General features: G+C 45.5%; 205 protein-coding genes, 2 tRNA genes and 3 pseudogenes (1 of these 210 running past the window's edge). 120 read left to right on the forward strand and 90 right to left on the reverse strand.

The window, feature by feature from the left end; genetic code table 11:
• Window positions 1–438 precede the first annotated feature (438 nt).
• The 3 genes from FCL46_RS18515 to FCL46_RS18525 all read left to right on the forward strand — a co-directional run bounded on the left by FCL46_RS18515 (window position 439) and on the right by FCL46_RS18525 (window position 3,445).
• Complete coding sequence (locus FCL46_RS18515) at window positions 439–1,752, forward strand: PAS domain-containing sensor histidine kinase (protein WP_136810314.1); 1,314 nt, start codon at window positions 439–441, stop codon at window positions 1,750–1,752.
• A gap of 4 nt (window positions 1,753–1,756) precedes the next feature.
• Window positions 1,757–2,389: a response regulator gene (locus tag FCL46_RS18520; RefSeq protein ID WP_136810313.1), complete on the forward strand. Its 633-nt coding sequence runs from the start codon at window positions 1,757–1,759 to the stop codon at window positions 2,387–2,389.
• A gap of 285 nt (window positions 2,390–2,674) precedes the next feature.
• Window positions 2,675–3,445, forward strand: coding sequence for a hypothetical protein (locus FCL46_RS18525; RefSeq protein WP_136810312.1), 771 nt, complete (start codon window positions 2,675–2,677; stop codon window positions 3,443–3,445).
• Window positions 3,446–3,542: 97 nt separating this feature from the next.
• Here the strand turns inward: FCL46_RS18525 and FCL46_RS18530 are convergent, their stop codons facing one another.
• Window positions 3,543–4,532, reverse strand: coding sequence for a GlxA family transcriptional regulator (locus tag FCL46_RS18530; RefSeq protein ID WP_136810311.1), 990 nt, complete (start codon window positions 4,530–4,532; stop codon window positions 3,543–3,545).
• A 248-nt stretch (window positions 4,533–4,780) separates the two neighbouring features.
• Here FCL46_RS18530 and FCL46_RS18535 point away from each other — a divergent pair, with 248 nt between their 5' ends.
• Together FCL46_RS18535 and dbpA are read left to right on the forward strand one after the other, a co-directional pair.
• Window positions 4,781–5,296 carry a cysteine hydrolase family protein gene (locus FCL46_RS18535; RefSeq protein ID WP_136810310.1) on the forward strand — a complete coding sequence of 172 codons (516 nt, stop codon included), beginning with the start codon at window positions 4,781–4,783 and terminating at the stop codon, window positions 5,294–5,296.
• Between the two features lie 479 nt (window positions 5,297–5,775).
• Entirely contained in the window at window positions 5,776–7,218 is a 1,443-nt protein-coding gene (gene dbpA / locus FCL46_RS18540; protein ID WP_136810309.1) for an ATP-dependent RNA helicase DbpA, read from the forward strand.
• Between the two features lie 294 nt (window positions 7,219–7,512).
• Here dbpA and FCL46_RS18545 read toward each other — a convergent pair whose 3' ends face one another.
• From FCL46_RS18545 to FCL46_RS18565, 5 genes are read right to left on the reverse strand one after another with little or no spacing between them, the layout of a single operon-like run.
• Window positions 7,513–7,932 carry a response regulator gene (locus FCL46_RS18545; RefSeq protein WP_136810308.1) on the reverse strand — a complete coding sequence of 140 codons (420 nt, stop codon included), beginning with the start codon at window positions 7,930–7,932 and terminating at the stop codon, window positions 7,513–7,515.
• A complete protein-coding gene (locus FCL46_RS18550; protein WP_136810307.1) occupies window positions 7,929–9,641 on the reverse strand; it encodes a sensor histidine kinase in 1,713 nt (570 codons plus the stop codon). The genes FCL46_RS18545 and FCL46_RS18550 overlap by 4 nt, the downstream gene beginning before the upstream one ends.
• Complete coding sequence (locus FCL46_RS18555; protein ID WP_136810306.1) at window positions 9,638–9,994, reverse strand: hypothetical protein; 357 nt, start codon at window positions 9,992–9,994, stop codon at window positions 9,638–9,640. Before FCL46_RS18555 ends, FCL46_RS18550 begins: the two co-directional genes overlap by 4 nt.
• A gap of 10 nt (window positions 9,995–10,004) precedes the next feature.
• Complete coding sequence (locus tag FCL46_RS18560; RefSeq protein ID WP_136810305.1) at window positions 10,005–11,423, reverse strand: sigma-54 interaction domain-containing protein; 1,419 nt, start codon at window positions 11,421–11,423, stop codon at window positions 10,005–10,007.
• Window positions 11,424–11,446: 23 nt separating this feature from the next.
• Window positions 11,447–12,007: a CBS domain-containing protein gene (locus tag FCL46_RS18565; RefSeq protein WP_167506069.1), complete on the reverse strand. Its 561-nt coding sequence runs from the start codon at window positions 12,005–12,007 to the stop codon at window positions 11,447–11,449.
• Window positions 12,008–12,641: 634 nt separating this feature from the next.
• On the opposite strand from FCL46_RS18565, the gene FCL46_RS18570 reads away from it, so the two are divergent.
• The 5 genes from FCL46_RS18570 to FCL46_RS18590 all read left to right on the forward strand — a co-directional run bounded on the left by FCL46_RS18570 (window position 12,642) and on the right by FCL46_RS18590 (window position 19,401).
• Entirely contained in the window at window positions 12,642–13,853 is a 1,212-nt protein-coding gene (locus FCL46_RS18570) for a response regulator (RefSeq protein WP_136810303.1), read from the forward strand.
• A gap of 47 nt (window positions 13,854–13,900) precedes the next feature.
• Complete coding sequence (locus FCL46_RS18575; RefSeq protein ID WP_136810302.1) at window positions 13,901–14,341, forward strand: response regulator; 441 nt, start codon at window positions 13,901–13,903, stop codon at window positions 14,339–14,341.
• A 146-nt stretch (window positions 14,342–14,487) separates the two neighbouring features.
• The gene (locus tag FCL46_RS18580) at window positions 14,488–16,008 is read left to right on the forward strand and encodes an SLC13 family permease (RefSeq protein WP_136810301.1); all 1,521 of its coding nucleotides are present in this window, start codon (window positions 14,488–14,490) and stop codon (window positions 16,006–16,008) included.
• Window positions 16,009–16,235: 227 nt separating this feature from the next.
• Window positions 16,236–17,666, forward strand: a complete 1,431-nt coding sequence (gene nhaD, locus FCL46_RS18585) for a sodium:proton antiporter NhaD (protein ID WP_136810300.1) — start codon at window positions 16,236–16,238, stop codon at window positions 17,664–17,666.
• Window positions 17,667–17,949: 283 nt separating this feature from the next.
• Entirely contained in the window at window positions 17,950–19,401 is a 1,452-nt protein-coding gene (locus FCL46_RS18590) for a sigma-54 interaction domain-containing protein (RefSeq protein ID WP_136810299.1), read from the forward strand.
• 210 nt (window positions 19,402–19,611) lie between these two features.
• Here FCL46_RS18590 and FCL46_RS18595 read toward each other — a convergent pair whose 3' ends face one another.
• Window positions 19,612–19,914, reverse strand: a complete 303-nt coding sequence (locus FCL46_RS18595; RefSeq protein WP_136810298.1) for a hypothetical protein — start codon at window positions 19,912–19,914, stop codon at window positions 19,612–19,614.
• Between the two features lie 584 nt (window positions 19,915–20,498).
• On the opposite strand from FCL46_RS18595, the gene FCL46_RS18600 reads away from it, so the two are divergent.
• Both FCL46_RS18600 and FCL46_RS18605 read left to right on the forward strand, forming a co-directional pair.
• The gene (locus tag FCL46_RS18600) at window positions 20,499–21,311 is read left to right on the forward strand and encodes a substrate-binding periplasmic protein (protein WP_136810297.1); all 813 of its coding nucleotides are present in this window, start codon (window positions 20,499–20,501) and stop codon (window positions 21,309–21,311) included.
• 832 nt (window positions 21,312–22,143) lie between these two features.
• On the forward strand, window positions 22,144–22,959 hold the full coding sequence (locus FCL46_RS18605; RefSeq protein WP_136810296.1) for a crotonase/enoyl-CoA hydratase family protein: 816 nt from the start codon (window positions 22,144–22,146) through the stop codon (window positions 22,957–22,959).
• A gap of 3 nt (window positions 22,960–22,962) precedes the next feature.
• On the opposite strand, the gene rsgA is transcribed toward FCL46_RS18605, so the two are convergent.
• The gene (gene rsgA / locus FCL46_RS18610; RefSeq protein WP_217909464.1) at window positions 22,963–24,030 is read right to left on the reverse strand and encodes a ribosome small subunit-dependent GTPase A; all 1,068 of its coding nucleotides are present in this window, start codon (window positions 24,028–24,030) and stop codon (window positions 22,963–22,965) included.
• A 285-nt stretch (window positions 24,031–24,315) separates the two neighbouring features.
• Between rsgA and FCL46_RS18615 the strand changes: the two genes are divergently transcribed.
• Window positions 24,316–24,630, forward strand: coding sequence for a hypothetical protein (locus tag FCL46_RS18615; protein ID WP_136810294.1), 315 nt, complete (start codon window positions 24,316–24,318; stop codon window positions 24,628–24,630).
• A 126-nt stretch (window positions 24,631–24,756) separates the two neighbouring features.
• On the forward strand, window positions 24,757–25,170 hold the full coding sequence (locus FCL46_RS18620) for a putative zinc-binding protein (protein WP_136810293.1): 414 nt from the start codon (window positions 24,757–24,759) through the stop codon (window positions 25,168–25,170).
• A 140-nt stretch (window positions 25,171–25,310) separates the two neighbouring features.
• Here the strand turns inward: FCL46_RS18620 and FCL46_RS18625 are convergent, their stop codons facing one another.
• The 6 genes from FCL46_RS18625 to FCL46_RS18650 form a co-directional block, all read right to left on the reverse strand.
• The gene (locus tag FCL46_RS18625; protein ID WP_136810292.1) at window positions 25,311–26,012 is read right to left on the reverse strand and encodes a cytochrome c biogenesis CcdA family protein; all 702 of its coding nucleotides are present in this window, start codon (window positions 26,010–26,012) and stop codon (window positions 25,311–25,313) included.
• A 3-nt stretch (window positions 26,013–26,015) separates the two neighbouring features.
• On the reverse strand, window positions 26,016–26,414 hold the full coding sequence (locus tag FCL46_RS18630) for a thioredoxin family protein (RefSeq protein WP_136810291.1): 399 nt from the start codon (window positions 26,412–26,414) through the stop codon (window positions 26,016–26,018).
• 8 nt (window positions 26,415–26,422) lie between these two features.
• Complete coding sequence (locus FCL46_RS18635; protein WP_136810290.1) at window positions 26,423–26,818, reverse strand: putative zinc-binding protein; 396 nt, start codon at window positions 26,816–26,818, stop codon at window positions 26,423–26,425.
• 31 nt (window positions 26,819–26,849) lie between these two features.
• Window positions 26,850–27,080, reverse strand: a complete 231-nt coding sequence (locus FCL46_RS18640; RefSeq protein WP_136810289.1) for a thioredoxin family protein — start codon at window positions 27,078–27,080, stop codon at window positions 26,850–26,852.
• Between the two features lie 20 nt (window positions 27,081–27,100).
• Window positions 27,101–28,402, reverse strand: a complete 1,302-nt coding sequence (locus FCL46_RS18645; protein ID WP_136810288.1) for a permease — start codon at window positions 28,400–28,402, stop codon at window positions 27,101–27,103.
• Between the two features lie 61 nt (window positions 28,403–28,463).
• Window positions 28,464–28,781, reverse strand: coding sequence for an ArsR/SmtB family transcription factor (locus tag FCL46_RS18650; RefSeq protein ID WP_136810287.1), 318 nt, complete (start codon window positions 28,779–28,781; stop codon window positions 28,464–28,466).
• 462 nt (window positions 28,782–29,243) lie between these two features.
• On the opposite strand from FCL46_RS18650, the pseudogene FCL46_RS18655 reads away from it, so the two are divergent.
• From FCL46_RS18655 to FCL46_RS18675, 5 genes and pseudogenes are all read left to right on the forward strand, one after another.
• Window positions 29,244–29,585 (forward strand): annotated as a pseudogene (locus FCL46_RS18655) (rubrerythrin family protein); the annotation flags it as partial.
• A gap of 87 nt (window positions 29,586–29,672) precedes the next feature.
• Window positions 29,673–31,157, forward strand: coding sequence for an IS21 family transposase (gene istA / locus FCL46_RS18660; protein ID WP_136810869.1), 1,485 nt, complete (start codon window positions 29,673–29,675; stop codon window positions 31,155–31,157).
• Complete coding sequence (gene istB / locus FCL46_RS18665) at window positions 31,154–31,915, forward strand: IS21-like element helper ATPase IstB (RefSeq protein WP_136810868.1); 762 nt, start codon at window positions 31,154–31,156, stop codon at window positions 31,913–31,915. Before istA ends, istB begins: the two co-directional genes overlap by 4 nt.
• Window positions 31,916–31,975: 60 nt before the next feature.
• Window positions 31,976–32,185, forward strand: a complete 210-nt coding sequence (locus FCL46_RS18670; protein ID WP_136810867.1) for a hypothetical protein — start codon at window positions 31,976–31,978, stop codon at window positions 32,183–32,185.
• Window positions 32,186–32,299: 114 nt separating this feature from the next.
• The gene (locus FCL46_RS18675; RefSeq protein WP_153307104.1) at window positions 32,300–32,458 is read left to right on the forward strand and encodes a hypothetical protein; all 159 of its coding nucleotides are present in this window, start codon (window positions 32,300–32,302) and stop codon (window positions 32,456–32,458) included.
• A 156-nt stretch (window positions 32,459–32,614) separates the two neighbouring features.
• Here FCL46_RS18675 and FCL46_RS18680 read toward each other — a convergent pair whose 3' ends face one another.
• The 3 genes from FCL46_RS18680 to FCL46_RS18690 form a co-directional block, all read right to left on the reverse strand.
• On the reverse strand, window positions 32,615–33,466 hold the full coding sequence (locus tag FCL46_RS18680) for a choline utilization transcriptional activator (protein WP_136805646.1): 852 nt from the start codon (window positions 33,464–33,466) through the stop codon (window positions 32,615–32,617).
• A gap of 208 nt (window positions 33,467–33,674) precedes the next feature.
• A complete protein-coding gene (locus FCL46_RS18685; protein ID WP_136805647.1) occupies window positions 33,675–33,941 on the reverse strand; it encodes a hypothetical protein in 267 nt (88 codons plus the stop codon).
• Between the two features lies 1 nt (window position 33,942).
• Entirely contained in the window at window positions 33,943–35,028 is a 1,086-nt protein-coding gene (locus FCL46_RS18690; protein WP_136805648.1) for a hypothetical protein, read from the reverse strand.
• 751 nt (window positions 35,029–35,779) lie between these two features.
• On the opposite strand from FCL46_RS18690, the gene FCL46_RS28595 reads away from it, so the two are divergent.
• The 19 genes from FCL46_RS28595 to FCL46_RS18785 all read left to right on the forward strand — a co-directional run bounded on the left by FCL46_RS28595 (window position 35,780) and on the right by FCL46_RS18785 (window position 52,221).
• The gene (locus FCL46_RS28595) at window positions 35,780–36,394 is read left to right on the forward strand and encodes a BMC domain-containing protein (RefSeq protein WP_136805649.1); all 615 of its coding nucleotides are present in this window, start codon (window positions 35,780–35,782) and stop codon (window positions 36,392–36,394) included.
• 77 nt (window positions 36,395–36,471) lie between these two features.
• Window positions 36,472–37,992: an aldehyde dehydrogenase family protein gene (locus FCL46_RS18700; protein ID WP_136805650.1), complete on the forward strand. Its 1,521-nt coding sequence runs from the start codon at window positions 36,472–36,474 to the stop codon at window positions 37,990–37,992.
• 33 nt (window positions 37,993–38,025) lie between these two features.
• Window positions 38,026–40,566 carry a choline trimethylamine-lyase gene (cutC, locus tag FCL46_RS18705; RefSeq protein WP_136806070.1) on the forward strand — a complete coding sequence of 847 codons (2,541 nt, stop codon included), beginning with the start codon at window positions 38,026–38,028 and terminating at the stop codon, window positions 40,564–40,566.
• Between the two features lie 48 nt (window positions 40,567–40,614).
• On the forward strand, window positions 40,615–41,553 hold the full coding sequence (gene cutD / locus FCL46_RS18710; protein WP_136805651.1) for a choline TMA-lyase-activating enzyme: 939 nt from the start codon (window positions 40,615–40,617) through the stop codon (window positions 41,551–41,553).
• 12 nt (window positions 41,554–41,565) lie between these two features.
• Window positions 41,566–42,228: a BMC domain-containing protein gene (locus tag FCL46_RS28620; RefSeq protein ID WP_338032035.1), complete on the forward strand. Its 663-nt coding sequence runs from the start codon at window positions 41,566–41,568 to the stop codon at window positions 42,226–42,228.
• Between the two features lie 160 nt (window positions 42,229–42,388).
• Window positions 42,389–43,828: an acetaldehyde dehydrogenase (acetylating) gene (locus tag FCL46_RS18720; RefSeq protein ID WP_136805652.1), complete on the forward strand. Its 1,440-nt coding sequence runs from the start codon at window positions 42,389–42,391 to the stop codon at window positions 43,826–43,828.
• Between the two features lie 187 nt (window positions 43,829–44,015).
• Window positions 44,016–44,300, forward strand: coding sequence for an ethanolamine utilization microcompartment protein EutM (gene eutM / locus FCL46_RS18725; protein WP_136805653.1), 285 nt, complete (start codon window positions 44,016–44,018; stop codon window positions 44,298–44,300).
• Between the two features lie 144 nt (window positions 44,301–44,444).
• The gene (locus tag FCL46_RS18730; protein WP_136805654.1) at window positions 44,445–45,113 is read left to right on the forward strand and encodes a phosphate propanoyltransferase; all 669 of its coding nucleotides are present in this window, start codon (window positions 44,445–44,447) and stop codon (window positions 45,111–45,113) included.
• Between the two features lie 21 nt (window positions 45,114–45,134).
• On the forward strand, window positions 45,135–45,956 hold the full coding sequence (gene eutJ / locus FCL46_RS18735; protein ID WP_136805655.1) for an ethanolamine utilization protein EutJ: 822 nt from the start codon (window positions 45,135–45,137) through the stop codon (window positions 45,954–45,956).
• Window positions 45,957–45,966: 10 nt separating this feature from the next.
• Window positions 45,967–46,560, forward strand: coding sequence for a hypothetical protein (locus FCL46_RS18740; RefSeq protein ID WP_217909466.1), 594 nt, complete (start codon window positions 45,967–45,969; stop codon window positions 46,558–46,560).
• A gap of 13 nt (window positions 46,561–46,573) precedes the next feature.
• Window positions 46,574–46,837: a EutN/CcmL family microcompartment protein gene (locus FCL46_RS18745; protein ID WP_136805657.1), complete on the forward strand. Its 264-nt coding sequence runs from the start codon at window positions 46,574–46,576 to the stop codon at window positions 46,835–46,837.
• Entirely contained in the window at window positions 46,821–47,399 is a 579-nt protein-coding gene (locus FCL46_RS18750) for a BMC domain-containing protein (protein WP_217909467.1), read from the forward strand. The genes FCL46_RS18745 and FCL46_RS18750 overlap by 17 nt, the downstream gene beginning before the upstream one ends.
• Window positions 47,400–47,402: 3 nt before the next feature.
• Window positions 47,403–47,789 carry a hypothetical protein gene (locus tag FCL46_RS18755; RefSeq protein ID WP_136805658.1) on the forward strand — a complete coding sequence of 129 codons (387 nt, stop codon included), beginning with the start codon at window positions 47,403–47,405 and terminating at the stop codon, window positions 47,787–47,789.
• A gap of 59 nt (window positions 47,790–47,848) precedes the next feature.
• On the forward strand, window positions 47,849–48,130 hold the full coding sequence (gene eutM / locus FCL46_RS18760) for an ethanolamine utilization microcompartment protein EutM (protein ID WP_136805659.1): 282 nt from the start codon (window positions 47,849–47,851) through the stop codon (window positions 48,128–48,130).
• 108 nt (window positions 48,131–48,238) lie between these two features.
• Window positions 48,239–49,348, forward strand: a complete 1,110-nt coding sequence (locus FCL46_RS18765; protein ID WP_136805660.1) for a 1-propanol dehydrogenase PduQ — start codon at window positions 48,239–48,241, stop codon at window positions 49,346–49,348.
• A gap of 46 nt (window positions 49,349–49,394) precedes the next feature.
• Entirely contained in the window at window positions 49,395–50,720 is a 1,326-nt protein-coding gene (locus tag FCL46_RS18770) for a 4Fe-4S dicluster domain-containing protein (RefSeq protein ID WP_136805661.1), read from the forward strand.
• 16 nt (window positions 50,721–50,736) lie between these two features.
• Window positions 50,737–51,288 (forward strand): BMC domain-containing protein, encoded by a 552-nt coding sequence (locus tag FCL46_RS18775; protein WP_136805662.1) that lies wholly within the window; start codon window positions 50,737–50,739, stop codon window positions 51,286–51,288.
• 119 nt (window positions 51,289–51,407) lie between these two features.
• Window positions 51,408–51,767 (forward strand): BMC domain-containing protein, encoded by a 360-nt coding sequence (locus FCL46_RS18780; RefSeq protein WP_136805663.1) that lies wholly within the window; start codon window positions 51,408–51,410, stop codon window positions 51,765–51,767.
• A 64-nt stretch (window positions 51,768–51,831) separates the two neighbouring features.
• Window positions 51,832–52,221 carry a EutP/PduV family microcompartment system protein gene (locus FCL46_RS18785; RefSeq protein WP_217909468.1) on the forward strand — a complete coding sequence of 130 codons (390 nt, stop codon included), beginning with the start codon at window positions 51,832–51,834 and terminating at the stop codon, window positions 52,219–52,221.
• A 314-nt stretch (window positions 52,222–52,535) separates the two neighbouring features.
• Here FCL46_RS18785 and FCL46_RS28910 read toward each other — a convergent pair whose 3' ends face one another.
• From FCL46_RS28910 to FCL46_RS28495, 3 genes are all read right to left on the reverse strand, one after another.
• Window positions 52,536–52,676 carry a PEP-CTERM sorting domain-containing protein gene (locus FCL46_RS28910; protein WP_136805665.1) on the reverse strand — a complete coding sequence of 47 codons (141 nt, stop codon included), beginning with the start codon at window positions 52,674–52,676 and terminating at the stop codon, window positions 52,536–52,538.
• A gap of 125 nt (window positions 52,677–52,801) precedes the next feature.
• A complete protein-coding gene (locus FCL46_RS18795) occupies window positions 52,802–53,509 on the reverse strand; it encodes a PEP-CTERM sorting domain-containing protein (protein ID WP_136805666.1) in 708 nt (235 codons plus the stop codon).
• 320 nt (window positions 53,510–53,829) lie between these two features.
• Complete coding sequence (locus tag FCL46_RS28495; protein ID WP_267313640.1) at window positions 53,830–53,952, reverse strand: hypothetical protein; 123 nt, start codon at window positions 53,950–53,952, stop codon at window positions 53,830–53,832.
• Between the two features lie 406 nt (window positions 53,953–54,358).
• Here FCL46_RS28495 and FCL46_RS18800 point away from each other — a divergent pair, with 406 nt between their 5' ends.
• Window positions 54,359–54,589, forward strand: coding sequence for a hypothetical protein (locus tag FCL46_RS18800; protein WP_136805667.1), 231 nt, complete (start codon window positions 54,359–54,361; stop codon window positions 54,587–54,589).
• A 543-nt stretch (window positions 54,590–55,132) separates the two neighbouring features.
• Window positions 55,133–55,744: a hypothetical protein gene (locus tag FCL46_RS18805; protein WP_136805668.1), complete on the forward strand. Its 612-nt coding sequence runs from the start codon at window positions 55,133–55,135 to the stop codon at window positions 55,742–55,744.
• A 378-nt stretch (window positions 55,745–56,122) separates the two neighbouring features.
• On the opposite strand, the gene FCL46_RS18810 is transcribed toward FCL46_RS18805, so the two are convergent.
• From FCL46_RS18810 to FCL46_RS18820, 3 genes are all read right to left on the reverse strand, one after another.
• Window positions 56,123–57,247 carry a PAS domain-containing protein gene (locus FCL46_RS18810; RefSeq protein WP_136805669.1) on the reverse strand — a complete coding sequence of 375 codons (1,125 nt, stop codon included), beginning with the start codon at window positions 57,245–57,247 and terminating at the stop codon, window positions 56,123–56,125.
• 812 nt (window positions 57,248–58,059) lie between these two features.
• Window positions 58,060–58,251, reverse strand: coding sequence for a hypothetical protein (locus tag FCL46_RS18815; RefSeq protein WP_136805670.1), 192 nt, complete (start codon window positions 58,249–58,251; stop codon window positions 58,060–58,062).
• Window positions 58,252–58,300: 49 nt separating this feature from the next.
• Window positions 58,301–58,795, reverse strand: a complete 495-nt coding sequence (locus tag FCL46_RS18820) for a hypothetical protein (RefSeq protein ID WP_136805671.1) — start codon at window positions 58,793–58,795, stop codon at window positions 58,301–58,303.
• A 212-nt stretch (window positions 58,796–59,007) separates the two neighbouring features.
• Between FCL46_RS18820 and FCL46_RS18825 the strand changes: the two genes are divergently transcribed.
• Window positions 59,008–60,024, forward strand: coding sequence for an AraC family transcriptional regulator (locus FCL46_RS18825; RefSeq protein WP_136805672.1), 1,017 nt, complete (start codon window positions 59,008–59,010; stop codon window positions 60,022–60,024).
• Between the two features lie 143 nt (window positions 60,025–60,167).
• Here FCL46_RS18825 and FCL46_RS18830 read toward each other — a convergent pair whose 3' ends face one another.
• Complete coding sequence (locus FCL46_RS18830) at window positions 60,168–61,355, reverse strand: TDT family transporter (RefSeq protein ID WP_136805673.1); 1,188 nt, start codon at window positions 61,353–61,355, stop codon at window positions 60,168–60,170.
• 300 nt (window positions 61,356–61,655) lie between these two features.
• On the opposite strand from FCL46_RS18830, the gene FCL46_RS18835 reads away from it, so the two are divergent.
• The 3 genes from FCL46_RS18835 to FCL46_RS18845 all read left to right on the forward strand — a co-directional run bounded on the left by FCL46_RS18835 (window position 61,656) and on the right by FCL46_RS18845 (window position 64,862).
• On the forward strand, window positions 61,656–62,219 hold the full coding sequence (locus FCL46_RS18835; protein WP_136805674.1) for a TetR/AcrR family transcriptional regulator: 564 nt from the start codon (window positions 61,656–61,658) through the stop codon (window positions 62,217–62,219).
• 131 nt (window positions 62,220–62,350) lie between these two features.
• Complete coding sequence (locus FCL46_RS18840; protein ID WP_136805675.1) at window positions 62,351–63,505, forward strand: radical SAM protein; 1,155 nt, start codon at window positions 62,351–62,353, stop codon at window positions 63,503–63,505.
• Window positions 63,506–63,524: 19 nt separating this feature from the next.
• Complete coding sequence (locus tag FCL46_RS18845; protein WP_136805676.1) at window positions 63,525–64,862, forward strand: aldehyde dehydrogenase family protein; 1,338 nt, start codon at window positions 63,525–63,527, stop codon at window positions 64,860–64,862.
• A gap of 475 nt (window positions 64,863–65,337) precedes the next feature.
• Here FCL46_RS18845 and FCL46_RS18850 read toward each other — a convergent pair whose 3' ends face one another.
• The 8 genes from FCL46_RS18850 to FCL46_RS18885 form a co-directional block, all read right to left on the reverse strand.
• Window positions 65,338–66,504: a Gfo/Idh/MocA family protein gene (locus FCL46_RS18850; RefSeq protein WP_136805677.1), complete on the reverse strand. Its 1,167-nt coding sequence runs from the start codon at window positions 66,502–66,504 to the stop codon at window positions 65,338–65,340.
• Between the two features lie 413 nt (window positions 66,505–66,917).
• Window positions 66,918–67,658 (reverse strand): choice-of-anchor N protein, encoded by a 741-nt coding sequence (locus FCL46_RS18855; RefSeq protein ID WP_136805678.1) that lies wholly within the window; start codon window positions 67,656–67,658, stop codon window positions 66,918–66,920.
• 702 nt (window positions 67,659–68,360) lie between these two features.
• Window positions 68,361–69,599 (reverse strand): M20 family metallo-hydrolase, encoded by a 1,239-nt coding sequence (locus FCL46_RS18860; protein ID WP_136805679.1) that lies wholly within the window; start codon window positions 69,597–69,599, stop codon window positions 68,361–68,363.
• A gap of 48 nt (window positions 69,600–69,647) precedes the next feature.
• Complete coding sequence (gene preA, locus FCL46_RS18865) at window positions 69,648–70,937, reverse strand: NAD-dependent dihydropyrimidine dehydrogenase subunit PreA (RefSeq protein ID WP_136805680.1); 1,290 nt, start codon at window positions 70,935–70,937, stop codon at window positions 69,648–69,650.
• 48 nt (window positions 70,938–70,985) lie between these two features.
• Window positions 70,986–72,362, reverse strand: a complete 1,377-nt coding sequence (gene hydA / locus FCL46_RS18870; RefSeq protein WP_136805681.1) for a dihydropyrimidinase — start codon at window positions 72,360–72,362, stop codon at window positions 70,986–70,988.
• A 224-nt stretch (window positions 72,363–72,586) separates the two neighbouring features.
• On the reverse strand, window positions 72,587–74,077 hold the full coding sequence (locus tag FCL46_RS18875; RefSeq protein WP_136805682.1) for a CoA-acylating methylmalonate-semialdehyde dehydrogenase: 1,491 nt from the start codon (window positions 74,075–74,077) through the stop codon (window positions 72,587–72,589).
• Between the two features lie 99 nt (window positions 74,078–74,176).
• Window positions 74,177–75,679 carry an NCS1 family nucleobase:cation symporter-1 gene (locus tag FCL46_RS18880; protein ID WP_136805683.1) on the reverse strand — a complete coding sequence of 501 codons (1,503 nt, stop codon included), beginning with the start codon at window positions 75,677–75,679 and terminating at the stop codon, window positions 74,177–74,179.
• A gap of 58 nt (window positions 75,680–75,737) precedes the next feature.
• On the reverse strand, window positions 75,738–77,060 hold the full coding sequence (locus FCL46_RS18885; RefSeq protein ID WP_136805684.1) for an aspartate aminotransferase family protein: 1,323 nt from the start codon (window positions 77,058–77,060) through the stop codon (window positions 75,738–75,740).
• A 481-nt stretch (window positions 77,061–77,541) separates the two neighbouring features.
• Between FCL46_RS18885 and FCL46_RS18890 the strand changes: the two genes are divergently transcribed.
• Window positions 77,542–78,012, forward strand: a complete 471-nt coding sequence (locus FCL46_RS18890; protein WP_136805685.1) for an Lrp/AsnC family transcriptional regulator — start codon at window positions 77,542–77,544, stop codon at window positions 78,010–78,012.
• A 93-nt stretch (window positions 78,013–78,105) separates the two neighbouring features.
• On the opposite strand, the gene FCL46_RS18895 is transcribed toward FCL46_RS18890, so the two are convergent.
• The 4 genes from FCL46_RS18895 to FCL46_RS18910 are packed head-to-tail and all read right to left on the reverse strand — an operon-like array spanning window position 78,106 to window position 83,157.
• Complete coding sequence (locus FCL46_RS18895; protein WP_136805686.1) at window positions 78,106–78,528, reverse strand: universal stress protein; 423 nt, start codon at window positions 78,526–78,528, stop codon at window positions 78,106–78,108.
• A gap of 55 nt (window positions 78,529–78,583) precedes the next feature.
• On the reverse strand, window positions 78,584–82,138 hold the full coding sequence (locus FCL46_RS18900; RefSeq protein ID WP_136805687.1) for a PAS domain S-box protein: 3,555 nt from the start codon (window positions 82,136–82,138) through the stop codon (window positions 78,584–78,586).
• Window positions 82,139–82,147: 9 nt separating this feature from the next.
• Entirely contained in the window at window positions 82,148–82,924 is a 777-nt protein-coding gene (locus tag FCL46_RS18905) for a substrate-binding periplasmic protein (protein ID WP_136805688.1), read from the reverse strand.
• A 59-nt stretch (window positions 82,925–82,983) separates the two neighbouring features.
• Complete coding sequence (locus FCL46_RS18910; RefSeq protein ID WP_136805689.1) at window positions 82,984–83,157, reverse strand: diguanylate cyclase; 174 nt, start codon at window positions 83,155–83,157, stop codon at window positions 82,984–82,986.
• Between the two features lie 1,170 nt (window positions 83,158–84,327).
• On the opposite strand from FCL46_RS18910, the pseudogene FCL46_RS28915 reads away from it, so the two are divergent.
• The 3 genes and pseudogenes from FCL46_RS28915 to FCL46_RS18920 form a co-directional block, all read left to right on the forward strand.
• A pseudogene (locus tag FCL46_RS28915) lies at window positions 84,328–84,462 on the forward strand (IS30 family transposase); the annotation flags it as partial.
• Window positions 84,463–84,697: 235 nt separating this feature from the next.
• Window positions 84,698–85,789, forward strand: coding sequence for a hypothetical protein (locus tag FCL46_RS18915; RefSeq protein ID WP_176371614.1), 1,092 nt, complete (start codon window positions 84,698–84,700; stop codon window positions 85,787–85,789).
• A gap of 1,249 nt (window positions 85,790–87,038) precedes the next feature.
• A complete protein-coding gene (locus FCL46_RS18920; RefSeq protein ID WP_136805691.1) occupies window positions 87,039–88,337 on the forward strand; it encodes an alginate export family protein in 1,299 nt (432 codons plus the stop codon).
• A gap of 360 nt (window positions 88,338–88,697) precedes the next feature.
• On the opposite strand, the gene FCL46_RS18925 is transcribed toward FCL46_RS18920, so the two are convergent.
• From FCL46_RS18925 to FCL46_RS18955, 7 genes are all read right to left on the reverse strand, one after another.
• Window positions 88,698–88,773: transfer RNA gene (locus FCL46_RS18925), tRNA-Phe, on the reverse strand.
• A 458-nt stretch (window positions 88,774–89,231) separates the two neighbouring features.
• Window positions 89,232–91,952, reverse strand: a complete 2,721-nt coding sequence (locus FCL46_RS18930) for an ATP-binding protein (protein ID WP_136805692.1) — start codon at window positions 91,950–91,952, stop codon at window positions 89,232–89,234.
• Window positions 91,953–92,613: 661 nt separating this feature from the next.
• Window positions 92,614–92,689 (reverse strand) — tRNA-Phe (locus tag FCL46_RS18935).
• A 95-nt stretch (window positions 92,690–92,784) separates the two neighbouring features.
• Window positions 92,785–93,567 (reverse strand): hypothetical protein, encoded by a 783-nt coding sequence (locus tag FCL46_RS18940; protein ID WP_136805693.1) that lies wholly within the window; start codon window positions 93,565–93,567, stop codon window positions 92,785–92,787.
• A 212-nt stretch (window positions 93,568–93,779) separates the two neighbouring features.
• Entirely contained in the window at window positions 93,780–94,616 is an 837-nt protein-coding gene (gene nadC, locus FCL46_RS18945; RefSeq protein WP_136805694.1) for a carboxylating nicotinate-nucleotide diphosphorylase, read from the reverse strand.
• 14 nt (window positions 94,617–94,630) lie between these two features.
• A complete protein-coding gene (locus FCL46_RS18950; RefSeq protein ID WP_136805695.1) occupies window positions 94,631–97,300 on the reverse strand; it encodes a valine--tRNA ligase in 2,670 nt (889 codons plus the stop codon).
• 453 nt (window positions 97,301–97,753) lie between these two features.
• Complete coding sequence (locus tag FCL46_RS18955; RefSeq protein WP_136805696.1) at window positions 97,754–98,848, reverse strand: deoxyguanosinetriphosphate triphosphohydrolase; 1,095 nt, start codon at window positions 98,846–98,848, stop codon at window positions 97,754–97,756.
• A gap of 370 nt (window positions 98,849–99,218) precedes the next feature.
• Between FCL46_RS18955 and FCL46_RS18960 the strand changes: the two genes are divergently transcribed.
• The 8 genes from FCL46_RS18960 (at window position 99,219) to FCL46_RS18995 (ending at window position 106,238) form a co-directional block, all read left to right on the forward strand.
• Complete coding sequence (locus tag FCL46_RS18960) at window positions 99,219–100,307, forward strand: GGDEF domain-containing protein (protein WP_136805697.1); 1,089 nt, start codon at window positions 99,219–99,221, stop codon at window positions 100,305–100,307.
• 31 nt (window positions 100,308–100,338) lie between these two features.
• Window positions 100,339–100,587: a protoglobin domain-containing protein gene (locus FCL46_RS18965; RefSeq protein ID WP_136805698.1), complete on the forward strand. Its 249-nt coding sequence runs from the start codon at window positions 100,339–100,341 to the stop codon at window positions 100,585–100,587.
• 134 nt (window positions 100,588–100,721) lie between these two features.
• On the forward strand, window positions 100,722–101,666 hold the full coding sequence (locus FCL46_RS18970; protein WP_136805699.1) for a YceI family protein: 945 nt from the start codon (window positions 100,722–100,724) through the stop codon (window positions 101,664–101,666).
• A 65-nt stretch (window positions 101,667–101,731) separates the two neighbouring features.
• Window positions 101,732–102,073, forward strand: a complete 342-nt coding sequence (locus FCL46_RS18975; RefSeq protein WP_136805700.1) for a cupin domain-containing protein — start codon at window positions 101,732–101,734, stop codon at window positions 102,071–102,073.
• 209 nt (window positions 102,074–102,282) lie between these two features.
• Window positions 102,283–102,783, forward strand: a complete 501-nt coding sequence (gene tpx, locus FCL46_RS18980; protein ID WP_136805701.1) for a thiol peroxidase — start codon at window positions 102,283–102,285, stop codon at window positions 102,781–102,783.
• Window positions 102,784–103,099: 316 nt separating this feature from the next.
• Window positions 103,100–104,119, forward strand: a complete 1,020-nt coding sequence (locus FCL46_RS18985; RefSeq protein WP_136805702.1) for a type I glyceraldehyde-3-phosphate dehydrogenase — start codon at window positions 103,100–103,102, stop codon at window positions 104,117–104,119.
• Window positions 104,120–104,439: 320 nt separating this feature from the next.
• Window positions 104,440–105,639, forward strand: a complete 1,200-nt coding sequence (locus FCL46_RS18990) for an aldo/keto reductase (RefSeq protein ID WP_136805703.1) — start codon at window positions 104,440–104,442, stop codon at window positions 105,637–105,639.
• Between the two features lie 230 nt (window positions 105,640–105,869).
• On the forward strand, window positions 105,870–106,238 hold the full coding sequence (locus FCL46_RS18995) for a DUF2511 domain-containing protein (protein WP_167505759.1): 369 nt from the start codon (window positions 105,870–105,872) through the stop codon (window positions 106,236–106,238).
• A 39-nt stretch (window positions 106,239–106,277) separates the two neighbouring features.
• Here the strand turns inward: FCL46_RS18995 and FCL46_RS19000 are convergent, their stop codons facing one another.
• Both FCL46_RS19000 and FCL46_RS19005 read right to left on the reverse strand, forming a co-directional pair.
• On the reverse strand, window positions 106,278–107,576 hold the full coding sequence (locus FCL46_RS19000; protein WP_136805705.1) for a thiamine pyrophosphate-dependent enzyme: 1,299 nt from the start codon (window positions 107,574–107,576) through the stop codon (window positions 106,278–106,280).
• A complete protein-coding gene (locus tag FCL46_RS19005; RefSeq protein WP_136805706.1) occupies window positions 107,573–108,691 on the reverse strand; it encodes a pyruvate flavodoxin/ferredoxin oxidoreductase in 1,119 nt (372 codons plus the stop codon). The genes FCL46_RS19000 and FCL46_RS19005 overlap by 4 nt, the downstream gene beginning before the upstream one ends.
• A 2,052-nt stretch (window positions 108,692–110,743) precedes the next feature.
• Here FCL46_RS19005 and FCL46_RS19010 point away from each other — a divergent pair.
• From FCL46_RS19010 to FCL46_RS19080, 15 genes are all read left to right on the forward strand, one after another.
• Window positions 110,744–112,102 (forward strand): ATP-binding protein, encoded by a 1,359-nt coding sequence (locus FCL46_RS19010; protein ID WP_136805708.1) that lies wholly within the window; start codon window positions 110,744–110,746, stop codon window positions 112,100–112,102.
• 167 nt (window positions 112,103–112,269) lie between these two features.
• Entirely contained in the window at window positions 112,270–112,473 is a 204-nt protein-coding gene (locus tag FCL46_RS19015; RefSeq protein ID WP_136805709.1) for a Flp family type IVb pilin, read from the forward strand.
• A gap of 149 nt (window positions 112,474–112,622) precedes the next feature.
• Entirely contained in the window at window positions 112,623–113,216 is a 594-nt protein-coding gene (locus tag FCL46_RS19020) for an A24 family peptidase (protein WP_136805710.1), read from the forward strand.
• A gap of 58 nt (window positions 113,217–113,274) precedes the next feature.
• Entirely contained in the window at window positions 113,275–114,132 is an 858-nt protein-coding gene (gene cpaB / locus FCL46_RS19025) for a Flp pilus assembly protein CpaB (RefSeq protein WP_136805711.1), read from the forward strand.
• Between the two features lie 17 nt (window positions 114,133–114,149).
• Window positions 114,150–115,610 (forward strand): type II and III secretion system protein family protein, encoded by a 1,461-nt coding sequence (locus FCL46_RS19030; protein WP_167505760.1) that lies wholly within the window; start codon window positions 114,150–114,152, stop codon window positions 115,608–115,610.
• A 59-nt stretch (window positions 115,611–115,669) separates the two neighbouring features.
• Window positions 115,670–115,951 carry a hypothetical protein gene (locus FCL46_RS19035; protein WP_136805713.1) on the forward strand — a complete coding sequence of 94 codons (282 nt, stop codon included), beginning with the start codon at window positions 115,670–115,672 and terminating at the stop codon, window positions 115,949–115,951.
• Between the two features lie 4 nt (window positions 115,952–115,955).
• The gene (locus tag FCL46_RS19040) at window positions 115,956–116,456 is read left to right on the forward strand and encodes a TadE/TadG family type IV pilus assembly protein (protein ID WP_217909469.1); all 501 of its coding nucleotides are present in this window, start codon (window positions 115,956–115,958) and stop codon (window positions 116,454–116,456) included.
• A gap of 17 nt (window positions 116,457–116,473) precedes the next feature.
• Window positions 116,474–117,709, forward strand: coding sequence for a pilus assembly protein TadG-related protein (locus FCL46_RS19045; RefSeq protein ID WP_136805714.1), 1,236 nt, complete (start codon window positions 116,474–116,476; stop codon window positions 117,707–117,709).
• A gap of 62 nt (window positions 117,710–117,771) precedes the next feature.
• Complete coding sequence (locus FCL46_RS19050) at window positions 117,772–118,935, forward strand: CpaE/TadZ family protein (RefSeq protein ID WP_167505761.1); 1,164 nt, start codon at window positions 117,772–117,774, stop codon at window positions 118,933–118,935.
• Window positions 118,936–119,019: 84 nt separating this feature from the next.
• The gene (locus tag FCL46_RS19055; RefSeq protein ID WP_420811285.1) at window positions 119,020–120,348 is read left to right on the forward strand and encodes a TadA family conjugal transfer-associated ATPase; all 1,329 of its coding nucleotides are present in this window, start codon (window positions 119,020–119,022) and stop codon (window positions 120,346–120,348) included.
• Between the two features lie 3 nt (window positions 120,349–120,351).
• Window positions 120,352–121,311, forward strand: coding sequence for a type II secretion system F family protein (locus FCL46_RS19060; RefSeq protein ID WP_136805716.1), 960 nt, complete (start codon window positions 120,352–120,354; stop codon window positions 121,309–121,311).
• Between the two features lie 83 nt (window positions 121,312–121,394).
• A complete protein-coding gene (locus FCL46_RS19065) occupies window positions 121,395–122,348 on the forward strand; it encodes a type II secretion system F family protein (RefSeq protein ID WP_136805717.1) in 954 nt (317 codons plus the stop codon).
• Window positions 122,349–122,353: 5 nt separating this feature from the next.
• Window positions 122,354–123,868: a LytR C-terminal domain-containing protein gene (locus FCL46_RS19070; RefSeq protein ID WP_136805718.1), complete on the forward strand. Its 1,515-nt coding sequence runs from the start codon at window positions 122,354–122,356 to the stop codon at window positions 123,866–123,868.
• Between the two features lie 15 nt (window positions 123,869–123,883).
• Window positions 123,884–124,888 (forward strand): tetratricopeptide repeat protein, encoded by a 1,005-nt coding sequence (locus tag FCL46_RS19075; RefSeq protein ID WP_136805719.1) that lies wholly within the window; start codon window positions 123,884–123,886, stop codon window positions 124,886–124,888.
• A 237-nt stretch (window positions 124,889–125,125) separates the two neighbouring features.
• The gene (locus FCL46_RS19080) at window positions 125,126–128,446 is read left to right on the forward strand and encodes a transglycosylase domain-containing protein (protein ID WP_136805720.1); all 3,321 of its coding nucleotides are present in this window, start codon (window positions 125,126–125,128) and stop codon (window positions 128,444–128,446) included.
• 69 nt (window positions 128,447–128,515) lie between these two features.
• On the opposite strand, the gene FCL46_RS19085 is transcribed toward FCL46_RS19080, so the two are convergent.
• Window positions 128,516–129,166 (reverse strand): NAD(P)H-binding protein, encoded by a 651-nt coding sequence (locus FCL46_RS19085; RefSeq protein ID WP_136805721.1) that lies wholly within the window; start codon window positions 129,164–129,166, stop codon window positions 128,516–128,518.
• A gap of 247 nt (window positions 129,167–129,413) precedes the next feature.
• Between FCL46_RS19085 and grxC the strand changes: the two genes are divergently transcribed.
• Window positions 129,414–129,671 (forward strand): glutaredoxin 3, encoded by a 258-nt coding sequence (gene grxC, locus FCL46_RS19090; protein WP_136805722.1) that lies wholly within the window; start codon window positions 129,414–129,416, stop codon window positions 129,669–129,671.
• A 105-nt stretch (window positions 129,672–129,776) separates the two neighbouring features.
• Here grxC and FCL46_RS19095 read toward each other — a convergent pair whose 3' ends face one another.
• The 3 genes from FCL46_RS19095 to FCL46_RS19105 form a co-directional block, all read right to left on the reverse strand.
• A complete protein-coding gene (locus tag FCL46_RS19095) occupies window positions 129,777–130,067 on the reverse strand; it encodes an SDR family NAD(P)-dependent oxidoreductase (protein ID WP_136805723.1) in 291 nt (96 codons plus the stop codon).
• A 271-nt stretch (window positions 130,068–130,338) separates the two neighbouring features.
• Window positions 130,339–131,430 carry an MBL fold metallo-hydrolase gene (locus FCL46_RS19100; RefSeq protein ID WP_167505762.1) on the reverse strand — a complete coding sequence of 364 codons (1,092 nt, stop codon included), beginning with the start codon at window positions 131,428–131,430 and terminating at the stop codon, window positions 130,339–130,341.
• A 91-nt stretch (window positions 131,431–131,521) separates the two neighbouring features.
• The gene (locus FCL46_RS19105; protein WP_136805725.1) at window positions 131,522–132,094 is read right to left on the reverse strand and encodes a TetR/AcrR family transcriptional regulator; all 573 of its coding nucleotides are present in this window, start codon (window positions 132,092–132,094) and stop codon (window positions 131,522–131,524) included.
• 203 nt (window positions 132,095–132,297) lie between these two features.
• Between FCL46_RS19105 and FCL46_RS19110 the strand changes: the two genes are divergently transcribed.
• The 16 genes from FCL46_RS19110 to FCL46_RS19185 all read left to right on the forward strand — a co-directional run bounded on the left by FCL46_RS19110 (window position 132,298) and on the right by FCL46_RS19185 (window position 146,507).
• A complete protein-coding gene (locus FCL46_RS19110; RefSeq protein WP_136805726.1) occupies window positions 132,298–132,900 on the forward strand; it encodes a class I SAM-dependent methyltransferase in 603 nt (200 codons plus the stop codon).
• A 295-nt stretch (window positions 132,901–133,195) separates the two neighbouring features.
• Complete coding sequence (locus FCL46_RS19115; RefSeq protein ID WP_136805727.1) at window positions 133,196–134,026, forward strand: hypothetical protein; 831 nt, start codon at window positions 133,196–133,198, stop codon at window positions 134,024–134,026.
• A 22-nt stretch (window positions 134,027–134,048) separates the two neighbouring features.
• Window positions 134,049–135,710 carry a glycerol-3-phosphate dehydrogenase/oxidase gene (locus FCL46_RS19120; RefSeq protein WP_136805728.1) on the forward strand — a complete coding sequence of 554 codons (1,662 nt, stop codon included), beginning with the start codon at window positions 134,049–134,051 and terminating at the stop codon, window positions 135,708–135,710.
• The gene (locus FCL46_RS19125) at window positions 135,707–136,879 is read left to right on the forward strand and encodes a glycosyltransferase family 4 protein (RefSeq protein ID WP_136805729.1); all 1,173 of its coding nucleotides are present in this window, start codon (window positions 135,707–135,709) and stop codon (window positions 136,877–136,879) included. Before FCL46_RS19120 ends, FCL46_RS19125 begins: the two co-directional genes overlap by 4 nt.
• A 285-nt stretch (window positions 136,880–137,164) precedes the next feature.
• The gene (locus tag FCL46_RS19130; protein WP_136805730.1) at window positions 137,165–138,145 is read left to right on the forward strand and encodes an NAD-dependent epimerase/dehydratase family protein; all 981 of its coding nucleotides are present in this window, start codon (window positions 137,165–137,167) and stop codon (window positions 138,143–138,145) included.
• A gap of 147 nt (window positions 138,146–138,292) precedes the next feature.
• Window positions 138,293–139,465, forward strand: a complete 1,173-nt coding sequence (locus FCL46_RS19135) for a polysaccharide pyruvyl transferase family protein (protein ID WP_136805731.1) — start codon at window positions 138,293–138,295, stop codon at window positions 139,463–139,465.
• Window positions 139,466–140,209: 744 nt separating this feature from the next.
• Window positions 140,210–140,887 carry a hypothetical protein gene (locus tag FCL46_RS19140; RefSeq protein ID WP_136805732.1) on the forward strand — a complete coding sequence of 226 codons (678 nt, stop codon included), beginning with the start codon at window positions 140,210–140,212 and terminating at the stop codon, window positions 140,885–140,887.
• Window positions 140,888–141,039: 152 nt separating this feature from the next.
• The gene (locus FCL46_RS19145; RefSeq protein ID WP_136805733.1) at window positions 141,040–142,029 is read left to right on the forward strand and encodes an MBL fold metallo-hydrolase; all 990 of its coding nucleotides are present in this window, start codon (window positions 141,040–141,042) and stop codon (window positions 142,027–142,029) included.
• A gap of 98 nt (window positions 142,030–142,127) precedes the next feature.
• Window positions 142,128–142,556 carry a GNAT family N-acetyltransferase gene (locus FCL46_RS19150; protein WP_136805734.1) on the forward strand — a complete coding sequence of 143 codons (429 nt, stop codon included), beginning with the start codon at window positions 142,128–142,130 and terminating at the stop codon, window positions 142,554–142,556.
• 242 nt (window positions 142,557–142,798) lie between these two features.
• On the forward strand, window positions 142,799–142,984 hold the full coding sequence (locus FCL46_RS19155; protein WP_136805735.1) for a hypothetical protein: 186 nt from the start codon (window positions 142,799–142,801) through the stop codon (window positions 142,982–142,984).
• A 394-nt stretch (window positions 142,985–143,378) separates the two neighbouring features.
• The gene (locus tag FCL46_RS19160; RefSeq protein WP_136805736.1) at window positions 143,379–144,035 is read left to right on the forward strand and encodes a Bax inhibitor-1 family protein; all 657 of its coding nucleotides are present in this window, start codon (window positions 143,379–143,381) and stop codon (window positions 144,033–144,035) included.
• Between the two features lie 99 nt (window positions 144,036–144,134).
• A complete protein-coding gene (gene tsaA, locus FCL46_RS19165; RefSeq protein WP_136805737.1) occupies window positions 144,135–144,602 on the forward strand; it encodes a tRNA (N6-threonylcarbamoyladenosine(37)-N6)-methyltransferase TrmO in 468 nt (155 codons plus the stop codon).
• Between the two features lie 220 nt (window positions 144,603–144,822).
• Complete coding sequence (locus FCL46_RS19170) at window positions 144,823–145,044, forward strand: hypothetical protein (protein ID WP_217909470.1); 222 nt, start codon at window positions 144,823–144,825, stop codon at window positions 145,042–145,044.
• A gap of 60 nt (window positions 145,045–145,104) precedes the next feature.
• A complete protein-coding gene (locus FCL46_RS19175) occupies window positions 145,105–145,281 on the forward strand; it encodes an ankyrin (RefSeq protein WP_136805738.1) in 177 nt (58 codons plus the stop codon).
• A gap of 284 nt (window positions 145,282–145,565) precedes the next feature.
• Complete coding sequence (locus FCL46_RS19180; RefSeq protein ID WP_136805739.1) at window positions 145,566–145,886, forward strand: hypothetical protein; 321 nt, start codon at window positions 145,566–145,568, stop codon at window positions 145,884–145,886.
• A gap of 84 nt (window positions 145,887–145,970) precedes the next feature.
• Window positions 145,971–146,507 carry a DsbA family oxidoreductase gene (locus tag FCL46_RS19185; RefSeq protein ID WP_338032051.1) on the forward strand — a complete coding sequence of 179 codons (537 nt, stop codon included), beginning with the start codon at window positions 145,971–145,973 and terminating at the stop codon, window positions 146,505–146,507.
• Between the two features lie 223 nt (window positions 146,508–146,730).
• Here the strand turns inward: FCL46_RS19185 and FCL46_RS19190 are convergent, their stop codons facing one another.
• Window positions 146,731–147,357: a hypothetical protein gene (locus FCL46_RS19190; RefSeq protein ID WP_136805741.1), complete on the reverse strand. Its 627-nt coding sequence runs from the start codon at window positions 147,355–147,357 to the stop codon at window positions 146,731–146,733.
• A gap of 510 nt (window positions 147,358–147,867) precedes the next feature.
• Window positions 147,868–148,191 carry a 2Fe-2S iron-sulfur cluster-binding protein gene (locus FCL46_RS19195; RefSeq protein WP_136805742.1) on the reverse strand — a complete coding sequence of 108 codons (324 nt, stop codon included), beginning with the start codon at window positions 148,189–148,191 and terminating at the stop codon, window positions 147,868–147,870.
• A gap of 515 nt (window positions 148,192–148,706) precedes the next feature.
• On the opposite strand from FCL46_RS19195, the gene FCL46_RS19200 reads away from it, so the two are divergent.
• Window positions 148,707–149,921, forward strand: a complete 1,215-nt coding sequence (locus FCL46_RS19200) for an HD domain-containing phosphohydrolase (RefSeq protein ID WP_136805743.1) — start codon at window positions 148,707–148,709, stop codon at window positions 149,919–149,921.
• Window positions 149,922–150,041: 120 nt separating this feature from the next.
• Here the strand turns inward: FCL46_RS19200 and FCL46_RS19205 are convergent, their stop codons facing one another.
• The 7 genes from FCL46_RS19205 to FCL46_RS19235 all read right to left on the reverse strand — a co-directional run bounded on the left by FCL46_RS19205 (window position 150,042) and on the right by FCL46_RS19235 (window position 160,645).
• Entirely contained in the window at window positions 150,042–151,223 is a 1,182-nt protein-coding gene (locus FCL46_RS19205; protein WP_136805744.1) for an MFS transporter, read from the reverse strand.
• A gap of 114 nt (window positions 151,224–151,337) precedes the next feature.
• Complete coding sequence (locus FCL46_RS19210) at window positions 151,338–152,603, reverse strand: TolC family protein (RefSeq protein ID WP_136805745.1); 1,266 nt, start codon at window positions 152,601–152,603, stop codon at window positions 151,338–151,340.
• Complete coding sequence (locus tag FCL46_RS19215) at window positions 152,596–155,709, reverse strand: efflux RND transporter permease subunit (protein WP_136805746.1); 3,114 nt, start codon at window positions 155,707–155,709, stop codon at window positions 152,596–152,598. Before FCL46_RS19215 ends, FCL46_RS19210 begins: the two co-directional genes overlap by 8 nt.
• 2 nt (window positions 155,710–155,711) lie before the next feature.
• Entirely contained in the window at window positions 155,712–156,782 is a 1,071-nt protein-coding gene (locus tag FCL46_RS19220; RefSeq protein WP_136805747.1) for an efflux RND transporter periplasmic adaptor subunit, read from the reverse strand.
• Entirely contained in the window at window positions 156,779–157,228 is a 450-nt protein-coding gene (locus FCL46_RS19225; RefSeq protein WP_136805748.1) for a MarR family winged helix-turn-helix transcriptional regulator, read from the reverse strand. Before FCL46_RS19225 ends, FCL46_RS19220 begins: the two co-directional genes overlap by 4 nt.
• 348 nt (window positions 157,229–157,576) lie before the next feature.
• Window positions 157,577–157,909: a carboxymuconolactone decarboxylase family protein gene (locus FCL46_RS19230; protein WP_136805749.1), complete on the reverse strand. Its 333-nt coding sequence runs from the start codon at window positions 157,907–157,909 to the stop codon at window positions 157,577–157,579.
• A 336-nt stretch (window positions 157,910–158,245) separates the two neighbouring features.
• Entirely contained in the window at window positions 158,246–160,645 is a 2,400-nt protein-coding gene (locus tag FCL46_RS19235) for an ATP-binding protein (RefSeq protein ID WP_136805750.1), read from the reverse strand.
• 496 nt (window positions 160,646–161,141) lie between these two features.
• Between FCL46_RS19235 and FCL46_RS19240 the strand changes: the two genes are divergently transcribed.
• The 10 genes from FCL46_RS19240 to ald all read left to right on the forward strand — a co-directional run bounded on the left by FCL46_RS19240 (window position 161,142) and on the right by ald (window position 169,760).
• The gene (locus tag FCL46_RS19240; RefSeq protein WP_136805751.1) at window positions 161,142–161,330 is read left to right on the forward strand and encodes a hypothetical protein; all 189 of its coding nucleotides are present in this window, start codon (window positions 161,142–161,144) and stop codon (window positions 161,328–161,330) included.
• Between the two features lies 1 nt (window position 161,331).
• Window positions 161,332–162,681: a Na(+)-translocating NADH-quinone reductase subunit A gene (locus tag FCL46_RS19245; RefSeq protein ID WP_136805752.1), complete on the forward strand. Its 1,350-nt coding sequence runs from the start codon at window positions 161,332–161,334 to the stop codon at window positions 162,679–162,681.
• Window positions 162,682–162,709: 28 nt separating this feature from the next.
• On the forward strand, window positions 162,710–163,918 hold the full coding sequence (locus tag FCL46_RS19250; protein WP_136805753.1) for an NADH:ubiquinone reductase (Na(+)-transporting) subunit B: 1,209 nt from the start codon (window positions 162,710–162,712) through the stop codon (window positions 163,916–163,918).
• On the forward strand, window positions 163,911–164,693 hold the full coding sequence (locus FCL46_RS19255) for a Na(+)-translocating NADH-quinone reductase subunit C (protein ID WP_136805754.1): 783 nt from the start codon (window positions 163,911–163,913) through the stop codon (window positions 164,691–164,693). The genes FCL46_RS19250 and FCL46_RS19255 overlap by 8 nt, the downstream gene beginning before the upstream one ends.
• Window positions 164,686–165,309, forward strand: a complete 624-nt coding sequence (locus FCL46_RS19260; RefSeq protein WP_136805755.1) for an NADH:ubiquinone reductase (Na(+)-transporting) subunit D — start codon at window positions 164,686–164,688, stop codon at window positions 165,307–165,309. Before FCL46_RS19255 ends, FCL46_RS19260 begins: the two co-directional genes overlap by 8 nt.
• Complete coding sequence (gene nqrE / locus FCL46_RS19265; RefSeq protein ID WP_136805756.1) at window positions 165,309–165,917, forward strand: NADH:ubiquinone reductase (Na(+)-transporting) subunit E; 609 nt, start codon at window positions 165,309–165,311, stop codon at window positions 165,915–165,917. Before FCL46_RS19260 ends, nqrE begins: the two co-directional genes overlap by 1 nt.
• Window positions 165,918–165,987: 70 nt before the next feature.
• Window positions 165,988–167,211 carry an NADH:ubiquinone reductase (Na(+)-transporting) subunit F gene (gene nqrF / locus FCL46_RS19270; protein ID WP_136805757.1) on the forward strand — a complete coding sequence of 408 codons (1,224 nt, stop codon included), beginning with the start codon at window positions 165,988–165,990 and terminating at the stop codon, window positions 167,209–167,211.
• Window positions 167,212–167,247: 36 nt separating this feature from the next.
• The gene (locus FCL46_RS19275; RefSeq protein WP_136805758.1) at window positions 167,248–167,448 is read left to right on the forward strand and encodes a hypothetical protein; all 201 of its coding nucleotides are present in this window, start codon (window positions 167,248–167,250) and stop codon (window positions 167,446–167,448) included.
• Window positions 167,449–168,094: 646 nt separating this feature from the next.
• Window positions 168,095–168,538, forward strand: coding sequence for an Lrp/AsnC family transcriptional regulator (locus FCL46_RS19280; RefSeq protein WP_136805759.1), 444 nt, complete (start codon window positions 168,095–168,097; stop codon window positions 168,536–168,538).
• Window positions 168,539–168,641: 103 nt separating this feature from the next.
• Window positions 168,642–169,760 carry an alanine dehydrogenase gene (ald, locus tag FCL46_RS19285; RefSeq protein ID WP_136805760.1) on the forward strand — a complete coding sequence of 373 codons (1,119 nt, stop codon included), beginning with the start codon at window positions 168,642–168,644 and terminating at the stop codon, window positions 169,758–169,760.
• 193 nt (window positions 169,761–169,953) lie between these two features.
• Here ald and FCL46_RS19290 read toward each other — a convergent pair whose 3' ends face one another.
• Complete coding sequence (locus FCL46_RS19290) at window positions 169,954–170,124, reverse strand: hypothetical protein (RefSeq protein ID WP_153307105.1); 171 nt, start codon at window positions 170,122–170,124, stop codon at window positions 169,954–169,956.
• 623 nt (window positions 170,125–170,747) lie between these two features.
• Here FCL46_RS19290 and FCL46_RS19295 point away from each other — a divergent pair.
• Together FCL46_RS19295 and FCL46_RS19300 are read left to right on the forward strand one after the other, a co-directional pair.
• Window positions 170,748–170,942, forward strand: a complete 195-nt coding sequence (locus tag FCL46_RS19295) for a hypothetical protein (protein ID WP_136805761.1) — start codon at window positions 170,748–170,750, stop codon at window positions 170,940–170,942.
• 57 nt (window positions 170,943–170,999) lie between these two features.
• Complete coding sequence (locus tag FCL46_RS19300; RefSeq protein WP_136805762.1) at window positions 171,000–171,179, forward strand: hypothetical protein; 180 nt, start codon at window positions 171,000–171,002, stop codon at window positions 171,177–171,179.
• A gap of 140 nt (window positions 171,180–171,319) precedes the next feature.
• Here the strand turns inward: FCL46_RS19300 and FCL46_RS19305 are convergent, their stop codons facing one another.
• From FCL46_RS19305 to FCL46_RS19325, 5 genes and pseudogenes are all read right to left on the reverse strand, one after another.
• Window positions 171,320–172,330 (reverse strand): (Fe-S)-binding protein, encoded by a 1,011-nt coding sequence (locus tag FCL46_RS19305; RefSeq protein WP_136805763.1) that lies wholly within the window; start codon window positions 172,328–172,330, stop codon window positions 171,320–171,322.
• A 39-nt stretch (window positions 172,331–172,369) separates the two neighbouring features.
• Window positions 172,370–172,585, reverse strand: a pseudogene (locus tag FCL46_RS28920) (4Fe-4S dicluster domain-containing protein); the annotation flags it as partial.
• 38 nt (window positions 172,586–172,623) lie between these two features.
• Window positions 172,624–173,734 (reverse strand): peptide chain release factor 2 gene (gene prfB / locus FCL46_RS19315; RefSeq protein ID WP_136805764.1). Its coding sequence is split into 2 segments (ribosomal slippage): window positions 172,624–173,649 and window positions 173,651–173,734, totalling 1,110 coding nucleotides; the frame shifts between segments, so codons are not numbered across the junction.
• 105 nt (window positions 173,735–173,839) lie between these two features.
• On the reverse strand, window positions 173,840–175,408 hold the full coding sequence (lnt, locus tag FCL46_RS19320; protein ID WP_136805765.1) for an apolipoprotein N-acyltransferase: 1,569 nt from the start codon (window positions 175,406–175,408) through the stop codon (window positions 173,840–173,842).
• Window positions 175,405–176,286 (reverse strand): hemolysin family protein, encoded by an 882-nt coding sequence (locus FCL46_RS19325; protein ID WP_136805766.1) that lies wholly within the window; start codon window positions 176,284–176,286, stop codon window positions 175,405–175,407. Before FCL46_RS19325 ends, lnt begins: the two co-directional genes overlap by 4 nt.
• 411 nt (window positions 176,287–176,697) lie before the next feature.
• Here FCL46_RS19325 and FCL46_RS19330 point away from each other — a divergent pair, with 411 nt between their 5' ends.
• From FCL46_RS19330 to nudC, 8 genes are all read left to right on the forward strand, one after another.
• Window positions 176,698–178,101, forward strand: coding sequence for a biotin carboxylase N-terminal domain-containing protein (locus tag FCL46_RS19330; protein ID WP_136805767.1), 1,404 nt, complete (start codon window positions 176,698–176,700; stop codon window positions 178,099–178,101).
• Window positions 178,102–178,128: 27 nt separating this feature from the next.
• Window positions 178,129–180,393, forward strand: a complete 2,265-nt coding sequence (locus FCL46_RS19335) for a carboxyl transferase domain-containing protein (RefSeq protein ID WP_136805768.1) — start codon at window positions 178,129–178,131, stop codon at window positions 180,391–180,393.
• Window positions 180,394–180,607: 214 nt separating this feature from the next.
• Window positions 180,608–181,840, forward strand: coding sequence for a tetratricopeptide repeat protein (locus FCL46_RS19340; RefSeq protein ID WP_167505763.1), 1,233 nt, complete (start codon window positions 180,608–180,610; stop codon window positions 181,838–181,840).
• A gap of 87 nt (window positions 181,841–181,927) precedes the next feature.
• On the forward strand, window positions 181,928–182,692 hold the full coding sequence (gene phnP / locus FCL46_RS19345; protein WP_136805770.1) for a phosphonate metabolism protein PhnP: 765 nt from the start codon (window positions 181,928–181,930) through the stop codon (window positions 182,690–182,692).
• 233 nt (window positions 182,693–182,925) lie between these two features.
• A complete protein-coding gene (locus FCL46_RS19350; protein WP_136805771.1) occupies window positions 182,926–183,780 on the forward strand; it encodes a histidinol-phosphatase in 855 nt (284 codons plus the stop codon).
• Between the two features lie 206 nt (window positions 183,781–183,986).
• Window positions 183,987–184,187 (forward strand): 4-oxalocrotonate tautomerase DmpI, encoded by a 201-nt coding sequence (dmpI, locus tag FCL46_RS19355; protein WP_136805772.1) that lies wholly within the window; start codon window positions 183,987–183,989, stop codon window positions 184,185–184,187.
• 79 nt (window positions 184,188–184,266) lie between these two features.
• Window positions 184,267–184,644 carry a winged helix-turn-helix transcriptional regulator gene (locus FCL46_RS19360; protein WP_136805773.1) on the forward strand — a complete coding sequence of 126 codons (378 nt, stop codon included), beginning with the start codon at window positions 184,267–184,269 and terminating at the stop codon, window positions 184,642–184,644.
• Window positions 184,645–184,701: 57 nt separating this feature from the next.
• Window positions 184,702–185,538 (forward strand): NAD(+) diphosphatase, encoded by an 837-nt coding sequence (gene nudC, locus FCL46_RS19365; RefSeq protein WP_136805774.1) that lies wholly within the window; start codon window positions 184,702–184,704, stop codon window positions 185,536–185,538.
• 205 nt (window positions 185,539–185,743) lie between these two features.
• On the opposite strand, the gene FCL46_RS19370 is transcribed toward nudC, so the two are convergent.
• From FCL46_RS19370 to FCL46_RS19380, 3 genes are all read right to left on the reverse strand, one after another.
• Entirely contained in the window at window positions 185,744–187,186 is a 1,443-nt protein-coding gene (locus FCL46_RS19370) for a multicopper oxidase family protein (protein ID WP_136805775.1), read from the reverse strand.
• Window positions 187,187–187,407: 221 nt separating this feature from the next.
• Window positions 187,408–188,331, reverse strand: coding sequence for a glucosaminidase domain-containing protein (locus FCL46_RS19375; protein ID WP_136805776.1), 924 nt, complete (start codon window positions 188,329–188,331; stop codon window positions 187,408–187,410).
• Between the two features lie 79 nt (window positions 188,332–188,410).
• Window positions 188,411–188,764 (reverse strand): type II toxin-antitoxin system RelE family toxin, encoded by a 354-nt coding sequence (locus tag FCL46_RS19380; protein ID WP_136805777.1) that lies wholly within the window; start codon window positions 188,762–188,764, stop codon window positions 188,411–188,413.
• A 227-nt stretch (window positions 188,765–188,991) separates the two neighbouring features.
• On the opposite strand from FCL46_RS19380, the gene aroC reads away from it, so the two are divergent.
• Together aroC and FCL46_RS19390 are read left to right on the forward strand one after the other, a co-directional pair.
• Window positions 188,992–190,083: a chorismate synthase gene (gene aroC, locus FCL46_RS19385; protein ID WP_136805778.1), complete on the forward strand. Its 1,092-nt coding sequence runs from the start codon at window positions 188,992–188,994 to the stop codon at window positions 190,081–190,083.
• Between the two features lie 396 nt (window positions 190,084–190,479).
• Window positions 190,480–192,567, forward strand: coding sequence for a chloride channel protein (locus FCL46_RS19390; protein WP_228723251.1), 2,088 nt, complete (start codon window positions 190,480–190,482; stop codon window positions 192,565–192,567).
• A 50-nt stretch (window positions 192,568–192,617) separates the two neighbouring features.
• Here the strand turns inward: FCL46_RS19390 and FCL46_RS19395 are convergent, their stop codons facing one another.
• Window positions 192,618–194,039 carry an FAD-dependent oxidoreductase gene (locus tag FCL46_RS19395; protein ID WP_136805779.1) on the reverse strand — a complete coding sequence of 474 codons (1,422 nt, stop codon included), beginning with the start codon at window positions 194,037–194,039 and terminating at the stop codon, window positions 192,618–192,620.
• Between the two features lie 11 nt (window positions 194,040–194,050).
• Complete coding sequence (gltB, locus tag FCL46_RS19400; RefSeq protein ID WP_136805780.1) at window positions 194,051–198,511, reverse strand: glutamate synthase large subunit; 4,461 nt, start codon at window positions 198,509–198,511, stop codon at window positions 194,051–194,053.
• A gap of 250 nt (window positions 198,512–198,761) precedes the next feature.
• Between gltB and FCL46_RS19405 the strand changes: the two genes are divergently transcribed.
• Together FCL46_RS19405 and FCL46_RS19410 are read left to right on the forward strand one after the other, a co-directional pair.
• A complete protein-coding gene (locus FCL46_RS19405; protein WP_136805781.1) occupies window positions 198,762–199,766 on the forward strand; it encodes a BMP family lipoprotein in 1,005 nt (334 codons plus the stop codon).
• A gap of 44 nt (window positions 199,767–199,810) precedes the next feature.
• The gene (locus tag FCL46_RS19410; RefSeq protein WP_136805782.1) at window positions 199,811–200,803 is read left to right on the forward strand and encodes a BMP family lipoprotein; all 993 of its coding nucleotides are present in this window, start codon (window positions 199,811–199,813) and stop codon (window positions 200,801–200,803) included.
• A gap of 100 nt (window positions 200,804–200,903) precedes the next feature.
• Here FCL46_RS19410 and FCL46_RS19415 read toward each other — a convergent pair whose 3' ends face one another.
• Window positions 200,904–201,428, reverse strand: coding sequence for a rhodanese-like domain-containing protein (locus FCL46_RS19415; RefSeq protein WP_136805783.1), 525 nt, complete (start codon window positions 201,426–201,428; stop codon window positions 200,904–200,906).
• A 13-nt stretch (window positions 201,429–201,441) separates the two neighbouring features.
• Window positions 201,442–201,882 carry a MauE/DoxX family redox-associated membrane protein gene (locus FCL46_RS19420; protein WP_136805784.1) on the reverse strand — a complete coding sequence of 147 codons (441 nt, stop codon included), beginning with the start codon at window positions 201,880–201,882 and terminating at the stop codon, window positions 201,442–201,444.
• Between the two features lie 289 nt (window positions 201,883–202,171).
• On the opposite strand from FCL46_RS19420, the gene FCL46_RS19425 reads away from it, so the two are divergent.
• Both FCL46_RS19425 and FCL46_RS19430 read left to right on the forward strand, forming a co-directional pair.
• Complete coding sequence (locus FCL46_RS19425; RefSeq protein WP_136805785.1) at window positions 202,172–202,495, forward strand: hypothetical protein; 324 nt, start codon at window positions 202,172–202,174, stop codon at window positions 202,493–202,495.
• 214 nt (window positions 202,496–202,709) lie between these two features.
• A complete protein-coding gene (locus FCL46_RS19430; protein WP_136805786.1) occupies window positions 202,710–203,039 on the forward strand; it encodes a PilZ domain-containing protein in 330 nt (109 codons plus the stop codon).
• A 164-nt stretch (window positions 203,040–203,203) separates the two neighbouring features.
• Here FCL46_RS19430 and hypD read toward each other — a convergent pair whose 3' ends face one another.
• The 17 genes from hypD to FCL46_RS19515 form a co-directional block, all read right to left on the reverse strand.
• On the reverse strand, window positions 203,204–204,259 hold the full coding sequence (gene hypD, locus FCL46_RS19435) for a hydrogenase formation protein HypD (protein ID WP_136805787.1): 1,056 nt from the start codon (window positions 204,257–204,259) through the stop codon (window positions 203,204–203,206).
• A 147-nt stretch (window positions 204,260–204,406) separates the two neighbouring features.
• Window positions 204,407–204,664, reverse strand: coding sequence for a hypothetical protein (locus tag FCL46_RS19440; protein ID WP_136805788.1), 258 nt, complete (start codon window positions 204,662–204,664; stop codon window positions 204,407–204,409).
• Between the two features lie 300 nt (window positions 204,665–204,964).
• On the reverse strand, window positions 204,965–206,413 hold the full coding sequence (locus FCL46_RS19445) for a Ni/Fe hydrogenase subunit alpha (RefSeq protein ID WP_136805789.1): 1,449 nt from the start codon (window positions 206,411–206,413) through the stop codon (window positions 204,965–204,967).
• A gap of 1 nt (window position 206,414) precedes the next feature.
• The gene (locus tag FCL46_RS19450) at window positions 206,415–207,356 is read right to left on the reverse strand and encodes an NADH-quinone oxidoreductase subunit B family protein (protein WP_136805790.1); all 942 of its coding nucleotides are present in this window, start codon (window positions 207,354–207,356) and stop codon (window positions 206,415–206,417) included.
• Window positions 207,357–207,366: 10 nt separating this feature from the next.
• Complete coding sequence (locus FCL46_RS19455) at window positions 207,367–207,786, reverse strand: hydrogenase iron-sulfur subunit (protein WP_153307106.1); 420 nt, start codon at window positions 207,784–207,786, stop codon at window positions 207,367–207,369.
• Window positions 207,787–207,834: 48 nt separating this feature from the next.
• On the reverse strand, window positions 207,835–210,891 hold the full coding sequence (locus tag FCL46_RS19460) for an FAD-dependent oxidoreductase (protein WP_153307109.1): 3,057 nt from the start codon (window positions 210,889–210,891) through the stop codon (window positions 207,835–207,837).
• Between the two features lie 133 nt (window positions 210,892–211,024).
• Window positions 211,025–212,473 carry a 4Fe-4S dicluster domain-containing protein gene (locus FCL46_RS28500; RefSeq protein WP_275942864.1) on the reverse strand — a complete coding sequence of 483 codons (1,449 nt, stop codon included), beginning with the start codon at window positions 212,471–212,473 and terminating at the stop codon, window positions 211,025–211,027.
• An 18-nt stretch (window positions 212,474–212,491) separates the two neighbouring features.
• Entirely contained in the window at window positions 212,492–212,971 is a 480-nt protein-coding gene (locus FCL46_RS19470; RefSeq protein WP_136805793.1) for a hydrogenase maturation protease, read from the reverse strand.
• A 461-nt stretch (window positions 212,972–213,432) separates the two neighbouring features.
• A complete protein-coding gene (gene galE / locus FCL46_RS19475; RefSeq protein ID WP_136805794.1) occupies window positions 213,433–214,452 on the reverse strand; it encodes a UDP-glucose 4-epimerase GalE in 1,020 nt (339 codons plus the stop codon).
• Between the two features lie 265 nt (window positions 214,453–214,717).
• A complete protein-coding gene (locus FCL46_RS19480; RefSeq protein WP_136805795.1) occupies window positions 214,718–214,915 on the reverse strand; it encodes an aspartate/glutamate racemase family protein in 198 nt (65 codons plus the stop codon).
• 808 nt (window positions 214,916–215,723) lie between these two features.
• Entirely contained in the window at window positions 215,724–216,671 is a 948-nt protein-coding gene (locus FCL46_RS19485) for a Bug family tripartite tricarboxylate transporter substrate binding protein (RefSeq protein WP_136805796.1), read from the reverse strand.
• A gap of 119 nt (window positions 216,672–216,790) precedes the next feature.
• Entirely contained in the window at window positions 216,791–218,335 is a 1,545-nt protein-coding gene (locus FCL46_RS19490; RefSeq protein ID WP_136805797.1) for a tripartite tricarboxylate transporter permease, read from the reverse strand.
• 12 nt (window positions 218,336–218,347) lie between these two features.
• Window positions 218,348–218,815: a tripartite tricarboxylate transporter TctB family protein gene (locus FCL46_RS19495; protein WP_136805798.1), complete on the reverse strand. Its 468-nt coding sequence runs from the start codon at window positions 218,813–218,815 to the stop codon at window positions 218,348–218,350.
• 67 nt (window positions 218,816–218,882) lie between these two features.
• Window positions 218,883–220,271: an FAD/NAD(P)-dependent oxidoreductase gene (locus FCL46_RS19500; protein ID WP_136805799.1), complete on the reverse strand. Its 1,389-nt coding sequence runs from the start codon at window positions 220,269–220,271 to the stop codon at window positions 218,883–218,885.
• Complete coding sequence (locus tag FCL46_RS19505) at window positions 220,271–220,558, reverse strand: (2Fe-2S)-binding protein (RefSeq protein ID WP_136805800.1); 288 nt, start codon at window positions 220,556–220,558, stop codon at window positions 220,271–220,273. The genes FCL46_RS19500 and FCL46_RS19505 overlap by 1 nt, the downstream gene beginning before the upstream one ends.
• A gap of 14 nt (window positions 220,559–220,572) precedes the next feature.
• Window positions 220,573–221,709, reverse strand: a complete 1,137-nt coding sequence (locus tag FCL46_RS19510) for an NAD(P)/FAD-dependent oxidoreductase (RefSeq protein WP_217909472.1) — start codon at window positions 221,707–221,709, stop codon at window positions 220,573–220,575.
• Between the two features lie 22 nt (window positions 221,710–221,731).
• The gene (locus tag FCL46_RS19515) at window positions 221,732–222,121 is read right to left on the reverse strand and encodes a RidA family protein (RefSeq protein ID WP_136805801.1); all 390 of its coding nucleotides are present in this window, start codon (window positions 222,119–222,121) and stop codon (window positions 221,732–221,734) included.
• A 479-nt stretch (window positions 222,122–222,600) separates the two neighbouring features.
• Here FCL46_RS19515 and FCL46_RS19520 point away from each other — a divergent pair, with 479 nt between their 5' ends.
• The 4 genes from FCL46_RS19520 to FCL46_RS19535 all read left to right on the forward strand — a co-directional run bounded on the left by FCL46_RS19520 (window position 222,601) and on the right by FCL46_RS19535 (window position 227,549).
• A complete protein-coding gene (locus FCL46_RS19520) occupies window positions 222,601–224,502 on the forward strand; it encodes a sigma-54-dependent Fis family transcriptional regulator (RefSeq protein ID WP_228723254.1) in 1,902 nt (633 codons plus the stop codon).
• A 210-nt stretch (window positions 224,503–224,712) separates the two neighbouring features.
• Entirely contained in the window at window positions 224,713–224,901 is a 189-nt protein-coding gene (locus FCL46_RS19525) for a tautomerase family protein (protein WP_136805803.1), read from the forward strand.
• A 4-nt stretch (window positions 224,902–224,905) separates the two neighbouring features.
• Window positions 224,906–226,900, forward strand: a complete 1,995-nt coding sequence (gene ligA / locus FCL46_RS19530; RefSeq protein WP_136805804.1) for an NAD-dependent DNA ligase LigA — start codon at window positions 224,906–224,908, stop codon at window positions 226,898–226,900.
• Window positions 226,901–227,204: 304 nt separating this feature from the next.
• Window positions 227,205–227,549: an MGMT family protein gene (locus tag FCL46_RS19535; protein WP_136805805.1), complete on the forward strand. Its 345-nt coding sequence runs from the start codon at window positions 227,205–227,207 to the stop codon at window positions 227,547–227,549.
• Window positions 227,550–227,557: 8 nt separating this feature from the next.
• Here the strand turns inward: FCL46_RS19535 and FCL46_RS19540 are convergent, their stop codons facing one another.
• Window positions 227,558–228,505 carry a radical SAM protein gene (locus tag FCL46_RS19540; RefSeq protein WP_136805806.1) on the reverse strand — a complete coding sequence of 316 codons (948 nt, stop codon included), beginning with the start codon at window positions 228,503–228,505 and terminating at the stop codon, window positions 227,558–227,560.
• A 122-nt stretch (window positions 228,506–228,627) separates the two neighbouring features.
• Here FCL46_RS19540 and ltaE point away from each other — a divergent pair, with 122 nt between their 5' ends.
• On the forward strand, window positions 228,628–229,635 hold the full coding sequence (gene ltaE, locus FCL46_RS19545; protein WP_136806079.1) for a low-specificity L-threonine aldolase: 1,008 nt from the start codon (window positions 228,628–228,630) through the stop codon (window positions 229,633–229,635).
• A gap of 201 nt (window positions 229,636–229,836) precedes the next feature.
• Here the strand turns inward: ltaE and FCL46_RS19550 are convergent, their stop codons facing one another.
• Window positions 229,837–230,686 carry the 3' portion of a protein kinase domain-containing protein gene (locus FCL46_RS19550; RefSeq protein ID WP_136805807.1) on the reverse strand. 527 nt of this gene lie beyond the right edge of the window, so 850 of the gene's 1,377 nt are visible here — the last part of the coding sequence; its start codon lies beyond the right edge, outside the window; its stop codon occupies window positions 229,837–229,839.

The raw sequence follows: 230,686 nt of genomic DNA on the forward strand, positions 1-230,686 counted from the left end.
GAGACTTCGATATCATCTATATGGCTGTGCTTATTTTTTGTAAATGTCTCGATTTTAACCAAAATTCCTATTCTCTGACAGCCTCATAGCCTCCTACTACTTTGTTGAGAATTCATTGTTCCCAACAACCTTTCCTTTGCCTTAAAATAGTACTCCGATTTATATCATTTTTTTCAGAATCCTCTCCGATTTTTGCCGCTTCCGGCGGAAAAATTCTTCTCATCATAATATAAAACCACTTGCGCCGACACCATCAACAAGATAGGATAGTTCTGGAATACATTGGGAGGCACTTCTTTTCATTTATTAATAAAGGAGCCTTTAAACGTGTATTCTTCCTATCCTACCCCAGGTGCCAGCTGCTTCTCTCATGCGCGGGGAATTCTGCGTCGTCAATTTCCCAGGTTAAGACCATTTTTTTCTTATCAAAAAGTGTTTATGGGCTTTATAGAAAGGTTTTCGAGGAGCATTTCCTCAAGGCTTATTGCTATTGGCATTGCTCTGGGTGCGCTCTCCTGGCTGGTTGAGTCGTTTATTCACTCCCATTTCTTTTATGACCAGCATCTGGATTTTATGTCCAATATCCTCTTTCCGGATATTCATGAATTGTGGATGCGACTGATCATTGTTGTGCTGTTTATCTCCTTTGCGTTCTATGCCCAGCGCATAGTAAAAGCCTTACGAGCAGCTGAGATGACAGTGACACAGATTAATATGGAGTTGACCCAGATATTTGATACCTCTGCCGATGGCATGAGGGTAATTGATAAAAATTTTAACATACTTCGGGCAAACAGCACCTTTTTGGAGCTTGCCGGTGTGAGCAGAACAGGAATTCAAGGTCGTAAATGCTATGAAGTGTTCAAAGGGGAGAGCTGTCAGACGAAGGATTGCCCGATGGTTCGTATTCAGAGAGGAGAAGGCCGTGTTGAATACGACGGCATTAAGATTTGTCAGAATGGCCGTCAGATTCCCTGCATTATTACAGCAACGCCCTTTCGCGACAGTGAAGGGAAGCTCGTAGGTATTGTTGAGGACTTCAAGGATATCTCTGAACGAAAGAGTACCGAACAGGCTCTGCGCCGTTCTCATGAACAACTTCGCAACGTGATCTCTCATATTGAGATGGTTCGCGAAGAAGAGCGAAGAGGCATGGCACGAGAAATCCATGACGAACTGGGGCAGGCGCTTACCTGTCTGAAAATGGATGTTCATTGGCTTACCGGCCATCTAAGCAATGAGGATGAAAATATTTATGAAAAACTCCACATTGTTAATCAACAGATTGATGCCACGGTCCATACTGTTCAACGAATTTCTTCTGAGTTACGACCTCGCCTGCTCGATGACCTAGGGCTTTCAGCAGCAATCGAGTGGCAGGCAGGAAGACTTAGGGACAGGCTTGGGATTACTATTGAAATCATATCTGAACCCGAAAATATCAATTTAAGCGAAGCGTGCAGTATAACCATATTTCGAATTTTTCAGGAGGCATTAACCAATATAGCCCGTCATGCAGAAGCAACGCGGGTTGAAATCGTTCTGAACCAAAATGAGGGGCAGGTAACTCTTACCGTCAGCGATAATGGTAAAGGAATCAGCCGGGGGGCAATGAGCAATGCTAATTCACTGGGGCTACTCGGAATGCATGAGCGAGCCTGTTTGCTGGATGGTCTGTTAGAAATCCAGAGCGAACCCGGACAGGGAACTACGGTTCTCCTGAACATACCTTATCAGAAATGCAGGAGGTAGAGCTATGCTGAAAATATTAACAGTTGATGATCATGCGATTGTGCGAGCAGGTTTAAAACAGATTTTGGCAGAAGAAGAAGGCATGAAGGTTGCCGGAGAGGCTGAATCCGGAACTGAAGCACTTAAACAGGTAGCAAATAGCCACTTTGATCTTGTGCTGTTGGATATTTCCATGCCTGATATGAATGGGTTGGAAGTCTTAAAAGAGATGCAAAGAGACAATGAGATCCTGCCAATACTTATGCTCAGTATGTATCCTGAAGAACAATATGCAATCAGGGCATTAAAAGCCGGGGCAAGGGGCTATCTTACAAAAGAAAGTGTACCGTGCGAATTGATCTCCGCTATCCGGAAAGTTTCTGAGGGAGGACGATATATAAGCATTTCTGTTGCTGAAAAATTGGCCTGCCACCTGGGAACTGATACGAACAAAAGCCCCCACCAGACCCTGTCTGACCGTGAATACCAAGTAATGCTCATGATAGCTTCCGGCAAAACTGTGTCAGAAATAGCTGATGACCTCACGCTAAGCGTTAAGACTATCAGCACAAACCGTTGCCGCGCTCTGCACAAAATGAGTATGAAAACCAATGCGGAATTCACTTATTACGCCGTTAAAGAAGGACTTGTTCATTAAATTCAAATCACCTCTCTCCCAAACGGGTTGTAGGACAAGCGACTACAACCCACTACCTATCCAGTCTTACAAAAATTTCATCCTACCGCTGATATACGGAAATTCCAGAACAGTCTATAACAATAAGCATCCAGGTGCTTGTATTTCTACCGGTCAATACCGGCAGATAACGTTTCGTATGGAGGTGGTTAAATCAAGAAAGCTATGAATGTGAAGTGTACTTTTTTTTTAAAAAAAATGTTGACGGAAAACGTTAAAAATCAAAAAGAATATTGAGGTGACAGGATGAAAAAATTTTATGCAGCAGTCTTAATATCCGTAATGGCAGGTATGGCAGTTCCAGCAACAGGTATGGCAGCAAATGCTAACTCCGGCAAGGCCCTCTCACGAAATAACGATATGATTATTATTGCAGCTGACAGCACATGTACAGGTGACAAAGATAAGGACGCGACGAAAGATAAAACTCTAGATAAACTTAAGGATGGCTCTGGCATTTCCGCAATACAAATAGGAAATACCGTTATGAGTCTTGTCAGTGTTGATGGTTGTACTGGCGATCAAGATCAGGTCCGGGATAAGGATGGCGACGGTGACGGTGACGGTGACGGTGACGGGAGTAAAGGCCAAACACGTGATGGTTCCTGCCTGCCTGCGATTGAGATGGATAACAGTGTTATAACACTCGCTGGCAATGGAAATGGTAGGGGAAGAGGCGACTGCGACGGTACTGGTGGCGGCAGTCCTGATGGTAGCACCTCAGACAGCTCAGGGGACCAGGATCAATTACGCGATGGATCATGTCTACCCGTTATTGAGGTGGACAACGGTGTTATAACACTCGCTGGTAACGGAAATGGCAGAGGAAGAGGTGACTGCGATGGTACGGGTGGCGGCAGTCCTGATGGTAGCACCTCAGACAGTTCAGGGGACCAGGATCAATTACGCGATGGATCATGTCTACCCGCTATTGAGAACAACAGGGTTAATACAATCGCCGGTAATGGCGATGAAATTAAGGATCAACAGCATGACAAATCATGCTTGCCAGGATAAGTACTGATTGGAATATTTCTATCGTATGAATTGAACATCGATTACGACAAGGCATGGGCAATCCCTGCCTTGTCGTATGTCATTTACGGTGCTCAGTTTAATTATGCTCTCCTCTATAAAAAACAGAAAATCGCTTTCTATAATCTGACGGGCTTAGACCGGTATGCTGTTTAAATAACCTTCGAAATGAACTTACATCTTCATATCCTACAGCCTGCGTAACACGATCAACCGGTTCTTGGGTAGTCTCCAACAGCTTTCTGGCATTTTCTATTCTCAAGCCCTGAATGTATTCGGTAGGGGTTTCACCTGTAGCCTTTTTAAATCGTCGGTTGAATGTTCGTTCTTCGAGCCCTGCTACTGCTGCAAGATCAGGAATTTTCACAGGAGATTTACACATCTTTTCCAGATGGGTCTGAGCTTTTAGTACAGCTTCATCACCATGACTTTTTCGGAAAGTATACGAGCTATATGGTGTCTGGGTTTGTCGAGTGGTATCAATTAACAATGTTTTCGAAATTGAGGATGCGAGTTCAGGCGTCCCGAATCTGTTGATGATATAGATACAGAGATCAAGATACGCTGTCACCCCGCCTGCACTGATTATATCCCCTTCATCCACCAGCATTTTTTCAATTTTGAGATTCACTTCAGGGAATTTACTCTTGAAATCATCGGCTAATGCCCAATGAGTCGTCGCCTGTTTTCCGTTTAAAAGACCAGCCTTGGCAACTAAAAAGGCGCCAGCACACACACTGCAAATACACGCACCTTCTTCGTGCTGGTCAATAATCCAGTCGATGACTTCACTGTTTTCCAGCAGTGGTGACAAGTCACCCATAAGAGCCGGCGTCATAATAAGATCATATCGGTCAGTGTCTTTTGTAGTTTTCGTCCCATCTATTATTAAGCCGTTAAATGAGTGTACCGGATTTTCATCCGGCAAAACTATCTGCACTGAACAAAATCCACCATTGTCATTATCAGATTCTCTGGAATGCATTGCTGCTATAGAAAAGATATCAAACGGTCCGCTCACCGTTGAGTGTATACAGTTATCAAGTGCAAGTATGGCAATGTTTAACATTTGGCGGGATGTCCTTAAGTGATAGTGGTTACCAGGAGGCTGTCTGAGGATAGAAAGTATACTCCCAGTCAAGTTAACACACCTCCCCCTTCATGTCTAACACCACACCTTTTATGTCCACCCAGACACTTACTCAAACTATCTACATGGTGTATTTGTATTTCATAGAATCAGAAACATCGTCCATCACTACAATTAAAACATAGACATCAGATCAATTTGTTGAAAAAAAATCACAAGGAGCAGCAATGAAAGCATTACTCATTATAGATATTCAAAACGACTATTTCCCCAAAGGCAACTACCCTCTCTGGAACACAGAAGCTACACTCTCCAATATTGAGAAAGCTATCCACACTGCTCAATCGAAAAACATTCCAATCATCCACATCCAGCACATCGCAAATCCTGAAAAGGGAATATCCCCTTTCTTTAACCAGGGCACCGAAGGTGTTGCTATTCATCCGCGTATTCTTGCCGCTGCGCCTGACGCGCCTGTAATTGTTAAACAGTTTGCTGATAGTTTTCTAAATACTGATCTTGAGAAAACTCTGGAAGAAATGGGAATTAACGAATTGCTCGTTTGCGGCATGATGACCCAGAACTGTGTCACCCATACAGCTATTTCGAAATCAGCAGAAAAGTATACCGTAAAAATTCTCCCTGATTGCTGCACCACAGTTGATGAGATGATCCACAATATTGCGCTTAATGGCGTATCTACACGTGTGCCGCTTGTTGATTCGACTGATGCAATTGTATGATTATATAGCGACGTAGCGGATCGAATGTATCAAACCGTTGCAGAAATTTTAGAAGCCCTATCTCATTTAACAGCCACAGTTTAAACGCATAGCGCTCATTAGTCTGTGGCTGCAATATCACCCTATAAAATTGATTTAGTTTAACAATATCAGCTCTAGCAATAATTGCATAATATATACTATATATATTATATATATACTTCGTTTCGTTGAATGAGATCATTGCAAACAACTTTGATTCGTACACTACTCAGACTTGCTCTATGGCTACGTAGTTGCTATGGTGTGCGCAACCGTATATTCTGAAAATCCATCAGATATATAACAACCATGAATATGCGTAAATAACTATTGTAGTGTGTTTTACCATTGTTTCTAATGAGTAACATTCCCACTTCCTATATACCTTCTCTGAAACTTCTCCTGTCAAACAGGCGTTTCTCAAAACAACAGCTTTGTAAGCTCACCAATAAATACCTATGAACACCACTTCCTTTTCGCGTCTCCCTCTTTCCAAAGAGATGCTTCACAACCTTAAAGAAATCGGCTTCTCTGCGATGACTCCCGTTCAGGCCGAAAGCCTGCCGCATATTCTCAACAACTGTGACGTTATTGCTAAAGCCCAAACAGGTAGTGGTAAGACGGCAGCGTTTGGTATAGGCCTGCTGCATAAGCTGGATGTCAAAAAATTCAGGGTTCAATCTCTGGTTTTATGCCCAACCCGTGAGTTAGCAGATCAGGTCGCCAAAGAGTTGAGACGATTAGCGCGAGCCACCCATAACGTAAAAATCCTGACCCTCTGCGGTGGAGTAGCATTTGGACCGCAATACGGATCATTGCAACATGGAGCCCATATTATTGTGGGAACACCGGGCCGGGTTATAAAACATCTTGATAAGAAAAATCTTTCTTTAGAAGATCTCGACACCCTGGTGCTCGATGAAGCGGATCGAATGCTTGATATGGGTTTTATTGAAGATATCGAAAAAGTTATCGCCCATGCCCCGAATAAACGTCAGACCCTGCTTTTCTCGGCAACGTATCCGGATAAAATTCTTGATTTGAGTTCGACCATCCAGGAAAACGCGGTTAACATTCAATCATTAGAAGCTGAAAAGCCTCAGGCTATTAAAGAATATTTCTATGATGCAGGTGCTGACGAAGCCAATAAAATGTCTCTGCTTGTCAACACGATCGCCCATCACAATCCGGCCAATGTTCTGGTATTTTGTAACACAAAAATAGAAACCCAGGACGTCGCAGATAAATTATGTGACGCCGGTATCGATGCGCTCGCCATCCATGGTGATCTTGAACAATTTGAGCGGACCGATGTTCTGGTACGTTTTTCCAACCGAAGTTGCTCCGTGCTTGTGGCAACAGATGTCGCTGCCAGAGGAATCGATATTGAAGATCTTGAGATGGTGGTGAATTACGATGTCCCACATAATCAGGAGATCTATGTTCATCGCATAGGCCGAACCGGCAGAGCTGGAAAGAAAGGGGTGGCAACCACAATCTACACTCGTCAGCAAACCAGGGTAATAAAAGAGTATCACAATGAAACCCGAGAATTTATTGAAGCCGACACCTTAGAACCAATTGAGAATTTCACCCTCCCTTCACCAAACAGTACACTTGTGATCGAAGCGGGAAAGAAAGATAAAATGCGTCCGGGTGATCTGCTTGGGGCCCTCACAGGAACTGCAGGGATCAATGGTAAATTTGTCGGAAAAATTGATATTTACGATCGCCAAAGCTACGTCGCAATAGACAAGACCATGATCGATAAAGCGTTTGCACATCTAAAAAAAGGCAGGATTAAGGGACGATCATTTCCGATCTGGGTCTTTGGCAGAGAGAAATCAACTGACATGTCAAATGCCTGGAAAACCTCCCGGCATGTTAAATCTGATAAATAATTAGCATATATACACCTCTCTATTCTGCAATCAGTAAAAAGCAGAATGGAGAGGAAACATGACTTACCTACTCCTTCAGTAATCTCCGCTGACTCACAATCAGCTGCTCTCCCCTATTCCCAACCCGACCATGTAACTGGTTAGCAAGAAAAGAATCCTCTTCTTCAGGATTCCCACGACAGCTGTGCCCTGCTATCAATCAATACAAATGTAATAGTAATTTCATTACTTTCGTTAATAGTCTCGACGCTAACCGTGCGTATTGAATCTATAGAGATACCTTTTCCCAGCAGATCAGGCAGTTGCCTTTCTTGCTCTGTTTTTGCTTTCACATGTGGCCTCATACGCCTCGACAATCTTTTCAATCAACAGATTGAGATCCACCGGTTTCATAATGTAATCGAAGGCGCCCAGCCTCATGCCTTCATGGCCTATTTCAAATGAACCATGTCCTGTCAGGATGATCACTTTCAACTCAGGAAATTCATGTTTCACTCGCGCCAGCACTTCAAGCCCATCCAGATCCGGCATCTTCAGATCCAGCAGCAAAACATCGGGCTGATATTCCGCCACAGCCGTCAGTGCCGCCTCACCGGTTGTAACCATGGCGGTCTTGAACTTTCTGATCTGCAGCCGAGCGACAAGCGTTGAAGCAAATTCCATCTCATCGTCGGCAATCAGCACTTTTATATTGTCATTATTAGATTCAATCATTGCGGTAGAGTCTCCAGTGGCAGGGTTATGGTGAAGGCAGTGCCCTGGCCGATATTAGATCTGACAGTAATATCGCCGCCAAGTTTTTTTATTAGCCCGTAAGTAATGGATAACCCCAGGCCTGTGCCTTTACCTGTCTCTTTTGTGGTGTAAAAAGGTTCAAAGATATGAGGAAGGACATCTTTTTCGATACCGGGGCCATTATCCTGAATAACAACCCGGATTTCACCAGCCACCAGATGGCTGAGGATAGAAATCTCCCCGCCCTTGCCGATGGCATCAATGGCATTATTGATGATGTTTAAAAAAATCTGCTGCAACTGGAGTCGATCACTGATGATATCCGGCAGGTCATGCTGCAATTGCAGCTCGATCTTGATTCGGTTATAGATCATCGAGTTATCAAGAAATTGCAAAACCTCACGGATTATCTCATTGATATGAACATTTTCAGACTTAATATCAGTGCGCCTGGCGAATCCCAGCAGCCGGTGAGTGATCGCCTTGCAGCGCTCAACGCTCTGGTTCACAACCTGTAAACTCTGTTCAATTGTTTTTTTATGCTCAAAGTCTTTGGTCATGAGCAGCAGGTCTTCAATCAACCCGGTCTTCTGGTTAATAATCGCCAGCGGGTTATTGATCTCATGACCAACCCCCGCGGCCAGTCGGCCTATAGAAGCAAGTTTATCCGTATGTTCAGCATCTTTTAACATGCCGAGCTGCACCTCATCCGCCTTACGGATAAGGCTTGTGAGGATAGTCACAAGACTGTAAACCACCAGAACACTTATCAACATACAGCTGAAAACTATAAGATAGAGGTTGTGGCGAAACGTCTGCCAGTCGGTATTATGAATATATCGTTTTTTCAGTAATACTAGCGACCATGGGGTATTCACGATGGGGCCAATGGCATGGAAAAAGTTTTCCCCGTCACTCGACAAACTGTTGCGCACCCCGGTAACCACACCTGAGTCAAATTGTGACAACGTTTTGCCGTAAAGTTTTGACGAGGTCTGCAGCGCCCCCTTTTCATCGACTAAGAAAAGATCATCAGAAGCGTTCGTTGTGATGGTGTTGACAAAATGCTGCAAAGTTTCCGCGTCGATTGTCGCTCTCAACACCCAGAGTTTTCTGGTTTTAGGATCGAGATTGCTGACCGCCACGGCAAAATGCGGAACCTGTCGATAACCTGTGTAAACATGGCTGATGTAGACACCGCGCTCAAGTGCTTGCTGAAACCATTCTTCTTTAGAATAATCAGCATGCTGCAAATCATAGGGCCCGAAATATGCTTGCTGAACTCCAAACTGATCGATAACACCAAGATCAGCAAAAAACGTATACTGACGCTTGATACGCACAAAGAGGTCTTCGAGGTTATTTTCGGTGATGAGCTCTGTATATCTATCTCTGCGGGCAGCAAACTGCACCACAGACTTAAGGTTCTCGACCATTTGTTCAATGGATTTTATCGAACCATCCAGCCGCCACTCAAGTTGTTCACGCTCCTCTTTTTTGACGAGTTCATCATAGTTCTGGTAGCCGAGTGCGGCTACCATCAGTACCGGAGCCACAGCGATAACAATCATGATTGAAAATAAAATAACATGAAACTGTTTGTAGCTTCTTCTCTTCAACCCCAGATCAATTGAGCTTTTCAGAGCATCAGGGATCATATGATCAGTAAAGGAGTGAGCTGCGTTCATGACAGTACCTGTTCGCTATCACGGTTAATAAGAATCTCGCCCTGGCTCAGGGTTCCCGCGATTGTCTTATCAATCACGGTCTGCCATTCTCCGATGACACCGTCGAGCACATGCACTTTCTTCCAGACCAGAAAGTTATAATGCAACTCTTCGATACCACCACAAACCATATCAGTGATGTTTTCCTCGACTGCCATCTGACACAACCCCTCTTCTGAAGGCCTTTCCATGATGATAGTTTTTGGTTCTCCAACCAGTGTATGATTTTCGAACCGAACGATCAGTATCTCAGTGGCAAGATCGAAACGTGGTGCGACATAATCACCCTGGATAGGTATCAGGAGTTTTCTCACAGGTTCCACCTCATTCGAGTAAGCCGTTCTGTTTCATTTTCCGCCATAACTTCATCCTTCCCCAGCCTAGGTTTTGAGCAGCTCTCGTTCGATTGCCGCCCTGCTCTTTGAGAGCGTCAATAATCATCTGGCGTTCGATATCGAGCCAGCGATTGCTGGTATCCGGTCTATTGCTGGTGTCGGATCTACTGACAACAGACTGAGGTTCATCTGTATTTTCGTGGTCGACAAGGAAATTGTCCTGATGCGATTTGTCCGGCTGCAACCTTTGCTGCTTTTCGAAGATATACGGCGGAAGTTGGTCTTTACTGATCTTCTTTCGTTTGCAGATGTTCACAGCATATTCAACAATATTGCTTAATTCACGTATATTGCCCGGGAACTGATACCCCAGAAGGCTTTGCATCGCCGCCGGAGTAAATCCAACAATGTTTTTACCGAGCGCGCCGGTAAATTTCTGTAGAAAATGATCGAGCAGATAGCGCACATCGCTCTCGCGTTCCCGCAGTGGAGGAAGATGCACATGCAATACATTGAGCCGATAAAACAGATCTTCGCGAAAAGTGTTGCTCCTCACCTGCTGCCTGAGCGGCCTGTGGGTAGCAGCAATGATTCGCACATCAACAGAGACCGTCTCTTCGCCGCCCACAGGCACAAATTTTTTATCATCAAGCACAGAGAGCAGCTTAACCTGCAGCGGTAACGGCATATCCCCGATCTCTGTAAGGAAGAGCGTCCCCTTGTCAGCCAGCTTGAACATGCCCGGCTTATTGCGCGAAGCCCCGGTAAATGCGCCTTTTACATGACCAAACAGTTCAGACTCCAGTAAGCCCAGCGGCAGGGCACCGCAGTTGACTTTGATAAACGGAAAGCGCGCCCGTGAAGATTGCTGGTGCACAACTTCTGCAATCTTGTCTTTACCTGTACCTGTTTCTCCTGTTAGTAACACCGACGCATCGGTTTGGGCCAGCAGCGGGATCATATCGAAAACCTTCTGCATCTTCGGGCTGTAACCGATCAACTCAATAGCATTAAAGTCGTGTTTACCGGTAGTGGCATGCTCTTTTCTGCTGGCAATATTTTCAGCGATAACCAACAGGCCACATCTGTCTCCTGCCTCTTCCCGCAACATAGATACTGTATACTGCACAGGAATTTTTCGACGATAGCAGTTAAGAATATCCCCTGTTACTGTTGTTGCCTCACCGCTTTGCAAAACACTGCTGTAGAGTTGGCCTCGTGCATTACCAGTGTTGCTGCGCACCACAAACTCACCATAAATACCGGTGACACGTTGCCTGGCATAGCCTGTCATTGCTTCCATCAACCGGTTCATCGCCATGATTTTAAAGCCGATATTGAGCAGCATTGCCGGATGTGGAATGCCCTCAAGCAACATCGAAATGTCTGGATGAAACGGTTGTTTCATTTCTATGCTATTGGATCGCATTTTCAGAGCACGGGCACAGACTGACTACTATCAGCGCGCGGTAATGTGCAATAGCTACCCAAATGTTTAAACACATCGCTCATGCGCACGACTCCAGCCAACACCTGATTTTCGGTAACAGTCAAAATTGAATTGCCGCTACTGACCATAATCTCAAGGGCATGAAGAAGATGCGTATCTGTGGAAATTGACGGGGGGGGAGCAGACATACTCCCACCGGCAGTCATTTTAGCCTGACGACGACATGCTTTTTCAAAGCGTCCTTCAAGCAATACAGACAAATCACTAAAACGCTGACTTTTGCCTGAAAACACATGAGATTCGTCAGGAGTCAAAAGAAAAGGGAAAAGTGTCTTGAGGATATCGATATAGTTGACACTACCAACCACCACGTTTGCCAGATCTATTACCAGCAACCATTCATAATAAAGATGTCGGCCGTCATCGGAACTTTTCTCCAGCAACCGTTCAACGCAAGTTCGTAATGAATCACCTTCGTATACACATGGATAATTGCCCACCGGGATGAATATTTCGCCTGTTACTGAGATATCAGAAGTCATTGCTGTCTCCAAAGTAATGTTCACGGAATTTTTAAATAAAAACGTAAACAAGCCCACAGTGATAAACAGAGCAACAGGCATGCCAGTAATCCGCGCCAGAATTTTTCACAATAAAAACAAAATACTAGACCACACCCACTCATACACCATCATATGCTCATCAACGCAATGAAACACAATGAAACATATCGAAACGCACCATGCCGTATCAGAGTGTTCCATATTGTGTCGGTCGAGTCTGATAGCTGAGAAAAATGAGCACAATGGATAGGAGACTGTCGGACTGAACCCCTTCCCCCAGCTCGGGGTTGTTGTCGAACAAATTAATGTTGGCAATATTAACTATATCGCGGTGCCTAATTTTCCGACAATGCCTCGATTCGAGAGAAATTCCTCTTCTAGGAGGCTGTCCCCTCTCACGATACGAGATGATACCGATCGATACGCCACGAGCCGGTGTTACAGGATAATACATGTGAAAACATACCCAGAAAAGCAATTATAAATCTTTGATTTCACCTGACTTAAAACAACTCCAATCACCAGGCACAGGGTGTGCAGTATAGATACCAAAGACAGTTTGATACACAGAGCAACAGAACGCGTTGTTAAAACATTATCAAGGAGGTCTACCATGTCATCAATTGCATTGTTCCCATGTACCTTCACCCCTGTCACCGAGATAATCGACGAGTTGTCCCGAGTTCTTGAGTTACGTGTCTATAGCGATCAGGAGCTTATCGCTGATACTTCCGCCAGGTTTGGCACTGCCCCACAGAGGTTAGAAAAAATGATGTATGGAGGAACATCGGTGTTTAACCAGTTCACTCTGGAGCGGGAAATGACCATCAACCATTTTCGTGCCGTTCTGGCCGACCGGTTGGCTATCCCGGGTCGCTATCTTTTCGACGGTCTGGTTGCTTCACTCATCCCTGCTAGTGTCAGCCATGTGCTCCGGGTGCTGGTGGCAGAGAGTAAAAAAGAACGAATAAACCACGCAATGGAGCAGGGACTATCACAACGTGAAGCGAAAAGAATACTACGGGCTAAGGATGTAAGCGCATACGGATGGACCGATTTTCTCTTTCGTAAAGAAGCCTATGACAAGTCTCTTTACGACCTGGTCATTCCCGTTTCCGGCAGATCACAGAGTGAACTGGTTACAGAGATCATCGGGGCCTATCGTAAAACCTGCGTGCTCCATACAGCAAAATCGCAGCAGGCAATTACCGACATGAAGCTTGCAACAGAAGTTGAGGAACACCTTCTGATACATGGTCATAAAGTCGAAGTGAAGGCAAGTGGAGGTGATATCACTCTGGTAGTCGGCAATACGGTAATGAGTTTCACCAAACTCGCCAGAGAACTGAGTATTCTTGCTCACCAGATGAAAGATGTAGAAGCTATACACGTAGAGAAAAGCAAAGATTATACAGAATCAATCTATCGCAGGCAGAAATTCGAACTCCCTTCTAAGGTGCTGTTTGTTGATGATGAAAAGGAATTTGTGCGCACCGTTTCAGAACGGCTGATAAGTCGCGATGTCGGCACCTACGGTGTCTACAACGGTGAAGATGCGCTTGAGCTTGTCTCAGAGGATCGCCCTGATGTAATGGTGCTTGATCTAAAAATGCCGGGACTGCATGGAGTCGAAGTTCTGCGTCGCACCAAAGAACTTGCCCCTGAAGTTGAGGTTATCATCCTGACTGGTCATGGTACCAGCAGAGATATGCAGGAGTGTATGGAACTGGGCGCTTTCGCGTATATGAATAAACCGGTGGACATTGAAGAGCTGTCTGCAACCATCAAGGAAGCCAATTCTAAGGTACAGGCCAAAGCCGCTTAATTATACATTTTAAAAACACTCATCCATGAATTTGGAGGAGGGCAGATATGGAACAACAACTCAAAGCGAAAGTATTACTGGTCGACGATGAAGAAGATTTTGTAGCAAACCTGTCAAAGCGGCTAGAGATGCGCGGTTTAAAAGTCACCGCCGCAACCAGAGGTGCCGATGCCGTAAACCTGGCGGATGATATTCAGTTTGACGCCATAATCCTCGATCTGGCAATGCCGGGCATGGACGGATTGGAGACTCTTCGCAGAATACGGGAACACAACCCGGACGCCGAGATAATCATGCTCACCGGACACGCCTCAATTAAATCGAGCATCGAAGCAATGAAGCTAGGTGCAGAAGACTACCTCGAAAAGCCTGTTGATATCGGTGAGCTGCTCAAAAAAATCAGTGAAGCACGCGAGAAACGCATTCTGATTCTGCAAAAGCAGTCAAAAGCTGAGATTGAGGAGATCCTCAAAAGTAAAGCCTGGTAATTAATGAGGGTTATTTAAAAACATCCCGTAGATTCCCGCTACCAGACAGACTGCCTTAAATGCGATATAGGCCACGTATGACTCTCCATATGTGTGAAAGGATAGTTCTGTCTCGTCAAAGGAATCTCTCTACTCCGGTGAAAATCATGTCTCAAACGCATAATACGACTGTGGAAAACAGTGAGCTGGCTGTTGCAAAACGTGGCCTTGGAAAGGTCATACATATAGACTGGAAACGCATCTTTTTCATACTTCTTGGTATAGGTCTTTTTGCTCTCATCTACTGGTGCCCGCCCTGGCCGGATGCCATCGACCCGATGGGCGAGCATTTTGTCCTGAGCCAGCAGGCCAAGGGGGCACTGGCAGTCTTTGGACTGGCCGCAGTCTGGTGGGTTTTTGAAGTCGTGCCGATCGGTATCACCAGTATCGCAATCGGCACTCTGCAGGCGCTGTTTTTAATCAGAAAACCGTCAGTGGCCTTCAAGGATTTCATGGATCCATCAGTGCTCTTTATTTTTGGTTCCATCGTTATCGGTATGGTCTTTACCAAGACAGGTCTTACCAAGCGACTCGCCTATAAAATGCTTTCGATTGTCGGTGAAAAAACCAGCATGATCTATCTTGGCTGCTTTGTAATGACCGCAGCACTCACCCATGTCATGGCCCATACCGCAGTTGCTGCCACCATGTTTCCGCTGTTGATGGCAATTCACGCGCTCTATTCAGAAGATGAAGGCCCCACACGCTTTGGTAAGGGGCTCTTTATCGGCATGGCCTACGTTGCCGGTGCTGGCAGTATTATCACCCTGCTTGGAGCCGCACGTGGTGCAGTGGCACTTGGTTTTTACAAAGATATTATGGATGTGGATATCAGTTTCTTTCAACTCACCATGTATATGTTTCCGATAGGCTGGTTGATGGTCTTTTTGCTCTGGGCCTTCTTTATGGTGTTCTGCAAGCCGGAAAAGGTCCGAATTGAAGGACTCAAAGACCGGGCAAAGCGTATGTATAAAGAACTCGGTGCCTGGAGCCGTAACGAGATAGCGACTGTGGTGATTGTATTGGCGACTATCCTGATCATTGCACTTAAAAACTTTATCCCTGCCCTTTCCGGCTTTGACAAAACCGGCATTATGCTCTGTTCAACCATCGCGTTCTTTGTCTTCAATATACTGAATCTTGAAGATCTTGAAGAGATTCCGTGGAATATCATTCTGCTCTTTGCCGGAGCCATGTCTATCGGATTCTGTTTATGGGAGACAGGTGCTGCGAAATGGCTGGCAGTAAACTGGCTTCAACTCTTCAAGGATTCCCCCGGCATCATTTTCATTCTCGGAATGGCATTTTTTGTCATGATTATGACCAACTTCATTATGAACGTTGCTGCAATCGCTATATCACTGCCGGTAGCGCTTGTTATCGCTCCGTATCTCGGAGTGACGGGCGAAGTTATTTTATTCTCATCACTCGTTACCGCAGGTATGCCTTTTTTACTGCTGGTTGGAGCTGCGCCCAATGCCATTGCCTATAATTCAAAACAGTTCTCAACAGGTGAATTTGTGATGTACGGCATTCCTGCCAGTATATTGCTGATGCTGGTTACCTGGCTGGCGATAACCGTAATCTGGCCGCTTATGGGAATGACGACACAAATACCGGTTTCATAAAACACAGTTCGATGAGCGATACAGTAGGCCAGTAGGCCCTACCCATTACTCATGTTATCTTTTTTCCCCGTAATCTGATGCTTTTCCAGCATTCTGCATAGACTGGAAGCGGGCCTAAGGACTGAGGTAAAAGGACTGAGGACTGAGATTTTGACATATGGGTAATACGGGCTGGCAAGTTTACAGCTGTATCGCTTTTATCGACCATTCACGAAAGGAGAAATACAATGCGTACTTTAAGCCTCTTTTGCCTTACCGCATTTTTCCTGTTTTCCGGTTTTTGTGGCATAAGCAGTGCGGCTTTAGAAGCAGGTGGTGTGCAGCTGGATCTGACTGGTCACATGGTTGGATTCATCAGTCTGATAATATTCTTACTGGCCTATGCTGTGGTGATGGTGGAAGAAGTCACCCATCTTCGTAAATCAAAACCGGTGCTGCTGGCAGCAGGACTTATCTGGGGCCTGATTGGTTTTGTTTACGCCAGCAATGGTATTGACCATGTGGCGGAGGCAGCAATTCGCCATAACATTCTTGAGTATGCCGAGCTTTTATTATTCCTGCTCGTTGCCATGACCTTTATTAATGCCATGGATGAACGACTGGTATTTGAAGTGCTTCGGGTCAGGCTGGTTGGTGCCGGCTATTCATTTAGAAAACTGTTCTGGATAACAGGAGCGCTGGCTTTTTTCATCTCGCCGGTTGCCGACAATCTCACTACAGCTCTGTTGATGTGTGCAGTCGTAATGGCAATCGGTAAGGAGGATAATCGCTTTGTCTGTCTATCCTGTATAAATATCGTGGTTGCTGCTAATGCTGGAGGGGCTTTCAGCCCATTTGGCGATATCACAACACTTATGGTCTGGCAGAAAGGGTTGGTGCAGTTTCACGAGTTTCTCACGCTTTTTCTTCCATCAGCAGTCAACTGGCTGGTCCCGGCAATCATTATGAGTTTTGCGGTACCCCCAAAATATCCAAAGGCAACAGTGGAGAATCTGCATCTCAAACGTGGAGCACTGGTTATCATAGGTCTCTTTCTCTGGACAATTATAACAGCAGTCAGCTTCCATAATTTCCTTCAGCTTCCTCCGATGGTCGGCATGATGGCCGGACTCTCGTTATTAAAACTCTATGGATATTATCTCAACAGGACGCATAACCACAATGGACCAAGCGCCTTCGGAGAGGAAGAACAAATCGGTGACGTAGTACCCTTTGATATATTTCGTAAAGTAGCCAGGGCGGAATGGGATACTCTATTGTTTTTTTACGGAGTTATTCTCTGTGTCGGAGGCCTTGGTTTTATGGGCTATCTTGCAATGGCCTCACAGATAATGTATCTCGACTGGGGACCAACTACTGCAAATATTGCAGTCGGATTATTATCCGCTGTTGTTGATAATATTCCGGTAATGTTTGCAGTTCTCACCATGCTGCCAGATATGTCACAGGGGCAATGGTTGCTGGTTGCTCTTACCGCGGGTACAGGAGGCAGCCTGCTCTCCATTGGCTCTGCCGCCGGAGTGGCACTTATGGGGCAGGCCAGAGGAAAATATACATTTTTTAGTCATCTTAAATGGTCACCAGTCATTGCGCTTGGATATGCAGCCGCCATTTATGTACATTTTCTTGTTAACAGCAGCCTTTTTCGTATTGGTTAAGCTTCAGCCTGAGACTACCCATTATGTTCACTCTCAGCGTTAGGCGCCATTTTTTTCATCTGGTAAGCGAAGAACGAGACTCAGGGATATCAAACATATGCCTGCGATTTTAAAATGACACGATCCTCGATCTTGAACATAATATCACGTTTCAGTATGTTATCTTGTTAATGATCGCATATCGAGGTGTAGCAAGAATATTGATTCGCCTCTCTTGAGAAAGGAGTATACTGCAAGAAGAGCGAAGTTTTCTGAGGAGTTAACGTTCCATCACAGGAAAACGATGAAAAACGACATATCTGTGACGCTGCCCGGCATAAGCGCCGGTAATCTTCTCGATGGCATTCCACTCGGGATTGCCATCATCGACAGGGAACTCCGGGTGGTGAGCATGAATCACCACCTTGAGGTTCAGACCGGTTACCATCTGGCTGAAGCCAAGGGAGTCTATGTTGATTACATTATACATAGCAGTCTTGGCAGGCGCGGCCAGGTGCTTAGAGATGTGATTTCCGGCGGCGAAACTCTCGCTGTTGAAGGCGATATCATCAGTCGAGATCGAAAAAAAATCCCCGTTCAATTTATTATCTCACCTCTCTGGAATCAATCGAAGCTGCTCGTCGGCTTAGTGATGGTTATTGAAGAAATGGTGACGATACCGGCATGCACACCCCAATTGGAAAATTACTGTGAGACCGATGGCATTATCGGCCAGAGCGATAAAATGCAGGCTGTTTTTGAGCTGATCCCACTCATTGCCCAGACTGATGCCTCTGTACTTATTACCGGTGAAACCGGTACCGGCAAAGACATCATTGCCGAAATTATCCACAAGCACTCTGAACGCAGAAAGAAGCCATTTATAAAAATCAATTGCGGAGCACTACCCGAGAACCTGCTTGAATCTGAACTTTTCGGTCACATAAAAGGGGCATTTACCGGTGCAATCAGGGATAAGGCTGGCAGATTTAAAATGGCTGACGGTGGAACACTCTTCTTAACAGAGATAGGTGATATGCCTCTGCCACTCCAGGTAAAGTTGCTTTCGGTGCTCGATGACAAATCCTTTTACCCGCTTGGCGGTGAAAAGAAACTTAATGTGAATGTTCGTGTCATCGCCGCAACCCATAGATCCCTGCATAACAGAGTTGAGTCCGGCCTGTTCAGAGAAGATCTCTTTTATAGACTGAATGTCCTGCAATTACACCTACCGCCTTTGCGGGAACGTGGGGAGGATGTTCGCTATCTGCTCCATCATTATTTGAAGATATTTGCTAAAAAGAATGGGAAAAATATCGGTTCATTTTCAGATGAATCTCTTGCCCGACTTACAGGCTATAGTTATCCCGGAAATATCAGAGAATTGCGAAACATAGTTGAATATGGTGTCTGTATATGTCAACAGGCGGAGGTGAATATCGAGCATCTGCCCCGATACCTTCTCAACTCCCAAGAACACGACACACAACACCAATCAAAAATCAGGCAGTCTATACAAACAGAACCTGACGCGAAAGTAATACCAGTTGCATCAATGATGCAAAATACCGATGATAAAGACTGGGCCAAACTTGAAAAAGAATTGATTGTAAAAACCATGCTCCAGACAAGCGGCAACCGCTCAAAGGCCGCAGAAATTCTTGGCTGGGGCAGAACCACCCTCTGGCGTAAAATGAAACTGTACGGATTAACGCAGAAGGTAAAAACATCCCACGATTCCGTCGAACCCGCTTAGTCTTAAAAAATCATCTGCTCACCTCTGAACTTCAGTAATCAAGGTGAGGCGATAAGCGTGAGGGGTGAGGAGTATTCAATCATCCTCAATTCGGCCATCAAATACTCCTGCAAATACAGAAATTTAGAAAACAATCATCAACCAGCCTAACAAACACCCCTTCTCTCCGATCTCACATTACTGTGATGCATTTTTTAACATCGCAGTCGGTTAATCACCTATCCCTAATTTAGATTTCGCTAAATAGTTATTCAGGACCTCTGTGGTTTTCTCTTTTCTTTGTTCAACATTGAGTGATCCATCGGCATAAATCGTTTCCAAGATATCAGCTATTACAGCAGTATCCTTAAGATGATGTTCTTTAAAATGTTCCTCATAGTCTTTATGCGCTTCCTGATCCGGGCAATACCAGTCATGACCAGTAGAACTTCCACATGCTACCATAGGGACTGCAAAAAATAGCATGCTGGTTGCTAATAAAATCTGCCTATGCGTTTTCGCCATCGTAAACATTATTCAATCTCCTCCAAGTATTTTCCTTCAACTGTAGGCTCAGGATGTTTTACAAACCATCGTTTGGGAGTCTGATTTTTTCACGTCAAATCAAGAAGTACGACTCAGTCACATTTTGTGCATATGTAAACTACATACATATTGTAGTGCCACCAACAACGAAGGCTGTCAAGGGAAAAGACTGTCGATCACTCCTCATCCCAACTGCTTTCAGACTAATGCATTCAAGCTGTTTCCGGCCCTCTGGAATATTTAAATAGACACAGGTATGAATGGTCACACATATTGCTGATTTTATAGCTCAGAAGCTTTGGAAGGTACCAAAGATTGATCATAAACATTTGGCCAGGAGACTTGTCCGACAATAATATTCCCTCGTCCATAAATACGAAAAAAGGCAGATAGTATTCTGCCTTTTCGCGATGTCCCTTTTTATCTACACCAACTTCTATTCTGATCATGTCATAGTGTTTATACCTCAGGCAAAGAAACCTAACTTTTAAAAGGTGTGCCAAATCGCTTGATTTATATAATAATTCCGATATACAATAGATAACCATTCAGATAAATCAAAAGAGGATATCGTGAATTCAATTATCGGAAGAACGCTGTTTACCGCATTAGTATTAGCCTTACTTTGTGTTGTATTTTCAGGATGTGTTCAGACTCAAAACCATTCTACAAAACAGATGATAGCCAAATCTGACAAAATCCTTCGGGTAGGTGTCTCGACTAATGCACCTCCCCTAGCCTACAAGCAAGGAGATACACTCACTGGGCTTGAGATAGATTTTGCCGGACAGCTCGGTGCTTTTCTGGATAAAGATATCCACTTTGTCGAACTGAAATGGGATGATCAGATTGCGGCGCTGGAAAACGGTAATATTGATATCATCATGTCTGGAATGACCATTACTTCATCACGATCCTACAGGGTTGCTTTCAGCAAGCCCTACCTCCGTTCGGGTCAGGTGTTTCTTGTTCGACTTGATGATGCTAAAAAATATTCGGACGGCATCTACTCTATCATGGGTAGCAATCCGGTTATAGGAACAATTTCTGGTACAGTTGGTGATTATTATATATCAAAAACAGTTGCCAAAGCAGATATCAAAAACTTCTCCACATCGACCAAAGCGGTAAATGCGCTGCTTGAAGGTCAGATCGATGTTTTCGTCCATGATGCACCGATCATTTGCCATTTTGCTGCAATTAACGAGGCCAATAAGCTGGTACCGATTCTAAAAATGGGAACTGAAGAATACCTCGCCTGGGCAGTCAGCAAAGACGACACCACCCTGCTCGAGAATATTAACCGGTTTATCACGACAAAGAGTCAAAATGGTCAATTGCAGGCCACTACCACAAAATGGATTCCTTTCCTGATGCGACAGTAAGCTAATGCTCTGTAGATCTTTAAATGTCGTAAAGATTGTTCTGCAATTTTAGTGCACTGCGAGGCACGAGTGAAGGAGCATAACAGGGCTATGTGACTGAATGAGAAACGAAGTCAGTGTGCTAAAAGGGCGGACAAGATCCGACAGTTAAGGGTTTATAGAGCACTAGGAGGCTGTCCGAGAATAGGAATTTTGGTTAAAATCGAGACATTTACAAAAAATAAGCACAGCCATATAGATGATATCGAAGTCTCACTTCGTTCGCTTATCTGCGAGCATTATTTTTTGAAAATCCCGAAGAGTTTGGGCAGATAGCGTAGACTTCGAAAGGCCATTGTCGGACAGCCTCCTAGGCAGCAATACTAAAACTGCGCACAAAGCGGATCTATAAAGCCTTTTAGTTTAGAATCAATATTGAGTATGAACACATCTAGCAGCTCCTTGCTCACCTCCTCACATGTATAAAAGGATAGATACCAGTATGTTCATTTTTTCATTTTCCAATGCTTAAGACGTCCTCTTCGGACATCAAGTCCAGACTACAGTCGTTCTCCCGATCTCTACTCTTTTAGAAAACAAAAAATGTAACTATTCAGTCAAGACCTAATACGTACCCTTTTTTGCAGGCCGTAACTGTTTAGCAGTGATCCAGATGGCCTCAAGCGGGACGATTGGCTATAGTATGCCTATGCGAAGCCTCTCGATCGGGGGCAGGTGGGGTGCTGCTGAATAGTTACCAAAAAATAATAGGCATTAACAATTTATTCTGGTATTCTAATTACGTGAACGTTAACGTAAGCCTGATCAATATACTCATACTTTTTTGAATATTATGACAACTACAGCCAGAGTTCATCTTGAAGTACGCGACAATATAGCATATGTGACCTTGAATCGGCCGGACAAGCACAACGGCTTAGATGAAGAAATGTTGACCTCTCTTATTCGAACAGCTCGATCTATCCGCAAAGACAGGTCCATCCGATGTGTCATTCTTAAAGGGAACGGACCTTCATTTTGCGCAGGTCTTGACTTTGGCTACGTCGCAAAACATCCGTACATGGTCCCGAAGTTTTTCGCCAAACTTCCCTGGTCAAAAGAGAACACGTTTCAACGGGTTGCCCATATCTGGCGGGATCTGCCGGTGCCTGTGATCGCAGTGGTCCACGGCAACTGTTTTGGTGGCGGTATGCAGATTATTCTGGCCTGCGATTACCGGATTGCTGAACCGACGACAACCCTTTCTATTCTTGAAATGAAATGGGGACTGATACCGGACATGAGCGGAATGGTGACACTGTCACGACTTGCCAGAGTGGATATTGCCCAGGAACTCACCATGACTGGTCGATTCTTTTCCGGCCTGGAAGGCGCAGAATACGGGTTGATCAGCAGAATCAGCGAGAACCCGCTGGCGGAGGCCGAAGAACTGGCACGTACAATATGTGAAAAAAGCCCGGACGCAATTGCAGCGACGAAATACCTTTTCAAAAAGACATGGAAGAAAGACACACGGATGGCTCTTCTTTGGGAGAGGCTTACCCAACTGCGTCTGTTTGCCGGTAAAAATCAGCGTATCGCCATGTACAACTCACTGAACAAGGAGAAAGAGCCTAAACCGTTTAAAATTCGATCGAGCTTCAGGTAGCTGCTATCGTCTATCTTTACTTTTCAAGGTCGATTTAATGAGCTTTCCAAAAGCCTTATCTTTCTTTCTTTTTTCGGAATAGGACATTTCGTAAAAAGCTGATTCACTTTGCATTTTCAAAAAGTTTTTAAGACGTTGTTCAGACAATTCACCATCCTCTATAGCTGCTAATATTGCGCAGCCTTTTTCAGTAGTATGCGAGCAATTACCAAATTTGCAATGCTGGGCCAACTCTGATATTTCTGAAAATGTTTCATCAAGCCCAATATCGACAGAGATATTTCCGAGTTCTCTCATTCCAGGAGTGTCAATTACCAACGCGCCATTCTCTAACTGTATGAGTTCCCTGCTTGTAGTGGTGTGCCTGCCTTTGCTCTCTTTTTTACTCACAGATTGTGTTTCAAATTGTGCGCGGCCTACGATTCTGTTTAGAAGAGTGGTTTTCCCGACACCGGATGAACCGAGCAGACAGTAGGTATGGCCAGGCAATAAAGAACGTTTAATCTCATCAATATTTTTCCCGCTCAAATTGCTAAAAGCCAATACAGTAGTCTCGGGAGTTATGCTTAGAATGTTCGCCGTTATTTCCTCAACCTCATCCTGAGAAATAAGATCACACTTGCTCAGCAGTATTACCGGGGTAATCTTACTTTCGTTTACCATCACGAGATATCGCTCTAATCTTCTCAGATTCAGATTGTAATCTATAGATTGAATGATAAAGGCAACGTCAATGTTTGCTGCGATGAGCTGAAACTCGACTTTTTTCCCTGCCGTTTTTCTTTTCAACAACGTTTTTCGAGGTATCACTCCATGGATTATTGCAAGCGAATCGTCATCATAAAAATCAACATATATCCAGTCACCAGTTGTTGGAAGATCTGCCGAAGAACTTGCCGTATACAACACATTCCCTGCTAACTCGGCAAACACGTCCCCATCCCCTTTCGTCACAACATAGCTATCTTTGTGCACTGAAACGACACGCGCAACTTCATGAATAACTGTCATATCAGTGTCAACTTGAGTACGAAACCATTCGCCGTAACCTAAACTTTCGAGTTTATCCATAATTCCATTCTCAGTTGGGATATAACATACGTGTTAACTGCACGTTCTACGGGCATTGAAATGGTCAGATCTCAATTGCTTGCGAACGTATGGAAATAGCATTAAGCAGTCTGAAGTACGATTTTGGGGTCGTACCTCAGACTACTCGCACTGTAATCATCTTGATAATGAGAAAAGATTAGCAAGTAACAATGTAGATTATCATTTCGTTACTTTTTACACGCAGAATGCGAACCTGTACAGGTTCCATCTTTCGCATCGCGAATATCACTCTGGTGTTTGGCGATGGAAATAATAGTTTTCAGCCCGCTCTCTGCTTCAGCGGTGAGCCCTGCTTTTTACAATTTTTCAGCTTCTTCAACGATTGCCAGAAAAGCTTTGGCGATTTTATCTGATGCCAGCATGGTATCTCCCTGTATGTTTCATTCAAGTACGTTATTTATACACATCGATCAAGTTCGTACTGCAATACTAAAAGTAAGACAGCTAATGAAAATGTCTTCCACCATTTTTGATAACCGCTCTATGCACTTCAACAATAAACACATCCAGATTATCCCCACATTCCGGATAAGAAGAAGACAGAGAAGGTGGCAGTAAAACCGACATAGCCCCTTCTCGATTTTTGAGCTATATTTGAGAGTCAAAAAGACTGGATAGAAGATACGTCTGAACACTCATATAAATGATATACTTAACCCTTCAGAACTACAGGGACGACAACCGATGATCAGTGAAAAGCGCTCATTAGACAAAATTTTCATTTATCCCTGCCGTGGCAAATGCAACGCAGGCAGGTTGACTTCCCGTGCAACGCAGGAGCTTATTCTTCAGGGTAAAGCAGAATGGTTTATTGCTCAGCCTGGAGAAGCGTTAAACGATATTGTAGCCAGAACGATTAATGGTCGCCCCTTTATTATCGTGGATGGCTGCCATCTGGAGTGCGGTAGGAAATATTTTGAATCGCACGGCTGTGCATTCGAATTTCATCTTTCACTGGCAGATCTTGCAATAGAGAAGGAATGTGAGGAAGGAATAATCGATGAAGAGTTACAACTTGTTAAAGATGCAATTATTGCAGAGAGCACAAGGATATCAGAAAAGCCTCCAGTGCTATTAACACCATGCTGGTGCAGGTAACTGAAAAGCTTAAAGCATCTTTGCTTACCTCACGCACATTACATTATTGAAATTGCAAAAACGCTTCAGAATAATTGAGAAAAAAAATAGAACGCTGTAGCTGAACAGTAGGAATCCGACAAACGCCCAGTCCTCTAGAATTAGGTTATAAATGGCTGAAAAATGAAATACAGCCCAAGCGCACCGATACACACTCCAGCAAGTTTTCGAAAGATGCTACTCCCTCTATTCCAGGCTTTGTTTTCTAAAAATCTCTTAATAAGAGCTGTAGAACTGCCAGCCAAAGCAATCGGGACACAGTGACCTAACCCGAAGAGAACTATTAAAACCACTCCGGTAAACAGGTGGTTCTGGATAGTGATGATTGCAAGAATAGGAGCAATAAAGCCAAAGGTACATGAACCGGAAAGGACGCCATAGGCCAACCCAAGAACAAGTGCACCGGCCACCCCTTTAACCTGAATCTTTGCCATCATCCCCGATGACATTGAACATTGGGCTAAGCCGAGAAAATCAAGAGATACCCACACAAGAATTGCCCCGACAGCTATACTCATATACGGCCCGACATCCCCCAGCATTCTGCCAAGCAATGCACAGACAACTCCAATAACTGCAATCGTAATAAACAGGCCGAAGGTGAAAACGGCCGCATACAATACAGCTTTTCGCCCTTCGACAGCATGATTCTGACCCGCGACATAACTCACAATCAACGGAATGGAAGCGAGATGGCATGGGCTGAAAAGAACGCTCACTACTCCCCATAAAAAACAGCCAAGACCTCCTATAAGGAGACCTTGGCCTATCAAGGAATGTATAGTCAGAAAAAGCTGATCCATTGACTATTCAACCCCATTCTTCTCTAATTCATCGACGATGCTGGCTTTATCAAGAAAACCAACATGTCTGGACACCTCTTTTCCATGAGTATCGTAGAAAATCTGTGTCGGTATCATTTTTACACCATAGTTCTTTCCTGCATCAGGGTTTTCCCAGACATCTATAAAGACAATTGCAGCACGGTCTTTATACTCTTTCTCCAGTTCGTCCAGAATCGGTGCCATCATTTTACAGGGGATACACGTCCCGGCACCCAAATCGACCATTGTCACCATTCCCGGCACTGGAATCTGTTTTTCATGTTTAACAGTTCCTGCAGATGCGAAAGTGGTCAGCAAGAGGATCGATGAGAGTATGACCCAGAATTTAATGTAATAGTTTTTGAGAGAACGATTCAACATATGCATCCTTATTGGCACTCTAATTGTAAAAATTTCATAGCGTCGTTCACCACGCTATCGATGGCTTTCGGGGAAACATCAGTATTGCCTTTTTCAAATCCCAACTCACTGATGACGATATGATTAAATTTTGTGAAACCTGCCACCTCAAGCGACTTTTTCGCACAGACGAGTGAACACCCGTCAATTGCCAGAATAGAGGAGGCGGCTTCAGTTGTCTTGACTATGCCACTCACCTGACCTCCAATCCCAGCAAGGCAGAACATTTTGCCGCGTCCTTCACGGTTTAGTTTACGGGCAGCCTGATCGGCTAGTTCACCAACATCAGCAGCACCGGAACATGAAAAGATAAGATTGGGTCCTGAACTACATGAACATCCACAGGTGGTTAATGTTGAACTCATTACCATTCTCCTCTTTTGATTTATGTCACGACTATTTCAGCATGTCCTTTATTTCATTCAGGGAAGGTACGCGCCCGACACTTTTAACCTCGCCGCCAATTACTAAACCGGGGGTCATCATTACTCCGAATGCCATGATATCATTAAAATCTGTTACCTTTTCCAGTTCGTATTCAATACCGAGTTCGTCTGCGGCCTGGGCTGCAGACTCTGCCAGTTGATTGCATTTAGCACATCCGGGTCCTAGAACATGAATTTTCATTGTTTTCTCCAAAAGTAAATTTATCCGGCAATTAATCCGAAAAGCATTCCGCTTATAGTGGCCATAACGATAACAAGGCTTACAAAAACAGCTGTCTTCTTTGTTCCCAGCACTGAGTTAATTACCAACATATTGGGAAGGCTGAGAGCAGGCCCGGCAAGCAGCAAGGCAAGTGCTGGACCATTACCCATACCGTTTGCCATAAGGCCTTGCAATATAGGTACTTCTGTCAAGGTGGCAAAATACATAAATGCACCGGCGAAAGAAGCAAAGAAATTAGAAAATAAGGAATTACCACCAACCGCCCGGGCAACCCATTCTGAAGGAATCAACCCTTCATGACCGACGCGGCCAAGCAATATACCTGCAATCAATACACCAAAGAGCAAGAGAGGGAGAATCTGTTTGGCAAAGGTCCATGATGACGAAAACCACTCACCATTTTCGCCCTTATCAATGCTCGTAATGACAGAAAGTCCAACAAAACCTGCTGTGAAAGGTATAAGCGGTTGATCGTTAAAAACGTAGGCAAGTAGAGCCACAGGAAGTGCAACAGCAGCAACTTTCCAGGCACGCATCTTAAACCAGAAGATGAGCATCAGACCGAAAAGTATGGCGAATACTGAAGTAATGATCCATTTACCGTTAAATAGTGCAGCCCAGATGCCGGATGTGGCTTCAGGTTTTCCCCAGTTGGCAAATACCAGAATCCCCACCATTGAAAAGAAGTAGAGGCCTGTCTGCCACAGAGGACGGGTAGCAGGTTCTTCAGGCATTGCCATCTGAACCGCCATCTTAGCCTGCTCTTCCTTACGGAAGATAAATGCCATTAATACTCCGATAACTATACTGAAAACTACAGCTCCCACAGCTCGTGCAATTCCCATTTGCGGCCCGAGAATACGCGCTGTCAAGATAATAGCCAACGCATTAATAGCAGGCCCTGAATAGAGAAATGCGGTTGCAGGACCTAGACCCGCACCCATTTTGTAGATTCCGGCAAAAAGAGGAAGAATGGTACACGAGCAAACAGCCAGGATAGTTCCGGATACTGATGCAACGCTATAGGCAAGGATCTTATTAGCACCGGCACCGAGGTATTTCATCACTGAATTTTTGCTGACGAAAACACCAATCGCTCCGGCAATAAAAAAAGCGGGAACGAGGCACAACAACACATGCTCACGGGCATACCACTTAACCAAATGAAACGCCTCCAGCACTGCGAGGTCAAAACGCTCTGTCCCTACTGGTAAATAAAAACACCCCACAAATATCGCTATAATCCATACCAGATACTTCCACTCATTTTTCCAATTCATGGTTCTTGTCTCACAATGTGTTATTTGGCAATATGACCAAACATTAAACCAAAAAAATATATTATAACAACTCTGCCTGTTCTTCAGCCTGTGTCTTTATTACTGCTTCAATACACGACATATACTTTAAAATACATGGAACCTTAAGCTTGTAATAAACCTGCTTGCCCCGTTTTTCGTCAGTAACAACTCCAGCCGCTTTAAGGACAGAAAGGTGCTTTGAGATTGTGGAGAAATCAGCATCAATAAATTCAGCCAGCTCACAGACACATTTTTCCCCATCTTCCAACTGCTCAGCCATCCATAAGCGTGTCGGATGCCCAAGAGCCTTGAGTACATTAGCTTTTGCTTCGATGAGTGCCTTCTGTTTTCCTTTCATTACATCCCCCTTAATTGCACACATGGTAAAACGACCAAATGTTATTGTCAAGCCCGTTTTTCATGGTTGAATATGAAACGTCAAAAGGAAGTACCACTACGTGCTATCTCTATACAATTCTACCAATTTCCCCTTTAATGGTCCCCATCAAAGATGATACGATATGTGTGGTTAGGAGTCCTGACTGAGGATGACATTGACAGTTGTAGACATTACATACGGAAATCATACCTATTACTATATTACATTTTTTCCATACAAGGAGGTGAAATTACAGCAACTCGAAACACCACGGGGGGAGATTTTTTTAACGATGAACCGTACGATTTTACAATCCGGCAAAATCGAGAAACGTTTCATCAACTATCCCGAATGAGGCCAATAATGAAAAAAATGCAAAAAGGATTAGCTACAACATGTGTCTTTTTCTCTCTGGTATTTCTCGTCTGTTCTATTTTCACAATCAGCAGTTCATCATTTGCAAGCACAGGAAAGACACTCGATAATCTCCAGGCTGCATATGATGGTGAGAGCAATGCCAATGCTAAGTATCTGGCATTTGCCGCCAAGGCTGATGAGGAAGGGTACGGCGAGGTAGCAAGCCTGTTCAGAGCTGCTGCTAAAGCCGAACAAATCCATATGGCAAGCCATGCCAAAGTAATACAGGAAATGGGAGCTGTTCCTATTGCTAAAATCAAAGAAGCACAGGTGTTGACAACGAAGGAAAATCTGCAAGCTGCAATCGAGGGTGAAACCTATGAGAAAACAATGATGTATCCGGAATTTATATCAGCGGCTGATCAGCGACAATTATAATTCCCCCCTAACGACAATTATTTTTCCCGGAAAATTGTGATCCGATTATTCATATCTCTCAAAGGAGGGATATGAATGGTCACAGACTTTCAGGTGAGAAAATTGAAGAAATATTTAAGTCAGGGAAAAACATTAGAGGTCGCATCACTGAAGGCTGGCATGGATGAAAAAACTGGCCGCAAGTATCGTGATCTTGAAAAGTTACCAAGTGAAATTAACGCTGAACGAATACGAGATTGGCGAACTCGAGACGACCCTTTTGATGATGTATGGTCCTCGGTTACACCATTTTTAGAAAGCAATGACGCCCTTGAGGCCAAAACACTTTTCTGTCACCTGCAACGACTTCACCCTGGCCGTTTCAGCGATGGTCAGCTTCGGACTTTTCAACGTCGAGTAAAAAACTGGCGTGCTACAGCAGGCCCTGGTAATGAAATTTATTTTCCGCAAAAGCATCACCCTGGCAGATTAGGCCAATCAGATTTCACCCATATGGATAAATTGCAAATTACTATTGCAGGCCAGCCATTTGATCACCTGGTATTTCATTTTGTTCTGACCTATTCAAACTGGGAAACGGGGACAATATGTTTTTCAGAAAGTTTTGAGAGTTTAAGCGAAGGACTGCAACAATGTCTTTGGCAACTTGGCGGTGCTCCCGAGCAACACCAAACGGATAGGTTGTCAGCTGCGGTAAATAAACCGGAAAATCTTGAAGAGTTTACTCGTGCATATCAAGGGTTATTGGACCACTACAATATGCAGGGGCGTAAAACAAATCCTTCCAGCCCTCATGAAAACGGAGACATTGAACAGCGCCATTATCGTTTTAAGAAAGCAGTTGATCAAGCACTAATGCTGCGAGGTAGTCGGGATTTTACTACGCGACAAGAGTATGAACTGTTTTTGCAGAAGCTGTTTGCACAACTTAATCGCAATCGTCAATCACGATTTCTCGAAGAACAGGCAGCCTTGAAACCCTTACCTTCGAGTAAGCTTGATACATGTACGCGTTTTGAAGTGAGAGTCGGACCGAGCAGCACTATCAGAATAAAACACAAAGTCTATTCAGTTAACAGTCGTCTGATAAAAGAAAAGGTCAACGTTCGCCTGTATTCAGGGCATCTGGAGATCTGGTATGGACAAAGTCATATTGAAAATATTCCGAGGATAAGAGGCAGCAACAAGCATTATATTCAATACCGTCATATCATTGACTGGCTGGTTCGCAAACCTCGGGCGTTTGAAAACTACAGGTATCTGAATGATCTGTTTCCAACCAGCAGATTCCGGATGGCCTATGATACTCTTGCTCAACAGCACTGTGTTACCAATGCTGCCAAAGAATACTTGTCAATTTTACAACTTGCTGCTCAGAAAAACGAGACAGCTGTCGATGATGCTCTGCGTTACTTGATTGCAGAAGAAGAACCAATAAATGCTACTGAGGTACACAAATTTCTTTCCTTGAAACAGCCGGCTGAACCTGTCACTGACGTATCGGTGCAGACTGTTACCCTTGCTGGTTATGATCAACTCTTAGAGGAGGTCCACGGATGAATCAAGCAGATAATGTGGTTACTCTGGAGAGGTCGTTAAAGCAGCTCTATCTATCAACTGTTCGAGCCTGTTATCGGGGCGAGGCTGAGTTAGCCAGGCAGGAATCACTGAGCTATGAAGCGTATCTCCAGGAGTTGGTTGTTCGAGAATGCGAAGAACGTCGGCACAAACGCATTGCGAGATATTTACGGGAATCCAGGCTGCCTCTGGAAAAAAGCCTGGCCTCGTTTGACCAGACTCGCCTTCCTGCTAAACTTCGTGGCTTGGTGAATAGCCTGTTGGAAGGTTCTTTCCTTGAACGATCTGAAAACATATTGGCCTTTGGAAATCCCGGTAGTGGCAAAACCCATTTGCTTTGCGCGATTGCGCAAGAGCTGATTAACAACGACAAGCGAATTCTCTTCACGTCCTGCAGCTTGCTTGTTCAAGATTTATTGGTGGCCAAAAGAGAACTTGTGCTACCCCGAATGCTCAAAAAAATGGTGAAATATGACGCGTTACTTATCGATGATATCGGTTACGTCCAGCAAAGCCGGGAAGAGATGGAGGTGCTGTTCACTCTACTGGCATACTGCTATGAACGAAGCAGCATCATGCTCACCAGCAATCTACCTTTTTCACAATGGGAAAAGATTTTTAAAGATCCGATGACCACTGCTGCTGCTATAGATCGCCTGGTTCATCACAGTGTCATCCTGGAGCTCAACCTCGATAGTTACAGGCTAAAAAAGGCAAAACAGAACTTGGAGGCAGGTTAATGCTCCTCAGTACCGGGGGCTCTGCCCCCAAACCCCCGAGGTTTAACGCATTGAGGCCATATGGATGGAGAAAAAAACAAAGACCGAGCAGTAACGCTCGGTCTCCATCCTTACGGCATTCATCTCGGCGCTCAGGTCGCTCCTCAGCGTTGCCCTATCCTCCGGATGAGTATTGAAATGTTACTTATGGAAATTTGTTTTAGCAAGAAGAAAAGTGATATTTTACCGTTAAAACAAAGTGTTAAAAGCGAGATGAGTCCGGAATTATAATTGTCGTCAACCCGGAGTTATAATTGTCGTTGAACAGCGGCTTTAGATGAAGAGAACGATGCAGCTCTCTCGTCCTTTACCTTCGCAATGGAAGCTGAGGCAGGACACGCCGCAATGTATACAGAGGCTCTAGTCAACCTTGACACACTTAAAGGAAGTGCAGCTAAGGACTATTTTGTATGTACTGTCTGTGGCCTGACTGTCGCCAATATTGACTTTGAAGACTGCCCATCATGTGGAATCTCAAAAGACGAGTATATAAAAGTCAGTTGATGCGGTATTGGCTCCAGTACCTGATTACTATCAGGCGCTGCTTCATGGAAAGAAGATACTACATTGATATGTATGAATGACTGTGACTTCGGGCGTAAGCCTCCTATGCCCGAAGTCTCTACAAATTAACCAGCACTTCCAATGTGGTTATCAACCTTATGGAATGGTTAAGTCAGGTCGGGATGCTTTTATCAAAATTTCTGTAACAAATTTTGAGGTGTTGCTAGTCGTCCAGTAGTCAGTGACGTAGCGTTCAAATGACTCTTCACCAAGAACATATCTGTTATCTCGAGCCCAGCGCTCGATCTTTACATATGTTTCATGAATGTTGTCATGAGAACCGATGTGGTAGCAGGATGCCATTAACTGTCCGCCAAACTCATACTGATTCTCATCAGGACATGGCATAATGGTTCTCTGCAATATTCTGACATTTTGTTCTATATTGTTGATACGATCTTTTGATGAGGAATAGTTAATAATGACAGGACCTGTGATCTCATTATTGAGTTTCTCAACATGTCTGGTGAATTCAAGGTTTATAATCGAGGACTTAATATCATTATCAAAAACCTGGTTTTGAAAGAGGATATTGGCTGGTTCAACAAACTTGACAGACACTTCACGAATGTCATTATCTATCACGGTTTCTGCTTCCATGATCAGTTCATACCAGTCTTTTACTGAAACATATTTTCGACGTATCTCTTCCTGATCTTTTCCCAGCTCTTTAATTTTATCCTGAAAGGAATGTTGAATAGACCGGAAAACATTGGCGTTATTCCCTTCGATGAATTCTTTCATCTCTTCAAGGGTAAAGCCCATCTGTTTGTAATACTTAATTACCGGGACAGCCAAAACAGCTTCGTCAGTATAAAACCGGTAATTATTGCAGTCATCCCTGTGTGAAGGGATAAGGTTGATTTGATCATAATAACGCAATGCTTTCTTGGACAGATTGCAAATGCGGCTCATGTCTCCGATGAAATACTGGTTCTTTTTCTTCATCGTTTTATCCTCCCCTGCCATATCCTTGCTATTCTCCCGCCTCACCTAAAACGCGGAAGCTGATACCATTAAGCTATGCTCATCCGGTCCTCATCAATACGTGGTCTACTGATTCGACTTAGAATGAGCACTCAACATGCTATGTCCCCGAAAGAGGGACGGTCTCAATAGAGACAGCCCCCCTTTATAGCCGTGAGTAGTACTCCCGTCAATCTTTGATATACTGATTGATGGTTGCCGCACCTTCTTCATGCGCACGGTAGTACACTCTCAACTCATTGTTCAGGTCCAGATCAAAACGGGTCTCTTCGAGCAGACCGTTAGCTTCTGCGGTCATCAACGCATTAATAATTGCGTCTTTTTTAAAGGCGTTAAAGCTGCCGTACTGATCTTTCAACGTTTCCATAACCGTATCTGCACAACCTTCATCAATCTTGGTGAACAGTTTCAAAATAGCGTAGTTAAGAGGGATCATATTATGCTACCTCCTCATTTGTCTTTTTAAACAGTTCCATCGGATTCATTGCAATAATAAAGATACCGATGACCATTACAACAGCTGCTGCCCAGGCGATAGCCGGCATATTCCAACCTTCGAAACCAAATACAACTCCCAGAACAATCCAGCAGACGAATGGTCCCCAGAAGGAGAATGTACCGTTACAAGACATACCAAGGGCTGCACCGCACATTGCGTTGCCTTTATACCAGTACATAAATGCGGCGTAAGCGCTCAGGCCGGCAAGAGCGAACCAGATTATTGACGGGTCAGTGAAAGACTGAATAACCATACCCACAGCATCAACTTTTGCGATAATGGCAAAGACAGGTACAAGAATGAAGAGGTTGGAGATACCTGCGGTGACCTGGCGGATGGTGATACCGATTTCAGGATCGATCATGGAAGTACCATAGCCGCAAACGCAACCTTCAATACCCCAGGCAAGAGCAGCAATAAAACCAAAGAACAGCCCTAAGAGCAGGTTGTCAGGAACATTGTCACCAAGACCTGTACTACCGATCATGAAACTTGCGAGAAAGCAGATAGCAATACCCAGTAACATACGGGGATTCAGTTCCTGTTTGAACCAGACTCTACCAAGGATCGCACCGATGGCAGGACAAAGTGCTGCGATAGGTACCACAAGGGAGCCAGCCATCTGCAGGCCGACTACATACGCGGTGCTGGCCAGTGGACCACCAATAATAGCCGCACAAACCATAACCATGCCGGGTTTAGTCTTTATACAGCGGAGGAAATCGCCAAAGCGTCCGCGAACTGTGGCAATACTCATTGCCCATATAGCACTACAACTATCAGTGGTAGCAGCACCGAGAGCACCAAGCAGATACAGCACCGCAAAACTTGAGAGGCCGGAATTTTCACCATACCACTCAACCCATACGCCCTTGGACATGCCAAGCGTCATAAATGCTGTGTAAAAGCCATATGCCAGGCCTGAAAATAGGGCAACCATAATGCCCTTACGACGGAAGCTGGAAGCCAGTTTCCTTTTTGCAGCGACGGCTGCCGGGTTAACCATAACTGTTGCTCGGCCCATTGTCGTCTCCTCACACGTTTAAAGATGATTTGAAATAACTCACGTACAAAGTGCCTTGCTGATCTGCAGAAACACTCTCCACTCCTGTAACCAAACCCCTTACCCTTAAGGGGAAGGTCGAGGTGGATTGTACTCCTTACCCTTAGGGGGAAGGTCAATGTCATTTTTGACGTCATTGGAGGAAAGTTCAATAACATACAAGAAGACTTCAATATTTAATCCCGTAATATCTGAGCATTAGGCAACATGCAAACTGGTATAAAAAAATAACCAGACCAACATACCCTGCTCATAACTTTATCAAACCATAGCCCCTTGCCTAAAAGTGTCGTAAACAAGAGAAGTTATCTATATACCCAAACAACAACACTTAAACATAAACCATACATATCTGACACTTAGTAAATATCGACACATATCCCTTCCAGCATCATTCATCCAGTAATGCAACTCAATTACTAGCAACTTTATGAAGCGAGAATTGTGCATTTACGATGAAAGACATCCTTTTGCAATACGTTTAGAGGTGATTTTGCCATTACATTGCAAATATGAAACCATGTTTCATGAGTAAATATTGCAATTTCGACACATTACAAAACAAAAACACAAATTTTAAAAAGTATATTGACTTTCCCCCTAAGGGGAGAGGGTAAAGTGCAATCCGGTGTGAGGAAGTAGTATCCCCTTCCTGCACTAACTGACAGAAGACAATCCTAATTACTAATGTAACACAGAGTTGGAGAGCACATTGAGATATCACGGCGAAGAGGCACTCGGCCTTATCGAAACTCTTGGAATGGTTCCGGCCATTAGTGGCGCAGACAGTATGTTGAAAACTGCCGATGTACAGTTGATCTCGTATGAAAACGTTGGCTCTACCCTCGTTGCCGTTATGGTTAAAGGTGATGTCGGTGCTGTTAAGGCAGCTGTTGAGGCTGGCACCGCAGCCGCCTCCCGAATTGGTAAAGTAACTGCCCATAACGTTATGCCCCGCCCTATTCGCGCGGTTGGTGATGTCGTCTCTGTACACGCAGTAGAAGATAGCGAAGACGATAATAACACTGCCAGACCTAAAGCAATGGGCTTTATCGAAACCTTCGGCATTGTCTATGTTCTTGAAGCTGCTGATGCAATGGTCAAATCTGCAGGCGTTCAACTCATTGGCTACGAAAACGTTGCGTCCGGATATATATCGGTTCTCGTCGAGGGCGATGTTTCAGCATGCCAGGCTGCTGTTGAAGCAGGCGTGACAGCTGTTGAACAAATGGGCGCTGAAGTGCACTGCTCACTCGTTATCCCGACCCCCCATCCCGATTTGAAGAAGATTACCAGAGTTTACGACATCGAAACACTGCTGGCATAATTGGCATTTTTTTTGGCGGTTGTGAACCTTCAGGTAACCAAACACACGGATCAGGAACAGGGTAAAAAGGGGAAGCAATGATAGTCGACAATGACCTGCTCTCTATACAGCATGCCAGAATCCTGGCTGAAAATGCTTTTTTAGCGCAAAAGAAGCTAGCGACATTTTCCCAGGAGCAACTGGATAAAATAGTTGAGAATGTTGCAATTGCTGTCAAAAAGCATATTCAGGATCTTGCCTTCATTTCTCACGAGGAAACCGATAGCGGCAAGTGGCAGGACAAATGTACCAAGAATCAATTTGTCTGTACCCATGTGCTGAACCAACTTCGATCCATGCGCTGCGTTGGTGTTATCGAAGAAGACCGAGATGCACAGACCAGGGACATCGGCGTTCCTGTTGGCGTTATCGTTGCTCTTTGCCCGGTGACCAGCCCGGTTTCTACCACCATCTATAAGACCCTTCTTGCTATCAAATCAGGCAACGCCATTCTTTTTTCTCCTCACCCCGGCGCCGTTAAATCCATTGGTAAAGTTTTAGATGTAATGATCGAAACCGCCGAGGCAAACGGATTACCGGAAGGATGTCTTGCATACCTTTCCCCTGCGACGAAAAGCGGTACCCGAGAGCTGATGAACCATCCGGCTGCTTCACTGATTCTGGTGACAGGCGTACCGGGAATGCTTGGTAGCGCGCAAGGTTCAGGTAAGCCGGTTATCTACGGGGGAACAGGTAACGGACCTGCATTCATTGAACGTACAGCCAACATAGAGCAGGCAGTTAAAGATATCATTGCCAGTAAAACCTTTGACAATGGTATCGCTCCCTCAGCTGAACAGTCTATTGTTGTGGATTCCTGCATAGCAGGCGATGTCAAACGCACATTACAGGAAAATACAGCCTATTTCCTGTCTGACGACGAGTCTCACAAGCTTGCTGCGCTCTTTTTCTGCCCGAGTGGTAAGCGGCGAAAAGGACTGGTCGGACAATCCGCCGAAGTACTTGCCAAAAGAGCAGGGATTACAATCCCCGCTGGTACACGCGTACTGGTTGCAGAACGGAAATATGTCTCTGAGGATGACCCATATTCCAGAGAACTCCTCGCTCCGGTTCTTGCGCTTTACGTAGAGACAGACTGGCTGCACGCCTGTGAAAAATGTATCGAATTGCTGCTTCATGAACGGAATTCACACACCATGGTGATCCATTCAACTGACGAAGCTGTGATTGAGCAATTTGCTTTAAAAAAGCCTGTGGGCAGGCTTCTGGTAAATACTCCCGCTTCTTTTGGCGGTATTGGAGCAACCACAAATCTCTTCCCTTCAATGACCCTTGGCAGCGGCTCTGCCGGACGTGGAATCACTTCCGACAACGTCTCTCCCATGAACCTGATTTACAGAAGAAAAATTGGTTACGGGGTCAGGAACATGGATAGGCTGGAACAGTTGGAACGGCCTGAAGAGACTGTTGTGAACCAGGAAAACTCACACCACAAAGACAACACAAACACACACGGTATTGATTCGAGCAAAGCGCAGGTAATACAAAACATCCTGAATGAGGCGATAAAAGCCTTATCTGACCCTGCAGATCGATAGATGAAAAGTATCTCTATACATGGAGGAAGCACAGTGGATCTTAGCGATTTTTCAAATAAGCTTGCAGAAGCTACAAAGAACCTGACTGCCGAAGAGCGAGCCTCTTTGAAGAAAATCTTCGAAGGCGTTTCTGCTGAGGTATTCAAAAAGCCTGTTAAAGCAAGCGCACCAGTCGCAGCAGAGACAAGCCATATGCCAGATGGTCCGACCGAGCGCCACGTAAAGCTCAAAGAGAAATTCTTAACGCATGTTCCTGCTGTGACCATCCATCGTGCACGTGCCATCACCAAGATTGCCAAAGAAAACCCGGGCCTGCCCAAAGCAGTGCTTCGCGGTAAGTGCTTTAAGTATTGCTGCGAGACTGCACCGCTGGTAATTCAGGATAATGAGCTCATCGTCGGTTCTCCATGCGGCGCTCCACGCGCTGGTGCTTTCTCGCCCGATATCGCCTGGCGATGGGTTAGAGACGAACTTGACACAATCGCTACCCGTGCTCAGGATCCCTTCTATATTTCAGAAGAAGATAAAAAGATCATGCGCGAAGAGTTGTTCCCTTTCTGGGAAGGACAGTCTGTAGACGAGTATTGTGAACAGCAGTACCGTGAAGCAGGTATGTGGGAACTTTCCGGTGAGTCGTATGTCACTGATTGCTCCTACCACGCGACAAACGGCGGTGGCGACTCCAACCCCGGCTACGACGTTATCCTGATGAAAAAAGGCATGCTCGACATAGTCAAAGAAGCCGAAGAGCATCTTGCCGAACTGGATTACGAAAACCCCGATGACATGGACAAGATCTACTTCTACAAGTCTCTCATCGACACTGCTGAAGGCGTGATGATCTACGCCAAGCGTCTTTCTGATTATGCGTGTGAACTGGCTGCAAAAGAGACCGATCCTAAGCGTAAAGCTGAGCTCGAAAAGATCTCGGCTATCAACGCCCGTGTTCCCGCTCACAAACCCGAGACCTTCTGGGAAGCGATCCAGGCTGTCTGGACCGTTGAATCCCTCCTTATTGTTGAGGAGAACCAGACCGGCATGTCCATCGGCCGTGTAGATCAGTACATGTATCCTCTTTTTGAGGCAGACATGAAAGCAGGCCGCATGAATGAGTACGAGGCCTTTGATCTGGCCGGTTGTATGCTCGTTAAGATGTCTGAGATGATGTGGCTCACCAGTGAAGGTGCATCGAAATTCTTCGCCGGTTACCAGCCATTCGTCAATATGTGCCTCGGCGGTGTCACCCGTGACGGCGTAGATGCCACCAACGATCTCACCTACCTTCTCATGGACGCCATTCGTCACGTCAAGGTATACCAGCCGTCTCCATCAGCTCGAGTTCACAACAAGTCTCCTCAGAAATATCTGAAGAAAATTGTAGAAGTTATTCGCGCTGGCATGGGCTTCCCTGCCATTCACTTCGATGACGCCCATATCAAGATGATGTTGGCTAAGGGATGCTCTATCGAAGACTCCCGTGACTACTGCCTCATGGGTTGTGTAGAGCCACAGAAATCAGGTCGCCTTTATCAGTGGACCTCCACCGCCTATACCCAGTGGCCGATCTGCATTGAAATGGTACTCAATAACGGAGTGCCTCTCTGGTACGGCAAGCAGGTTTGCCCTGATATGGGTCCGCTGGAGTCCTTCGACACCTATGAGAAATTTGATGCGGCAGTCAAAGAGCTGATTAAATACGTCACCAAGTGGTCCAGCGTAGGTACAGTTATTTCTCAGCGTGTGCATAGAGAACTGGCTCCTAAACCACTTATGTCCATGATGTATGAAGGATGTATGGAGTCCGGTCGCGATGTTTCCGCAGGCGGCGCAATGTACAACTTTGGTCCCGGCGTTGTATGGAGTGGCCTGGCTACCCATGCTGACTCCATGGCTGCAATCAAAAAACTTGTCTACGACGATAAGAAATACACGCTTGCCCAGCTCAACGAAGCGTTGAAGGCAGAGTTTAAGGGTTACGAGCAGATAAAAGCCGATTGTCTTGCCGCACCAAAATACGGCAATGACGACGATTACGCCGACCTCATTGTTAATGACCTCGTAAACTTCACCGAGCGTGAGCACCGCAAGTTCAAAACTCTCTATTCGGTTTTGAGCCACGGCACACTCTCTATCTCAAACAACACCCCTTTCGGTCAGCTCCTCGGTGCTTCGGCCAACGGCCGTGATGCGTGGATGCCGCTCTCCGACGGTATCAGCCCAACCCAGGGTGCTGATTACAAGGGACCGACAGCCATAATCAAGTCTGTATCGAAGATGCCAACCGACAGCATGAACATCGGTATGGTTCACAACTTCAAGCTTATGTCCGGCCTTTTAGATACTGCTGAAGGTGAAGCCGGCATCATCACCCTGATCCGTACTGCCAGCATGATGGGTAATGGTGAGATGCAGTTCAACTACCTTGATAACGAGACGCTGCTCGATGCTCAAAGACATCCAGAAAAGTACCGCGATCTCGTTGTTCGCGTTGCAGGCTACAGTGCATTCTTTGTTGAGCTTTGCAAGGATGTTCAGGATGAGATCATCAGCCGCACCACGCTGCACGAGATCTAAACACATATTGTCGAGACCAGAGATAGGTAAGGTAGAGGCTAGAGCATTATGGGCACCATAATTGAAAGAAAAGCACGGATTTTCAACATACAGAAATACAATATGTATGATGGACCAGGTATACGAACCCTCGTGTTCTTTCAAGGGTGTCCATTGCGTTGTAAGTGGTGCTCAAACCCCGAAAGTCAACACCGACAATCACAGGTAATGTTTAAACAGAACCAGTGTGTTGACTGCGGTGCCTGTGTACCGGTTTGTCCTGCGGGAATCCACACCATCTCAAGCGACGGGAAACACAAGGTTGACAGGAATATTGAATGTGTTGGCTGTCGTGCATGTGAAAGAGCGTGTCCTGAATCTGCACTGGCGATTGTCGGAGAGACGAAAACCATCTCCGAACTCGTAGATATTGTCGAAGAAGATTCACTCTTCTACGACACATCCGGTGGTGGCGTCACCCTTGGTGGTGGCGAAGCCCTTATGCAGCCCGAAGCCGCTACAAACCTGCTTCAGGTATGTAAGCAACGGGGTATCAACACTGCCATAGAGACCTGTGGCTATGCGCGCGCAAAAGTGATTGAAAAGGTCGCTGAGTTTACCGACCTTTTCCTCTTTGATGTAAAGCATATGAATTCCGAACGTCATCAGGAACTCACCGGCGTGCGCAATGAAATGATTCTTACCAATCTGCAGTGGCTTCTTGAAAACCGCTACAACGTAAAAATCAGGATGCCGCTTTTAAAGGGATGCAATGACGGTGAGCAGGAGATTCTTCAGCTTATCGAATTTTTAAAGCCATATCAGGATTTGAAGAACTTTAAAGGAGTGGATCTTCTCCCCTACCACAAGATGGGCGTCAACAAATACAACCAGCTTGACTGGAAGTATCCTATCGAGGGAGATCCTAAACTGAGCGATGCTGACCTTGAGCGTATTGAAAGCTTCATCAAAAAGTACAATTTCCCGGTTTCAGTGGTTCGCCACTAATCCGAAATTCACATGGGATTTAACACTATGATGGCACTTGGATTCATTGAAACACAAGGACTGCTGGCAGCCATTGAGGCAGCAGACGCCATGGTAAAAGCCGCTGATGTACAACTGATTGAGAAAAATCTCATTGGTGCCGGGCTGGTAACAATCACGGTTGGCGGTGAAGTATCGGCAGTGAATGCGGCGGTTGATGCAGGTATCACTGCTGTTGAACGCATTGATAGAGCAGCGCTTATCTCACACCATGTCATTGCACGACCATACGATGAAATCTCACATATAATCGCGACAGAAGGACCTTCGGCCGAACCCGCAACTCGTCCGGTCATTGAGGGTGAGGTCGAAGCTTCTGTGGAACCAGAAGCACAACACACTGAGAAAGACACCACAACTATCGAAGTTCAGGAAGAGTCTATCACGGCTCCAGCAGTCAAAGAAGTTCTGACTGCTGGCAAACAGGACCCGGGACCAGTTGTCGAAGACATACCAACTACAGAAACCGGACCGACTGAGAAACAGTATAGAGTTGTAGAATTAAAGAAATTAACAGTCAGCAAATTGCGACAGATTGCTCTTGGACTCAGTGAAATTTCACTTACCAGTGCAGAGATCAAGACCGCAACCAAGAAGAAACTGATTGAAGCTATCTTGGAGCCTTCCGGATTATAGGCATTTTTTTCTCAGATCGAGGCATTTGCTGAAAATTAAGCGGAGCTATATACATAATATTGCGAGCATTAATTTTCAGCAAATAACGAAGATATTAGGAAAAAAGGGCATTATCCGAATGGCTCCTTGGATAGCAACAAAAAAATAGAGGAACCATCACATGATAGACAAGGATTTATTATCAATACAGGAAGCCCGCTCTCTGGTTCGTACAGCTAAAACTGCACATGCTGAATTCGCTCAATACGATCAGGAGCAGGTTGACTGCATTGTAAAAGCGATTGCTGACGCAGCTATGGAACAGGCTGAATCTCTTGCAAGACTTGCAGTTGAAGAGACCGGTTTCGGTATCGTACAGGATAAGAAAGCAAAGAACGTTCTTGCCAGTGAAAAACTGTATGAAGCGATTAAGGACATGAAAACCATCGGTGTCCTGAGCGATGACAAAGAGAAGAAGATCACTGAAATTGCGGTGTCCATGGGCGTTATTGCAGGGATCATTCCTTCCACCAACCCCACCTCCACAACTATTTACAAGTCTATCATCGCGCTGAAATCAGGTAACGCCATCGTCTTCACTCCGCACCCAAGTGCTAAAAAGTGCATTGGCGAAACTGTTGCCATGATACGTAAAACCCTGCACGAATGTGGTGCTCCCGCAGATATGGTCAACGTCATGGCCGTCCCTACTCTTCAGGGTAGTACTGAACTGATGAAGGTTGCAGACCTTATTCTTGCGACCGGCGGTCCGGGAATGGTGAAAGCTGCCTACAGTTCCGGAACTCCTGCTCTTGGAGTTGGTGCCGGTAATGTGCCTGCCTATATCGAAAGAAGCGCCAACATTGAAGATGCGATCACCAAAATTTTCGCAAGTAAGACCTTCGATAACGGAACAGTTTGTGCTTCAGAACAGGCCATCGTCACTGAATCCGTCATTGCGGATAAGGTTAAAGCAACCGTGATCGCTCATGGCGGTTACTTCCTGCAAGGCGAAGAACTTGAGAAAGTTAAGCGGGTCATGGAACGTTCTAACGGCAGCATGAACCCGGATATTGTTGGTCGTGATGCAGCGTATATAGCAAAGCTTGCAGGCATCACTATCCCTGGCAATGTTCGCCTGTTGGTTTCAGATGAAAAAGGTGTAGGCCCTCAATATCCTTTCTCTAAAGAAAAGCTCACCGCCCTTCTCGGCTTCTATGTTGTCGAAGACTGGCAGGAAGCTTGCGATATTTGCCATGCATTGCTGAAGAATGGTGGTGTCGGTCACTCTCTGGCTATCCATTCGCAGAATGAAGAAGTCATTCGCGAATTCGGCATGAAAAAGCAGGTATCCAGAATGCTGGTTAATACCCCTTCCACTCATGGTGCTGTGGGTATTTCAACATCCCTTTTCCCTGCATTCACTCTTGGTTGCGGCACAATTGGCGGAAGCTCCACTTCCGACAATGTCACTCCGCTCAACCTGATGAACGTCAGAAGAGTTGCATATGATCTCGGCAATACGATCTGTCAGGCAGCTCCTGCGCAACAGAAGTCCGAAGAGCTGGATATTAACGCTATTACAGCGATGATTGTTGAGCAGTTAAAAAAGATGGCTTAGCCACCTATCAAAAATTGCCATTTCACCCAATCTCAGCGTTGCGTACGTAATTTTTATCCTCGGGATATCATGTATATGCCTGGGGTAAAAATTACATACGCGCCTCGATCTTGTCTGAAATAGCTAATTTTTGACCGCTCGATAAGCACAATTCAAAAGAGTTACACAAAATTTTAAGGAGAATCCCATGTCCTCTGCAAACGCACTCGGAATGATCGAAACAAAAGGCCTCGTTGGAGCAATTGAAGCAGCTGATGCCATGGTTAAAGCAGCCAACGTAACTCTCGTTGGTAAATCTCAGGTTGGTGGCGGTCTTGTGACCGTTATGGTTCGCGGCGATGTTGGTGCTGTTAAAGCTGCTACCGATGCAGGTGCTGCAGCTGCCAAGAATGTTGGCGAACTCGTAAGTGTTCACGTGATTCCACGTCCTCACAGCGAAGTTGAAATCATCCTTCCACGCACTGAAGGATAAGTGAAGCAGGTATAGTGCCGGGGGAACCCCACCTCTCCCTCGGCACTATTTATCTGGCTCCGCTTCACTATGCGAATCGCACCCCTGTAACAAGCAAAACGCTTTAGAATATTTTGTTTTTTTAGACCTGAGATCGAAGCAAACATGAACGAAAAAGCCATTAACGACATTCTGGAAGAAGTGCTCAAAAACGTCATTGACCAATTGGGTGACAAAAAGCAGGAACTCTCTGCTGGTAATTCCAGCTGCGAAGCTATCCCTGTTGAACTTTCCGCACGACATGCGCATCTGAGTGAAGAAGATTGTCTCGCTTTGTTCGGCGGTCCTCTGACGCATGTGCGTGAACTGTCGCAACCGGGTCAGTATCTCTGTAAAGAGCGCGTTCGCCTTATCGGTCCGAAAGGTGTTATGGACAACGTCGCCGTACTGGGCCCTGCCCGCAGCAGCTCGCAGATTGAAATTTCCAAAACTGATGCGCGGATTCTCGGTATTGATGCTCCAGTTCGGCAGTCAGGTGATACAGCAGGAACTCCAGGGATTGTTCTGGCATCTCAGACCGGCATCGTAGGACTTGAAGAAGGCGTAATCATTGCCTCCCGTCATATTCACATGTCTCCTGAAGACGCTAAAAAATTTGGTGTGTCCGACAAGGATAAGGTGAGTGTCCACTTTGACAGCGATCGCCCCTTAACCCTTAGAGATGTACTTGTCCGCGTTCACGAGAGCTTCAAACTCGCAATGCACATAGATCCGGACGAGGGCAACAGTGCAGGCTGGGACAAAACAGTTTCCGGTAGAATTCACGGTTGCTAACACGATTACATGGAGCCAGTTGTGGACTTTACAGCTATTGACCAAAAAATTCGCGCCCTTGAGAGCTGCATCGAGACGACCATATCGGTGCGCCACGATGAGAAACTCTATGTAGGTGTTGACCTCGGAACCGCATATATCGTTGTGGTGGTTTTAAACAGCGAGAAAGAACCTGTTGCCTGTGCAATGGAATTTGCCCAGGTAATAAAAGACGGTCTGGTCGTTGATTACATGGGAGCCACACAAATTGTCCGCAAGCTGGTCAACCAGTTACAAGATCGTCTGGGTCGCAAACTGACTCATGCAGCCATTGCTGTTCCTCCCGGAACCAATGCAAAAGACTGCCTCACCCATAGCTATGTGGTTGAAGGCACAGGGCTCGAAGTCACCGGCACTCTTGATGAGCCGACCGCAGCCAACGCAGTGCTTGGTCTTGAAAACGGCGTCATTGTTGATATCGGCGGCGGCACCACCGGTCTTTCAATTATTGAAAATGGCAAGGTGGTCTACGTTGCCGATGAAGCAACCGGCGGCACCCATCTTTCTCTTGTTCTGGCAGGTAATCAGCGTATCAGCTTTATCGAGGCTGAAGAGTTAAAAAAACAGACTGAACGCCATGACGATATCCTGCCGATTGTTCGCCCTGTTGTCCAGAAAATGGCCTCAATCGTCAAAAAGCACATAGCAGGATATGATATTTCTGCAATCCATCTGGTAGGCGGCACCTGCTGCCTAAAGGATATGGAACTGGTGATGGAAAAAGAGATCGGCAAACCTGTCTATAAGCCGGCTAACCCGTTTCTTGTTACTCCGTTGGGCATAGCCCTGAATTGTCATGCATAAGAGTCTCTCTATGGATGTAAATGAATTAGTTCGAACCATTACCCAGGAAGTCCTTAAGCAAATGCAAGCTGGAAGTACCAAGGACTGCATTATGGTTTTAGCGGAAAAAAACGACATTCTCGCCAATAGCCTGCATGACTGTTTGGGAGATGAGATCGAGATCTGCTATTTCGGCGAGAAGATCCCGAACACAACAATTTGCAGGTATATATTGCCCTACCTCACCTGCACAGATATGGCTGATCTTGCAGCCGGACGTGCTCACGGACCATATATGACAGAAGTGTTGAATTTGCTGCTTAAGGGAACTGAAATTGAAACTCTTGAGTTTGAATATACAGAGTACAGCGAAACTGCACCCGGCCCGTTGTTTACCTTATACGAATCGTACCTGACCACCTTAGCGGGTTTCGGCCTTAAACCGTTTCAGCCGAAAAGACCTGATTACATCCGCTTGTGGCAGACTCTTGTAACCGAAAAGGTGGTCAATGAAGCACAGCAACAGGGAGCATCTCTTCTGCAGGTTCCTGTCGCAGCGCAGATAACCCCTCTGGCGGCTGAAACCGCCAAAAATCTGAAAATTACCATTCAGAAATCTCTCTAAGGATTGAGATCGTATGATTATCTGCAAAGTTGTTGGCAATGTCTGGGCAACCAGGAAAGAGGAAACTCTGAATGGTCTGAAACTGATGATTGTTCGACGAACAGACCTGAACACTGACGAAGAGCATGAAACCTTCGTTGCGGTTGACTGCGTAGGTGCAGGCATGGGCGAACCTGTTCTTGTGGTTACAGGCAGTTCTGCACGTATGGCTATGAGAAATCAGAACTCTCCGGTTGATGCTGCAATTGTCGGTATCATTGATGGCAGCGAAAGCTAAAGGTATGTCTCTCATGGATACCCTGGGAATTGTAGAAGCAAAAGGTATTGCGGGCGGTGTCTGGCTGGCGGATGCGATGGTGAAAGAGGCGGATGTCGAACTTGTCCGGGCTTCTACCATATGCTCCGGCAGGTACCTCATTTTTGTAGCAGGTGACCGCGCAGCTGTGGCTACTTCTGTGCAATTTGCGCAGGATTCAGGCCGCTCACTGGTTGGCAGTTTTGTTATTTCCAATGTCTCTTCGCAGCTGATGGCAGTGTTACAGAGAGACATCGTGACCCACAAAGGCGGAGCACTGGGCGTTATCGAATGTCGCAATGTCTCATCCGGAGTTGTTGCAGCCGATAGCACAGTTAAAGGTTCTGACATTCAGCTCCTACGTCTTGTTGCCGGACAGGGCATCAATGGAAAATCATATTTCGTAATTGGCGGCGATGTTGCCTCTGTAGAAGAAGCTGCACAGACTGCCGAATCTATTCTCGGTAAAAATCTGGTGGACGCGGTTGTCATTCCCAGACCCGACGCCACGGTAGTAGCATCGCTCATTAAAGGATTGAGATAAACCATGAAAAAGAAACTTGTAGAAGTAAGCACCCTGAAGTCCTACATCTGTGAGGCCAATTCCAGAATCTTCGTTGATACAACCATGATCCTGACTCCGGGTGCCAAAGACGAACTGAGCAAGAGAAAAATAGCGATCATTCGCGATACTGTACCTGAATTCGCAAGTTGCGGTGCCGCTTCCTGCCCAGCACGACTCTGTGCGGATGGCGTGGAAATGACGAATGACACTCCTGATACAAAGAGTACACAAAGTAGCGATGACGCTGACATAGAACGATTGTTCTTTGGCGTAGCCGCGATGGTAAAAGAAGAGTTTGGCATTGAAGATCATCAGCAACTGAAAGATATCAGCTGCAAAATCGTCAAGGCCCTGAAAGAAACACTATAAAGGACATTTGAAAAACTCATTTTTCAAAACCCTCAGCATACATACAACATGGAGATAATATGATGAATGCACTTGGAATGATCGAAACTAAAGGTCTGGTTGGCGCAATTGAAGCAGCTGATGCAATGGTTAAAGCTGCCAATGTGGAACTCGTTGGTCGTGAGCAGGTTGGTGGTGGTCTTGTGACCGTTATGGTTCGTGGTGATGTTGGTGCAGTTAAAGCTGCTACCGATGCAGGCGCAGCCGCTGCTGATCGTGTTGGCGAACTGAGAAGTGTTCATGTAATTCCACGCCCTCACAGCGAAGTGGAAGTTATTTTGCCGAAGCAGATCAATAAGTAAGAGTCCTTAGGGGTGCAGATCGTTTCCCCCTTTTGGGTCTGTGCCCCGTCTTTTTTATTTACGCAATAACAGTAGTACTTTTAGATATTAGACGTATTGGAGAATCAGGTGACACAGTTTTACGGCAAAACAAAAATCTGCTACGGCGAGGATGCTATGGACTCTCTTGAGCAGCTGACCGCCCGGCAGGCTTTAATAGTTACCGACCATTTTATGGTTAAAACCGGGTTTGTCGATCGAGTGAAAAGCCATCTTGACCGTAACAATATCCCCAACATTGTCTTTGCCGATGTGGAATCAGATCCTTCCCTGGATACTGTTACCAATGGTACACGATTGCTGCTGCAAAACAAGGCTGACCTCGTGATTGCCCTGGGCGGCGGGTCACCAATTGATGCGGCGAAAGCCATGATATACTTTGCGCATAAGGCCTCTGATGATGTTCTCAAACCGACACTGGTCGCCATCCCCACCACCAGCGGCACAGGATCTGAAGTAACAGATATTTCCGTGGTGACTGACAAGGTCAAGGAAATCAAGATTCCACTCCGTGATGAGTTGTTGATTCCGGATATGGCTATTCTTGATGCCCGCTTTACCCGTTCACTTCCGCCAGCCATTACTGCAGCAACAGGCATGGATGTTTTAACGCATGCTATCGAGGCCTACACCTCAAGGCAGGCCAACGCATTCACCTCTATCTATGCAAAGTACGCTATCCGCTACGTGTTCGATTACCTGTTACGGGCTTATCGCAACGGCGATGACATGGAAGCCAGAGAGAACATGCTTCTTGGCTCCTGCATGGCGGGTATGGCCTTTAATAACAGCGGACTTGGAATCACCCATTCAATCGCTCACAGTCTTGGCGGAATTTTCCACGTGCCTCATGGACTTGCCAATGCCGTGATCCTGCCGTATGTCATTCGCTTCAACAGCTTTGACGTAGGGCTTCGTTATCAGGAAATCGCCCAGATGCTCTCTCTTCCTGCAGCTACAGTTGAAGAAGGAAGCGCAAGTCTCATCCAGGCCATATTCGACATGAACGAATCTATGGGTATTCCCACCAGAATTGGCTCCCTGAAGATTGAAGAAGATGCCTTCACCAACCACGCTGATGTGATTGCCCGCAACGTGCTTGAAGATATCTGCACAGGAGGCAATCCACGAAGGCCTTCCCATAGTGATATTCTCAAACTCTTAAAAGAAGCCTGGTAAATTATCAGACAAATTGGTGCGTTTTTCGATCAGGAAAGAGGAAGTAATGAGAGAACAAGTAATAGAAAAAATTCGCGAAACCGGTGTTGTCGGTGCTGGCGGTGCAGGGTTACCCACACACGTGAAAGCAAGCGCCACCGTAGATACCGTTCTGGTCAATGGGGCCTCCTGTGAGCCGCTCCTGATGAGTGATCCGTATCTTATGGAAGCCGAAATAGATACGGTTATCCGCGGCCTGCATATAGTCATGGACTGTACCGGAGCAAGCAAGGGCATTATCTGCCTTAAGGGCAAACACAGTAAAGCTCTGGCCACTGTTAAAGCAGCTGTAGCCAAAGACGCCACCGGTCGTCTCGAAGCATTTGAACTGAAAGATTTTTATCCGGCAGGTGATGAACAGGTGCTTGTTCACGAAGTGCTGGGTAAGACTGTTCCCGAGCGCGGGATTCCGCTTCAGGTCGGGAGTGTGGTCAGTAATGTTGAGTCTCTTTTCAATATCGCCCAGGCAATGGAAGGCACCCCGGTAACCCACCGCTACCTGACTGTTACTGGTGATATAAAGAACCCCATGGTGGTAAAAGCCCCGGTTGGCACTCTGGTTTCCGATGTTCTTGCTTTTGCAGGCGGCCCCACCATTGCTGACTACAAAGTTGTAGATGGTGGCCCTATGATGGGTCGCGTACTTCCGGATATCAACCAGCCGATTACCAAAACCACCAGTGGTCTTATAGTGCTGCCACCTGAGCATACAGTCGTTGCAGGTAAGATCATGAACCCCGAGAGACTTCGCCGCATTACCAACACGGTTTGTTGCCAGTGCAGCCGGTGTACAGATCTTTGCCCACGAAACCTTCTGGGCCACTCACTGCATCCACATAAACTGATGCGGGTTCTGGATTCTCAGGTACTCGACAGCAATATCGCACGGGAAGCACTCCTCTGTTCAGAATGTGGAATCTGTGAGAAATTCGCCTGTCCAATGCAGGTTTCTCCCAGAGAGGTCAATGCGCAAATCAAGAAGGTACTGATGAGCGAAAAGATCAGCTGGGAAAGTTCAGGAAAAGAACTTACAACCAATCCGTTCAGGAAAATTCGTGCAGTTCCCACCAGCCGACTTATTCAGCGCCTGAACCTTGGAAAATACGAAGCGCATGCAGGTTACGGCGGCGAAATGACCGCCACCAAAGTAATTCTGCCACTGAGCCAGCATATCGGGGCACCCGCCACATGTGTAGTTTCGGTTGGCGATACGGTTGTTACCGGCGACTTGATTGGAGAAATCCCTGAAGGCGCTATGGGTGCAAGAGTACACGCCAGTATTGACGGCGTTATAGAATCAATTGCTGATGGCAAAGTAACCATCAAGTCTTGATACTGGAGATATAATTATGGATTTACGAACTATCGGTTGCGTCGAACTCAATAGCGTTGCCCTCGGGATGCGTGTCGCAGATGAAATGGTCAAGGCAGCAAGTGTAGAGCTGGTAGTGGCTCGCCCGACCTGCCCGGGAAGATATATTGTTGTTGTTTGCGGAGACACCGGATCTGTACAAAGTTCAGTAGAAGTGGGTCGTGAGATCGCTGCAGATATGGCGGTTGACTGGTTCACCATCGCAAGTGTGCATATGGATGTGTTCCCGGCCTTAAGCGGAACCTCGATACTACCAAAGATTGATTCTCTTGGTGTTATCGAAACCTGCACCACAGCTTCCTGTATTCTTGCAGCCGACGCAGCAGCTAAAGCAGCTGACGTTCAGCTCGTCGAGATACGGATGGCGGCAGGACTTGGCGGCAAGGCCTTTGTTACTATGACAGGAGATGTCGGTTCTGTGCAGGCTGCTGTTGATGCTGGTGTTGCCGGTGTCGGTGATGCCGGTCCGGTCCACAGCCATGTAGTTATACCATCGCCTAGCGAAGAACTTAAGGCGCATTTACTGTAACCAGTTCCGGTCCGAAAACAGTGTCTTCCATCTAACTCTTCTTTTCAGGATGGAAAGCTAACCATTTAGCTATGTGCGCGGCCCCACCCCGCGCATGCAGCTTTTTCATGAGAAAAGCTATGTCCGAAAACAACACAGATCAAAAACAGCGCATTATTCAAGAATATGTGCCGGGTAAGCAGGTGACCCTCGCGCATGTTATCGCGAATCCGCATCGATCAATTTACCTAAAGCTGGGATTGGATGACGAAACCGCTGGTGCCATAGGTATCTTGACTATCACCCCATATGAAGGCGTGATCATCGCTGCCGATGTAGCTACGAAATCAGCATCGGTTGAGATCGGCTTTCTTGATCGTTTTGGTGGTTCGTTACTTCTCGTAGGTGATGTTGCCAGCGTTGAAGCAGCAGTCAGTGAAGTGCTCAATTATTTTAATGATGTACTGCACTATTCCATTGCGGAAATGACCCGCTCTTAAGCGAATAGTATCTCAAGCGAGCAATGCCACTATGAAGAAAATGATGTTTATAGGGGAAGCCCTCGTGGGAAAAAGCTCTTTGATTCGTGAGCTTTCCGGGAAGGAATACACATCCCGTCGAGCGATGGCAGTAGAATACTTTGGGCAGTATATCAACACTCCCGGAGAGTTTATAGAGAACAGACGTTTTTACCACGCACTCATCACATCTTCTGCCGACTGCGACATTATTGCCTTTGTTCAGGATGCAAGTCGTAAAAGCAGTCTACTCCCTCCCCTATTCGCCTCAATGTTCAACCGCAAAGTCATCGGTATTGTTTCCAAGATTGACCATCCAGAAGCCAACATAGAACGCGCTCAACTCTTTTTGCAAAATGCCGGGGTTAAAGAGTTCTACCTCACAAGCAGCATATTGGGAGAAGGACTTGTTAACCTTCGTCAGATGCTTCAGTAGAATTTTCATTCCCACGATTATACTATGAATTGTGCTTAAATTACGGATCAGATAGACATCTTCACTTCTCAAGTTTTCGCATCCAGCAATCCTCGTCAACCTCACTACCGCTCTCTGAACTATGCGGGAGTAAGCTCTTTTCATGCTTCATTTACCCTGCCAACCTCAATACATGATTAGATAGTAGTATCAACGCCTAGACTGTCCGGAAATGGAGCAACTTTTTTGGTTGTTTTTGAAATCTTCTTGAGCCACGGGAAAAACTAAAAGACATAGCCAATTCCGACCTTGCCTTCAAACTACGAAATGCAGAATTACCATTTCTTTCTGCGTTTGAGCCTGAAGCCAGCAAGACCAGCTAAGCCCGTGCCAAACAAAAGCAGTGTGGCTGGCTCTTGAACTGGTTGGTTCAAATCGGCGGTAATGCTATCGTTAAGGAAAGCACCTCCAGCCATAGAGTTAAAAGCAGAGCATCCTTGACTCTGCTTTTTTGTTTTAACTTCATTTCATACATTAAACTCAACAAAAAATGCCAATCCGTTTTCAGGGGAGCCATCTAAACTTTGATTGCTGCTTTTGCTTAATTCTTCCGACGCTTCAATCCAATAAACCCGGCCAAGCCGATGCCAAAAACAAGTAGACTGGCAGGCTCTGGTAGAGGCTGAGTCTGAATATGCCCAGTAAAGATTGCCAAGCCTCTAGGGTTGCTGAGGTAGTAGTCTGCAACACCCTGAAGACCTAAGTCCATGTTGAAGACCCAAGCTTCATTATAGTGAAACTGATCAAGTGTACTGGACCAGTAAGTAGCCGAAACTAAATTATCAAAAGGTCCTGTGTTGTTCAGTCCATAAGGATCAAGTTCCAACTTTGCGTCGGTGGTGAAATACCCATTATTACCAAGCTCGGTGTAAAATAGATGGCTTAATTCTGATGTGTCAGGGTTGTTATATCCAAATGAAGCCGAGCCGTCATAAGTGATTTGGATTTGTTCAAACAAGGTTTCGGAATCATCCACCGTTGAGGGCAGGCGCCAGTTGTCATATGTCACGCCGTTAACCGTGACGACAAGATTTGCCGCCCAAGTCATATGATTATCCCATCTATTTAAATCCTCGGGAGAGGTATAATCCAACCAAGTGATATCCAGATCGGTGTCGTGAATCAATTTATAATTACCGTCAATCCCCGCTATCGTACCCATACCTGAAACCACCAAATCAGCGTGTGCTTGACCGCTCAAAGTTAACAAACCCAATAATGCCAAACCTGCCCAATACCGATTTTTCATTGGTTCCCTCCACTTTCTGTTGGATAATAGCTAGAAAATGAGCACCCCCCTGAAAGGTTTCTTCCTGTTCGCCCAAACTGGCACACAGCTAGAGTTCGGGTTCAGATTACTCGCCTTTGTTAGTTTCAAAGTTGTCGGGCACCATGCCCGAAACCACAACACTATTGGTCGTCAGTGATCACGTTCCATTTGTAATCTGTCAAGCGCCCAGTGGTGCCAATTGCAGATCCGCGGGAAGGCCAGTAAACCCGGCGTGCAAAAACAACACCAAATGAATCAAAACAGATAACAAACGCCGGATTAACAGGACCACCTATTATTTAATTTTTTTGATACTCTGAATAATCAACTTGGGAAACACGATCATTTTCAAATTTTATGCCGACTGTTTTTGAAATTTTTCGCCTACCACGTTCACCCAATTTTGAAAGTACTTCGCTCATGCTCATTCCTGGCTTAATTTATGAGCGTGCGTCCTCGGTAGAGGATATATCAGCTAGATGACTGTTGCTATTATAAGTTGGAACCATACAGCCTGACATGGCTAGTATTACTAGTGTAAAGATTGAACTTGTTATGTAGCGAAAATTAGGCATTATTCACCTCATACGTTCAGTTTTGTGTTTTAGAGTATATTACGATGTTACACCTAATAGACTGCGTGAAACAATGATATGATACAGGCATGCTGCGTGTTAGGTAACACGAAAGATTACACAACACTATCGTGCAAATCACAGGAGCCTTGTTCAAGGTGATTCAGGATGAAGATGTCTCCTGAACACTGTTGACCAAACATCATCATATAATCCTCAAAGAACTGGATTTTAATCAACCAGAGGAGGTGCAATGATGAAAGTCAGTCAGGCTATTTCTTATCACCTGCAGTATCACAAGGCAAATTCACAACTTAATACCCAACGGTGCGTCGAGTATGTCCTGGGTAAATTCCACAATCACTTTAACGAGAGAGATTTGGCTTCGGTTTCTGAGGAAGATGTTCTCAACTTCCTCAACAAACCACCTTCTATTGGAGTCGGACAACGCCAACACATTAAATTTTATGACTTTATTTTTTAGTAACAGGTGTTTTGAAGCTTAAAAGGCCCTTTTGGGTATCAAAAAGAGTAACCTAAGGCAAGAAGCTATCAGATGATGGTGAGAAATCCGTGCCGCATTTTAGGTAACAAAGGTGCTGCCACTTTCCTTAGAAGTCGATTTTTAGAAAGCATTAAGCTTGGGATTGACATCTACCTATACTTGTATCCTTCCAACATTACAGGTAATTTTCCTCCAAGTAACTTCTTCAGTATTGCCGCTTTCACTATTCAACTGAAATATAGGCCGGCAATATGCGAGAATTTACCTCATAGGTAACTGGAAACACAGAAGCTTAACGCTTTCGATTTTTACCCATAAAAATAGCACTCCGAGGACTAAAACAACCACTTTTCGATACAAATCAACCGTAATTCAAATAACTTGACATGGTCCAACCCCAAATACTATATTTAAACACTTTGTGGCCTTGCCGTAGTCGCACAAGATTATATTCTAATCACTTAAACTTAACACCTCTGTATGAAGGCATACTCAGCATAAACTTAATCATCAAAACAAAATATGGCATATCAAGACTCTAACCCTGAACGTCGCAATCTAATAGTTACTTCTATTGCCTTAAGTGCATACTGTTATGCTGGAGGAAGTATAGCCGAACCGAGTATTCGACTACAGTTCATTAATGCCACATTCTCTATTCCAGGAGTTTTGGCTTTAATTGGATGGCTGGTCCTCTTTTGGTTCATCTATCGATATTGGCTGGCTCATAATGGTGACTTCTCAAAATCATTTAGAGAAGAATTTCATAATATTACAGGCAAACAGTACCTAACAAACTTCATGAATCAATGTATTGGTCAAAGTCCTATACAAGATGATGAAGAAGGCTACCGAGTGAGTGGACTTGCTTGGTGGAAAAACTGCGTGACTATACAATGCAGGTACTATCTAACCGTAAATCGTGATCCTAACGGAAGAATAGTATTTGGCACCCCTACTTCAGCTCACAAGGAAACACCACGTCTGCTACTAAATAATTTTAAAGGGTGGGTTCTAACTACGAGAATCACAGTTGACTGCATGATAAAAAAGCCAAATTCAAGTTACCTGTTCCCGTACATTTTAGCTTTGGTAGCTATCTTGGGAGGACTTTGGAGATTACTTTCGACCTAACAGATCGCAACTTCGCCCCGCTAAAACATTAGGGTCGGACCGCGCCAACACACCACATTTCATGACTTTATTACTAGAAAACTGGTGTTTTTGAAGCTTAAAAGGCCCTTGTGCGTATCAAAAAGAGAAATCTAAGGCAAGAAAGTATCAGGTAATAGTGAGAAAAATTCGTGCGGTATTTTAGGTAACAAAGTTGCTGCCACTTTCCTAAGAGGTCGCTTTTATCTATAAAAAGAGCATTCCAAAAACTAAAACAACCACTTCACGATACGAATCAACTGTAATTCAAAAAATTTGACTTGGTCAGATTCCAAACACCCCAAACACCCTGCCACTTATTCCTATTGCTCATGAGCACCACCGTGTCAGCGTTTGGAATCACTTATCGAAAACTTCCGGGTAATGCTTGTGAGCGCAGTCCGGACACATGCCGTGGCTGAAATTCACTTCCATGTGTTCCTTTATGTAGACATCTACCTGGTTCCAGAACCCCTTGTCATCACGTATCTTTTTACAGTAGGAGCAGATAGGGATTATACCGCGCAGCGTCTTTACCTCTTCCAATGCAGTCTGTAACTCGATAATCAACCGCTCCCGCTCCTCATCTGCCTTCTTTCTTTCTGTTATATCCTGAACAGTTCCGAGGAGAGTTACTGCCCCGGAAGCAGTGTCATGAAGGACCTCGGCTCGCCCATAGAGCCAGCGCTCCACACCATCGGAAATCCGCTTAATCCGATACTCCCTGTCGAATGGAAGTCCCTCTTCGAGGACCCGCTTCAAGAGGACTGCTAACTCCTCCCGATCCTCAATATGGAAAAGGTTGCACCAGCCTTCGGCGTCCTTTGTGTATCCGGCATCTATACCAAAAATCTCGTCCAACACCTCAGTAGAAGACCATTGGCCGGTAGCAATATCGTAGTTGTAGGAGCCCACGCGGGCGATGCGTTGTGATTCCCGTAGTCGCCACTCACTCTCCTTCAGGCTCTGCTCCGCCTGCTTCCGGGCAGTGATGTCGTGGACTATAGAGAACGAATACTCCTTTCCCTGCATCGAGATAGGGTTGGCGTACACCTCTATGTCGCGGATCTCGCCATTGGCAAGCTGGTGCTGATACATGTAATACGACCGTCTCTCTGCCACCGCCCGCTTAACCTCGGCACGGATCTCTGCCTCCGGAGTGATGTTAAGGTCGGGAATCCTCTTTGTCAGCATAGTCTCCAGGTCATAGCCGTAGAAGTCCAAGGCCGATTTATTTGCGTCGATGATTGCAAATGTTGATAAGTCGACCACATACATCACAGCACTATGATTCTTAAAAACCTGTTGGAACAACATCGAATCCACCAAAATGGCACTATCATTGGTCCCTTGAGTCTCTACCTCTTTATCCGACCTCGTTACAACTCGATCCGTATGCATCGAACCCTCGAGCAACGCGATGCGGTGGCGTAGCTCATGAAGTTCTGCAATAAGATCCTCTCTAGTCCGATCCTCATCACTCATAGAGTTTCCTCAGCAGATAGCCTCTCAGAGGCCAATTACACATTAAGTCGTTGTAATTCAATTCAATCCCCTTAAACCAACAGGTTAACATATGCTCTTCATGAATTAATTCAATCCTAGCTAATCAGTATCATTGAAGCAAATTTTTCTTTCCCTGAGCAGGTTTCTTTTTTTAATTATAAAACATGAACCGCAATATCATGGGTTCTGCCACAAACTTGCCATTGAGTAACCTCCACCTAACTTGAAATTGCATACCAATATAACAGGGAGAGAAGAACTCTTTCCCCTGAGACCAAAGGCGTTTTGTGATATTGAATGGAAAGGAAAAATGATCCTGCAAGCTAAAGCTCCCCGTGCATAATCGGTCGCCTGTAATGTTTGTGGTGAGATGGTCATAGAGAACAACCTAGCTAAGAGAAGAAACCATCTGGTGTTCAGAGACTGTCAATACTGAGTGAACAACTATAGATTGCATAATAAGGAGAGTCCTAATATTTTTTCGACGATAGATAAGCCAAACTACTCTGTCCAATTTTGAGATATGAAAAGAAGGGAAAAGGCCCCGCACCAGGAGGGGGAAGATTGTGGTGCAGGGCCAGGACTACCCAGTACCCATATCTTTTCATTTTTTGCCAAATCTGTTGCTTTTCCAGCATTCTGCACAGACTGGAAGCGTGCATAAGGACTGAGTGTTTCAGAAGCGTATTGTATTTTACTCAGTCCTTTTGTTGTGTTTTCAAGGATCCCACGCAATCTGTAAGGCTGAGGTTTTGACTTATGGGTAATAAGCAGGGCTATGAGCCTACTATTTACAGCATTTGCTTTACCTGTTGAACTACCTGAAGATAAGCGTCAACACGCTTCGTGTCAGGATTATCGTATTTTTGATTGAGAAAAGCTCGCGCCTGGCTTTCCTCACAGTCCATCACTTCGTATATAGAGGACAAATTAAAATAATCGTGTGCCTCATCTATGAGCTGATCTATGGTTTTTTCAGTCATACCAATACCTTTCTATCATCTCCTGGAGGGAAATTAACCTCTCCTTAATTCAATAATTATAATCTACGTCATCCGTCTCTAGAAACAGATAGCCTTTTCCTTTACCAATTTTCTTCGTGTAATCAGAACTATAACAATCCATAAACTCTGCTTCGAACAGCATATCCATACTGTTCCCCTGCAAATCTGTTATGATAACTGCAAGATCGCCATGGATACGACCCATTCGGAAACTCACACCTGGATTGCCATTATCTTGAGTCGCTCCTGCTACCCTTAAGTACAAGGAAAAATTGCAGCTTCTTCCTACATCCTCAATCAGTTCGCCAGTGCACGTAATTTCTGTAAAGTATTTTTCTTCGGCCATCTCACTGATATCTACTGAAATAGCATTCCTATCCACTTTCAATGAAGTTGTAGCCAAAGACTCTAACCTAACAGTAGAATTCGCACGTGGATCTCGTTTCAGAATACAGTTGATGATCTCACAGGCAATTTCGGGAAAACATGAAACGTATTTCTGTGCACCAAGGCCGTAATTCATGCCGAACTCCATTCCTTCCATCTTTTGACAGCTTCAAAGAGCAAAGCTATCTACCAAACTTTTATAGCAACAGAGTATCCTTTCAGTACATTTTGGTATTGATCACATACGACATTTTTTTTTGCACTTTACGCCAGATAACGTAAACTTCTAATAGTGAACCGAAACCATGTCGTATTTTATAATTGCAAATACAGTATGAGGAGAAAGCGTTGTATCAGACAAAGCTTGCCAGTATCCAGATAGTGCTTTGGAAAATCTTAAAAGCATACAATCAGGATGCAGAAGCAACTTTTCAGGCAGTTGGTCTAGACCCAGCCCTCATGTATAACGAGGGTGCCCGTTATCCGTTGCTGAAAATAGCCGCCCTTTGGCAGGAGATGGCCCGGAGGATTGATGACCCGTGTTTTGGTCTGACTACGGCTGTTCATTGGCATCCGTCAAACTTTGGGGCGTTAGGCTATGGCCTATTGACCTCCACGAGTTTACGCATGACACTGAGACGGCTAATAAGATTTCACAGGGTAATCTCTGATGCCCGTTTTGGAGAACTGTTGGAGGATGGTGACAGACTTGTGTTTAGATTCTGTCATGTCGATGAGCCGGTTTACTGCCAGCCACGCGAAGATGGCGCAATAGCCTGGTTGCTGAGTGTACTGCGGGTGAATTATCATCGTGACTTTGCCCCCGTCGAAGTGAATCTGATTCACAAAGAACCAAGTTGTAGCGGGAAATATTATGAATTTTTTCGCTGCCCTGTCAATTTCGCAGCAGACCATTGTTCAATAGTGCTCCCAATCGCGCTTGTTGATGAGCCACTTCCTGGTGGTAATGAGCAGTTTTCAGGTATACATGATCGTTTAAGCAGCCAGTATCTTGTTAGTCTTGATGATAATGAAATCATCTCCAAAACGAAAAAAGCTATTGTCGAACTCCTACCATCAGCAGAGGCAAACCTTCAGAGCGTCGCATCACTTTTAAAGCTTGGGCCCCGAAGTCTTCAACGTCAATTACAAGCTGAAGGAATAACCTTTCTCGGTTTACTGGATGAGACGCGGAAACAGATCGCCCGGGAGTATCTTAGAGACGACTCGATGGATCTTGCCGAAATTGCCTTTCTACTTGGCTTTGCAGAGCAATCCACTTTTTCCCGTTCATTTAAACGGTGGATGGGGACTTCTCCAGGAAAATACAGAATCTCCGCGAATATTGACAGTGCCACTCTTTGATGTCACTTGAGTGATCAGCTTCCCTTCTTTATAAAGTGTATTTTTGGTTATCTACATTCGTGGATACTCTGAAGCAATCGTTCATAGGAAATTCAAATTCGAAAATAAAGCTGAGTAATGATTTACAATTACCCAGTATCTTCCTACTCTCCTATTTCCAGGGGTTCCTTGACTGATACAATAGGATTTACAGTCGGTGGCGGTGGCCGAAACAGGTGTCCTGTTATCATACCTTTCGTTGTACCAAATGCGGCCACAGTCCATGCTGTGAGCAAACCAATATAGTAAAAAATACTAATCCATTTAAACAGGGGCAAACCGGTATGATGTGCTAATTGCGCAATTCCTGTAACACATGTACCTACAGGGAAGGTAAATGCCCAATAGGTCAGGGCAAATCTCATCTGTCTGCGACGGGCCCGAAGGGTCAATAGAGTTGCCAGACAAGTCCAGAGAAGCACAAACCCAAATACAGGCACACTATACAGCACCGCAAACAATTCAAATCCATACGCAATCTTAGAGGAAACAGCCCCTTCTGCAACCGTTCCCAATATTCCGGCAGCGGTCATAGATTGCCCTAAAGGGCCTAAAACAATCCATAGAGTGGGGACTCGGGAGGTACCTGATGTTCCATGATGAGCTAACCTGCTCCAGATCATTGAAATAATAATCAATGCAGCCACAAGACTTAAGCCGAACATAGAAAAACAGAGATAAAACATTGTCTCTCTAAGTACACCAACGGGAGTATAGGGAACCAGCATTGCACCGATAGCCGCCGATACCATCGGAGGAACAACGGGCATAAGCCACCCTCCAAAGGCAGAGTCTGGTCGAACCTTAAATGTGGTAAACAAACGAAAGGGTATAATAATAGCTGAACCAAGACCGGCAATAGTGCCAATAAACCAGAGGATCCAGGTAATTTTAAGGGCTAACTCCTGGCCCAAAACACTATCCCCCAGCAACAATGTCCCACCTGCAACAGTAAGCATGGCCATTGGTGGGGCACCATAAAACTGTGCCATCATAGGATCTCTAAAATGCTTTTTCCAAACATTTGACCTCTTAAGTAAGAGGACACAAGTGGCAAGAACAAGACCAACCAACATGCAGGAAGCAAAGCACCAGACAATCAAGGCAAAACCGTGAAGCTTATCAGACAATAGTGGTAGCGATGCCGCTGCATTGGCAATAATCCCTGTACCCATTACCGAGGCAAACCAGTTGGGGCCTAATTCATAGTCATTGGTTGCACCTGTGACTGTATAAAAAAAACGTTTCCACCAAAAACCTTTGACACTCGGATTTTTAAAATCGTTATCCATATTTTTTCAATCCTATCTATGGGCAATACGTTTATGAGCATCGACGGGATATGCAGTGACGAAGCTATAGGCAACTCCACCCAAAAAACAGCACAATGGGGATATCACTATTATAGCTTAATCGAAGATTGAAAACTCTGGTGACAATAAAAAGCTGCTAAGCACCCTCTACTCAAATTAAAGGGTCACAACTTAGCAGCTCAGGATCGTTGGAAGACATATTTCTTCATTTCTACTCCAGATCATTTCCCAAATCACATTCCCCTTGACTGCCAGCCTACCTACAGGTAGGTTACCGACATGAATGATACACGAACAAAAATTTTAGATGTAGCTGATGATCTCGTGCAACGAGTAGGGTTGAACGCTATGAGTTACAAGCACATCAGTGAAGCAATAGGAATCCGCAAAGCCAGTATTCATCACCATTTTCCTAAAAAAGGAGATTTGATTGATGGAATGCTTGAGCGTTGCGAAACCTCCTATAGCGACAGATACAGGCAGATAGTAAACGGGTGCGGACAAGCACCTGAAAAACTACGGAAAATTGCTGCATTATTTGAAGAAGGTCTGAGTAACAATAAACTCTGCCTGGTTGCATCAATCAACACCGACTGCAACACTCTCCACGAGAGTTCATCTAAGCTTCTTCAAGGCACCATAGAAAACACGTTGTCTATTTATTCCACAGTATTTGAACAGGGAAGAGAAGAGAGATCTCTAACATTTACAGGAACTAACGCTGAAGCGGCGTTTACCTTCTTTTCTTTTCTGATTGGTGCACAATCTTTAGCACGCTCACACGGTGGGATTAATTCCTTCCATCAGGCCACTGAACTTTTTATAGAAGGATTTATCGTCTAGCAGGATGTTGGAGATTGATAAAAAGGTTATCTCGGGTCATTTCTTAACCTTCTCACCTACCTACTAATAGGTTGAATGAACAATTTGACCAACCTTGCAGGGATTGAAAATACATTACACGTAATAAAACTATGAGAATAATTGAGCCATATAAAGGTTTTGAGCAAGGTCCTATCCGCCCTCCCAGCGAGGCCCAAAGCTTACTGATTAGAATCAGTCGTAATTGTCCATGGAATCGCTGTACATTTTGCGGCTTATACAAAGATACAACGTTCAGCATGCGCCCTGTTGACCATGTGTTGCATGACATTGATACAATACGATTTTACGTTGATACCATTGAAACTGTTTGGAAATCAGGGGGTACACTTTCCAAATCAGAGCTATACGCTCTCTCCCCTAATGGCCAAAAAAGTGACCCGCAAACCATTCACGCAGCTGCCAGTTTTCTGGCGAATGGTATGGAGTCAATTTTCATTCAAGACGGAAACAGTCTGGTTATCAAACCAGCAGATATCATTCTAATCTTGCGCCATCTCAAGCAAGCGTTCCCCAATATTAAACGAATAACTTCCTACGCACGTTCACAGACCATTGCCAAAATAAGCGATGAGAACCTGAGTATTATGGCCTCTGCAGGACTAAATAGAATCCATATCGGTATGGAGTCCGGTTCGGACACTGTCCTTAAAAGGGTAAAAAAAGGCACTGACAAAGCAACTCAGATTGTCGCCGGAAAAAAAGTCAAAAGAGCCGGTATCGAGTTATCTGAATACGTTATGCCCGGGCTTGGAGGAAAAGAGCTCACACGTGAAAACGCATTAGAAACAGCTGATGCCATTAATCAGATAAATCCGGATTATATACGTTTGAGAACACTTGCTCTCCCCCCATCAGCTCCTCTTGCAAACGAATTCCACAATAGAGACTTTGCAAAAATGGGCGAAGTCGATACTGCTAAAGAACTGCTTCTTTTCCTCGAGCAATTGGGTGGTATTACCAGTGCTGTTCGAAGCGATCATATACTGAATCTTTTTCCGGAAGTTGATGGAGTACTTCCCGGTGACAAAGAAAAAATGTTGCAGCCTGTTAGAAATTTTCTTGAGCTAAAACCTTACGCACAAACGATATTTTGCATCGGAAGACGAACACATGTGATTGAACAGTTCAGCGACTTCAACGACTCTGTCAAGCGTGAAAGTGCCATGAAGATGTGCACTAAGCTCGGTGCAACACAAGAAAATTTCGACATGATTATCGATTCGATAATGAAGCGATTTATTTAACAGCCACAAGGATGTCACAATGATTCAGAAAGTTAAATCGTATGACCCAAGTAACGGAGACCTCATCGGAGAAGTTCCGGCAACAAGTGCAGAAGATATCGAGCTCACCGTCTTAAAAGCTAAAACAGCTGCTAAACATTGGAGAGGACTCTCGCTCAACAATCGCCTGTCCACGATTCAAAACGCCTATTCAGCAGCTGAAAAATCTGTACACAATCTTGCCGAGCTTCTCAGTAAAGAAATGGGTAAAGACATACGCAGGTCGACCTCTGAAGTGCAGGGCACCATTTTGGGGGGGCCGTATATTGCTAGTAATGTTGTGGCGGCATTGCGCAGTAAAACAATTGATGGATCAACTCTCGAATACAAAGCTCTTGGTGTGGCTGCGATTATATCACCATGGAACTATCCATTAGCGATGGCCAATAACCTTATCATACCAGCTCTCTTAGCTGGAAATAGTGTTATATGGAAGCCATCTGAAGAAACTCCGCTTATTGCACAAGCGTTTTTTGACATCATCAAAACAGGACTCCCTACAGGGCTACTGCAACTTATTCACGGAGATGGCGAACAAGGCCGGATTCTTGTTGAAAGTGATATCAATATAATAGGGTTCACAGGCTCTCAGGCTACAGGGAAGGACATTATGTCAAGAGCTGCATCTTCACTAAAAAGACTTGTCATGGAGCTTGGTGGCAATGATCCTATGATAGTGATGAAAGATGCAAATATCGAAGCTGCTGCAAGATTTGCTGTCGCAAGCAGTTTTGAAAATGCAGGGCAGATGTGCATCTCAACCGAACGGATTTACGTTGACGAGACAATCGCCGATGAATTTGAGCAAGCAGTAGTTACCATTGCAGCTCAATACACAATCGGTCCCTGGAATATGGATGGCGTAAATATCGGACCTATCATTAACTCCAGGCAACATGCAAAGATTATCGAACACATCAGAGATGCGATAGAAAAAGGGTCCAGACTTCTTCTGGGCAACACCGATAATCCCAAATTCTATATCAAGCCCACAGTCATCGCAGACATGACCTCAGATATGCGTATCGAACAGGAAGAAACCTTTGGCCCGGTGGTATGCATAAGCAGATATTCTGATATCAATCAGGCTATTGCCCGTTCCAACAACAGCAGTTACGGTCTGGGAGCAGTGGTCTTTGGTGGCATAGATGCACACACGGTAGCAGATCAACTCGAAGCTGGCATGATAGGTGTAAATCAGGGTGTTGGTGGTAGTGGCGATGTTCCATGGGTTGGTGCAAAACACAGTGGCTTCGGATTCCATGGATCGCCTGAAGGGCATAGACAATTTGCCCAGGTCAGAGTTGTTAATCGTTAAGGTATTCAATCAGAATCAAGCTGATTTGTTAAGCTGGTAAGCCAACCAATGTTGCTCATTACCTTCGAAGTAGGAAGGTTTAACCAAAAAAATTCACGAGCATGGGAGGTTCATGTACAAGGCATCAAGGGTGAGGTCGTGGTTCCCCCCCTCTACCACAATCCCATGATAGCGGCGTACATGAGCCTTCCAGGCTCGTTCTAAAGGGCTTTAGTACACTAAGATTGTGACGAGCCCAATCCCTAACAAATTAAAGCCCTGTTACTGTATATAGTAATTTGGAGTTGTACTGACAACCTGTCATCAGTATTGGCTTTGATCTTTTGTTATTTTACCGTATTCAGAGGAGCACATATTTGCTGAACATCTCCTCCGTTATTATCCGGGGTCTGACGTCAAAGCTGATTGGGGATTGATATTTGAACCTGTAGGATCTGGGTGCCTCTGGGCCAGATTAAATACACTACCTCTGATTTCACATCTTCACCCAGGCAGAATCAGAGCGTGAACTTTCGACACATTTTTCAATAAAATGCACTCCGGCTAAGCCATCTGCAGCTGTCGGGAATTCTTTGTCTTCAACTTCAATTGCTGCACCTGATTTGAGTTTTCTTAAGTATGATGTAAAGGCTTTATAGATATTAGCAAAAGCTTCGAAATATCCTTCAGGATGACCAGCCGGAACCCGCGAGAAACTTTGGGCAAGTGGAGAAAGAGCATCCCTGCCCCTGGAGATGCGTTGCAGCGGTTTGTCGAGATAACAGAGATTGAAGTAGTTAGGATTCTCCTGCGCCCAGTCAATCGATCCTTTCGAGCCGAATATCCGGACGCGTAAGCCGTTATCGTTACCTACCGCTATTTGTGAACACCAGTAAAGACCTCTAGCACCGCCGTGGTAATCCACCATTACCGTTACATTGTCATCGAGTTTTCTGCCTGCAACCAGCGTATCCAGTCTGGCTGAAAGTCGTTCTATCTTAAGTCCTGTCATAAACGAGACCATATTTTCAATATGACTGCCAATATCACCAACGCTGTTAGTTAAGCCGGTTATATCAGGATCACCGCGCCATGAGGCCTGCTTATGATCGGTTTCCTCAAGCAGTGTAGAGAGCCACTCCTGTGGATACTCCGCATTCACAAAACGTATATCGCCAAGCTCACCTGCTACCACCAGATCTCTGACATGTTTTGCTATCGGGTATCCGGTGTACGTGTAGGTTAGGCAGATGGTCAGATTGTTTCTTTCTGCCAGCTCAACTAATTCTTCGGCCTGAGCTGTAGTGACCGTGAACGGTTTATCGCAGACAACGTTAATCCCCCGCTCTAAAAAGAGTTTAGCTATCGGGTAATGAGAAGCGTTAGGCGTTACAATAACGACAAAATCTATACTATCACTTCGCCGCCCCTCAACTTCTGCCATTTCCTTATAATTTTTATAGAGCCTGTCCTGTGCGATCCCAAGTGAGGTACCGGTAGCAAGCGTGTTCTTGTAATCTCTTGAAAAACAGCCGCATGTCAGTTCTGCGCTACTGTCAAACCCGATTGCTTTTCTATGAACTTCACCAATAAACGCTCCCTGACCACCACCAACCATTCCGTAGGTTAAAGATTCCGTCGCTGCTCTAAGCTCTATTGACATGATTATCCCGGGTTTATTGTTTTCTGATCATAATCCAATAGTGAGAAAAGAAGTGATTACACGTAAACCGCTTCATCTCTGCTGTAATCAAATGAAAGGGCTAAACTTCACTCGTCCACTCGCACGTGAAAAACAGCAGTACCCGTCGATATTAATACGCAGGCTGCTATATCGGAAATTCTCAGAGAATGTTTTTTGCGCATCAGGATTATTTTAACTGGAAATGTACATGAAAGCCATCGCGATAACGGCCAATTGCTGTATGAAATTTCGAAAGTAATGAGAAGATAGGAGTTGTAACAGATTCTGAGTGCCTCAGGATTCTGAGCATTCTTAGGAAAATATACTTCAAAAACTATCTACCAAAACTCAATGCGGGTAATCAAAAGCACTACCCGCATTGAGGCTTTTTTCTACAAACTAATATTACGCACTTTTCTGCGTATCATCCGTTTCCTATCCTTAAAAGCCGATACTCCAAGCAAACTGGCCATGCCGAGAACAAATAAAAACATAGTTGCAGGTTCAGGAACCGGGGTATTCCCATAGCTCTGTGCATCATGTGAGTAGGGTACATGCTCGATTTTAAGGCTTTCGTTAGAATGCATATAGATACTGTATAAATCAAAATGGATTTCATAACCATCTGCTAAAGATGAAGTATCTATTGAAAATGCCTTAAAATACATCCCGGTTCCTGCTTGTGGTCCTGCTCCGGCAGTATCTTCAGAATTTGCCTGCGCTGCTGTATCTGAAGAATCAAAGGTAAACGAAATCTCTTTATAGAAGGTTTCATATATTCCATGCGAACCCAGGTCAGGTGACAAAACATTAACCGGAGGTTTGCCGAAAACCATATCATCAGTCACATCAACGATGTCACCATCAAAAGTAAATGTACCGTAATCTGCGGCAACAGAGGTTTTCGGGGTCAATGCCGCAGAGATATAGTAGATGTCATCCAGTGCATTATTTGAATCAGGTATGAGATACGCATACAGAGTGAAAATATCTCCGTTTGAAAAAACAGTCTCTGTACTCGAATCGTAAGAACCTCCACCAATATCAAGTTGCAAGGTTGGTATTGCCCAAACAGTTGAACAGGAAAAGCTAAGTACTGACAATAAAATGAACATTCTAAATTTCTTGAACATATATCCCCCCCAAACTGCATCAAAACGTTATGCAGATAGTTTACAAAGTAACTCATAGCCGGCATTCCACTATCCCTACAGGAATCGCCGCTACCAATGATAATTATTACTATACAGCAAAATGTCCTATTATCAACCACATTGTGGTACTTTTCAGATATTTACGAATTAAAATAACGTCAGAGGATTACTTTTGCAGATCTTGTGAATTCAAGAAAATAGATGAAGTGGCACATAAACATGACCCTATTCCATCACGAGGCCCTGAATTATCTTGCAATGATGAGAGACATTCAAAAAAACACGCGCATTCATATATCCGATTTTGCACGCATCATTTTTTGAAAATTCCGAAGAGCTTGACAGGTAGACAAGAAAAGTGAGACTAGCAGAAAGGACATTCCCGGACAGTCTCCCAGGCAGATCAGGTTGGATCGAGTGCTTTTCCCCTTTATCACAGATATGAAAGCACTTGCTATGGATCAGAGCTTGGGTAAATGTAGCTATAATTCTGAAATTAAAAAATTAAGAATGTTCAAACATCTTGAAACTAGGTTATTGGAGGCAGGCTTTTCCTTGCATGATCCTCACCTATAAAGAACAAAAGATCATTTGCAACATGCTGTTTATGAAGAGCTGACAAGGCCAATATGTATTCAGTTACCGGCCTTATCAGTCATAGCAGATTTATAGCAATAAAAACTATACTTCGTTTGCTGATTTCAACATGCACTGCAGCAGCACATTAGCGCCCTTCTCACAATCATCCCAGCTCGACTCTTCGACTTCAACATGACTTCTACCACCTTTCGACGGAACAAAGATCATAGCTGCAGGCGCAATCTGGTTAATATACGAACAATCATGCCCAGCCCCGCTCACCATATAGAGTGAGGAATAGCCAAGCTCTTCAGAGGCATCAAGCACGTTGTTAACCAGCGCGTCATTAAATGGTGCCCGCTCGACTCGCCAGGTAGTTTCCATTTTTATCGGGGTTCCATGGCGGTCAGCGATGGTCTGAAATTCTGTTTCCATCAGATCCCATGCGCCCAGGGCATGCTCATCTTCCCACGAGCGGATATCAACGGTGAAATGCACGCCATCAGGAATGATATTTCGCGAATTCGGGTAATTATGCAATTCACCAACGGTGGCGACCATATCTCCCTTTATGTGAGCTACCTTATTTACTGTCTGAATCATTTCAGCTGCAGCGAGCAAACAATCATTACGACCCGCCATGGGGGTAGGTCCTACCTGATTTGCTGTACCGGTCAGATAGATATCGTACCAGTGGAGGCAAAGCACTCCTTTTGGAGCACCGATTGTTTTGCCCTCCGCTTCAAGCATTGGTCCCTGCTCAATATGCAGTTCATAGTTGGCATGAATAGGAAAAGCTTTTGCCGGAGCATCACCTTTATAGCCAATGCGCTCAAGTTCTTCGCCCTGGGTTTTACCATTTATGTCAGTACGGTTATAGGCCCAATCAAGCTCAAGCTTACCAACCCATACGCCGGATGAAACCATTGCAGGAGCAAAGCGTGAACCTTCTTCATTAGTCCAGTCAACAATAACGATATCACGCTCTGTTTCGACGTTATTCTCATGCAACGTCCGCAATACTTCAAGCGGCCCCATAACACCAAGAATACCATCAAAACGGCCGCCTTTGGGTTGTGAATCTACGTGCGACCCACTCATTACCACAGGAAGATCACGATTTTTTCCCGGACGTCTGCCAAAAATGTTGCCCATCTCATCTATCGTTACTTCACAGTCAATCTCTTTTAACCAACTGCAAAAGAGATCACGGGCCTCTTTATCCTCATCGGAGAGAGCCAGGCGCTGAACACCTCCACCCGGAGTTGCTCCGATCTTTCCCATTGCTTCAAGTGACTCCTGCAGCCTCTTGCCGTTCACGCGTAAGTCTTTAATGCTCATCAGGTATCCTCTCTATCTCTTGCTCAAAAAAAATTAAGAAAATCATATTCAGGAAGCAGTGCTGGCGATCCCATCAACAATTGTGTAACCACCGCGATCAACAATATCCTGCCAGCTCTCCACTTCATCGGTAACCGAAACATCGACCATAGAGACACAATCTACAGGGCAAACAAGTGAGCAGAGATTACATCCCTTACATTTATCTGCGACTATGGCAGGAATCGGTTTACCTGCCCGGGTAACCTCGCTGGAAAGTTCAATCGCCTGATATGCACCGTCATTGCACGCCGTGTAACATTTCTTACAGCCTGTGCACTTTTCCTTGTCTATTTCAGCAACGACTTTGTAGTTCATATCCAACTCACCCCAGTCTTTATAGTTGCCAATCGCCCGGCCCCGGAGTTCTGATATATCGTTTATGCCCTTCTCTTTCATATAACCAGAGAGGCCGTCAATCATTTCGGTCACAATACCAAAACCATGGTGCATTACTGCTGTACACACCTGAACAGAGGTACAGCCAAGTGCTATAAATTCGGCAGCATCCTGCCAGGTATTAATTCCGCCAATTCCGGACATGGGCAGATCAAACCAGTCTTCTCTGGCGAGTGATGCAACCATGTGCAAGGCTATTGGCTTTACCGCCGGCCCGCAATAGCCGCCGTTGGTCGAACCGTTTCTCAGTTTTGGAAAAGGTATAAAATCTTCAAGATCAACCCCGATAATACTTTTTATGGTATTAATCAGCGCCACACCACTGGCATCACCAGTAACTGCTGCACGCCCCTGATCGCGGATATCCGCAACGTTAGGGGTAAACTTTACGAGCACCGGCAATGAAGTTGCTTCACGCGCCCAACGGGTAATCTTTTCTGCAATCTCAGGTTCCTGGCCAATAGCAGAACCAAGACCACGCTCGCACATACCATGAGGACAACTAAAGTTTAATTCCAGACCGTCGGCACCGGTATCTTCAACACGTCGGATAAGTTCCTGCCATTCCTCCATCTCCCCTGCCATTATTGAAGCTAAAACAGCATGATCCGGGTAGAGTTTTTTTACCTCCGCCATTTCCTTGAGGTTTATGCTGAGGCCACGGTCGGAGATCAGCTCGATATTATTGAGGCCAACAATCCTGTTTTTGCCATGGCTAAGGGCTGCATAGCGGCTGTTGACATTCTTCACAGGATTACCGAGGGTCTTCCAGACTGCTCCGCCCCAACCTGTATCAAAGGCCCGCATAATCTGATCACCGCTGTTAGTCGGTGGCGCTGAGGCCAGCCAGAATGGGTTCGGGCTTTTAATTCCGCAAAAATCTATGGATAAATTTGGCATGATATTACTCCTGATCTATTCTCTAAATGCTACCTGTGGTGCAACTCTCTACGAGAGTTTTCGAGGTATATAACGTCCTGCACCCGGCTCAACATTGAGTTTTCCTTCTTCATATTGTACTCGGCCATCGGCAATAACCATGCATGGTCCACCGATAGTCTTAAATCCCTCAAAGATTGAGGTATCGACATTGTGATAATGGGTTCGGGCCGAAATAACGCCTTTACCTTCCGGCTGCCAGATAACAAGATCCGCATCCGCACCCACTGCAACAATACCTTTACGTGGATACATACCGAAGATCTGTGCAGGGTTGGTGCTGGTTATGGCAACCATCTGGTTTAAACTGATTCTGCCCTTCATAACACCATAGGTATAGAGCAGTTTCAGTCTGTCCTCTATACCCGCAGCGCCGTTTGGAATCTTACGAAAATCTTCACGACCAAGTTCTTTCTGGCCTCTGAGATTGAATGGACAGTGGTCTGTACCGACAACCTGAATCTGACCTGCACGAATAGCACCCCAAAGCGCATCTGCATGCCCTTTAGGCCTGATAGGCGGGCTCATAACATATGCGGCACCAAGAAAATCCGGCTTTTCATATACAGAATCATCAAGCAGCAGATATTGCGGGCATGTTTCACCATAAATATCAAGCCCTTGAGCACGCGAATCAATAAGCACCTGTGTTGACTCTTTACAACTCATATGAACAAAATAGGCCGGCACGCCCAGTGCCCGCGCAAGTGTCGCCAGACGAGAGGCAGATTCACCTTCAGCATATGATGGCCTTGAAAACCCGTGATACTTTGGCGCTACTTTTCCTTCGGCAAAGAGTTTTTCCTGAAGTTCTGCAACAATCTCACCATTTTCACAATGCGCCATAATCAAGGCATTCAGATCTTTAGAACGCTTGAGCATGGAAAACAGTTCCTGATCATCCACCATGATTGCGCCTTTATAGGCAAGAAATGCCTTAAAGCTCGGAATACCTTCATCCCGCACACAAACTTCCATCTCTTTTGCCACCTGATCGCTATACCAGGTGACTGCCATGTGAAAACCATAATCGGCAACAGCGGTCTTTGCCTTCTCTTTCCAGGTACCAAGCGCTTCAAGCAGCGACTGTTCTTTAGCCGGCACGATATAATCAATAATAGAGGTAGTTCCACCCGCCAGCGCCGCCGCAGTACCCGACTCAAAATCATCAGCAGAAACTTCACCCATAAACGGCATATCCAGATGGGTGTGAACATCAATCCCACCAGGCAGCACATACTGCCCAGCTGCATCAATTGTACGATCGGCAACAACATCAAGATCCCTGCCAATGGCCACAATCTTACCGTCCTCTACATATATATCCTGGCAAACATTGTCCAACGGGCTGACAATCTCTCCGTTCTTAATCAATAATGATCCCATAATCTTCTCCGATCGCTGTTCAGTATGTCGTCTGTAATAAAAAACTGAGTGATTTCTGGCTAGCTAATACATAATTGGCAAGCTAATGCTCTTGCGGGTGGGAGATAGATTCGCCAAAATCGAGGCGTGTGGAGAATGTAACCGCAGACGTATAGTTAATACGTCGAGGATTACATTCTTTACACAACGCTGAGTTTGGTGAATATAGCCCCACCCGCATTGCATTAGGACATCCAGTTAGAGTGGAGTGGGTATACCCATTTCGTCGTCACTTTCTTCTTCTTAGTCCAGAAATCGATTCCATCTTCACCGGTAATATCGCCACTACCAAACTTAGAATCGTTCCAACCACCAAAAGAAAACGGCTCACGAGGAACAGGGACACCAATGTTCACCCCAACCATACCCGCACTTGCGTGCTCAATGAGGTAATCTGCCGGAGCACCTGATGAAGTGAAAATCGAAGCAGCATTGCCATATGGGCTGGCATTTTCAATCTCCAACGCCTCTTCAATGGTCTTCACTCTGATAATGGTCATTACCGGCCCGAAGATCTCTTCACAAGCTGCAGGCATCTGCGGGTTTACCTGATCTATAATTGTCGGTCCGACCCAATACCCGTCTTCGCAACCGGCCAGATCAGCCTGTGGCTTCACTCCGCGACCATCAACCAGTATCTTTGCTCCCTGCTCTTCAGCACCAGTGATATAACCGTTTATGCGTTCGACACTTTGTGCATTGATTATACCGCCAATTTCACGACCGATATCAATGCCTTTCGCGTAGCTCACCATTTTCTCAATCAGGTGATCACAATCGCCTACCGCAATAACTGCAGAGGCAGCCATGCAACGCTGGCCGGCACAGCCTATAACTGAATTAACAATCTGCTCCGGTGAAAAATCAGGGTCGGCATCGTCCATTACTATCAGGTGATTTTTTGCGCCACCAAGAGCAAGAACAGGCTTTCCTGCAGCGGCACCACGACTATAAACAATCTTTGCAACCGTACTTGAGCCGACAAAGCTGAGTGCCTTAATTTCAGGATGATCGCAAATCGCTTCAACCATCTCCACGCCACCATTCACCACATTCAACACACCGTCCGGCAAACCTGCTTTGGTAAAGAGTTCTGCTAACTTCAGCGCCGAGAGCGGCACCTGCTCAGATGGTTTTAATACGGCGGTGTTACCACAAACCAGAGCGATCGGCAGTGACCACATCGGCACCATGTTTGGAAAATTAAATGGTGCTATACATGCGATTACGCCCTGCGGTTCACGACTGATTCGGCAACTGATACCATTGCTGACTTCCTGATACTCACCGGCAATTTTATTAGGAACAGAACAGGCATATTCTAAAATCTCAACGCCCTTCATTATCCCGGCCTTTGCCTCATCGATAAGCTTGCCGCATTCAAGAGAAGCGAGGTTGGCCAGCTCATCAATATTTTCTTCAAGCAGGGTTTTCAGGCGAAACATTACCTGAACCCGCTCTTTAATATGGGTCTTTTCCCATGCGGGGAAAGCAGCGGACGCAGCAGCGACAGCTTTATCAAGATCGGCACTGCCTCCCAGCGGACATTCGCCGATAACAGCGCCAGTATACGGAGTCACAATAGGGATATATTCTGTCGTCTCTGACGGTACGTAGCTCCCGTTAATCCAGTTGCTGATCTTACCGTTTGTAGTTATTTGGATTTTATCAATCATGTAATTTTCGATTCGTAAAAATTGAAAGCTGCTGTTGCTTTGTATTATGATCGCACGTCAAACTCACCGTGCGACCATGTTAAATGATCGTGATACTGCTTATGCTGCGGAAGCAGGTACTGTTGCTTCTGCTTGTTTTGCTGACATTAAGCCAAAATAGAGGATTCCACCAAGAGCTGATCCTGTAAACCAGCCGTAACTATAAAACCATGGCAGGTATCCGGTTACGATGGAAAAAACAGTTAAACCCGCCGGCACCAGGAATGCCAGGATTCCTGCAGGATTAAATGCCTGGTAACAGCCATTTGGCAGATAGAGATCAGGCAGACTGAGTTCCTGTTTCTTGATGATAAAGTAGTCCACAATCATAATACCGGCAATCGGTCCGAGCAGAGATGAGTATCCGAGCAACCAGTTGGAGTACATTGACTCAACACTCACATCAGATACAACCCAACCCATCTTTCTCAGTAACTCCCAGCTCATCAGCAGGATACCGGTAAAACCGGTAAGCAGGGTTCCGCGCTTGAAGTTAATCATTTTAGGAAAAACATTCTGAAAATCGTTGGTCGGTGAAACGATATTTGCTGCAGTATTTGTTGAAATGGTAGCAATGATGATAAGTATCATGGAAATTACAACCCAGAATGGACTGTCGATCTTACCGATAAGGGTAATCGGATCTGAGATGCTCTCACCGACAAGTGCCGGGGATGCTGCGGTTAAGACAACACCAAGAGCAGCGAAAAGGAGCATGGTCAATGGAAGACCAACAATCTGGCCGACAATCTGATCTTTCTGCGATTTCACATAGCGGCTGAAATCCGGAATATTAAGTGAAAGTGTCGCCCAAAAACCAACCATTGCTGTCAATCCACCGAAGAAGTAACTCCAGACAGAGGCACCTTCAGGTCTGCTAGGGGCAGCACTCAACAGCGCAGTAGCATCAATCTTTGGTGAGGCCCACATCAGTAAACCAAAACCTACCAGAAGCAGCAGAGGTGCTGCAAAGGTCTCAAGCTTCTTGATAGAGTCCGAACCTTTCAGGACAATGTACATATTCATCGACCAGAAGATGAAAAAGCCGATAACAACGCCTTTATCGCCCAACGCCGCCCAGCTTGTGGAAAGCTCAGAGAGTAACAGGCTGATTGCCATTCCACCAAACATCGTCTGGATTCCAAACCAGCCACAGGCAACCAGTGCCCGTATAACTGCCGGAATATTTGAGCCGAGAGTTCCAAATGACGAACGGAGCAGTACCGGGAAAGGAATACCATATTTGGTGCCGGCAAACGCGTTCAGTACCAGAGGAATCAGTACAATAACATTGGCAAGAAAAATAGTGAGTAACGCCTCGGTAACATCCAGGCCAAAATATGCGGTCAGCACACCACCAAGGGTATAGGTAGGAACACAAACAGACATGCCCACCCAAAGCGCCGCGACATTCCATTTATGCCAGGTACGTTGTTTTGTTGTTGTCGGGGCAATATCTTCATTGTAGAGGGGGCTGTCGATTACATCCGCTCCCGCTTCCATCTCATACATTTCCCCAACCTTCTTCACCTTCGATGTAGGCTGACCAGCTGTGTAACTCATGGTAATTCTCCTTTCCTTATCAGGTATTCAGATCCCTTGTGCGAACTCAAGGGACGTATCACTTTAGCTCTGCAAAAACCTCGGTCAAAATTCCGATTGCTGTATCGAGTTCGTCATCTGTTGTATTTAATGGTGGGGTGAGACGGACGGTGTTGTTATACATTCCGCCTTTTCCTATGAGTAATCCCTTGGCTCGTGTTGCCTCAAAAATAGAATTGACCAGTTCAGGTGCAGGGGTTTTGCTCTTTTTATCAGTGACAATCTCAAGCCCCTGCATAAGGCCCATGCCACGAACGTCACCGATGACTGGTGAGTTATCGGCCATTCCCTCAAGCGCAGATCGAAGTTTGACACCCTTTGCCTCAATGACATCAAGTGGGGCTTCTTCTTCCATTATTTCGATTGTGGTAAGTGAGGCTATGGTAGATACTGGATTACCGCCAAAGGTACAGATAAGGCCGCCTTTGCCCATCATCGCATCAGCGACTTCAGGAGTGGTGATAGTGTTTCCCATCGGAAAACCATTGGCGATACCTTTGGCCATGGTCATTATTTCAGGCTCAACGTTCCACTGTTCAATACCGAACCATTTTCCACCAGTTCGGCCAAAACCTGTCTGCACCTCATCGGCGATCATTACACCGCCATGATTCCTGACTATCTCGGCTACTATTGAGAAATACTCTGGTGGCGGAGTAATAAAACCTCCAACACCCTGAATCGGTTCAACCAGCATTCCCGCTACCCTGCCGCAGGTTGTGGTTTTGATGACGTCTTCAACATCCTGGGCACAGGCGATATCGCAATCAGGATAGGACATCTTGAACGGGCAGCGATAGCAATACGGGTTAATTGCATGTTTAACACCCGGTACGATACTGCTCTCAATACGCCACGCAGCCTGAGCAGTCAGTGTTTTCCCCAGTGCAGAGTTACCGCTGTAACCGTGGCGAAGCGCAAGTATATCGTAGTTGCCGGTATAGGCCCGGGCAGCCATAACTGCCAGTTCATCAGCCTCGGTACCTGAATTTGTAAAGTATGATTTCTGCAGATTTCCCGGAGTGATAGATGCCATCTTTTCGGCAAGATTCACATGATTGGCATGCGGATACAGAGTTGAAGAGTGAATCAGTTTTGCCACCTGACCGCTTACCCTCTCAACAATCTTCGGATGATTATGACCAACGCTTGTGGTCAGGATACCTCCAAAATAGTCAAGGTATTCTGTACCACCCACATCAGTGACATAGGAGCCTTTACCGTGATCAAGGGGCATTGGCTCTTTATAGTAGAGGATATGACTGGGCCAGAGATACTCGTTCTGTTTAGCCAGGATAGATTCTGCTGTCTGTGCTTCTGCTGTTGCTATTTCTGTGGTCATTATTCCCAATCCTTTCATATTCGTTCATTGTCTGTTGCCTCAGCAGCCCCCCTTCCACTGTTGCATATGAAGGAGGATTACTGTCACACACTGCATGACCTATATCAAAAAGGATGCCACATCTAAAAACAGCCTGACATTTACGACATAACACCATGTTATAAAAGAAATTATTTACAACACAACTTCACCGCCAAAAATCCGTGAAATGAAAGGAAAGACAGTTGTTTACTAATTTGTAAAATATTTTTGCGATTTATTACAAAAATGCAATAAATACGTTTGGCGAAAATCGATTTTCGTATTAATTAATCCATTAATTACGAATTTCGACTTTGAGGTTGATTTACAATGCGCATTTCGAACATATTGACAAAAACATGCGATCTGTTTACTTCTTGCATTACGGTGTTTGTCAACACGCACAATCCAGGCTAACCCTCATATACAAAAATACAAAATACCAAACTGATGTGACCTCATGAGCAAGAAAGACAGAATAGACAATACTGATCGGCAAATAATTGAATTACTTCAAAAAGATGGAAGACTCTCAAACACCTTCATAGGCAAGAAGCTCGGCATCTCGGAGGCAACTGTCCGAAATCGGTTAAACCGACTTATCAACGAGGATTATATTCAAATAGTTGCTGTCAGCAACCCGCTTAAGCTTGGATATGAGGCCGTGGGGATATTGAAGATAAGCACCGACATAAAAAAGATTGATTTGGTAATTGAGGCACTTCAGGATATCAAACCGGTATGGTTTGTGGTGCAGACAACAGGCGAATCTGATATCCATGCAGAATTTGTCGCCCCTTCAATCGAAGCTTTAAATTCGCTAATATTTGAACAGATTTACAAAATTGACGGAGTATTGAGCGCAGAAACCTCCCTCATCCTGAATTACCTCAAACGTGAATATGATTGGGGCGTGGCAAACGATAGTTGAATGAAGTGAGGGGTAAGGAGTAGCACCTCGCCCCTCACTTCCAGGGGGAATCAAAAAGAAATTGAGAAATGCGGGCTAAGTCGGCATCGACAATTATTTAACAACCAGCACCGGGCATTTTGCCGTATGCAGCACCTTATGCGTTGTACTGCCAATGATTAATCCTTCAATGTTCGACAGACCACGGGAACCCATAATGATCATCTCACAATGCTCATGCTCCGCCACTATCGGAATCATTGTGCCGGCAGGCCCTTCCATGAATCGCTCCAGATAATTGACACCACTCTTCGTCAACGTTTCCACAAATGGCGCAGTGACCTCCTGCGTATTATCCATAATATCTGAAATCACCTGATCCCGATATGGTCGCCCAAGGAGTTTAGGAAACTTTTTATGGCAATAGACAAGTATTATCTCGGCATCAAGTATACGGGCAAATTCGATTGCCTTCTCAAGCACTCTCAACGAATACTCAGAACCATCAACAGCTGCCAAAAATCTTCGCTTTTGCATGTTACCTCCCCGCTTTCGATCTGCCGAAACGATCAGGCAATTGCAGCACAATCAGTTATTCGTACTGACCGTCGAGAACGTTCCGTATTTTATTGGTAAGATCATTTATTAAAAATGGTTTTTGTATAAAGTTGAAGTCCTCTGCCATTACCCCATGACGCAATATCACCTGATTTGTGTATCCCGACATATAAAGTATTTTAATATCGGGATATTTCACTTTGACCAACTCAGACAACTCCTTGCCATCCATCTGCGGCATAACGATATCGGTCAGGAGCATGTCAACATTGCCCTCGTAATTTTCAAGAAGGTCCAGTGCCTCCTTCCCGTTCTCGGCAAACAGGGGTTGATAACCTTTTCGCCTCAATATTGACATTACCAGGTTGCTCACCATCGGATTATCTTCGACCACAAGAATCGTTTCATGTCCTTCTGCCCCAACTGTCATTCCAGTACGTTCACCATCCGTTTCCACAGGCTCATTACCGGCTGGAAGATAGATCGTAAACGTTGTCCCTTTCCCCTGCTCACTCTCAACATCAATCCCACCGCCATGCTGCTTGATAATCCCATATGCTGTGGCAAGTCCAAGACCGGATCCTTCATCCATCGCCTTGGTGGTGAAAAACGGTTCAAAGATATGTTCCACCACATCACTGGAAATCCCTTCTCCGGTATCATGTATACGGAGTATCACGTACAAGCCGGGCTTGAAGTCTTCCTGATCAATAATCTGATCTTCATCGATTTGCTGGCTGCTGGATGATATCGTCATCGTGCCACCCGTTGCGGCCATGGCATGCTGGGCATTTACAGCCAGATTCATGACCACCTGTTCAAGCTGACCAATATCGCCAACCACCCTCGGCAGATCAGGTGCAAGATCGAGGTTTATAATGACATTTTCGGTAATAGTTCGTGCCAGGAGTTTTTCAAAGTTTATCAACAGGTCATTGAGATCAATAATTTTGAATTCAAGGGTTTGCCTGCGACTAAAAGCAAGAAGTTGACGCACCATATCCCGTGCCCGTGTACCAGCATTAACAATTTCCTCCATCATCTCATAACGATCGTCTGTTTTCTCGGTCTCTTCCATCAGCATTTCGCCAAAACCAAGAATCGGTGAGAGCATATTATTCAGGTCATGCGCCACGCCACCGGCAAGCCGCCCAATTGACTCGAGTTTTTGTGCCTGCAGATACTGTTCTTCGAGTTTATCACGTTCTCTTTTCTGGCGTATTTCCTCACGATGAGCAGCCAGCACCGGAGCGGTCTGTGCTGCACAGTTCTCAAGCAACTCCTGATCTTCCGCTGAATAGCCATCTGATTTGTTGGCTACAACAATTTGTCCGATCAAATTGTCCCGATGAATAATCGGTACAGCCATTGCGTTATCAAGCACAACATGCCCCTCGGGAAGCTTTAAAGATCCATTTTCGATACACGTCTTACAGTTAATGAGAGAATCACCCCAGATCCCTGCCCAGGATTCTCGTGGAAAGACAACGTTATCATCATCCATCAAATGATTTCCCCAGACATCTCTAGTCATCGAAGGACATACGAGATTACCGCTATCATCAACAAATCCGAAGAAGCCAAACTGACTTGATAACTCTGCAAGTATAATTGTTAACACACCATCATACATTTCCTCTTTTGATGATCTCAAAAAGACATTTGCAACCCGACTACTCAGCGTGATTGCACGTTGCTGACGCCGCAGGGTATCATCAGCCTTTCGACGAGTTGTGATATCTTCCACCACAACGATATGATAATCAGGTTCATCTCCGGTAACCCACATTGGTGAAATGGTGAGATGTACCCAGACAGCCTCACCATTCTTAGTGAGTAATCGCTTCTCAGTTGAATACTCATGCAGCTCTCCTGAGACAAGCTGCTGCATTCTCGCAGTATCGTGTGCATAATCTTCAGCGACAGAAAGATCCTGATAACCAAGCGTTTCCATTTCTTCGCGACTGTATTTCAAGATATCAGCACACTTCTGGTTAACCCTGACAACCTTACCCGTTAGAGGCTCCAACAATGCCACCCCTACCGCAGCCTGTTCAAAAAGAGCCCTGAAACGACTCTCACTTGCTTTAAGCACTTCTTCAGATTTTCGACGTTCGGTAAGATCTCGTGCGAAAGCACAGATATATTCGCGCCCGTTATAATTCAGATAGCTCGTACTAATCTCAACAGGAAAGATAACACCGTCTTTAGTCTGGTGATACGTCTCAAAAAGCGATCTTCCCTGATTTTTCAGCATATTCCATCTCTGCTGCCATAACTCCCTGGTTATGTTTGTGGAGATATCATATACTCCCATGGACAAGAGTTCCTCCTCAGTATAACCCAGGCTTTTGCACGCAGTTGTATTTACAGAAATGAAACGCCCATCTGGTTGCAGCCAGAATGCATCTTCAGACGAATTATCAACACTGAACGTGGTTAATTGCAGCCTTTCTTCAGCCCTTTTCTGCTCAGTTATATCCTGAAGAAACCCTTCGAGCATGATAAGCTCACCACTCTCAGAATACACTCCCATTCCCTGTTCAAATACCCATTTCTCTTCATTTTGGGCAGTGTTGATACGGTAGGTCATCTTAAACGTTTTCTTCTGCTCAATTCCATTCTGCACACAGTTCCAGACCTGGTCCCTATCGTCAGGATGGATCAGGTCACCAAATGATATTTTTTTATTACCCAGCAGGTCATCACTCTCGTAACCAGTGAGTTGTTTGCAACCGTCGCTGACAAACAGCATCGTCCAGTCAGGGGTATTTTTACACCTGTAAACCATTCCCGGAAGGTTACCCATCAGGCTGGCGAGTTGACGTTCTCTTTCAAGAAGAGCCTGCTCTACTGAAATTCGTGCCTCAATCTCGGCATTGAGGTCATCCCGAGATGTGGTTATTGCTTTCAACGTACTCATCATATAACGCAAAGTTTTTGCTAACTGGCCAATCTCATCATCACTTTGCACCACGATGGGCGTATCCAGATCCCCCTTGGCTACCTGTTGTGCCGCATCTTCAAGTTGATGTAACGGAATGAAAAAATGTTTTCTGATACTAAAAAATATGGTGGATGATATAACTGAAATAATGAGTAGAAGGAGCAATATGGCAATCACCATACTCACTACAAATTGCCTGTTTTCACGCTTTTTCGAAATAACAATAGTGACTTTTCCAACCTGAGTGCTTTTGTGGAAAATCTCTCTCTCTTGAACCAGATACTGAGCCTCGTCTATTGAAGCCAAGCTCCCAAGCTGAGCAGCTCCATTACGTGATTTCTCACCAATTATTCCATTCTCAGATTCGACCCGAACCAGAACCACATCTTCTGCAAGCAGTATAAAATCGACAAAATCATCAACATAAGAGTTGTTATACTGCCAGAGTGCAGTCGAAAGTACTCCTTCATAAAAAGAGACAAGTCGCTCCATCTGCTCGTTCAACCCCTGCTCTAATGATCTGGTCATATACCAGATCAGCCCACCTGAGGAGATAAGCATGGTAAGGGTAACGACCGCAATCAGGCGAATCATCAGCAGTTTGTATAAGCGGTTACCCTTTAATGAGCTTTTCTTCTGCATACAACCTCTTTACTTCGAAGAAGCAGGAATACTCTTCATGAACTGCTGTTTAATCTCCTCGACCGTACCACTCTCAACCATCTCCTGAATGGTATCAGCCAATGTATTACTGTAGTTCAACAATGGAGAATATTTTGAAATTGCAAAATATGACGGAATTCCATCATGGCTGAAATCAACTTTTTCCACTTTGTCCTGCCAGCCCAGATTTGCAATGGAGTATGCCATGATCGTTTCGTAGGAGATTACAAGATCAACCCGCTTTGCCAGCAACATCTGCAAATGCTGGAAGTCGCTTGTAACCGCTTCCCTTTGTACCTTCCAGTCGTTGTCAAATTGTTCAAAATACACAGACCCCTTTACTAAACCGATAGTGTGGTCGTAAATATCGTTATATTTCGAGACCTGCACATCACTTCCCTTCAACCTGTAAAACACTATCTTTTCTTTGTTATAGTATGGTCCCAGATACTCCAGATACGCCTCACGCTCCTCAGTCTTGCCAATTGATGTGATAATATCAACTGCCCCTGTTTTCAGCATCTCAAGGCATCGCCGCCAAGGGCACTCAATATACTCCCAGTTCACATTCGCACGCCTGCCGACTTCAGCCAGTATATCGATATCAATACCTTCGAAACCGCTCACGGCAACCATTTTCCAGGGCGGCCAATGCGCAATAGCAACTTTGAATCGTGGAGAGTCATCGCCAGAAACAGCCGATGGTATTGAAAAAAATAGATTAGCAACAAGAAGGGTAATGAAAGCCAAGCAAAACCTGTTCATAATACACCTTGATTATAGTTTTACCAGCATGATGACATGCTCTATGTATATCCCCGCTCTCAGATAATTTCCACCGTGGTTCGACCACTTTTCTTAGCCATATAAAGTGCCTGACCTGCTAGCTTTAGAATTGAGTCAATACCAGCGTCGTCTTCCTGCCATGTGCTGCTACAAACGCTTACCGTAAAATGAATCGGATATTCATCAACCCTAACTTCAAGTTGTGCACTCATACCCGCAAACGCTCAGCACGTTGGGCAGCACCTTTACTGTCTGTTTCCGTTAGCACAATTGCAAATTCTACACCACACAACAACTACCCCCGATCAACAACGGCAGCGTATAACGAGAGGTAAAAATATACGCAGGATCTTACGTTTGTTTCTGCGCGTGAAAAATGATTCAAGGCATATTCCTTTCTTGCCCATACGTATATCTAGTCGTATTAAGGTTGTTACTTTTCTATTAATATGACTACACATCTGCTTAATCCTATCACAGGCATTTTATTTGCTGTACCAAATAGTAGATTTTTCTCCCGATAAGGGAAATGAACCCTCTCCACGTGTAAGCCACTGTCCCTTTCAACTATCTCCGGCCCAACCTCCCTGAGAACAGGTTGAAATTCTTTTCCTGGATTCCCTCAAAATACAGTTGAATTGAAGAGGGAATGTACAGTCGATACTACCGGGAATCATTTAAATCGATAAATCGATACGCATACCTGACAGCAGCAGCGTCACTCCTTTTCATGGCAAGGCACACGTAGCCTGCAACGGACAAAGACCAGTCGATACTACCGGTAAAAGCTAAGGTTATGGTGATGAAACAAATGAGAGTCAGGGACCAGGTGCTTGAACAATCTATACAAACGGTCCAACCCCTGGAAGCGATGATCTGACCAGCTTGGAATTCACGACAGACTACACAATACTCTTAGCCGGTGGAGGTATAACAGGGGCGGCAGCAATGGTGGCAATGATGGAGCCTGCAGTGAAGATTGTGACAGTAGCAATGACGGTACTCAGCAAAGAACACAGGAGCACGTTGAATATCTCTGTCCGGTCTTTCGACACGGCAATTTACCTAAGGAGTTGCCTCTTCCTTCACGGGGCTTCACACGGAAAAACAAAACAGTATGTATGCACGCGCTGCTGATATCTGATTCTGCCGGGATCAGTTCAGCAGCCTCACTATCTCGAAACGAACAGCTTGGGAAAAGCATGTACAAGGAAGAAGGATTTTTTATACAACACGACCATAATCTGTCAGACATGCCACAAGCTTGACACTTGAGGATCAAATCAGCAAAAGCCGATAAAAGAAAAAAAAGCCTATAAACGGACTGATAAAACGAACAGAAGAGGATAAACTGCAAGGAGGGACGCTTCATCGACAATTGCCGAGATATGGCCACCCTCACAGATAAAGAAATTGAGAGCAATATTTTGCTATTAAATTTAACACCAAGAAAAGTCGTAGAAGGTTTAACACCTCTGGAAGCTTTTATCGGTAGGTATGTTGCGCTTATTACTTGAATCCAGCATCACTGCAAAAGAAATAACACCATTTTCGAGGGAGACAATTGCCCGTCGTGCTGAATTGCACCAGAGGAGCCCTATCCTGTGGGCTAAGACGGAAGGCCATTGAAAAATCAGCATCATTCTTTTTATCAAGCAAGAGAAACCTATGAAACCTGATACTGTTTATTACTATATCCTAGCCTCATGCATGTTACTCCTGTTCGTTTCTGGCTGTTCTGCTGGCCCTCAAATGCTGCAGGGCGTATATCTAAACTACAATGACCGAGTAAGGGCAACAGCCGATGAGGAATTGTTGTTAAACATTGTTCGATTACGTTACCTCGATACCATAGAGTTTCTCGCTATCAACTCCATCAGCGCCCAGGCCTCATATAATGTATCGTTGGGGGCAGAATTAACCATCAAAGATTCTGATTCCACGTTAGTCATCCCAGAACTGAACTATTCCGATCGACCTACATTTTCTTTTAGCCCGCAACGCGGAACACAATTCGCCAAACGTCTTGTTGAACCTATAAAGATCGACACCCTGGCTTACCTCGCCGCGTCGGACTGGCCCATCAAGATTTTGATGCAGTTGCTGGTCAAAGAAATCAATGGCGTCGTCAACGAGTCGCACGGGGATATCGCGAGTTTTTACAAAATCGCGGACACTCTTGGCGATTTGCAGAAAAAGCATAAGCTACTCATCGCTTTCACTGAAAACCAGAAACCGATATCCGCACCAATTGAAAAAAGCCTCCTCAAAGCATCAGATCTCATCTCCGCTGCGAAGGCTGGCTACACCTTCATACCTGATGAAGATGGCCTTTACCTCAGGCTCTCTCAGCCCAACCCTCAACCGATTATGTTCTTGCGAACCACTGCTCCGGAAGGGCGGCATATACTAAAGCAATTGAGGGTTACAAAGACTGACGATGAGCCAATCGAACTGCGTGCCGGTAGCAAGCGCCAGCTCCACTCCTCAAGTTATAATAATATTTATTTGCGCACACGCTCCGTATTAGGTGCCATCGTCTACCTTACCCAAGGGGTAACCCCTCCACAATCGCACATTGACAGGAATCTCACTTTCAGCACCTGGCCATTCCCTGGACCTGATAACGACAACATTAATCAGGTCTTCAACGTTCAAGCCTCACCATCTAGACCACAGGCAAGTCTCGCTGTGCAATATCGCGGATACTGGTTTTATATTGATGAAACTGATCTCACATCTAAATCAACATTTCTAGTGCTCTCTGAGATATATCGGTTATCCCTCGTCGGTTCCGACCGATCCCAGGCCCCATTACTCACTCTTCCGTTAGGAGGGCCGTAATACATCGTAGCGAATAACTACAGTGATAAACCTCATGCTGCACTGGCTACCCCATAATGGCTCAAGCTATTTGCTACAACAGCGGAAGGGTCCGACTATCAATATGTTGGAAGAGTTCATGGCTGTAATGAAGAAAAAATCACCAGAATTGAGCAAAACCTTTCAGGAACAAGTTAAAATGCCTGATTCTTCCTAAAAACCGACAATGCTATGGATGATCTTTGCTAATTGGAAGAATAATGTAAATATTGATTTTTCTTCCAATACATAGACAGTGTCAGCAGGATATCAATGTTCTCCGGAGTATCTTCAACAACAAAGACAATTTACATCTCAGGGTTTATAGTAGATTTTCTTTGCGGGAGAGTGATTTCTAATATTGAAAATAAACTTTCCGGTTCAATAGGTTTCTGCAGGTAAGCTTCACCTCCTATTTCCATATCATCCTCACACACTTCAAGGCCATCCATACCCGGCATAACAATGTCGGGAAGAATCAGATCGGATGGTAAAGGCGAGCGAGCTATATCGTCAATGCTATTTCACCATTAAGTGCAGCTCTCACTTTATATTGATCTCTTAGTAGGCCAACCAAGAGATCAATGCAGCCGATCTCCCCAAAACAGTATCTCTGTAGATCGGTTGATCTATGATTACGGAGATCTATGAAAAACATACTCTGTATAGCAATGAATTTTCGGCATCGCACGAAAAACCTGACAAGGGTTCTGATTTACTAAAAGAAAATCCCAATACTACCTCACAGCCCACAAAGATATCCTCGTGAGATTGCTCTGCTCCTCCATTTTTGATGGCTGGAGGTTGCAAATTTCCAGCCCTGCCCTGATAATCAGGTAATACTCGACTGTCAGCTCTTTGCGCGTTGCACCCAGGAGGCTGTCCAACAAGGGCCTTTCGAAGTCTACGCTATCTGCCCAAACTCTTCGGAATTTTCAAAAAAACAATGCTCTCAATATCATCTATATGGCTGTGCTTATTTTTTAAAAACGTCTCGATTTTAACCAAAATTCCTATCGAGTAGAATTAGACACCTGAGGCATGACATGACACTAGCCACAGGTGACTTCAGCTGTTTTCAAGATAGTGCTGATACGGACTTCAACGCTGTTTCTTCAGTATTTCACAGAATCTTTTTCTGTAATTTACCAGAGGGCTACATATAACCTACAAATACATAAGCCAATCAACCTAAGTCTTTTGCTGAATCCAACAATTCAAACACGGAGTAATGATGATGAAAAGATATGATCTTTCTGGAAACTCAAAGATAAAGCGCAGCTTAGGTTGTTTACTTTTTATTGGAGGAACGATAGCAATTTTGACAGGAGCAAGCTATGCCTCTACCGAGAACGTCGCAGACAAGGATAAAATTGAGGAAACCCTCAAGGGCGACTGGGGACAGATAACCTTCAACCTGCGCTATCGCTATGAATATGTTGACCAAAAGGGTCTCAAATCCACAAGCGCTGATCCCATCCGTTTGCGTCTTGGATACTTAACACCGAAATTTTCAGGATTCCAGGCATTTGCCGAGTTTGAGGGTAATACTCCTGTGTTTGCCGATGATTACAATGATACTACGAACGACAAGACGGAATACGCGGTGATTGCCGATCCATCCGAGGGTGAAATCAACCAGGGGTGGCTCTCCTATGAATCCATTCCGGACTCCATGGTCAAGGCCGGCCGCCAGCGGCTTCTCCTGGACAACCAGCGCTTTGTTGGCGCGGTAGGCTGGCGGCAGATGGAGCAAACCTTTGACGCGGTGAACATCTTCAACACATCTATCGGGAATTTCGCCGCAGACGCTAGTTTTATCTGGAATGTTCGCAATATAATAAGTGCAGACGTCCGCATGCAGTCTCCACTGCTTAACCTGAAATACACCTTCAAGGGTATTGGTTCCCTTACCGGATACGGCTACTGGCTCGACTACGACGATCCTGATAACTCGGGTCCCTTTCCATATGCCTTCTCTACCCAGACTTTCGGCCTGCGTTTTAACGGCCAAACCATGGTGGCTGAAAATTCACTCAAACTCCTGTACACAGCAGAATACGCAAGCCAATCAGACTACAGTGACAATCCTGAAGATTACACCACCAATTACTACCACCTAATCGGCGGCATCACGGTCCCTAAAAGTAACTCCCTCGTAACTGATATCACTGGCAAGATCGGCTACGAAGTCTTGGGTTCGGACAATGGGGTATCGTTCAAGACGCCTCTGGGAACCAATCATGTCTTTAACGGCTGGGCCGACCAGTTTCTGACCGTGCCCCCTGAAGGGTTGAACGACATCTACGCCAGCCTGAGTAGCATCATTGCCGGAATCAAAGTGGATCTGATCTATCATGATCTCCAATCCGACAAAGGGGACAGCAAGTATGGAACGGAATTCGATATGATGCTGACAAAGAAGTTCGGCAGCCACTATACACTCCAGGCAGCCTATGCAAACTACAATGCCGACGAATATAAAACAGATACCGAGAAATTCTGGCTCCAGTTTACCGTGGCCTACTAGATGTAAAGCCCTACGGGCCGTAGCCAAGCCCCAGAGACTGACCGGGTGCAGTTGACATATTTCAATAAGCGATCCGCTCGACAGGCCAATGTCGATTGGTCTTCACATGTAACATCAACAGTATAGACAGAGCAGATAAGACACATTTATGAGTCAACATATGAACGAATCTCATATGTATATCACTGTCAATGGTGATGAGAGTTGTTATACCTAATGGAATTATACATAAGCTTCATACCCATGTATCCTAATTTACGAAAACTGCAGTAACTTGGGAAATGTCTTCAAAAAGACCAGAGAGAAACCAGAACAAAAAAAAGCCCTTACAGAAAAATACTGTAAGGGCTTATATCTAAATGGTGCCGGGACCAGGAATCGAACCAGGGACACACGGATTTTCAGTCCGTTGCTCTACCGACTGAGCTATCCCGGCACCGCGTCTAGCGCGTTTTGGAGAGGCTTATTTACACAGAATCGAAAAGGGTGTCAACAGCTTTGATAAAAAGCTCAAAAAAAGAATACTGAAAAACAATATTTTTTCGAGCGAACTGACACAAACACCCCGTTTAATACTGGCGCCTTACAGCACATACACGTCTTGAATGTTCATCTTTAGTGCATTATGCTCAACCAGTTTATCTTCGTGAAAAATGTTCATACCAGAATGCCTATTGTCATGTCATGTGTCAGATGTCGTAATAATGTGAAGCTTTTTCTCTTCCTGCAAGGCATGACTGATGGAGCATAGCAGCGCTATGTAACTGAAGGAGTAATGAAGTCAGGAAGTGAAAAGGGCAAACAGCATTAGACATCTGAGGCATGACAGGACACTAGTAACATGCGGGTTAAACAACCAGCCGAGTTCACCCTCAACGTATCCACATCCTGACGCTATTCATCGAGACTCGAACGGATGGCAACTGCCAGCTGGTTTGAGCTTACCGGCTTGTAAAGAAATTTCTTTACGCCCTGTTTTAGGGCATCTTCCAAAGTAACAGTTTCACTAAACCCTGTATAAAGGATGATTGGAAAATCACTCCTGATAGACAAAAATTCCTGAGTCAGCTGAATTCCAGTCATTGTTGGCATTGTCTGATCTGTTAAAAGCAGGTTGAAAGCCATCGGATCGTCCCGGAAGGCAGCCAAACCATCCAGAGGATCAGTAAACACACTTACCGTATACCCAAGACCCTGCAACATAATGCGGATCATTTCTGACAACTGTTCTTCATCATCAACAACCAGGATATGTTCATTCCCCCGAGGAAGATCAATGTAATCTTCTTCGGGTAAAGTCTGCTGATCTTTATCCGTACACGGTAAATATATTGTAAAACGTGTGCCAATCCCTGGAGTACTCGTCAACTCGATTTCGCCTTCATGCTCCTTGATTATTCCATGCACAACAGACAACCCCATACCAGAGCCTTCTCCGGCAGGTTTTGTCGTAAAAAATGGCTCAAATATTTTCGATACGATTTCTTCAGATATCCCCTGCCCTGTATCTTCAACAAAAAGGAGTAAATGCGGTATACGACGGACCGGTACTCCATCACGAACAATTCCAGCTTGCTGAACACCAACTGTAATGATTCCTCCGCTGCTTTTCATGGCCTGGTAACTATTGGTGCAGAGGTTCATTATAACTTGATGAATTCTCCCCGCATCAGCATATACCGGAGAAAGGTTCGATTCTATCTTGTCTCGAATTTCTATAGTTGAAGGAATAGAGGAACGGAGCAGATCTAAAGCTTCCCTGGCAAGATTACTGAGATCGACAGCTTCTTTGGAACTCTCTCGGCGACGACTGAAAGCCAAAATCTGGTGCACCATCTCCTTAGCTCTATGAGCAGCCATCAGAATTCTACTCAAATGCGAATGTGTCACTGAGTCAAGCGACTGGTCACTTAAGATTATTTCCGCATAACCAATTATTGGAGAAAGTATGTTATTGAAATCATGTGCGATCCCACCAGCAAGGGTGCCAACAGTCTCAAGTTTTTGTGCGACAACAAGCTGCTGCTGAAGCTCTCTCTGTTTTCTTTCCATCTCATATCTTTCGCTGAGATCAAGTACGGAAATAAATACCTTACTCCAACTTTCCTCATAACCATAAGGGAGCGAGGAATGTACCAAAACAGGAAAAATTTTCCCGTCAAGAGTACAGTTTTCAACTTCGACCGTAAAAGGACGCCCTTCGGCAATGGAGACAAGCTCTTCGAGCATCAGATGCTGGCACTTTTCCGGTACAAGCTTATCTAAAGAAAGGAGAAGCTCTTCTTTGCTTGCAGCATTATACAGATCAACACTGGCCTGGTTGACATGAAGTGCCTTTACCAGACTCAGGGAATAGCCGATCTCTTCAGGATGCTCACGAAAATATTCGCGGAGATCACTCACTCCATCCGCTTGAAGCGTGTTCAGATGCTTCCTGATTGCCGAGAAATCCTGCTCCCATAACGAGAGTGGATTGTGTTCAAAAAGAGAACGATATCGTTGCTCACTCTCCCGTAAGGCCTGCTCGGCAAAAATTCTGTCACTTTCCCGCTGTGCGAGCTGTTTGGTCATTTCATTAAAAGCAGAAGCAAGAATTGTTACTTCTTTGGAATAACTTGGAAGATCTTCGTCATAATCAAGCTCCCCGGCCGCCACATGTACTGTCTTCCTGACCAGCGCCTGCAGAGGATCAGCTATATAGCGACCGCCATAATACCAGCAGAGATAACCAGTTATTATGATAATTCCCGCGAGAACAGAAACATACACAAACATAGTATTGTTCACCCGAGAAAATATGATATGACGGGGTATACCGACAAACACGAAAACATCGTTGTTCTCGTGACCCACAGTGACCTTGTGCAACCAGTAAGTGTTACCGGCATGCTCCGGCCTTCGCTGGATTCTGCCCTCCTGCTCATTTTCAGGGATTGCCAGACTGCGAAAGGATGAAATATGCTTACCTATGAGATTGTGTTGTGGTGAAGAGTTGTAAAGAATAGCGCCCTGCCTGTCGGCTATAAGAATATGCGCCCCCTCAGGCAACGACAGCTCCGCGAATAACCTGTCGTACGCCCCAAGATTCAATGCCGCCCCAATGATATACCGTAAATTACCATCGGCAGCTTTCACAGGATAAGCAAATGGCAGGGATGCCTTTCCCGATGTTCTGCTGATTATAAAGTCTCCAACGACAAAGTCCTCAGTCTGAAGAATGCGTTTATACCATCCGCGATCTGCCACATTAAGGGGGGCCTTCAACGGAAGGGAGCAGCACTCGATAACACCCTCAGGGTTAACAACGACCATCGTGGAATAATTTGGCCTCTCGGCATGCATGTTCTTCAGAGAAGCATTGCAGGCATCACCTTTCATATCCTGAACACCAGGGAGATGTGCCATTACAGAGAGGGTCTGCCTCGTTTCCTCAATGAATCGTTCCTGCCTTTCAGAGAATAAACGGATTCCATGCTCCACCTGCAATTCAACATACGCCATTGCCTGTTGACGAAGCATATATCCCGAGTACCAGAGGTGACAGAAAACGGGTATCAGAATGATGAGGATAATAATCAGGATTTGTTTACGAATCCCTAGAGAAGGCAGGTTCATACCATTTTCTGAGTTGAGGGGATGGTAAATTGAAGATTACCAAAATCGTAGCAGGCAACAGAACCGATGTCAATCCGGACTAATATTTGCTCAATGAAAACATTGAAATATCCAGTTCCACAACAAGGCGGTGAGCATAAATACAGACACACTCCCGCCTCACCATCAAGTACCTGAAGTATATAGACAATTCCAATAACCACCTACCCCAGCCTGGAAAATTTACATGGAAGGAGTGAGGTGAAAGGATTGATGAGTTTATAACACTGGTCGAGATGAACTCAGCCACTTGCTGAATCAACAGATTTCTTAAAACTGGATATCTGAGCTTTATTTGGCTGAATACGCTTCCTCCCTATTCACCTACAGTCTCACTCTGACAGCTAAAAAATGAGATAATAAGGTATAGATTCTCATACTTATGATTACATTTCGCACTCAAGTCGATACACACCAATGTACATGCTATCTCTTATCCTGGGGGTTGAAGCCTATAAAAGCTGGCGCGCCCTTGAACATCTTCACGCCTCAAACCCAATCGTTTGTCATGGGAACATGATGAAAAAAAGGAATAGATATACGATGAACTACAACAATGACCGACCAGAAAGCAAAAAAAAAAGCCCTGACAGCAATTACGCTATCAGGGCTTATATCTAAATGGTGCCGGGACCAGGAATCGAACCAGGGACACACGGATTTTCAGTCCGTTGCTCTACCGACTGAGCTATCCCGGCACCGTGTTTAGCACGGTGTGAAGAGAGGTTTTTTTACACAGAATCAGAGAGGGTGTCAACAGCTTTTTGCCCCTTTTCTCAGTTTCCTTAAAATATTATTTATCGTCGAGACCAAGGTCTCCAAGATCAAGATCGAAGTTCATTTCGTCATCAATATCTATATCACTGGAAGCAGGTTTTTTCTTGGGTGCCGGGGTATCCTCTTCAAAATCCAGAGAGAGATCTTCCAGAGAAAGGTCGTCCATCCCACCTGTTTCAACCGGTGCTTCTTTGACTTTGGCAACTGACGGCGCTGATGGCTCCAGATCATCGTCACCAAGGTCGAGATCAAAGTCAAGATCAAGGTCAAAATCATCACCAGTTGCGTCTGCCTCATCCTTGACTTCTTCTAATGATGGCGCTTCAAGATCAGATATGTCATTAAGCTCATCAGGCATTTCTATCGGCGGAGCAGGCCGTTCTTTATCATCTGAATGACTCCCTCCCGGAATATTTCCTATACCTGGCAACTCATCACTGTCATCATCACTGTCAAAGTTGAAAGATATCTCACCATCATCATCATCGGACAAGCTGATATCAATATCATCGTCATCATCGTCGCCGAGATTCAGTTCAATATCAGTCGGCTCATCGTTAAGATCGAGATCGATATCCGGGCTATCGTCAGTTCCAGCATCGTCAAGGAGAATGTCCAGATCGGGATCGCTGATCTGGTCTTCGTCAAAGGCGTCATCAACAACGTCAGCATCAAACATGTCATCGGCTTCTGAATCATCCGGTTCCCTGTTGAATACCAGAAAGCTGGGGGCACCAACATTATAGACTGATCCGTGTAGATTGTTTGATACGTCTGCAATATCCTTTTTGCATTTCAAACAATTTTCCAGATGATCAAACGATATATAACCACATTTTGGACAACGCATGAGATCTTCCCTCTTCTATTACCACCATATAGGCGTGTAGTAATTTCCTACCGGGCACAAACTCCTGACAATAGGATTTTTTCTACTATCGCACACTTTTCCGGAAATAATCAAGTAATATTCTCAGATAGATAGAGCGAATTTGCAATGAATCACAACTATTACAGCAACCAGTCCATTCCGATGTCACATGAAGGGGCGGAATGGGTCAATGCCCCAATAGAAATAATATCAACGCCACAGCGTGCTATTTCGGCTACCGTATTGAGGTTAACTCCTCCTGATGCCTCAACCAGAGCACGACCCGCTATCGTTTGTACAGCTTGAGTTATCGTATCACAGGACATATTATCGAGCATAATAATATCTACACCGCAAGCGATGCATTCATCTACCTGTAGAAGAGTATCAGTCTCAACCTCAATTTTGATAGTGTGCGGTATTTTCGCTCGCACTCTCTTAACAGCCTCACGTATTGAGCCGCAAGCAGCGATATGATTATCTTTAATCAGCACACCGTCGGTGAGGTTGAAACGATGATTTGCCCCTCCACCCACCTGAACAGCGTATTTCTCAAATATTCTCAAACCCGGAGTCGTCTTGCGTGTATCGGTAACCCGCACGTTAGCGTCACCAACAGCTTCGACAAACATGGAGGTAAAGCTGGCGATACCGGACATCCGCTGAGCAAGATTGAGTGCGACCCGTTCTGCTTTCAGCAAATCGACAACAGGACCGGATACAGCCATTAACACATCACCCACCTGCACCCGGCTCCCTTCATCAACCATTTCAGATAGGACAATTTCCGGGTTCTGTACCTTAAAGACCTCAGCGGCAACGGTTGAAACACCCGCTACAATAAAAGGTTCACGTGCCACCAGACGGGCACTGCCCATCTGGGTGTTGCTGAAAATCGACTCGCTTGTCAGATCACCTCTGCCGATATCTTCACGCAGAAAGTCTCTTATCTGATCGTGTAAAAGGTTTTTATCCATTTCTTCCCTCTACACTAAGCGATTTTTTTCAAGCGTTCTTCCGCTTCATCTATCTTGGCAAGTTTTGCATCCAGCTGATCTTTCTCATCCTGCACCTTGGCAACTACAGCATCCGGTGCATTTGAGAGGAATTTTTCATTACCAAGCTTGCCGTTTACCTGCTTGAGTTTGCCTTCGACCTTTTTACGCTCGCGTGCAAGTTTTTCAAACTCTGCCTCTACATCAACCAAGCCGGCAAGCGGTACGTAAATCTCAAGATCGTTGTAAATATAGGTACCGGCATCATCAGGCTTATCGCCGCTCTCCTGAACAGTAAACGAGCTCAGTCTCGTCATATCCGAGATAGCAGAGCTAAAACCGGTAATGAACTCACGCTGTGCTGCATTCGGACAATTTAAAAATGCATCAATCTTATTTGATGGATGAACCTCAGCCTCAGAACGGATATTTCTGATACCGGTAATTACACCCATAATCAGTGTCATCTGCTCCTCAACTTTCTCATCTTTCCAGTCAGGTTGAAGTTGCGGGAACTCGCTGGTCATCAGCGGGCTGCGCTCGCCAGGTAATACGCTCCAGATCTCTTCTGTTACAAACGGAGTCACCGGATGGATAAGCTTAAGGATGGTCTCAAGCACGGTCAGCAATACGCCCTGCGCCTGCCTTTTGGCTTGCAGGTCATCACTGAACAGATCCGCTTTAATCCACTCGAGGTACCAGTCGCAGAATTCACCCCAGATAAACTGGTAATTGGCAGAGGCAACCTCGTTAAAGAGGTACTCATCAAGACCCTTGCGAACTGCTTCAATAGTGGTCGCTGTCCGGCTTAATATCCACTGATGAACAAAAGGCAGCTCTTTTGGATTGGCAACAACATCTTTTATAGACTCATCACAATCGCCTACATGCATCAGGACAAAACGCGCCGCGTTCCAGATCTTGTTGATAAAATGACGATATCCTTCAATACGGTCTTCATCGAGCTTGATCTCACGTCCCTGCGCTGCAAAAGCGGTAAGCGTGAAACGCATCGCATCGGTACCGTACTCTGCCATAACTTCCAGCGGATCAATAACGTTACCGGTAGACTTGGACATCTTCTTGCCATGCTTATCACGAACCAGCGCGTGGAGATACACATCCTTAAACGGTATCTCATCCATAAAGTGGATCCCCATCATCATCATGCGGGCAACCCAGAAGAAGAGGATGTCGAAACTGGTAATAAGTACAGAGGTCGGGTAGAAGGTTTGCAGCTCTTTTGTGTTTTCAGGCCAACCCATTGTAGAAAACGGCCAGAGCGCAGAGGAGAACCAGGTATCAAGAACATCGGTTTCCTGGATAAGCTTTGAAGAAGAGCATTTCGGGCAGCTTGTCGGGTCGGTTGATTCAACAATCAACTCACCACAATCTTCACAGGTCCAGGCCGGGATACGATGCCCCCACCAGATCTGGCGTGAGATACACCAGTCGCGGATATTGTCCATCCAGCTGTAAAAGGTGTTGTACCAGGTTTTTGGATAAATATTTATATTGCCGTCTTTAACCGCGGCAACCGCCTTATCAGCCAGCGGACGAACCGAAACAAACCACTGCAGTGAGGTGGTCGGCTCGCTCACGGTCTTACAGCGATAGCAATGACCAACAGCGTGATCGTACTCTTCAATCTCAACAAGAAAGCCCTGCTCTTTTAAATCTTCTACAATCTTTTTTCGGCAGGCAAAACGTTCGAGCCCCTGATATTCACCGGCTTCCTCGTTCATAAAGCCTTTCTCATCCATGACCTTCAGACGAGGCAGGTTATGACGAACACCTATCTCGTAGTCATCACGGTCATGAGATGGTGTAACTTTCAGCGCACCGGTTCCAAAATCTTTTTGTACATGATGGTCGAAAACTACAGGCACAACGCGACCGGTAATAGGCAGTTTAATTCCGATTTCGCCAAGGTGAGCATATCGCTCATCATCAGGATGTACGGCAACTGCGGTATCACCAAGCATAGTCTCAGGTCTGGTGGTTGCAACCACTACAGAGCCGGAACCGTCAGCATACGGGTATCTGATGTGGTAAAGCTTACCCTTGGTATCCTCATGCTCAACTTCATCATCAGCTAGTGCAGTCTGACAACGCGGGCACCAGTTGACAATATAGTCACCCTTGTAAATCAGGTCTTCTTTATACAACCGGACAAACACCTCACGCACGGACTCAGACAGCCCCTCATCCATCGTAAAACGTTCACGGTCCCAATCGCAGGAAGCACCCAGTTTTTTAAGCTGGTTAATAATGGTGCCACCCTTCTCTTTACGCCACTCCCATACTTTTTCGATAAAGGCATCGCGGCCAAGATCGTGGCGCCCTTTGCCTTCAAGCGCAATCTGACGCTCGACAACGTTCTGAGTGGCAATACCGGCATGATCAGTGCCGGGGACCCAGACGGTGTTGTCGCCGCACATACGGTGGTAACGGACAAGAATATCCTGCAGAGTGTTATTCAGTGCATGACCGACATGCAGAACACCTGTGACATTTGGCGGAGGGATCACAACGGAAAATGCAGGCTTGCCATCTTCCATTTTGGCTGCGAAACAGTCCTGCTCGTTCCATTTCTCAAGCCATTTATTTTCAACTTCTGCAAACTCATATCCCTTGCTTAACAACTTCTCTTCTTTCTGTGCCATAATAGGTGTCTATAGGTGATGTTCTACACGTTTATATTGATATCAAAGTAGTTAATTCCCATCCGAAAACTACCAGATGCCTCAGTCTCAGCATTATGTCTTCAACTTGTCTGCATTACAAATCGGACACACGCCTCAATTTTGAACCACCTGCTGTCTTTTCGGTTGGAAACTCGTTATTACTTCTCGTTACGTCTATCAAATGAATGCACTACAAAATCCACTTTCTGATAAATCTGTATGCGTAGCGGTTCAGCTACGCCACAAGAATGCCTAACATGCGGAGCCATTCAAAGTGGTTACAGCCGGCCGAACCCTTCAGAAACTAACTATGAAACAGCTTTAGTTCAACTGTTTTTATTGATGTTTCAATGAAAAATGGATTTACCTGCAGATACCGGATACAACGGGCAGGCGTCTGACAAAAACTCTATAACGATCTGGCCTCAGACATCAGCGGACGTTCCAGGGTTTTGGCAGGTACAGATGTTCATAAAGCCCCATAGCATAACGGTCTGTCATACCTGCTATAAAATCGCACACCTCGCGATGCGCCTGTTTTTCATTGGACCATTCAGCAGGTCGTCCATCAGAAACCCATTCACGCCCCCGCTGACGCACAAGCCCGTTTTCCATAAAATAACTGTATAGGTGGCGGATAATCCTCTGGGCTTTTTCAAACTCGTTATGAACCCGATAATACCGATACACGTTTTCATATAAAAAGCCACGCAGATCAGTAATGGTTTCAAGCATTCTGTCGCTGATATGAAGACCACCGTCATCCGCCTGGAGAGTCTCAACAATAAGATCCCTGACCATTGTTCCTATCCGCTGTGAATGGCGGGCACCGACTACCCTTTTTATATCATTGGGCAGATCGCCCTCACGAAGTATTCCAGCCCGTAGAGCATCATCGAGATCATGGTTGACGTAGGCAATGATATCCGCAATGCGCACCACCTGTCCTTCAAGAGTTATTGCCAACTCATTCCTGTTTTTAGGCAGAATGTCGGAATTACCTTTTGAATGACGGACAATTCCGTTACGCACTTCAAAGGTGAGGTTGAGGCCTTTGCCGTTGTTTTCCAGTTTATCCACCACCCGTAGGCTATGCACGTAGTGCCTGAACCCGCCGGGATGCAATTCGTTTAAGGTTGCTTCACCAGCATGCCCGAAAGGTGTATGGCCTAGATCGTGGCCAAGTGCTATCGCTTCAGTCAGCGGCTCATTTAAACAGAGACCTGCCGCCACAGTACGTGCGATCTGAGAAACTTCAAGCACATGAGTAAGACGTGTTCGATAGTGATCCCCCATGGGGGCAAGAAAAACTTGAGTTTTGTGTTTTAATCTACGAAAGGTCTTGGAGTGGGTGATACGGTCGCGATCTTTCTGAAACGGAAGGCGGATATCAAACATGTCTTCCGTTTCCTTAGCCATCCGTCCCTGAGATTTTTTACTCAAGGTGGCATAGGGTGAAAGATATTCCTCTTCCCTGTCTTCCAGCTGCTTAATAATCGATGTGCCGTATACTGGTACAAATCCCATTTTATATATTCACTTTCCGGTCACTCACCGGATTATCTCAACGACTGTTTATACTCAACTTCAGAACACCGGACCAATTAGCGCCACCTGCCTGACTATAAAAAACACCGGAAGCATCGAAAACCAGTCCTGAAAGGGCCTTCAAACCTTTCTATTTCAATATATTCAACTTTTTGTTTACACCTCACTTACGTTAAGTGCAAGCAGGAAAACAGAACTACTCTGGAATGTTAGTCACATAGCGTTCACAATAATCGCAAAAATATATAAAATTTAAAAATTATAGAGTATTCTTTATATATCGACGGTCTGAGCCAGAACCATACTTACCGATCCTCCCGTCAAACCAAACTCATCCACTATTAATCATATGGGAACTGCAAACCAGTCGTTACTCAAACAACTACGGATAAGCAGCAGAGAGATCCAGCGTCGCAAGGAATTTTTCGGATTCACCAGTGTGAATAGCCAGGCACTCAAAACATTTCATGGAGACATCTCAGAACGTGTTCAGGAAGTTGTAGACAGGTTCTATGAACACATTCTCCCGTTCACAGAAATTGACAGACTCATCGGAGATGCGGAAACACTTAAAAAACTCCGCAACCACCAACGCATGTACATCCTGTCCCTCTTCCAGGGAGTATATGATGAGGAATATGTACACACACGACTACGAATAGGTGTAGTACACAAAAGAATTGGTGTTGAACCGAAATATTATGTTTCAGCCGTTCAAAATCTTGGAGAGATTCTCAAAAATCTGGTCATTTCACTTCATGAAAAAAACAATAGAGACGAGTGTTTCATTCTCACCTCTTCCATCGACAAAATACTCTTATTCGACCTCTCATTGATTTTCGACACATATATTCATAGTTTAATGGATGAGGTACGTCGTAGCCGGGAAGAACTCGAAAAGTATACAGAATCTCTTGAACACGTAATCAATGAGAGAACCGAGTTATTAAAACAACAGGCCAGAGTAGACGGACTTACCGGGCTGATTAATCAAAGCCACTTTTATGAAGACTTGAGAAAAGAACTTTCAAGAAGCCAGCGCAGAGGCCATACCACATCACTGATTTACTGCGACCTTGATGGCTTTAAAGCTTTAAATGACACACACGGGCATCGCATGGGCGATGAACTACTTAAAGAAGTAGCCGCTGTATTAAAAGAGTCAATTCGTAGAGATGAGCCTATCGCAAGATATGGTGGGGATGAGTTTTGCATTATTATTCCTGAAGGGGATGCACAGGATGCCAAAGCCGTTGCTGATCGCATAGTAGAGGTTATGAAAATCAAATTATCCGGCTACGAAATTGCATGCAGCATAGGAATCGCAACCTCCAGCCCTAACCACCTGCTGGATTCCGGTGCACTGGTAAAAGCAGCAGATAACGCCATGTATTTAGCCAAACAGAAAGCAGGATTCGCCATCAGTATTGCTAAATAAACATAATGAGAGGGAGGCTTAAAGATACAACATGAGCATGATACGCGTTCTTAAGATGATCGAAAAAGACCTTGATGCGATCTTCAATACCTTCTACTCGCAGATGCTCTCAAATAAAGATTTTGCTATTTTTTTTAAAGACCAGCAGCATATTGAAACCCTTATAGCCAAACAGAAACAGTACTTTATGAACTCCCTCACCATGACGGAGCCACAGGTTAAAATGCTGAGAGCAACCTACATCTCCAAGCGTAACGGTCGAAACAGAGTGACCTCATAAATCGCCTTTTAAGCTATCATTACAACCTGCACCACTATTTTTTCTCGAATTATGCACTATTGTACATTGACCGGTTTGTTGCTCGAAAATATGGCGAAATTACAATTACTATTGACTATTGCAGGGAGAAAGATATGAGACACGCTCACTCTTTTAAAAAGCTCTCACCTGAAGATTTACACACTCTACTCGTTGACAATAAAGAACATGCTCTCCTCATCATAGACACCCTCCCCAACGATCACTTCTCAAAAGTGCATCTTCCGGGATCAAAAAATGCCTGTGTATTCGAAATGACTTTTCTCGATCAGGTAAAAGCCCTGGCAGTAGAAATCAGCAGGCCCATTATTGTCTACGGAGCCAGTAACAATTCTCTTGATTCACGAACCGCAGCTGAGAAACTCTCGATGGCAGGTTATTCTGACGTTTCTGTTTTAGACGGCGGTATTGAACGCTGGCGCCAAAGCAATTACCCACTTGAAGGTACCAACACAGAACATGGAAGCAATGAAGATCCTGAGCGACTGCTCACAGATGGTAAGTATGCAATACTCCCTGAAGAGTGCAGAATCGGTTGGACCGGCAGGAATGCGAATAGCAGCCATTTCGGTACTGTAAACGTTTCCGGTGGGAATATAGTTCTGCGGGAGTCATCAATCCAGGGCAGCCTCACTATTGATATGGACTCTATTGAAAATATCAACCTTGCAGGAAATGAACTCCAACAGCTTCTTATTTCTCACCTTAAATCTGATGATTTCTTTTTTGTTGATGCATTCCCTGCGGCCCGGCTTGATATCCGCGGAGGTCGATTCACTCACCAGGCATTTCCCACACAACCCAATTGTGAGATAACCAGCACCCTTGATATGCGCGGCCTGCAGAATGACCTCACCTTTCAGGCTACGGTGGTAAAAGGTATGGACAACCACCTGCACCTCTCCGCTCATTTTGATATGGATAGAACCCTGTGGGGCATTTCGTATGGTTCAAGTCGTTTTTTTGAACATTTGGGAATGCATGCTGTATTTGATGACATCTCCATTGAACTGCTTGTTGTTGCAAAGCAAAACGGATAATTCGCGACGTTACTTTATTTGACCGATGTGCTTAGAAAAAACAGGATGGGAGTAATACTGTCACAATGTCATCGATATTTCCTCTACCCATAACCGACCTTCCCCGGGCAGATATACCTCTGCCCGGCTGTACCGCTCATCTTTCCCAGGGAGAAACGCACCAGATTCTTTTTATGGAATTTGCAGAAGAAACCCTTCTGCCTGAGCACTGTCATGAGGCTCAAGTCGGCTTTGTGCTTCGCGGCCGGATTGATTTAGTCATTCATGGTAAAGAACACACATTCACAGAGGGGGATCGCTACTACATTCCGGCCGGCGTCCTCCATTCAGGAAAAATTCATGCAGGCTATGCAGACATCACTTTTTTTGATGAAAAGAACAGATATTCACAGATTCAGCCCGAATGATTCACGAGTGTAACTGCGTTTTTGTCTTGTAAAAAGTAAACCGTTTAGCATACAACATGCAGAGAGGTCATGATTTGAATTCCTGCTCAATCTTTCTCTTTTAATACTTGACACTTCCATCGACAGTAATAACTATTATCACCAGCTCATAATTACGATAACAGATACTACCCTTTAGCATCTGAAACCAGACAAAAAAGGAGATTATAATGGCTACAATTACACTCAAAGGTAACGAGATACAAACCGTTGGTGCACTCCCGGCAACAGGGAGCAAAGCACCAGATTTTAAAATAACCAAAACCGACCTGTCAGAAGTGAGTCTCGGCGACTTTAAGGGAAAAAATGTCGTACTCAATATTTTCCCAAGCATCGATACACCGGTTTGCGCCACCTCTGTTCGTAAATTTAATGAGACAGCAGGCAATAAAGCGGACACTGTTGTTCTTTGCGTTTCTGCCGATCTGCCATTTGCCCACACCCGTTTCTGTGAAACTGACGGACTTAAAAATGTGGTAAGTTGCTCAGTTTTTCGTGCCGCTGAATTCGGCAAGGATTACGGAGTAACAATAACCACCGGTCCACTCGTCGGCCTGCTTTCCCGCGCAATCGTTATTGTCGATAAAGAAGGTAAGGTAAAATACACAGAACAGGTTCCCGAGATCGCTCAGGAACCAGATTACGATGCAGCACTCGCCCAGCTTGACTGATTGTAGTCAATAGTTCCATCTCCCTTCGAGCTTCTCGAAACTCAACAATGGTTTCGGGAAGCCACAGGCTCTCCACAGACTTTCCACAATCTGTACCCTATCTATTCCCAAATCGATGAGTTACGCCCTGTTTCAATGAAAACAGGTAGCGCATCAGCATAATTCAATACCTATCAATCCAGCTTCGATCTTTGCCTATTTAGGAAAAAATGATTGTCTTTACCCCGCGGTTTATTTAATACGTAGCTCACAACGGTCTCATAAGGACCTTCGGGATCAATCAAACCATCACTGAGCAACGGGGTATAATGGCATTATGAGTTTTAAAGTGGCAATCAACGGATATGGCAGAATCGGGCAATGTGTTCTGCGTGCACTCTACACAAGCCCTTTGAAACGCCATTTTGATGTGGTGGCAATAAATGAACTGGCGGATATCGAGACACTCACGTATCTGACCCGTTATGACACTACTCATGGCCGTTTCCCCCTACCCGTTCATAACGATCAGCACACCCTTTATGTCGGTAGTGACAGCATCAAAATCCTCAGAGAACAAAACCCGATTAACCTTCCGTGGAAAGAACTAGGCATCGATCTTGTTTTTGAATGTTCAGGATCTTTCGGCGATCGTGATACCGCCAGCCTTCATCTTTCAAGTGGTGCAAAACGTATCCTTATTTCGCATCCCGGCAATCCCGACATGGATGCCACCGTGGTGTTCGGCGTTAATGACGATCAATTAAAGTCGGAGCACCGTGTTGTATCAAACGCCTCCTGCACAACCAACTGTATAGTACCTGTGCTGGATCTACTCGATAAGCAACTCGGCATCGAGCATGGAGTTATCACCACAATCCATTCAGCCATGAATGACCAGCCGGTAATTGACAGCTACCACCAGACCGATCTCAGACTGACCCGCAGCGCCCTGCATTCTATAATCCCTGTCGATACAGGTTTAAGCCGTGGCATTCAGCGCATCTTACCTAATTTAACTGACCGCTTTGAGTGTCTGCACCTGAGAGTACCGACTATAAATGTCTCTCTTATGGATCTCTCGGTAAACGTCCGAACGGAAACGACAGCGGACGAAGTCAACACCATTTTCGCAGAGGCAGCCAAAGGATATCTACACGGACTGCTGGGCTACACCCGGGAGCCCCATGCTTCAGTTGATTTTAACACCGATCCTCATTCAGGAATTATTGATGCCACACAGACCAGGGTAAGCGGCAAGACAATGGTCAAGCTGATCTGCTGGTTTGATAATGAATGGGGTTTTGCCAACAGAATGCTCGAAGTCGGCCATAAATGGCTGACCCTCAAGGACTGATTTCCAGATTCTTTAATCAGGTACTCAGCACACTGTTCTGCTGTCTCGACGCCTCTACAAAACACATAACCGTTTTCTGTTCCTGAAATTTCTGCAGAAAACATCCCACCAGCAAATATCAGGTCTCAAATATCAGGTCCCCTCTGTTATCTGCTGGCTATTGGTATAAATCCTTTGTATTTTTCTCAGAAGCGATCAATACGCGTTCTATGGACAGAGATATCTCTGACCACACCATCCTGCTCATAGACGGTCGTGTCGTTTTCCCCTTAATCAGCAGAGCGACAGGCTAAACACATACACTACAGGAGGCGATCACGATGCTATATCGAAAAATGCCGAAAGTTTCCAAGGAACTCTCCATTCTGGGGTTTGGCTGTATGCGTCTGCCAACCGAGCAAAACGGTACCATTGATTCCCCACGTGCCATAAGCCAGATACGTTATGCCATTGATCAGGGGGTGAACTATCTTGATACAGCCTGGCCCTATCATGGCGGCAAGAGCGAACCGCTGCTTGGTGAAGCGCTTAAGGGCGGCTATCGCGACAAGGTCAACATCGCAACCAAACTCCCGTCCTGGATGGTGAAAGACCGGGCCGACATGGATGTTTACCTGAATAAACAGCTTGAACTGCTTAAAACAGAATCTATTGATTTCTACCTCATCCACAACCTGAACGGTCCTATGTGGGACAACCTGAAAGCAAAACAGGTTCTTGACTTTATAGATAAGGCCAAAGCCAGCGGCCATATAAAATATGCCGGTTTTTCTTTCCATGGTCACGTTGCCGACTTCAAAAAAATTATTGATGACTATGACTGGGAGTTCTGCCAGATCCAATACAACTATCTTGATGAAGAACACCAGGCAGGTCGTGAAGGCCTTGAATATGCTGCCAGCAAAGATCTTGGTATCATCATCATGGAGGGCTTACGCGGAGGCAATCTGGGAATACCTGAACCACCTCCTGAAATCGGTGCACTGTGGAACTCGGCTGAGCAGAAAAGAACGCCGGTTGAGTGGGCATTGCGCTGGATATGGAACCACCCCGAGGTAACCGTAGTGCTGTCCGGCATGAATCAGGAAGCACATATTGAAGAAAATTTACGCATTGCCAGTGAGGCTACAGCCAACTCTCTGACTGAAACAGATATATCCATCGTCAGCAATGTAGCAGCCACGTATAAAAAGCTGATGAAAGTCAACTGTACGGGCTGTGAATACTGCAAGCCATGCCCCGAAGGAGTAAACATTCCTGCTGCTTTTGAAGTGTTCAACAAGCTCCATCTATTTAAGAATGTTCAAGAAGCAAAATTTATGTATGCTATTCGCTGCAGTGGTATCCTTTCCGGCGACGAAGAAGGATATGCTTCTCGCTGTATCCAATGCGGCGAATGTCTAGAAAAGTGTCCACAGCAGATAGACATCCCCTCTGTCCTTGAAGAGGTGGTAACAGATCTGGAAGACGAAAAACTTTATGAGAGAGTAGACAAAGGCCGCAAGATGCTGAATATGTAAGAGGTAAAGGTTATGGGGAGGTAAACCGTTTGCGAAAACATTTATCCTCCTCCAGGAGGCTGTCCGACAATGGCCTTTGTTCCAAACTCTTCGTTATTTTCAAAAAAACAATGCTCGCAATATCAGTTATATGGCAGCGCTTGTTTTTAGATAATGCCTCGATTTTGGTCCAAACTCCTATTATCTGACAACCTCCTATGGGTGAGTCGGGACATTCAATGAGGCGTGTCGTGATCAATATTCAGGAACAGCATGTTGTCGAGAGCAATAAGAAGAAGCTGATTAACTTTTGTTCAGTCTTTGGAACCATTATACTCGCGGCGATCGTTCTTTGTTGGGTAGATCGCTACGGGATCAAGGTTACAATGCAGGAGTATGGCACCAAATGGCCATTTACTTATCCGGTAGCACGGCTTACCTGCGATGGAGGGATAGCACTGGTTAAAATTGACGGCAAGAAATACGGACTCACACATAAAGCCGAGGCAAAAGGCTACCCGTCAATAGATTCTGTATGGAGAGAAGACCCGGAAAAGCCAGGTTCAAAAATATGGCCTGGAGACATTACCGCCAGAGCACGGGAGCATTGTCGATACTAGGAGGCTGTCTGATATCGACATCGATTATCTTCCAACCTTTTATTTATAGTTGCGATTCATAAGCTCTTTCGCTTCGGACAGTGTCTTGCCTGCAAACCTGTGAGCAAGCGCTGTCTCAAGCATTTCCACTGAGACAGCTCCACTTTCTTGTGCCAGAGCGACAAGAGAAAACAGTGCCCTGTTGGCTGAAGAAACGCGGTATTCTTTGGCAAAGTCGACTGTAATAACCTTTGCAACTGTCTCAGGCAGAGCAACGTCACTGGCGCATATCACCAGTCCGGAATCGTTCATTTTGGTAAAAGCTGACTTTCGCCGATTAACACCAGCCTGATCAAGAGCTACTATAATATCAGGGTTCCTGATCCCAGTATAACCGACCGGAGAAGGTGAGATAATTACTTCACAGACCGAATGGCCACGCAGCACGGTTATTGGATAGTCGTTTTTCTGGGTTACCTGCATTCCTGCAGACATTGCAGCGATACAGAGCAGTTCACCGGCAGTATTAATGCGCTGACCTGCGGCTCCGAGCAAAAGAATTTCAAGCCGTTTTTTCTCGTGCAACGGATATTCCGCCGCTATCACAGCAGGGGTATTTACTGATTTCTGTTGTGAGGCGAGTTTTCGATAATTAGCTCCGAACTCGTCCCGCTGATTCTGCCCAATCGGCCCTGAATGTTTATACGCATCATCCGTTTTTTTAGTATTGCCCGCTTTTACCAGAGCTGCATTTCTTTTAGTGTACCGACCGGTGCAAAACCCTTGCATTTCAAGCAATGAAAACCCCTCATAATTTACAGCATCCCGTAACAGACGTGTAAGTTCTCTATCCTGGGTATCAGCCCTTGCCACCCATGGAGCTCCGGCAGCAGCCGCAACTGCGCAAATATCAAGCGGAGGTTCAAGCTGATTGAGAAATCCGGAAGCCGTAATTGCTGCTTCAGGAGTCGTGGCAGAAAACTGGCCACCGGTCATGCCATAATTGAAATTGTTCAACACCAGAAGAGTAATATCGAGGTTTCGCCTGCAACTACTCAAGACATGCGCCCCACCGATCCCCATACCGCCATCGCCCATCACAGTAATTACCGTAAGATCGGGATCAGCCATCTTTAAGCCAGTGGCATACGTAAGTGCCCTGCCATGTAAGCCGTGCATGGCATGTGTATTGAAAAACGTATCGAAAAGTCCGGAGCAACCGATATCGGTTACAAGAGCAACACGATTGGCAGCCAGTCCCATTTCACACAGAGCCGTATCGAGAGCACGGACCACTTTCTCGTGAGCACAGCCGGGACAGAACACCAGAGGTCGGCTATCATTTAACAGGCTGTTCATTTACTCACAACCTCCATAATTTTTTCAGGACTGATCAGCTCACCATCCATGCGGCCGTAATGAAGTACCGGGATATTGCCGGCAAGACGCTCGATCTCCAATACATATTGTCCAAGATTCATCTCAATCACCATCACTTCGTGCACCTTAACAATATGTGATCTGATAAGATTTTCAGCAACAGGATAGAGCGTTTTCAGAATCAGCAAAGAAACGGCATGCCCAGCGGCTCGCAATTCACTCAAGCACTCCTTTGCTGCCCTTGCAGTCACACCATAGACAATCAACAGCAACTCAGCATCGTCGACCTCATCAAGGTCATAATAGGTGTATTGATCTATCGATTCTTCGAGCTTTCCAGCCATTCGCTCAATAGAATCACCAATGATTGCGGTATCGATTGTGATATATCCATCAGGACCATGGGTCGAAGACGTCTGACGAACCGGCTGATCACCACCAATCGGTAAGAAATATGGGGTTTGCGTTTTTGGTGACGGCGTAAATGGCTGATACACATCACCATCAGGCCAATATTCCCGATGCAAAGTTTCTGGGATTTGAAGAGAATCAAGATCAATACTTTCTCTCGTCATGGCAATTTCTTTATTAGAGGCAATAAAGACAGGACAGCGATAACGCTCCGCCAGATTGAAAGCATGTAAAGTGAGCAAATAACAATCAGCAGCATCTACCGGAGCAAGAACTATCACCGGTAATCCACCACTGTTCCCCCAGCGCAGGAACTGAATATCACCATCTGCACCTTTGGTCGCAGAACCGGTCGATGGTCCAAGACGTTGAACATCTACTATGACGATAGGGATTTCCCCACCGACAGCAAAAGAGATCTGCTCACTAAAGAGACTTATTCCAGGCCCTGAAGTGGCGGTCATTACCTTTTTCCCTGTCATGGAAGCGCCGAGACAAAAACCGATTGAAGCGATTTCATCCTCGCCCTGCAGGCAAACTCCACCAGCGGGTGGTAACAGATTCAGCATATGCTGATAGATAGAGGTCGCCGGCGTTATAGGGTATCCGGCAAAAAAGGAACATCCCGCAGCCAGAGCTGCCCTGGCAACAGCTTCATTTCCGTCCATGAAGTACATCGACATACAAGAGCCTCCAAGACCTGTTTGAATGCACAAACATCACCTAACAACATATTGACACATATGCTGTCACCAGACAAGAGTCTGCGTTAGTTCAGAAGAGTTCAGAAGTATTCCTTCTTCCAGAATTATCTGAACATGGGTCGTTATATTCTCAATTTATTCTGGACAGAACTTGAGATTTTTTCCACAATCATGAGAATTCCCCATGAAATGCAATTCCATATTATCATTTCCATTTTTCAGGATTTTTTTATTTCTCTATTCCAATCGAGGTCAACAAACCACTTAAGCCACCGTAATAAAGCGTTTTTACTTATTGCATTTCCAGCCATACGTGGTATTTCCTACTTTTGCTAGAGCAGTACATTGAATGTACGATAAACACATCACAGACTTCGTCAGTTGGCCAGAAATAGAGAAGGTATAAATTTCAAATTTGGGGGAATTGAAATGAATGATCAGTCTATATTTATGCTTAGCAGCCTGTTAACAATCTCAACATTCTTGATGCTCTTTTGGGGATGCTGATTTATTGCTCGAAAAAAATTATTGAAAATCGGTTTACTATAACTCAGTAATTCAGTGTTTCAGGTATACGACAACTCGTTGGGTGGTGAGTAGAAAATGAAAAGCGCCTGGGAGGCTGTCCGAGAATAGGATTCTTTTTTCAAAATCGAGGTGTTTTTCACAGAATACGCACAACCCATATAATTAATATCGAAGTCTTCGTTACCTGTAGCACTATTTTTTGAAAATTCCGAAGAGTTTGACAGGTAAGCAAGCGAAGCGAGCCCCCGCAGAAAGGTTATTATCGAGCATCCTCCTGGCTCTTCGATCAGGTGATCTTCATATAGAGCATATCGAAAAGAGGAAACGAAAACAAATAGTATCACCATTACACGGCGCACAATTTTCAGCACATTTCAAAACCTTACGACACTTTAATTATTCCAGCATAATCTCATATACAGGAAGCGGTTCCTTTCGTGCAACACGATTACTTTCCTGCTCAAGACAACCATAATCAATCTACGAACTGAGAATAATTTTCTTTAGCTCCTCAGGGGCATCAGTAATTTATACTATCAGCAATCATACAACTATACTCAACCAAATAAATAGTTACAGATTCATAAATTTTTCAAAATTACCTATCCGAACATACAGTACGGGAATAACGTATGCGCTTTGTAAATCAAGAGTATCGAACAGCCAAGCTGGAGCTGGCATGTTTATCTTCAGGCTCCCTTCCAATGAATCTATTCAATGGAAAATATTTTATTTGTAGCACCTATGCCTGATACAAAAAGCACTATCAGCTCTGTATAAAAAGTTCATTATGTCTCTTCTTCGGTTACAAAAAGCAAAAAAAATACCGGAAAAATAATTTACCTGATCTTGCTAAAAACACAGATTGGCTATTCATCGACTCACGCATACACAACGCACCAATATGCTGTATTTCATATATTTACTAGTTACTCTGAGATAACAGGAACAAGCTTTTGAAGGATTCAATATGATGCAGTTGGTTTAGCACGTACCTCTAAATAATATTCAATTTGCGTATATATACGGATTGACGGCAGGACACGTGTTTGTTAGGTTAAAAATCAACTACTTATCAGGCGAATGTTTGAAATTCTTACATAAACCTGACAATAAAAATCGGTTGAGTTTCATCACTTTTTGATTGACTCTTATTGTTTGTAAGGCTATAGAGAGATAATATATTCTTTCTCATATATAGATTCCTGTTCTACTTTTGATTGCTAAAGATAAGTGTTTAAATAAACTCCATCACCCTCCTGGGTGAAGGAGTACTTTCTGCTCCATTGGGGGGGGTAGACCTAATAGCTAATCTGTTTCAATCCAAAAAGTCAGCAGATGGTTCAATATTGATGCGCGTGTAAGAATTTTAACGAAAGCATAACGTTTATATCATGAAGATACAAACGTTACACGCACCGCTAATATTGGCCCAACTGACTAGCTTTCGGACGAAAACACATATGCGATGGCAGCCCTGTAACGTATCATACGTGGTGAGATATGAGTCTTACGCTCAGAGATATACTGAATTCACAAAAGGTGAAATCAGAGAGTGATGCAATCACTCCGTTTCTCCCTATGACTCCTGTGAGTCTGGAGGAAACGGGGTTAAACCGCATTCTCGTTGAAGATCTGATCTGTAAACTCTTGCTGGCCCATGGCTCACTGAGTGGGCGGGAAATTGCCCGTCTGCTTGCTTTGCCCTTGAAAATTATAAGCGATCTGCTCTACGACCTGAAACAACGGTTGATTCTTGCCTATCAAGATACTGCAGGAGTGAACGACTTTGACTATATCCTCACTGAGACAGGTAGAGAAAAAGGATTGTCGGCCCGTGAACAGTCCGCCTATATCGGTGCGGCTCCGGTTCCCTTTGCCGATTATCTCGAAAGTGTAGAGCGCCAGACAATCCGCAGCGAACATCCTGGTAAAGCCCAGCTTGAAGCTGCTTTAAAAGGACTGGTATTGCCGGATGATTTTTTCCAGCTCCTCGGGCCGGCTATTAACTCCGCTAAAGGACTGTTTATTTACGGAGCCCCCGGAAATGGGAAAACCGAAGTTGCTACCCGCATCGCCGACTGCTATACCGATACCGTCTTTATTCCCCGTACCCTGCTGGTGGGTGGGCATCTTATTCAACTCTACGATCCCCGTTGTCATTTTGAGGTCGAAGAGGAAGCTGATAAAGCGTTGACAACACTGCCGGACAAACGTTGGCTGCGCATCAAGCGACCCGCCGTCGTGGTGGGCGGCGAGATGGATCTCGACTCGCTGGAGGTAGGCTTTAACGCCCATACCGGCATCTGTGAGGCTTCGTTACAGCTCAAAGGCAATAGCGGTGTATTTGTGGTGGATGATTTCGGACGGCAACGAATTGGTCCGGATAAGCTGCTCAATCGCTGGATACTGCCACTGGAAAAGAGCATCGATTTTCTCACTCTGCCTGATGGCTCCAAGGTGCAGGTGCCTTTTAACGCTTTTCTGGTCTTCTGCTCTAACTTTGATCCTGGGCGCATTCTGGAAGAAGCGTTCCTGCGAAAGATCCCCTATAAGATATTTATGGATGATCCGGACGAGCGAGCGTTTGTTCAAATCTTTCGTCAGATGACAGAACAATACGACATCGCCTATGAGGCCGACTGTGTAGAATATTTGCTGGAAAAGCATTTTCGAAATATCCGCTCCATGCGTGGCTGCCATCCAAGGGATATTCTTCAGCAGTTAATACATATTGCCCGTTACGAGAATAGACCACCGGTAATGACCACTGCCGACCTTGACCGGGCGGTACAACTCTATTTCTCTGTGATGGATGGTGAACAGTTTACTCAGAAAACTGCACAGATTGACCATGCATAAAAAGCCGGAACACTCCGGAGAAAATAGTTCGTTCTGCACAACAGGTATCCCGACCTGTTTTTTCGGGAATTGGCAATAAATACGCTTCATTTTTTTAACAATGCTCAAGCAGATTATTTTCGAAAAGCTTGGCATTAAACATTCAACCCAAAATAAGGGGGACAGCTATGAAATGGTTAATGGCAAAGACAATTGATTTTATTAAGGAAGAAGATGGTGTTACGGCTATTGAGTATGGATTAATTGCTGCATTTATTTCTGTCATGATAATAGGTGGTATCACTGTAGGACAACCAGCAATTGAAAGTATATTTGATAAAATTGGTGATGCACTAGTGGACGGAAACGCAAAAAGCGGTACTGGAGGATGACAAATTGGTGATGCACTAGTGGAGGATAACGCAGCAAGCGAAAGTAGCGGCAGCTAGTCGACCAAATAATCAGTCAAAATCGTATTTGTTCGTTAACTATGCAAATTCGATTTTGACTGATACACAATAGCTTTCTTAAGGATTAATGTTTGAATATAGAAGATTTTTCGTTGGATATAAAATCAATTTCATATCTTGTGCTGTTTTTTGGATTATTCTGCGTACTACTGATATCAGCGATAAGAGATGTGAAAGAGAGAAAAATACCAAACTTGATTACACTGCCATCAGCTATCATCGCTATTCTATGTCACATTTTCTCAGATGGTTGGCAAGGATTAATATTTAGTTTTCAAGGGATTGCTGTTGGTTTCTTTCTATTCATTATGCTTTACGCAATTGGTGTTATGGGGGCCGGAGACGTCAAGTTAATGAGTGTAGTAGGTGCTGTGTTTGGCCCTAAAAACACTTTAACTGTTCTACTGTTTATAATGGTTATGAGCGGTGTGCTTGCATTGTTCTTAATGTGGCATCGTGGTGTTATTAAGAAGTCACTTTCTCGTCTTTGGATGATCATATTTCTTTTTGCAACACAACAAAATTCATCCTTTTTTAAAGAAGCAAATAGTGAACTAGCTGAGGAAGGCATGCCTTTAGCTGTGGCAATTGCAGCAGGTGTATTCCTGTATGTCATATACATCTGGATAACTACAGGAATGTTCCCGCTTTTAAGCCCGGGCTGAGAGCCTTAGAGAATCGGCAGTAAAATTGGTGAGGGAGGGGTTATGAAAAGGAGGCTAGATGAATAGGTCTATTCGAGTGATGTTTCTTATGGTGGCACTTGCCGGTGCTGCTTTTATTAGCTTTGTTGTCTATCAACGTATGGCCGGCCAGCAAACGGTATTGACTCCTGAGACTAAACAGGAGACGGTTAAAATTGCCGTGGTGGAACGTGATCTGAAACGAGGTGCCAAGATCACAACTCAGGACTTACGCATGGCTCCATATCTAGCCGAGTCTCTTCCTGCCGGTCATTTCAAGAATTTGAGCGATGCCATAGGTCGAATCGTTATCAAACCTATCCGGGTAACAGAACCTGTACTGGAATCGGCCCTGGCCTCGACCAATCTTACTAAAGGCGGAATGGCAGCTGTGATTACCTCGCAGAAGCGCGCCATGGCGGTGAAGGTAGACGATGTGGTCGGAGTTGCCGGCTTTCTCCATCCCGGGCATATGGTGGATGTTCTAGTCTCCATTGATAAACCGGGTGAAAAACGGAGCCAGATTACCAAGACTGTGCTAGAAAATATTCCTGTCCTCTCCATAGGCACCCAGGCCCAGGAGAGCGATGATAAAGCTGCCAAGCGGGTCACCGTGGTCACCCTTGAAGTTGATTTGGAAGAGGGGGAAAAACTGGCACTGGCCGTGAACGAAGGTCGGATCCAGTTGGCCCTGCGCGGCTACTCCGATGATGATCATATCCTCACCAAGGGAATCACTGTAGATGCCCTGCTGAAATCCTATGCTACAGTAAACAGTACCCCGGTGAAGGTGAATCAAAAGGTTGCCTCGGCAAGGCCTGTACGTCAGGTCAGCCGTCCCTTGACGGTTGAGGTAATGAATGGCAATGCCATCAATAGAATTAATATCAAGCGTTAATGAAAGGGAGAGGAATTGTGAAAAGTACGTGGGTTGTCCCCCCGGTTGTGATTTGTAGTATTATTTCTTTTCTATCTGTCGTAGCTGTTTCTACCATTATCCGGCCTTTCCCTGTCTCTGCTGCTCCGGCGGAAATCACGGTGGATACCCAGAACGGCAAGCATATCAACCTTCAGGTCAACAAGCTTGGCAAGATTAAATCCCCATGGGTCATTAAAAGAGCCCACGTAGTCAACCCAGAAGTGGCCGAGTTGATTTATTCCAAGACCCAATCCCCCTACTGGGTGTTTGTCAGCGGTAAATCGGCTGGCACCACTCAGCTCACCCTCTGGGGTGAAAAAAACCGTATGCTCGGCACCTATGAAGTTATTGTCAGCGCAGATGCCACCGGCCTGAAAAAAAGCCTCTTTGACATTTTCCCAGAAGAAAATATCGCCGTCCGTTCCTCAGGCGCTTACCTCACCCTTACCGGGACGGTTACAGATTCCGTGAAGCTCTCCAAGGTGCTGACCCTTGCAGAAAGCTATGCCCCCGAAAAAGTGATCAATTTACTTCAGGTCGGTGGCCTCCAACAGGTTATGCTTGAGGTACGTATTGCCGAAATTTCCAAAACCACGGGTAAAGAGCTTGGGGTCAACTTTGCCTGGGCGGGCGATGATAATTTTGCCCTGAGTTTGCTTGATAACCTGACAGCCATACCCGAAGATGGCTGGCCTGGGAATCCACTCAGTGTTTCAAGCTCAATTAATAGTGTGCTCGGTTTTATGACCGGAGACAGCCTGATTGTTGCGATCGACGCTCTGCAGGAAGATGGGCTGATGCAGATTCTGGCAAAACCCACTCTCATTGCCCAGAGCGGTCAGAATGCAAGCTTTCTTGCAGGAGGGGAATTTCCATACCCTGTGGCCGATGGTATAGACAGCATTTCCTTTGAATGGAAGCCGTTTGGTATTGGTCTGAACTTCACGCCAACCGTTCTGGGTAACGACACCATCTCTATGGTTGTTACCCCTGAAGTCTCCGATCTCGATTTTTCAACCACTGTTTCCTATGCCGGATATGTGGTGCCTGCCATAGATACCAGGCGCATGTCCACGGTAGTAGAGTTAAAAGATGGGCAGAGCTTTGCCATCGCTGGCTTGTTGAAAGACTACGTCCATGAGTCAATATCTAAATTTCCTATTCTTGGCGATATCCCCATCCTGGGCGCATTGTTTCGCAGCACCAGATATCAAAAAGATGAGACTGAACTGGTAGTGATTGTTACCCCACATCTGGTAACCCCTGTCGATGGCGATGAGTTGGCTCTGCCTACTGATTCATTTCAGGAGCCAAGCACCTTTGAACTGATGATGCTCGGCATGATGGAAAAACGTAAGCAACACGAGGAAACAGGTGTTCCTGAGGCTCAGGCAACCAGCTACCTGCCTGATGCCGGACCATCACCTCAAGATTTTGGTTACATGCTGCCGGAATAAGAGCGTTATAACACCATTACCTGGCAGCCTGGCTGCCTGGTTGAATATGGGAGTAAGAAATGAATACACGCATTGTCTTTTTGATTCAGGCTGTAACTATAGTGTTTCTTCTGGCAGGATGCACAACTCATCCAACGCCTGTAGAACAGTTCTACGGTACCTCCTTTAAGCTGGCCATGGAAAGCCAGATTGCTAACCCCGGTGCCGGCATGGAAAGTGGTCCGCCCGAAGGACTTGAGGGAGAGGTGGCTGTCATGGTAGTTGAGCGACACCTGGAAGGTTTTGATAAAAAAGCAGCTAAAACAGAAACCTACACGTTAAATATTGAAGGGAGTAAATAGACGGATGAAAAGAGTGATTGCTATGCTCAGGTCTGAATCCGGTGTTTCAGCCATAGAATTTGCGCTGATTGCCCCCCTGCTCTTTGTCCTCACCTTTGGTATCATTGAGTTTGGCCTACTGCTCTTTGACAAGGCTGTGCTCACCAATGCCTCACGCGAAGGAGCCAGGGCCGCAATTATCAGAAACTTTGCGGTAAATGCCGATAACACCACTACCTATTCACCGTTAAGTGAAACAGAGATAGAAGACGTAGTCACCGCCTATGCCAACAATTATCTTATCAACCTTGGAGTGGCCGGAGACAATGACCTTACCAGTGATGACATAACCATAACTTATCTCGGGTCATCAGGAGGGAATGCCCCTGAAATAGGGGGAAGGGTAACAGTTGATGTGCAATATACCTATGACTTTCTGGTATTTCCTAACCTGGCAGAGCTCATTGGCGGTTCCTTCGATGGTACTATTAGTCTGGTTGGCACTACTGTAATGCGCATGGAGTAATAAGCAGAGAGCAAAAAATGATAATTCAGCGAATCAATGCATTGAGAAACAATCGGGGTGCAGTTGCGATCTATGTCGCCCTACTGCTGCCTTTGCTAGTGATGATAGCTGCCATAGCTATCGATGTAAACCATGTCTATGGAGTACGCAATGAGCTGCAGAATGCAGCAGATGCCGGTGCGCTGGCAGGAGCATCCGACTTGTTTGACAGCGCAGGAGAACTAACCGTTACCAACGCGGAAGCTGCTGCGCGTAATCTCACCACAGCAAACGGCACTGGTAATGTACAGGTAGGAACCCCCACAGTGGAAACAGGGCATTGGTCCTTTGCTGACAAGGTTTTTACCCCTAGCTCCAATACAACCCAGGTGGATTGGCTGGGTAGAACAGCTCAGGAACTCGATACAGATATTGATTTTATTAATGCGGTCAGGGTGGAGGCCAGACGGGACGACACTCCTTCCTTTTTCGCTAAAGTTTTCGGAATCAATCAGCTTGCCGTGGCCAATGATGCGGTGGCCTGGATTGGGTTTGCAGGAAGTCTCTTTGTTGACGATGTCGACTGGCCGATTGCAATTTGCCAGGAAGCCATTACCGACGGGAACACGTTTCGCTGTAATATGGGCAGGATGCTTAATAGCGGTGGCAATACCAATACATCTATGACCGCCATGTGGTCCAACTACACCCAGGGGCCATGCCAGACTGCCAATAACAGTGATATGAAGGGATTGACAGGCGGCTGTAATGCAGGAAACGACCAAACCCTGATCTTTGGAGAGGGTATGGGCACCCAGAACGGTGTGCAGGATAACATCCTCGGCAACCTCGTTGACTGCTGGATAAAAAATGCCGACACGGATGAAGATGGTGTCCCTGACGTAACCTGGTCAATGGTCTTGCCGGTAATTGATTGTTTCGAGGACAACACCTGCTCTCCACTTGTTGGTGCGGTACAGGTAAATATTGTCTGGATCATACATAAAAATGATCCACTTATGGATGAGGTGCCCCGCAAGATGGGAGACTGGAGTTGTGACGATACAGACCCGTATACCTGCTGGAAGAGTTTCGTCGATAACTTCGGGCTGGAAAATGTATCAGGCCCTCCTCAAACACAGGCCGATTATGAGGAAATGTATCAGAAGAAAAATATATTCTTTCTGACCGAGTGTACAAAGTTAGAACCACGCGGTACGAGCGGTGGTAATAATTTCGGCATACTGGCAGATGTGCCTGTGCTGGTTGAGTAATACCGGGTAATCCGTAATACGGATACCTGCAATAGCATGACAATTGAATGTCAGGAAATTCCATGAGCAATAACGAAACCACACTTTCAGTCCAACTTGCAATAAAAACACCGGATGTCCATCGTGATCTGATGTCCATAGTCAAGGAGATGGAGTCGTTCACCCTGCAGGATGAGGAAAATGCGGCATGGGCAGACATTCTGGTGCTTGAAATCGGTAATGATCCTGCTACGGAGTTTGAAACTATTCGTCTACTTGTGAAAGAAAAAGTGGTTGGAACACTCTTTCTCACATCCACCCAAACCACCACCGATATTCTGCTTCCCGCTATGCGGGCCGGAGCGCGGGAATTTTTCCAGCAACCTATAGATAAAGTTGAGGTTCGGGAAGCATTCAATACTGTTCTACAGAAACAGCTTCAGGATCTGAAGCCTGATGTAGCCAAGGCTGAGAAAGGCAGAGTCCTGAGTGTGGTAGGTGCAAAGGGAGGTGTCGGCGCCACAACATTTGCGGTAAATTTTGCCACCTCAATTCAGGCGGTGAATAAAGACCGACTTGTGGCACTGATTGACATGAATCGTTTTATCGGTGAGATTCCGCTTTTTCTCGATCTCGAGACGGATATCAACTGGGAGGAGATCGGTAGAAACCTGAGTAGGCTGGATGCCTCGTATCTGCAAAGTGCCATGGTTCGTCATTCATCCGGCGTATTTGTGCTTCCAGCTCCCTGTAAACTTGATTCTGAGATGAAGTTGCAAAAAGACTTCCTGTATAAATTGATCAGAACCATGCGAGAGTTCTTTGACGATATTATTGTCGACTGCGGCACGTCTTTCTCTGAAGATGCAGTCAAGATCTGTCGTGACTCTGAATCCATATATCTTATCTCCACCATGAGTATGCCCTGTATCATTAATGTCCGCAAACTGCAGCAATCGCTTGCCTCTACTGCGGGGGTAACTAACGGCAGGCTGCAGGTGGTGGCTAACCGTTTTGAAAAAAAATCTCAGCTGAGCCTTGCTGAGGCGAGCAAGGTGATTGGCAGTGAAATCGTCAACACTATTCCCAATGACTATTCACTCACCATGTCGGCGGTCAGCAGCGGTAAAACGGTGGCGGAGGTGGCAAAGAGATCGCAGGTCGCCAAAGCATACCGTAAGCTAGCCGAGTCTGTCTGTACTACTCAGCAAGTTCAAAAGAGTAGGTTCTTCGGGCTGTTCAGATAATCACGTATTAAGCAAAAAGGAAATTCAATCGTGGAATTACGGGAAATTCTCAGAAATCTTGAGGAGCATGGCACTCCAGACAGCATCGGGGCAAACCATACTGTGCTGTTGGAAGAGGTAGATCTCTCCGATGATTACTTCGAACTGAAGGCCACAATCCATGACCAGTTGGCCAAGGTCATTGATCTTTCCCTGCTCGATGAGATCGAAGAACACCGCCTGCGTCGCGAGATTAACAAGGCGACAGAGGCTATTCTCAAAGATGATGCTATCGAGGTTATACCTCTCAACGCCAGGGAACATGCACGCCTGTTGAAGGAAATTGAAAACGAGGTTATCGGTCTCGGCCCCCTGGAAGACCTGATGAGTGACAACTCTGTCTCTGATATCCTCGTCAACTCCTATAATTCGGTCTATGTTGAACGATTCGGCAAATTAGAAAAGAGCAGGGTTCGTTTTAAGGATGATGCACATCTGATGCGCATCATAGAAAAAATCGTCTCTGCTGTTGGCAGACGTATCGATGAGATCTCACCCATGGTGGACGCGCGCCTCGCTGACGGATCTCGCGTGAACGCCATCATCCCTCCTTTGGCCCTTGATGGTCCATCACTCTCAATCAGGCGTTTTTCAGTCGACCCGCTCACCCTTAAAGATATGATTCTGCTCAAGACCATCACCGCCCCCCTTGGCGAATTACTGAAGTCAATAGTCGGGGCCAGGCTGAATGTGCTGATTTCCGGTGGAACCGGTTCGGGTAAAACCACAATGCTCAACGTTATGTCTCAGTTTATCTCTTCCAAAGAGCGCATAGTCACTATTGAGGATTCAGCAGAACTGCAACTCAAACAGGAACACGTTGTTCGCCTGGAGACGCGACCTCCGAATATAGAGGGCAAAGGCCAGATTACCCAACGGAATCTGGTACGCAACAGTCTGCGAATGAGACCGGACCGGATCATTATCGGCGAGGTGCGCGGTGCAGAATCCGTAGATATGCTCCAGGCCATGAACACAGGTCATGACGGCTCGCTCACTACCGTTCATGCCAACACTCCGGTAGACGCGCTTATGCGCATCGAGACCATGGTAACTATGGCAGGTTTCAACCTGCCCAGTGAATATATCAAAAAATATATAGCCTCGGCGATTGATGTAGTGATTCAGGTAGAGCGGCTGATGGATGGTACGCGAAAGGTTGTCAGCCTTCAGGAAATCACCGGCATGGAGGGCAACGTTATCACCATGCAGGAGATTATCTCCTTTAATCAGCAGGGGGTGGATGCCGAAGGAGGAGTTGTCGGTCACTTCAGAACCCATGGCATCAGACCGAGATTTTTTGATCGTTTCCTGAAAATGGGGTTGAGTATTCCTGACCTTGAGGTCGATGATGCTGACAGGATGAAGAGGTAACCTATGGAATATGCTTTTACCGGTGCACTTTTTTGTCTACTCCTGATTATTTTTGAGTTGCTCTATTCGCTCCTGAAAAAAGAGTCGAGCCGGCCTGTGGAGCGTGTAGTTGAGCGTTACAGCCAGGGCGGAATCTCAGAGGAGCAGGAACTGAATATTCTTTATTATAGAAAATTCAGCGATATTAAATTTTTTGATGCTCTCTTGAGAGTAAGCCCCATTGCCCGTCGTCTCGACAGCCTGATGCAGCAAGGCGGGGTGAAGATGCTGGTCGGGGTCTTTCTCCTTTTGACTCTGACCATAGGTTCGGTAGTTTTCCTCCTCTGCTCCATGATTCCGTTTCCTTATCTTTTAAGTGGAGCAGTATCCTTATTTGCCATGACGGTACCCTACCTCTTTCTGCGTTTACAGAGGGCGCGCAGGCGCAGCCGCTTTGAAGCCCTTTTCCCAGACGCCTTAGACCTGATGGGCTACTCTCTCAAAGCAGGACACTCCATCGGAGCAAGTTTCAGGATGGTGGCTGAAGAGATGGCGGGGCCGGTAGGTGAAGAGTTTGGCAGAGTGGTTGAGGAACTGAACTTCGGCCTGGAGCTGGACGCGTCTCTACGAAACTTTTCTCGCCGGATAGACTCCCCAGAGCTACGTTTTTTTGCCACCTCAGTGATCATTCAGCGGGAGACCGGCGGGAATCTTGTTGAAATGATCGAAAAAATCTCCGAGGTGGTTCGCAGAAAATTCCGTTTCAGGGAGAAAGTGAAGGCTCTGAGCGCAGAAGGTAAACTTTCAGGAGGTATTTTACTGGCACTGCCCTTTTTGACCGGGGCGGCACTGCTTATTACCAACCCTGAATATCTGACAGTGCTGGTCAATGACCCCATTGGCCCCTACGTCATAGGTATCGCTATCGCGATGATGTCGTTTGGTACCTTTGTTATGTACAAACTGGTACAGTTGGATATGTAAGGGAAACAATCAGTAAACAAAAAAATTCTATTGCCGGAAGTATTATCCGAAGATTTTTAAAGGGGTGGTAAGGAGATGAAAAAATGTTTGCACTGAATACGCCGTTGATACTTTCCGTTGCGACATTTGTGGTATTGATTCTATTGTATGGTGCGGTTGCCTCACTGGTCTCCGGCCAGAAGAAACGGGATCAACTGCTCAGCAGGACACAACAATGGGGCGGTCAAGCCGTACAAAAAAATAATTTCCCCGCTTCAACACCTGGCCGTAAATCTGGGAAGTCGCTGCTGCCGTTTGGTCGTTCGTCTCAGAAAGGGCCAATCAGTGAGAGCGGTATTTATGCCAATACACCGCTGTTCTACCAGCGTGCCGGCCTCTATAACCCTGGAGTTATAAAGACCTATCAAGGCATTCGATATTTTTTGCTGGTAGCACCATTTTGCTACCCACTCTTTTCACATTTCATCCTTCAGCAACCAGTCGGCAGGATGATGATCATGCGGACGTTTGTAGTTGGATGTGTCGGATATTACCTTCCTGTACTCTGGCTGCGTCTGGTGGCCCGTGCCCGTAAAAAAGAGTTGAACAGGAGTTTCCCCGATGCGCTTGATCTGCTGATGGTGTGCATGGAGGCCGGACTGGGACTCGATTCAGCCATTAGCAGGGTGTCCCGGGAAATTCATGTGACCTGCCCAGAACTGGGTAAAGAGTTGAAAATTCTCTCGCTTGAGTTGAAGACCGGCATGTCACGCAATGCCTGCCTGAAAAATCTGGCCCGCAGAACAGACCTACCCGATATTGATAATCTAGTAAGCCTGCTCATCCAGGCGGAAAAGTACGGAACAGGAGTAGCAAATGCTCTGCGTATTCATGCCGAAGAGATGCGCCAGAAACGATACAGCCGACTTGAGGAAATGGCCGCCAAGCTGCCGGTAAAGCTCGTGGTACCATTAACGCTCTTTATATTCCCGGCACTGTTTGTCGTTATTGCCGGTCCTGCAGCAATACAGGTGCTGCGAGTGATAATACAGGGGTAAAGCAAATGAACACAACAATGTGTAGAGGTAAACGAAGGTATCCGGTCGTTTTCTTTTCTTTCCAGCTGCTGGCGCTGCTGTTTGTTGGCGGCTGCAGCACCCATGATGATCGTCTCTCATACTTTAATATGTTGGATGACGAGAAGCAGACACAGCAAAATAAACGAGCGGCCAACACATTCTGGGAATCGGTACGACCGATCTCTACCCTGTCAGCATCACATTACAAGCTGGGGCGTCATTACCAGAAACAGGGAAAATACGAGCAGGCAATAGAAGAATTCTCCAAAACTATTGATATGGATGCCGGGCTCTGTAAAGCGTACAACGGCATCGGTATGTCGTACGACGCGCTTAAACAGTGCGAACTGGCTCGCAAGGCATATGAACTTGCCCTCCGCTGTGAACCTGAAAAGGCATATATTTATAATAACTATGGATATTCGAGAATTCTATGCAACCAGTTTGAGCAGGGAATAGCGCTGCTGCGCAAGGCTGAGGAACTGTCTGCTGACAGCACCCAGGTTAAAAAGAACCTGGAGTTTGCCCGTCTCGCTCTGACCAAAATACCGGGCCCGGATTGTGAAATACCGCTGGCTGATGATACTCACTTTGATCTGGCTTTGGCAACTCCCAGAGAACTGGCAGCATATATGGCAAAGGCTGCAGAAAAGCAGCAGCCGAAGGTTAAACCGCAGGCAGATATTACTTCAGTGAACGCGAAGAGCCACGAAGCAGCTGCTTCGCCAGATCAACCTGCCCTGCTGGTTCCATCTGTCAGTCCTCTTTTGCAGCCACATCTGCTTGTTGACAATTTTGAAGCCCCGGAAAATGCGGAGCAGGCCTTACCCATAAGAACTGGTGCCGCTGCTACAGCAAATACCCGAGATACTGTTATCCCGGTTCTAAAACAGGCAAAATTAAAAGAAATTCAGTCACAACATCCCAAAACACCAGAAACGAGCGGTGTTGAGCATCCCCCCGTACCATTACCCGTAAAACATGTTGAGACAAAGCCTCCATTGCCTGAAGAAGGTGACACGAAGGAAGTTGCACCTGAATGGCAGGCGAGAGCCTCCAAACATAAGAGACTCGAGGAAAAGTTTCAGAAGATGGGCAGCCTGGAAAAAACCAACCTGAAAAAAACATATGTGGAGGTATCTAACGGAAACGGTGTAACAGGAATGGCTGGAAGAAGTGCGGAGCTGCTACGCGACTATGGCTTCAGTGTTCGCCGAATCACCAATGCCCGAAGTTTTCAGTTCAGTGAGAGTTCAGTATTTTACCGGGAAGGGTATCAAAAAGAAGCACGCGATCTGGCAGATTTTCTACCGGGAGATCAGCACATACAGAAAGTCGATTCTCTAGGCAGAAGTTCTATAGGGGTCAGGGTTCTACTTGGCAACGACCTGGTGGTGCTTGATTTTCCAGAACGATATGCCCACCTGAGTTACATAAAGCTTGAGAATGGGCAGGCAGGAAAATGGAGAGATCTCCCAAGACTTTCGATGGATAATTAATAGAGCGAGACCGTAATGAGAATTACCAATGATGCAACAGCGCATGCATGTCTTCAGGATACCAGGAACACACGTTTAAGCGATTTTTTCAGAAGTGGTTTGGGTATCAGCCTGATTTGTGGGTTTCTCATGAGTGGCTGTTCATCTTTCCAAAAGGATACTTCATTCAACCTGGAGCGCCAGATACAGCGTCAGCAGGCTGCTCGGGAAATGAAAATGAAGCCATCTTCAAATGAAGAGCATACTGCCCGGGACTATGAAAATATGGGCGACCGCTATATGCTGCGAAAAGATATCAATCGTGCCTACCTGAATTACATGCGGGGCCTTGAGATCGAACCCGAAAGTGTTTCGCTGCTTGAAAAACAGGCTTCGCTGCTATTGGCAAAAAATAAATATTTTGAAGCTGGAATTGTTTACCAGAAGTTGCTGAACATTAACAGTGCCAATTCCGAGGCTCTGGAGGGGCAAGGCAGGGCCTATTTCGGGCTCGGAAAACTGAACGAGGCGGAGGATAATTTTCGGGCAGCACTGGCTATTTCACCAAATCGGTGGAAGACGCATGAATATCTCGGCCTTATCGCCAGTCAGCAGCAGGATCTCAAGCGGGCAATAGCCTGTTTTGAACAAGCGCTCGAACTTCAACCTGAAAATGATGGATATATCAACAACCTGGCTGTAAGCTACTATATTGACGGGGATATTGACGAAGCTCTTCGTTTGCTCAGTGAGTTGGCAAAAAGCTCCCGTACCCGAAAAGTACACAACAATCTTGCCCTCGTATACTTCAAGTTGGGCTACTATGAGGAAGCAATGGCTTCGTTTAAGCGCGGCTCTGAGAGCGAGGCGGAGGCTTATAATAGCATTGGCTACCAGTTTCTGGTGAGCAAGCAATTTGTACGGGCAATAGAAGCATTTGAGCGGGCAATTGATTTAAACCCAAAATATTATATTGCTGCCGATAAAAACCTTACTATTGCCAGAAAAGAGTTCACTGGCAACATTCAAAACCGAATGTAATGCTCTACATAGCTTCGTATAGGGCAAATTCTGATCACAAGTTTTTACTCTGCAAGAGTCACCGTCATCTTCCGGCGTTTCCCCTTGAGTAGTCGAGCTTGTGTTATCGACAGAAATAATCGCCCAATAAGGTAAATAATCGCTTGCAACAGCTCTCCTGCAATACTCATCCCTATCGTCAAATAAAACCTGAATTTATCTAGAAATCATGTCTGAAATAACCAAGAGATAACGGAAATGATCAGACAGATATTCACTTTTTTTCTATGTCTTGGTTGTGCTGCAGCTCTGGCTACTTGTGGAAGTCTCTACTGGCTTATCGTGGTGAACCCTGGAACCGAAATAGAGATCAGCAATATTGAAAATATTCTCGGCAAGGAAAGCCCTGTATTTTATAGAGACAACGTGACTAAATTAGGAGTCTTTTTTGACCAGGCACATCGTCAGTATGTAAGGTATGGCGATATACCTGTCTCTTTCGTAGATGCTCTGATTGCCGCTGAAGATAACAGCTTTTTTAAACATTTTGGCTTTGATGTGTTTGGCATTGCCCGGGCCGCGTTAAAAAACATCGAGGCAGGCAAGGTAGTTCAGGGAGGTAGTACCCTGACTCAGCAGGCTGCCAAAAACCTGTTTAAACGTACAGGCCGGTCGTTTAAGGCCAAGGCCAGGGAACTGCTGTTTGCCCTCAGGCTCGAATATCGCTACCCCAAAGAAAAAATTTTCGAATTTTATGCCAATCAGTTCTATGTAAGCGGTAACGGACATGGGCTCGGGGTGGCTGCACGCTATTATTTTGACAAAAATCCGAGTGAACTGAATCTCGTCGAATGTGCGTTTATAGCCGGCAGTGTCAAGCGGCCGAATTATTACAACCCATTCACTAAGAAGAGTAAGGAGGACGAGGAGCTTGCCAGGGATAGGGGCGCAGGCAGGATGCGGTATGTGCTTAACAAAATGCTGGAGCTGGAGATGATTGATCAGCAGCTCTACAGTGAAGCACTATCCGCCCCCCTCTCATTCAAACAGGGCCAGGTCGGTTATTCGCTCGATTACGTGATGGAAATGGTTAAAGATGCCGTCTCCTCCACAGAGGTTCTGGCCGAGCTTAAAAAAAACGGGATCGACAACGTCTCCACTTCCGGTATCAGGATTGTCACTACTGTCGATAAAAATACCCAGGAAAATGCGCTGTACGCGCTCCGTCACGATCTCTCGCGTCTTGATGTCATGCTGCGCGGCTATGAACGTGAAGAGGTTCAGGCTGAGTATGCCGAAATAGATTATACGGGAGACAACAAACTCGTGCCCGGAGCATTTCTTTTTGGCACTATAACCTGTGTCAGCGGCAAAGGGGACGAGGTGGAAGTGACGGTAGATTTCGCGAAAATACAAAGCTCGGCTACCATCGACAATACAGGGCTTGCCAGGATTGTTGCGGCACGGGTCAAGTGGCTGAAAAACCTGTGGGCACAAGCAGCGAAGAAAGACTCCGACCACCTGGTGAAGCAATTGCGGGTTGGAGATCGTATCTGGGTAAGTGTACGTGAGGTAACATCTAGTGGCAAGGTCTTCCTCGAGTTAGAGAAATACCCGCAAGTTCAGGGCGCCGCCATGGTTATGAAAGACGGTGCAATACGTGCAATGGTCGGTGGTACAGAAAACAGATTCTATAACCGTGCGGTTTATGCCAAGCGCAGTATGGGCTCCTCTTTTAAACCGTTTGTCTTTGCGGCAGCCATGCAGTTGGGCTGGAGCAGCAGTGACCTTCTGCGGAATTCCCGTGACGTCTTTGTGTTCCACAATCAGCCCTATTTCCCAAGACCTGACCATATCAGCCCGTATGAAAAAGTTTCCATGAACTGGGCCGGAGTCAAATCGGAAAACCTTGCATCTGTCTGGCTTCTCACGCATCTTTGTGATCAAATAGACCCTGTTCAGTTTCGCGACCTGGCCGATCACCTTGGCCTGACGCCGAGAAATATTGACGGCCAGGCGGAGCCATATAGTGCCTACCGCAGCCGCATCCGTGATCGCTACGGAATAGTCGTGAACAGTGATGTCCTCCGCAAAGCTGCATATGAGGCAGTGGTGCGAAACAGTGAAGCGGACTTCATGCAGGAGGACATGGCCGAAGAATATACGTTTTTCACCTCTCTTCATTATGGTCTGGGTTTTGAATCATTCAGCGAACAAATCGACGAAGATCTTGCTGCCGCGACCCAACTTAAAGATCATGAACGCAGGGAACTGCTACTCAGAAAACAACTGCTCAGCAAAAACTTTCTGGTACTTGAGGAGCTACGAGGCCAGCTTCTTTTGTACCGCAATTTGATCGATCACCCACTCGGCTCTTTCAGACCATCTCTGTATTCTGATGATACGGAGGGGGCTGAACTCTATTATGATCATGCAAAAAAAAGATATGTTTTTCAACTGACAGATAGTATCAGTTCCGGCTTGGATATGGTCAATAGAGGAAAACTGAATACTGGGCTCGCCAGTCTGAGTGAGCAGGAACAAAACGGATTCTGGCAGGATGTGCTACTCAACGGTGAGGTCTCTGTCCAGGCTTTTGACCTGCTGGGACGTCAGATGGAAGCTGAATTGCAGCGATTACAGGATGAATTGCCCTATAGTTTTGAAGTTCTTTCTGAGGTTAAAGATTTCAGGATCTATGTTGGCTTAGAATATCTCATTGCGTTGGCAAAGGAGATGGGCATTAAAAGCAAGCTCGAGCCAGTCCTGTCGTTTCCGCTTGGATCAAATGTCGTGAGTTTACTGGAAGCCACCCGTATGTACGAGGCTATAATCACAGGAAAGTTGACAACCTATGGCGGGAATGCGAAAAGCGAGAATATTGACAGTCTGCTGATTATTGATCGAATTGAATCCGAAGAAGGAAAGGTACTATATCGACCTGAACGGTATGAAAAACAGATTTTGAGTGAGAAAGGGAGAATGGGTGTTGGGCATATCCTTGAAAATGTAGTGAAATTCGGTACAGGGCGCAGGGCAGATAAAATGGTCAGCCTGGGTGCTATACAGGACAAGAATTTAGACACTTTCAAACTTTCGGTACCGCTACTTGGTAAGACAGGAACAGCCAACCGCTATACTAATGCTTCATTTTTTGGGTATTTACCCGGGATGACTGCAGAGGCAAATGCGATGGCAGCCAAAGGCGGATATGCAGTAGGAGCCTATGTTGGTTATGATGATAACTCGTCAATGCGCAAATCAAGCATCAAGATCAGCGGTGCTACGGGCGCATTGCCCACCTGGATAAGTATTGTTAATGAGCTGTTAAGGGAACATGATTATGCGGAGACTTTTGATCCCGCGTCGCTATCGTTTGACGGTTTACAGCTCAAACGTGAAAACAGTGGACAAATCAACCTGGCCGTCAATCCTGACAATGGGGGTGTATTGTACGATCCCGCAAGATATGCCAGTGCAACCAATCGCTATCAGCCATCCATTCTTACCTTTGGAAACCTCTCTGAGACCGGCAAATTTTCACCGGAAAGGATGTATGAGCCATACTGGCGAAGGTGACAGGCTGGTAATGCCAATATGCTTTATGTATTTTGGGCAAGCTTAAAAAACAGCAGGCAAGTTCAACAGCTATTTTGAGATAAAAATCTCATCCAAAACAAACTTTTCAACAGCATTACCCACCTGGCTACTCACCTGAACCATCTTTTCCGCAACCTGTTTTCCTTTAATTGGTCGATACCGCTCCAGACCGGGAATGCAGCATACAGCTGGCAGAACAGCCGAAGCAATTTTTTCACCTAATCTCACTTTAGACCTTTCTCCAACAAGCAATGATGGCTGAAAAATACTTACACGCGGAAAGCCCAACTGAAGCACCTTTTGCTCAAGCTCACCTTTCATCTGCAAATATGCGTTAGAACTTTTTTCGTTAGCACCTGATGAAGATACCAGCAGATAATGGTGCACACCGTTCTGCGATGCAAGTTGAGCAACTTTAAGTTGGTAATCAAGATCGACTATTCGTTGCGCTGCTACTGAACCTGCAGCACGACGCGTCGTTCCGAGACACGAGAAGAGCATATCCCCTTCGAATAACAAAGAGTACGAATCCAGATCATCAAAATCGACAATCGAGTTTTCTACCTTGCTGCTGGGATGCTCCGCAACCCGTCTGGTTAAGGTGATGATTGTATCAATGTGATCAGCCTCAGCGAGCTGATTTACAACTTCACGTCCAACCACACCTGTTGCACCAATAACTATTGCCGTTTTCCCCATAACTATTCCTTTTAGAAGTTGGTACTGTAGAGCAGAGTATCATCTACTGAACGTCCATCAGATGACTCAACACATAAAATATATCGCAAATATTTCCAGGTGCTCTTATGTTTTGATTAATAAAAAAGATATTGCACTGTTTTGGTCATACTATCACCATCACACGTTACGCAGTCGCCCTTTTGGTTTCTCAGGGTGTGTATAGATATTTTACCCTATAATAAGAGTATTCAATCAAATAAAAAATATGAAAAATATAACAATTTATTCAACAACCCGCTGTCCATACTGCATAAAAGCCAAAGCTCTGTTTGATCGTAAAAACCTGAGCTATGAAGAAATCGATGTAACGGGTGATGACGAGGCACGATCTGAGCTTATCAAGAAAGCAAACGGATTGCGCACAGTCCCCCAAATATTCATTGGGGACAAGCATGTCGGTGGCTGCGATGACATTTATCTGCTCGACAGCAAAGGTGAACTCGACAAGCTCATCGAAGAATAGCCGTTCACCGACAGCCTCTCATAAAACCCTACATATTGCTTTCTTTTAAGTAACATCGCAAATGGATCTCAGCAAAAGCATTACCACGATCCATTTGCCTGAACCTCAGTTCCGGGGAGAGGATATCTGTATAGAGTCGAGTTCAGGGAATGTCACGCCTGTAAGCTGCTCAGATTTACGCCAAAGCTCTTCAGTAATTGATGCATCATGAGATAGCTCACTGGACTTTACTTTTTTAGGGTAACCACGTATCTCACGGAAGCCTTCATAGCCGAAATAATCTCCTCCCTGTACCTCGCCAGCTGTCGCTGCGTAGAGTGTAGGCAAGGCACCCATGGGTATTGACTGCGCAAAGAAGTGATTAAGAAATGAAGTTAACGGGGTATGACGCTGCAATTCAGTATCCGTCCAACCTGGATGAGCTGCTACAAATAGTATACCGTAGCCGTCACCGCCATATCGCTTCTGAAGCTCATAGGTGAAATAGAGATTGGCAATTTTGCTTGCTCCGTAAGCATGCCATTTCTTATATTTTTGAGTTTCCCAAAGTGAATCAGCAAGATCAATCTTCCCAAATTTGTGGGCAAGACTGCTGAGATTAAAGACATTAACGACTCACCTTAATGACCTCAGTACACTTTCATTCGACTACCTGATGAAAAAATCCTTAACGATATACACCTGCCACTTCAGACTTAACACTCTCCATATTCTCATCCCTCAACGGTGCCCACCACAACTCGACCGTCAGTGGCTTCTCATAATCAACAACCTGGCCAATCACCGGCACAGAAAGATGAACATTTTTAATCCATGCTTCAGAGATAAGTCGATCAATCGGTTCATACCAGGCATGAAGAGCGAGATTAAATGTAGCCCAATGAATAGGTTGCAGAATTTTTCCTTTCAGATCGATAAATGCCTGGACAGTCTGTTCGGGAAACATATGAATGTTCGACCAGCTCTCGTTATAGGCACCACATTCCAGAAAAGTTATGTCAAATGGTCCATACTTTTCACCAATATCCTTAAAGCCCTCAAAATAGCCAGTATCACCACTGAAAAACACATTGTGATTTGGAGTTTTAATTACCCATGAGGCCCAGAGCGTGCTGTTTCTATCGGTAAGTCCCCTGCCGGAAAAATGCTGGGATGGTGTTGCTGCTATAATAAGATTACCTAATGGATTGAATTCATCCCACCAGTTCAGTTCTACAATCTTCTCTTGGGGAACTCCCCACTTCAACAATCGCTCTCCAACTCTCAGAGGCACCACAAAAACAGAAGTCTTTTCAATCAACCTTTTCACAGAATATTTATTCAGATGGTCATAGTGATCATGCGAGATTATCACCACATCTACTGATACCAGATCTTCGACCTTCAATGGCAACTTCGTGTTGAACCGGCTTGGACCGACAATGGATACTTTACGCTCAAAAACCGGGTCGGTCAGGATTGAGTAACCGTCAATGTTGATGAGCATCGAAGAATGTCCAAGCCACGAAGCTTTAAGCGTTTGTTTGCTATCAGCAAAAAGCTCTGCAGGTTGCAGAATCTGTTGTGGTAATGGGCTCTTTGGAACCTTTTCCCCTTTTTCAAAAAAGAATTTCCAGTACATGTTCATACTCTTTTTAAAACTCCCTTTATTCATAACGGTTACACTCTCAAATTTTCGATTCTTTGTATTATCGTGAATACCATTTTCAGATGCTGATGATAGTAATTTGGTAGAACTGTTTTCTCTTGCATGTACCATGAATTGAACTCCTGCCAATAATAGGACGATTACTACTATGATCTTCTTCATTACATAAATGAACGTTCATTTAATTTATACTCAAAAAAAACTACAGTCTCAATGCATCCCAAGCCATGCGAAATGCTATTTCAATATTCTCTTCAGAAGATTCAAAACATTTACAATGATTAGGGTTGGCGAGAACCATGATGGGATGAATCATAAAGGCTCCAAATATATCCAGATCGACATTCTTGATTATTTTCTGATCAATGCCCCTCTGAATAACCCGTATCAGCGGCTCGAAGGTTTCCTGAATCCGTAATTTATCTACCAGTTCACTGTAGGGAGAGTTTGCAAACTGCTCAGCATATCGAAACTCTTCACGATTTTTAGCCACATAAACAAAGGTATTATTCCAGACCCGGTGAAAGATGTCGCGCACAGGCAACTCTTCATCAAAGCCCTCAAGCATCGCTGCCCCCATGCCCTGCTTTATTTCAACATAGGTTGAGACCAGAAGATCTTCCTTGTTTTTGAAATAGATATAGAGCGTAGCTGGCGAAACACCTGCTTCTTTGGCTATTTTGGAGACGGAACTTGCAGCGAAACCAATAGTATTAACACATTTTATCGTTGCCAGAAAAAGCGCTTCCTGTTTTTTATCATCTTTCGTTCTCATGCATTCTATAATAAACGTTCATTCACTTATGTCAATTTTTATTCTACGCGTATTTTGCAGATTATTTTCACCTTCAACGTTTATGCATAGTTATTGATCTATTTAATGCGTACATTAATCAGCTAAAGACATGTGGCCCGAACTGAAACAAACAATCAGCACATCTCTGGTGCTCTCAACATTCCTGAAAAAGATAAAAAATCATGACTACCGAAAACAAATGGGATCTCAAATATAGTGAGGAAGGTTTCGCATATGGTACACAGCCAAATGATTTTCTACGCCAGAACCTTCATCAATTGCCAGTGGGCGGACGCGTACTGTGCCTGGCAGAGGGTGAAGGAAGAAACAGCGTGTTCCTCGCCAAACAGGGTTTTGAGGTTGTTGCAGTCGACAGTTCTGCAGTCGGCCTTCAAAAAGCACAGGAGTTAGCCCGATCTGAGAAGGTGCAGATAACAACTATTGTTGCAGATCTCGCCGAATTTACCGTTGAAGAAGCATTCTATGATGCTGTCATCTCAATATTCTGTCATCTCCCGTCACCAGTTCGTCAATTTGCTTACGCTCAGGTGGTCAAAGGACTCAAAAAAGACGGCGTCCTGTTACTTGAAGGGTACACACCTGCCCAGCTTAAGAACAACACCGGTGGTCCGCCTAGTAAAGAACTGTTGTTGACTCTTGAAATACTGAAAAATGATTTCGCCTCACTCAACATCCTCCATGCTATCGAACTTGAACGGGATATCATAGAAGGACGACTGCACACCGGGCCTGGAGCGGTGGTTCAGCTTATTGCGACAAAATAATCGATCATTAGAAATTGGTTATGCACTGATTAAATCTCGTCTCATCATTAGCTGCCACCTGCGCGTGAGTTAATCAGTATGTCAGGAAACCTTTGGAAAATACTTGACAGACTCCACCCTATTGACTAAAAAATTCACTGTCAGGAGTCCTTTTTTTCTCATGTTTTCGCATAATCGTATTTACCTGTTCAGAAAGGCAACCCAACGAATGCAGTCCTGTTAACAATCAGGATCTATTTTGCACCCGGTTCATCTTTTCTGACAACCATGAGGTTTTATTTTTTTTAAATTTTTCATGTCAGAATTAACATCATCCTCTACGGATATTCTTGCAGTAGACAGCCACGTTCACCTCTACAACTGGGTGAATCTTGTTCCCATGCTTGATGAAGCACTTTCATCATTTAAAAAAGCGGTGCAAGAAAAAAAAGAAGGGCAACCATTTTACGGTGTGCTTGTTCTCACAGAACCCAGGGACCGCGATACCTTTCCTAAACTGAGAGCTCAGCTTCAAACAGAGCAATCGTGTCGCCTCAGCAGTGACTGGACTCTTGAAAAAACCGGAGAATCAGTTTCACTTGCAGCAGTTCACGCAAATGGAGCAACACTCTTTCTCATTTCCGGACAGCAGGTGATTACCCGTGAGTCGCTCGAAGTACTATCAATTGCAACAGAACAATCAATCCCGGATAAAATGAGTCTTGAAGAAACCATTTCCAGGATTCGCGACATAGACGGATACCCTGTGCTGCCCTGGGCTGTAGGAAAATGGCTGTTTGCGCGAGGGAAACACATCACCCGACTTATCAAGGCAAACCATGGCAAACCGCTTGCATTAGGCGATAACGGTGGAAGACCCACATTCTGGAGTTCAGTAAGCCATTTCGACGCTGCTAAGCTTTACGATTTACCTATTCTAAACGGTACTGACCCACTACCAGCAAAGAGCACTAAGCGTATGGCAGGAAGTTACGGAACTATTATTTGCTATGCTTTTGACACAACCAGACCTGCCGCTTCACTGCTGGCAGCACTCAATGACAAATCCTGTGAGCGAATCGGATATGGCGAATTAGAGGCACCTGCTGCCTTTGTTATCGATCAGATTTCCCTGAGACTCCCCTGAGAATAGAAGGACATCAATAACTATGCAACGAGACACCCACTATCTTGCTGAGAATAGTTTTGAAGCCATTGTTATCGGAGGTGGCATTCATGGGGCTACGGTTTTTTATCAATTGGCAGCCGCTGGGCTGAAAGTCTGCCTTGTTGAAAAAGATGATTTCGGAGCTGGTACTTCTGCAAACAGCCTTAAAATCCTGCATGGCGGCCTTCGCTATCTTCAACACCTCAATATCAAGCGTATGCGCGAATCAATAAACTCCCGCAAATACTATATGGAGATGGCTCCCCACCTGATTACGCCACTTCCCTGCGTCATTCCTACCTTCGGTCTCGGCATGAAGGGGAAACCGATAATGGCTGTGGCCATGAAACTTTTCGACTTGATCGGTTGGGACCGTAATAAAAACAGCCCTGCAGATAACAAGGTCGGGCGCGGACGCCTGCTCAGCAAAAAACAATGTCTTAAAATCGGACCAGGACTCAACCCCGAAGGGCTGACCGGCGGTGCCCTCTGGTACGACGATTTGATCACCAACACTGAACGAATGGCACTCTCATTTATCAAGGCTGGTGTCCATTGCGGTGGCATTGCTGCTAACTATGTTCGTGTTCGCAAGCTCTCGCGCATAAAAAATACAATTAACGGCGCAGAAGTTACAGACTGTATAAGTGGTAGAGCCTTTATAATAAAGGCTGATCTTGTCATCAACGCCGCCGGCCCCTGGATTGATGAAATCCGCAAGGAATCACATCAGGCAAGCACCACCGAAGATCTTGCAAAAGCAGTGAATATTGTAATTAATAAGCCAATTTTCCGTGGCCACGGATTTGGTCTTGAAGGAACAGAAGAGTTCACCGACAAAGATGCTAAACTCAAGCGGTCCAAGCGGCTGTTCTTTTTCGTTCCGTGGAAAAATAATACGATTATAGGAACAACATACACCTATTACGATGGTAAGCGCGATGATCTCCATGTTGGTGAAGAAGCTATTAATGAGATCTTGAATGAGGTAAATGCAATCTACCCGTGCGCTGCACTCAACTCTAAAGATGTTGTCTTTTCTCATGCGGGCCTGATGCCTGCCCATAAGCCGGACAAAGCACCTCGAAACGGCACACCACAACTCGTTAAGCACTCAAGAGTAATCGATCATGCTGATCTCGAAGGGTTGCAGGGGCTGCTTACAATTGAGGGTGTAAAATACACGACAGCACCGGCAATCGCCAGGCAAGTGGAAAAGCTACTCAGAAAGAAAAAAGTCATTAAAAACGGCAACACACCTCACTATTCATTCGCGCCCACACCTGACACAGAAAAAGATCAAGGACGTTTTGCGGGTTTCCAACGCAGATATCCGCATATAGAGCAAAATTATGGCAATGATTCCCGATCAGTCTATTCCATCATTGCCCAGGAAGGCGGCGCTGGGAATTTTATCCCTTCAAAACAACCGCTTACTAAAGCTGAGATTATCTACTCAGTGCGCGAGGAGATGGCTGTAAAAATGTCCGATGTTGTATTGCGCAGAACTGAATGCGGCACTTCGGGCTGCCCCCCTGAAGCCGGGCTCAGGCAGATTGCCGAAATCATGGCAAACGAATTAAACTGGGATGAAGAAAACATCGAAAAAGAAATCGATCAGGTCCTCTTCCATTACAGAAACAGGCTGAATATAGAATTATGAAAATACTGGTTCTTGCACCCCATCCGTTTTTTCAGGATCGCGGGACACCTATAGCTCTGAAGATGCTGCTGGAAACATTGTCAGTTGAAGGGCACGAGTTAACGGTTATGGTATATCCGGAAGGTGAGAATATCTCTATTCCGGGCTGCAGATTTTTGCGGGTCAAACGACCTCCTTTGGTTAAAAACATTAAGCCTGGGTTTTCGTTAAAGAAAATCGCCTGCGATATTGTCATGTTTCAGATGGCGGGACGGCTACTTAAACATGAGCGGTTCGATCTTATCCATGCTGGCGAAGAGGCCGTTTTTCTTGCTCGATATTTCAGCAAAAAAATGAACATCCCGTATGTCTATGATATGGATTCTTCTTTGCCGCAGCAGCTCTGCGAAAAGATGGGATTTCTGTCCCCGCTCCTCTCATTCTTTCAAAAATTTGAAAAAAATGCTGTAACTGACAGCACCGGCGTCCTTGCTGTTTGCAAACATCTGGAAAAGCTTGCCCGCTCATACGATGGCAGCAAACTCATTCAGCGACTTGAAGATGTAACGCTTCTTTCTTCCGACATCCCTGAAGAAAAACGCAAAAAGACCAAACTCGGTTTAAAGAGAAATACCATTCACATCATGTATGTAGGTAACCTGGAAAGTTATCAGGGTATTGATCTGCTGCTTGAATCTTTTTCGCTAAGCTACCTCGAAAAAGAAGAGACCAGACTTGTTATCATCGGTGGTGCCAAATCGGATATTGCAAAATATAAGCGGAAGGCCAAAGATCTGGGTATAGCTGACGGGGTCATTTTCACAGGGCCCAAACCTGTAGAAGATCTGAACTGTTATCTTGCCCAGGCGGATATCCTCGTCTCTCCGAGGACCAAAGGCTACAACACCCCGATGAAAATTTACTCGTATATGGACTCAGGCAAGCCGGTGCTCGCCACACGCCTCGAAACGCATACTCAGGTACTCGACAATTCAACAGCCATGCTGGTGGATGCTGTCGATACAGAAATGGCTGCAGGCATTACCCGACTGGTTCGAGACGCAGAACTTCGCAATGAACTGGCCGCCAATGCCAGACAGCGTGTTGCAGAAGAGTACAATCGAGAGGCTTTTAACTTGAAGTTGATATCGTTTTATAAACGGGTTGAGCAGGAGATTGCACCTAAGTAGTTTTGTCCGGAAACGGCCTCTTTACTCTATTATTGTGTTTATGAGATTTTTTATCCTTCCCAGGAGGCTGCCCGAGAATAGGAATAGGGGCTAAAATTGAGACATTTGCAAAAAAGCGTAGCCATATATTTGATATCGGAGTCTTCGCTTACCTGCAGCATTGTTTTTTTCGCAAATAACGAAGAGTTTGGGCAAAAGGCCATTGTCGGACAGCCTCCTGGGGTTACTATCTACAACCTAGCCATCGAGCAATATCCGAACGAGCGACAATAGAATGGAGAACCAATGAAAGTACTGGTTACAGGTGCAAGTGGTTTTACTGGAAGTGTGCTGGCGGAAAAACTCCTCGAACAGGGACACGAAGTTCGTGCCTTTGTTCGTAATAAATCCAAAATGAAGTCCCCCAACGCACACCGTATGGAAGTGATTGAAAGTGATATCACTGACACCGAGGCAATGAAACGCGCCGTTGAGGGCATAGAAATAGTTTATCATATAGCGGCCCTCTTCCGTCAGGCCGGTGTGCCGGATCAGGTCTACTGGGACGTTAATGTTACAGCTACGGAGAATCTGTTAAAGCTCTCTCATGAAGCCGGCGTGAAGCGATTTGTCCATTGTTCGACCGTTGGTGTACATGGGCATATAGAAAACCCGCCTGCTGACGAAAATTACAGATTTTCGCCTGGTGATATCTACCAGATTACCAAACTGGCTGGTGAGCAGAAGGCTTTGGACTATTATAAAGAGACCGGTTTTCCAGTATCCGTTGTTCGTCCTGGCCCGATCTATGGTGTTGGTGATCTTCGGTTACTCAAACTCTTTAAACTTGCCGCCAAATCCGTAACACCGATTCTTGGTGATGGTAACATCTTTTTCAATATGGTGTATGTCGAAGACCTTGCTGATATCTTTATTCTTGCCTCGCAAAAAGAAGAAGCCATAGGCCAGGTCTTTCTCGGTGCCGGGCCTGAGAATATGCGGCTCAATGATATAGTCGATACTATTGCCGGGATTCTCAACAAACCAAAGCGTAAAATTCACTTGCCGGCGGCACCTTTCCAACTTGCTGGAGATCTGTGCGAAAAGGTATGCATACCACTGGGTATCGAGCCACCAATATATCGCAGAAGAGTCGATTTCTTCACCAAAAGTCGTTCATTTACCATTGAAAAATCACGCCGTCTACTTGGCTACGATCCTAAATTCAACTACGCGCGAGGCCTCGCCGTAACCGCTGAATGGTACAAGGAACAACATCTGCTTTAAGTTTTACCCCGACAAAAGGGATACGTGACTTAGGGGCAATTCCAGCCGATATACTTTCCGTTTTTTTCGGTATGGTGAGACAGGTTTTCTGAAGTAAAGCACTCAATAGAAGGACGCTTTTTACTACTTTTACAGGAAGGATTTTTCATGAAGAAAGTCACGCTTATTGGTAGTTTTTCCGGGCGTAATGCCGGTGATATCGCCATATTGGCAAACATTCTCGATGATTTTGCAGAGGTTCGCTCAGATATTCAGTTTCTTATTCCAACGTTAAAACCGAGTTTTGTCAGAGATCATTACGGCCACCATAACGTCAAGCCGATGGGTATGATGCCATGGCATCTCTCGCTTAAAGCACTGGGGCTTGCCACCTATCGCTCTATGACGAATACTGACATGGTGTTAATTACCGATAATGCACTGTTTGATCGTAAACTCTACAACCCCCTGGTCAATACCATGTTCAGCGTTGGCTTGATGGCACCGCTCTGTAAGAAACGCAATATCCCTATAGTTTTTTACAATGCCAGCGTAGGCCCGATCGACACTCCAAAAGGTGCTGAGATACTGCAGACTATCCTTGATGCCTCCAAGCTTGTGACCCTGCGCGACAAAAAAACTCAGGAGATTTTTGAAGAACTTAATCTCAAATCGCCTGAAATTCACCTACTGGCAGATGCAGCGATTAACACCAAACCTTCACCGGATTCACGGCTTGAACAAATTATCCGTGATGAAGATCTTTTCCCTAACGGGGATGCGGGAACTATCAGTTTTAACGTTAACGCCTATATCGATAACTGGAGCAATACCGGCAAGCTGACGCGAGAGCAGTTTTGCCAGATAATTGCAGCCTCCATAGATAAAGTCATTGATGATCTCGATGTGAATGTTCTGCTGACAGTAACCCAGGTAATGGATATCACAATTACCAATGAGGTAAAACAGTTCATCCGCAATCAGGATAAAATACGAATAATCACCAACGAGAAATATACCTGTAATGATATCGTAGGAATCCTCGATAAAGTTGATACACATATCGGCTTAAGAACTCATTCGCTCATATTCTGCGCAGCAATCAACACCCCAATGATTTCGATAAACTCCTACCCCAAAAATGCCGGTTTTATGCGAAGTATCGCTCAGGATGATTGGATGATTGAGTTTGAAGATGTCAATGTCGAGCATATAGCAGGCATGGTGAGTAAAAGCTGGCACGAAAGAGAGCAGCGGAAAAGTGAACTCATCCCGATAACGGCAATTGAGAAGAAAAAAGCTAAACAAGCCGTTCAGCTCGTGAGCGATTTGCTGGGATAGAATACAGTAAAGGAATTTTCTAAAGCATGTACTGACAAGATTTTAATAGAGGTCAATTGTATATATTGAAACCTTGTCAGTATAAAAAGAAGCAGAATAATGAGGTTCATCAAGGTATTGAGTGGTTCCATTCTTTGGCTATGAGGCTTTCCGACAAAGTAACGATATCGGAAAACCTTAGTAAAAGACACATAGATGCGACTGGCCATAAGCATATTTCTTGCCCTTCTCCTTTCATATCACATCTTACAACTTACCTGGGAGGCTGTCCGGGAATAAAGGTTTTGGTCAAAATCGAGATATTTTCAAAAACTAATCACAGCCATGCATTTGATATTGCGAGCATTATCTCTTGTAGATTCCGAAGAGTTTGACAGGTAAGCAAACAAAGCGAGACTCTGCAGAAAGCCATTCTCGGACACCCTCCTAGACATAATGACTATCGGACAATGACCTTTGTTCAAGTTCACAATCGATATATTTCTTCCCCCTATTCTCGGGCAGCCCTCTAGTTGAACTCAAATAACTCATTATAGAGCCACACCAATTCCAATTGTCCTCCATGGGTTTGAGATTGACTCGTTGAGGCTTGCCGATTAAATTCACGCTATCTATTTCGAATCAGCGCACAAAAAACAGTGATTACGCACACAACCACTTACAATCACTAATTTTTAAGTAACAAACACTTCCCCAAGAACTCCCCTGCACCTATGTGGTGCTTTTTTTACACAAGGAAAACGAATGACTGCGTCAAAATTTTCATTTAACAAAATCATTTCAACCGTCGGCTTCTTCATGCTTATTCTCCTGCTCTATGTATCTGTTTTGGGAGAAAACGATAAATCCAAATCAGTTGTCGATAACCTTATAACCAATATCAAAGAAAATAATTATGCTCTCGCAGAGCGGACGTATGCGACTGACTCCTCAAGAAAATTTACGACCCTGGATGAATCCATGAAATTCCATTTCATCCTGGAACTCAGTTTGCTCCAGCATTTTGGCTTAACAGATTCAAACGATTATCAGGTAAAAATAACCAGAGACAACATGTGGCTTCCATTTTTGGGTAGTGATAGGATTGATTTGAGTGTTGCACTCGTTTCAAACGACGCGAACTTCCCCCTTCCTACGTTTAAAAGTCCTGAACCTTTAGCAGCCTTTGTGAGCGTGAAAAGAGAAAATGGCATGTGGAAGATAGCAGATTTAAACATTGAGAATTCTGAGATAAAGGACGTTTTTAATACTATCCAATCCACTCTACTGATTGACAAATATATTCAGCTGAGTAACAACAAAATAGTAATAAATCAGGCGCAGATAGACACAGATACAATAACTCCATTAGAGCGCAAACTTATTATCCACAGCCTGGAAACTGCTCTCGAAACTCTTCGAAAGGTTAGCCTGTTACAATAACAGTCGTTGTTTCTCAAGAAAATACAACATCTAACGAAATAGCTACAATATGAGTATTTTATAAATACGATAATGAGAAATGCGGTTTAATGGTGCAGGGCATGCTATATACCCTGCGCCAACTACTCGTTTAAAAAAAAGGATATTTCAAAATGTCTTTTCGAATTTCTCCAATGTGGTGGCCAGTCTTAGCTGTATCTTCACCCGTACTTATCCCGCATCTTCTTCGTAAGAATCATCAATACAAACGAAACGTTCAAAGAGCACAACTGGAGAATGCAAAACGAATCCGGAACGCTGGAAAAATAGAACTCCCAGAACTCACACAATTTGAACTGACGGTTCTGGTAGAGCAAAAAGCTGAACACGGTTTTAAACATGCACCCGGTGTTTCGTATCTCATCAAAACCGATCAGGGTTCTTTGCTTTTCGATTTAGGTTATGGCCCTGAGGATGACACCTTTGCTTCAAACGCTGCAAAGGTTGGATTTTCAGCTTCTGATGTTGATGCAATTACGATCTCTCACCTCCATCCCGATCATATGGGTGGCTTCAAGGCCGTTCGCGACAATCATATTGCAATCCCCCTGAAGACTGAGAAACCACCCGTGCGCCAATGTTTCCTGCCAGCTAAAGCAGGTACAAATTGTCTGAAAACAACAGTAGTTGAGTTTCCACAATTACTCTCTGCTGGAATAGCCTCAACAGGACCACTGGCGCGAAGTCTCTTTTTGATGGGGTGGACAGAAGAGCAGGCAATTGTAGCCAGGATTAAAGGTAAGGGCCTGGTGATCTTTACAGGGTGCGGGCATCCAACAATCGAGACAATAGTAGACATGGTCAGAAAGATATCTGATGAGAAAATATACGCGATAGGTGGAGGATTACATTTCCCAATAACAGATAGCCCGTTGCGTAAGCCGGGTCTAAAAGTACAAATGATCTGGGGAACCGGCAAACCACCCTGGAAACAGATTAATGACCATGACCTTCAAACCACAATAAACAATCTTAATTGTGTTAATCCCGCCCGTGTTTTCCTCTCCGCCCACGACACATGTGACTATGCTATTGATCGATTAGAGAAAGAACTCAATGCAGAGACAATAGTTCTTAAAGCCGGCGCAAAGTATCACATTTAACATATTCACTCTCGACACTATGAAATTTTTCTTCGCAGTCCACCAATTTAAAGAACCACATACACTTTTTCATACACATACGATAACGGACCGTAATCATGTCACAGTTACTAATTCGCGAATATACCAATACAGATGCTCATGCTCTGCAAACACTGATGATTGAACTTGGATACCACCTCCCAAAACACGATATCATCGAAAATATTAAGAATGTACAGGAACGTGGCGGCAGAATTTTTTTAGCACAATCAGGCGATACTATCATCGGTTGCGTATGTGCCATGATCGACGCACGTTTAGCGGAAGGATTATACGGAGAAATCGTTAGTCTGGTTGTTTCTGAAAACTCAAGAAGCCAAGGCATTGGGAAAAAACTGGTCAAACATGCAGAGAGCTGGCTAAAAGCGCGGGTTACAAAAATTCGCGTCAGAGCCAATACTGTTCGCTCTGATGCACATAATTTCTACGAATCATTGGGATACTCATCAGTAAAAGATCAGAAAATATTTACTAAAGTTATGTAGATCCAATCTTACAGATAGTAGACTGTCGGACTGATCCCTTTTTCTCAATCAGATTCTGCATAAAAATGAGACTCATGAGCTCTATTTACGACTGGCTTGATCGCTTGCTGTTGCTCAATATACTTTAGGGGTAGGCCTCACAGAACACCACTTCAGCAATTGACAGAAATACCTATATCGCTAAGTCCGGTATTTCTGAGCCAGACAGTTGCACCCTGTACGAGGAAACTACCACAACACTGATGAAGTCTAAAGATAGCGGCTTTTCTTGTGGATATAGTATTTTTGCAAAAGCCATAAGTGACTTCGTGAAATATTCGATATCTTATCCACCAACAGCCGGTGTTGTCGGTTATGAAGTGAAAAAGGCCGACAAAAACGCAACGGGATCAGAGTTCCAAGTGATAAATCCATACAAGGAAGCATAGCCCACAGGCTTAGATTCGACAAAGGTGATCCTCCAGATGTCTGGACCACAGATATCTATATTAACAGTCAAGTCATGACATCCACAAATTTTAAAGTTACTCCTTCAGAACATTGTACATGCGCGTTCGGAGTAGATGCCAGTTAAACCGATAAGGCAGCCTAAGACAGCGAACAAGCACCACTGATCTGGTGTTTGTCGATTTTCAATATCTTTCATTGACCAGAACAGCATAGTTTATCAAAGTCATGAACTTCATCATCATGCCCCACACAGCCGCAGTGAACAATGCATTTAACACATTAATATTGTAGACATTTCAACAATTATCATTACAATCCTCTTCATATAACCCCTATCCGTTAAGTCTGCCACACAGCAAGGAGATATTAAACATGGATGTAGATGTATTTGAGCGAACAAGCAGCACTGATCAGGTAATCAGTGCAGCCACATACAACATGATCATTGGCTTAACCCTTTGCTGGGGATTTGCCATCAACTGGTATATGGTTACCGCTATACCCACAGAAGCAATCAGCGATATTCATCCATTGATATTTTTTATTGGATATTTTGCTTCGTGTTTTTTCGGCATTTACCTGTTCAATGGATCAAGCAACCCCATCGTCAGCTTTATAGGCTACAATTTCGTTGTTGTTCCCTTTGGCCTGATTATTAATATTGTCGTAAGTCGATACGATGCGTCACTGGTTAGTGAGGCGATTCGGATAACAGGTATGGTGACCGTGGCCATGATGTGTCTTAGTTCAATCTTTCCTTCATTTTTTGAAAAGATCGTTGGCCCGATTACAATCGCATTACTCATCGTCATCGTAGTTGAGTTGATTGAACTTTACGTATTCGGCATCCATCATGGAATTATCGATTGGATAGTGGTATGCCTGTTCTGTGGTTACATTGGATACGATTGGGGAAGGGCCAACCAAATTCCCAAAACCGTTGATAACGCTATTGACAGTGCAGCCGCTCTCTATATGGATATTATCAATCTTTTCCTTCGAATTGTACGAATTCTCGGACGCAAATAAGCGTATAAAAGCAGTAGCCATGTACTGCCTTAACAGGTAGGTGTCTACTGCTTTTCACGTTGTAATTAATCATTTTTTCTACTGCTAAACAGGCCGCACATGATCACCATAGGAACAATCCACACACCATTTGATACCCTTGAAAATATGCCGATTCAACCCAAATGCGCAAAAGATATTACCGGGCATATCGAATTACTCCCAGAATACTCCGTCGGTCTCCAGGATCTGGATGGCTTCAGTCATATCTATCTCATTTACCAATTCCATAAAGCCACCCGTACAGAACTGCTGGTAACTCCATTTATGGATACAGTAAAGCGTGGCGTTTATTCCACCCGATCTCCCATCCGCCCAAATCATATTGGACTATCACTGGTTCAAGTGGTCTCTGTAGATAAAAATATCGTTAATATACAAGGTGTTGATGTACTCAATGGCACTCCACTTCTTGATATTAAACCATTTATTCCAGCATTCGATCAGGTTACCGATGCCAAAAGTGGCTGGATGAAAAGTTCAGAAAATGACGTTGTAAAAAAGCGTTCTGATAATAGATTTAGATAATACATTCATACACATACACCTCGTCCAAAACCAATAATTCTTGCATTAAGTCATTCTCCTTTGCATATTTGGGATTAATTATCATTTTCTTCTTGCGTCACATATATATTATGTGTATTTTATATGCAAATGATAATCAATATCATTAATTATAGCACAACTACTTGACATCAAGGGTCGCAGACACAACGTTAAGAACATGAGAGGAAAAACGAGAACTATGGTTCCAGTTACTCAATCCACCCAAGGTGACAACTTGAGCGATCTTAAAAATACGAAAGCAAAACCTGATGCAGATCGAGTAGCCGTGCTCCGCTCTCTTCCCCTGGAGATAAAGCAACAGATCACCGGAGAAGAAGCTGAAGCATTTATGTATAACCGGGAATTACCGGAAAGCCTGCTGGAAAAATTGAAAGATTATCTGGCGCCCGATAATTCTTAATTTTGTCGGCCACTACGTGAAAAACGACACTGCCCCAATATTTAAACCAAGGAGCGAGTTATGTCAGAAAAGACCAGAAAACCATGTCCAACCTGTCAGGGAAACAAAGTTATTGAAGGCGTTTGTGAAGTGAGTTCAGAATGGCGCGGCAATCAAAACGACGATATTCTTGACGATATGCAATGTACTCCGGATCAGGACTGCCCAACCTGCAACGGTAAAGGTTACGAAGAATAAACAGCTCTAAGATCACTGCAGGAAGCTAAACTTCCGGCAGTGATCTTTTCTATTTAGTCTGTTTTACAGAGCACTCGTCAAAGTAAAAGTAATTTTTTTATCTCACATATTGAAGATTCAAAAGCAATATGTCAGGATATCTGCGTAACATGATCCGGAGCATACAGGATGTTTCGGTTGAAATCACTTAGCACCTGTTTTCTCTTTAGAAGATTATTGATTCGTCAATGATTTAAATACTACTGAGAAATGCGGGTTCTCCTTCAAGGATGCAGATATCACTAATGTACATTAACTTTATACGTTTCTACTGGTTGCGCCTTTTTGGTGCAGTTTTCGCCCTGACCCTTGCCCTGCTTTATCTTACAGGTTTCGAAGGAATCTCTCTTATCGGCTTCGGTTGCATTGCATTTATAGCTATTTATATAACAATCAGGATTAATAACGGGACGCTGCCTGCCCAGTGTGATCTTTGTGGATCTAATGGAACCATGAATGCAGAATACGGTGCAGGTTTTTCTAATGCGAGATTGATACTTACCTGTCAAAACTGCGGCAGAGTCGTAAATGGTGCCAAAGGAAGTGTAAAGCCTCAGAAAGAGTAATCTATGAAATCAGAGCATGTGCTGGAAATATTTTCGGATTACATCTGACCTTACTGCTATTTCATTACCGGGAGTATTGAAAAACTGCAGTCAGAATATCGGGTCAATGTTATCTGGCGTGCATTTCCCCTTCATCCGGAAACACCTGAAGAAGGTCGCACCCTTGAAGAACTTTTTAAGACTGACACCACTCATATATCGCGCATCATCAGCCAGTTGAAACAGCACGCAGATCAACTCGGTCTACCTTTTGGTGATCGTCACATGACCTTCAACAGCAGACTTGCTCAGGAGCTTGGTTTATGGGCTGAAGATAAGGGCTACGGGCACGCTTTTCATATGGAAGCCTTCACCCGATATTTTGCCGAAAGCTGTAACCTTGCAAAGCATGATGAATTGCTGAAAATAGTTGAGAGCTGCAATCTTCCGCGCAATGAAGCTCTGGATGTTATCGCTAACCGTTCCTATAAAGACGCAGTTGACCGCGACTGGGAAAGATCCCGAAAGATGCAGATAACTGCAGTACCAACATTTATTATTGAAGAATCCCGACTTGTCGGTGCTCAGAATTATGCCAACCTTCAGGGGTTAATGCTTCAGCACGGAGTGGTCAAAAAATAAAACCCTTTTAGAAATCTCTCAGAAAAGATTATGGAGGCTATGAGTACACAGCACTCATAGCTCCTTTATAAAGACGTCATTAGATTGGTATTTTGAACGTAGCACGGATTTCTCATTAAGAGATTTTTATTCGAAAATCGAGTTACAATCCGTGCCGATGTAAAAAAGTGCTACAAGTGGTTCACACCGCTTCAACTGATAAAAATTCTATTAACACGAAGTGTTAGCAGACAGCACTGCCATCCTTCATTCGTATTCCATAGCAACACATGTGGTTATCGACCACTGTCTCCACCTTAGACTTTTCACAACCGAAGCCGGAAATAAGAGATTCTGCATAGGCTTTATCCCCCTTGCCGCTTTTGCAGGCAAGCTGGATTATCTCAATGGGCTCTCCGGCAATAGTTATCTTTGCTGCGGCCTGACTGCGCATCGGCTGATGAAAAATGCAAAACGGTCCGACACCGGCACCTTGCCCGACGTTAAGTTCCTTTGCCATCCTGCTCTCCGCGTTGAACTCTTCAGTAATTTCCTTAAAACCGGTAGGCTCAGATGAGAAGAATTCTTTATAGTTACCTGTAAGCTCACCAAACGGGCAATGCTCAAGTCCGAAAACACCATCACCTATATGAACCGCACGACCTTCCAGGTTTGCCAGTGGAGTCTCACCTTTATCCAGTGCCTCTACAAACGCATCAAACGAGGGGAAATCCTTGGCCTCAACGTTATCGCCAGTGTTCATTGCTATTCTCATAAGATTTCCTTTGGCAACTTTGACACCGGTGGTATCTACAAGATTACGCAATAAATCTACAAACACAAGGTGGGAAAGGTCTACTGATTTGCTCATTCTAAAACCCTACAATTATTCATATTATTTTAATTCAAAGACATGCGTACAGCACTCAGAATAGCCTTCACCTAGCAGATAAAATCGCGGGGAGAATGAAACAGAGGTAACGCATCGCAACACCAATACACTCGATTGGCAACTCTAAACAGAACAACAACGTATACATTTTTGATACTACAATACTATTCTCAAATTTATCGTTATTTGCTTACCAGCCACTTCCTTTTCAGTTCTCCCCCAGAAACGAGGGATTTTCATCTACATAGAGGCACTCGACACATTTCACCACAACCATATATTGGATATTGCGATGATAAAATCTTGAAGGCCAGGAAGAGTTAAATGGAAAACACCGTTTGGGATGGGAATCATTTCGGGTCATCCGACGCCAATGTAGCCGCAAACACCTGAATAAGCAACACATTTCCTACATCGTGGCATTTCTCATACTAGCTCACTCTACTGTTGAAACAGAAGCGAATACCGAGCGGACCTGCTTACGTCCTTTTAACTATTCTTTTTTGAGCAGTCCCGATCCAGTTCATCAGCAGTTGGGAGATAAATGGTAATATCCCTCAATATGTGCACCTGGCAGGCCAGACGCCAGCCTTGTTCAATAACGTGTTCACTCAATCTGACAGTCTCGTATTTATTAACCGGAGAGACACCTTTTTGCCCATCTATCAACCTCACTCTACAACACCCACAACGTGCACGGCCGCCGCATACTGTATGAATTGGCACATCTTCATAGAGCAAAGAGTTCAGGAGACTCTGACCTGGTTGCGCTGCAATGGTTACTCCTAAATTTTTAATTGTTACATTGGCCATTATATCTCCTGTAATCAAAGATCAGGATACGGTATTTTCTCACATTCCGGACAAATGGAATGAGAAAACTCAGCCTCAGAATGATCGCGAATGTACAATTCTATCTGATTCCAATACCCGCTATCATCACGTATTATCTTCCAATTTGTACAAATAGGCAAAAGTCCACCAAGCCGCTTAACTGTATCCAGCGCAGATTTCTATTCGCTAATGAGCAACTCGCGTTCATTCTCAACGGATTTTCTTCTCGATATATCAATAATAATAGCTGAGACGAACAGTTACTTCCCTCGCTTAAAATAAATCCAGGTTGTTTTTCCAGGTACCACAAGGTGATTAGCGTAATGGTCAACACCACCCTGAGACACCCTGCTTCTCATAGTTCATCACATTTTGCTGGTCACTGCAAATTCTACTTAAAGATGAGACACCCAAGGTGCTACAATGACGAGTCAGGTTGACATTTCATTTACTCCAGGAAATGCACCACCACCCCTCTTACAAAGCGGACAACCATGCAAATAGACTTAGAGCAATACATTGATGCCCTTTCAGACACGCTTGACCTTGTTGGTGTTGATGAGACACAGCATGGTAAACGCGTCGCATTTATGGCCCGCGAATGTGCTAAAATGCTTGGAAAGAAAGAGCCGGAACTTACCTTTTATTATCGGGCAGGACTTCTTCACGATTGTGGTGTCTCTTCAACACGTGTGCATAAAAACCTTATCAATCAACTCGATTGGGTAGGCTCAACTGTCCATTGTGATGTTGGAGCCGAACGGATACGGCATTTCGCCCCGCTGCGCAATTATAGCGACACTATTAAATACCACCACACCCCTTGGAAAGACCTGCAAAAGCTCAAAATCGATGACAAAATTAAAACCCAGGCAAATCTTATTTATCTTGTTGACCGGGTGGATGCTCTGGCAGCACAGCAAAAAACGCAAAACCGGCTTGAAACACGCGAGGCTATTTGCGCAACGATTTCATCGATGAAGAAAACATACTTTAAAGAGAAACTTGTCGATGCTTTTTTGACCATAGCTAAAAAAGAAGCTTTCTGGATAACCCAGGAACACAACTACCTCATGTCCCATTTGAGTGAAAAGGCCACTAACGGCAATTCAGTCTATCTTGATAGTGCGGATATGAAAAGTATGGCTATGCTCTTTGCTCATATTGTAGACGCTAAAAGTCCGTACACAGCTGAGCACTCCGTAGGAGTCAGCCGACTAGCTGGTTACCTTGCAGAAAAATGTGAACTCCCGGAGGATCTCATTAACAGGATTGAAATTGCAGGCCTGCTTCATGATCTGGGTAAACTGCAAATGCCAGATAATCTGCTTGAATGTGAAACAAAACTCAGCGACCATGACCTTGCAATTATGCGTCACCACAGTTATGTGACCTTTAGTATACTTCACCGAATTGAAGGCTTGGAAGATATATGTGAGTGGGCAGCCAACCATCACGAAAAGCTTGATGGTGAAGGATACCCTTTTAAGAAGAATAGCGACGAGCTCGACATTGAGTCCAGAATTATCATGGTCGCAGATATATATCAGGCACTCGCCCAACACCGCCCCTATCGTAAAGCTTTCTCGACCGAAACAATTATGGACTATCTCTCAAATCTGGCGAACAAGGGCCAAATTGACCGCGACATAATACAGATAATTTCGACAGAGCCTGTTGCATGCCATCACGCAGCAATCGGCAAATGATGTACATACAATGAACGATAATCAAAATAAAACAATCAGAAGAGGGTCACCATTAAGACTACAGAAGAATTATCATAAATAGCCAAAGCAGTGAACATTTACAAGCAACCACTCACACTCTTAAACTGTTTTCAACGCGATCAGCTTTTCTCCACTATAAATAAGCCCTGCGGATAAAATAGTTATAAATACCACCATCCCTGATGTAACATAGTAGGCCCATGCCATGCCAAAATTATCCATGAAATAGCCTGAAAATATTGCACCGGTAAATACACCACCACTCATTGCCAGACTGAACACACCCATCATTGTTCCATGCCCGAAATGATTTCGGCCTTCTTCTGAAGCGTATGCACCGAGTACGGGCCAGATTATTGCTTCACCAGTACCTAGCAGCATATAAAGCAGAACCATCTGCGTTGTTACGGAAACTGATGGCACAAGCAGCATTGCAATCCCCATGCAGACCGTCCCCGCCAGAAGCAGCGGAATCTTAGGATAACGATCAGCTAACTTCCCGAAAGGCACTTGCAAGACGGCATTAACAAGAGTTCGTCCGGCTATAACCAAACCTATCTGAAGCCCGTTTACATTATCCCACCCCGACATTAGCAGTGGTAAAAATGCCATTGTCGGCACCATGACAATCATGGTTGCATAGCGGGCCAGTAGAATTCCTACTGTTCGCCTCCGCTGCATCATCAGTTTCATACTGAGAAGTAAACCTTTCTGATCTTTTGATTTTGTCGGTACATAAACCGGCATATGTTTAACTACCAGAACAAAGGCCACAAAGGAAAACCCGGCCATCACATAGAAAACAGAAGCAAAACCCCAGGCATCAGAGACAAGTCCGCCAAGAATAGGGCCGCAGCCAATACCGCAAAACACCGCAATATTGAGATACCCCATATACTTGCCCTCCTCGCCGGGAGGAGCCATAAAACTCATATATGCCATGGCGATAGGGACAATCATTGCAGACCCGACACCATGGAAACCACGGATGGTAATAAGGTCAAATACCGACTCGGCATGGGGAATAAGGAGACCTACAAGACCATAGATAAAAAGCCCTGCCACGAGAAACCATTTTCGACCGAAAATATCAGAGAGATTTCCGACAACCGGCTGCAACAGTCCGCGGGTTACTGAAAATGCTGCGATAATCATCCCAAGGGAAAATCCGCTTGCGCCCAGTTCTGCTGCAAACACGGGCATAACCGGAATGATTATTCCAATTCCCAGAAGTGCAATAAAGACCGAGAGTAATAATGTAATGAGGGTCTGGCGTTCCATAAACTCTACAAAGAAAAAAAGCCCCGGCATTTTCCTGAGATGAAGTGCCGGGGCAAACAAGAATTTAGCCTGAAAAAAACAGTCGTCAGGCTGGTCATGTAAATTTTTTGATGATCAGAAACCACCTACCATACGCTGGATCTGAAAATAGTTAGCAAATACCGTTCGTGTAACAGCAACCTCATTCGCCTGGGCGCGCGAGAGGCTGGCAATAGCATCCAGAAGATCGGACTCACGCTCAAGACCTTCGTCATATTTAAGCTGAGTTATACGCAGGTTTTCTTCCGCCTGCTCAATTGAACGTTTTGCCACTTCGACGTTTTCAAGGCTTACCCGGTAATCGATAAAGAGGTTTTGCAGATCGTTCTCAAGCGTTTCTTTAAGCTCTTGCAGGTCATATTGGAGGCCACGTTTTTCAAGTTTTGCCTTTCCAGTATTGGCCTCCTTGGTGAAACCACGAAAAAGATTCATTGACACCTGAAGCTGGGCGCGAAATTCATCTTCATCATTATCGCCCGCTCCGTTTATGAAATTATCGTCATAGCGACTGTAACTGCCAATCAGATCCACATTCGGATAGTAGTCACTGTAAGCAACCTGTACCTGATACTCTGTGGCTTCAACAAGTGTTTCAAGCGCCTTGATCTCACTTCGCGAGTTGAGCATATTCTGCAGATATTCGTCTTCATTAAGAGGAGCCGGGAGCATTGTGAACTCGGCAAAATCAAGATCAGCCAACATCATTTGCGCACCTACCTGCCGTGAGAGACTGTTGACACTTTTATCTAACCCAGCCTTCGCTGCCTTCATGGTGATATCGGCATTATCGTAATCGACCCGGAATTTCAACAATTCGTTTTTTCCTATCAAACCGACATCATAACGATTCTCACCATCACGATACACTCGGGTCAGAGTCTTAAATGCATCTTCTGTTACCTTGAGGTTAGCCTTGCGATCGTAGACATTGAGATAACTGAGTGCAACTATCAACTGAATATCCTGTCGAGTACCCTGAAGTCTGTACTTTTCCACCTCGCTAAGCTGTTCAGCTGAGGCAAGACCATACTTGTCTCTATAACCTGAAAAGATGTTGTAACTGACCTTGCCGGCAAACACGGAATTCTCAGAATCTTCTCCAGTCAAATTTGATTCATCAAGGCCATTAACGGTATAGAAAACATCCACGGATGGATAATACCCACCCTTTGCCCGTTGCACATCTTTTGCGCTCTTTTCAACATTAGTCATAAAGCGCTGTACGACCGCACGATTGCCAAGTGCTGTCTGCTGCATGGTTACCAAATCTGTTGCCTGCGCAGATGTACCCAGACATAACAATCCGGCGACACAAACTGCTGATAAAATTCGACTATTCATTGACTCTGCTCCTTTCAAATCGAATAACAAAAGCTAAAAGTGATGGAATAACAAACAACGTCAACACCGTTGAGAGTGCAAGTCCACCCAGAAGGATAGAACCAAGACCTCGATACAACTCACTGCCCGAACCAGTTGATAAAACAAGTGGTGTCATGGCAAGCAAGCTGGTTGTAGCACTCATAAAAATCGGACGAATACGGGTGCGAACCGCATCTGAAACTGCGGCGATCCCAACCATGCTATTATAACGAACGTTATTAAGTGACTGGTGTACAATAAGAATAGCATTATTTACAACAGTTCCAATAAGAATAATGAAACCAAGCATTGCCAATACATCAAATCCCTGCGGTGCGACAAACGTATTTACCGCAACCAGCCCCACAAAACCTCCAGCTGCAGCCATCGGCACGCTAAAAAGAATGATAAGCGGATAGAGGAAATTCTCAAATAATGCTGCCATGAGCAGATAGGTTATCAGCAGCGCCAGCAATAAGTTCCACTTCAATGCCTGACCAGTCTCTTCGAGCTTATCGGCATTACCGCCAATGCTGATATCCAGTCCCTGCAGCTTACCTTCTTTCTGCATTGGCTCAATAAGACCTTTCTGAATGGTGATCATCGCATCCTGAATAGCCACATTTTTGGGTGGAGTAACCTGTAGAGTAATGGTCCGTTTTCTCTCAAGATGATTAATCTGGGGCATTCCCTGACTGTATTCAAGATCCGCTACATCACCAAGCTGAATAAGATCCCCATGGGCATTAACGATTGTCGCCTTAAGAATCTTCTCAGGTGTGTCGTATAGCTCGTCATTACCTTTTACTACCAGATCTATCTGTTTTACACCTTCCGGTCTAAAATCATCGACCTTGCGTCCATCCATCAGGATGTCCACATAGACTCCCAGATCACGCTCAGTAAGGCCGTTTGCCGCCAGCATCTCTCTATTGGCAATGACCCTGATTTCAGGATAGCTTGTCTCAAAAGATGGCACAGGCCTCACCTGCGAACCTGGTACTGCCTGCATTGTTGCCCCATAGAGCATCATGGCTGATCCGGCAATCTCTTCGATATTCTCACCGGAAATATTGACTTCCACCGTTCGCCCCTGACCAAGACCCGTCTCAAAGATACCAGCCTGCAGTGATACACCAAAGAAACCGGGAATTGCGTTCATAATTCTACTGAAAAGCGGAATCAGTTCAGCGGCCCGGGTCTCGTGGGTGCTAATGCCGCCAAAGAGAGTAAAACGATCGGAACCGACATAAAACATCTGTTTTATCTGCGGGAAACCATCCTTTCCATCTTCTTCAAAATACGGTTTTGTTGATTCAAAAACATATGCCCCGATCTCTTTAAGCTTATCTACCGAATAGCCCGGAGGCGGAATCAGGATATTTAGAATCAGGTTACGGTTACCCTGTGGCAGATATTCTGCACTTGGCTGCAACTTTAAAATCATACCCACAGAGAGGGTAGTAAATAGAACTACGGTCAGCAATCGGGTGAAAACATTTTTCAAACAGAGGTCTGAAAACCACATAAGAGCACCGGCAATTGCCGGTCCGGCAACAGAGCGCTGTATCCAGTTCTTTTTTTCCTCACCTGAGGTTTTTTTCCTGTAGAGGAGATTAATTAATGTCGGGATAACAGTAATCGACACCAACAGACTCAGCATAATTGAGAAGGTGATGGCGATAGCGATATCGCGAAAGAGCTGGCCCGCCTCTTCCTGCATAAAGATTACAGGCAGGAAAACCGCAACGGTTGTGGCAGTTGAAGCAAAAACTGCGCCCCATACCTCATTAGCCCCTTCGAGTGCTGCCTTGAAGGCATTTTTTCCCATTTTCCTATGCCTGTCGATATTTTCCAGCACAACGATGGAGTTATCAACAAGCATACCGACTGCGAATGAAATTCCGGCAAGACTGACAACGTTTAAACTTCTACCCGTCAACCAGAGAAATATAAAACATCCGATAACCGACACAGGAATAGCAACGGCGGTAGTTAGCGTTGAACGGATACTGCGGAGGAAAACCAGCAGCACCAGAATCGCAAGTGCACCACCAAGCATTACATTCTTTTTCACCAGACCGATAGCGGTATTAATATATGGCCGCTGGTCATAGACCATGTCGATATAAAGCTGTTTTTCTGCAAGAATTCCGTCATTAAGCTTCTGAACAGCCTCTTCAACACGATCTGTCATGGCAAGCACGTTGGCTCCCGGCTCTTTACGAACTCCGACCACGATAACCTGAGTACCGTTATGAAAAACACCTCCCGACTCCTTGTCATAACCAGGAGTCACTTTGGCAATATCACGCAGGTAGACACGTTTGAGGCCATCATCGAACACCACGACATTAAGTGCATCTTCAGGGTTCTGAAATTGGCCAAGAGTTCGAATACGATAATTCTTTCGACCAATGCCTAACACACCTGCAGAAGTGGTTGCGTTGGCATTTTTTATGGCACCGGAAATCTGATTAATCGAGATATTATGCCTCGCCATCTCCTGCATATCGAGTGTTACATGCAGTTCGGCTTCTGTTCCACCGAAAATCAGCAGTGAACCAACCCCCTCAACACGCTCAAGATGCTGGCGCACATTATCTTCAAAGTACGTTCTAAAATTATTTATGTGATTGGGGTTACCATCCCGCGTTTTAAGCATCGACCAGATAACTGGTGAGCTGTTTGCACCAGCTGCTTCAATCACAGGTTTTTCTGCAGAATCTGGATATCCCGACACCTCATTCATTTTATTGGAAACGCGTAGCAGCGCATCATCAAGTTTGGTGTCCAGAGCAAAAGAGAGCGTCACTTCGCCAAAGTTATTATAACTGGCGCTCTCCATTTTCGTCAGGCCCTGCAATCCCTTTAAGGCCTCTTCCTGTTTTTCGATGATATCTTTTTCTATCTCGTAAGGGGTAGCCCCACCCCAGGTAGTCTGTACCGTTATCTGTGGAGTCTCAACATCCGGTGTCAGCTGTACCGGCAGCTTGTTCAATCCGATCAGACCAAAGGTCGTAATCAATATTACCGCGACCGCCACCGAGACCGGTTTTTTAAGTGCATATTCAACAATATTCATCGTTATTCTCCTGCTACAGTAACAGCCTGATCAGGACGTAAACGCTCGTTACCCTCGATCACCACTCCCATACCGGGAACGATGTATGGATTATCAACCGCTACGCTCTCGCCCATGAATGTGACGATGTTTACTGGCAGAATTGCCGCTTTGCCGTCTTTAACGGTATAGACAAAATCACTGCCCTTGAACTTAACGATTGCCGCTCGTGGAAGTACTTTTAACTGTTGCTTAGAACTTGAAGGGACATGGACAGTTGCTGACATATTCTGGGCAACCAGCGGAAGTGGTGCTATCTTAATTTTCAAGAAAATATTTTTTGTTTTCACATCCGCAACAGGATCAATATCAATAACGGTACCTTCCGTTTCATTTCCGAAAGCGGTCACTGTAACCGGAACCTTGCCACCTATCTCAATATATTGAAGCAGATTTTCGGCAATAGGTGCCCTTACGTAAAGATCTTCACTCGATCCTAGACTTACAAGCTGCTTCCCCTGCTGTACCCAGCCACCCGAATCGACATCTTTAGTAAGAATAATCCCACCATATGGTGCAGTAATGATGCTGCGTTTTTTCTGGATCATAAGCTTTTTCAGGGTATCCTGACTCGCCTTCTTCTCCATCTGAGCATCCTGAAAGGCATATTCAGCATCATCAAAATCTTTTTCGCTAACGCCAGCCTCTTTATAGAGTTTTTCTAATCTTTTGAAATTCTTAAGCGTATTATCAATGCGAAGCTGTGCCTGACTGATACGGGTTTTGGTAAGGGAAATTTCCTGATCAAGAATTTCAGTGTTCAACTCTACCAGAGTATCACCCTGTTTTACCCTGTCACCCTGATCAACCTTTACGTTATCTACAAGACCGGCCACTTCAGTCGAAATATCACTTGTGCGCTCATAGTAGAGAACACCTATAACCGAACGATTCTGTGCCACCTCCTGCTGTACGACCTTACCAAGTACCACCCTTGCCGGTGGCGGCCCTGCTGCCCAGACAGTCTGTCCGGCACAGAGTATAGGAATCAACAAAAACAGTAACCAGCTACTCTGAATTTTCCGTGATTTCATCTCGCGTTTTCTCCCGTTATTTCATCGATATTACTGCATATCATCTTCAGGTTTCGCCGCATCTGTTCAATCTCCTGCTGGCTGATACCTGCCGTTACTTTACTTTCACAATTCGCCAATCTCTCTATTACCTGGGATAACAGACCTTCACCGGTAGCAGTTAAATATACGAGCGTAGAGCGGCGATCTTCGGGGTTATCCCTGCGCTCGACATACTCTTTTTTAGCAAGTCGATCTAAAATTCTAGTGATATTGGCAGGACTTTTTGCCACAAGCTCACACAATCTGGACTGCACAGCACCATCTTCTTCTGAAAGCGATTTTAGTACCTGGTATTGTTCAACGGTGAGATCGTACGGCTTCAACCTGCTTTCAAGATACTTCTTCAGAGCCATCGTAGTCATATAAATGACACGACCTATTGGCTCAGGATTACACTGTTTCATAAACACCACGTAGAGTTCTGTGCAAATAAACACGTTATTAGTTAATGCGGCAACTATTAACGTGTAAACCTTATACGTGTCAACTACTACAAAGTATATGAAGCAATATATTTTCAAGAGTGAATCGAAAAAACATTACAATGAGTATTTACAGTATCATTGAGGGATTAGAAACAGTGGAAAAAAGAACAGACGAGAGAGCAGATATTGCAGGACAAAGAGATGAGATAACAACTAAATACGTTGCCTGCCCAGGCAAAAAGAATAGTATAACAACACCGGATTTTTTTACGCTATGCAGTTATTTAACCGGTGTTGTACTATATACCAAATTACATAACGATCCCGCTATTCTCCGCACTCTCCTTCGAGTATGTCTCGGCACCAGGAGATTGCTGCCATAGCTCGTGGAAAGCCACAAGTGGGGATCAGCAGAATCAGACTATGATAGATTTCTTGCGTGTTGGCACCAGCTTCAAGAGCTCTACGTGCGTGCGAATGCACTGCACCCTCGGAATTGTTGGCTGCCGCTGCTGCAAGCTGGATAAGATGAGTTGTTTTCTCATCAAGCGGACCCGCATTTCTCACAGTTACGCCAAGTTCTTTTAGCGATCCCATAACATTGGGGTAACACTTTGAGACCTCATAATAAGTTCTGCTGGGGTATTTTTTGTCTCTCATTTTCTGATCTTTATGGATAAGTTGTCTTCAGTTTAACAACACATGCCTATCGACCATGACATTCATCCAGCCCAACTTCTGCAACGCTTTTCCAAATCATATTTGGGCCCCGTTTAATGCAAAAAGAAGTATAGGAGGAACAGTATCTGTAAACCTGGTTTCATAAACATGCATCTCCTAACTTTGCATTACCACATCCAGATAGAATTTCCAGCACTAATGACACTTTTTCACCACTATCTTAACTTCCACCAATATGAGTTGTTAAAGCAGTTGCTTAAACCCACCAGCAAACAACAGCATTAAACCTGTCATATCGTAGCCTTAATCGACAAACTACATAGTCTCCCATACCAGACAGACCTGTACGTCGAATATGTCGCTTCTTCGCGGCTTAATTGCGAAAGTCTCAATCTCATACTGCTCTGGTTCAAATGATTCGGTTATTGTTTCAATTTCCTCTTCAATTTGAACAGCGAGGTCCTCAAGATCCTGCTGCACAAGCTCCACATCCTCTTCTGCCCGTTTCACATCACCTTTCTCCTTTACCACTCTGCTTGCCTTGCGCATTCCTGTCGCCGCTCTCGATACACTCGTCGTGGAAAAGGATTTTCTGCCAAAAAAAGCACCAACAACTGCAACACCAATCGATAGAAGTGTGTCCGTTGTCCGCGATTTCACATCGTACTCTTCTTTTTCAACTTTCTGCAGCGCCTTCATCAAACGCTGTTCAAGGCGCTGTTGTTTTACCGCATATTTGCTACGCAGCTTTTCAACCGCTTCTTCTTTCCTGCCTCGTAACTCATCACTTATGCGCACCTTAAAATTGCCCAATTCTTCATCCGGTCTCGATTCAAGTTTGAGCAAGCGGCACCTGAACAGCTCAAGCCTTTGTGATTGATAGAGATAATCTGAAAATGACTTGGTCAACGTTCGCAGATTTTTTAAACTACTTATGGATGACGGAAGCGGCATGTACCAGCTCTCCGATGGAGGAGAAGAAGTACAATCAGCTAATTCATACGAAAGCATCTCGGCTTCATCCCATTTGGGATGGTTAAAGTGTTCGTCGATAGGGATTTTGCCGGCAACAGTTTTAACCTCATCAACGCCACATGTAGCTTTGAAAAAGCGTACCTTGCTGACTGCTGCAAGATATGGTTCAAATGTCATCCGGTCTTCAGTGATATTCTGCATAAAATACAGCTGTTCGATCTCAGCAGAAAGTACTGGTTTTTGGCTAACTGCAGAATCAGTAAATTGCGGCGGCTTTCTCGTGCTTTGGGTATGTGGATGCTTTATATCGGTCGCATTCTCACCCTTTTTACGGTGCGCCATGAGTACAGAAATATCTTTCGACGAGATCGGTCCCTTGAGATAAGACATAACCCATCGACTTTCAAATAACACAGGCTCATCAAGGTTCGCGCTATTGAGTAAAAATTGTCTGGATTTCAGATTATTGAGCAACGCTTTTACCTGTCCTTCCTCGAGCCGCCCGCCACTCGCTCCTGCAATACCGGATGCAACACGTTGCTGATCCTGCTCGGTTTGTAATCGTCCGATAAACCAGGAACCTATATTTGACAGCCCCTTATAATCAAGATCCACCGGGTTCTGGGTGGCAAGAACAACTCCGCAGCCATAGGCTCTCGCCTGCTTAAGCAGTAACAGCATCGGCTTTTTTGAAGGAGGATTCGCTGTAGGCGGGAAGTATCCGAAAATTTCATCCATATAGAGAAGCGCTTTAAGCGAAGAACTTCCAGGTTGGGACCTCATCCAGGTGATAAACCGGGTAAGCAGCGTGGTTACAAAAAACATTCGCTCAGATTCACTCAAATGTGCCAAAGAAAAAATCGCAGTTTGGGGTTTACCTTCCGGACTGTAAAGAATGTGCTGAATATCCAAGGGATTTCCCTGCGTCCAGGCACTGAAGCCTGGACTGGCCAGAATATTATTAAGCAACATCGCAAGTTTCATTCTATCAGGCTGAGCGAAAAATGTATCAAGAGGGAAAACACCGATTGTATCAAAAGGAGGACTGACAATTTGACCTATCAGCTGCTCAAGTGTAAGATTTTGACCGTTTCGCCAGCAATACAGCAGGAGTGAGCTGATCAGGATATGTTCTCTGCTCTGCAGAGGATCGCCTTTAATATTGATTAAGGCCAGAAGGCTTGTTGCTGTGGAATTAACCAGGCTATTGAAGGTGTCAGTGTCCTCAACTACTTCTGCATCAGGAGCATCAAACCCGCTTAACACTGAAACAGCTACCCCGGCACTTGAGCCCGGGGTATAGATAGTCATTGTGGTCTTTGAACTCAGTTCAGCAATTCGTGATGTGTCCTGATCCCAGGAAGCAAGTCCTTTTTTCCAGGTTTCTGCTATCCTCGTTGCATATTCATCAACAGATTCACCCTTGGCGGCGGCCTCTGCTGGATCAATCCAGGGTTTGAAATCTTCAGGTTTCAGATCGCTGAAATTCAACAGCAGGTTTCCCATGTCTCCTTTAGGGTCAATGATGATTGAGGGAATATTATCCATTATAGCTTCCTCAATCAGGCCGATCCCCAGCCCCGTCTTACCACTGCCGGTCATGCCGATTATTGCTCCATGAGTTGTAAGATTCCGGTTTCTATACAGCAGTGGGGTTGGTGTTGGAGTCATATCTGTAAGATCAAGCTCACGGCCCAGATAAAAAAGTCCTAATTTCTCGTATGCCTTGCCAATCCCCATGTTTCAACTCCCTTCATAAGAATTCATCTGTATACTTTCTGCCTATAATTCACAGCAAACCCAACAACTACCTGGAGCATATTCGATTTTATGCTTTTCGCACAATCACCTGGTACAAAATTTTCACAAGCGTGTAAATAATTTCAGGTAGAAACAATAACCTGTGAGCACAATCAAAAAAAATCACAATGTCATTACACACGAATTTCCGCAAAAGTATCCGTATTTGCATGCAATGTACAAACGGAATCTATTTACTCTGCCACAAGCTGTATCAAAATCAGTCTCTGTTTAGAGTTTTTTACTGAATTTTCAATGGGGAGGATAATTCCTACTTTCAGAATTAGATTTGATTCACTGGCTTATTCCTATTATAATGATGGAGATTTTTACTGATTCTTAACAAATACTCATTACCTGCAATTTCAGAAGATGCCTTGCTCCAGGGGGCTGAACATTTTCGGCCAGCCTGACACGATCCATATACAGGTGATAGATGACGAGCAAAAAAGATAACCGCAGAAATTTTCTTCAGATTGTTGCAAAGGCTGATGGTCTTGCAACTATTGTCATGGTACTTGATAAAGAGAACGGACTCACCCTGCTCAACCCCATGGACGGCTGCGCAGGATATCTGATCGACAAGAAACTCAACAGTTATCACACCTCAAATTTCTTTGGCTGATATGAAACACTTTGATATTAAAAAAGGGTTGGACCTGCCAATTACCGGTGCTCCTGCCTCTACAATCAGGCCCGGTTCGCCGGTCAGTCAGGTTGCAATAGTCGGCGACGACTCCATTGGCATGAAACCGACGATGGAGGTAAATGTTGGCGACATGGTGAAAACCGGTCAGCTGCTCTTTACCGATAAAAAATCGCCGGGAATTAAATACACAGCCCCGGGATGCGGTAAAGTTATCGCTATAAACAGGGGGAAAAAGAGAAAGTTTGAGTCACTGATAATCGAATTGAACGGAGAAGATTCAGTCTCCTTCATGACCAATCCTGCTCAGCCGCTTGAATATTACAGCAACGAACAGATTATCACTGCACTCATCGATTCGGGCCTCTGGACAAGCTTTCGAACACGCCCGTATGGCAAGGTGCCTGCTATCGGCACCACTCCTGTCTCACTTTTTATCACCGCGATTGACAGTGAGCCGCTTTCACCAAACCCCGAAATTATCATCAAGAGATCGGGCGAAGATTATAAAAGCGGCCTGCACATTCTCAAAAAAATTCTCGATATTCCTTTTCATTACTGTACTGAAAATCGGGAAATCCTGAACCATGAATTAGCGGAAGGGCTAACCTACTGGTCATTCACCGGCCCTCATCCTTCCGGGTTGCCTTCTACCCATATTCATCTGATTGACCCGGTTCATGAAAATAAAACAGTCTGGCAGATAGGGTATCAGGATATTATCGCCATTGGTTACCTTTTTCGAACCGGTGAACTGATGACCGAGAGAATCATCTCGCTTGCCGGTCCCGGTGTAAAAGAACCTTCGCTTGTTGAAACACGAACAGGTGCAGATCTAGAAGAACTCTGTCGCGGTGAACTGATCGACGATAGGCTTCGTATTATATCAGGATCTGCTCTTAGCGGACGCACAGGAACTGATGTTCACGGCTTTCTCGGACGCTACCACAATCAGGTGACTGTTCTGCCTGATAACAGCGGCCGCAGTATCTTTAACTGGGCAATGCCCGGAAGTGACCGTTTCTCGGTTAAGCCGGTATTTATTTCGGCACTGAACAAGATGCTTAAACTTCCTATGAACACAGCAACCTGGGGCGGAAAGCGGGCACTTTACCCGCTTGGCACATACGAGGATGTGATGCCACTGGATATCATCCCCATCTATCTGTTAAAAGCTCTGGAAGTGGAAGATTCGGAAAAATCCAAGGCACTCGGCTGTCTTGAGCTTATAGAAGAAGATCTCGCGCTCTGCTCCTTCACCTGTCCGGGAAAAGGTGAATTCGGTGAGAATTTGCGCAACGTGTTGACAACCATCGAACTGGAAGGCTGATCCCGGTTCTACCACACAACGAGACACCATGAAAAAACTCAGTAAATATATGGAAGATCTTGGCCGCCATTTTGAATCCGGCGGTAGCCTTGAGCGGTGGTACCCGCTTTATGAGGCATTTGACTCCTTCCTCTTTGGCAGCAACACCACTACCAAAACGGCACCCCATGTCCGGGACGGCATAGACCTGAAACGGATCATGACAACGGTGCTCATTGCACTTATTCCCTGCACCTTCATGGCACTGTGGAATACCGGTTATCAGGCCAACGCCGCACTCGCCGCACTGGGCTTAACAGCCCCTGAAGGCTGGCGCGGTTCTATCATGATGATGGTTGGTTGTGACCCTGCAAGCCTTTTGTCTAACCTGCTGCATGGTGCACTCTATTTCCTTCCGATCTATATCGTTACCATGCTGGTCGGCTCGTTCTGGGAAGGAGTTTTCAACATTATACGCGGCCATGAATTCTCAGAAGCCTTTCTGGTAACCGGTCTGCTCTTTACCCTTACCCTGCCGCCGACAATTCCGCTGTGGCAGGTCGCTGTGGGCATCAGCTTTGGCCTGGTTTTCGCAAAAGAGGTGTTTGGCGGGGTTGGCAGGAACTTTATGAATCCGGCGCTTGCTTCTCGAGCCTTTATCTATTTTGCCTACCCGGCTCAGATAACAGGCGATGCTATCTGGACAGCAGTTGACGGCGTAACCAGCGCAACACCGCTTGGAGCTATTGCAGTTGCCGATCCATCAACAGGTATTGCCAGTCTCGGTTATAGCTGGACCCAACTCTTTATCGGAAATTTCCCAGGGTCAATGGGAGAAACCTCCACACTGGCCTGCCTGCTTGGTGCGATCGTCCTCCTGGCAACGCGGGTTGCACCCTGGAGAGTTATTGTATCGATGTTGATAGGCGGCTTAATCGCTTCGCTCTTTTTTATGCTGCAGGCCGAACCTGCTAATGCACTCTACACCATTCCACCCCATTACCATCTTGTACTTGGTAGTTTTGCCTTTGGCATGGTCTTCATGGCTACTGATCCGGTTTCCGCAGCTCACACCCGCATGGGGCAGTGGTTTTACGGAGGACTGATCGGGTTTTTATGCATCCTTATTCGGGTGGCCAACCCGGCGTACCCGGAAGGAGTTATGCTGGCAATTCTGCTCGGCAATGTCTTCGCCCCGCTCATAGATTATTTTGTTCTCCAGGCCAACATCAAGAGGAGGATGCTTCGTCATGGTTGATATTACTCCTGCAAAGCCATTTTATTCTGTACTGATTCTGGCCTTTGCCTGCTCTGCCCTTGTTGCCGGTGCAGCTGTCGGACTGAGGCCGAAACAGGAAGCCAACCGCCAGCTTGACCGCCAGAAAAACATCCTCTACGCGGCCGGTCTCTATCAGGAGAACACTCCTGTTGAAGAGCTCTTTGCTGATATTGATACCCGTATTGTCGAACTTGAAACCGGAAAATTCGTTAGCGACGACACTGTCAATCCACGGACATTCAATCAACGTAGAGCTGCTTTCACCGACGATTTTGGCCGCGAAATACCCGCTGATTCAGATGTAGCCAAACTCGGCAGACAGGAGAAATACTCTCTTGTCTATATGGTGAACAAAGACGGCAAATTATCGCAGATCATACTACCGGTTCGCGGTAAAGGATTGTGGTCTACCATGTATGCTTATGTAGCAATAGACGCTGATCTCACGACTATCCGGGGAGTCTCTTTTTATGAGCACGGTGAAACTCCCGGCCTTGGTGGTGAAATAGAAAACCGCAAATGGCAGGATAGCTGGCAAGGCAAACAACTCTATAAAGACAACTCGCTTTCACTGAGCCTTATCAAGGGCAGTGTTGATAGCGCAAATCCTGATGCGGACTATCAGATTGACGGCCTCTCAGGTGCAACCCTCACCTCAATCGGCGTAAGTGATCTGCTGGAATTCTGGTTTGGTGATCACGGTTTTAAACCGTTTTTTGCGCAACTCCAAAGTAAGGAGAGTACTAATGGCTGAAACCAATAAAGAGCTGTTAACGCTCTCGATATTTAAGCGTAACCCCATTGCGCTGCTGATTCTCGGTATCTGTTCAGCTCTTGCTGTAACCGGACAGATGTCCACAGCCTTTGTCATGTCTATCTGTGTTACACTGGTTGTAGCTTTTTCGAGCCTTACCATCAGTATAGTTCGTTTCCAGATCCCGAACTCTGTGAGAATCGGCATACAGATTATGGTTATCGCTACACTTGTTATCCTTGTTGATCAGATACTGAAAGCGTATGTTTTTGAACTCTCGAAACAGCTCTCTATCTACGTCGGCCTGATTATCACAAACTGTATCGTTATGGGACGCGCTGAAGGCTTTGCCATGAGTAATCCTCCGGTCGCATCGTTTATGGATGGTATCGGTAACGGGCTCGGCTACTCCGTCATACTCATGACGGTCGCGTTCATCCGTGAGCTTTTCGGATCAGGGTCGCTTTTTGGCTACGAGATCATGACACTCACCACCAACGGCGGCTGGTATGTACGAAATGGTTTTTTAGTACTGCCCGCCAGCGCCTTTTTTATTATCGCGCTCATCATCTGGGCAATTCGCTCTATCGATACGGATCAACAGGAGAAAGACTGATGGGTCACTATCTCGATATAATACTTCGCTCAACGTTCCTGGAAAATCTGCCACTCAGTTTTTTCCTGGGGATGTGTACCTTTCTGGCGATCTCAAAACAGGTTAAAACTGCAATCGGCCTTGGTGCTGCGGTTCTTTTTCTGCAGATCATCACGGTTCCGATAAACAACCTGATTCTTAACACTTTTCTAAAACCGGGTGCTCTGGCTTGGGCAGGTCAACCTGATCTCGACCTCACTTTTCTCGGGCTGCTCACCTATATTGCAATCATTGCAGCGGTTGTTCAGATCTTGGAAATGGTGCTCGATAAATTTCTGCCAGCCCTCTACAACACGCTGGGCATTTTCCTGCCGCTGCTTACTGTAAACTGCGCAATCCTTGGTGCTTCGCTCTTTATGGTTGAGCGTGATTACACCTTCGGCGAGAGTGTCTCCTACGGAATTGGAGCCGGAGCAGGCTTTTTTCTTGCTGTTGTTGCATTGGCAGGCATTCGTGAACGAAGTGAATACGCCGACCCGCCAGCCGGCCTCAGAGGCCTTGGAATGACCTTTATTACTGCAGGACTCATGGCCATCGCCTTTATGGGACTGGCCGGAATGGAACTGTAATTTATCTGCCGTGGAGCCGAATAGAAAAAATGCTTATAAGAAAAGATAAGAAGACTATTGGAGGCAGATTATGAATGAAATTATTTACGGTGTACTCTGTTTTCTCTCACTCCAGTTTATTCTGGTTACGCTTATCGTTGTCACCAAGAAAACACTGCTTCCCAGTGGAGACATTACGATCTCCATAAACGAGGATAAAGTTTTTACCACCAAACCAGGTGGTAAGCTGCTCACATCTTTAGCGGATAATGGCATCATTCTCTCATCCGCCTGTGGTGGTGGTGGCACCTGCGGCCAGTGTCGCTGCATAGTCGAAGAAGGGGGAGGTTCAATCCTGCCCACCGAGAAAGGAAAGATTAATAACCGTGAAGCTCGTGAAGGAATGCGGCTTTCATGTCAGGTACCTGTCAAGCGAGACCTGAAGATAGAAGTTCCGCCGTCTATGCTGGATGCCCGAAAATGGAAGTGCAAAGTCGTCTCTAACGAGAATGTTGCAACCTTTATTAAAGAACTGGTGCTAGAACTTCCTCCAGGTGAGAATGTTGATTTTAAAGCTGGCGGCTATATTCAGATAGAAGTTCCCGCCCATACGCTTTCATATGCCAACTTTGATATTGGCGAAAGCTATCTGAGTGACTGGACCAAGTTTCAGATGTTTCAATACCAGTCACACGTTCACACTCCGGTTACCCGTGCCTACTCTATGGCCAACTACCCTGGTGAAATAGGGGTGATTAAGCTTAATGTCCGAATCGCAAGCCCTCCGCCGGGAGCGACAAAACCCATCCCGCCTGGTCAGGTTTCTTCATACATCTTCAACCTCAAAGAAGGTGATGAAGTCATAATTTCAGGGCCTTTTGGTGAGTTCTTCATGGATGATAGTGACTCAGAAGTTATCATCATAGGTGGTGGCGCGGGTATGGCTCCACTCAGAAGTCATGTTTTTGATCTGTTTAAGGCTAAGAATACTGATCGCAAGGTTTCATTCTGGTATGGAGGAAGAAGCCTCAAGGAGTGTTTTTATCTCGAGGATTTTGCCGAAATTGAAAATAATAACAGCAACTTCAAATTCCATCTCGCTTTATCAGATCCTCTCCCTGAAGATAACTGGGACGGAGATAGTGGATTTATCCATAATGTGCTGTATGAAAAATACTTAAAAGATCATCCGGCCCCGGAAGATATTAATTATTATATCTGCGGCCCGCCTATTATGAATACTTCAGTTATTAGCATGCTCGAGAATCTTGGTGTAGAAACAGATAATATACACTGTGATGATTTTGGTGGTTAACCGACGAGCGTTCAGATTTTATTATAAGGGAGACAGATGACTGCCTTTTTACTGCTCTTTACAATAACCTTTTTTATAGTGGGTACTTCAGCTCTCATTATTAACTATAGTAAACAACGGGCGAATCTTACCCGGCACGGCTTAACCGGATTATGCCATAAAAGTGCAGGTGTGATGTGCTCAAGCTGCGCAAGTCAGCTTCAATCGGGAAATGAAAAATCAACGAGTAATGCTTGAGTTCCTAAATAGAAACCAGTGAACATAGCGAACAAACACAAAGGTCATGAACTGATCATCATTTTATGGCCTTTCACACTGTAAAGAAGAGCTCATCGTCACAAGCGACCACCCTCCTGTAGCTCACCTCCACTCATATCACCTATCCCCGGCAAAAATATACACTGTTTACGTCAATGTTCATCAACAGTCCTGCGTTTTTCGTCAATTTGAAACATGAATCACGATAAAAACCTTACTTCACCACTTTGTAATTTGCTCTCCACTTGTGCTATCGTGAAATAACCGATGACCAGTTGTGACTCGCATGCCAATCGTTCATAACCGTGTTCCTATCTCTCAAACGATCGTCAGTCGGCATGTTCTTCACAAAATTTTTAGCAACAGATCAGTTTCGGAGAAGGCATAGATTTTTTTATCCTGATCCGCCAGGAATCCTGATAAAATTCGGTTTCCTCAAGTTGACACCCAAGAAAACACAACTTACCTTTACCTCACTAATCATCTTTATTTTTTAGCTTTACATAAAAATAAATATTTTATTTTGACTTTTTGCAAAATTAAACGTATACAGGCTTCAGCGTAAACAAAGATTCCAGACGGGTAAAGAATTGCTCGAACGTAAACACCCAGCCGAAGACAGATAATGAAACTTGATGTAACCAACATGGCGATTATCCGGCACCTTAAAGATGGTCGCAAATCCTATAAGCTGATAGCTCAAGACCTTTCTATTACCGAAAACACGGTTCGTAGTCGGGTCAACAAGATGATCGAAGAGGGTCTTCTTGATATATCCGGCAACATTCGGATTGATGTTCTTCCCGGTCACAACCTGCTGTACCTCGGGGTTAAGCTCAAGACCATGGAGTTACAAAAAAAAGCTCAGGAGTTCAGCAAGCTAAAAGGAGTGGTTTCAGCAGGAATCGTAACAGGAAGATATGACCTGATTCTGCAAGTACTGCTTAATGACGATTATGACCTCCTGGAATTCATCACCGGTCAGGTTACCAAAATCGAAGACGTACAAACTGTTGAAAGCTTTATTGTCTACGAGGGCTTTAACCTGAAAGTCCCGTACATTTTATAGGCAGGAAATTTCCTGGTGTGGCTTCATGTCCACCCTCTCCTCCGGATGTGGAGTCGCACCAGGATGTATACACTCATCATTATTACTCAGAAAAGGTGACAGAATGATCGTTGGAATTCTTAAGGAAATAAAAGTACTGGAAAATCGTGTTGCAATGACCCCTGCTGGCGTTGAAGTTATGATTGCCAACAAGCACAAGGTTATCGTAGAAAACAACGCTGGATTAGGAAGCGGATTTGCAAACGAAGAGTATGTTGCAGCCGGCGCTACCATTGTTGAAACACCTGCAGAAATCTACAAAGAGTCAGACATGGTAATGCATGTCAAAGAGCCTCAGCCATCTGAGTATGATATGATCCGTGAAGATCAGATCGTTTTCACCTATCTTCACCTCGCAGCTGATGAGCCACAGACCAATGCTCTCGTTAAAGCTAACTCCATCAACATTGCTTACGAAACCATCCAGAAAGCTGACGGTTCCCTGCCACTGCTCACCCCAATGAGTGAAGTTGCCGGCCGTATGGCAACCATGCAGGGTGCACATCACCTGTCAATGCCTACCGGCGGACGCGGTATCCTTCTTGGTGGCGTACCTGGAGTTGAGCCTGCAACCGTAGTTGTAATCGGTGGTGGTATCGTTGGTATCAACGCTGCTAAAATGGCATGCGGTCTTGGTGCAAAAGTATATCTGATGGACACCAACCTTGACAGACTCCGTTACCTTGACGATGTAATGCCTGCAAACTGCATCCCAGTAATGAGCAGCACTCCAAAACTTCGTGAGTTAATGGCGCAAGCAGATATCGTGGTCGGTGCAGTTCTCATTCCAGGCGCTAAAGCTCCTAAGCTTGTTACTCGCGAAATGCTTCAGGTTATGAAGCCAGGTTCTGTGCTTGTAGACGTTGCTATTGATCAGGGCGGTTGTTTTGAGACCTCTAAAGCTACCACCCACGCAGAGCCTACCTACGTCGTTGATGGTATCGTTCACTACTGTGTTGCCAATATGCCTGGCGCTTACGCCAAGACCTCTACTCTGGCACTTACAAATGCTACCCTCCCATACGCAGTACAGATCGCCAACAAAGGCTGGAAAAAAGCATGTCAGGACAATGCAGAAATCGTTCCTGGCCTGAACGTAGTCAACGGCAAGATCACCTGCAAAGCAGTAGCTGAAGCTTTCGGTTTTGATTACGTAGCTGTTGAGTCAGTACTTCAGGACTAATTCACTAGTCATCGATATACAGCTTAAAAAGCCGATGCTTCAAGATATGAAGCATCGGCTTTTTTTTTGCTTTTTCCAGAGGCATAATCACTCATCTGCAAGCTAAGCAGATAGATGAATCACAAATGACACCTAAGCTATAGAATTCGAAGATTGGTGTTACTGTTTAGAGATGCTCCCCCCCCAACAGGCACTACTTGGACTTCCCATACATATTTCGTAAACGTTCAGCGCGCTTCAAACGTTCCAAATCATACTGATCACGCGCCTTAATTTCATTTCTTCCTTCACCTATGCTAAACGACATATACCAACCAAAAGCACATGCTGTCAGTACTAACAAAATAACAGTATCTAAATCCACTTCGTATTTCCTATCTAAAACAGTATTACAATTTCCAGGGCTCCTGAGACCCATCAGCTGACATTATAAACCCCACGTCAAAATGCCACGCAGTGATATACCAGATTCAAAAAGTGAAAGCAATATTCCATTTACAGGAAGAACAGAACTTCGAACAGATAACAGTGGATATTGCAATTAATTTCACACTCAAGCACCTCTTTTTTAAAAAAACAGTGCGTCATATTTACTTTATGAACGCTCAATCAATTCACTATTCTACACATGTTTGATGGATCACGTTTTCCTGGAAATACGCCATTGACCTGCCCCAATCGTCTGACATTTTTCTTACTCCGGTAATCTGCTCCCTTTCTGGATAATGATTTTAGAATTATCTGCAAATAATTTAATATTTCTCAGTCCACACTAATCAACCGAGAATACAACGATTAATATCCTACATCCGTCCATAACTTTCTTATAGAGAAAACACCATCCTTTCGCGCAGCAACAACTCAAGATATATGTCAGGCCCGCTTGATACACTAACCTCATACATAAAACTATTTCAACAGCCCTTGTAATATAAGGGCCTTCATGGATTCATGCCTGAAATCTAATAATCGACGGGGAGGTAGATTATGTCATGGTTAACAGAGTACATCATTTTTATCTGGCTTATACCGGTTGCACTGAACCTCATTCTTCCAATGGTTGTTCTTTTTGTTTGGACCATTGATTATGCAATACGTCCGGGCAGACGTCACACAGTAAAGAAAGAGGCAGAAAAGCTGCATATCAACGAAGAACCTTCATTATCAGCCACGAGTAATTAGCACAATCTATCGATTTGTTAACAATATCATACATTCAAATCCACAACGGAGAATACCATGTTGAATATATCCGAATACATCGTCATCATCTGGCTCATTCCGGTAACTATGACTCTCGTTCTTCCGTTAACTTTGATGGTAATTCGGGGCATATCGCTTGTTGGGCGATCATTATGGAAGGGGATAAAAATGAATGCAGGCGGGCTGGAAGCAAAACCGGTTCTAGGCTCAAATTAAAGGTTTAACCAGAAATTGAGCATTTTTTATCAGATCGGGGAGTGCTGAAACATCAGGGGAAACCTTGGAGTTACCATCAGAATCATCTTTTTCCACAGTGTCAATGAGATGAAGAAACAGGGTAATCGCCTGACTGTTTTTTAAAAAGAAAGGTCATCGGCTTGCGCGCGGCCGACGAGTTCTGCCAGATGCAGCACGGGTATATTACGTCCTTTTGCAGCTATAGCAGTTTTCCACTGCATCAGACAACCTGAACAACTGCTAGTAATAATCTCCGGTTCCTTTGCCAGGACTTTGTCTGCAAGATCGTCACGTATTATTGCTGACAGTTCAGGTGCACCAAGGTGAAACAACCCTCCCTGACCGCAGCATTGCGGGCCGTCATCAAGTTCAATGAGTTCAATTGCCTCAAACCTCTTCAGAATATTTCGTGGTTCACGGGTAATATTGAGTTCATTTCGCAAATGACACGGGTCGTGATAGAATACTTTTGTTTTCTGGATATCAGTAGCATTATGAGTACCCGTAGTATTTCGGGGCATCCATTGATCTAGAAACTGATTTATTTCAACGAGCCTCTCACAGACATATTCTGCCCTCTCCTTCCATAACGGTTCTTGAGACAGGATCTCAACATATCGTTTCAGATGGGCAAAGCAGGAGCCACACGAAACGAGAATGCTACCTGAGGTTCTTTCAAGAGCGAGGACATTTTTCTTTGCAAGCTTTTCTGCCGTCTCCGGATCACCCGCCGCATCCATCGCCACACCGCAACAGGCAAGGTCCCTGGGGACAACGAGAGAATAACCAATAGATTTACATAGGGATTTGCAGGAACCAACAATCTCCGGATAGAGGTGGCTCGCACTGCAACCGGGGAAATAGACCAGAGGTTCCAAAGCGACATCAACCTCAGTTTCAGACTTCATCTCGGGGAGATTTCTTGAAGTAATATTATGGTCAAAAATTGCCAGCTGTAATCTGAGGCCGCTTTCAGCCGGAAGAGTTTTTTCCAGGAGTGGTGAAAATGATCTGCCGAATTTTCTTACTACACTCAGCAATCCAGCCTTTTCAAGAACTTTTCTGGCCAGAAATTTCTTGTAGCCGTGTTCGCCGTAAAAGGCACTGAAACCGGCCCGGGCTTGACGCACCTCACCTGTAATATCAACATCACGCGGGCAGGCCTTGACACATGCTCCACAAAGCAGACATTTAGAGAATATGTCTTCAAAAACGGGAGAGGGACTCCCCTCTCCCGTTTTTCCTACAGTTTCGAGCAGATATTTTTTGCCTCGGCCGGAGTAGAACTCTTTTCCGCCGCTTGCCAGGTAAACCGGGCAGACAACAGTACAGGAACCACATTTAGCACAACGCTGGGTTTCTTTTGTGATTTTTATAATAACGATGCCTCACATAACCCTGAATTTCCAGCTAAAACAGTAAACTATTTCTTCCACAACAAGTACGCCTTGATAAACGGATCTATTTTACCATCAAGAACAGCATCAACATTACCAGCCTCTTGGTCTGTCCGGTGATCCTTTATCATCCTATACGGCTGCAGGACATACGACCTGATCTGACTCCCCCAGGCGATTTCTTTCTTGTCCCCGCTCAAGCCCTGCTGCTGTTCAGCCTGTCGCTGTTTTTCCAGTTCATAGAGCCGTGCTGCAAGCATCTTCATAGCCATATCTTTATTACGATGCTGCGACCGTTCATTCTGGCACTGTACCACAACACCTGTAGGCAAATGCGTCAGTCGAATAGCGGAATCGGTCTTATTGACATGCTGCCCACCGGCACCACTTGCCCTGTAGGTGTCAACGCGCAGATCTTTGTCATCAATATCAATATTTACACTATCATCAAGCTCGGGCATAACCATGACTGATGCAAACGATGTATGCCTTCTACCACTTGAATCAAATGGCGATATTCGAACCAGGCGGTGAATACCCAACTCCGAACGCATATACCCATATGCATTACGTCCCTTGATCAGCAGGGTAACGCCCTTAACACCGGCCTCATCACCTGGAAGATAGTCAAGAATATCTGTTTTGAAAGCTTTATCCTCAGCCCATCGCAGGTACATGCGCAACAGAATATCCGTCCAGTCCTGAGCTTCGGTACCACCGGCACCTGCATGAATGGATATTATAGCGTTGTTGCTATCATGTTCACCACTGAACATGCACTCAACCTCAGCCACAGAAATCTCTTCCCGCATTGCCCGGAGTCTCTCAGCGACCTCAATTTCTGAATCAGCATCACCTTCTTCAACTGCCATTTCCAGCAAGAGTTCAATCTCTTCAAGATCGTCCCAGCGCGCTTCCCACTCTTTTATTACATCCTGAATCTGGCCGTGCTCCTTCTGCACATTCTGGGCATTGGCCGCATCATTCCAAAAATCGGGAGCCAATGTCAGTCGTTCGAGTTTTTCCAGTTCTTCTTTTTTGCGGGGTAAGTCAAAGATGCTCCTTCAAGGCCAGTAAACGGCCTTTCAGATCGCTAATAATCTGCTTTGAAACTCCAGCACCTGTATCTATAGACATAATTACTATCCAAAACCTGTGTTGTTTATATATAGAGTGGTACCCGGCAACTCTGTTGCCTCTAAGCACCACCCAACCCTACTATAATACGTCCTTTATAATACGTTAATCGACTGGTGTTGTCTTTTTTCTTCTTATCAGAAAGACTGTTAGCAGTAACATGCTGCCTGCGAAACAGCCAGGAGCAAACCAGTGACCCCAGCGTACATAATGCGTTTTCCCATTGAGTAATGCAACCCTCTCAGCCCCTGCCCAAATGGTAAATATTTCACTTGGTGCTTCCACCCGACCGAGCGGATCAATAAATCCTGAAATACCTGTGTTGGCAGAACGCACCACGCTTCTTCGAGTTTCTACTGCCCGAAACACAGTCATTGCCATACTGTGATACGGGGCACTCGACTTACCATACCAGGCATCATTGGTCAAATTGACCAGGACATTAGCTCCATTTAGAACCCACTCCCTCGCTATATCTGGAAAAATCGATTCAAAACAGACAAGTACACCGGCCTTAGCTCCACGCCATTCAAGCGGAGTACCTACCACGCCCGGACTGAAATCACCCACAGCTTCCACCAGTGGTGCAAGAAACGGTAAGAGTTTTTTTAGAGGTACATACTCACCAAAAGGCACCAGATGAGATTTATAATAACTTCCCCCAAAAGAACCATCAGCGTTCAGCAATTGGGCACTATTGAAATATTTTATTTTTTTCTTGCTTCGGTCAATTATTTCAAACCATGGAGCACCGGTTAACAGCGCTGTATCATGCTCTTTCACCAAATCACTAAAAATTGCAACATCCCTGTAGGTCTGTAAATACAAAGGCAATGCAGTTTCCGGCCAAACTAATAAATCAGGATGATCATCAGCAAAGAGCGCTTTTGAATTCTCGACATAAGTAGTGATGGTATGGTGCTGAAAAAGTGGTGCCCACTTCACACTCTGGTCAATATTGCCCTGGACCACCCCAATCACAATTGAATCTGTCAATTCGGCAGCAAGAGTTTCCTGGACCGACGCCCAGCGATTAACTGAATAAACAGCAGTCAGGACAAGTAAAAGTGCTGCCGGCAAACCAAGCTGAAGAGTACATCGTAAACGATTGTTGCTCAGTAGAATAAGCGCGACAAGGGTATTTACAAAAACAACGACAAAAGAAACACCACCATGCCCGAAGAGATCTGCAATCTGGATAATTTTCGGATTTCCTGCAAGTGCATAACCGATATCCATCCACGGAAAACCACTGAACATCACACTGCGTAACCAATCAAGACCGACCCACAACGCAGGAATTGCAAACAATGAAATCATAGGATGAGTAGCGGTCAGCAGGATTCTGGCCACATAGGCAAAACCGGCCAGATACACTGACATGTATACGGCAAGCAGAACAAGTGCAGGTATTGAAACAAAAAACGGAAGGCCGCCGTAACGCCCGAGAACGATTACTATCCAGTACAAAAGAAGCAGATAAAGCAGAGTCCCGGTTGCCAGACCACCAATAACTGACCGCCTGCTGCTCATCTCCGGTAAAGCAACCAGCATCGGCACAAGCGCTACGGACAGAAGCGGCCAGATTTCGCCGCCCCCCGGATACGCAGACCAAAGCAAAACCGCGGTCAGCAGTGAGAGCAAAAGCGGCCTACGCCGCAAAAATGCGGTCATTCCGTGTTTTCTCCGGCACCAATACGCTGCACTTTCACTATCTTTATATGGCGCGCTGAAGCACTCTGTACTTCAAAACACAAATCATCCGTTTTCACTATGTCGCCAGTTTCACCAAGACGACCAAGCAGATGAATAACCAGGCCACCAATGGACTCAAACGGTCCCTCAGGCAATTCCACATCGAAATATTCTTCTATTTTTTCGATATCGAGACGGGCGTGAGCAAGAATCGTATCCACATCTATTATTTCTATGGCATCCTGTTCTTCATCATATTCATCGTCAATCTCGCCGACGATTTCCTCCAGGATATCTTCAAGCGTGATCAGACCACGCACGGTGCCGAATTCATCCGTTACCATTGCCATATGATTTTTACGCATCTGAAATTCGCGTAACAGGTCAACAATAGGCTTATTTTCCGGAACGAAAAAAACAGGACGCAAAACATCCTCAATTCGCCCCTGCTCCTCATCTTTTTTTGCACAGAGTCTTAACAGATCTTTAGCATGCAGAACGCCTATAACTCTGTCGGGGATTTCCTGATGGATGGGAATACGGGTAAACCCGTTTTCAACGACCGAATCAATAATTTCAGACATCGGCGTAGATGCTTCAAGGCTTATCACCTCAGCTGCCGGTGTCATGATTTCTGCAGCAAGTGTATCCCGAAAATCAAAAATTGAGTTGATCATCTTCTCTTCTAGAGAAGATATCAATCCGTGCTCTTCGCCTTCTTCAAGCAACTCAAGTATTTCGTTTTCAAGATCTTCGGTAGTTTCCGGGCGGCCGAACGGCACCTTGGATAACAGCAGTTTAAGTAAGCCCTTACGTTCAGGGGGCTCCTGTTGGTCAGATTCTATTTCTGTGTTCATCGTCTACTTTTAATTAATATTTAGCCTGAGGCGGGAAGCCCCAGACGCCCCCGTTACAAACGGTAGCATCCCTCATTTATTCTTTTGTATAAACAAACAATTGTCACGAGGAAATGAAAAAGCAATAAACTATATTGGTTGGTAACAATCCAGCTAGCTTAGCTTCTATGGATAATCAAAACTCTTGTCAAGAAGAAAAGTCCAATTCACCTCATAGACGCCAGCATTGACAAATGGGTCTGAAAAAGTGCATAATATCTCTTTTCTATTTGACGTTGCGTGACTATAGTAGTCTCGATTTTCATTTCTCCGAGCTCTGATACTTCAATTTTTACGGAAGATCGGAGTTTTTTTAGTATCGGCTAATACCCCCCAACCACAGATCAACAATTGCAAATTACGAGGGAAAACTTGGAAGGAAAGGTACTCATAGCAAATCGTGGTGAGATCGCCATCCGTATAATGAACGCCTGCATAGACCTCGGGCTCGACTACGCCGTCGTGTACACCGAGGCAGACAAAGACTCCGAGCATGTGCAGCGTAACATTACCAGCGGACCAGGCCAGAACGCCTGGCGAATCACCAGTTATACAGACCCCAACGATATTCTTGCCGTCGCCGATTATTCGGGATGTACAGCCATTCACCCTGGCTACGGCTTTTTTTCAGAAGACTTTCGCTTCGCCCGCAGGGCAACCATTCGCGACCGTGCATTGACATTTATCGGACCGAACTGGGAAGTGATACGAGATCTTGGCGACAAGATCAACACCAAACGTGTTGCCAATAAACTCGGCATCCCGACAATCCCCGGAACAGACGCTCCCATTTATAATGAAATGGAAGCTGAAGAGATCGCACAGCGGCTTCTTGATGACCAGGTTGAGCAGGGAATACAAGATCCCTCCATTCTGGTAAAAGCAGCAGCTGGTGGCGGTGGCATGGGAATTGAGGAAGTTACCGAGATTGAACAGTTCCGTCGCACTTATAGACAACTACAAAACTATGCCAAACGTCAGTTTGGTGATGGTGGCGTACTGATTGAGCAATGTATCAGGGACTTCAATCATCTCGAAGTACAGCTAGTCTGTTCTCGACACGGAGATCGGATGCATTTCAGTTCCCGAAACTGCACAATCCAGTCAACAGGTCGTCAGAAACGGGTTGAGGCTGCACCGGGCTTTCATAATTCGTGTTTTGATTATGATTTCGATGAACAAAAGGTCATGGACAAAATCATCGAATATTCCCTTAAACTTGCCAACGCTGTGAAATATGACAACGTCGGTACCTGGGAATGGATCGTGACCAGATCAGGCCAGCCATATCTTCTTGAGGTGAATACACGAATTCAGGTTGAAAATGATATTTCAGCCCGAATCAGTTATCTCAATGACGAGCAGCCGAACCTTATTCGTGAGCAGATCCGTCTCGCTCTTGGTGATAAAATCGGCTACAAGCAGAATGCCATCGAATTCAGAGGTGCATCTATCGAGCTGCGAATCGTAGCCGAAGATACCCGCCGTGGTTTTGCACCATGGATCGGTACCATCACAGAATTCTCCTTTCCGCAACATGACTGGTCGGTAGTATATACCCACGTGCCTTTTGACCGAGCATACCCCATCCCCAGTGACTTCGATCCAAACCTTGCCCTGGCGCTTGTCTGGGGAAAAGACATGGATGAAGCCAAGGCACGGGCAGCCCAGTTCATCGACGAGACGGTTATCAATGGTGAAGATTCAAGCGGTAACCCGATTATCACGAATCTGGACTACTTGAAAAATAACCTGGATCGTCTGCTGGCATTCTAGACTGACACCAAACAGACGGAACACAATATGAATGATCAACTGAAAAAACTTCTCAAAATCGAGGAGCGGATTAACTATCTGCTCCAGATTAAAGACTATACAAACTGGGGGAACCTCGAAGGCTTCAAGACAACCTGCGAAAAACTGAAGCAGACCGTCTATGATCACACCGAAGAGGAACTTTGCGGTGAAATTCGAAAGCTTCACGATTCAATTACCTTTCTTGAAGAACGGGCAGAAGAGCACCTCACGCCAATGGAACGCGTCCGCATTGTGCGCTCCATCCAGCGTTTCAGCCTCAAGGACATTCTTGAAAATGTCTATGAGGATTACACAGAGCTCGGCGGTGAAGAAGATGCCAACGTCGACCCGGCAATGGTATGTGCCAAAGCGACTATCGTCCGCAGGGTAAAAAACAAGACCTACACCTCCTCTGTTATGGTCATCGGCCAGGAAAGCGGCCACGGAGAGGAATTCAGGAACGGCGGTTCCTGTAAGCCCGAAGGTAATGAAAAGGCACTTAGATTTTTAAAAGTTGCTGAAACTGAAGGTATTCCTGTTCACAGCTATATTTTCACTCCGGGGTCCTATCCGGTTGAAGAATATCCGGGTGCAGCTCAGCAGATTGCCAGAAATATCTATGCTCTGACAAAACTCAGGGTACCGGTAATCTCCATGACCTCAGAAGGTGGATCAGGTGGTGCAGAAGCCATCGGCCTTTCTGACTACCGCCTTATGACCAGCCACGGATACTATTCAGTAATATCTCCTGAAGGTGCTGCGGCTATTGAGGGTAAGATTCGTGAAGGCTCCAAGGTACCCAAAGAGCTTATCGAAGTGTGTGCAGACCGTCTCAGGCTGACCGCGTATGATAACATTAAAAACGGCACCATCGATCGTGTAATTCATGAGCCGCCTCTTGGAGCACGCAGGGACGATTTTGCTTTTTTTGCCTTATTGCGAAATGAGATGATCCGCGCAACTGATAAAGTTGTACTCACTACCAAGAACTTCAAAGCATTCCGTTCATGGGAAATCCGTCGCAAAAAGACCAATGTCGAACAGGAAGACCAGGTAATGGTTTCCTGGGATCTCAATAAAGAAGAGATCAAACGTCTTCTCGCACTGCGCTCTAAGAAATATTGGGCAATGGGTATTGGTGGTTACACAGGTGAGCCGGAAGCAACTCTTAACGCCTATAACCTTGCCAGAGTCAAGACAGAGAAGATTTACTACAACCTGCGCTACGACATCCTTAAGAATCATAAAAAGGAAGTTCGTAAAGTGATCAAGGATGTATCAGGTGAAGGTTCTGTAATGATCAAGCGCCTTACCGAGCCGATCACTGCTGTGATGGACCTGTGGGCCAAGAAGAAAGATAAAAAGCCTACACGACTTATCACCTATACTCCACAGCAGGTTGAGGAATCACGACCTGTTGACCCACTTGAGCTGACTGACACCTACACCAGTCCGCTGGCAAATGAGGACCGTACGGTCACCTGCCCCAATCATGAAAAACGGGGTTGCAAGGATCTGTGGATTCCTGATCTCTATGGCGAGTTTGCAGGTGTCTGCGAGACCTGTGGGCATCACTTCCCGCTGGAGTATCAGTGGTATCTGCAGAACATCTTTGACAAGAACTCCATCCGCTTCTTTAACTCCAACATTTCCTCAGGAAACCCGCTGGAGTACACCGGTTTCACCAAGCGTCTTGAAGGTGCAAAGCAGAAAACCGGTAAAAATGCAGGTAACCTGACTTTCCATGCCAAAGTGAATGACATAAAAATTGTCACCACCATGCTCTATTCTGACTTCCGTAATGGAACAGTCGGTAGTGCTGAAGGCGAGAAATTTGCTCAGGCCTGTGCCCTTGCCAAGCGCAAGAAACGTCCGCTGCTTGCGTATGTGCATACAACTGGCGGTATCCGCATCCAGGAAGGTACTCTGGGTGTTGTTCAGATGCCCAAGTGTACCATGGCAGTTCGCGAGTATATCGACTCAGGCGGGCTCTATATTGTTGTCTATGATAACAACAGTTACGCCGGACCGGTTGCATCGTTCCTTGGTTGTTCCCCTTACCAGTTTGCCATTCGCTCCAGCCGGGTCGGATTCGCAGGCCCTCGTGTAATCAGGGAGACAACCGGAATCGACATACCGCCCGATTACCACTCTGCACGAAATGCCTTAAGACGTGGTCATATTCAGGGTATCTGGGACAGGCGTGAATTCCGCCGCAATCTGCATAAGGCACTGCTCACCATGGGTAGCCCAAGCCTCTACTACAGATGATCAGCAACCAGACATAATTCAGTACATACACAAAGAGGAGACAGATATTCTGTCTCCTCTTTTTTTATTCCTTATTCCACATCCTCACTTCTCACTCTTCATATTTTACGTTTAAATCTGTTTACAGTCACTAGCCCAGGTCTTAATTTATACGCATATTCATCAGGTGTACTATTTAATCTGATCCCACACCCTCCAACATCGTATGTCCACTATGATAAAACGTTTGAGCGTCGTAAACCTGGTCCTGATTATTCTGTTATCACAACAGATCGACGGGACAGCTGCAGAAACCTTACCACCAGCCAAGCTTGATGGAACCACAATTTCCTGTCTGCAAAAGGCTGATTGGCAATGTGCCATCGACATACTGATCCCCCAATACTATGAGCAGGGAACTGACTCGAATCTACAATACTACATTGCTTATGGATTTGTAGGCCAGGCCCGGGAAGCACTGCTCGATAAAAATTATCCGCTGGCGGCTGAATATCTCGAACAGGCGCTATCATACGATGACACAAATGCTGTTATCCACAGTGAATTGGGCATGGTATTCTATCAGCTTTCCCGTTACGATGAAGCGGAAAGCAGCTTCTACTCTGCCATGGAGCTGGATCAAAGCAATCACCATTATCCGGAAATGCTCGGTCAGATAAGCTACCTCAAAGGTAATCTGCAGGATGCTGCCACATATTGGCAGCAGGCACTCGACATTTTCCCGGACAACGATCAACTCCGAAAAAAACTCAGCCGGATACATGAACAAACACTCACCGAGCAACAGGGAACCACAGAATTAAGCCATATCTTCCGCATCACTTTTGATCAGGGCATGAAAAAGGAAATTTACGATGATGTATGGAAAATCCTCGAAAACAGCTGGTATGAAATTGGCCTGGAACTTCAGCTGTATCCGAAACGACAAATACCTGTTCTACTCCTCACCAGAGAAAAATATCAGGCTATTACCAATGCGCCCGGCTGGTCTGGAGGAGTGTATGAAGGCCAGATAAAAATTCCGGTCGCAAACTTTACACCTGAGCTACACAAAGAAGTTATAACTCATGAATATACTCATGCCCTGCTCTACGACAGTATGGCAAATCGCTGTCCCTGGTGGCTCAATGAAGGACTCGCTCAATACTTTTCCATGGACAAAAACACTCAACAACAGAGCCTTCAATTCGCACGAAATTATTTGAGGAGTAATCCCAACGTTGATCCTGATAAACTTCCAGGGAATATACGCGCCACAAGCGATGCAAAACTCGCCTATGCACTTGGTTTATCAGCAACAGACTTTCTTATAGATCGATTTTCTATCATCACCACCCGAAATATTTTAGCAGATATGGCAACCGGGATGAACTTTGCTGAAGGGCTGGAAAACAATACCGGGTATTCCTATACGCAATTCGTCAGCATGTGGAGTAATAGTATATAGACGCAAGCAGAACGTGTAGTCACTTCATATTGATAACAATAACAGCCAACATGAGTATCACTTTCAGAGCTGTTCAGGAGAGAGGGTATGGATCTGGAGTTTCTTGGTACAGGTAACTGTGCAGGGGTCCCCGTTTACGGCTGCGAATGCGAAATCTGCAGTGAAGCCCGGGTCAATCCGAAACTACGCCGCTTATCGACCTGTGCCAAGATTGCTACTATAGAGCAGACAATCCTCATTGATGCCGGCATAACCGAACTTGGTGATCGCTTTCCCCGAAGCAGCATCGACAGAATCATACTCAGCCATTACCATATCGATCATGTATATGGTCTCTTTCCAATGCGTTGGGGACATTGCGAACACCAGTTGCCGGTTCATGGTCCCGATGATAAAAATGGCTGTGACGATTTACTCAAACATCACGGAATTCTTGATTTCAGCGATACTCTCGCACCTTTTGTCAGACGAAAATTTGCAGATATTGAAATAACACCACTACCGCTGAATCATTCTAAGCTCACACTAGGCTACGCAATTTCATCAGACAACGGCTGCCGACTGGCCTGGCTTGCTGATACAAGCGGTTTACCCGATCACTCTGCAGATTTCCTGAAAGAATGGCAACCCCATGTAATGGTTATTGATTGCTCATTCCCTCCCCTTGATTGCCCTCATCCAAACCATAATGACATCCGCACTGCAATTGAAATACATGAAAAGATTCATCCGGGTAAGACATATTTCACACACATAGATCATGAGCTTGATCAATGGCTGAAGCTGCATGGAAATGACCTGCCTGAAACTATTACAATAGCCAGGGACAACCTCACCATTAAAATTGGGTGATATTTATAAACTACGTTTTCAGCAGTGCCGCATCATACTGAAATAAATTATTAAATATTATTTACAAAAAGCAGCATTGTGAAAAACCTACGGTTTTGGTAAATAATCGGACAACTCACCCCTATTACGCACCACACTCCTCCCACCATAAGGCAGAAATGACTCAGGTATTCTCACCCCTGTCAACGCCTTCGGAAGGCGTGCACAATCGATACTTATAAGGCTTGTAAACAATGGCAAACGCGAAGTATGTATCTGTCCATGGTGGTCACAGCGGAGAATTCTGCCACCATGCAAAAGACCAGCTAGAAAAGATAATACTCTCATATATTAATCATGGATTTTCATGGGTTGGAATCACCGAGCACGTTCCCGGCTTCAGTCAGGAACTCTTGTACCCAGATCAGCAGGAAGCCGGCTTTACCCCTGAGTTTCTTTTGGAGCGCTTTGATCGTTATATGCAGAAATGCAAACAATTACAGGTAAAGTACGCTGATCAGATAAAGATCTACGCCGCCATGGAGATCGAAACCTACACCGACTACGACAGCTTCATTCCCGCACTCATTACCAGGTTTAAGCCAGATTATATTGTCGGTTCCGTCCATTATGTCGACGATTTAGGCTTTGATTATTCGAAACAACAGTATGATAATACTGCAGAAGCAATTGGTGGGTATGATGAATTATACTGTCGCTACTTTGATATTCAGTACAATATGATCAAAACCCTGCAACCTGCGGTCGTCGGACATTTTGATCTTATCAGAATTTTTGACGAAGATTATCCTACCCGGCTGATGAAACCGGAAATCATGAAGCGCATTGTGAGAAATCTCGAACTCATTAAAGAGCTTGACCTGATAATGGATTTTAATCTTCGCTCCCTGTTAAAAGGTGCCACAGAGCCATATATCTCGGGACCTATTCTGAAAATTGCCCGTGAAATGGATATCGCTGTAGTCCCAGGTGATGACTCACATGGTCTCGCCAATATTCAGATCAATATGGATCAGGCTATCGCCACTCTTGCTGAGTACGGATTTTCCACAAACTGGCAACAACCCAAAGTAATCACCTACGAATAACAGAAAAGGTACCATCGCAATCGTATTGCAATGGTACCTTTTTCATTTTCTCCTTGCTATTCTTTTAGTAGCGCGCTACGTTTTTAATAGCGCACTTTCAGACAGTCAGAGCAACACGCATTTTCAGTCAACGAACCAGTTCAACGTGTTTTTAATCTATGAACTTCTTCGAGGCCATCCAATCGAAAAAAAATATGGAGAAATAGATGCCGGTTATTACAATCACTATGGGAAAAGGCCAGGCCAGCAAAGAGCAGAAAAAACAAATTATTGAACAATTTACTACACAGGCTGTAGAGATCACCCGACTGCCAGCTCAGGCTTTCACTATCCTTATCAATGAACTGAACGCAGACGCCATAGGTGTTGGAGGGATAACTCTGGAGGAGAAGTACGCAACCAGCTAACCTTTTTGCCTTTCCTTTTTTTGCCTGTGGCGCTACAGTATTCGTAGCACCACAGGCAAACTCAACACAAGGAAACACCATGGCAATCCCCTGTCCGGGCAAACCGGTCCGCGGCTCTCAAACGGGAGCCCCAATTATGGCAGCATTTGACCTTCTTGGCAGAAGATGGGCCATGGGCATTATCTGGAATCTCAGTAGCGGCGCCGCAACATTTCGCAGTTTGCAGAGCGCCTGTGAAACCATCTCCCCGTCTATTCTCAACAGCAGGTTAAAAGATCTTCGGGAAGCTGGGCTTATCGATCGCTCTGATGATGGTTATATTCTAACTCCCATGGGCGAAGAGCTTTTTCAAATTCTCACGCCGTTTGGCGACTGGGCGATCAAGTGGGCAAAAGACGTCACCAATGAATCGGCAGAATATTGGGACAATTATAGAAAAAGTGACACGAAAAAATAATCAGCAATTATCCTGAAGTGTTAACACAACCCCAAAAAAATACTTAATAGATATACAGTGCAAGACTTCTTACTATCCAACAGCCAGTTTCAACTTAACTGCAACCAGGCTCTCCCCGATAACCAGCCCTGTTTCTGGTTTTTATTACACAAGGATTCAATATATCTTTTTGAAAATGGCGAACAACTTCACGTCCCCCATTTTTTAGAGCCTCCTATTGCTGCAAATACTATTGCCTATACCAGATGCATAGGTACATTCGGGAAATCAGCCTGCATGGTTCTGGAACTTAACACATCTCCTGATACCCACCTGGTACCTGTCAGCCTGCGTGAGTCCCATGCTCATATAGGAAGTGATTTCTGGACAATTGCCGGAAGAGCAAGCCAGATACTACGCTGGAAAAATGATCATAAACATTGTGGCAGATGTGGAACGGAGATGGAGGAAGAGCACAGTGAACTTATTAGAAAATGTCCACAATGCGGTTTCTTCACCTACCCTCGTATCTCGCCCGCAGTGATAATGTCGGTTATTAAAGACGATGCAATTCTGCTTGGCCGTTCTCCTCGTTTTCCCAACGGAATGTTCAGTGTACTTGCGGGCTTTGTTGAAGCAGGCGAGACCTTAGAAGAAGCCGTGGCCCGCGAAGTTAAGGAAGAAGTGGATATCGATATCTGCGATATACAATACATAGGAAGTCAGCCCTGGCCTTTCCCACACTCACTGATGGTTGCCTTTACCGCACGGTACGCAGGCGGAGAAATCCAGGTGGACGGAAGAGAAATTGAAGATGCAAACTGGTTTACACCAGCCGACCTTCCCCGCCTGCCGACAAAAATCAGTATTGCCCGTAAGCTTATTGATCTCTGGCTTGAAGAACATGACCGGTGAATTATCTCTACCTCGTTTGGGCACGAGAACTAAGCGAGGTGCGAAAAAACAATGAACTATTGAGTTTTCATCCTAAAACTCAGCATTATGTTCAAGATCGAAGCGCAGTTCGGATTTTTACCGCAAGCATATAGCTGATATTCTGAGGATAAAAATCTAGGCTGCAACGCTGATATTGGCCAGAAGGGTCGTTTTCGGCTGGAAACTATTTAACAACTTCGAATTGACCCATCATCCCGCCATCTTCATGTTCCAATAGATGACAATGATACATATATATCCCGGTATAATCCTCAAACCGGGCAATTATCCGCACTGTTTCATTCGGATATATCAGCACAGTATCTTTTCGGCCACGCTCTCGTGGATCGGGTTTTCTGCCATTTCTATCAAGAATCTGAAACTGGACATCATGAAGATGCATTGAATGGATCATTTGCATCATCCCGCCTGAATAATTGCTCACTTCCCATATTTCGGTGCTCCCCAACTGTATTTTTTCATCAATGCGATTCATATCCATATGCTTGCCATTGATGGTCAGGCGTCCTCCCTCAGAAAAAGTTTGCATCTGCATTTGTCTGGTGCGGACAGCGTCTTTTTCATTAAGCCATTCTATCTCGGTGAGTTTTTCAGGGATGTTATGATATTTCGCTACCGGCTCTCCTATTGTAAACTGCATTGCCTCATACTGACCACCAGGCAGTTGATCCACTACAAGCATTACTGTCGAAGCAGCTGAATCGTTGGAAAAATCTACAAGTATCTCTGAGCGCTCCCCCGGAGAAAGTTCAACTTCAGTCAACGAAACAGGCGCTTCCATAAAGCCGCCATCGGTTGCTATCTGGTTGAATGCACGATTATCTGAAAACCGTATACGGTATAAAGATCCATTGGAACCATTAAGCAACCTAAGCCTCACCATACCACCTGCAACATTCAGGTTTGGCCATTCAACCCCATTAACCAGCATGATATTACCAATTACCCCGTGCATGACATCCATCATTGATTGCACATAGGCCAGATTACCGTCCTGAAAAAAACGACGGTCCTGCAAAATTACAGGGAAGTCATCCACACCATATTTTTTCGGAATATCGAGAGAATCAGAGACAGCATCATCAATATAGAACATGCCGGCAAGCCCCATATATACATGCTCACCCGTTAACCCCATAGCGTGCGGATGGTACCATAGCGTGGCGGCGGGTTGCTTAATGGTAAATTGAGGATTCCAGACAGCATCAGGCAAAATGATCTGGCGTGGACCACCATCAAACTCGGCAGGGACATGTAAACCGTGCCAATGAACTGTAGTTTTCTCTCCCAGCTCATTGGTAACCTCAACATGAACTTTCTGACCATTCCTGACACGGATAGTTGGACCGAGATAGTTACCATTATACCCCATAGTTGGAGTGGTGAAATCGTCTATGAGTTGGCTCTCTCCACGCGTTGCTTTAAGAGAAAATCTGGCAGTACCTTTATCATCAGCCAGGCTTTCGAGGAGGGGTGGAACAGGCAGGTCACGTTTAAATCGCTCGTACTCTCCAGCCCATACGGCAGGTGGAATTGCAAACAACGAATGAGCGCCAAGCAGACCCAGGCTCACTGCACCATGTTTCAGAAAAGTTCGACGCCTCATTCTCACGCTCCTTATGGCATTATAGTAATGCGGTCAGACTATCCACAGTGAGGGACTCCCATACAATGTTTCCCTCGTAACTGGTTTCAAACATTAATCATGGTTTCAGATTTATATGAGAGAATAACGGAGAATTACAATTTGAAGAGAGAATTTTCAACGTAACGAACCACATTCGATTATGGTTCGTCACACTGAAATATCGTTCACACGAGGGGAGTTTACCTTGAGAATTGCACAGTGAGATCTTTCGTTGAACTTTTGAGTTGGACAGTATTGAGCTTTTCAAGTTCATACCGTTTTATGATATAGCGAAGATCATGGACGTACCGGACACCCAGTTCCGAATAGCGTTCAAGCCCGATGGCAAGATCATGCCCGGTTAATGCCAACTCGTGTTTTTTCAATTCTGCGCGTATTTCGCGTAAACCTGAATACGCCCAGACACTGTTAAGATTGTGAATATAACTCCGGGTCGCCTCATAGATCGAATCAAACGCTGCAACTTTAACATTGCCACGTCTGGAGACAATGTACTGGCCTTTATTTCCCTTAGAAAAATGCTGGCCATACAAGGCGTTCCCTTCCAACGCAAACCGCGAAGTCCCCCAGCCAGATTCATTAATAGCCTGGGCCAGCGCTAATGCTACAGGTACAACATCAACCCTGAGCAGCAACTCTTTGGTATCCTCAGGGTTGCATCCATACCCCCATGCCAACCTGTTCAACCACCACTGCTCTTTTTGAGTGAGCCGCTTAAATTGTCTTCTTTTCTCAAATAATCCTTTCAAGCGGCCCCGTGTGGCGCTGATCTCATTATTCACCCGTAAAATATTTGGTAATACAAGTGAGATAAAGATTGATGTTTTATCAGGGACAGGAAGCCGCCCAAGATTTATTGGAAGATTTTCAGAGTATACAGGCGGTGCGAGCTTACTCTTGCGTATCTCATCAAGGTGACCATCATACTCATCGAGTATTTGGGTATAATGGCCTGCACCTGCCAACTCGTGCACACCACCACTGAATCGCCCTCCGTAAGTTTCCGGAAAAAGCAGGGGAGCGACACCATACCGAAGCGAAAGGCAGAAAAGCACAGAAACAGCTGTATACAGGGACAAAAATGCGGTCCGGGATATTTTCATTGAAGTTAACGCTATGGGAGGGAAAGGCAGGGACAGGGGTCACAATGCTGAATGCTCAGTGGCCAACCGACTGACTAATCTATTCCATTTCCTTAAATTTCTTTTTATCTTTTTTATGATAGAGATCGAAAAATATTACGCTGTTATCAGGGATAGCATCACAACCATCGCATCGATCTTCAAGTCGTTTATTTTCTTTGCGGCAGAGACGACACCAATAATATATCAACCTGTAATCTTTACGGCCGACGTACTTCTTGAACCTACCGTTATACAACCCGTTCATTTTTCCATCCGCATTCGATGGATCATCAAGTAATCTGTCGATTATCTTATGTATACGAGCAAAACCAGATGGATCTGAACGCTCGACACTATTAAGCTTTTTCTCAAAATAGGGCATCGGCTGATATACAAATCTTTCTATATCCATGGGGGAGTAAACCTTTCCATTTTATGCTCAATCCTACAACGATGTGCGAGTCATTATCCAAATAACGGATTAATATTTACCAGAATAATCAAAATGTAGCAAACTGCACAAAACCTATTCTCCTAAATACAGATCTTTACAAACCATCATGCTGTGTACATTGTTTCACTTTGTAGATGTATACAGCATCGATTGATTCCCACGTAACCAGAATAAAAAGGATTGATATGTCAAGTAGTTTTGGAACGCTATATAAGGTAAGTACCTTCGGAGAATCACATTGTAAAGCAGTTGGTGTGGTTATTGACGGATGCCCTCCGGGTCTTGAGCTTACAGAATCGGATATACAGGTGCAACTTGACCGCAGGCGCCCAGGCCAGTCGCATCTTTCAACCGACCGGCAGGAGAAGGATGCAGTAACCATCATCTCAGGTACAGAGCACGGCAAAACACTGGGAACACCTATCGCACTGCAAGTCGCAAACAGGGATCAACGCCCTTCTGACTATGGTGAGATGGCCCAAATCCCGAGGCCGTCGCACGCGGATTATACCTATCAAATGAAATATGGCCTGCGCGCATCTTCAGGAGGCGGCAGATCGAGCGCCAGAGAAACTATCGGCACAGTCGCTGCCGGTGCCGTAGCCGAGAAGGTGCTGAAAGAACGGTACAACATTGAAATTATAGCGTGGGTTGAGAGTGTCGGTGAACTTGTTGCGACTAAAGTGGACCATAACAGCATTTCCCGCGAAATGGTTGACAGCAATATTGTCCGATGCCCTGACCAGGAAGCAGCTGCCAAAATGCAGGACCTGATCAGCGAACTAAAAGATGCCGGAGATTCTGTAGGTGGCGTCGTTTCATGCGTTATCCGTAACGTCCCTGTCGGCCTTGGCGAACCCACCTACGAGAAGCTCGAAGCAAAACTTGCCCAGGCTATGCTGGCCATTCCGGCAACCAAGGGGTTTGAAATAGGCTCAGGCTTTGCCGGCACAAAGCTTCGCGGGTCTATCCATAATGACCCGTTCATCCAAAAAGGTTCACATCTTGGAACTGTTACCAACAACTCCGGCGGCATCCAGGGTGGAATTTCAAACGGCGAAGCTATTTACTTCCGAGTCGCCTTCAAACCACCTGCAACCATTGCACTTCCGCAAAAAACAGTAGATTTCCGGGGAGTCAGCACCCTGCTGGAAGCCAAAGGACGGCATGACCCGTGTGTTGTCCCGCGGGCGATACCGATTGTCGAGTCAATGTCTTCACTTGTCCTGCTCGATATGGCACTCAGACAGGAAGCCAGAAAGAGCATGATAGGCTGACAAGTAACATATTAAAAACACTTAGGTATCATTAACTGCAGCATTGTCTTCATCGTAATCAAGGATATGGGGACAATGCTTTGCCTTTCAGGAGAGGCAAATTTTAATAATTATGGAGGAAAGCCCTCTTACCTAAAAAAATAGTGCTTGAATCTATGGTCTGAACACTGTAGAAAAAATGTGATGTTGTTGTCACGCACTAAACTGACGATAACTTTATACCGAAATGTGCTTGCGATACCGACGTGACATAGTACCTGGCTATGCCCCGTGATGGTGTCGCTGTTGCTGTTTGCACTGTACCCTCAAAGAGGCATTGGATATTTCCCCACCAAATCCTCTGTATCTCGGCAATATTTCCAGGAGTGTCGTTTAACCGGCAGCCATATCATTCGCATGACTCCTAAACGAAGCACTCTCAGTTATTATCTGGATAGGCTCGGACCTCCCGAAGGTCTGCTCCTACTTATTCTTTCAGTTATTGTCGGCGCCGGTACCGGTTTAGCTGCAGTGCTGTTCATCAAATTAATCCATGCCATTCAACATCTTTCATACACCTCCTTCTCAGCAGCCGTTCCGATACTTGGTAAATGGGTCTATGTCATTGTTCCGATAGTTGGTGGCTTGCTTGTCGGTCCGCTGATTCTTTTCGCGCAGGAAGCCAAAGGACACGGTGTACCTGAAGTAATGCAGGCACTCATCCTGCGGGGCGGTCGTATCCGCGCCAGAGTAGCCGCTGCAAAAATTGCCGCATCAGCACTTTGTATAGGAACCGGTGGTTCTGCCGGTCGTGAAGGTCCGATTGTACAGGTTGGCTCTGCTCTCGGCTCAAGCCTCGGGCAGATTCTGAGACTCTCTGATGAACGTATACGTAATCTTGTCGCCTGTGGCGCTGCAGCTGGTATTGCCGCCACCTTTAATGCCCCTATTGCAGGTGTCGCCTTTGCCATCGAAGTATTGATGTGCGGCCTTCAGGTTCGTCATTTCGGCAATGTTGTCATAGCTGCCGTCTCCGCCTCTATTGTCAGTCACTTCTTCTTTGGTAATCGTGTTGCATTTGAGGTTCCAGTATACACTATGAACACACCGGTAGAGTTGGTTCTCTACCTTGTGCTCGGTTTATCCGCCGCCATTATTGGTATCATGTTCATACGGATGCTCAATTTCAGTGAGAATCTATTTGATAACTGGGACTTCCCGCAAATCTTTAAACCAGCCGTAGGTGCTGTATTTCTAGGAATTCTTGGTTTTGCCTATATGCACCTCCCTGAAGTTGCCCAGCCCATGAGCGGCGGAGCACACGGTGGCTCGGGAGCTATCATCCCGCATATGTACGGATCAGGCTTTCCGTTTATTGAGCTTGCTATTCAGGGCAAAGCCAGCCTCTGGATTCTTGCAATTCTTGTAATCCTCAAGCCACTTGCGACCTCCTTTACTCTTGGTTCAGGTAATTCTGGTGGTGTTTTCGCACCATCCCTTTTCACCGGTGCCATGCTTGGTGGCGCAATGGGGCATCTCTTTCAATACCTGTTCCCTGATATCGCTGGCAGTCCAGGCTCCTATGCTCTGGTCGGAATGGCAGCCCTTTTCTCGGCCACTGCCCGCGCCCCGCTCACAGCAATGCTCATCGTCTTTGAAATGAGCAATGATTATTACATGATCCTGCCACTGATGATTGCCGGCATCGCCGCCTGTTATTTTGCCCAGTGGCTCCACCCAGAATCGATCTACACGTTGAAGCTGGCAAAACGTGGCGTACGCTTCTCTGAAGGCCGTGACATGGATATCATGCAGGGTGTGAAGATAAGCGAGGTGATGAAAGTTCAGCCGGTAACAATCCATAAAGATCAACCACTGTCTGACCTGATGGCTCTCTTTCAGGAAACGAATCTCCACGGATTCCCGGTAATGAAAGATGGTGGTAAGGTGTGGGGTATTGTCACATTAAATGATATCAATCGTGCCCAGATGCAGGAGAATTTTTCAACAAAAGGGTTGCGCGTCTCAGATGTCGCGGTTGAAGATCCGATCACTGTATTTCCCGACGAACCTATCTGGGTCGCGATCCAGAAAATGTCACCGCGTGATCTTGCCCGCCTGCCTGTTGTACGGCGTGGCAATTCCGGCCGCCTCGCCGGTCTTATCAGTCGCTCTGATATCCTTCGGGCCTATGATGTGGGTGTTGTAAGAAAGCAGCGTGGACAGATTATCCAGGATGATGTTGAGCTGAGAAAACCTGCAGATAACGGCTTTGCGGAATTTGTTTTGAAAGACAGCGATGCCTGTAACAATTCTATGGTTAAAGACATGCAGCTGCCGGACACGGTCAATCTCGTTTCCATAAAACGTGCCGGGCAGATCATTATCCCTCGAGGATCTACCTATCTTGAAATAGGGGACGTGGTAACTGTATATGGCAAAACAGCAGATATCGGAAGATTAAAAGATATCCTCAACAGCTGCCAGATACCACAACCTCAATAGCATATTGAGGTTGTGGTACCTCGTTTTCGGACAAAATTATCTCGGGTTTCCTAAACTGGCAACCCGAGATACGCCATTATCCCTTCTGCTGCGCTACGCCCTTCTGCAATTGCCGTCACCACCAGATCTGATCCCCTCACTGCATCACCACCTGCAAAAACTTTTGTATTACTGGTCTGAAACGGAAATTGACTGTCAGGTTTTGCCTTTATTAACCGCCATTCATTCAGTGAAATGCCTTGCTCCTCAAGCCATGGCGGAGGACTTGGCCTATACCCAAAGGCCATTATCACCGCATCTGCCGGTAGTACCTGCTGAGTTCCAATCACAGGCTCAGGCCTTCTACGCCCCTGATCGTCAGGTTCTCCGAGCCGCGTGGTAACAACTTCAACCCCCCGGACTTTGGAATTGCTTCCTTCCTGCAGGCTGAGTGGCTGAAGGTTCCAGAGAAACTGCACTCCCTCATCTCTGGCATTATGTACCTCTCTTGCGGAGCCGGGCATATTTTTTTCATCCCGCCTATACGCACAGGTTACTGATTTTGCTCCCTGGCGAATAGCTGTCCGTACGCAGTCCATGGCTGTATCACCGCCACCCAGTACGACAACCCGCAGTCCTGCGAAGTCGAGTTGCGGATGCTCTTTTCTGTTAAAGCCCATAAGCATGTCGATATTGCCAATAAGGTACGGCAAAGCGTCATAGACTCCTTCGAGGTCCTCACCTGGAAATCCGGCTCTGATATTTTCATAGGTGCCTATACCGACAAAAATCGCGTCAAAACTGCTAAGTAATTCATCAAATTCAACATCCTGCCCAACTTCAACACTCAATCGGAACTCAATGCCCATATCGGTGAAAATCTCTCTTCTGAGTTCCATCACCTGCTTATCAAGTTTAAACGGAGGGATACCAAATGTGAGTAAGCCGCCTATCTCAGGATTACGATCAAAAACCACAGGCGTAATACCATTTCTGATAAGTACATCAGCACAGGCCAGGCCTGCCGGTCCGGCACCGATTACAGCCACTCTCAAGTCCTGCTTCACAACTTTGCTCAGATCAGGACGCCAACCGCGAGCAAAGGCTGTATCAACAATGTGCTTTTCAATCGCCCCGATAGTTACTGCACCAAAATCAGGATTCAAGGTGCAGGCCCCCTCACATAAACGATCCTGTGGGCAGACTCTACCGCACACTTCCGGCAGGCTGTTGGTCTGGTGACACAGCTCTGCGGCTTCTTCGATACGTCCTTCATTGGCGAGCTTCAGCCAGTCCGGAATGTAGTTATGTACAGGACATTTCCACTCGCAATATGGGTTTCCGCACTCAATGCATCGATCCGCCTGCATTTTTAACTGATGTTTTTGAAACGGTTTATAAATCTCTTTAAACGTGTTTTTTCGATCATCAATTTTTTTCTTAGGAGGATCAACACGGTCAACTTCTATAAATTGAAAGAGGTTTTGATTCATGAGTTCCTCACTTAATGTGTATTTGCCATCATTTCAACAGGCGAACCACCTCTGTGACCAAGCAATGTCTCAAGATCACTGGTTTTCGGTTTCACCAATTTGAACATCGGTACAAAGGTATCAAAATCAGTAAGAATACTTTCAGCACGTGAGCTGCCTGTTTCTTCTAAGTGTGCACTGATAATTCCCCGAAGATGCTCAAGCAGCACTTCCCGGTCATTGAGATCAAGCAGCTCAACAAGCTCAGAATTCATTCGGCCTGCCAAAGCTCCATCCTGATCAAGCACATACGCAAAACCTCCAGTCATACCTGCCCCGAAATTCACCCCCGTCTGGCCAAGAATTGTTACGACTCCTCCGGTCATATATTCACAACCATTATCACCGATACCTTCCACCACTGCTTTGGCACCTGAATTTCTCACAGCAAAACGCTCTCCAGCCTTTCCAGCCGCATACAACCTGCCTCCTGTTGCTCCATACAGACAGGTATTACCGATGATCGTTGCTTCATGAGACAGATACGATACACCTGAAGGCGGCCTGACCACGAGTTTTCCTCCGGCCATACCCTTACCTACATAATCATTGGCATCTCCGGTCAGCACCATATTCATTCCAGCCGCATTCCACGCCCCGAAACTCTGCCCTGCTGTACCTTCAAATTCCAGTTCAAACGGCGTTTGCCCCATCCCCGCATCACCGTGATGCGTCGATATACACCCTGAAAGTTTTGCTCCAACTGAACGATCCGTGTTGCGAATCCGATAGGAGCCTCTCCCTTTTTTATTCTCAATTACAGATTCTTCATGTTCTTCGAGCAGTCTGATATTCAGGTTGCCCGGATCGACAGGATCATTGGATTCTGATTGATATAAACCGGTACCCTTCCCCGCCTTTACGGGTGCAAGAATATCACTCAGGTTTAACCGCTGCTGCTTTGTCGTGAAACCGTCCAGTTCTGTGAGCAGGTCAGTTCTGCCGATAAGGTCAACTATTCTCGTGACGCCCAGCTCTGCCATGATCTCCCGGGTTTCCCGCGCTACGAATTTAAAATAGTTCATCGCCATCTCGGGAAGACCGGTAAAGAACTCACGCCGCAAGGTCTCATCCTGAGTCGCAACTCCGGTTGCACAGTTATTCAGATGGCATATCCGCAAATATTTGCAGCCAAGCGAAATAAGCGGTGCAGTGCCGAAACCAAAACTTTCTGCGCCAAGAATTGCTGCCTTAACGATATCAAGCCCGGATTTCAATCCCCCATCAACCTGCAATCGAACCTTATGACGCAAACCATTTGCCACCAGCGCCTGCTGGGTCTCGGCCAATCCAATTTCCCATGGACTGCCTGCGTATTTCACCGATGTAAGCGGGCTGGCACCAGTTCCTCCGTCGTAACCTGAAATGGTAATCATATCCGCATATGCCTTCGCTACACCGGTGGCTATTGTGCCGACTCCCGGCTCTGAAACAAGTTTGACACTCACCAGGGCATTGGGATTAACCTGTTTGAGGTCGAAAATGAGCTGAGCAAGATCCTCAATGGAATAAATATCATGGTGCGGTGGCGGAGAGATGAGCGTAACGCCTACAATAGAATGACGAAGTTTAGCTATTTGCGGTGTCACCTTATGCCCGGGTAACTGACCGCCTTCACCGGGCTTTGCACCCTGAGCCATCTTAATCTGGAGGACATCTGCATTAACCAGATATGTAGGAGTGACCCCAAACCTGCCGGAAGCTACCTGCTTAATTCGTGACACACGTTCAGTGCCGAACCTGTTCGGGTCTTCCCCCCCCTCGCCACTGTTTGAATATCCCCCAAGCCTGTTCATAGCTATAGCCAGAGCCTCATGGGCTTCCTGACTCAAAGCCCCGATTGACATGGCGGCAGAATCAAATCGTTGATAAAGATTCTCGGCGGGCTCGACTTCGCTCAGCGAAACAGTAGCTCCTGATCCTTTAATCTGCAAAAGATCTCTGAGGCTTGAAACAGGCCGTTCGTTCACATGTTTAGAAAATATACGATAGTCATCATATTCACCAGAACGCACCGCCTTTTGCAAAGACTGGACAACATCAGGGTTAAAGGCGTGGTATTCTCCTCCGTACACATATCTGATAAGTCCTCCAGGAGGCAGTGGCCTGTGCCGGGATCGCCAGCCGTAATGAGATTGTGCCAGCTGATCTTCATGGAAGTCACTGAACTCCGCACCACCAATCCTGCTGGCAACACCCCTGAAACAGAGATCAACCACACTGTCTGACAACCCCACAGCCTCAAAAAGCTTAGAACTCCTGTAGGAGGCAATCGTTGAAATTCCCATCTTTGAGAGAATTTTCAATAAGCCTTTGTTTATTCCTGTACGATAGTTCCCGACAACCTCTTTCAGTGGCTTTTTGATAACAGCTTTATTCACAAGCTCTGCAAGGGTCACGTACGCAAGCCAAGGATAAACAGCCGTCGCCCCTACCCCTGTCAGCACTGCAAAATGGTGGGAATCACGGGCGCTGCCGGTCTCGATGATAATGTTTGTGTCACACCGCAGGTTGTTATCCACGAGACTCCGCTGCACTGCACCAACAGCCATCGCTGCCGGGATTGGTATGGTATTCTCACTCACATCTCGATCTGAGAGAATGAGCAGCACTGCACCATTTCGTGCCTCCTCAAGCGCTTTGTCACAGAGCTTGACAAGGACTGCACCAAGATCCTCTTTCTCAGGATAATTGAGACTCAGCACCACATTACGATAATGTTCTTCCGATAACTCTTTAAGCTGCTGAAAGTCGCTCGGCACAAGAACAGGCGAATCAAACAACACCCTGTGTGCATGACTTTTTGTTTCGTTAAAAACATTTTGTTCGCAACCTATGCAGGTAGCAAGCGACATAACATGGCTTTCGCGAAGAGGGTCGATCGGCGGATTCGTCACCTGAGCAAACTTCTGTCGAAAGTAGTCGTAAAGATTACGATGTTTCTTAGAAAGAACAGCAACCGGGGTGTCATCTCCCATTGAAGCCATTGCTTCCTTGCCGGTCTCACCCAAAACACGGACGACCTGTTCGATTTCCTCACGACTGTACCCGAATATCTTCTGGAAGATTATTAATTCATCACTCTCACCAACCGGTTCCATGCTAAAATCTGCGATCAGGTCAAATGGCACAAGTCTCTCACAGGAACTCTTCATCCATTCAACATAAGGATGTTGTGATTTCAGTTCATTGTCTATATCCCATGATGCCCATCGTTTGCCTGTGTGGGTATCAATTACAAACAGTTCACCTGGCCCCACCCGTCCCTTTTCGATAACCTCATCAGGATCGTAATCCCAGATCCCGACCTCAGAGGCAAGAGTGATCAACCTGTCCCGGGTGACTACATATCGCGCAGGCCTCAGGCCATTACGGTCAAGCCCACAAGCTGCAAAGCGGCCATCACTCATGACAACCCCTGCAGGACCATCCCAGGGTTCCATGTGCATGGAGTTGAAATCATAAAAAGCACGCAGGTCATCACCCATGTCCGGATGTTTTTGCCACGCTGGCGGAATCAGCAATCTGAACGCCCTGAAAAGTCCCATTCCACCTGCCAGAAAGAGTTCCAGCATATTATCGAGTGCCGAGGAATCTGATCCATGTTCATTCACAAAAGGCGCGGCATCCTGAAGATCCGGAATAAGGGGGGAATGAAACTTATAACTCCGGGCTCTGGCCCACTGCCTGTTGCCGGTAATAGTATTTATCTCACCATTATGTGCCAGGAACCTGAATGGCTGGGCCAGCTCCCACCTGGGCAGAGTATTGGTTGAGAATCGCTGATGGAAAAGACAGATCGAACTCTGCATGCGAAGATCCGCAAGGTCAGGGAAGAATTTGGGCAAATCAGCAGGCTGACACAATCCTTTATAGATAACCACAAGGTTTGAAAGAGAGACTACATAAAAATCCGGATCATCTGCCAATAATTTTTCCACCCGCCTACGCACCATATAGAGGCGACGCTCAAGATCAGTGGCCCCCCAGGCAAAAGGAGCATTAATTATTACCTGGCATATTTGTGGAAGCGTCGCACGTGCCAAATCACCAAGGACATCAGGGTCAATCGGGACGTCCCGCCAGCCGACAACGGTTAACGTTTCGCGGGAAAGTTCGGTATCAATCAGTTTTTTTGCAGCAGCTGCAAGGCCTTGGTCTTGGCTTAGAAACAGCATGCCCACAGCATACCGGTTGCCCAGTTTGATATTCATCTCTTTTGCTACAGATTGAAAAAAGCTATCAGGCTTTTGCAATAGAAGACCGCAACCATCCCCGGTTTTACCGTCCGCAGCTATTCCACCGCGATGAGCCATACGGGCCAGAGAATAGATCCCCGTGCGAACAATTTTGTGGCTTGCCTCCCCATCCATATTTGCGATAAGCCCAAAACCGCAGTTGTCTTTTTCAAGGGCACTGTCATAAATGGCCATTTACTGCCTCCATTCAAGATGGTTACCGTAAAACGGCAAGAAAATATTCTTTAACTGTCCCGATACTTATTCTACAGGTTAGCAGAGTAAAGCTGCTGCTATCAATCATAAACAGCTCCCGATGATTGTTAAGCAGTAATCTGGCGTAAGATTGAAGCTAATGCTATACTGAATTACGTGTATCAGGCCTTCTTAAGGATAAACATCCCTTACATGATATTAATTCATATCATGAAAATCAGGTAAGATTTTGAAAAAACACACTACTACATTCTTTTTCGTTCTTTTTTGTCTGCTGTTTTCAACTGCCTCATGGGCCGATCGCACAGTTGGATTTCTTGTCCCTGTTTCAGGACTCGGGGACCAGTCGTTTAACGATATGACCTACGCCGGCCTGATCCAGGCACGGGCAAGTCATGATTTCAGACTTATCAGGGAACAATCTGAAGGATTCACCGAAAAGTCCAGAAAACACGCAATGGATCGCTTAATCGACCGTGATGCAGATATCATAGTGGCAAATGGCTGGGAGTACAGAGATGTGGTGGCAGAGTACTCCCGAAAATACCCAAAGCGCATATTTATTATCCACGACTTTCCATTGGAAGGACTCCCCAATGTAATCTCGACTATCTACGGGCAGCATGAAGGTTCTTTTCTTGCTGGAGCACTTGCCGGCTGGATGAGTAAATCCAAAAAAATCGGTTTTATTGGTGGAATGGATATGCCGGTTATTCGCGCTTTTCAAGTCGGTTTCAGAGCCGGAGCAGAATACGTCACTTCTGAGATTCAGGTCTCTGAAATGTTTTTATCAACACCGGAAAGTGGTGATTCGGGATTTAACAATCCTAAACTCGGGTTTAAAACTGCCAATAGAATGTACAACGATGGTATCGACATAATCTTTGGGGCAGCAGGCCTTTCAGGTAACGGGATCATCCAGGCTGCAAGACAGCAACAAAAATTTGTAATTGGAGTTGATGCAGATCAGGATCATATGGCTAAAGGATTTGTCCTGACAAGTGTCATAAAACGACTGGATATGGCTACAATCAACATATTAGATAATATCTTCAATGGAAAACACGTTCAGGGAGTCTATTCCTTCGGACTCAAAGAGGCCGGTGTATCATTGAGCCCGATGACCTATACAAAACACCTTATACCAGAGGATGTACAAAAAAAGATTGAATCTTTACAACAACAGATTATTGCCGGTGAAGTTAAGGTACCCAACCCTCTGGAAAAAAATTAAACCATTACAAACATAGTGTTATAGATAAAAACGCATCTCACTTCATGAATAATTTTTTCCTCATTTTATCACTCCTTCATCTTGTACTATTCCCTTCCTGCTGCTCTGCATGGACAGTTGGCTTTCTCACAGGTTCCGGTGGCCTTGGGGATGAATCATTTAATGATATGACATGGAAAGGAATAGCTAAAGCCCGTGAAGAATGCAGATTCAATATCATATACCGGGAATGGGAACAGGAGTTGGTAATGGACACCCTTATGGAGGAACTAATTGATGACGGGGCAAACCTTATAGTTCTAAACGGTGATCAGTTTATCCCTACCCTTCATAAATACGCTCCCCTTCATCCGGAAGTACAGTTTATAGCCAACGATTTTAATGGTGGGGAGCTCCCCAATCTGAAATCTATTATCTATAGTCAGCACGAAGGTGCTTTTCTTGCCGGAGCTCTCGCCGCTCTTCATTCTGAATCAGGGAAGGTAGGTTTCATAGGCGCCATTGATATACCGATAATCGAATCATTCAAGGTTGGGTTTATTGAGGGTGTGCGACATGTCTCTCCATCAACCACTATATCTGTCGAACACATCTCACAATTGCCCGACTATAGCGGATTTAACAATCCAGGCAAAGCGTATTCCATTGCCACAGATCTGTATAATCAAGGTATTGATGTTATTTTTGCCGTGGCGGGACTAAGTGGTAATGGAGTCATACTGGCTGCCAGCGCAAACAACACATTCGTCATAGGTGTCGATGCAGACCAGGATCACATGGCTAGAGGACACGTACTGACCTCAGTGATGAAACATCTTGATAAAGCACTCTTTACAGAAACGTTGCAGGCATGCAGACAGCAGTTCGAGCCCGGCGTCATCCAGTACGGCTTTAAAAATGGAGGAATCTCACTCACAGAGATGAAATACACACACCAGATAGTAGGTAGTGATACCCACGACATATTAAACGTACTTAAAAATGACATTATATCAGGAAAAATTATCGTCACTGACATTCTCAGTGAACACTTGTAATCTTACCATTATGAATCGTTACATGTCTAACCAACAGGAAACGTCTCCTGAATAGTACTTCAGGAGACGTAGAATGGCAGGATCAGAAAATCATACGTTTTTACTCTACCGAACTCACCTCATAGTCGGCACCTTTCCAGGCAAAAATCCCACCGGGATGTCTCATAACGTTTGTATATCCAAGCTTGCGTGCCCACATGGCACCATTGTGACTCCGTGTGCATTTAACAAAGCCGCAATAGACCACAATTTTTTTGTTTGTATCATCTCCTAAAAGAGCGATAAAATCTTCTTTCGACTTGCCGTCGGTCTCGTTACTGTCCCACTCATTCATTTCCGGGATAGGGAATAAGAACTGCTTGGCACCAGGTATGTGATTTTTCTTATAGCTCGCTTCATAGGGCATGGTGTCAATCACCAGCATATCTTCTCCGGCTTGCATCGCTTTGTGTAATTCTTCAGTCGTAATTACTCCATAATCTCCGCGAGTAACTTCGCGAACGAGCTTAACTGCTGCTGCTTCCACAGTTACTTCTTTTTCAAACTTTGAGTCTCCAAATCCGAAGGCATTGGAACCAAGGCAGAGTGGTACTGCAATCATCAACGCAACCAGTGTCTTTTTCATTTTTTTCTCCATCTCATTTTGATGTATATCCATATGCATACCAAAAACCGTACCCCAATGGGACACAGAGTAATAAATCACGTATCAGTGCGATTCTGAGACCTGAAAATGCCTTGTACTCAGGGTCCTCAGGTCCGAAACAACCACAATCAATATCCAGGCCGATATGTATGCCGTAACTCAGGACTGCGATAAAGCAGATCATCATCAAAGCGACCGACCAGAGACCTTCAATCCTTCCTCTCAAAAGGGCGAGAGCAGCAACAACTTCTGCTACCGGAAGCATTCGCGCAACAGGCAAAATTGCTGCATCAGGCAGCAGCCCGTAGGCATCTATTATAAGTGCAAATTCCTGAGGATTAACGATCTTTGGTAAGCCCGCAAATAGAAACACAGCAGCCAGCATCCATCGACAGACGCGATCAGTCCAGATAAACCAGTGACGACAACCCATTATTGCTTTTCTCGTGTTCTTTTTTGCTCAGCAAAAATCTCGATTAAATGATCTACCTGAAATACCAAACTATATATTTTCAGGTTTCCCCTGCGCCTGACACTATCCACAAGATTTATACGTTTGTCAAATTGGTATATCCTATACATAAGAGCCCTACTTATCCGACATTTCAATACATTCCACTTTATTGTTAACCGCTCTGTACATTTTCAAATTTAGCGGTAATTGATACAAATTCGATGTGATACAATTGAATAAAAAACTTCTATAAAGGAGTTTAACCATCGTGAAACGTTATCACCCTCTCCTCGTTGCTGCCTATATCGCTCTGCTGTTTTCCATCCTCGTAGCACTCTCGATAGTGATATTCAGACCGGAACCTGAGAGTATTACAGGTCTTTTGAAAATCTCAGGTAGTCTTTTGCTTTTCGGCGTCGGTGAACTCATTAATCATCCTGCACAATTTCGTTTAGAACCCAATAGAAAAGCAGGTGCGAGATCATATAGAATTCTCCATCGCGAGAGAAACCCGTGCACCATTGGAAACCTTGCTATAATAGTCTCACTGCTACTCTTTTTTATTGGGTTAGGCACATTCATATCCTTCTGACATATCCAGATAAAACTCTTTATTTATGCAGTCTCCAGCATTTTCACTTCGTTTTTTCCTCTTGGCTTTTTCCTGGCTATGCCTACAATATAAAGAAGGAGCTCGAGAAAAGGCACGTGACAAAGATGATCTGGGGAAGAGTAAAAATGCATGCGCCAATTGTCCGGATATCTCCGGGGAACTGGTTATATCAATTCAGCGGCAGGTGAAGCATATGGACAAACGCAGACATCCACGGATACCTATACGAGGTCTCAATGCAGATATTTCTGATGGTAAGGGTTTTTTCACAGGAATTGTAACTGATATTTCAAGATACGGAATGTCACTGGATCGCATTCCCAAAAACCTGGATCCTGATGCAGATATCCTATCGGTTATCGTAGACGGCCAGGGCTCACATTTTAAGCTGCTGGTTAAACAGAAATGGGAAACTGATGCAGGCGTAGTAAAAGTGATTGGCGGTCAGATTGAAAACAGTCCATGGGACTGGACTGAGTTTGTAATGCAACTGGAGCCAGGACAAGACGACATCTGGGGATAGGCCCTGCGGCTCCTGCTGGGCTATGACGCAATAAACACAGCATAAAAAAAACCGGTAACAGAGTATATCTGTTACCGGTTTTCGTATTTCGTTATTCTTTTATGACGTAAGACGTAAAACTGCAGACTATTCCCAGCTAACGCTGAGTAAATCTGATACAGCCATTACAGATTATATTTAAAATATGAGGCGCATATTCCTTCGCTCGAGATCATGCAGGGACCAATTGGATTTTGAGGCGTACAAGCCATGCCAAAAGATGGGCAATCAGGCGGCAGGCCGCGCCCTGAAATAATCATGTCGCAATGGCATGAGCAACGCTCTTCACCTTCCATGAAACGGACATTAAAACGCTTTGTAGCATCATAGAGAGAGAGTTCGTCCCGTATTACGAAACCACTCTCAGCAATTGTTCCAAGTCCACGCCACGCTGTATCCACTGCAAAAAAGACTTCAGAAACCATCTGACGTGCCTTCTTACTGTCCTCAGACGAATAAATGATCGCCGAGCTGTCATCAAAAAGTGAAACACCGTGCCTGATCTGCATAACCATACTGATCAGACCGCGAACTATATCATCTTTCTGAAATCCAGCTATACAGCAGGATAAATCATATTTTTTAGCGAGGCTTGTATACGCTTCAGTATCGGAAATAGTGGTCACGTGATCGGAACACAACAGACCATGAATACCAATCTCCGGATCACGCATGATAGAATCGATAGTGGGCGGCAGTAAGCGAATAGAAGGAATGACGCAGAAATTATCAATGCCTTCCCGTGCTGCTTCAAGGATTGTTTCAGCAACAGAAGGCGCAGTGGCCTCAAACCCTACGGCTGTATAGACGATAACTTTATCCGGCTCAAGCCGTGCGAGTTCCAGGCAATCGCGCGGAGTTGATATTACCTCGACTCGAGCACCGCGCTTACGGATGGACGCCAGCGATTCACGACTCCCCTGCACAAGCAGGAGATCATGACACGTTGCTGTTATAACATCAGGTTGCAAAGCCACTTTAACAAATGCATCGACATGACCCGCAGGCATTACACAAACCGAGCATCCAGGCCCGGCAACAAGCTCCAGTTTATCCGGAAGTTCATCACGCAAATGATAGCGCATTATTGCCTGATTATGAGCACCACACACAACCATAATTCTGATTGGTCGATCAACAATCTCATGCAGCCTCTTGAGCAACTGTTCCGAATCTCTCAAGTCATCACCTTCTCATCCAGGGATCTAAAAAAATAGATCATACAAATTACGGGGCCAATATCGGCCCCGTTGTGGTCAAGCATATAACACTGGAAAAAACCCTTTAGATTTCGAATTCTTCAAGGGTGACTCTTCCAAAAGCAAATATCAGAGACTGTCTTCTTCCGCCTCTTTCTTCATATCTGCATAATCTTTCGATCGTGTAATCTTTTCTTTATTCAGAATATTGATTTCTTCTTTGGTCAGATGAAACATTCCACACGCCGGACAGGTGGCATCAAACTCTTCACCTACTGCGCGTGCTTTCAGTTCATCAATGGTCATGTGATCCACATAACCGCAGACACCTGAGGGATTTTCAGCTCTTACCTGAAGGCGTTTCCCCCGCTCACTTCGTTGTGGCATTATGGTCTCCTTTTCAAGAACACGAGAGCTGTCCATTAGAAACTGTCCACATGTGCGTTCTTAATATAACACTCTCCACCATTTCATCATCAAAAAAACGGTGTTAGATGCACCAACAGTCTAACGAGCATATGCAACTTACCAATAACAGGATGATTTTATAGAGCAAAACTTTTTTCGATCTTCTATGGTTATCATCCGCCTCTTGACGAGATTTCGGAATTTTTACTTGCTCTTACATGAGCAGGTAGGGAGTAAAAATCCCGAAACCCGAACTTTTCATAAAACAGGATAGAAAGGCTAGCTTATTATCCGATCCACCTCCTCACCTTTAGAGTCGATGATGCTAAGCGCTACAGGTACACCGCCATCCAGGCGGTGGGTTGCACATGACATTCAGGGGTCGTAGGCCCGGACGGCCATCTCCACCTGGTTAAGCAACCCTTCGTTATAAATACCATCTTTGATCAGTGATGTTGCAGCCTGCTTCACGCTCATATTCATTGGCGCGATATTATGGGTGGTTCCCACTATCAGGTTGGCGCTTTCGATACAGCCATTCTTATCAGTTACATAGTCGTGGATCAGTGTTCCGCGCGGTGCCTCAACAATACCGACTCCGCGTCCGGCTTTCGGCTCAACTTTAGCACGTACATTCTCATCAGTAATACCGTCCCACTTAAGTATCTCAATGGTTCGCTCACAGGCATAAACCATTTCGATGAGACGAGCATAATGGTACAAGAGGGTCTGCTGGGCAGGTCGTCCAAACTGGCTGCGGAACTGCTCAAGAGCAGCATGTGCTTCAGGAGTGGAGATCTTATCACAAACATTTATGCGCGCCAGTGTGTTTGAGCGATATATTCCTTTAGGGGCCGCAAGATTGAGATCAAAGCCTTCATTCCAGGATTTAGCATATGGCATCTTGGAGTACGCCCATGGTTCTACATGCTCACCAAGATAATTTGCATAATCCTCACCCTCAAAATCGACATAAGTTCCATCCGGCTTCATCAAGCGCTGTATACCATCATAGATTCTGAGCGAACCGTCTTCACGGTCAACAGTTCCTAAAAATCCTGTGGTGATGTTACCCAGCTCACTGATGACATCCATGTATTTCGCAAACACATTATTGATTGCGAAATCAAGGGAGTACAGAGAAAAATCAAGAAGCGTCTGGGCATCCCGTAACAACTCCTGTCGCTCGGACTCAAGCAGTGGCTTGGCAAATCCGCCAACAACACCTGCGATAGGATGGATAGCCTTGCCTGCAAAACGCTCAAGCATCATCTGACCAAGCTGGCGCATTTTAACAACCTTACTAGCCAGTTCAGGATTAGCTTTGGCCACACCGATAACATTTCTTACCGAATAATCCGCATCAGGCCCGAGAACAAAATCAGGAGACGCCAGGAAGAAGAAATGGAGAATCTTATCATTGATATGCGCCATAACCTGACACATCTCACGCAGCTTATGACCAGTTGGTGTCGGCGTAACACCAAAAGCATTATCAACTGCTTTATTGGAGGCAAGATGATGCATCCACGGACAGATTCCACAAATTCTATTAACAATACGGGGAACTTCCTCGGCAGGACGCCCCTCAATAAATTTTTCAAAACCGCGTAGGGACTGAATGTGGAGGAATGCGTCTTCCACATTGCCAGCATCATTGAGATGAATGGCAATCTTCGCGTGTCCTTCAATGCGGGAAACTGGGGCTATGTTCAGAACAGTTCCCATATTATGCTTCCTCCTTTACTTTCTTCTTGATCGGTTTTAAAAGACCATGTGCCCCAGAAAAACGGAGCATGGATCGTCTATCTATCACCGATTTGAAATCAATGCCGTTACTTGCAAGAGCATTCATCATATCAAGCAGCTGGTTACCATCCTTACGGACAGGCCCGAAACAACCACGACATGGAACACGTGCAGTAATACAGCTCGGCGCGCCGTTACGGGAACAACCTGAAGCTGTTACCGGTCCGAGGCAGAGATACCCCTGCTCAAGCAGGCATCGCATCTCACTGATCGGTTCATCTGCCTTAAATTTAGCATTAGTGATAAACCGCTTAATTTTAGTTACTTCGCCCTTACCTTCCCGCTTTGCAGGACACGTGTCACAGACACTTTTTCCAGATAACACAGGGGCACGATTTTCAAGCAGCGAAGTGAGCACTTCAACGATCTGCGCCGGGTTAGGTGGGCAACCCGGCAATTGCAGATCAATCTTTACTTTTTCATCACAGGCATATACCCGATCAAGAGGAGCAGGTACTTCAACAGTAGGAACTACAGCACCCTCATCAGTTGTATGCGTCTGAAAGATTTCCTCCCAGCTTTTCTGCTGATCCTGACCGTTCATCAATGCAGGTATACCGCCATGGGTCGCACAGGACCCAAGCGCGATAAGCACATCACACTGTTTACGCATCTCTTCCAGCACTTCAAGATGCTCATGGTTGCTGACGCTACCTGTTACAATACCTACAGTGGCCTTGGGGATTTCAAGGATTAACCCCTCACCCAGCTGACCAAAATACTTGTGATCCATCAACACCGGAGCGTGAACTATATCAAGTGCTTCGGTGATAAGCGGGATTAAATCCTCACCGATATTCAGAATCGCGATCTCACAGCCGGAGCATGACCCCAACCATTCCATAGCAGTAGTAACTCCCATCACAACCTCCTTATGCCGCCTCGACACTTTGACTGTTAATAGGACCCAACTGCTTGATACGTTTCGTCATATCAGAAACAGCTGCAACAAATTTGTCCGGTTCTGCAGAAGATACCCAGGCGATCTTAAATCGATCACTGTCATATCCGAAATCTTCCAGTAACTCACTGACCATATCAGACCGGCTTAACGCTTTATAATTACCATCCAGGTAATGACATTCACCGAGGTGTCAACCAAGTACGATGACACCGTCGGCACCCTGTCCCAGGGCATCAAGGATGTGTTCGGAATGAACCATCCCTGAACACATAACCCGTATTATCCGCACATTATGTGGATACTGCATTCTGGAAATACCCGCGAGATCAGCAGCGGCATAGGAGCACCAGTTGCAGCAAAATGCAATGATCTTCGGCTCAAAACTCATTTGATCTACTCCTTATTACTTTCACTGTTTTATTCAGCATCAACTGGCTCAGACAGCAAGTGCCGCCCGAATCTGACTACTGATCTGCTTCATGGTAAAGCCGGCAACATGTACACCCCGTTTAGGACAGGTTCCCTGACAAAGTCCGCATCCCTTACACTGCGCCTTGTTAATAGCGACAAGTTTCTCAGACGATCCTTCACCGCCGTTTGTAACCAGTGAGATAGCATTGTATGGGCAGACATCGATACAGAGAGCGCAACCGTCACAGTTCTCTTTATCAACAGTCGCCTTTATAGCATCAAGGGAGATATCCACTTTTGACAGCAGGGTCGCAGCCCGCGATGCAGCGGCGAGCGCCTGAGCTACTGACTCTTCAATCGGTTTAGGATAGTGCGCCAGACCGGCTACAAACAGTCCGTCCGTAGAGAAATCTACAGGTCGTAGCTTTGCATGGGCCTCAAGAAAAAATCCATCGTTATCGACAGGAACCTTGAAGATTTTTGCAAGATCCCTTGCATTATCCTTCGGTCTGATTGCAGATGCGAGAATAACCATATCAGCCTCTATCTTCAGAGGACGATGGAGAACATGATCCCAGACTTTAACTCCAATTGTCTGACCATTATCCTCAACCTCAGGCTTGCCGTGCAGCTCATAATTAATGAACACCACACCCATTTTACGTGCCTGCCGATAAAGAGCCTCACGCTGTCCGTACGTACGCATATCACGATACAGGATAAAGATGTTTCGCTTCGGATCTTCTTTCTTCAGCTCGATCGCAGTCTGGACAGAATGTGTACAACAGACCTTAGAGCAGTACATATCATCTCCCTCACGGGAGCCGACACACTGAATGAAAACAAAGGTGTTTGATGCACTTACATGTTTTTCCTTAAGCTCATGGAGCTTATCGAACTCGATAGAGGTAACAACCTTCTTTATCCTTCGATAACCATACTCAGTCGGTGAGTAAATCGAGCCACCGGTTGCAATGATTGCAACACCATGCTCAATGACCTTCGAAACACCATCCTTGCCTTTGATCGTTGTCTTGAAGTTGCCGACAAAACCTTCACCCGCGGTCACCTCGCATTCTCTGTGAATGACGATCTTGTCATTCCAAACCACTGCATCTATCAGTTTGGCCAAACGACCTGGGATATGCTCTCCTGACCAGGTATCTTTTAGATGCAGAGCGTTACCACCCAGGATATCAGTCCGCTCTACTATATGAACTTCAAACCCCTGTTCAGCCATGTTCAGCGCAGCAGTCATACCTGCAACACCACCGCCTATAATCAACCCTTTCTGGGTAATCGGCACACTGATCGGATGTAACGAGGTACCATAGGTTACCTTCGCGGCTGCCATACGAACCAGATCTTTAGCTTTGGCAGTTGCCATCTTCGGATCGCCTGAGTGAACCCATGAGTTATGGTTTCGGATATTGGCCATCTCAACTAGATATTCATTGAGCCCTGCTGACTTCAGGGTTTCTCTGAAAAGCGGTTCATGAGTACGTGGCGTACAGGCTGCGATAACTATTCTATTCAGATTCTGTTCCTGGATACGCTTCATGATCATATCCTGAGTATCCTGGGAACAGGAGAACAGATTCCTTTCGACGTAAACCACATTGGGAAGTGTTGCCGCGTATTCTTCGACTGCTGCAACATCAACAACTCCGGCAATATTAGAGCCACAATGACAGACAAAGATTCCAAGACGCGGATCTTCACTGCTTACATCCTTTTCTACAGGGAATACCGGTTCAGTGGAAAGCTGATGCCTTGAAGGTGCCAGCACCTGAGCAACTGCCGCTGCTGCAGCCGAACCTTCAACAACAGATTGCGGAATATCTTTAGGACCTGAAAAAGCACCACAGGTATAGATACCTTCACGGGAAGTTGTGACAGGAGCAAAATCTGAAGTTGCCGCAAACTTATCGGCAGTCAGCCTGATACCAGCGGTATCGGAAAGTTGAAGCACCTGCTTTGAAGTCTGGAGACCGACTGAAAGCACAACCAGATCATAGTATTCCTCAATCTGTCGTCCCTGCTCATTCACGTAAGACAGGCGCAGATCACCGGACTTGCCATCAGGCTCAACACCGTTAACCTTACAGCGTACAAAACGTACACCGGAATCTGATTTAGCCCGTTCCATATAGCGGTCAAATTCCTTACCGTGGGTCCGCATATCCATATAGAATATGGATGTGGAAAGGCCGGGAGCATGATCTTTGGCAATAACCGCCTCTTTTATTGCATACATACAGCAAACAGAAGAGCAGTAACCGTTGTTGCAAAGATTCTCATCTCGTGAGCCTACACACTGTAAGAATGCCACCTTATTAACCGACTTACCATCAGATGGACGGACAAGATGCCCTTCGGTGGGGCCGGAAGCGGAGAGATATCTCTCAAGCTGGAGCGAAGTTATAACGTTAGGGAATTCACCATAACCCCATACAGCCGCATCAGTTGGATCATAGGCTTCAAAACCCGGAGCGAGAATTACCGCGCCGACATTGACTTCATGGATCTTTTCAGTGTCATCGAAATTAATGGCACCAGCATCACAGACCTTCTCACAAAATCCGCATGCACCCGGTTTTTTCAGTCGGATACAGCTTTCGGCGTCTATCTGGTATTTTAGAGGAACAGCCTGTGCGTACTTTACATATATTGCTTTGCGTTTACCGGTATCAGCTTCATATTCGCTGTCCACTTTTTTAGGACACTTTTCAGTACACGCACCGCAGGCAATACATTTATCCACATCCACATAACGTGGAGCTTCTTTTACAGTCACAGTAAAGTTACCGATATCACCATCGATTGCGGTTACTTCACTGAGTGTCATCAATTTTATATTTAAGTGCCGACCGCACTCTACCAATTTTGGCGCGATGATTCACATCGAGCAATCATTGGTGGGGAATGTCTTATCCAGCTGAGCCATTGCTCCGCCGATGGCCCCCGACTTCTCAATCAGGTAGACATAGTATCCGGAGTCGGCGAGATCCAGGGCTGACTGCATCCCTGTTACTCCGCCACCCACGATCATCACCGACCCAATCCTGTTGTTGTCCAGCATGACAGGTATCTCCTCTCGTATATTTTTCATGCCTCCCCCCCCTGACCATCGGGAAAAAGCATTAATTCTGCCATTCTCTCAAGCTGCGTTATCTGCTGTCTGCCCTGCAGATCTTTTGACGCATACTCTTATGCTACTGCTTGTTGGGGAGAATCAGTGAATCAGCCACCAGCTCCCAGAGGTATTTCACCTCTATATCCAGATCATATTCCTTGGTAAGCGATTTCATTATCTGGTCACGACAGTTATGACATGGTGCAACAATCAACTTTGCGCCCGATTCAGTAATCTGTCGTGCTTTGGTACGACCATAAAAAACCCGCTCTTCACCATATGGCATTGCCCATGCTCCACCACCGGCTCCACAGCAATATGCGCCGTTTCGGTTAGGGAAAAGTTCGCGCAGGTCTTCAATACATGACCCGGCAACTTCACGTCCTTCTTCGAAATATGCCTGACCAAAAGCCTTCAGAGATTTGCGACCATAGTTGCATGGGTCATGATACACACCCGGTAAGTCATGAATCGACTTGTCGAGCTGAATTCGCCCATCGCGGATATATTCGAGCAGCAGATCGAATACTGTGAGAATTTTGAACTCTTTGAGTGCCTCTGGAAACCATCTGTTCAACCCAGACCGGGTTGCAAAGTATGCGTGGCCTCACTCGGGCAGGAGGAGAGCTTTGCAGTTCAACCTCCGCATGTTATCGACGATCCTGCCGACAACTATCTTCATCGATTCATCATCACCGGAGAACAACCCCCAGTTTACGCCTTCCCAGTGTTCCGAGGCTATTGTCCAGGACTCACCGGCAGCGTAGAAAATCTTCCACCACCATTTCATGTCGTCGGGCTCTGCAAACGGTTCTTTTGAATTTACCGTTACAAGAATCCTGGCTCCATGAACGTCGACAGGTGTTTTGAAACCCGGACATTCATCTTCGGCAAGCTCTTCCCCAAGATCCTCAAGGAGAAAAACGAAGTCATCTTTTGGAATTCCGAGATTGTTACCACGCTCAAGACACATTTGAACACCTTTGTGAATTGGGCCGGGAACCAGGTTTCTATCTCTAGCCCCGCGAATCTGGCGCATAAGAGCTGTAATCTTGATATTTGCAGGACAGGCTTCCTCGCACTTGGCGCACATGGTGCATTTCCATGGCCAACTGGAGTCAATCAGTTCCTTGTCCATACCAAAAACACCCATACGGACAATTTTACGTGGATCAAGACCATCCACTCCCGAAATCGGACACGCACTGGCACATGACCCACAGGTCAGGCAGGAATCAGCCCAGGAAGGATCAAGGACAAGATTGCTTGCTGTATCGGACAGCAGAATCGGGTCACTCTCGATCTTTTCAATCGGCTTTACTGCTTTCAGATCTACATGGCTGGTTGGACGAACGAGCGGCTCGCGACCGAACTTGTCGCAAAGGGCTTGGTATTCCTGGAACTTCATAAGATACTTACGGCCGGGTCCTTCCTTTGCGGGAAGTGTTCCGGCGTTAATCCAGTTTCTTATAGTGTTCCGATGTACTCCAAATTCCTCCGCCAGCTCACTGACTTTAAATTCGTACATCATAAACTCTCACCTCGATTAGCTTTGTTCAGAAAGAATGTCGAAAATCTCATCACATGCTACAGAAACGGCAGCAGACATGGCAGGTGTCAGACCCGGAGCAATTTCCTCCGGGATATATTCAACCTGAGCCGCAAGAATGATCACGCGGATTCCAGTATGCTGTTGAAGCTCAAGCAACAGATTTACAGTTGGGAATTGATGTAGAGAAAAATCATGAATTTTCTTGGCAGGAATTTCTTTCGGGTCGATTCTAAACACATCCCCCGGTTTTTTACCGGTAAAATCGACAGCATCAAGAATGACCACTGTATCAGGACGTCCTTCATCCGTTAACAGATAATCAAACAGATACTCCCGCACCCCGGTTCCGGCATCGACAGCCTGAACGCCTTCGGGTAAAATGCGGTCTATTTGTAGTTTTTCAACAACGGCGGGTCCGAATCCGTCGTCTCCCATAATCGCGTTACCGCAACCAAAAATCATCGTCGAGTGCATCGTTGTTCCCGTTGTGCAAAGTGTGCTTATGTTGTTAAATTTTTCGCAAACTACCACTCGACCTTGCCAACTTCAACATGTAATTTACCAACGACTCTTCGCATATGACGGATGTAATTAATATTATTCAATAATATTTTTTACTATTCCGGAAACCACGTTTCGAAAAAACTACCACAGGGTAAACACCTACAGAGTGGCACACATTTTGTATTAAGTACACCTGCTTTGCATCTACCTATTAAAACGTCACTATCACACAACCTGATCGGTCAATAGGTTTTACCAATCTGTTAAATATGATTTCCAGCACAAACATCTATAAACCAGGTTCCCTTTGTGCAAAAAAATATATACACACGCCCATCCCAAACAAAAAAAGCCTCTATACCAATAAGGTATAGAGGCTCAAGTCAACGTCACATGCAGGCGGCTACACAATCACTGCCAGCGCGTGTGTATTAATCAGGATAGCCATCAGGGTTCTGAGTCTGCCAACGCCAGGTATCTTCGCACATCTGTTCAATCCCCCGCGTAGCCTGCCAGCCTAGTTCGGCCAAAGCTTTCCCCGGATCGGCATAACAGGCTGCGATATCACCCGACCGCCTTCCTGCAATAATATATGGCACGTCGCGACCGCTGACACTCTTGAAAGCATCAACCATTTCCAGCACGCTATACCCATGCCCTGTACCGAGATTATACGTAACCACTCCCGGCTTTCTCTGCAGTCGCTCAATTGCCTTAACGTGACCTACGGCCAGATCGACGACATGTATATAATCACGCACCCCTGTTCCATCACTTGTCGGATAATCGTTACCGTACACGGTTAACTGCTTAAGCTTACCGACAGCAACCTGTGAAATATAGGGCATAAGATTATTGGGAATACCGTTAGGATCTTCGCCAATCCTTCCGCTTAAATGAGCACCAACCGGATTAAAGTACCTGAGCAGTGCAACATTCCAGCTCGGGTCGGCAATATTGATGTCCCGTAAAATTTCCTCAATCATGAGTTTAGTTCGACCATACGGGTTGGTACATGAGAGAGGAAAATCTTCGAGAATCGGAACTGTTGCCGGATCGCCATATACCGTTGCTGAAGAACTGAAAACAATATTTTTCACACCATACTTGGCCATCACCTGAGCCAGCACGAGTGTTCCTGTTATATTATTATGGTAGTACCAGAGCGGTTTCTCAACCGATTCACCAACAGCTTTTAACCCGGCAAAATGAATCACTGCATCAAAGGGTTCCGGGGTTTCTGCAAACACCTTATCCAGTTTTTCCTGATCCAGCAGATCAACCTGATGAAAAGTTACAGATTCTCCGGCAATTTCCTCAACGCGCTTGAGCGACTCTTTTTTTGCATTTGAGAGATTATCAACAACTGTCACTTGATGCCCTGCATTTAATAGTTCAATGCAGGTATGACTACCTATATAGCCTGCGCCTCCTGTTACCAGAATATGCATGATGAATTAGTCCTCTCTCTGTGCAGAATATTTGGGATTTGGTGGTAACCACCACCACGAATGCATCTTGATTTTTATCAGGAATATAGTAATCCAGTATAGTTAGAGATCAAGAAAAATATAATCACTAACACACTATTAACAGTCCAATCCTCATACGATTCTAGCAGAACGTGATGCATCAGTATCGGCAACCCATGCTTCACAAACCAATCAATATAAGAAAAATTCAATACGTTACCACCACCGCAAATCGACACGACAACTAATAGTCTTTACGACACACAGAATAATTCACATACTCAACCAATGAATTAATATCGTACATGGGTATACCGGTAACCTCTTGAAGAGGCCTGGAAAAAGCGAAGAGATCGGTGCACTCGAGTATCAGGGCATCTAGAGAGTTGGTTGCTCTAAGCTCTTTTGCCACGCCGCAGATTTCAGCTTCAATCTTCACCATAGTGAAGTCGTGACGTTTACATAGCAGCCTGTCCGAGAATAAGGGGTTTGTTCAAAATCGAGACATTTTCAAAAAAAAAACAAGCACAACCATTCATACACGATATTCCGAGAATTATTTTTAAAAATTCCGAAGAGTTTAGTCAAAGGGCCATTCTCTGACAGCCTCCTGGAATGATAGCCTCCCAGAACTCGGGATTCCCCCCCCGGGGATAAAGACATCGTTAATACCTAATCCAACATTAAGAAAATGTTCACTCTTAAGCGCTGCACCACTAGCCGTCAACACACCTTTTTTTTACGTTCTTCCCATACATCATAGGTATCAGAGGAACCTGTAAAAGGCTCGACAAAAAACTGGAACATATACCATCTCAACGATCAAACAATGGTATCTGGCCAGGAAGCCACAACTGCTGGCAATCGCTTTCGCACCATCTTTCTCAAACTGTATTGCAACATCAATACACGGCTAAAGTAATTCCTGCAGTGAATCAAACAGGACCTCCTGCACATTGATCTCTTCAACAACAGAGCAGACAACTGGAAAGTTAAAGTTGTGAGGGGGTCGTATATCGCCTCACAATTTTGGCAACAGGCTTTCGAGGCAAAATACACTGATGTGGGTATCCTAATAGAGATAACCGCCCTTGAGTATTTGTTCATTCATGGGGACGCCTATAAGATTGAGTATTAAGAGAACACAACGTTTTTTGTAGTAACAATTCAAGGGGCTGTCCATTTGACAGCATTGGGGCAGCCCCTCTTTTTTATGAGGTGCGCGTTACGCCTCATAACAGCTGATCCTATTACTTCTTCATTTTAACTGCAGCATCAGCCATGATATCGTAGGTTTCCTTCAGATCTTTAACCCAATCATCTCCGTAGCGGAAATCAACAACTGCGCCCATGTTCTCATAGGCCTTGAGGACTTTCGGATCTTGCATAACCTTCTTGGTAGCTTCAACCAGCCTGTTGACAACTTCCTCCGGTACTCCCTTAGGAGCGAAGATACCTGACCAACCTTCAAAACTCCCTTTGATTCCGTAATCAGCAAAAGTAGGCACGCCAGGGTAGGCATCCATTTTTTTGTTCATGACAAGGGCACGGGCGCGTCCGGCCTTAATGTGCGGACCAAAAGCTGGCGGGAAGGAAACTGCGGAGTCAATATGACCACCAATAACAGATACCATGGATGCCGCGGTGGTGTTAGCATGGACGAATCTTGGCTTGTAACCAGCCTGATCAGCAATGATTCTTGCCAGAATGGTTCCAGAAGAAGCTGCACCCCAGGAGCCCTGGGTTACAGGTTTCTCTTTAGCCGCTGCGATGAAATCGTCGAAGGTTTTATATGGGCTGTCGGTCTTGACAAGAACACCAAGCGGCACGGCGGTAAACTTGACGATAGGCGTAAAACTGTCGAAGGCGTACGGAGTCTTGCTGAAGTTCGGGGTGACCAGCACATTGGATAAACCGGCATTGATCAGGGTATAGCCATCTTTTTTAGAGTTGGCAACATAGGTTGTACCAACAACACCACCACCACCGGCCTTGTTGATAACGACAACCGGCGTGCCGAGCTCTTTTTCCATAGCATCGGCCCATACTCGGGTACTGAGATCAGAGTCTCCACCTGCACCCCAGGGTACAATGACATTAATAGGCTTTTTCGGGTACTCGGCGCTTGCAGATGCTGCTACAAGAGATACTGCCAGTACTGCTGCAACTTTTACCAGGTTCTTACTCCATTTAATCATGACTTCTTCTCCTCGTTATTTCGATGTTGATTCGTGTGACCTAAGATGTTCCTGCCGATATCCCGATCTCAAAACAATTCTCTTTTTTTGAACGAAAACTGATCTTTGGCTAGGTCTTCCTACACTTTTTCTCCTGCAACCTCTTCCTGCTTCCAGGTGGCAGAGACTTCTTCTTTCAGTTTGGATTTTTTCTTCTGCCGCATGGTGGAGTAGACAGAAACGACTGCCAGTGCAGTAAAAATCCATGCAAACGGGGTGGTGAAATACTTTGAATAGTCATCCCCGACAATGGCCACTGCCTGATCGAGATTCTGCTCAAGCATTGGGGTAAGGATAAAACCTATGAGATATGCTGCCGGATTGAGACCTACCAGTCGCATGCCGAACCCGAACATGGTGAACAGGATAAGCAGCAGTACGTCATTGAGGTTCTGGTTTGCGGTAAACGACCCTGCAAAGGCAAAAATAGTGACGCAGGGAAAGATGTAATGGCGCGGCACCGATGCTACTTTAGTCCAGAATTTGAAACCGATACGGGCCAGAAAAAGTAAAAACAGGTCAGTAAGTAAAAAACCCGCAAAAATGCCATATATAACCTGAGTATGTTCAAAGAAAATCGTTGGTCCGGGAGTAATACCCTGAATAAGAAAAGCACCGAACAGGAGTGCTGTTACATCATCACCGGGAATACTCAGCGTAAGCATTGGAATCATGGCCGCACCGCAGACTGCGTTGTTTGCAGATTCTGCTGCAGCAATACCACGAATAGAACCTTTACCGAACTCCTCAGGATTTTTCGCAGTTCGTTTTGCCTCACCATATGCAAGAAAAGCTGCAGGGGTAGAGCCTAGGCCAGGTAGCGAACCGATAAAGGTGCCGATGCCGGAGGATTTGATTATAGTGGCAAGAACAGAACGGTATTCTTTCCAACTGATACGGTTGTCTTCCGGGTTGGGAGAGATCACAAGCTTCATACTGGCTTGCTTGTCATTTCGCTGCCGAATAGCCATAATAACCTCAGGCATGACAAGTACCCCCATCAACATCGGTATAAAGGTAAAACCACTCATCAACTCAGGGATACCAAAAGTGAAGCGGGTTGCTCCGGTAATCGAAGACATGCCGACTGTCGCAAAAAGCATACCGAGACAGGTAGAGAGTAGACCACGGGAGATTGACTCACCGGTTACAGAGCCGATAACTGTAAAAGCAAACAGCAAGAGATAAACACGCTCTATGGGGCCGGCCTTAAGGGAGATGAGTGAAATCGGTGCTGCAACAAAAATCAGGATCAGGGTACTCAACATCTCACCGGTCACAGAAGCGTACAGTGACATACACAGGGCTTTACCTGACTTACCTGCTTTAGTAAGGGAGTAACCATCCTGGGCGGTAAGAAAAGCTGCCGCCGCCCCTGGTGTATTGATGAGTATAGCGGAAATTGATCCACCATAAATACCGGCTTTGTACACAGCCAGCAGCATAGTTATACCGACAACCGGGTCGACATAAAATGTAAGCGGCATCATGATGGCGATAGCCATGATCGCTGATACTCCGGGAATGGCACCAAAGACGATACCAACGACAACGCCAACAATAATGCCGACAATCGGCCCAACGGCAAATACGGTTGCAAAACCTTGTAGAATATTATCAAACATTGCCAACCTCCATCACGATAAGGACCAGGTTGGCAGAAATACCCGTAGGTATAGGCTGCAACCATAATAAACAAGAATCGGTGTCACAATGGAGATGGCCCCGATTGGGAGCCAATTTCGTCCACCAAGCAGATAGGCGATGGCAAAAATCGTGAAGGGAGTAGCGACTATGAAGCCAACATGGGGAACCACCAGCCAGTACAGAATGAATATAGCAAAATAGAGTCCGACGCCCAAAAAACCTGTGGTATCTATATGTTCGGCAAGGCCGAGTTTTTCCCCTTTGTGCATTTTCAGCATCGACTGGACACCAATGGTCCCGGCCAAAAAGAGGATACATACCGCGATAACTCGTGGTATAAACATAGAGCCCAGCTCTGACTCCATACCACCTTCGACCAGATTGTCTTTTGTCAGGATAATGAGCGAGGTGATTATAAGTACCGCCGATAACACCACGTCCACTTTTCTTCTGTTCATTGTTGCCCCCCGCTAATTATTTCACACATCCGTTTGGGTCAGGTAATGCGTAAGGTTAACCGAAAAATTATTTGAGTGAATTAACGTCACAATAACTACGTAGTGCTACAGGCCGAAATGGCTGCTGAATTTTGAGTGTTCCCACTTTTTTCGGCGACCTTGAGACTTCAGCTGCTGTAATTTCGGCAAGTGCAGGGCCACACATTCGCCCCTGACATTGCCCCATGCCGCAACGGGTATACAGCTTTACTTCATTAACATCAGTATGCCCTTCTCGAACCGCACGACGGATATCACCAGCCGTTACACATTCACAGCGGCAAACCATTGTGTCATCGCTCACATCGAATATTCCAGGATTCGGAGCGAACACATACCGTAAAAATCCGCGGGCAATGCGCATACGGCGAAGTACTGCTAACGGTTCAGCACTGCGAAATCGTGCTTCGCTATCTGAAATCACGCCAAGGCTTCTGGCAGCATCAATCCCTGACAACCTACCTTTTAGTATGCTTGCATCTCCGCCATGCACATAGCCCGCGTCACCCGCCAGATAGATACCATCAATGCTGGTTGCCCCACATTCGCTCACCACCGGGTACCAATACCGCTGTACAGAATCCCAGGCATGTTCCACCTTCATTGAGTTGAGAATATGCGTGCGTGGAATCACACCTTCATGGCGCATGAGTGTCCCGGTGTATAATTCTTTCTGCTTGCCAAGGACTTCATACACAACTTTTTCAAGACGATCTTTTCCCACAGCTCGTATATTTTTAACACCACTCACTATCGGGATTTTTCCTTTAACTATCTGCAGGGCCATTCCTAAGCCCTTACCAAGATAAGGTGAGTCAAGCAGTGATGCAGGCATGAGTGGAGCAGCCATAAGCCGCCGAGACCAATATCCGGTATCGAGCCATGCGGCAACCTTTACCCCTGAATGGATCAGATGACATGCAAGTAGCAGTAACAAAGGGCCATTACCTGCCAGAACAACAGGATCATCCGGATTCTCGGTAAGCGTTCCGCCTGACCTGAGTATGATATCTCCAGCACCAGCACCCAGAACACCGGGAAGAGTCCAGCCGGGAAATGGTACCGGCCTCTCCATTGCACCCGGTGCTATAACCGTGGTGGAAGGTTTTAAAATCACTGGCTTCCCGTTTATATTGCAGGATACCTTGCGTGGTTCAAGCCCCCAGACAGTAGTTCCGGGATAATACTTCACGCCTGATTTCCTAAAATCCGCAGCAAGGTTCATTCCCTGCTCGCGTTCTTTAGGTTCAAGCATCGACTGACCAAGAGGGGTCTCAATATTTCTGAAAAGCTGGCCGCCAGGTGCCGCCTGCTCATCAACAACAGTAACCTCAAGCCCGCATGATCGCGCGGCACAGGCAGCGGCAAGACCGGCAGGCCCTGCTCCGACAACCAGGAGATCTGTCTGGACATCCATCAGTTCACCTCCTCATGTTGAAGTTGTCTCTTTATAATCATGCCCTCTTCTACGCTTATCAGGCATGACTGCACATCGGGTTCACCGTTGATTTCCATAAGACATTCAAAACAAACCCCCATTAAACAGTAAGGTGCACGGGGACTGTTATCCACGGGGTGTATATATGTGCGTCCGGCATGGGCGTGACCAAGCACCGCCGCAGCTACAGTGATTCCTTCCGGAACCTGAAGCTCTCGGTCATCGACGGTGATGGTCACACTCCCGGCAGCAGGTGCATCTTTCATCGTATAATCCTTCTTCAACATGTGTAACCAAAGCGTTTAAGGGTCATCCCCCGAGCAAGCTCCGGCAGATCCTCATTAATAATAAAATCGGGAATATATCGTGTATGAACAGCCGCCAGGGTCACTGCACTATGGGTGTTAATTATGGTCGCATTCGGGTGACCCGGCAATTTACTGTAAATCGCCTGCTTATCATCCGGCATAACCCGCAAACCGCTCCAGGCACGAATGAGCCTCTGCCGACCAAGCTCAGGCCAGACACGAATTGCCCATTTGCCTTCAGTAGCGATATCTTCTGGTATTATTCTGGTGTCATGTCCGACAAACTCATGCCTGAACCCGATAATAATTGTCCCGCCAAAGGTCTGGGTGACGCCGAGCATAGGGATTGGCATTACGTAAGGCATTCGCTCTACCAACAGCACCTGGCCTTTATCAGCAGAGACAGGAAGGTCAGCTATGGCAAACTGGGCCAGACGACGATTAGCCAGCCCCGCAGCAAGTACCAAACGCTCACAATCCATCGGGCCATCTTCTGTAATTACACGATAGCCACCACCCACAGGTTGAACATCATGAATTAATGTGTTTTTGATTATACCTCCGGCCCTTTCAAATCCGACAAGATATGCGCGCAGTAGAGCCAGCGGTTCAACAATGCCATCCTCTTCACACCAGGCGGCACCAGTTACTTCAGGTCCGAACGGTACTTTAGGAAGTTTTCTCTCAAGTTCAGCCCGATCAATCATTGAGCCGTTATATTCGCCAAGTTCTTCTTTAAGCTTACCGATATAATCCTGCCTGGTATTGAATTCATCATCACCGAGGCAAGCGATCAGACCACCGGTATAGTTCACCGGAATTTCGACACCTGAGACCTCTTCGAGTTCTTTTGTGAGTTCAGGAAATAATCGGCAAGAATGAAAACCCCATTTGGCATAATCAGGCAGATGCGCAAACTTCGACTGGCACCAGAGCAATCCCACATTCGTTCGAGATGCCTTATTGGTCTCAGTGGGTGCATCGATCATAGTTACCTTATGGCCTTTTTTCGCCAGACCATATGCTACAGCGGCACCACTAATCCCCCCGCCGGCTACAATAATCTCATGCTCAGTCGGTTTGGGTTGCATGATTTTCTTAATGAACATGTTCAATGCAATTCTCCCAGCCTCAACCAGCCGTCTGATCTTTTTTATAGGCGATACAATCCACTTCCACCCTGAGATCACTCATCATCATTGCCTGCACAGTCACCCGCGCAGGAGCATGCTCACTGGAAAAATACTCAGCGTACACCTTATTAAACTCTTGAAAATCACGCGGATCATCTATCCAGACACCAACACGGACGACATCATTTACGGAATAACCGGCTGACTCCAGAACCTGCTTGAGGTTATCGAGAGTTACACGAGCCTGGGTGGTCATGTTGCCACAAACTATCTGCCCTTCACCATCACGCGGAACCTGTCCACTCACATATAACCAGCCATCCGCACCTGCAGCTTTTGCAAACGGCAGACCTCCCGCCTTCGGTGTTCCATAACGTTCAATCGACATCCCTATCTCCAAAAAATCACTTAACGAATATTGAATATACAGACAACCGGGCTATGCACAAAACCAGACATGCTGCGCTCAAGTGCCTGCTGTATTTATCAAGATGCTGCGTGTTTTCCTAAACCCCTTAACAGGTAAACGGAAATAGCACATTGTCACAAAACATTACATATGCTATTTATTGGTCCATCAACCTGATAACCGGCATTCACAGCTGCCTGTAGCATTGCAGGGCTTATGCCAACACAGCTTTTTTATTTACTTACACATTAAAAACAGAACCTTAACCAAACATTCTACATTATTGAACCAAACAACACATGTGTAACATTTTTTTACATAATTACTATTAAGGTTTGACTATTCGCCTCAAAATCCTGCAAACTCTGAACATCCCCCACTGCTTGCAGCAAATGTAACAAATATTTACACTGTAATATTTTGAAACACGGTTTGCTATGATCCCACTATTGCAAGGAATGCCTAATCTCAATCGTATTATCGAACGTTCACTCGAGCGATCTGCCGGCTATGGAATAGACCCTAACCAGCTTGGAGCACCTGAATCGAGTCGATTAACACCCGAGCAGCTTAAACACCGTATCGCCGATCAAAACGAATTTTTCACAATTGCCCGTGAACAGCTGGACAATCTCTACAGACTGCTTCAGGATACGGGATTCTGTATGGCTCTGGCCGATAAAGACGGCTACGTGATTTATGTCGTTGGTGATGCGGATCTTGTTGAACACTTCAAACGTCGTCGGTGTATTCCTGGATACCGCTGGACCGAAAAAGACATGGGTACCTGTGCAATTGGCTTGGTACTTGAGGAAAAAATTCCGATTTTTTTACCAGGTGACCGGATGTTTGCAGCACTCGCCCAGAAGATAAGTAATGCCGGCGCTCCGGTCTTCTCACCTGACGGCAAGGAGGTCTTAGGGGTTATCAGCCTGAGTGGTTACTCAGAAAAGATGCACGTCCACACACTGGGACTAGTCCGTCAGTCAGCAGAAACCGTTACCGCACATCTGCGTGAAAATGCCAATACCCGCGAACTGGATATTCAAAATCAATACATGACGGCCCTGATCGAGTCGACTTCACGGGGAATGGTAACAGTTGACCAGACCGGACGTATTGTTCAAACCAATCACCGGGCACGCTCATTTCTTAATATTCCCCAAAGTGCAGTAGGAAAACCTTTTACAGAATTCGTCGGAGAAAACTTCCGGATATCTGATCATCTGAAAAATGGCAAAGGGTTCAGAGCAAGAGAACTTCTGACCAAACATAGTGGGCCTGCACATTACGCCTCGCTGGACCCTATCAGACTTGAAACGGGTGAACTGGTCGGAGGCTTAATCACTGTTATTGAGAAAAAAGAATTGATTCTGGTCGCTGCAGAAATGACAGGAAGTCACGCTCATTTCACCTTTGACTCCATCATTGGAACAAGCGAAAGTCTAAAAAAAGCTCTTCACATGGCTCGTATTTCTGCCGGGAGTTCGACCACGGTATTGCTATCCGGTGAGACAGGAACCGGCAAGGAGCTTTTCGCTCAGGCAATTCATAATGAAAGTGACAGGCGTACCCATCCTTTCGTTGCCATCAATTGCGGGGCAATTCCTAAAGAACTGCTCGAAAGTGAACTCTTCGGCTATGAGGAAGGTTCTTTTACAGGAGCCCAGAAAGGTGGTAGACCAGGCAAACTTGAACTGGCAGACAATGGCACGCTGTTTCTCGATGAAATCGGTGATATGCCATTTGATATGCAGGTCAAACTCCTGCGGGTATTGCAATCCGGCGAAATTCAACGGGTGGGAGGCCTACGCAGCATACCGGTAAATCTGCGTATCATCTCAGCAACGCATACAGATTTAAAACACGCCATTAATGAACGAAAATTCAGGGAAGATCTTTACTATCGCATCTGTACTTTAAAAATTAAAATTCCACCTCTGCGTGAGCGATGCGAGGATATTCTGCAACTGGCCAAATATTTTATAGGTCGCCATGAAGTTCAACAAAATAGAACAATTGCTCTTAAAAAACCGCATACAGAAGACGCCATTCGCCAGTACCCCTGGCCAGGCAATATCAGACAGCTTGAAAATGCAGTTGAACGGGCCGTACATCTTTCTGAAGGCAATCTTCTTCAGCCCGAACATTTCGGCATCTCTGATTTTGCCGCACCAGCCTCACCTATTTCGCTCAGTGAACGCACAACTTCACGTACCCTTGAAGACATTGAAAAACATGCACTACTCAACGCTCTGGAAGAGTTTGGAGGCAATATCTGCAAGACCGCACAAATACTTGGAATCAGCCGACCAACTATTTATAGAAAACTGAAAAAATATGGTATTCAGCCGGAATAAGGTTTGTACTGAAAAAATCGTAAATCTTCCTTAATACAAGACGCTTAACCATCTTGCCAAGAGTCATATTTCCCTTCATACAGAACATCTTGCAAGAGCAGTTTAACGGTCGGAGATTACACTTTGTCTTGATAACGAAAACGGGTATAGTGACGCAGGCTTCACCCCACCTCAACAACACATATAATCAAACAATAATGAGGAAAAACTATGCCTTACGTAAACATCAGAGTAGCTGGAACTCTTACCAAAGAACAAAAAGCAAAGATTGCTGCCGGCGTTACCGACGTGATCGCTAAAGAAGCGAATAAACCGCCCGAAGCCATCCTTATCTTTATTGATGAAGTTGCAAAAGAAAATATCGCCAAAAAAGGAATTCTGCTTGATCCACCAGAATAATACTATGCGCCCAGAGGAAAGAATTACCGAACTTCGTGAATTACTGCACGAGCATGCCCATAAATACTATGTGCTCGATGCCCCCGTCATCTCCGATGGAGAGTATGATGCCATGTTTCAGGAGCTTCTTGCTCTTGAAAAGGCTCACCCTGGATTGGTTACAGAAGATTCGCCCACTCAGCGAGTTGGCGGACCACCGCTGGATAAATTCAGCCAGGTCGAGCATAGAGTTCCGATGCTCAGTCTGGAGAATGCTTTTAACGATGACGATCTGCGTGAGTTCGAAGCCAAACTGCACAGATTTTTAAGCAGGGGTTTAACACTTTCCTATATAGCAGAACCAAAGCTCGATGGCCTCGCCGTCGAGCTGGTTTATGAGAACGGTCTGTTTGTTTTAGGTTCCACCCGCGGGGACGGCAAAACAGGTGAAGATATTACTGCCCAGTTACGTACCGTAAAAGCCATTCCGCTGCGATTAAAAAATAATCCGCCAGCGCTGCTTGAGGTTCGCGGCGAGGTGTTTATGGGCTTAAACGGTCTTAAAAAGCTTAATGACAAATATCTTCGTGTAGGCAAACAGCCTTTTGCCAATCCGAGAAATGCTGCAGCCGGATCGCTCAGGCAACTCGATCCCAAAGTTACCGCGTCAAGACCTCTCGATTTTTTTGCCTACGGGGTCTCTACCCCTGCAGACACAGGACAGACCGGCCAATTCGAGATGCTCAACTATCTTGGAACGCTCGGCCTGCCGATTAATAATTTAATCCGAAAATGCGACTCGATCGATGAGGTTATCGCCGCCTTTAATTCACTTACAGATAAGCGCCATGATCTGCCATATGAGATTGACGGCATGGTGGTAAAAGTCGACACCTTCAGTGTACAGGAAAGACTTGGCAACAAAGCACGTGCCCCGCGCTGGGCCATTGCCTGTAAATTCGCGGCAACACAGGCTACGACCACAATTCAACGAGTCGAATTTCAGGTGGGCAGAACCGGTGCTATTACTCCTGTGGCGATCCTTGATCCGGTCAATGTGGGTGGAGTCACTGTTAGCAGAGCCACTCTACACAACCAGGACGAACTCGAACGAAAGGATCTGCGCTACGGTGACACAGTGCTCATCCAGCGTGCCGGAGATGTTATCCCCGAGATCGTTAAAGCAGTGACAGAGAATCGTACGGGTAAAGAAGAAGCGATCACGATGCCTGCAAATTGCCCTGTTTGTGAACATCCACTCGAAAAACCAGAGGGTGAAGCGGTAACCCGCTGCCACAACCCGCACTGTGATGCTCAGCGATTACGCAACCTGGCGCATTTCACCTCGAAGGCCGGGCTCGACATTGAAGGACTTGGCAAAAAATATGTTGAACAACTCTATGAGTTGAAGATCATTCAGGACATTCCCGACATCTTCACCCTGCCTCGCAATAAACTGGCGAGCCTTGATGGCTGGGGTCCTAAATCTGCAGACAAGGTAATCGCCGCTGTCAATGAGCGAATGACCCCGCCACTCGGTAGACTGCTTGCCGCCCTTGGCATCCGCTTTATCGGTGAAGTTACCGCCACAGTTCTTGAGAGTCACTTTACAGACCTTGACACACTCGCCTCCGCAAGCCATGAGGAGTTGCTCGAAATTGAAGGGATCGGAGAACAGGCTGCCGCTTCCATCGTCGAGTATTTCAGTGATGCGCAGGTAAGGGAAATGCTTGTCCGACTGCAGGAAGCCGGTGTCAAACCGATGGTGGCGCAGCCTAACGCAGATGGTCTTCCGCTTGCTGGCCAGGTTATTCTATTTACCGGAAGCCTACAGACAATCTCACGAAGTGAAGGAAAAAAACTGGTCAAAGATAATGGTGGACAGATCGCCACCACTGTTACCAAGAAAACTACCCATGTCGTTGTTGGTGAAAAAGCCGGTTCCAAGTTGAAAAAAGCCCAGGAGCTTGGCAAGACAGTACTCACCGAAAATGAATTTTTGCAGTTGATCAAGAAATAGCTTTTTTTCAGCACAGCTCAATCAGATATTCCGCCGGAGAAGGCAATAGTAACCATCCGGCGGAATATTTTTTTCATCCATATTCTGCGCACTGCCTGGTAATATCGTGAGGCCTTGCCCCTCTCCAAATCACAGATGTACATTTCCTCCTAACTTGCAATATTGAAAATGTTGCTGCACATCATACCTTTTAAAACATAAAATATTGGCCAGCGATAGTTACATTTTTCTAACAGTTTTTTCCTGAAATGGTCGTAATTTTTTCAAAGTTCCGGACAAATTCATCCAATGAGGTTGTATAGAGATGGCAGATATATTTATGAGTCGGGCACGGGAAATTATAAGCAACATCCCGGAAGGCAAGGTTTCAACATATGGTATTATTGCCAGACATGCAGGCAATAAAAGCGGCGCGCGCCAGGTTGCCCGAATTCTTCATTCAAGTTCTGACAAGTATGACTTACCCTGGCACAGGGTCGTTAACCGTCTAGGAAAAATCTCGTTACCGCAGGGAAATGGATATGAGTTACAGCGCGAGCTACTTGAGGAGGAAGGCGTTTCTTTCGACGAGTATAACAAAATAGACTTTGCAACATTTCTCTGGATTCCCGGCAAAAACCATCATACCTCTTCGTATGAATCTTTATGACACCAGATTCACCCTTTGAACAGTCGCTTGACCAGGACTGACAGCTCTTTTTCCTCCAGGCGCAACAAACCAACCTCCCTGGCAATTTTTTTCGCTTTCTTATACTCCTGAGTATCAATAGTTGCGTTGAGTTCAGGAAAATTTCCGGCCATACCTTCAGGGCGATATTGATCCATTATATTGACATAGCAGTTCGTTGAGATGCTATATGCAATGAATTTCAAAACTTCTACAGTCTCTTCCATCAGGCCGGGCATCAGCAAATGACGAACCAACATCCCCCTTTCCGCTCGGCCTTTACTGTTTACCTGAAGATCACCAACCTGCCGCTGCATCTCCAGCAACGCTGCACGCGCTTTCTCGGGATAATTACCTGCCCGGGCATATCGTCTCGCTGTCTCACTGTTCCAGAATTTAAAATCGGGCATGTAGATATCAACTATGCCTTCAAGCAAAGTGAGCGTTTCTACTTCATCATACCCGCTGCTGTTAAAAACCAGCGGGACCGTTAATCCTTTTTCGATAGCATGAGGTAAAGCCGACAGAATCTGTGGAACAACGTGGCTTGGCGTTACAAAGTTTATGTTATGACACCCCTGCTGCTGCAGGCCAACCATCATTGACCCCAGTTGCTCATCACTGAGCACATCGCAACTATTGTGTTCAGGATGACTGATATCGTAATTCTGACAAAATACGCACAAGAGATTACATCCACAGAAAAATATCGTGCCTGATCCCTGCTCACCTACAAGCACAGATTCTTCGCCGAAATGTGGACAGTAACTTGCCACCTCTGCGAGTAAGCCTGTACGACACATTCCTTTCTCATTCGCCAGGCGATTTACTCCGCATTTACGGGGACAAAGCGAGCAATCAGCGAGCAGTTTCTCGCTCTGTCGTATTCGCTTTTCAAGCAGCCCGGAGCGCCATGCGACAAGATATCCACTCTCCATAATAGATCCTCATGTTGTACGGGTCGACAAAAAACATGAAATCATATATCTTCATTCGGTTATGGTGCTGAAAAGAAGTATATCATATTTACCCTCTTAGCGGATACCCAACTATGCGGACGATAGATTTCAGAAGCGATACAGTCACACGCCCCACTCAGGCAATGCGTGAGGCCATGATTGAGGCTGAAGTAGGTGACGATGTATACGGCGATGATCCAACCGTAAACAACCTTCAGGATTACGTAGCAAACCTGCTTGGCTTTGAGAGCGCCCTGTTTACCTGCAGTGGTACACAAGCAAATTTAGTGGCCTTAATGGCGCACTGTGAACGTGGAGATGAGTATATCGTTGGCCAGCAGGCCCACACCTACAGATACGAAGGTGGTGGCGCAGCAGCGCTCGGCTCTATTCAACCACAACCTATCGAGTTTGAGCCCGACGGCACTCTCAACCTTGATACTGTTGAAGCAAAAATTAAACCTGACGATTTTCATTTCGCCAAAACCCGCCTGCTCTGTCTTGAAAACACCCAGAATGGACGTGCACTTCCAATGGAATACCTGGAAAATGCCAGACGACTGGCACGCAAGCACGAATTGGCCCTCCACCTTGATGGCGCACGGGTATTTAATGCAGCAATCGCCTGCAAAGTCAACGTAAGCGAAATAACCCACTATTTCGATTCAGTCTCTGTTTGCCTGTCAAAGGGGCTGGGGGCACCTGTCGGCTCTGTTCTCTGCGGGAAAAAAGAATTTATCGACACGGCCCGCCGCTGGCGTAAGGTTACCGGGGGCGGAATGCGTCAGGCAGGAATATTGGCGGCCGCCGGACTCTGCGCCCTCAACAATAATGTTTCACGACTGGCAGATGATCATGAAAATGCGTGGTTCCTTGCAAATGGATTAAAAAAGGTCACCCCGCTGGACGTGCAGTTTGAAGAGAGCCAGACCAACATGGTTTTTGTCACAATCCCTAAAGATGATGTCAAACCACTGAACAAAAAGCTCAAAAAAAAGAACATCACGATAACTCCAGGAAGGCAGCTACGCCTTGTTACTCACCTTGATATCACACGAGAGGATATCGAAACGACCATCCATGCCTTTAAGCAATTTTACAAAAAGTAATTTAATTACCACCGAAAATCAGTTGTAGATAGTGAGGTATAAGATGTAAGGTGACAACTACATCAGTCCAGAAAAAATTGGTAACTTACTGTACCTGCATCAATACTCAGTGGTCAGATTTTAAAAAGTTTCATACCCCTGCTATCGCCTCACTCTATTAACTGAGGGTAGTGGTACTCAGAAAAAGTAATCCTTACGCGTTCAGCAGTCATCCAGGTGTGCACTCAGGGTGCTGCTGACAGCACACACTGAAGCCATGCCGTCCATATCGAGTTTACCGATATTGCTCTCCACAATATCGGCCATCCATGCTGCCTTTTTGGTACAATGATCGCTTGACCAGAGCCAGTGAATTGCCGGATCAAAATGTGGGTCTATACAGAAATCCCGATGCGCTGACGGTGCACGCAATACCGTCACCAGTTCTGCTGTGGTCGGCAGTCGCCAGTTGTCTTGACCTTCAAACTGCACCTCGTTGAGATACACAACGTACTCCTTGGCCTGCTGCCAGTTAAGCAAAAAACCGGTCCCAGTTCTCTGCCAGTGCTTTCGGGTAACCGGATCAAACAGTACTAATGCACTTGTGGCTTTAAGCTGATGTTGATAGAAAGCGATAGGCCTGAACAACTCGTCCAGCCCCAATAGTTCCCTGATCTCTTTATACATGATCCTGGCAGGTTCAGTCGAAATCAGTGTATCTTTCGGTACAGATAATGGTTGCGCCATGCCGGGCAATGAGCACTCTTTCTCCGAGAGAATTTTCCAGCTAAGATACACCTTTTCAAGAGCGATACGCATTTGCAGTGCGCTTGAAAACCTGTTAGCAGGATCTATCTCCAGAGCTTTTTCCAAAAAAGCATCCCATTCACTATTCAGATCGCTGTTAAGACTGCTGGCAGGCTCCACCTTTATCCTGCGCGGTTCGACCAGACAACCTGTAAGCATCCGGTACATCATAACTCCGACACTAAACAAGTCTGCCCTGGCATCAGCTGTTTTCGGATTTTTCTCCTGCTCAGGAGCTGCATAGTAAGGTGAGCCGACCTGCATT

The sequence above is a fragment of the Desulfosediminicola flagellatus genome (genome assembly GCF_005116655.2).
Classification (GTDB): domain Bacteria; phylum Desulfobacterota; class Desulfobulbia; order Desulfobulbales; family Desulfocapsaceae; genus Desulfopila; species Desulfopila flagellata.

Coding starts and splice junctions, on each gene's coding strand:
- FCL46_RS18515 (WP_136810314.1), top strand. CDS start 439: ATGGGCTTTATAGAAAGGTTTTCGAGGAGCATTTCCTCAAGGCTTATT.
- FCL46_RS18520 (WP_136810313.1), top strand. CDS start 1,757: ATGCTGAAAATATTAACAGTTGATGATCATGCGATTGTGCGAGCAGGT.
- FCL46_RS18525 (WP_136810312.1), top strand. CDS start 2,675: ATGAAAAAATTTTATGCAGCAGTCTTAATATCCGTAATGGCAGGTATG.
- FCL46_RS18530 (WP_136810311.1), bottom strand. CDS start 4,532: ATGTTAAACATTGCCATACTTGCACTTGATAACTGTATACACTCAACG.
- FCL46_RS18535 (WP_136810310.1), top strand. CDS start 4,781: ATGAAAGCATTACTCATTATAGATATTCAAAACGACTATTTCCCCAAA.
- dbpA (WP_136810309.1), top strand. CDS start 5,776: ATGAACACCACTTCCTTTTCGCGTCTCCCTCTTTCCAAAGAGATGCTT.
- FCL46_RS18545 (WP_136810308.1), bottom strand. CDS start 7,932: ATGATTGAATCTAATAATGACAATATAAAAGTGCTGATTGCCGACGAT.
- FCL46_RS18550 (WP_136810307.1), bottom strand. CDS start 9,641: ATGAACGCAGCTCACTCCTTTACTGATCATATGATCCCTGATGCTCTG.
- FCL46_RS18560 (WP_136810305.1), bottom strand. CDS start 11,423: ATGAAACAACCGTTTCATCCAGACATTTCGATGTTGCTTGAGGGCATT.
- FCL46_RS18565 (WP_167506069.1), bottom strand. CDS start 12,007: ATGACTTCTGATATCTCAGTAACAGGCGAAATATTCATCCCGGTGGGC.
- FCL46_RS18570 (WP_136810303.1), top strand. CDS start 12,642: ATGTCATCAATTGCATTGTTCCCATGTACCTTCACCCCTGTCACCGAG.
- FCL46_RS18575 (WP_136810302.1), top strand. CDS start 13,901: ATGGAACAACAACTCAAAGCGAAAGTATTACTGGTCGACGATGAAGAA.
- FCL46_RS18580 (WP_136810301.1), top strand. CDS start 14,488: ATGTCTCAAACGCATAATACGACTGTGGAAAACAGTGAGCTGGCTGTT.
- nhaD (WP_136810300.1), top strand. CDS start 16,236: ATGCGTACTTTAAGCCTCTTTTGCCTTACCGCATTTTTCCTGTTTTCC.
- FCL46_RS18590 (WP_136810299.1), top strand. CDS start 17,950: ATGAAAAACGACATATCTGTGACGCTGCCCGGCATAAGCGCCGGTAAT.
- FCL46_RS18595 (WP_136810298.1), bottom strand. CDS start 19,914: ATGTTTACGATGGCGAAAACGCATAGGCAGATTTTATTAGCAACCAGC.
- FCL46_RS18605 (WP_136810296.1), top strand. CDS start 22,144: ATGACAACTACAGCCAGAGTTCATCTTGAAGTACGCGACAATATAGCA.
- rsgA (WP_217909464.1), bottom strand. CDS start 24,030: ATGGATAAACTCGAAAGTTTAGGTTACGGCGAATGGTTTCGTACTCAA.
- FCL46_RS18615 (WP_136810294.1), top strand. CDS start 24,316: ATGGAAATAATAGTTTTCAGCCCGCTCTCTGCTTCAGCGGTGAGCCCT.
- FCL46_RS18620 (WP_136810293.1), top strand. CDS start 24,757: ATGATCAGTGAAAAGCGCTCATTAGACAAAATTTTCATTTATCCCTGC.
- FCL46_RS18625 (WP_136810292.1), bottom strand. CDS start 26,012: ATGGATCAGCTTTTTCTGACTATACATTCCTTGATAGGCCAAGGTCTC.
- FCL46_RS18630 (WP_136810291.1), bottom strand. CDS start 26,414: ATGTTGAATCGTTCTCTCAAAAACTATTACATTAAATTCTGGGTCATA.
- FCL46_RS18635 (WP_136810290.1), bottom strand. CDS start 26,818: ATGAGTTCAACATTAACCACCTGTGGATGTTCATGTAGTTCAGGACCC.
- FCL46_RS18640 (WP_136810289.1), bottom strand. CDS start 27,080: ATGAAAATTCATGTTCTAGGACCCGGATGTGCTAAATGCAATCAACTG.
- FCL46_RS18645 (WP_136810288.1), bottom strand. CDS start 28,402: ATGAATTGGAAAAATGAGTGGAAGTATCTGGTATGGATTATAGCGATA.
- FCL46_RS18650 (WP_136810287.1), bottom strand. CDS start 28,781: ATGAAAGGAAAACAGAAGGCACTCATCGAAGCAAAAGCTAATGTACTC.
- istA (WP_136810869.1), top strand. CDS start 29,673: ATGGTCACAGACTTTCAGGTGAGAAAATTGAAGAAATATTTAAGTCAG.
- istB (WP_136810868.1), top strand. CDS start 31,154: ATGAATCAAGCAGATAATGTGGTTACTCTGGAGAGGTCGTTAAAGCAG.
- FCL46_RS18670 (WP_136810867.1), top strand. CDS start 31,976: ATGGATGGAGAAAAAAACAAAGACCGAGCAGTAACGCTCGGTCTCCAT.
- FCL46_RS18675 (WP_153307104.1), top strand. CDS start 32,300: ATGTATACAGAGGCTCTAGTCAACCTTGACACACTTAAAGGAAGTGCA.
- FCL46_RS18680 (WP_136805646.1), bottom strand. CDS start 33,466: ATGAAGAAAAAGAACCAGTATTTCATCGGAGACATGAGCCGCATTTGC.
- FCL46_RS18685 (WP_136805647.1), bottom strand. CDS start 33,941: ATGATCCCTCTTAACTACGCTATTTTGAAACTGTTCACCAAGATTGAT.
- FCL46_RS18690 (WP_136805648.1), bottom strand. CDS start 35,028: ATGGGCCGAGCAACAGTTATGGTTAACCCGGCAGCCGTCGCTGCAAAA.
- FCL46_RS18700 (WP_136805650.1), top strand. CDS start 36,472: ATGATAGTCGACAATGACCTGCTCTCTATACAGCATGCCAGAATCCTG.
- cutD (WP_136805651.1), top strand. CDS start 40,615: ATGGGCACCATAATTGAAAGAAAAGCACGGATTTTCAACATACAGAAA.
- FCL46_RS28620 (WP_338032035.1), top strand. CDS start 41,566: ATGGGATTTAACACTATGATGGCACTTGGATTCATTGAAACACAAGGA.
- FCL46_RS18720 (WP_136805652.1), top strand. CDS start 42,389: ATGATAGACAAGGATTTATTATCAATACAGGAAGCCCGCTCTCTGGTT.
- eutM (WP_136805653.1), top strand. CDS start 44,016: ATGTCCTCTGCAAACGCACTCGGAATGATCGAAACAAAAGGCCTCGTT.
- FCL46_RS18730 (WP_136805654.1), top strand. CDS start 44,445: ATGAACGAAAAAGCCATTAACGACATTCTGGAAGAAGTGCTCAAAAAC.
- FCL46_RS18740 (WP_217909466.1), top strand. CDS start 45,967: ATGGATGTAAATGAATTAGTTCGAACCATTACCCAGGAAGTCCTTAAG.
- FCL46_RS18745 (WP_136805657.1), top strand. CDS start 46,574: ATGATTATCTGCAAAGTTGTTGGCAATGTCTGGGCAACCAGGAAAGAG.
- FCL46_RS18750 (WP_217909467.1), top strand. CDS start 46,821: ATGGCAGCGAAAGCTAAAGGTATGTCTCTCATGGATACCCTGGGAATT.
- FCL46_RS18755 (WP_136805658.1), top strand. CDS start 47,403: ATGAAAAAGAAACTTGTAGAAGTAAGCACCCTGAAGTCCTACATCTGT.
- eutM (WP_136805659.1), top strand. CDS start 47,849: ATGATGAATGCACTTGGAATGATCGAAACTAAAGGTCTGGTTGGCGCA.
- FCL46_RS18770 (WP_136805661.1), top strand. CDS start 49,395: ATGAGAGAACAAGTAATAGAAAAAATTCGCGAAACCGGTGTTGTCGGT.
- FCL46_RS18775 (WP_136805662.1), top strand. CDS start 50,737: ATGGATTTACGAACTATCGGTTGCGTCGAACTCAATAGCGTTGCCCTC.
- FCL46_RS18780 (WP_136805663.1), top strand. CDS start 51,408: ATGTCCGAAAACAACACAGATCAAAAACAGCGCATTATTCAAGAATAT.
- FCL46_RS28910 (WP_136805665.1), bottom strand. CDS start 52,676: ATGGCTGGAGGTGCTTTCCTTAACGATAGCATTACCGCCGATTTGAAC.
- FCL46_RS18795 (WP_136805666.1), bottom strand. CDS start 53,509: ATGAAAAATCGGTATTGGGCAGGTTTGGCATTATTGGGTTTGTTAACT.
- FCL46_RS28495 (WP_267313640.1), bottom strand. CDS start 53,952: ATGAGCGAAGTACTTTCAAAATTGGGTGAACGTGGTAGGCGAAAAATT.
- FCL46_RS18800 (WP_136805667.1), top strand. CDS start 54,359: ATGATGAAAGTCAGTCAGGCTATTTCTTATCACCTGCAGTATCACAAG.
- FCL46_RS18805 (WP_136805668.1), top strand. CDS start 55,133: ATGGCATATCAAGACTCTAACCCTGAACGTCGCAATCTAATAGTTACT.
- FCL46_RS18810 (WP_136805669.1), bottom strand. CDS start 57,247: ATGAGTGATGAGGATCGGACTAGAGAGGATCTTATTGCAGAACTTCAT.
- FCL46_RS18815 (WP_136805670.1), bottom strand. CDS start 58,251: ATGACTGAAAAAACCATAGATCAGCTCATAGATGAGGCACACGATTAT.
- FCL46_RS18820 (WP_136805671.1), bottom strand. CDS start 58,795: ATGAATTACGGCCTTGGTGCACAGAAATACGTTTCATGTTTTCCCGAA.
- FCL46_RS18830 (WP_136805673.1), bottom strand. CDS start 61,355: ATGGATAACGATTTTAAAAATCCGAGTGTCAAAGGTTTTTGGTGGAAA.
- FCL46_RS18835 (WP_136805674.1), top strand. CDS start 61,656: ATGAATGATACACGAACAAAAATTTTAGATGTAGCTGATGATCTCGTG.
- FCL46_RS18840 (WP_136805675.1), top strand. CDS start 62,351: ATGAGAATAATTGAGCCATATAAAGGTTTTGAGCAAGGTCCTATCCGC.
- FCL46_RS18845 (WP_136805676.1), top strand. CDS start 63,525: ATGATTCAGAAAGTTAAATCGTATGACCCAAGTAACGGAGACCTCATC.
- FCL46_RS18850 (WP_136805677.1), bottom strand. CDS start 66,504: ATGTCAATAGAGCTTAGAGCAGCGACGGAATCTTTAACCTACGGAATG.
- FCL46_RS18855 (WP_136805678.1), bottom strand. CDS start 67,658: ATGTTCAAGAAATTTAGAATGTTCATTTTATTGTCAGTACTTAGCTTT.
- FCL46_RS18860 (WP_136805679.1), bottom strand. CDS start 69,599: ATGAGCATTAAAGACTTACGCGTGAACGGCAAGAGGCTGCAGGAGTCA.
- preA (WP_136805680.1), bottom strand. CDS start 70,937: ATGCCAAATTTATCCATAGATTTTTGCGGAATTAAAAGCCCGAACCCA.
- hydA (WP_136805681.1), bottom strand. CDS start 72,362: ATGGGATCATTATTGATTAAGAACGGAGAGATTGTCAGCCCGTTGGAC.
- FCL46_RS18875 (WP_136805682.1), bottom strand. CDS start 74,077: ATGATTGATAAAATCCAAATAACTACAAACGGTAAGATCAGCAACTGG.
- FCL46_RS18880 (WP_136805683.1), bottom strand. CDS start 75,679: ATGAGTTACACAGCTGGTCAGCCTACATCGAAGGTGAAGAAGGTTGGG.
- FCL46_RS18885 (WP_136805684.1), bottom strand. CDS start 77,060: ATGACCACAGAAATAGCAACAGCAGAAGCACAGACAGCAGAATCTATC.
- FCL46_RS18890 (WP_136805685.1), top strand. CDS start 77,542: ATGAGCAAGAAAGACAGAATAGACAATACTGATCGGCAAATAATTGAA.
- FCL46_RS18895 (WP_136805686.1), bottom strand. CDS start 78,528: ATGCAAAAGCGAAGATTTTTGGCAGCTGTTGATGGTTCTGAGTATTCG.
- FCL46_RS18900 (WP_136805687.1), bottom strand. CDS start 82,138: ATGCAGAAGAAAAGCTCATTAAAGGGTAACCGCTTATACAAACTGCTG.
- FCL46_RS18905 (WP_136805688.1), bottom strand. CDS start 82,924: ATGAACAGGTTTTGCTTGGCTTTCATTACCCTTCTTGTTGCTAATCTA.
- FCL46_RS18910 (WP_136805689.1), bottom strand. CDS start 83,157: ATGAGTGCACAACTTGAAGTTAGGGTTGATGAATATCCGATTCATTTT.
- FCL46_RS18915 (WP_176371614.1), top strand. CDS start 84,698: ATGCTGCAGGGCGTATATCTAAACTACAATGACCGAGTAAGGGCAACA.
- FCL46_RS18920 (WP_136805691.1), top strand. CDS start 87,039: ATGATGATGAAAAGATATGATCTTTCTGGAAACTCAAAGATAAAGCGC.
- FCL46_RS18930 (WP_136805692.1), bottom strand. CDS start 91,952: ATGAACCTGCCTTCTCTAGGGATTCGTAAACAAATCCTGATTATTATC.
- nadC (WP_136805694.1), bottom strand. CDS start 94,616: ATGGATAAAAACCTTTTACACGATCAGATAAGAGACTTTCTGCGTGAA.
- FCL46_RS18950 (WP_136805695.1), bottom strand. CDS start 97,300: ATGGCACAGAAAGAAGAGAAGTTGTTAAGCAAGGGATATGAGTTTGCA.
- FCL46_RS18955 (WP_136805696.1), bottom strand. CDS start 98,848: ATGGGATTTGTACCAGTATACGGCACATCGATTATTAAGCAGCTGGAA.
- FCL46_RS18960 (WP_136805697.1), top strand. CDS start 99,219: ATGGGAACTGCAAACCAGTCGTTACTCAAACAACTACGGATAAGCAGC.
- FCL46_RS18965 (WP_136805698.1), top strand. CDS start 100,339: ATGAGCATGATACGCGTTCTTAAGATGATCGAAAAAGACCTTGATGCG.
- FCL46_RS18970 (WP_136805699.1), top strand. CDS start 100,722: ATGAGACACGCTCACTCTTTTAAAAAGCTCTCACCTGAAGATTTACAC.
- FCL46_RS18975 (WP_136805700.1), top strand. CDS start 101,732: ATGTCATCGATATTTCCTCTACCCATAACCGACCTTCCCCGGGCAGAT.
- tpx (WP_136805701.1), top strand. CDS start 102,283: ATGGCTACAATTACACTCAAAGGTAACGAGATACAAACCGTTGGTGCA.
- FCL46_RS18985 (WP_136805702.1), top strand. CDS start 103,100: ATGAGTTTTAAAGTGGCAATCAACGGATATGGCAGAATCGGGCAATGT.
- FCL46_RS18990 (WP_136805703.1), top strand. CDS start 104,440: ATGCTATATCGAAAAATGCCGAAAGTTTCCAAGGAACTCTCCATTCTG.
- FCL46_RS19000 (WP_136805705.1), bottom strand. CDS start 107,576: ATGAACAGCCTGTTAAATGATAGCCGACCTCTGGTGTTCTGTCCCGGC.
- FCL46_RS19005 (WP_136805706.1), bottom strand. CDS start 108,691: ATGTCGATGTACTTCATGGACGGAAATGAAGCTGTTGCCAGGGCAGCT.
- FCL46_RS19010 (WP_136805708.1), top strand. CDS start 110,744: ATGAGTCTTACGCTCAGAGATATACTGAATTCACAAAAGGTGAAATCA.
- FCL46_RS19015 (WP_136805709.1), top strand. CDS start 112,270: ATGAAATGGTTAATGGCAAAGACAATTGATTTTATTAAGGAAGAAGAT.
- cpaB (WP_136805711.1), top strand. CDS start 113,275: ATGAATAGGTCTATTCGAGTGATGTTTCTTATGGTGGCACTTGCCGGT.
- FCL46_RS19035 (WP_136805713.1), top strand. CDS start 115,670: ATGAATACACGCATTGTCTTTTTGATTCAGGCTGTAACTATAGTGTTT.
- FCL46_RS19040 (WP_217909469.1), top strand. CDS start 115,956: ATGAAAAGAGTGATTGCTATGCTCAGGTCTGAATCCGGTGTTTCAGCC.
- FCL46_RS19045 (WP_136805714.1), top strand. CDS start 116,474: ATGATAATTCAGCGAATCAATGCATTGAGAAACAATCGGGGTGCAGTT.
- FCL46_RS19050 (WP_167505761.1), top strand. CDS start 117,772: ATGAGCAATAACGAAACCACACTTTCAGTCCAACTTGCAATAAAAACA.
- FCL46_RS19060 (WP_136805716.1), top strand. CDS start 120,352: ATGGAATATGCTTTTACCGGTGCACTTTTTTGTCTACTCCTGATTATT.
- FCL46_RS19065 (WP_136805717.1), top strand. CDS start 121,395: ATGTTTGCACTGAATACGCCGTTGATACTTTCCGTTGCGACATTTGTG.
- FCL46_RS19070 (WP_136805718.1), top strand. CDS start 122,354: ATGAACACAACAATGTGTAGAGGTAAACGAAGGTATCCGGTCGTTTTC.
- FCL46_RS19075 (WP_136805719.1), top strand. CDS start 123,884: ATGAGAATTACCAATGATGCAACAGCGCATGCATGTCTTCAGGATACC.
- FCL46_RS19080 (WP_136805720.1), top strand. CDS start 125,126: ATGATCAGACAGATATTCACTTTTTTTCTATGTCTTGGTTGTGCTGCA.
- FCL46_RS19085 (WP_136805721.1), bottom strand. CDS start 129,166: ATGGGGAAAACGGCAATAGTTATTGGTGCAACAGGTGTGGTTGGACGT.
- grxC (WP_136805722.1), top strand. CDS start 129,414: ATGAAAAATATAACAATTTATTCAACAACCCGCTGTCCATACTGCATA.
- FCL46_RS19100 (WP_167505762.1), bottom strand. CDS start 131,430: ATGGTACATGCAAGAGAAAACAGTTCTACCAAATTACTATCATCAGCA.
- FCL46_RS19105 (WP_136805725.1), bottom strand. CDS start 132,094: ATGAGAACGAAAGATGATAAAAAACAGGAAGCGCTTTTTCTGGCAACG.
- FCL46_RS19110 (WP_136805726.1), top strand. CDS start 132,298: ATGACTACCGAAAACAAATGGGATCTCAAATATAGTGAGGAAGGTTTC.
- FCL46_RS19115 (WP_136805727.1), top strand. CDS start 133,196: ATGTCAGAATTAACATCATCCTCTACGGATATTCTTGCAGTAGACAGC.
- FCL46_RS19120 (WP_136805728.1), top strand. CDS start 134,049: ATGCAACGAGACACCCACTATCTTGCTGAGAATAGTTTTGAAGCCATT.
- FCL46_RS19125 (WP_136805729.1), top strand. CDS start 135,707: ATGAAAATACTGGTTCTTGCACCCCATCCGTTTTTTCAGGATCGCGGG.
- FCL46_RS19130 (WP_136805730.1), top strand. CDS start 137,165: ATGAAAGTACTGGTTACAGGTGCAAGTGGTTTTACTGGAAGTGTGCTG.
- FCL46_RS19135 (WP_136805731.1), top strand. CDS start 138,293: ATGAAGAAAGTCACGCTTATTGGTAGTTTTTCCGGGCGTAATGCCGGT.
- FCL46_RS19140 (WP_136805732.1), top strand. CDS start 140,210: ATGACTGCGTCAAAATTTTCATTTAACAAAATCATTTCAACCGTCGGC.
- FCL46_RS19145 (WP_136805733.1), top strand. CDS start 141,040: ATGTCTTTTCGAATTTCTCCAATGTGGTGGCCAGTCTTAGCTGTATCT.
- FCL46_RS19150 (WP_136805734.1), top strand. CDS start 142,128: ATGTCACAGTTACTAATTCGCGAATATACCAATACAGATGCTCATGCT.
- FCL46_RS19155 (WP_136805735.1), top strand. CDS start 142,799: ATGAAGTCTAAAGATAGCGGCTTTTCTTGTGGATATAGTATTTTTGCA.
- FCL46_RS19160 (WP_136805736.1), top strand. CDS start 143,379: ATGGATGTAGATGTATTTGAGCGAACAAGCAGCACTGATCAGGTAATC.
- tsaA (WP_136805737.1), top strand. CDS start 144,135: ATGATCACCATAGGAACAATCCACACACCATTTGATACCCTTGAAAAT.
- FCL46_RS19170 (WP_217909470.1), top strand. CDS start 144,823: ATGGTTCCAGTTACTCAATCCACCCAAGGTGACAACTTGAGCGATCTT.
- FCL46_RS19175 (WP_136805738.1), top strand. CDS start 145,105: ATGTCAGAAAAGACCAGAAAACCATGTCCAACCTGTCAGGGAAACAAA.
- FCL46_RS19180 (WP_136805739.1), top strand. CDS start 145,566: ATGTACATTAACTTTATACGTTTCTACTGGTTGCGCCTTTTTGGTGCA.
- FCL46_RS19190 (WP_136805741.1), bottom strand. CDS start 147,357: ATGAGCAAATCAGTAGACCTTTCCCACCTTGTGTTTGTAGATTTATTG.
- FCL46_RS19195 (WP_136805742.1), bottom strand. CDS start 148,191: ATGGCCAATGTAACAATTAAAAATTTAGGAGTAACCATTGCAGCGCAA.
- FCL46_RS19200 (WP_136805743.1), top strand. CDS start 148,707: ATGCAAATAGACTTAGAGCAATACATTGATGCCCTTTCAGACACGCTT.
- FCL46_RS19205 (WP_136805744.1), bottom strand. CDS start 151,223: ATGGAACGCCAGACCCTCATTACATTATTACTCTCGGTCTTTATTGCA.
- FCL46_RS19210 (WP_136805745.1), bottom strand. CDS start 152,603: ATGAATAGTCGAATTTTATCAGCAGTTTGTGTCGCCGGATTGTTATGT.
- FCL46_RS19215 (WP_136805746.1), bottom strand. CDS start 155,709: ATGAATATTGTTGAATATGCACTTAAAAAACCGGTCTCGGTGGCGGTC.
- FCL46_RS19220 (WP_136805747.1), bottom strand. CDS start 156,782: ATGAAATCACGGAAAATTCAGAGTAGCTGGTTACTGTTTTTGTTGATT.
- FCL46_RS19225 (WP_136805748.1), bottom strand. CDS start 157,228: ATGAAACAGTGTAATCCTGAGCCAATAGGTCGTGTCATTTATATGACT.
- FCL46_RS19230 (WP_136805749.1), bottom strand. CDS start 157,909: ATGAGAGACAAAAAATACCCCAGCAGAACTTATTATGAGGTCTCAAAG.
- FCL46_RS19235 (WP_136805750.1), bottom strand. CDS start 160,645: ATGGGGATTGGCAAGGCATACGAGAAATTAGGACTTTTTTATCTGGGC.
- FCL46_RS19240 (WP_136805751.1), top strand. CDS start 161,142: ATGACGAGCAAAAAAGATAACCGCAGAAATTTTCTTCAGATTGTTGCA.
- FCL46_RS19245 (WP_136805752.1), top strand. CDS start 161,332: ATGAAACACTTTGATATTAAAAAAGGGTTGGACCTGCCAATTACCGGT.
- FCL46_RS19250 (WP_136805753.1), top strand. CDS start 162,710: ATGAAAAAACTCAGTAAATATATGGAAGATCTTGGCCGCCATTTTGAA.
- FCL46_RS19255 (WP_136805754.1), top strand. CDS start 163,911: ATGGTTGATATTACTCCTGCAAAGCCATTTTATTCTGTACTGATTCTG.
- FCL46_RS19260 (WP_136805755.1), top strand. CDS start 164,686: ATGGCTGAAACCAATAAAGAGCTGTTAACGCTCTCGATATTTAAGCGT.
- nqrE (WP_136805756.1), top strand. CDS start 165,309: ATGGGTCACTATCTCGATATAATACTTCGCTCAACGTTCCTGGAAAAT.
- nqrF (WP_136805757.1), top strand. CDS start 165,988: ATGAATGAAATTATTTACGGTGTACTCTGTTTTCTCTCACTCCAGTTT.
- FCL46_RS19275 (WP_136805758.1), top strand. CDS start 167,248: ATGACTGCCTTTTTACTGCTCTTTACAATAACCTTTTTTATAGTGGGT.
- FCL46_RS19280 (WP_136805759.1), top strand. CDS start 168,095: ATGAAACTTGATGTAACCAACATGGCGATTATCCGGCACCTTAAAGAT.
- ald (WP_136805760.1), top strand. CDS start 168,642: ATGATCGTTGGAATTCTTAAGGAAATAAAAGTACTGGAAAATCGTGTT.
- FCL46_RS19295 (WP_136805761.1), top strand. CDS start 170,748: ATGTCATGGTTAACAGAGTACATCATTTTTATCTGGCTTATACCGGTT.
- FCL46_RS19300 (WP_136805762.1), top strand. CDS start 171,000: ATGTTGAATATATCCGAATACATCGTCATCATCTGGCTCATTCCGGTA.
- lnt (WP_136805765.1), bottom strand. CDS start 175,408: ATGACCGCATTTTTGCGGCGTAGGCCGCTTTTGCTCTCACTGCTGACC.
- FCL46_RS19325 (WP_136805766.1), bottom strand. CDS start 176,286: ATGAACACAGAAATAGAATCTGACCAACAGGAGCCCCCTGAACGTAAG.
- FCL46_RS19335 (WP_136805768.1), top strand. CDS start 178,129: ATGAATGATCAACTGAAAAAACTTCTCAAAATCGAGGAGCGGATTAAC.
- FCL46_RS19340 (WP_167505763.1), top strand. CDS start 180,608: ATGATAAAACGTTTGAGCGTCGTAAACCTGGTCCTGATTATTCTGTTA.
- phnP (WP_136805770.1), top strand. CDS start 181,928: ATGGATCTGGAGTTTCTTGGTACAGGTAACTGTGCAGGGGTCCCCGTT.
- FCL46_RS19350 (WP_136805771.1), top strand. CDS start 182,926: ATGGCAAACGCGAAGTATGTATCTGTCCATGGTGGTCACAGCGGAGAA.
- dmpI (WP_136805772.1), top strand. CDS start 183,987: ATGCCGGTTATTACAATCACTATGGGAAAAGGCCAGGCCAGCAAAGAG.
- FCL46_RS19360 (WP_136805773.1), top strand. CDS start 184,267: ATGGCAATCCCCTGTCCGGGCAAACCGGTCCGCGGCTCTCAAACGGGA.
- FCL46_RS19370 (WP_136805775.1), bottom strand. CDS start 187,186: ATGAGGCGTCGAACTTTTCTGAAACATGGTGCAGTGAGCCTGGGTCTG.
- FCL46_RS19375 (WP_136805776.1), bottom strand. CDS start 188,331: ATGAAAATATCCCGGACCGCATTTTTGTCCCTGTATACAGCTGTTTCT.
- FCL46_RS19380 (WP_136805777.1), bottom strand. CDS start 188,764: ATGGATATAGAAAGATTTGTATATCAGCCGATGCCCTATTTTGAGAAA.
- aroC (WP_136805778.1), top strand. CDS start 188,992: ATGTCAAGTAGTTTTGGAACGCTATATAAGGTAAGTACCTTCGGAGAA.
- FCL46_RS19390 (WP_228723251.1), top strand. CDS start 190,480: ATGACTCCTAAACGAAGCACTCTCAGTTATTATCTGGATAGGCTCGGA.
- FCL46_RS19395 (WP_136805779.1), bottom strand. CDS start 194,039: ATGAATCAAAACCTCTTTCAATTTATAGAAGTTGACCGTGTTGATCCT.
- gltB (WP_136805780.1), bottom strand. CDS start 198,511: ATGGCCATTTATGACAGTGCCCTTGAAAAAGACAACTGCGGTTTTGGG.
- FCL46_RS19410 (WP_136805782.1), top strand. CDS start 199,811: ATGAATAATTTTTTCCTCATTTTATCACTCCTTCATCTTGTACTATTC.
- FCL46_RS19415 (WP_136805783.1), bottom strand. CDS start 201,428: ATGAAAAAGACACTGGTTGCGTTGATGATTGCAGTACCACTCTGCCTT.
- FCL46_RS19420 (WP_136805784.1), bottom strand. CDS start 201,882: ATGGGTTGTCGTCACTGGTTTATCTGGACTGATCGCGTCTGTCGATGG.
- FCL46_RS19430 (WP_136805786.1), top strand. CDS start 202,710: ATGGACAAACGCAGACATCCACGGATACCTATACGAGGTCTCAATGCA.
- FCL46_RS19440 (WP_136805788.1), bottom strand. CDS start 204,664: ATGCCACAACGAAGTGAGCGGGGGAAACGCCTTCAGGTAAGAGCTGAA.
- FCL46_RS19450 (WP_136805790.1), bottom strand. CDS start 207,356: ATGGGAGTTACTACTGCTATGGAATGGTTGGGGTCATGCTCCGGCTGT.
- FCL46_RS19470 (WP_136805793.1), bottom strand. CDS start 212,971: ATGCACTCGACGATGATTTTTGGTTGCGGTAACGCGATTATGGGAGAC.
- galE (WP_136805794.1), bottom strand. CDS start 214,452: ATGCATATTCTGGTAACAGGAGGCGCAGGCTATATAGGTAGTCATACC.
- FCL46_RS19480 (WP_136805795.1), bottom strand. CDS start 214,915: ATGGTGAAGATTGAAGCTGAAATCTGCGGCGTGGCAAAAGAGCTTAGA.
- FCL46_RS19485 (WP_136805796.1), bottom strand. CDS start 216,671: ATGATTAAATGGAGTAAGAACCTGGTAAAAGTTGCAGCAGTACTGGCA.
- FCL46_RS19490 (WP_136805797.1), bottom strand. CDS start 218,335: ATGTTTGATAATATTCTACAAGGTTTTGCAACCGTATTTGCCGTTGGG.
- FCL46_RS19495 (WP_136805798.1), bottom strand. CDS start 218,815: ATGAACAGAAGAAAAGTGGACGTGGTGTTATCGGCGGTACTTATAATC.
- FCL46_RS19500 (WP_136805799.1), bottom strand. CDS start 220,271: ATGGATGTCCAGACAGATCTCCTGGTTGTCGGAGCAGGGCCTGCCGGT.
- FCL46_RS19505 (WP_136805800.1), bottom strand. CDS start 220,558: ATGAAAGATGCACCTGCTGCCGGGAGTGTGACCATCACCGTCGATGAC.
- FCL46_RS19510 (WP_217909472.1), bottom strand. CDS start 221,709: ATGTTCATTAAGAAAATCATGCAACCCAAACCGACTGAGCATGAGATT.
- FCL46_RS19515 (WP_136805801.1), bottom strand. CDS start 222,121: ATGTCGATTGAACGTTATGGAACACCGAAGGCGGGAGGTCTGCCGTTT.
- FCL46_RS19520 (WP_228723254.1), top strand. CDS start 222,601: ATGCCTAATCTCAATCGTATTATCGAACGTTCACTCGAGCGATCTGCC.
- FCL46_RS19525 (WP_136805803.1), top strand. CDS start 224,713: ATGCCTTACGTAAACATCAGAGTAGCTGGAACTCTTACCAAAGAACAA.
- ligA (WP_136805804.1), top strand. CDS start 224,906: ATGCGCCCAGAGGAAAGAATTACCGAACTTCGTGAATTACTGCACGAG.
- FCL46_RS19535 (WP_136805805.1), top strand. CDS start 227,205: ATGGCAGATATATTTATGAGTCGGGCACGGGAAATTATAAGCAACATC.
- FCL46_RS19540 (WP_136805806.1), bottom strand. CDS start 228,505: ATGGAGAGTGGATATCTTGTCGCATGGCGCTCCGGGCTGCTTGAAAAG.